The 224,845-nt window shown below is 66.0% G+C and carries 214 protein-coding genes, 1 other RNA gene and 1 riboswitch (2 of these 216 running past the window's edge); of the genes, 135 read left to right on the top strand and 80 right to left on the bottom strand.

The genetic code is table 11. The annotated features are described in order from the left end of the window. The 4 genes in view from pqqB to pqqE are tightly spaced (at most 31 nt apart) and all read left to right on the top strand, a layout consistent with a single transcriptional unit that may run on beyond the window. On the top strand, window positions 1-462 hold the 3' portion of the coding sequence (gene pqqB / locus AC56DV_RS26420) for a pyrroloquinoline quinone biosynthesis protein PqqB (protein WP_496317180.1). The gene continues 459 nt to the left of window position 1, outside the view; the window shows 462 of its 921 coding nt (coding positions 460-921); its start codon lies off the left edge, out of view; the stop codon is at window positions 460-462. Beyond that, window positions 459-1,151, top strand: coding sequence for a pyrroloquinoline-quinone synthase PqqC (gene pqqC, locus AC56DV_RS26415; protein ID WP_496317179.1), 693 nt, complete (start codon window positions 459-461; stop codon window positions 1,149-1,151). Before pqqB ends, pqqC begins: the two co-directional genes overlap by 4 nt. Window positions 1,152-1,182: 31 nt before the next feature. After that, a complete protein-coding gene (gene pqqD, locus AC56DV_RS26410) occupies window positions 1,183-1,446 on the top strand; it encodes a pyrroloquinoline quinone biosynthesis peptide chaperone PqqD (protein ID WP_496317178.1) in 264 nt (87 codons plus the stop codon). After that, window positions 1,439-2,614: a pyrroloquinoline quinone biosynthesis protein PqqE gene (pqqE, locus tag AC56DV_RS26405; RefSeq protein ID WP_496317177.1), complete on the top strand. Its 1,176-nt coding sequence runs from the start codon at window positions 1,439-1,441 to the stop codon at window positions 2,612-2,614. The genes pqqD and pqqE overlap by 8 nt, the downstream gene beginning before the upstream one ends. A gap of 12 nt (window positions 2,615-2,626) precedes the next feature. On the opposite strand, the gene AC56DV_RS26400 is transcribed toward pqqE, so the two are convergent. The 3 genes from AC56DV_RS26400 to AC56DV_RS26390 form a co-directional block, all read right to left on the bottom strand. Next, window positions 2,627-3,076 (bottom strand): DUF2147 domain-containing protein, encoded by a 450-nt coding sequence (locus tag AC56DV_RS26400; protein WP_496317176.1) that lies wholly within the window; start codon window positions 3,074-3,076, stop codon window positions 2,627-2,629. 91 nt (window positions 3,077-3,167) lie between these two features. After that, a complete protein-coding gene (locus tag AC56DV_RS26395; RefSeq protein ID WP_496317175.1) occupies window positions 3,168-5,057 on the bottom strand; it encodes an MFS transporter in 1,890 nt (629 codons plus the stop codon). Window positions 5,058-5,182: 125 nt separating this feature from the next. Beyond that, entirely contained in the window at window positions 5,183-7,981 is a 2,799-nt protein-coding gene (locus tag AC56DV_RS26390) for a valine--tRNA ligase (protein ID WP_496317174.1), read from the bottom strand. A 131-nt stretch (window positions 7,982-8,112) separates the two neighbouring features. On the opposite strand from AC56DV_RS26390, the gene AC56DV_RS26385 reads away from it, so the two are divergent. The 4 genes from AC56DV_RS26385 to AC56DV_RS26370 all read left to right on the top strand — a co-directional run bounded on the left by AC56DV_RS26385 (window position 8,113) and on the right by AC56DV_RS26370 (window position 10,199). Further along, window positions 8,113-8,898 carry an alpha/beta hydrolase gene (locus AC56DV_RS26385; protein WP_496317173.1) on the top strand — a complete coding sequence of 262 codons (786 nt, stop codon included), beginning with the start codon at window positions 8,113-8,115 and terminating at the stop codon, window positions 8,896-8,898. Between the two features lie 26 nt (window positions 8,899-8,924). Beyond that, on the top strand, window positions 8,925-9,332 hold the full coding sequence (locus tag AC56DV_RS26380; RefSeq protein ID WP_496317172.1) for a signal peptide prediction: 408 nt from the start codon (window positions 8,925-8,927) through the stop codon (window positions 9,330-9,332). Between the two features lie 122 nt (window positions 9,333-9,454). Continuing rightward, the gene (locus AC56DV_RS26375; protein ID WP_496317171.1) at window positions 9,455-9,805 is read left to right on the top strand and encodes a hypothetical protein; all 351 of its coding nucleotides are present in this window, start codon (window positions 9,455-9,457) and stop codon (window positions 9,803-9,805) included. A gap of 82 nt (window positions 9,806-9,887) precedes the next feature. Continuing rightward, window positions 9,888-10,199, top strand: coding sequence for a cupin domain-containing protein (locus AC56DV_RS26370; RefSeq protein WP_496317170.1), 312 nt, complete (start codon window positions 9,888-9,890; stop codon window positions 10,197-10,199). A gap of 18 nt (window positions 10,200-10,217) precedes the next feature. On the opposite strand, the gene cysS is transcribed toward AC56DV_RS26370, so the two are convergent. Beyond that, window positions 10,218-11,603, bottom strand: a complete 1,386-nt coding sequence (gene cysS, locus AC56DV_RS26365) for a cysteine--tRNA ligase (protein WP_496317169.1) — start codon at window positions 11,601-11,603, stop codon at window positions 10,218-10,220. A gap of 372 nt (window positions 11,604-11,975) precedes the next feature. Here cysS and AC56DV_RS26360 point away from each other — a divergent pair, with 372 nt between their 5' ends. From AC56DV_RS26360 to AC56DV_RS26290, 15 genes are all read left to right on the top strand, one after another. Further along, a complete protein-coding gene (locus tag AC56DV_RS26360; RefSeq protein WP_496317168.1) occupies window positions 11,976-12,323 on the top strand; it encodes a hypothetical protein in 348 nt (115 codons plus the stop codon). Window positions 12,324-12,371: 48 nt separating this feature from the next. After that, entirely contained in the window at window positions 12,372-12,695 is a 324-nt protein-coding gene (locus AC56DV_RS26355; RefSeq protein WP_496317167.1) for a hypothetical protein, read from the top strand. Between the two features lie 128 nt (window positions 12,696-12,823). After that, complete coding sequence (locus AC56DV_RS26350; protein WP_496317166.1) at window positions 12,824-13,231, top strand: hypothetical protein; 408 nt, start codon at window positions 12,824-12,826, stop codon at window positions 13,229-13,231. 154 nt (window positions 13,232-13,385) lie between these two features. Further along, window positions 13,386-14,954, top strand: a complete 1,569-nt coding sequence (locus AC56DV_RS26345; RefSeq protein WP_496317165.1) for a M20/M25/M40 family metallo-hydrolase — start codon at window positions 13,386-13,388, stop codon at window positions 14,952-14,954. A 70-nt stretch (window positions 14,955-15,024) separates the two neighbouring features. Then, window positions 15,025-15,127, top strand: a riboswitch (TPP riboswitch). 94 nt (window positions 15,128-15,221) lie between these two features. Then, a complete protein-coding gene (gene thiC / locus AC56DV_RS26340) occupies window positions 15,222-17,102 on the top strand; it encodes a phosphomethylpyrimidine synthase ThiC (RefSeq protein ID WP_496317164.1) in 1,881 nt (626 codons plus the stop codon). Window positions 17,103-17,117: 15 nt separating this feature from the next. Then, the gene (gene thiS / locus AC56DV_RS26335) at window positions 17,118-17,327 is read left to right on the top strand and encodes a sulfur carrier protein ThiS (protein WP_496317163.1); all 210 of its coding nucleotides are present in this window, start codon (window positions 17,118-17,120) and stop codon (window positions 17,325-17,327) included. A gap of 16 nt (window positions 17,328-17,343) precedes the next feature. After that, a complete protein-coding gene (locus AC56DV_RS26330; RefSeq protein ID WP_496317162.1) occupies window positions 17,344-18,141 on the top strand; it encodes a thiazole synthase in 798 nt (265 codons plus the stop codon). Continuing rightward, entirely contained in the window at window positions 18,138-18,989 is an 852-nt protein-coding gene (thiD, locus tag AC56DV_RS26325) for a bifunctional hydroxymethylpyrimidine kinase/phosphomethylpyrimidine kinase (RefSeq protein ID WP_496317161.1), read from the top strand. The genes AC56DV_RS26330 and thiD overlap by 4 nt, the downstream gene beginning before the upstream one ends. 34 nt (window positions 18,990-19,023) lie before the next feature. Then, window positions 19,024-19,683, top strand: coding sequence for a thiamine phosphate synthase (gene thiE, locus AC56DV_RS26320; RefSeq protein WP_496317160.1), 660 nt, complete (start codon window positions 19,024-19,026; stop codon window positions 19,681-19,683). 45 nt (window positions 19,684-19,728) lie between these two features. Then, window positions 19,729-20,358: an ANTAR domain-containing response regulator gene (locus tag AC56DV_RS26315; protein ID WP_496317159.1), complete on the top strand. Its 630-nt coding sequence runs from the start codon at window positions 19,729-19,731 to the stop codon at window positions 20,356-20,358. Window positions 20,359-20,545: 187 nt separating this feature from the next. Beyond that, window positions 20,546-20,980 carry a response regulator gene (locus AC56DV_RS26310; RefSeq protein WP_496317158.1) on the top strand — a complete coding sequence of 145 codons (435 nt, stop codon included), beginning with the start codon at window positions 20,546-20,548 and terminating at the stop codon, window positions 20,978-20,980. Further along, window positions 20,977-21,381: a response regulator gene (locus tag AC56DV_RS26305; RefSeq protein ID WP_496317157.1), complete on the top strand. Its 405-nt coding sequence runs from the start codon at window positions 20,977-20,979 to the stop codon at window positions 21,379-21,381. The genes AC56DV_RS26310 and AC56DV_RS26305 overlap by 4 nt, the downstream gene beginning before the upstream one ends. A 61-nt stretch (window positions 21,382-21,442) precedes the next feature. Then, entirely contained in the window at window positions 21,443-22,549 is a 1,107-nt protein-coding gene (locus tag AC56DV_RS26300) for an S-(hydroxymethyl)glutathione dehydrogenase/class III alcohol dehydrogenase (RefSeq protein WP_056398494.1), read from the top strand. Window positions 22,550-22,728: 179 nt separating this feature from the next. Next, window positions 22,729-24,909 carry a M56 family metallopeptidase gene (locus tag AC56DV_RS26295; protein WP_496317156.1) on the top strand — a complete coding sequence of 727 codons (2,181 nt, stop codon included), beginning with the start codon at window positions 22,729-22,731 and terminating at the stop codon, window positions 24,907-24,909. Window positions 24,910-24,963: 54 nt separating this feature from the next. Continuing rightward, the gene (locus AC56DV_RS26290; protein ID WP_496317155.1) at window positions 24,964-27,273 is read left to right on the top strand and encodes a UvrD-helicase domain-containing protein; all 2,310 of its coding nucleotides are present in this window, start codon (window positions 24,964-24,966) and stop codon (window positions 27,271-27,273) included. Here the strand turns inward: AC56DV_RS26290 and AC56DV_RS26285 are convergent. Genes AC56DV_RS26285 through AC56DV_RS26270 form a run of 4 tightly spaced genes read right to left on the bottom strand, consistent with a single transcriptional unit; the run spans window position 27,248 to window position 30,588 of the window. Next, window positions 27,248-28,351 carry an acyltransferase family protein gene (locus AC56DV_RS26285; RefSeq protein WP_496317154.1) on the bottom strand — a complete coding sequence of 368 codons (1,104 nt, stop codon included), beginning with the start codon at window positions 28,349-28,351 and terminating at the stop codon, window positions 27,248-27,250. The genes AC56DV_RS26290 and AC56DV_RS26285 overlap by 26 nt on opposite strands. Continuing rightward, window positions 28,348-29,157 carry a BPSS1780 family membrane protein gene (locus AC56DV_RS26280; RefSeq protein WP_496317153.1) on the bottom strand — a complete coding sequence of 270 codons (810 nt, stop codon included), beginning with the start codon at window positions 29,155-29,157 and terminating at the stop codon, window positions 28,348-28,350. Before AC56DV_RS26280 ends, AC56DV_RS26285 begins: the two co-directional genes overlap by 4 nt. A gap of 9 nt (window positions 29,158-29,166) precedes the next feature. Then, window positions 29,167-30,123: a homoserine kinase gene (locus AC56DV_RS26275; protein ID WP_496317152.1), complete on the bottom strand. Its 957-nt coding sequence runs from the start codon at window positions 30,121-30,123 to the stop codon at window positions 29,167-29,169. 60 nt (window positions 30,124-30,183) lie between these two features. Then, window positions 30,184-30,588 (bottom strand): hypothetical protein, encoded by a 405-nt coding sequence (locus AC56DV_RS26270; RefSeq protein ID WP_496317151.1) that lies wholly within the window; start codon window positions 30,586-30,588, stop codon window positions 30,184-30,186. A 139-nt stretch (window positions 30,589-30,727) separates the two neighbouring features. On the opposite strand from AC56DV_RS26270, the gene polA reads away from it, so the two are divergent. The 4 genes from polA (at window position 30,728) to AC56DV_RS26250 (ending at window position 35,715) form a co-directional block, all read left to right on the top strand. Next, the gene (gene polA, locus AC56DV_RS26265) at window positions 30,728-33,541 is read left to right on the top strand and encodes a DNA polymerase I (RefSeq protein ID WP_496317150.1); all 2,814 of its coding nucleotides are present in this window, start codon (window positions 30,728-30,730) and stop codon (window positions 33,539-33,541) included. Between the two features lie 41 nt (window positions 33,542-33,582). After that, window positions 33,583-34,467: a dienelactone hydrolase family protein gene (locus AC56DV_RS26260; RefSeq protein WP_496317149.1), complete on the top strand. Its 885-nt coding sequence runs from the start codon at window positions 33,583-33,585 to the stop codon at window positions 34,465-34,467. 142 nt (window positions 34,468-34,609) lie between these two features. After that, entirely contained in the window at window positions 34,610-35,362 is a 753-nt protein-coding gene (locus tag AC56DV_RS26255; protein WP_496317289.1) for a ZIP family metal transporter, read from the top strand. Between the two features lie 86 nt (window positions 35,363-35,448). After that, window positions 35,449-35,715 carry a hypothetical protein gene (locus AC56DV_RS26250; RefSeq protein WP_496317148.1) on the top strand — a complete coding sequence of 89 codons (267 nt, stop codon included), beginning with the start codon at window positions 35,449-35,451 and terminating at the stop codon, window positions 35,713-35,715. A gap of 19 nt (window positions 35,716-35,734) precedes the next feature. Here the strand turns inward: AC56DV_RS26250 and AC56DV_RS26245 are convergent, their stop codons facing one another. Genes AC56DV_RS26245 through AC56DV_RS26235 form a run of 3 tightly spaced genes read right to left on the bottom strand, consistent with a single transcriptional unit; the run spans window position 35,735 to window position 38,664 of the window. Further along, complete coding sequence (locus AC56DV_RS26245; RefSeq protein ID WP_496317147.1) at window positions 35,735-36,586, bottom strand: sulfurtransferase; 852 nt, start codon at window positions 36,584-36,586, stop codon at window positions 35,735-35,737. Between the two features lie 20 nt (window positions 36,587-36,606). Beyond that, window positions 36,607-37,530 (bottom strand): DMT family transporter, encoded by a 924-nt coding sequence (locus tag AC56DV_RS26240; protein WP_496317146.1) that lies wholly within the window; start codon window positions 37,528-37,530, stop codon window positions 36,607-36,609. A 33-nt stretch (window positions 37,531-37,563) separates the two neighbouring features. Continuing rightward, entirely contained in the window at window positions 37,564-38,664 is a 1,101-nt protein-coding gene (locus AC56DV_RS26235) for an aromatic ring-hydroxylating oxygenase subunit alpha (RefSeq protein ID WP_496317145.1), read from the bottom strand. Window positions 38,665-38,989: 325 nt separating this feature from the next. Here AC56DV_RS26235 and AC56DV_RS26230 point away from each other — a divergent pair, with 325 nt between their 5' ends. The 5 genes from AC56DV_RS26230 to AC56DV_RS26210 all read left to right on the top strand — a co-directional run bounded on the left by AC56DV_RS26230 (window position 38,990) and on the right by AC56DV_RS26210 (window position 43,431). Next, the gene (locus tag AC56DV_RS26230; protein WP_057153238.1) at window positions 38,990-39,250 is read left to right on the top strand and encodes an exodeoxyribonuclease VII small subunit; all 261 of its coding nucleotides are present in this window, start codon (window positions 38,990-38,992) and stop codon (window positions 39,248-39,250) included. Next, the gene (locus tag AC56DV_RS26225; RefSeq protein WP_496317144.1) at window positions 39,247-40,155 is read left to right on the top strand and encodes a polyprenyl synthetase family protein; all 909 of its coding nucleotides are present in this window, start codon (window positions 39,247-39,249) and stop codon (window positions 40,153-40,155) included. Before AC56DV_RS26230 ends, AC56DV_RS26225 begins: the two co-directional genes overlap by 4 nt. A gap of 2 nt (window positions 40,156-40,157) precedes the next feature. After that, entirely contained in the window at window positions 40,158-42,035 is a 1,878-nt protein-coding gene (dxs, locus tag AC56DV_RS26220; RefSeq protein WP_496317143.1) for a 1-deoxy-D-xylulose-5-phosphate synthase, read from the top strand. A gap of 19 nt (window positions 42,036-42,054) precedes the next feature. Then, window positions 42,055-42,582 carry a gamma carbonic anhydrase family protein gene (locus AC56DV_RS26215; protein WP_496317142.1) on the top strand — a complete coding sequence of 176 codons (528 nt, stop codon included), beginning with the start codon at window positions 42,055-42,057 and terminating at the stop codon, window positions 42,580-42,582. Between the two features lie 123 nt (window positions 42,583-42,705). Further along, window positions 42,706-43,431: a M48 family metalloprotease gene (locus AC56DV_RS26210; protein WP_496317141.1), complete on the top strand. Its 726-nt coding sequence runs from the start codon at window positions 42,706-42,708 to the stop codon at window positions 43,429-43,431. Window positions 43,432-43,450: 19 nt separating this feature from the next. Here the strand turns inward: AC56DV_RS26210 and AC56DV_RS26205 are convergent, their stop codons facing one another. Next, the gene (locus tag AC56DV_RS26205) at window positions 43,451-44,713 is read right to left on the bottom strand and encodes an SGNH/GDSL hydrolase family protein (protein ID WP_496317140.1); all 1,263 of its coding nucleotides are present in this window, start codon (window positions 44,711-44,713) and stop codon (window positions 43,451-43,453) included. A 106-nt stretch (window positions 44,714-44,819) separates the two neighbouring features. Between AC56DV_RS26205 and AC56DV_RS26200 the strand changes: the two genes are divergently transcribed. Next, entirely contained in the window at window positions 44,820-45,722 is a 903-nt protein-coding gene (locus AC56DV_RS26200; RefSeq protein WP_496317139.1) for a LysR family transcriptional regulator, read from the top strand. On the opposite strand, the gene AC56DV_RS26195 is transcribed toward AC56DV_RS26200, so the two are convergent. Further along, on the bottom strand, window positions 45,719-46,279 hold the full coding sequence (locus AC56DV_RS26195; protein ID WP_496317138.1) for a cob(I)yrinic acid a,c-diamide adenosyltransferase: 561 nt from the start codon (window positions 46,277-46,279) through the stop codon (window positions 45,719-45,721). The two genes, AC56DV_RS26200 and AC56DV_RS26195, sit on opposite strands and share 4 nt — an antisense overlap. 97 nt (window positions 46,280-46,376) lie before the next feature. On the opposite strand from AC56DV_RS26195, the gene AC56DV_RS26190 reads away from it, so the two are divergent. From AC56DV_RS26190 to glcF, 3 genes are read left to right on the top strand one after another with little or no spacing between them, the layout of a single operon-like run. Further along, window positions 46,377-47,891 (top strand): FAD-linked oxidase C-terminal domain-containing protein, encoded by a 1,515-nt coding sequence (locus AC56DV_RS26190; RefSeq protein WP_496317137.1) that lies wholly within the window; start codon window positions 46,377-46,379, stop codon window positions 47,889-47,891. A gap of 10 nt (window positions 47,892-47,901) precedes the next feature. Further along, complete coding sequence (gene glcE, locus AC56DV_RS26185) at window positions 47,902-48,996, top strand: glycolate oxidase subunit GlcE (RefSeq protein WP_496317136.1); 1,095 nt, start codon at window positions 47,902-47,904, stop codon at window positions 48,994-48,996. An 11-nt stretch (window positions 48,997-49,007) separates the two neighbouring features. Then, window positions 49,008-50,255, top strand: a complete 1,248-nt coding sequence (gene glcF / locus AC56DV_RS26180; protein ID WP_496317135.1) for a glycolate oxidase subunit GlcF — start codon at window positions 49,008-49,010, stop codon at window positions 50,253-50,255. Here glcF and AC56DV_RS26175 read toward each other — a convergent pair. The 6 genes from AC56DV_RS26175 to AC56DV_RS26150 all read right to left on the bottom strand — a co-directional run bounded on the left by AC56DV_RS26175 (window position 50,231) and on the right by AC56DV_RS26150 (window position 60,001). Then, window positions 50,231-52,702 (bottom strand): putative bifunctional diguanylate cyclase/phosphodiesterase, encoded by a 2,472-nt coding sequence (locus AC56DV_RS26175; protein WP_496317134.1) that lies wholly within the window; start codon window positions 52,700-52,702, stop codon window positions 50,231-50,233. The genes glcF and AC56DV_RS26175 overlap by 25 nt on opposite strands. 152 nt (window positions 52,703-52,854) lie before the next feature. Beyond that, window positions 52,855-53,850 (bottom strand): HD-GYP domain-containing protein, encoded by a 996-nt coding sequence (locus tag AC56DV_RS26170; protein ID WP_496317133.1) that lies wholly within the window; start codon window positions 53,848-53,850, stop codon window positions 52,855-52,857. Further along, window positions 53,847-57,272: an MHYT domain-containing protein gene (locus AC56DV_RS26165; protein ID WP_496317132.1), complete on the bottom strand. Its 3,426-nt coding sequence runs from the start codon at window positions 57,270-57,272 to the stop codon at window positions 53,847-53,849. The genes AC56DV_RS26170 and AC56DV_RS26165 overlap by 4 nt, the downstream gene beginning before the upstream one ends. Before the next feature lie 50 nt (window positions 57,273-57,322). Further along, the gene (locus AC56DV_RS26160) at window positions 57,323-57,808 is read right to left on the bottom strand and encodes a glutathione peroxidase (protein WP_496317131.1); all 486 of its coding nucleotides are present in this window, start codon (window positions 57,806-57,808) and stop codon (window positions 57,323-57,325) included. 8 nt (window positions 57,809-57,816) lie between these two features. Next, window positions 57,817-58,953, bottom strand: coding sequence for a PilT/PilU family type 4a pilus ATPase (locus tag AC56DV_RS26155; RefSeq protein ID WP_496317130.1), 1,137 nt, complete (start codon window positions 58,951-58,953; stop codon window positions 57,817-57,819). 4 nt (window positions 58,954-58,957) lie between these two features. Beyond that, window positions 58,958-60,001 (bottom strand): type IV pilus twitching motility protein PilT, encoded by a 1,044-nt coding sequence (locus AC56DV_RS26150; protein WP_056398579.1) that lies wholly within the window; start codon window positions 59,999-60,001, stop codon window positions 58,958-58,960. A gap of 68 nt (window positions 60,002-60,069) precedes the next feature. Between AC56DV_RS26150 and AC56DV_RS26145 the strand changes: the two genes are divergently transcribed. Both AC56DV_RS26145 and proC read left to right on the top strand, forming a co-directional pair. Beyond that, a complete protein-coding gene (locus AC56DV_RS26145) occupies window positions 60,070-60,786 on the top strand; it encodes a YggS family pyridoxal phosphate-dependent enzyme (RefSeq protein ID WP_496317129.1) in 717 nt (238 codons plus the stop codon). A 2-nt stretch (window positions 60,787-60,788) separates the two neighbouring features. Beyond that, the gene (proC, locus tag AC56DV_RS26140) at window positions 60,789-61,694 is read left to right on the top strand and encodes a pyrroline-5-carboxylate reductase (protein WP_496317128.1); all 906 of its coding nucleotides are present in this window, start codon (window positions 60,789-60,791) and stop codon (window positions 61,692-61,694) included. 16 nt (window positions 61,695-61,710) lie between these two features. Here the strand turns inward: proC and AC56DV_RS26135 are convergent, their stop codons facing one another. The 3 genes from AC56DV_RS26135 to AC56DV_RS26125 are packed head-to-tail and all read right to left on the bottom strand — an operon-like array spanning window position 61,711 to window position 63,970. Further along, entirely contained in the window at window positions 61,711-62,064 is a 354-nt protein-coding gene (locus AC56DV_RS26135) for an ElaB/YgaM/YqjD family protein (protein WP_496317127.1), read from the bottom strand. A 47-nt stretch (window positions 62,065-62,111) separates the two neighbouring features. Next, window positions 62,112-62,966, bottom strand: coding sequence for a 4-hydroxybenzoate octaprenyltransferase (gene ubiA / locus AC56DV_RS26130; RefSeq protein ID WP_496317126.1), 855 nt, complete (start codon window positions 62,964-62,966; stop codon window positions 62,112-62,114). Window positions 62,967-63,025: 59 nt separating this feature from the next. Beyond that, on the bottom strand, window positions 63,026-63,970 hold the full coding sequence (locus AC56DV_RS26125) for a hydrogen peroxide-inducible genes activator (protein WP_496317125.1): 945 nt from the start codon (window positions 63,968-63,970) through the stop codon (window positions 63,026-63,028). Between the two features lie 151 nt (window positions 63,971-64,121). On the opposite strand from AC56DV_RS26125, the gene AC56DV_RS26120 reads away from it, so the two are divergent. Together AC56DV_RS26120 and AC56DV_RS26115 are read left to right on the top strand one after the other, a co-directional pair. Beyond that, complete coding sequence (locus tag AC56DV_RS26120; protein ID WP_496317124.1) at window positions 64,122-65,315, top strand: PilT/PilU family type 4a pilus ATPase; 1,194 nt, start codon at window positions 64,122-64,124, stop codon at window positions 65,313-65,315. 12 nt (window positions 65,316-65,327) lie between these two features. Further along, on the top strand, window positions 65,328-65,810 hold the full coding sequence (locus AC56DV_RS26115; protein WP_496317123.1) for an adenylyltransferase/cytidyltransferase family protein: 483 nt from the start codon (window positions 65,328-65,330) through the stop codon (window positions 65,808-65,810). Between the two features lies 1 nt (window position 65,811). Here AC56DV_RS26115 and AC56DV_RS26110 read toward each other — a convergent pair whose 3' ends face one another. From AC56DV_RS26110 to AC56DV_RS26095, 4 genes are all read right to left on the bottom strand, one after another. Next, the gene (locus AC56DV_RS26110) at window positions 65,812-66,273 is read right to left on the bottom strand and encodes a DUF421 domain-containing protein (protein ID WP_496317122.1); all 462 of its coding nucleotides are present in this window, start codon (window positions 66,271-66,273) and stop codon (window positions 65,812-65,814) included. A 108-nt stretch (window positions 66,274-66,381) separates the two neighbouring features. Beyond that, window positions 66,382-67,164 carry a transposase gene (locus tag AC56DV_RS26105; protein WP_496317121.1) on the bottom strand — a complete coding sequence of 261 codons (783 nt, stop codon included), beginning with the start codon at window positions 67,162-67,164 and terminating at the stop codon, window positions 66,382-66,384. 125 nt (window positions 67,165-67,289) lie between these two features. Continuing rightward, window positions 67,290-67,760: a tRNA (uridine(34)/cytosine(34)/5-carboxymethylaminomethyluridine(34)-2'-O)-methyltransferase TrmL gene (trmL, locus tag AC56DV_RS26100; RefSeq protein ID WP_496317120.1), complete on the bottom strand. Its 471-nt coding sequence runs from the start codon at window positions 67,758-67,760 to the stop codon at window positions 67,290-67,292. A gap of 13 nt (window positions 67,761-67,773) precedes the next feature. Then, on the bottom strand, window positions 67,774-68,595 hold the full coding sequence (locus AC56DV_RS26095; protein ID WP_496317119.1) for a ComFC family protein: 822 nt from the start codon (window positions 68,593-68,595) through the stop codon (window positions 67,774-67,776). A 68-nt stretch (window positions 68,596-68,663) separates the two neighbouring features. On the opposite strand from AC56DV_RS26095, the gene AC56DV_RS26090 reads away from it, so the two are divergent. The 7 genes from AC56DV_RS26090 (at window position 68,664) to AC56DV_RS26060 (ending at window position 74,496) form a co-directional block, all read left to right on the top strand. After that, entirely contained in the window at window positions 68,664-69,605 is a 942-nt protein-coding gene (locus AC56DV_RS26090) for a methyltransferase domain-containing protein (RefSeq protein ID WP_496317118.1), read from the top strand. Window positions 69,606-69,871: 266 nt separating this feature from the next. Beyond that, a complete protein-coding gene (gene coxB, locus AC56DV_RS26085; protein ID WP_496317117.1) occupies window positions 69,872-71,095 on the top strand; it encodes a cytochrome c oxidase subunit II in 1,224 nt (407 codons plus the stop codon). A 16-nt stretch (window positions 71,096-71,111) separates the two neighbouring features. Continuing rightward, window positions 71,112-72,731: a cytochrome c oxidase subunit I gene (ctaD, locus tag AC56DV_RS26080; RefSeq protein ID WP_496317116.1), complete on the top strand. Its 1,620-nt coding sequence runs from the start codon at window positions 71,112-71,114 to the stop codon at window positions 72,729-72,731. Between the two features lie 3 nt (window positions 72,732-72,734). Continuing rightward, window positions 72,735-72,842: a cytochrome oxidase small assembly protein gene (locus tag AC56DV_RS26075; protein WP_496317115.1), complete on the top strand. Its 108-nt coding sequence runs from the start codon at window positions 72,735-72,737 to the stop codon at window positions 72,840-72,842. A gap of 7 nt (window positions 72,843-72,849) precedes the next feature. Next, complete coding sequence (locus AC56DV_RS26070) at window positions 72,850-73,401, top strand: cytochrome c oxidase assembly protein (RefSeq protein WP_496317114.1); 552 nt, start codon at window positions 72,850-72,852, stop codon at window positions 73,399-73,401. 10 nt (window positions 73,402-73,411) lie between these two features. Next, window positions 73,412-73,615, top strand: a complete 204-nt coding sequence (locus tag AC56DV_RS26065) for a DUF2970 domain-containing protein (RefSeq protein ID WP_496317113.1) — start codon at window positions 73,412-73,414, stop codon at window positions 73,613-73,615. Window positions 73,616-73,635: 20 nt separating this feature from the next. Beyond that, window positions 73,636-74,496, top strand: a complete 861-nt coding sequence (locus AC56DV_RS26060; RefSeq protein ID WP_496317112.1) for a cytochrome c oxidase subunit 3 — start codon at window positions 73,636-73,638, stop codon at window positions 74,494-74,496. Window positions 74,497-74,598: 102 nt separating this feature from the next. Here the strand turns inward: AC56DV_RS26060 and AC56DV_RS26055 are convergent, their stop codons facing one another. Continuing rightward, the gene (locus AC56DV_RS26055; RefSeq protein WP_057153268.1) at window positions 74,599-74,802 is read right to left on the bottom strand and encodes a twin transmembrane helix small protein; all 204 of its coding nucleotides are present in this window, start codon (window positions 74,800-74,802) and stop codon (window positions 74,599-74,601) included. Window positions 74,803-74,850: 48 nt separating this feature from the next. Here AC56DV_RS26055 and AC56DV_RS26050 point away from each other — a divergent pair, with 48 nt between their 5' ends. The 8 genes from AC56DV_RS26050 (at window position 74,851) to AC56DV_RS26015 (ending at window position 82,613) form a co-directional block, all read left to right on the top strand. Then, window positions 74,851-75,585, top strand: coding sequence for an SURF1 family protein (locus AC56DV_RS26050; protein WP_496317288.1), 735 nt, complete (start codon window positions 74,851-74,853; stop codon window positions 75,583-75,585). Further along, window positions 75,569-76,168: an SCO family protein gene (locus tag AC56DV_RS26045; protein WP_496317111.1), complete on the top strand. Its 600-nt coding sequence runs from the start codon at window positions 75,569-75,571 to the stop codon at window positions 76,166-76,168. Before AC56DV_RS26050 ends, AC56DV_RS26045 begins: the two co-directional genes overlap by 17 nt. Before the next feature lie 9 nt (window positions 76,169-76,177). Further along, window positions 76,178-77,404: a COX15/CtaA family protein gene (locus AC56DV_RS26040; RefSeq protein ID WP_496317110.1), complete on the top strand. Its 1,227-nt coding sequence runs from the start codon at window positions 76,178-76,180 to the stop codon at window positions 77,402-77,404. Next, window positions 77,401-78,294: a heme o synthase gene (gene cyoE, locus AC56DV_RS26035; RefSeq protein WP_496317109.1), complete on the top strand. Its 894-nt coding sequence runs from the start codon at window positions 77,401-77,403 to the stop codon at window positions 78,292-78,294. Before AC56DV_RS26040 ends, cyoE begins: the two co-directional genes overlap by 4 nt. A gap of 1 nt (window position 78,295) precedes the next feature. After that, window positions 78,296-78,883: an SCO family protein gene (locus tag AC56DV_RS26030; RefSeq protein ID WP_496317108.1), complete on the top strand. Its 588-nt coding sequence runs from the start codon at window positions 78,296-78,298 to the stop codon at window positions 78,881-78,883. 63 nt (window positions 78,884-78,946) lie between these two features. Then, a complete protein-coding gene (locus tag AC56DV_RS26025; RefSeq protein WP_496317107.1) occupies window positions 78,947-79,984 on the top strand; it encodes an AI-2E family transporter in 1,038 nt (345 codons plus the stop codon). Between the two features lie 101 nt (window positions 79,985-80,085). After that, window positions 80,086-80,352 carry a heme NO-binding domain-containing protein gene (locus AC56DV_RS26020; RefSeq protein ID WP_496317106.1) on the top strand — a complete coding sequence of 89 codons (267 nt, stop codon included), beginning with the start codon at window positions 80,086-80,088 and terminating at the stop codon, window positions 80,350-80,352. Next, complete coding sequence (locus AC56DV_RS26015) at window positions 80,352-82,613, top strand: EAL domain-containing protein (protein WP_496317105.1); 2,262 nt, start codon at window positions 80,352-80,354, stop codon at window positions 82,611-82,613. Before AC56DV_RS26020 ends, AC56DV_RS26015 begins: the two co-directional genes overlap by 1 nt. Here the strand turns inward: AC56DV_RS26015 and AC56DV_RS26010 are convergent. The 5 genes from AC56DV_RS26010 to AC56DV_RS25990 form a co-directional block, all read right to left on the bottom strand. After that, window positions 82,610-83,953, bottom strand: coding sequence for a hemolysin family protein (locus AC56DV_RS26010; RefSeq protein ID WP_496317104.1), 1,344 nt, complete (start codon window positions 83,951-83,953; stop codon window positions 82,610-82,612). The genes AC56DV_RS26015 and AC56DV_RS26010 overlap by 4 nt on opposite strands. Window positions 83,954-84,039: 86 nt before the next feature. Next, complete coding sequence (locus tag AC56DV_RS26005) at window positions 84,040-85,179, bottom strand: ABC transporter permease (RefSeq protein WP_496317287.1); 1,140 nt, start codon at window positions 85,177-85,179, stop codon at window positions 84,040-84,042. Between the two features lie 25 nt (window positions 85,180-85,204). After that, complete coding sequence (locus tag AC56DV_RS26000; RefSeq protein ID WP_496317103.1) at window positions 85,205-86,371, bottom strand: ABC transporter permease; 1,167 nt, start codon at window positions 86,369-86,371, stop codon at window positions 85,205-85,207. Continuing rightward, window positions 86,368-88,176, bottom strand: coding sequence for an ATP-binding cassette domain-containing protein (locus AC56DV_RS25995; RefSeq protein WP_496317102.1), 1,809 nt, complete (start codon window positions 88,174-88,176; stop codon window positions 86,368-86,370). The genes AC56DV_RS26000 and AC56DV_RS25995 overlap by 4 nt, the downstream gene beginning before the upstream one ends. After that, window positions 88,173-89,180: an HlyD family secretion protein gene (locus AC56DV_RS25990; protein WP_496317101.1), complete on the bottom strand. Its 1,008-nt coding sequence runs from the start codon at window positions 89,178-89,180 to the stop codon at window positions 88,173-88,175. Before AC56DV_RS25990 ends, AC56DV_RS25995 begins: the two co-directional genes overlap by 4 nt. A 123-nt stretch (window positions 89,181-89,303) precedes the next feature. On the opposite strand from AC56DV_RS25990, the gene AC56DV_RS25985 reads away from it, so the two are divergent. Further along, window positions 89,304-89,978 carry a TetR/AcrR family transcriptional regulator gene (locus tag AC56DV_RS25985; protein ID WP_496317100.1) on the top strand — a complete coding sequence of 225 codons (675 nt, stop codon included), beginning with the start codon at window positions 89,304-89,306 and terminating at the stop codon, window positions 89,976-89,978. Window positions 89,979-89,982: 4 nt separating this feature from the next. Here AC56DV_RS25985 and AC56DV_RS25980 read toward each other — a convergent pair whose 3' ends face one another. Beyond that, the gene (locus AC56DV_RS25980) at window positions 89,983-91,146 is read right to left on the bottom strand and encodes an MFS transporter (RefSeq protein ID WP_496317099.1); all 1,164 of its coding nucleotides are present in this window, start codon (window positions 91,144-91,146) and stop codon (window positions 89,983-89,985) included. A gap of 118 nt (window positions 91,147-91,264) precedes the next feature. Here AC56DV_RS25980 and AC56DV_RS25975 point away from each other — a divergent pair, with 118 nt between their 5' ends. The 13 genes from AC56DV_RS25975 to AC56DV_RS25915 all read left to right on the top strand — a co-directional run bounded on the left by AC56DV_RS25975 (window position 91,265) and on the right by AC56DV_RS25915 (window position 103,178). Beyond that, complete coding sequence (locus tag AC56DV_RS25975; RefSeq protein ID WP_496317098.1) at window positions 91,265-92,146, top strand: LysR family transcriptional regulator; 882 nt, start codon at window positions 91,265-91,267, stop codon at window positions 92,144-92,146. 214 nt (window positions 92,147-92,360) lie between these two features. Beyond that, on the top strand, window positions 92,361-93,542 hold the full coding sequence (locus AC56DV_RS25970) for a type II secretion system F family protein (RefSeq protein ID WP_496317097.1): 1,182 nt from the start codon (window positions 92,361-92,363) through the stop codon (window positions 93,540-93,542). Continuing rightward, the gene (locus AC56DV_RS25965) at window positions 93,539-95,203 is read left to right on the top strand and encodes a GspE/PulE family protein (protein WP_496317096.1); all 1,665 of its coding nucleotides are present in this window, start codon (window positions 93,539-93,541) and stop codon (window positions 95,201-95,203) included. The genes AC56DV_RS25970 and AC56DV_RS25965 overlap by 4 nt, the downstream gene beginning before the upstream one ends. Further along, on the top strand, window positions 95,184-95,846 hold the full coding sequence (locus AC56DV_RS25960; RefSeq protein WP_496317095.1) for a hypothetical protein: 663 nt from the start codon (window positions 95,184-95,186) through the stop codon (window positions 95,844-95,846). The genes AC56DV_RS25965 and AC56DV_RS25960 overlap by 20 nt, the downstream gene beginning before the upstream one ends. Beyond that, window positions 95,843-96,412 (top strand): hypothetical protein, encoded by a 570-nt coding sequence (locus AC56DV_RS25955; RefSeq protein ID WP_496317094.1) that lies wholly within the window; start codon window positions 95,843-95,845, stop codon window positions 96,410-96,412. Before AC56DV_RS25960 ends, AC56DV_RS25955 begins: the two co-directional genes overlap by 4 nt. Beyond that, window positions 96,409-97,008: a hypothetical protein gene (locus AC56DV_RS25950; protein ID WP_496317093.1), complete on the top strand. Its 600-nt coding sequence runs from the start codon at window positions 96,409-96,411 to the stop codon at window positions 97,006-97,008. The genes AC56DV_RS25955 and AC56DV_RS25950 overlap by 4 nt, the downstream gene beginning before the upstream one ends. After that, on the top strand, window positions 97,005-97,538 hold the full coding sequence (locus AC56DV_RS25945) for a hypothetical protein (RefSeq protein WP_496317092.1): 534 nt from the start codon (window positions 97,005-97,007) through the stop codon (window positions 97,536-97,538). Before AC56DV_RS25950 ends, AC56DV_RS25945 begins: the two co-directional genes overlap by 4 nt. After that, a complete protein-coding gene (locus AC56DV_RS25940) occupies window positions 97,535-99,010 on the top strand; it encodes a type II secretion system protein GspD (RefSeq protein WP_496317091.1) in 1,476 nt (491 codons plus the stop codon). Before AC56DV_RS25945 ends, AC56DV_RS25940 begins: the two co-directional genes overlap by 4 nt. Next, window positions 99,000-99,476, top strand: a complete 477-nt coding sequence (locus AC56DV_RS25935; RefSeq protein ID WP_496317090.1) for a type II secretion system protein — start codon at window positions 99,000-99,002, stop codon at window positions 99,474-99,476. Before AC56DV_RS25940 ends, AC56DV_RS25935 begins: the two co-directional genes overlap by 11 nt. Further along, window positions 99,451-99,858 (top strand): type II secretion system protein, encoded by a 408-nt coding sequence (locus AC56DV_RS25930; protein ID WP_496317089.1) that lies wholly within the window; start codon window positions 99,451-99,453, stop codon window positions 99,856-99,858. The genes AC56DV_RS25935 and AC56DV_RS25930 overlap by 26 nt, the downstream gene beginning before the upstream one ends. Window positions 99,859-100,133: 275 nt before the next feature. Next, window positions 100,134-101,183, top strand: a complete 1,050-nt coding sequence (locus AC56DV_RS25925; RefSeq protein WP_496317088.1) for a pectate lyase family protein — start codon at window positions 100,134-100,136, stop codon at window positions 101,181-101,183. Window positions 101,184-101,203: 20 nt separating this feature from the next. Then, complete coding sequence (locus tag AC56DV_RS25920) at window positions 101,204-102,670, top strand: pectate lyase family protein (RefSeq protein ID WP_496317087.1); 1,467 nt, start codon at window positions 101,204-101,206, stop codon at window positions 102,668-102,670. A 13-nt stretch (window positions 102,671-102,683) separates the two neighbouring features. Then, window positions 102,684-103,178, top strand: a complete 495-nt coding sequence (locus AC56DV_RS25915; RefSeq protein WP_496317086.1) for a type II secretion system protein — start codon at window positions 102,684-102,686, stop codon at window positions 103,176-103,178. Window positions 103,179-103,198: 20 nt separating this feature from the next. On the opposite strand, the gene nhaR is transcribed toward AC56DV_RS25915, so the two are convergent. Next, window positions 103,199-104,107: a transcriptional activator NhaR gene (gene nhaR / locus AC56DV_RS25910; protein WP_496317085.1), complete on the bottom strand. Its 909-nt coding sequence runs from the start codon at window positions 104,105-104,107 to the stop codon at window positions 103,199-103,201. A gap of 112 nt (window positions 104,108-104,219) precedes the next feature. Between nhaR and AC56DV_RS25905 the strand changes: the two genes are divergently transcribed. The 8 genes from AC56DV_RS25905 (at window position 104,220) to AC56DV_RS25870 (ending at window position 111,739) form a co-directional block, all read left to right on the top strand. Beyond that, entirely contained in the window at window positions 104,220-105,266 is a 1,047-nt protein-coding gene (locus AC56DV_RS25905) for a DUF475 domain-containing protein (protein ID WP_496317084.1), read from the top strand. Window positions 105,267-105,355: 89 nt separating this feature from the next. Then, window positions 105,356-105,931: a TerD family protein gene (locus AC56DV_RS25900; protein ID WP_496317083.1), complete on the top strand. Its 576-nt coding sequence runs from the start codon at window positions 105,356-105,358 to the stop codon at window positions 105,929-105,931. A 2-nt stretch (window positions 105,932-105,933) separates the two neighbouring features. Next, complete coding sequence (locus AC56DV_RS25895) at window positions 105,934-106,629, top strand: TIGR00266 family protein (protein ID WP_057153286.1); 696 nt, start codon at window positions 105,934-105,936, stop codon at window positions 106,627-106,629. 17 nt (window positions 106,630-106,646) lie between these two features. After that, complete coding sequence (locus AC56DV_RS25890; RefSeq protein ID WP_057153287.1) at window positions 106,647-107,228, top strand: TerD family protein; 582 nt, start codon at window positions 106,647-106,649, stop codon at window positions 107,226-107,228. A gap of 278 nt (window positions 107,229-107,506) precedes the next feature. Beyond that, window positions 107,507-108,262 carry a FadR/GntR family transcriptional regulator gene (locus AC56DV_RS25885; RefSeq protein ID WP_496317082.1) on the top strand — a complete coding sequence of 252 codons (756 nt, stop codon included), beginning with the start codon at window positions 107,507-107,509 and terminating at the stop codon, window positions 108,260-108,262. A gap of 113 nt (window positions 108,263-108,375) precedes the next feature. Next, entirely contained in the window at window positions 108,376-109,287 is a 912-nt protein-coding gene (gene kdgD, locus AC56DV_RS25880; protein WP_496317081.1) for a 5-dehydro-4-deoxyglucarate dehydratase, read from the top strand. 14 nt (window positions 109,288-109,301) lie between these two features. After that, entirely contained in the window at window positions 109,302-110,876 is a 1,575-nt protein-coding gene (locus AC56DV_RS25875; RefSeq protein ID WP_496317080.1) for an aldehyde dehydrogenase (NADP(+)), read from the top strand. After that, a complete protein-coding gene (locus AC56DV_RS25870) occupies window positions 110,864-111,739 on the top strand; it encodes an SMP-30/gluconolactonase/LRE family protein (protein ID WP_496317079.1) in 876 nt (291 codons plus the stop codon). The genes AC56DV_RS25875 and AC56DV_RS25870 overlap by 13 nt, the downstream gene beginning before the upstream one ends. 93 nt (window positions 111,740-111,832) lie before the next feature. Here AC56DV_RS25870 and AC56DV_RS25865 read toward each other — a convergent pair whose 3' ends face one another. From AC56DV_RS25865 to AC56DV_RS25850, 4 genes are all read right to left on the bottom strand, one after another. Beyond that, window positions 111,833-113,692, bottom strand: a complete 1,860-nt coding sequence (locus AC56DV_RS25865) for a glycoside hydrolase family 28 protein (RefSeq protein WP_496317078.1) — start codon at window positions 113,690-113,692, stop codon at window positions 111,833-111,835. Between the two features lie 10 nt (window positions 113,693-113,702). Continuing rightward, complete coding sequence (locus AC56DV_RS25860) at window positions 113,703-115,220, bottom strand: pectinesterase family protein (protein WP_496317077.1); 1,518 nt, start codon at window positions 115,218-115,220, stop codon at window positions 113,703-113,705. Further along, window positions 115,217-116,095: a rhamnogalacturonan acetylesterase gene (locus AC56DV_RS25855; RefSeq protein WP_496317076.1), complete on the bottom strand. Its 879-nt coding sequence runs from the start codon at window positions 116,093-116,095 to the stop codon at window positions 115,217-115,219. Before AC56DV_RS25855 ends, AC56DV_RS25860 begins: the two co-directional genes overlap by 4 nt. Window positions 116,096-116,162: 67 nt before the next feature. Continuing rightward, complete coding sequence (locus AC56DV_RS25850) at window positions 116,163-116,864, bottom strand: FadR/GntR family transcriptional regulator (RefSeq protein WP_496317075.1); 702 nt, start codon at window positions 116,862-116,864, stop codon at window positions 116,163-116,165. A gap of 132 nt (window positions 116,865-116,996) precedes the next feature. Here AC56DV_RS25850 and garD point away from each other — a divergent pair, with 132 nt between their 5' ends. After that, window positions 116,997-118,559, top strand: coding sequence for a galactarate dehydratase (garD, locus tag AC56DV_RS25845; protein WP_496317074.1), 1,563 nt, complete (start codon window positions 116,997-116,999; stop codon window positions 118,557-118,559). Between the two features lie 63 nt (window positions 118,560-118,622). Then, window positions 118,623-119,429 (top strand): NAD-dependent epimerase/dehydratase family protein, encoded by an 807-nt coding sequence (locus AC56DV_RS25840; RefSeq protein WP_496317073.1) that lies wholly within the window; start codon window positions 118,623-118,625, stop codon window positions 119,427-119,429. 17 nt (window positions 119,430-119,446) lie between these two features. Here the strand turns inward: AC56DV_RS25840 and AC56DV_RS25835 are convergent, their stop codons facing one another. From AC56DV_RS25835 to AC56DV_RS25820, 4 genes are read right to left on the bottom strand one after another with little or no spacing between them, the layout of a single operon-like run. After that, complete coding sequence (locus AC56DV_RS25835) at window positions 119,447-121,840, bottom strand: CPBP family intramembrane glutamic endopeptidase (RefSeq protein WP_496317072.1); 2,394 nt, start codon at window positions 121,838-121,840, stop codon at window positions 119,447-119,449. After that, entirely contained in the window at window positions 121,837-122,571 is a 735-nt protein-coding gene (locus AC56DV_RS25830) for an ABC transporter ATP-binding protein (protein ID WP_496317071.1), read from the bottom strand. Before AC56DV_RS25830 ends, AC56DV_RS25835 begins: the two co-directional genes overlap by 4 nt. Beyond that, window positions 122,568-123,245, bottom strand: coding sequence for a signal peptidase I (gene lepB, locus AC56DV_RS25825; protein WP_496317286.1), 678 nt, complete (start codon window positions 123,243-123,245; stop codon window positions 122,568-122,570). The genes AC56DV_RS25830 and lepB overlap by 4 nt, the downstream gene beginning before the upstream one ends. Window positions 123,246-123,295: 50 nt before the next feature. Continuing rightward, window positions 123,296-123,991 carry an ArsR/SmtB family transcription factor gene (locus tag AC56DV_RS25820; RefSeq protein WP_496317070.1) on the bottom strand — a complete coding sequence of 232 codons (696 nt, stop codon included), beginning with the start codon at window positions 123,989-123,991 and terminating at the stop codon, window positions 123,296-123,298. Window positions 123,992-124,068: 77 nt separating this feature from the next. Between AC56DV_RS25820 and AC56DV_RS25815 the strand changes: the two genes are divergently transcribed. Together AC56DV_RS25815 and AC56DV_RS25810 are read left to right on the top strand one after the other, a co-directional pair. After that, window positions 124,069-125,181, top strand: a complete 1,113-nt coding sequence (locus AC56DV_RS25815) for a cytochrome P450 (protein WP_496317069.1) — start codon at window positions 124,069-124,071, stop codon at window positions 125,179-125,181. Further along, window positions 125,178-125,534 (top strand): antibiotic biosynthesis monooxygenase family protein, encoded by a 357-nt coding sequence (locus tag AC56DV_RS25810; RefSeq protein WP_496317068.1) that lies wholly within the window; start codon window positions 125,178-125,180, stop codon window positions 125,532-125,534. Before AC56DV_RS25815 ends, AC56DV_RS25810 begins: the two co-directional genes overlap by 4 nt. Before the next feature lie 11 nt (window positions 125,535-125,545). Here the strand turns inward: AC56DV_RS25810 and ggt are convergent, their stop codons facing one another. The 7 genes from ggt to AC56DV_RS25775 all read right to left on the bottom strand — a co-directional run bounded on the left by ggt (window position 125,546) and on the right by AC56DV_RS25775 (window position 132,885). Further along, window positions 125,546-127,300 carry a gamma-glutamyltransferase gene (gene ggt / locus AC56DV_RS25805; RefSeq protein ID WP_496317067.1) on the bottom strand — a complete coding sequence of 585 codons (1,755 nt, stop codon included), beginning with the start codon at window positions 127,298-127,300 and terminating at the stop codon, window positions 125,546-125,548. A 30-nt stretch (window positions 127,301-127,330) separates the two neighbouring features. After that, complete coding sequence (locus AC56DV_RS25800; RefSeq protein WP_496317066.1) at window positions 127,331-127,774, bottom strand: hypothetical protein; 444 nt, start codon at window positions 127,772-127,774, stop codon at window positions 127,331-127,333. A gap of 146 nt (window positions 127,775-127,920) precedes the next feature. Beyond that, complete coding sequence (gene rpoH / locus AC56DV_RS25795; RefSeq protein WP_496317285.1) at window positions 127,921-128,820, bottom strand: RNA polymerase sigma factor RpoH; 900 nt, start codon at window positions 128,818-128,820, stop codon at window positions 127,921-127,923. Between the two features lie 320 nt (window positions 128,821-129,140). After that, complete coding sequence (gene ftsX, locus AC56DV_RS25790) at window positions 129,141-130,055, bottom strand: permease-like cell division protein FtsX (protein ID WP_496317065.1); 915 nt, start codon at window positions 130,053-130,055, stop codon at window positions 129,141-129,143. Next, window positions 130,052-130,735, bottom strand: a complete 684-nt coding sequence (locus AC56DV_RS25785) for a cell division ATP-binding protein FtsE (RefSeq protein WP_496317064.1) — start codon at window positions 130,733-130,735, stop codon at window positions 130,052-130,054. The genes ftsX and AC56DV_RS25785 overlap by 4 nt, the downstream gene beginning before the upstream one ends. A 24-nt stretch (window positions 130,736-130,759) precedes the next feature. Beyond that, the gene (gene ftsY / locus AC56DV_RS25780; protein ID WP_496317063.1) at window positions 130,760-131,812 is read right to left on the bottom strand and encodes a signal recognition particle-docking protein FtsY; all 1,053 of its coding nucleotides are present in this window, start codon (window positions 131,810-131,812) and stop codon (window positions 130,760-130,762) included. Between the two features lie 131 nt (window positions 131,813-131,943). Then, on the bottom strand, window positions 131,944-132,885 hold the full coding sequence (locus tag AC56DV_RS25775) for a MerR family transcriptional regulator (protein ID WP_496317062.1): 942 nt from the start codon (window positions 132,883-132,885) through the stop codon (window positions 131,944-131,946). A 781-nt stretch (window positions 132,886-133,666) separates the two neighbouring features. Between AC56DV_RS25775 and AC56DV_RS25770 the strand changes: the two genes are divergently transcribed. Beyond that, window positions 133,667-134,743 (top strand): porin, encoded by a 1,077-nt coding sequence (locus AC56DV_RS25770; protein WP_496317061.1) that lies wholly within the window; start codon window positions 133,667-133,669, stop codon window positions 134,741-134,743. A 79-nt stretch (window positions 134,744-134,822) separates the two neighbouring features. Continuing rightward, window positions 134,823-135,398, top strand: coding sequence for a hypothetical protein (locus AC56DV_RS25765; RefSeq protein WP_496317060.1), 576 nt, complete (start codon window positions 134,823-134,825; stop codon window positions 135,396-135,398). Here AC56DV_RS25765 and AC56DV_RS25760 read toward each other — a convergent pair whose 3' ends face one another. Then, window positions 135,399-137,102: a thiamine pyrophosphate-binding protein gene (locus AC56DV_RS25760; RefSeq protein ID WP_496317059.1), complete on the bottom strand. Its 1,704-nt coding sequence runs from the start codon at window positions 137,100-137,102 to the stop codon at window positions 135,399-135,401. 111 nt (window positions 137,103-137,213) lie between these two features. Here AC56DV_RS25760 and rnpB point away from each other — a divergent pair. From rnpB to AC56DV_RS25740, 4 genes are all read left to right on the top strand, one after another. Continuing rightward, window positions 137,214-137,555: RNase P RNA component class A (gene rnpB / locus AC56DV_RS25755), an RNA gene on the top strand. A 30-nt stretch (window positions 137,556-137,585) separates the two neighbouring features. Further along, window positions 137,586-139,091, top strand: coding sequence for a glycerol kinase GlpK (gene glpK, locus AC56DV_RS25750; RefSeq protein WP_496317058.1), 1,506 nt, complete (start codon window positions 137,586-137,588; stop codon window positions 139,089-139,091). 27 nt (window positions 139,092-139,118) lie between these two features. Further along, window positions 139,119-139,274: a hypothetical protein gene (locus AC56DV_RS25745; RefSeq protein WP_496317057.1), complete on the top strand. Its 156-nt coding sequence runs from the start codon at window positions 139,119-139,121 to the stop codon at window positions 139,272-139,274. A 160-nt stretch (window positions 139,275-139,434) separates the two neighbouring features. Continuing rightward, entirely contained in the window at window positions 139,435-140,055 is a 621-nt protein-coding gene (locus AC56DV_RS25740; protein WP_496317056.1) for a cysteine hydrolase family protein, read from the top strand. Between the two features lie 10 nt (window positions 140,056-140,065). On the opposite strand, the gene AC56DV_RS25735 is transcribed toward AC56DV_RS25740, so the two are convergent. Beyond that, the gene (locus AC56DV_RS25735; RefSeq protein WP_496317055.1) at window positions 140,066-140,983 is read right to left on the bottom strand and encodes an AEC family transporter; all 918 of its coding nucleotides are present in this window, start codon (window positions 140,981-140,983) and stop codon (window positions 140,066-140,068) included. Window position 140,984: 1 nt separating this feature from the next. Further along, window positions 140,985-141,977 (bottom strand): TauD/TfdA family dioxygenase, encoded by a 993-nt coding sequence (locus AC56DV_RS25730; protein ID WP_496317054.1) that lies wholly within the window; start codon window positions 141,975-141,977, stop codon window positions 140,985-140,987. A gap of 324 nt (window positions 141,978-142,301) precedes the next feature. On the opposite strand from AC56DV_RS25730, the gene AC56DV_RS25725 reads away from it, so the two are divergent. The 21 genes from AC56DV_RS25725 to AC56DV_RS25625 all read left to right on the top strand — a co-directional run bounded on the left by AC56DV_RS25725 (window position 142,302) and on the right by AC56DV_RS25625 (window position 166,388). Beyond that, a complete protein-coding gene (locus AC56DV_RS25725; RefSeq protein WP_496317053.1) occupies window positions 142,302-143,960 on the top strand; it encodes a methyl-accepting chemotaxis protein in 1,659 nt (552 codons plus the stop codon). Between the two features lie 72 nt (window positions 143,961-144,032). Further along, a complete protein-coding gene (locus AC56DV_RS25720; RefSeq protein WP_496317052.1) occupies window positions 144,033-144,800 on the top strand; it encodes a PAS domain-containing protein in 768 nt (255 codons plus the stop codon). 192 nt (window positions 144,801-144,992) lie between these two features. After that, on the top strand, window positions 144,993-147,257 hold the full coding sequence (locus AC56DV_RS25715; RefSeq protein WP_496317051.1) for a M9 family metallopeptidase: 2,265 nt from the start codon (window positions 144,993-144,995) through the stop codon (window positions 147,255-147,257). A gap of 579 nt (window positions 147,258-147,836) precedes the next feature. Then, window positions 147,837-148,265 (top strand): division/cell wall cluster transcriptional repressor MraZ, encoded by a 429-nt coding sequence (gene mraZ, locus AC56DV_RS25710; protein ID WP_496317050.1) that lies wholly within the window; start codon window positions 147,837-147,839, stop codon window positions 148,263-148,265. Window positions 148,266-148,277: 12 nt separating this feature from the next. Next, entirely contained in the window at window positions 148,278-149,246 is a 969-nt protein-coding gene (gene rsmH / locus AC56DV_RS25705) for a 16S rRNA (cytosine(1402)-N(4))-methyltransferase RsmH (RefSeq protein ID WP_496317049.1), read from the top strand. Continuing rightward, entirely contained in the window at window positions 149,243-149,515 is a 273-nt protein-coding gene (ftsL, locus tag AC56DV_RS25700) for a cell division protein FtsL (protein WP_496317048.1), read from the top strand. The genes rsmH and ftsL overlap by 4 nt, the downstream gene beginning before the upstream one ends. Continuing rightward, window positions 149,515-151,296, top strand: a complete 1,782-nt coding sequence (locus AC56DV_RS25695) for a peptidoglycan D,D-transpeptidase FtsI family protein (RefSeq protein WP_496317047.1) — start codon at window positions 149,515-149,517, stop codon at window positions 151,294-151,296. Before ftsL ends, AC56DV_RS25695 begins: the two co-directional genes overlap by 1 nt. Window positions 151,297-151,305: 9 nt before the next feature. Then, window positions 151,306-152,838 carry a UDP-N-acetylmuramoyl-L-alanyl-D-glutamate--2,6-diaminopimelate ligase gene (locus AC56DV_RS25690; RefSeq protein ID WP_496317046.1) on the top strand — a complete coding sequence of 511 codons (1,533 nt, stop codon included), beginning with the start codon at window positions 151,306-151,308 and terminating at the stop codon, window positions 152,836-152,838. Next, window positions 152,838-154,274 (top strand): UDP-N-acetylmuramoyl-tripeptide--D-alanyl-D-alanine ligase, encoded by a 1,437-nt coding sequence (locus tag AC56DV_RS25685; RefSeq protein WP_496317045.1) that lies wholly within the window; start codon window positions 152,838-152,840, stop codon window positions 154,272-154,274. The genes AC56DV_RS25690 and AC56DV_RS25685 overlap by 1 nt, the downstream gene beginning before the upstream one ends. Before the next feature lie 2 nt (window positions 154,275-154,276). Then, the gene (gene mraY, locus AC56DV_RS25680; protein WP_496317044.1) at window positions 154,277-155,446 is read left to right on the top strand and encodes a phospho-N-acetylmuramoyl-pentapeptide-transferase; all 1,170 of its coding nucleotides are present in this window, start codon (window positions 154,277-154,279) and stop codon (window positions 155,444-155,446) included. Next, window positions 155,446-156,978: a UDP-N-acetylmuramoyl-L-alanine--D-glutamate ligase gene (murD, locus tag AC56DV_RS25675; protein ID WP_496317043.1), complete on the top strand. Its 1,533-nt coding sequence runs from the start codon at window positions 155,446-155,448 to the stop codon at window positions 156,976-156,978. Before mraY ends, murD begins: the two co-directional genes overlap by 1 nt. Before the next feature lie 3 nt (window positions 156,979-156,981). Next, window positions 156,982-158,193, top strand: a complete 1,212-nt coding sequence (gene ftsW, locus AC56DV_RS25670) for a putative lipid II flippase FtsW (RefSeq protein WP_496317042.1) — start codon at window positions 156,982-156,984, stop codon at window positions 158,191-158,193. After that, entirely contained in the window at window positions 158,190-159,269 is a 1,080-nt protein-coding gene (gene murG / locus AC56DV_RS25665; protein WP_496317041.1) for an undecaprenyldiphospho-muramoylpentapeptide beta-N-acetylglucosaminyltransferase, read from the top strand. The genes ftsW and murG overlap by 4 nt, the downstream gene beginning before the upstream one ends. Then, complete coding sequence (gene murC / locus AC56DV_RS25660; RefSeq protein WP_496317040.1) at window positions 159,266-160,666, top strand: UDP-N-acetylmuramate--L-alanine ligase; 1,401 nt, start codon at window positions 159,266-159,268, stop codon at window positions 160,664-160,666. The genes murG and murC overlap by 4 nt, the downstream gene beginning before the upstream one ends. Before the next feature lie 4 nt (window positions 160,667-160,670). Next, entirely contained in the window at window positions 160,671-161,639 is a 969-nt protein-coding gene (locus AC56DV_RS25655; RefSeq protein ID WP_496317039.1) for a D-alanine--D-alanine ligase, read from the top strand. Window positions 161,640-161,644: 5 nt separating this feature from the next. Continuing rightward, on the top strand, window positions 161,645-162,412 hold the full coding sequence (locus AC56DV_RS25650) for a cell division protein FtsQ/DivIB (protein WP_496317038.1): 768 nt from the start codon (window positions 161,645-161,647) through the stop codon (window positions 162,410-162,412). A gap of 51 nt (window positions 162,413-162,463) precedes the next feature. Continuing rightward, entirely contained in the window at window positions 162,464-163,696 is a 1,233-nt protein-coding gene (gene ftsA / locus AC56DV_RS25645; RefSeq protein WP_056398831.1) for a cell division protein FtsA, read from the top strand. A gap of 130 nt (window positions 163,697-163,826) precedes the next feature. Continuing rightward, window positions 163,827-165,047, top strand: coding sequence for a cell division protein FtsZ (ftsZ, locus tag AC56DV_RS25640; RefSeq protein ID WP_496317037.1), 1,221 nt, complete (start codon window positions 163,827-163,829; stop codon window positions 165,045-165,047). A gap of 109 nt (window positions 165,048-165,156) precedes the next feature. Next, a complete protein-coding gene (locus AC56DV_RS25635; RefSeq protein ID WP_496317036.1) occupies window positions 165,157-165,660 on the top strand; it encodes a peroxiredoxin in 504 nt (167 codons plus the stop codon). Window positions 165,661-165,780: 120 nt separating this feature from the next. Continuing rightward, a complete protein-coding gene (locus AC56DV_RS25630; RefSeq protein ID WP_496317035.1) occupies window positions 165,781-166,116 on the top strand; it encodes a hypothetical protein in 336 nt (111 codons plus the stop codon). Further along, window positions 166,113-166,388: a type II toxin-antitoxin system RelE/ParE family toxin gene (locus tag AC56DV_RS25625; RefSeq protein ID WP_496317034.1), complete on the top strand. Its 276-nt coding sequence runs from the start codon at window positions 166,113-166,115 to the stop codon at window positions 166,386-166,388. Before AC56DV_RS25630 ends, AC56DV_RS25625 begins: the two co-directional genes overlap by 4 nt. A 10-nt stretch (window positions 166,389-166,398) precedes the next feature. Here AC56DV_RS25625 and AC56DV_RS25620 read toward each other — a convergent pair whose 3' ends face one another. Together AC56DV_RS25620 and AC56DV_RS25615 are read right to left on the bottom strand one after the other, a co-directional pair. Beyond that, the gene (locus AC56DV_RS25620; protein WP_496317033.1) at window positions 166,399-166,890 is read right to left on the bottom strand and encodes an SET domain-containing protein; all 492 of its coding nucleotides are present in this window, start codon (window positions 166,888-166,890) and stop codon (window positions 166,399-166,401) included. A 73-nt stretch (window positions 166,891-166,963) separates the two neighbouring features. Next, window positions 166,964-167,500 carry a carboxymuconolactone decarboxylase family protein gene (locus AC56DV_RS25615; RefSeq protein ID WP_496317032.1) on the bottom strand — a complete coding sequence of 179 codons (537 nt, stop codon included), beginning with the start codon at window positions 167,498-167,500 and terminating at the stop codon, window positions 166,964-166,966. 132 nt (window positions 167,501-167,632) lie between these two features. On the opposite strand from AC56DV_RS25615, the gene AC56DV_RS25610 reads away from it, so the two are divergent. After that, a complete protein-coding gene (locus tag AC56DV_RS25610; protein WP_496317031.1) occupies window positions 167,633-168,580 on the top strand; it encodes an AraC family transcriptional regulator in 948 nt (315 codons plus the stop codon). Between the two features lie 19 nt (window positions 168,581-168,599). On the opposite strand, the gene AC56DV_RS25605 is transcribed toward AC56DV_RS25610, so the two are convergent. Beyond that, window positions 168,600-169,055 carry a zinc-ribbon domain-containing protein gene (locus tag AC56DV_RS25605; protein ID WP_496317030.1) on the bottom strand — a complete coding sequence of 152 codons (456 nt, stop codon included), beginning with the start codon at window positions 169,053-169,055 and terminating at the stop codon, window positions 168,600-168,602. 222 nt (window positions 169,056-169,277) lie between these two features. On the opposite strand from AC56DV_RS25605, the gene AC56DV_RS25600 reads away from it, so the two are divergent. Together AC56DV_RS25600 and lpxC are read left to right on the top strand one after the other, a co-directional pair. Beyond that, the gene (locus AC56DV_RS25600; RefSeq protein ID WP_496317029.1) at window positions 169,278-170,120 is read left to right on the top strand and encodes a DMT family transporter; all 843 of its coding nucleotides are present in this window, start codon (window positions 169,278-169,280) and stop codon (window positions 170,118-170,120) included. An 85-nt stretch (window positions 170,121-170,205) separates the two neighbouring features. After that, a complete protein-coding gene (gene lpxC, locus AC56DV_RS25595) occupies window positions 170,206-171,144 on the top strand; it encodes a UDP-3-O-acyl-N-acetylglucosamine deacetylase (RefSeq protein ID WP_496317028.1) in 939 nt (312 codons plus the stop codon). 7 nt (window positions 171,145-171,151) lie between these two features. Here lpxC and AC56DV_RS25590 read toward each other — a convergent pair whose 3' ends face one another. Then, window positions 171,152-171,559 (bottom strand): hypothetical protein, encoded by a 408-nt coding sequence (locus tag AC56DV_RS25590; RefSeq protein WP_496317027.1) that lies wholly within the window; start codon window positions 171,557-171,559, stop codon window positions 171,152-171,154. Window positions 171,560-171,875: 316 nt separating this feature from the next. Between AC56DV_RS25590 and secA the strand changes: the two genes are divergently transcribed. Next, window positions 171,876-174,623, top strand: a complete 2,748-nt coding sequence (secA, locus tag AC56DV_RS25585; protein WP_496317026.1) for a preprotein translocase subunit SecA — start codon at window positions 171,876-171,878, stop codon at window positions 174,621-174,623. A 53-nt stretch (window positions 174,624-174,676) separates the two neighbouring features. On the opposite strand, the gene AC56DV_RS25580 is transcribed toward secA, so the two are convergent. The 3 genes from AC56DV_RS25580 to AC56DV_RS25570 form a co-directional block, all read right to left on the bottom strand. Continuing rightward, on the bottom strand, window positions 174,677-176,629 hold the full coding sequence (locus tag AC56DV_RS25580) for an ATP-binding protein (protein ID WP_496317025.1): 1,953 nt from the start codon (window positions 176,627-176,629) through the stop codon (window positions 174,677-174,679). Between the two features lie 169 nt (window positions 176,630-176,798). After that, the gene (locus tag AC56DV_RS25575) at window positions 176,799-177,206 is read right to left on the bottom strand and encodes a type 2 periplasmic-binding domain-containing protein (RefSeq protein ID WP_496317024.1); all 408 of its coding nucleotides are present in this window, start codon (window positions 177,204-177,206) and stop codon (window positions 176,799-176,801) included. A gap of 10 nt (window positions 177,207-177,216) precedes the next feature. Beyond that, complete coding sequence (locus tag AC56DV_RS25570) at window positions 177,217-178,434, bottom strand: porin (RefSeq protein ID WP_496317023.1); 1,218 nt, start codon at window positions 178,432-178,434, stop codon at window positions 177,217-177,219. 321 nt (window positions 178,435-178,755) lie between these two features. On the opposite strand from AC56DV_RS25570, the gene argJ reads away from it, so the two are divergent. Genes argJ through AC56DV_RS25555 form a run of 3 tightly spaced genes read left to right on the top strand, consistent with a single transcriptional unit; the run spans window position 178,756 to window position 181,303 of the window. After that, complete coding sequence (gene argJ, locus AC56DV_RS25565; RefSeq protein WP_496317022.1) at window positions 178,756-179,994, top strand: bifunctional glutamate N-acetyltransferase/amino-acid acetyltransferase ArgJ; 1,239 nt, start codon at window positions 178,756-178,758, stop codon at window positions 179,992-179,994. Between the two features lies 1 nt (window position 179,995). After that, window positions 179,996-180,877 carry an ATP-binding protein gene (locus AC56DV_RS25560; RefSeq protein ID WP_496317021.1) on the top strand — a complete coding sequence of 294 codons (882 nt, stop codon included), beginning with the start codon at window positions 179,996-179,998 and terminating at the stop codon, window positions 180,875-180,877. Then, window positions 180,878-181,303 (top strand): NUDIX domain-containing protein, encoded by a 426-nt coding sequence (locus tag AC56DV_RS25555; protein ID WP_496317020.1) that lies wholly within the window; start codon window positions 180,878-180,880, stop codon window positions 181,301-181,303. 1 nt (window position 181,304) lies between these two features. On the opposite strand, the gene yacG is transcribed toward AC56DV_RS25555, so the two are convergent. The 4 genes from yacG to AC56DV_RS25535 form a co-directional block, all read right to left on the bottom strand. Continuing rightward, entirely contained in the window at window positions 181,305-181,475 is a 171-nt protein-coding gene (yacG, locus tag AC56DV_RS25550) for a DNA gyrase inhibitor YacG (protein WP_057153362.1), read from the bottom strand. A gap of 9 nt (window positions 181,476-181,484) precedes the next feature. Further along, on the bottom strand, window positions 181,485-182,240 hold the full coding sequence (gene zapD, locus AC56DV_RS25545; RefSeq protein ID WP_496317019.1) for a cell division protein ZapD: 756 nt from the start codon (window positions 182,238-182,240) through the stop codon (window positions 181,485-181,487). Window positions 182,241-182,304: 64 nt separating this feature from the next. After that, window positions 182,305-182,958 (bottom strand): dephospho-CoA kinase, encoded by a 654-nt coding sequence (gene coaE, locus AC56DV_RS25540; protein WP_496317018.1) that lies wholly within the window; start codon window positions 182,956-182,958, stop codon window positions 182,305-182,307. A 1-nt stretch (window position 182,959) separates the two neighbouring features. Beyond that, window positions 182,960-183,829 (bottom strand): prepilin peptidase, encoded by an 870-nt coding sequence (locus AC56DV_RS25535; protein ID WP_496317017.1) that lies wholly within the window; start codon window positions 183,827-183,829, stop codon window positions 182,960-182,962. Between the two features lie 190 nt (window positions 183,830-184,019). Between AC56DV_RS25535 and AC56DV_RS25530 the strand changes: the two genes are divergently transcribed. After that, the gene (locus tag AC56DV_RS25530) at window positions 184,020-185,612 is read left to right on the top strand and encodes a patatin-like phospholipase family protein (protein ID WP_496317016.1); all 1,593 of its coding nucleotides are present in this window, start codon (window positions 184,020-184,022) and stop codon (window positions 185,610-185,612) included. A 178-nt stretch (window positions 185,613-185,790) separates the two neighbouring features. On the opposite strand, the gene AC56DV_RS25525 is transcribed toward AC56DV_RS25530, so the two are convergent. Beyond that, window positions 185,791-187,227, bottom strand: a complete 1,437-nt coding sequence (locus AC56DV_RS25525) for a sigma-54 interaction domain-containing protein (RefSeq protein WP_496317015.1) — start codon at window positions 187,225-187,227, stop codon at window positions 185,791-185,793. Between the two features lie 264 nt (window positions 187,228-187,491). Between AC56DV_RS25525 and AC56DV_RS25520 the strand changes: the two genes are divergently transcribed. The 3 genes from AC56DV_RS25520 to AC56DV_RS25510 are packed head-to-tail and all read left to right on the top strand — an operon-like array spanning window position 187,492 to window position 190,095. Then, complete coding sequence (locus tag AC56DV_RS25520; RefSeq protein WP_496317014.1) at window positions 187,492-188,883, top strand: GntP family permease; 1,392 nt, start codon at window positions 187,492-187,494, stop codon at window positions 188,881-188,883. Between the two features lie 10 nt (window positions 188,884-188,893). Continuing rightward, a complete protein-coding gene (locus AC56DV_RS25515; protein ID WP_496317013.1) occupies window positions 188,894-189,673 on the top strand; it encodes a 3-hydroxybutyrate dehydrogenase in 780 nt (259 codons plus the stop codon). Beyond that, on the top strand, window positions 189,670-190,095 hold the full coding sequence (locus AC56DV_RS25510) for a carboxymuconolactone decarboxylase family protein (RefSeq protein WP_496317012.1): 426 nt from the start codon (window positions 189,670-189,672) through the stop codon (window positions 190,093-190,095). The genes AC56DV_RS25515 and AC56DV_RS25510 overlap by 4 nt, the downstream gene beginning before the upstream one ends. On the opposite strand, the gene AC56DV_RS25505 is transcribed toward AC56DV_RS25510, so the two are convergent. The 3 genes from AC56DV_RS25505 to AC56DV_RS25495 all read right to left on the bottom strand — a co-directional run bounded on the left by AC56DV_RS25505 (window position 190,073) and on the right by AC56DV_RS25495 (window position 194,437). Next, window positions 190,073-191,296 carry a type II secretion system F family protein gene (locus tag AC56DV_RS25505; protein ID WP_496317011.1) on the bottom strand — a complete coding sequence of 408 codons (1,224 nt, stop codon included), beginning with the start codon at window positions 191,294-191,296 and terminating at the stop codon, window positions 190,073-190,075. The two genes, AC56DV_RS25510 and AC56DV_RS25505, sit on opposite strands and share 23 nt — an antisense overlap. A 10-nt stretch (window positions 191,297-191,306) precedes the next feature. Continuing rightward, complete coding sequence (gene pilB, locus AC56DV_RS25500) at window positions 191,307-193,037, bottom strand: type IV-A pilus assembly ATPase PilB (RefSeq protein WP_496317010.1); 1,731 nt, start codon at window positions 193,035-193,037, stop codon at window positions 191,307-191,309. 122 nt (window positions 193,038-193,159) lie between these two features. Next, window positions 193,160-194,437 carry an HlyC/CorC family transporter gene (locus AC56DV_RS25495; RefSeq protein ID WP_496317009.1) on the bottom strand — a complete coding sequence of 426 codons (1,278 nt, stop codon included), beginning with the start codon at window positions 194,435-194,437 and terminating at the stop codon, window positions 193,160-193,162. A gap of 155 nt (window positions 194,438-194,592) precedes the next feature. Between AC56DV_RS25495 and AC56DV_RS25490 the strand changes: the two genes are divergently transcribed. The 3 genes from AC56DV_RS25490 (at window position 194,593) to AC56DV_RS25480 (ending at window position 197,343) form a co-directional block, all read left to right on the top strand. Then, the gene (locus AC56DV_RS25490; RefSeq protein WP_496317008.1) at window positions 194,593-195,471 is read left to right on the top strand and encodes a helix-turn-helix domain-containing protein; all 879 of its coding nucleotides are present in this window, start codon (window positions 194,593-194,595) and stop codon (window positions 195,469-195,471) included. Window positions 195,472-195,554: 83 nt separating this feature from the next. Further along, window positions 195,555-196,061, top strand: a complete 507-nt coding sequence (locus AC56DV_RS25485) for a NuoB/complex I 20 kDa subunit family protein (protein ID WP_496317007.1) — start codon at window positions 195,555-195,557, stop codon at window positions 196,059-196,061. Between the two features lie 61 nt (window positions 196,062-196,122). Continuing rightward, complete coding sequence (locus AC56DV_RS25480; protein WP_496317006.1) at window positions 196,123-197,343, top strand: right-handed parallel beta-helix repeat-containing protein; 1,221 nt, start codon at window positions 196,123-196,125, stop codon at window positions 197,341-197,343. Between the two features lie 11 nt (window positions 197,344-197,354). On the opposite strand, the gene AC56DV_RS25475 is transcribed toward AC56DV_RS25480, so the two are convergent. Continuing rightward, the gene (locus tag AC56DV_RS25475) at window positions 197,355-198,653 is read right to left on the bottom strand and encodes a sodium/glutamate symporter (protein ID WP_496317005.1); all 1,299 of its coding nucleotides are present in this window, start codon (window positions 198,651-198,653) and stop codon (window positions 197,355-197,357) included. A gap of 7 nt (window positions 198,654-198,660) precedes the next feature. Next, a complete protein-coding gene (locus tag AC56DV_RS25470; protein WP_496317004.1) occupies window positions 198,661-198,981 on the bottom strand; it encodes a PsiF family protein in 321 nt (106 codons plus the stop codon). Between the two features lie 114 nt (window positions 198,982-199,095). On the opposite strand from AC56DV_RS25470, the gene AC56DV_RS25465 reads away from it, so the two are divergent. Next, window positions 199,096-199,524 (top strand): META domain-containing protein, encoded by a 429-nt coding sequence (locus AC56DV_RS25465; protein ID WP_496317003.1) that lies wholly within the window; start codon window positions 199,096-199,098, stop codon window positions 199,522-199,524. A 48-nt stretch (window positions 199,525-199,572) separates the two neighbouring features. Beyond that, a complete protein-coding gene (locus AC56DV_RS25460) occupies window positions 199,573-200,832 on the top strand; it encodes a glutamate carboxypeptidase (protein WP_496317002.1) in 1,260 nt (419 codons plus the stop codon). A 2-nt stretch (window positions 200,833-200,834) separates the two neighbouring features. Here AC56DV_RS25460 and bla read toward each other — a convergent pair whose 3' ends face one another. Both bla and uraH read right to left on the bottom strand, forming a co-directional pair. Then, complete coding sequence (gene bla / locus AC56DV_RS25455) at window positions 200,835-201,710, bottom strand: class A beta-lactamase (RefSeq protein ID WP_496317001.1); 876 nt, start codon at window positions 201,708-201,710, stop codon at window positions 200,835-200,837. Then, the gene (gene uraH / locus AC56DV_RS25450; protein ID WP_496317000.1) at window positions 201,710-202,063 is read right to left on the bottom strand and encodes a hydroxyisourate hydrolase; all 354 of its coding nucleotides are present in this window, start codon (window positions 202,061-202,063) and stop codon (window positions 201,710-201,712) included. Before uraH ends, bla begins: the two co-directional genes overlap by 1 nt. Before the next feature lie 82 nt (window positions 202,064-202,145). Here uraH and puuE point away from each other — a divergent pair, with 82 nt between their 5' ends. From puuE to AC56DV_RS25400, 10 genes are all read left to right on the top strand, one after another. Then, window positions 202,146-203,099, top strand: a complete 954-nt coding sequence (gene puuE / locus AC56DV_RS25445; protein ID WP_496316999.1) for an allantoinase PuuE — start codon at window positions 202,146-202,148, stop codon at window positions 203,097-203,099. Window positions 203,100-203,196: 97 nt separating this feature from the next. Beyond that, window positions 203,197-204,663, top strand: a complete 1,467-nt coding sequence (gene xdhA / locus AC56DV_RS25440) for a xanthine dehydrogenase small subunit (protein WP_496316998.1) — start codon at window positions 203,197-203,199, stop codon at window positions 204,661-204,663. Between the two features lie 16 nt (window positions 204,664-204,679). Continuing rightward, window positions 204,680-207,028 (top strand): xanthine dehydrogenase molybdopterin binding subunit, encoded by a 2,349-nt coding sequence (gene xdhB, locus AC56DV_RS25435; RefSeq protein WP_496316997.1) that lies wholly within the window; start codon window positions 204,680-204,682, stop codon window positions 207,026-207,028. Next, entirely contained in the window at window positions 207,025-208,068 is a 1,044-nt protein-coding gene (gene xdhC / locus AC56DV_RS25430) for a xanthine dehydrogenase accessory protein XdhC (protein ID WP_496316996.1), read from the top strand. The genes xdhB and xdhC overlap by 4 nt, the downstream gene beginning before the upstream one ends. 10 nt (window positions 208,069-208,078) lie before the next feature. Further along, entirely contained in the window at window positions 208,079-209,383 is a 1,305-nt protein-coding gene (gene guaD / locus AC56DV_RS25425) for a guanine deaminase (RefSeq protein ID WP_496316995.1), read from the top strand. Between the two features lie 17 nt (window positions 209,384-209,400). Continuing rightward, on the top strand, window positions 209,401-210,909 hold the full coding sequence (locus AC56DV_RS25420) for an adenosine deaminase family protein (RefSeq protein WP_496316994.1): 1,509 nt from the start codon (window positions 209,401-209,403) through the stop codon (window positions 210,907-210,909). Between the two features lie 518 nt (window positions 210,910-211,427). Beyond that, window positions 211,428-213,755: a TonB-dependent receptor gene (locus AC56DV_RS25415; protein ID WP_496316993.1), complete on the top strand. Its 2,328-nt coding sequence runs from the start codon at window positions 211,428-211,430 to the stop codon at window positions 213,753-213,755. Between the two features lie 174 nt (window positions 213,756-213,929). Beyond that, window positions 213,930-215,630 (top strand): bifunctional metallophosphatase/5'-nucleotidase, encoded by a 1,701-nt coding sequence (locus tag AC56DV_RS25410; protein ID WP_496316992.1) that lies wholly within the window; start codon window positions 213,930-213,932, stop codon window positions 215,628-215,630. Window positions 215,631-215,647: 17 nt separating this feature from the next. Further along, window positions 215,648-216,865 carry a phospholipase D-like domain-containing protein gene (locus tag AC56DV_RS25405; protein ID WP_496316991.1) on the top strand — a complete coding sequence of 406 codons (1,218 nt, stop codon included), beginning with the start codon at window positions 215,648-215,650 and terminating at the stop codon, window positions 216,863-216,865. Further along, the gene (locus AC56DV_RS25400) at window positions 216,865-217,986 is read left to right on the top strand and encodes a S1/P1 nuclease (RefSeq protein WP_496316990.1); all 1,122 of its coding nucleotides are present in this window, start codon (window positions 216,865-216,867) and stop codon (window positions 217,984-217,986) included. The genes AC56DV_RS25405 and AC56DV_RS25400 overlap by 1 nt, the downstream gene beginning before the upstream one ends. A gap of 7 nt (window positions 217,987-217,993) precedes the next feature. On the opposite strand, the gene AC56DV_RS25395 is transcribed toward AC56DV_RS25400, so the two are convergent. The 3 genes from AC56DV_RS25395 to AC56DV_RS25385 all read right to left on the bottom strand — a co-directional run bounded on the left by AC56DV_RS25395 (window position 217,994) and on the right by AC56DV_RS25385 (window position 220,611). Further along, window positions 217,994-218,908 carry a transporter substrate-binding domain-containing protein gene (locus tag AC56DV_RS25395; RefSeq protein WP_496316989.1) on the bottom strand — a complete coding sequence of 305 codons (915 nt, stop codon included), beginning with the start codon at window positions 218,906-218,908 and terminating at the stop codon, window positions 217,994-217,996. 75 nt (window positions 218,909-218,983) lie between these two features. Continuing rightward, window positions 218,984-219,799: an isocitrate lyase/PEP mutase family protein gene (locus AC56DV_RS25390; RefSeq protein ID WP_496316988.1), complete on the bottom strand. Its 816-nt coding sequence runs from the start codon at window positions 219,797-219,799 to the stop codon at window positions 218,984-218,986. Between the two features lie 53 nt (window positions 219,800-219,852). Continuing rightward, a complete protein-coding gene (locus tag AC56DV_RS25385) occupies window positions 219,853-220,611 on the bottom strand; it encodes a DeoR/GlpR family DNA-binding transcription regulator (RefSeq protein WP_496316987.1) in 759 nt (252 codons plus the stop codon). A 41-nt stretch (window positions 220,612-220,652) separates the two neighbouring features. On the opposite strand from AC56DV_RS25385, the gene AC56DV_RS25380 reads away from it, so the two are divergent. Further along, the gene (locus tag AC56DV_RS25380) at window positions 220,653-221,276 is read left to right on the top strand and encodes an NUDIX domain-containing protein (RefSeq protein ID WP_496316986.1); all 624 of its coding nucleotides are present in this window, start codon (window positions 220,653-220,655) and stop codon (window positions 221,274-221,276) included. Here AC56DV_RS25380 and AC56DV_RS25375 read toward each other — a convergent pair. The 6 genes from AC56DV_RS25375 to AC56DV_RS25350 all read right to left on the bottom strand — a co-directional run. Next, window positions 221,261-221,668 (bottom strand): VOC family protein, encoded by a 408-nt coding sequence (locus AC56DV_RS25375; protein ID WP_496316985.1) that lies wholly within the window; start codon window positions 221,666-221,668, stop codon window positions 221,261-221,263. The genes AC56DV_RS25380 and AC56DV_RS25375 overlap by 16 nt on opposite strands. Before the next feature lie 72 nt (window positions 221,669-221,740). Then, window positions 221,741-222,052, bottom strand: a complete 312-nt coding sequence (locus AC56DV_RS25370; protein ID WP_496316984.1) for a hypothetical protein — start codon at window positions 222,050-222,052, stop codon at window positions 221,741-221,743. A 27-nt stretch (window positions 222,053-222,079) separates the two neighbouring features. After that, on the bottom strand, window positions 222,080-222,766 hold the full coding sequence (locus tag AC56DV_RS25365; RefSeq protein ID WP_496316983.1) for a glycine-rich domain-containing protein: 687 nt from the start codon (window positions 222,764-222,766) through the stop codon (window positions 222,080-222,082). A gap of 4 nt (window positions 222,767-222,770) precedes the next feature. Then, entirely contained in the window at window positions 222,771-223,337 is a 567-nt protein-coding gene (locus AC56DV_RS25360) for a DUF1569 domain-containing protein (protein WP_496316982.1), read from the bottom strand. Window positions 223,338-223,480: 143 nt separating this feature from the next. Next, complete coding sequence (locus AC56DV_RS25355; RefSeq protein ID WP_496316981.1) at window positions 223,481-224,452, bottom strand: ABC transporter permease; 972 nt, start codon at window positions 224,450-224,452, stop codon at window positions 223,481-223,483. A 4-nt stretch (window positions 224,453-224,456) separates the two neighbouring features. Then, a protein-coding gene (locus AC56DV_RS25350) for an ABC transporter permease (RefSeq protein ID WP_496316980.1) crosses the window boundary here: on the bottom strand, window positions 224,457-224,845 show its end. It continues 691 nt past the right edge of the window; the window shows 389 of its 1,080 coding nt (coding positions 692-1,080); the start codon falls outside the window, past its right edge; its stop codon occupies window positions 224,457-224,459.

The raw sequence follows: 224,845 nt of genomic DNA, 5'->3' as shown, positions 1-224,845 counted from the left end.
CTGGAGGGCATCCGCTTCACGGCGGTGCCGCTCGACAGCAAGGCGCCGCCTTACTCCCCGCACCGCGACCAGCCCGAAGCGGGCGACAACATCGGCCTGCTGGCGCATGACCTGGTCAGCGGCAAAAAACTGTTCTATGCGCCCGGCCTGGCCGCCGTGGCGCCGCTGACGGCGGCCGCCATGCGCGAAGCCGACTGCCTGCTGGTGGACGGCACCTTCTGGAGCGAGGACGAAATGATAGTCCAGGGCTTCTCCAGCAAGCCCGCCGCCGCCATGGGGCACCTGCCGCAATCCGGCCCCGGCGGCATGATGGAGGTGCTGGACCAGCTGCCGGCCAGCCGCAAAGTCCTTATCCATATCAACAACACCAATCCCATTCTCGATGAAGACTCGCCGCAGCACGCCACGCTGCGCCGGCACGGCATCGAGCTGGCATACGACGGCATGGAGATATTGCTATGAACACGGCGCCCCGCTGGGACCAGGCTACTTTCCAGGCGCAGCTGCTGGCCAAGGAAAAGCACTATCACATCCACCATCCTTTCAACGTGCGGATGCAGGAAGGCGGCTTGACGCCGGAGCAGATACGCGGCTGGGTGGCCAACCGTTTTTATTACCAGATCCGCATACCGCAAAAGGACGCGGCCATCCTGGCCAACTGCCCGGAGCGCGAAACGCGCCGGCGCTGGCTGCTGCGCATACTCGACCACGACGGCTGGGACGGCAACGAGGGCGGCATCGAAGCCTGGTCGCGGCTGGGCGGGGCGGTCGGCATTCCGCGCGCCGAACTGTGGTCGCTGCAGCACGTGCTGCCCGGCGTGCGATTCGCGGTGGATGCCTACGTCAACTTCGCGCGCCAGGCGTCGTGGCAGGAGGGCGTGTGCTCCTCGCTCACCGAGATGTTCGCGCCCCGGATCCACCAGGACCGGCTGGCCAGCTGGCCGAAGAACTACCCGTGGATAGAGCCGGACGGCTTGCATTACTTCCGCAGCCGCATCCCGCTGGCCGAGCGCGACGTGGAGCACGGCTTGCAGGTGACGCTGGCGCACTTCGTCACGCGTCAGCAGCAGGAGCGGGCGCTGGAGATATTGCAGTTCAAGCTGGATGTGCTGTGGTCGATGATGGACGCGATCGACCGCGCCTACGGCTAGTGAATCAAGTGAGCAACCAAGTGAGGCAAGCATGGAAACGATGATCGACCACCCGAAGCTGTCACGCCTGTTCCGGCTCCAATGGGAAGAGGCGCAGCACGCCCACGTGCTGCTGTACCCGGAGGGCATGGTGAAGCTGAACGGCAGCGCCGCCGAAATCCTCAAGCGCTGCGACGGCCGCAGCAGCCTGCCGGACATCGTGGCGCAGCTGGAGCGGGCGTTCAGCGCCAGCGGGCTGCAAGCGGACGTGCTGGCCTTCGTGGCCGATGCGCGGCAGCGGGGCTGGCTTGTCTGACGCCGCCACCCGGCAGGCCGGCGAGGCGCCCGTGGCGCCGCCCTTGTGGTTGCTGGCCGAGCTCACCTACCGCTGCCCGCTGCATTGCGCGTTCTGCTACAACCCGGTGGACTACGCCACCAACCGCAATGAGTTGAGCACCGCGCAGTGGCTGGACGTGCTGCGCCAGGGGCGCGAGCTGGGCGCCGCGCAGCTCGGTTTCTCGGGCGGCGAACCGCTGCTGCGCGACGACCTGGAACCGCTGGTGGCCGAAGGGCGCCGGCTGGGCTATTACACCAACCTGATCACGTCCGGCATCGGACTGACCGAGGAGCGCCTGCGCCGCCTGTCGGAGGCGGGCCTGGACCATATCCAGCTGTCGTTCCAGGATTCCACGCGCGAGATGAACGACTTCCTCAGCAGCACCCGGACCTACGAGCTGAAGTCGCGCGTGGCGGCGCTGATCAAGCGCTTCGACTATCCGATGGTGCTCAACGTGGTGCTGCACCGCTATAACCTGGACCACGTGGACCGCATCATCGACATGGCGCTGGAGATGGGGGCGGAATACCTGGAGCTGGCCAACACGCAGTACTACGGCTGGGGCCTGGTGAACCGCGCGCAGCTGATGCCGACGCAGGAGCAGCTGCACAGGGCGGAGGCGGTGGTGAACGCCTACCGCGAGCGGGTAGGGAACCGCCTGCGCATCCTGTTCGTGGTGCCGGACTATTTCGAGGGCAAGCCCAAGGCCTGCATGAATGGCTGGGGTTCGATGTTCATGGCGGTGGCGGCGGACGGCGCCGCGCTGCCTTGCCATGCGGCGCGCAGCATCCCCGGCCTGGCGTTCCCGAACGTGGCGCAGCACCGCCTGCGCGATATCTGGCAGCACAGCGAAGCATTCAACAAGTTCCGGGGCGACGTGTGGATGAAGGAGCCGTGCCGCAGCTGTGAAGACAAGCACAAGGACTTCGGCGGCTGCCGCTGCCAAGCGCTGGCGCTGACCGGCGACGCGGCCAACGCCGACCCGGTGTGCGCCAAGTCGCCCCGGCACGGGGAGCTGAAAGAGATCGTGGTGCACGCCCACCGCGCGCAGGCGGCGGGCACGCTGCAGCCGCTGGTGTTCCGCAGCGACGCGAATTCGCTGCGGCTGTCGGAACCGCTGCGGGAGCCGGAGCAGCAGCAGGTCTAGGGCACTGCTGCCTTACTCCTGGCGCAGCCAGGTCTGCGAGCGGCCAAACATCGGCACGCCGACGTAGCCGCGCACTTTCAGCTTCTTGCCGCCGTCGGCCAGTTCCATCTTGCTTTTGTAGACTTTGCCGTCTTCCGGATCGACGATCTCGCCGCCGGTATAGGCGTCGCCATCTTTTTTCAGGCCGGCCAGCAGCTGCATACCGATAATGGGCTGGTCCTTGCGCGCGTCGGTGCACTTGTCGCACCTGGGATTCTGGTCCTGGTCCGGGGCGCGGAACAGCTTCTCGATTTTGCCTTGCAATACGCCGTTGCTCTCGCTGATGCGGATCAGCGCTTTCGGCTTGCCGGTCACGTCGTCGATATTCTTCCACAGGCCGACCGGCGAGGCGTCATTGGCGAAGGCGGGGGCCATAGCCATGACTGCGGCGGCGAGGGCGCCGGTTTTGATCCAGTTGCGCATAAGGTTGTCTCCAGGGGTTATGGTTGTCTCCGGAGTGTAGCGCTAAAAAATAGAGTAGTCGTTCGATTTTTTTTTTGAGGCTGGCTTGCGCTCAATTCTCTGCGGGTTTCTCCGTGCCTCCCGGCACGGTGGCTGGCGGCTCTTTGGGCGGCTGCGCTTCCTTGCCCTGGTACCAGCAGCGCAGGACCTGCAAGGCGACCGATTCGCGGATGTAGCGGTGCCAGATGAAGGCCAGGTCGAATATCAGGATGGCAAGCCACCACAGATACAGGAAAGCCGCTCCCGCCAGCAGCAGGGGCCAGATTTCGTTGCCGCCGCCGCTTGCTGCGATTTGCAGCAGCACCAGCACGCACACGACCAGGGTACCGCCCAGGATCAGGGAAATGCGGCCTCTGCGGCGGTCCCGGCGCAGCAGGTGTCCGCTGATGACGCTGAGCGCGGCGGCCAACAGCAGCAAGGTCAGCTTGCCGCCCGGCTGGCCGTGCCATGGTAGCGAGTTGTCCAGTGCCAGGCGGTATGCGTCCGGCAAGGCGGCCCAGTAAAGGACGGCCGGCACGCCGGCTGCGAGCCACACGGCAGGCCACCACCGCCAGTTTTCGCGCACCAGCCGGGGCACCCGGGCGGCGATGGTCACGCCCATCAGCAGGGCGGCAAAGCTGATCACGGCGCAGGCGAAGCCCATGGTCAGCGGCATCCCTTTCTTGGGGTCTTCGGCGAAATACACGCCCAGCGCCTTCAGCAGGAAGTAGACCGCAGCCAGGTGCAGCGCCGCGCTGAGCACATAGGGAATGGCGGTGCTGATCTTGCCCGCGCCGGGCCGGTCTTTCGGGGTGACGCTGCTGCCTTTGTCGAGCACCACGTCCTGGATGAAGTGGTCGAAAACCGCATCGTCATTCCAGTAGTCGACGTGCGCTTTGCCGGGCATGAGGTAGCGGCTGAAGCCGAAGTCGTCCTTCTCCGGCGCGGACTCGAAATCAAAGGCGGCGCATTGCTGCTTGCGCAGGAACTCCACTGCCGTATCCAGCTTGAAGCCGATCGGATCGCCCTTGTCGTAATAGTTGCGCCATTTGATGGGCTCGCGCATGGGCTGCCTGGCCGGATCGAGCCCCTCCCATAGCTGCGGCCACAGGATCAGGTGCTTGTCGATGGGCGAGCCTATCGTCATGAAGCCGCGCACCGACTGTATCCAGCCGCAAGGGATGTCCTTGGCCCGGTTGTCCCTGTCGTCCGGGTCTTGCATCACGTCCTTGTCGCCGGCCGATAGGGCCTGCAGCATGGCGAGAAAGCTGACAACGGTGCCTTCGCTGTGCGCCACGATGTAAAGCTCGGGACTGCCTTGCGCACCCGTGTTGCATGCCCTGAGGACGTCGTGCATGGTCTTGTGAAAACGATAGAGGATGCGGTCGCGGAAGAACCTGAATTCGGCGACGACCTGCACGTCGCCGACATATTCGCGCAGCACAGGGGCGAGGTCGAATTTGAACAGCCCCATTTTTTCGGCCAGGAACAGCAGGTTCTCGAGGATGGCGACGGTTTCAACGATTTCATCCACCACCGCCGCGCCCAGCTGGAAGTCGACGCCTTTGAGCCTGGCATTGCTGCCCAGCCCCTTCCGGTAGGTGCTTTCGGCCTGGCTGACCACGGTGCGGCCCCACGCCTTGATGTCTTCCAGGGTGTCGCTCTCTTTGTCGATTTTCTTGGGAATGTCGGCCCAGAAGATCTCGGCGAAGCCGATTTTTGCCAGCGTATCCGAGGCCGGGACATCGAGCTTGCTGACTTTGACCTCGCCCACTTTCTCCATGTAGAAGTAGCCCAGCGGCAGTAGCGCGACTTTGGAATCCGAGTGGCTGCCGAAACGCGAAACCACGCTGCGCACGGTCTCGTTGCGCTGCTGGTTGCCCACGCCATGGATGGCGATGATCACCTTGTCCATCGACCGCAGTTCCGCCTGGGCCGTTCCTGCTGCGGGTGCTTGTTGCATGGCGCCTCCTCGTCAGGTTGAGGAAGAAAATTCTACGCCGTAGTTTTTGTCACAAAGTCACCAATAGTCACGGCGAACATAAAAAAAAGCCGGCGCGAGGCCGGCTTTTTGCGGGGGGAGGGCGCTTAGGCAGGCAGCTTGGCCAGCTGTTCGCGCATCTTCTCGATGGTGGCGGTGAAGTTGGCCAGGCGGTCTTTTTCCTGGGCCACCACGGCCGCCGGCGCGCGCGCCACGAAGCTTTCGCTGGACAGCTTGGTGCTGGCCTTGGCGATCTCCGCGTCGATGCGGGCGATTTCCTTGGACAGGCGCTCGCGCTCGGCCGCCACGTCGATCTCCACTTTCAGCATCAGCTTGGTGGTGCCGACGATGGACACGGCCGCCGTGGTCTCCGGCAGCGTGTCGACGATGCTGACGTCGGCCAGCTTGCCCAGCGACTGGACGTAGGGCGCGAACACGGCCAGGCGTTCCTTGTCAGCAGGCGAGGACGCTTCCACGATCAACGGCACGCGCAGCGACGGCGCCAGCTTCATTTCGCCGCGCAGGTTGCGGGTGGCGTCGGTCAGCGTTTTCAGCTCGCCCATCCAGGCTTCGGCCGCTTCGTCGATGGCGGCCAGGTTGGGCAGCGGGTAGGGCTGGGTCATGATCGATTGACCGGCGCTGTCCTTGCCGGCCAGCGGCGCCACGGCCTGCCACAGTTCCTCGGTCACGAACGGGATGATCGGGTGCGCCATGCGCAGCACCACTTCCAGCACGCGCAGCAGCGTGTGGCGGGTGGCGCGCTGCTGGCCTTCGGGGCCGTTCTGCACCTGCACCTTGGCCAGTTCCAGGTACCAGTCGCAGTACTCGTCCCACACGAACTTGTAGATGGTGCTGGCGATGTTGTCGAAGCGGTAGTCCTCGAAGCCCTTCACCACGTCCGCCTCGGCCTTCTGCAGCAGCGAGATGATCCACTTGTCGGCTTGCGACAGGTCCGCTTCGCTCGGCGAGCAGTCCTTGCCCTCGGTGTTCATCATGACGAAGCGGGTGGCGTTCCACAGCTTGTTGCTGAAGTTGCGGTAGCCTTCGCAGCGGCCAAGGTCGAAGTTGATGTTGCGGCCCAGCGAGGCGTAGGACGCCATCGTGAAGCGCACCGCGTCGGTGCCGTAGGCGGCGATCCCTTCCGGGAACTCCTTGCGGGTGGCCTTGGCGATCTTCTCGGCCGCTTTCGGGTTCATCAGGCCGGTGGTGCGTTTCTCCACCAGCGCGTCGATGCCGATGCCGTCGATGAGGTCGATCGGGTCCAGCGTGTTGCCCTTGGACTTGGACATCTTCTGGCCCTGCGAATCGCGCACCAGGCCGTGCACGTACACGGTGTTGAACGGCACCTTGCCGGTGAAGTGCGAGGTCATCATGACCATGCGCGCCACCCAGAAGAAAATGATGTCGAAGCCGGTCACCAGCACGGACGACGGCAGGAAGGCCTTCAGGTCAGGAGTTTCTTCCGGCCAGCCCAGGGTGGAGAAGGGCACCAGCGCGGACGAGAACCAGGTGTCGAGCACGTCGCTGTCGCGGCGCAGCGCGCCGCTGCTGCCGGCCGCCTGCTGCTTGGCCACGGCTTCGGCTTCGGTGCGCGCCACGAAGATGTTGCCCTGCTCGTCGTACCAGGCAGGGATCTGGTGGCCCCACCACAGCTGGCGCGAGATGCACCAGTCCTGGATGTTGTTGAGCCACTGGTTGTAGGTGGTGCTCCAGTTTTCGGGCACGAACTTGATCTCGCCGCTGGCCACTTTTTCCAGCGCCACGTCGGTGATCGACTTGCCCGGGTTGAAAGTGCCTTCGGGAGCCGGCTTGCTCATGGCGACGAACCACTGGTCGGTCAGCATCGGTTCGATGACGACGCCGGTGCGGTCGCCGCGCGGCACCATCAGCTTGTGCGGCTTGACCTGCTCCAGCAGGCCTTGCGAGTCCAGGTCGGCCACGATCTGCTTGCGGGCGGCGAAGCGGTCCATGCCCACGTAGGCGGCGGGCGCGTTGTCGGCGATCTTCGCGTCCAGGGTCAGGATGGTGATCATTTCCAGCTTGTGGCGCTGGCCCACCGCGTAGTCGTTGAAGTCGTGCGCCGGGGTGATCTTCACGCAGCCGGTGCCGAAGGCCTTGTCAACGTAGGAGTCGGCGATGACGGGGATTTCGCGGTCGCACAGCGGCAGCTTCAGCATCTTGCCCACCAGCGCCTCGTAGCGCTCGTCGGTCGGGTCCACGGCCACGGCGACGTCGCCCAGCATGGTTTCAGGACGGGTGGTGGCCACCGTCAGCGAGCCGCTGCCGTCGGCCAGCGGGTACTTGATGTACCACATGGAACCGTCTTCTTCTTCCGACGCCACTTCCAGGTCGGAAACGGCGGTGCCCAGCACCGGGTCCCAGTTCACCAGGCGCTTGCCGCGGTAGATCAGGCCTTGTTCGAACAGGCGCACGAACACTTCGGACACCACCTTCGAGCGCGGCTCGTCCATGGTGAAGTATTCGCGGGCCCAGTCGGGGGAGGTGCCCATGCGGCGCATCTGGCCGGTGATGGTGGAGCCGGATTTCTCTTTCCACTCCCAGACTTTTTCGATGAACTTTTCACGGCCCAGGTCATGGCGCGAGATCTTCTGCGCGTCCAGCTGGCGCTCCACCACGATCTGGGTGGCGATGCCGGCGTGGTCGGTGCCGGGGATCCAGGCGGTGTTATGGCCCAGCATGCGGTGATAGCGGGTCAGGCCGTCCATGATGGTCTGGTTGAACGCGTGGCCCATGTGCAGCGTGCCGGTCACATTCGGCGGCGGCAGCTGGATGCTGAAGGAAGGCTTGGACAGGTCGAGGGAGGCGGCGTAGTAACCGCGCTTCTCCCACTCGCTGCGCCAGAACTGTTCAATGTCGGCGGGCTCGAAAGACTTGGCTAATTCCATGATGTTGGGCTGTGTTGTAGGCGAAAACGACCATTATAAAGGGGCAATGCCCCCTGCGCATGCCGCCGGCACCGCAGTGCACAATTTTTTTGACCATATAATGCTGCCATATTGATAATCTTGGCGGCCCTATGAGCGCTGTAGCACCGAACCTGCCCCGCAAGCGCTCCGCCGCGCGGCGCTGGATCAGCCGTGGTTTTCTGGCCTGGGCCGTTTTATCGAGCATCTGGCTGGCCAATTCCTACCGCACGCAGGGCGTGGACAGCCGCTCGCTGCAGGCCGATGCGCGCGCCGCCGTCCAGGAGGACGCCGACTACCTGGAATTCCGGCCAGCCGCGCCCGGCGCCCGTACCGCGCTGCTGTTCTTTTGCGGCGCGGGCGTGGCGGCGCAGGCTTACGCGCCGCTGCTGCGGCCAGTGGCCGACGCGGGCTTCCCGGTGGTCATCATCAAGCTGCCCCACCGTTTCGCGCCGCTGGAATCGCACAAGGCCGAGGCGCTGGCGCGCGCCGCGGGCGCGATGGCGGCGCACCCCGGCATTGCCGGCTGGGTGGTGGCCGGGCATTCGCAGGGCGGTGCGCTGGCGGCGCGCTTTGCCGATGGCGGCCGGCGCGGCGCGGCAGCGCTGGTACTGATCGGCACCACGCATCCGAAGGAGCGCAGCCTGGCCGCGCTGACGATCCCGGTGGTCAAGGTCTATGGAACGCATGACGAGGTGGCGCCGGCGGCGCGGGTGCTGGCAAACAAGCGCCTGCTGCCGCTGCACACCGAATGGGTTGAAATCGTCGGCGGCAACCACTCCCAGTTCGGCCACTACGGCCGCCAGCTGGGCGACGGCACGGCGTCCATTGCGCGGGAGGCGCAGCAGGAGCAGGTGCGCGCGGTGTTGCTGAGAGTGCTCCGTCGCAGCGCCACGTAAAGCACAGCCGGTGCTAAGATTCCGCCATGTCCATCCCCCGTCTTTTTGTCCGCCTGCTGCGTTATGCCTGGGCTTCCCCATGCACGGCGCTGGGCTTGTGCCTGGCAGCTCCCGCTTTCCTGTTCGGCGCCAGGGCGCGCGTTGCCGACGGCGTGGTCGAAGTGGCGCTCTCGCAGCGCGGGCACGCCCCCTGGCTGCGCAAGCTGCCGTTTGTCGCCATCACCTTCGGCCATTCCGTCATCGGCGCCACAGCGCAGGAGCTGGAACGCCTGCGGCTGCACGAGCATGAACACGTGCGCCAGTATGAAAGGTGGGGGCCGGCCTTCCTTGCCGCGTATCCCCTCGAAAGCCTGTGGCAGATGCTGCGCGGCCGCCGCGCCTACTTCGATAACCGCTTCGAACGGCAGGCGCGCGCCAAGGAAGTCCATCTGTAAGCAAATACAGCAAGTTGTAAGCACGTGTAAGGGGCGTCAACTGCCCGCATCCGGCTCGCGTTTTCTGCCCAGTGACACGGCAAACGTGCCCTACACCACAACTTTGATAGAGGACTCTGAACATGAAAAACGTAATCGCTACCCTGATCGCCGGCCTGTTCGCTACCGCAGCATTTGCTCAGACCCCAGCCCCTGCCGCAGCACCAGCCGCCACCACGGTGCCAGCCGCCAAAGCTGAAGCCAAAGCGGTGAAGGCGGAAGCCAAGGAGCACAAGGAAGTTGCGAAAGCCGAAGCCAAGGAAACCAAGGCTGTCGCCAGCGCCCACGAAGAAGCGGCCAGCGCAAAAGCGGACGCCAAAGTAGAGAAAGCCAAGGCGCACGAGAAGTCGGAAAAAACCAAGGCCAAGGCCAAAGCCAAGGCCGATAAGGAAGTGAAGCCAGCAGAAGTTGCTGCTGCGCCGGCCGCCAAGTAAGCGGCGCCCGCTTCGATCAAATCCCCGCTGCCGCGGGGATTTTTTTTGCAGGTACAATCGGCTCGAACTCAAGGAGCCGATCATGAAGCCAGCTAACCTGTTTGCCGACGCAAGCCCGCCGCAGGAAGGGGAGCGCTTTGAAGCGCTGCTTAGCCACAAAGGGCTGCTGGTGGAGCGCATCGTCAGCTCGTCGAAAATCGCGTCGCAGGAATATGTGCAGGAGCAGGACGAATGGGTGGTCCTGCTGCAGGGCGAAGCGGCGCTCGACGTGGACGGCGGGAGCGTGCAGCTCAAATCCGGCGACTATCTTTTCATCCCATCGAAAACACCGCACACGGTGCTGAGCGTCAGCGACGGCGCGCTGTGGCTGGCAGTGCACCTGCACGGCCGCTGAGCGGCAGCGCGCCTGGCACTATCGCGGTTCAACGATAGTGCCAGCCGCCGTATCGCGCACAGCGAAACCCGCCGCCTCGATAGCCAGCCGCGCAGCGTCGGCATCGGCCCAGCGTTTTTCCGAGCGCGCCAGGTCGCGCGCGGCGGCCAATTCCTGAACCGGCTCAGGGATGGTGTGCCGTGGCGGCGCCCAGTCATCCAGCCCCAGGCCCAGCACCTGGTCCAGCCACCGGACGGTCGCCTTCTGCACCGCGCCGGGCAACTGCGATTTCAGCAGTTCCCACATCAGTGCCAGCGCCCTGGGCGTATTCAGATCCTGGTTCAGATCGGCCAGCATCGCTTGCCGGTATCCGGGATCGGGCTGGCCGCCGTCCGGCAGGCGGCGGTAGGCCTGGCGCAGGCGGCCGAGCGCCGTGTGCGCGGCATCGAGCGCGTCCCACGAGAAGGACAGCGGCGAGCGGTACTGCGCCGACAGGGCCAGGTAGCGGTATGCCAGCGGATCGTAGCCGCGCTCGGCAACTGCGGCGAGCCGCAGGAAACTGCCGTCGGACTTCGACATCTTGTCGCTGCCTTCCAGCTTCAGGAATGCGCCGTGCAGCCAGTAGCGCGCCGGCGGGTGGCTGTGGCAGGCCTCGTGCTGCGCGATCTCGTTGGTGTGGTGGACCGGGATATGGTCTTCGCCGCCGATATGAATGTCGAACAGCGCGCCGAGGTAGCGCGTGGACATGGCCGAGCACTCGATGTGCCAGCCGGGGAAGCCCCGGCCCCATGGACTGTCCCATTCCATCTGGCGCTGTTCGGCGCCGCTGAACTTCCATAGCGCGAAATCGGTGGCGGCGCGCTTGTCGCGAATATCCACGCGATGACCGGACTGCTGTCCCGCGATATTGAGGCGCGCCAGGTGGCCGTAACGCTTCAGGCGCTGCGTGTCGAAGTAGATACCGTCGGCGGTACGGTATGCAAAACCGTTGCGCTCGATGTCGGCAATGAAGGCGATCTGTTCTTCAATGTGCTCGGTCGCGCGCGCCCACACGGCCGGCGCCTGGATATGCAGCTGCACGAGATCGTGCTGGAAGGCCTTGGTGTAGAACTTGGCGATCTCCCAGGCCGACTGGCTGGTGCGGCGGCTTCCTTTTTCCATCTTGTCCTCGCCGGTATCGGCATCCGAGGTCAGGTGGCCGACGTCGGTAATGCAAAGCACGTGCTTCACGGCGTAGCCGTTCAGCGCCAGGACGCGGCGCAGGATATCGCCGAACAGATAGGTGCGCAGGTTGCCGATATGGGCGTAGTCGTAGACGGTGGGCCCGCAGGCGTAGAGGCCGGCCTTGCCGGCTTCCAGGGGCGCGAAAGGGCGCAGTCTCCGCTCGTAAGTGTCGTACAGCATTAGCTCCGGTATTTGCTCCATTCCTGGCTCCAAAAATACAAAAGGCCACGGGAGCAGATACTCGCTGTGGCCGATAGAAAAACTGAGATGTGTAAGGTGAACGCGATCAGCAGGCTTCTATGGCCTGCGGGGACATGCTGCAAAGTGAAGGGATGTCTTGAACATTTTCAGATACTAGCACGAGTCTCCGCGCAGGCGCCAACTGTAAGCAATTACCGCAAGTTGTAAGCACCTGTAAAGGCCGTCAACTGCTGAGATGCGGGCCGCGTTTTCTGCTCAGTGACACGGCAAATGTGCACGAGATAGAGGAAGCAGCAAAGCCAGCTGCCCCTGCAGTGAAGTAAGCAGAACCAAACAAACTAAACCGTTTATATCATTACAGAGGAATACATCATGACCAAGACCATCGCTACCCTGATCGCCGGCCTGTTCGCTACCGCAGCATTCGCTCAAACCCCTGCGCCAGCCGCCGCGCCGGCACCGTCGGCCAAGACCGAAGCGGTTGCCGCCAAGGCTGAAGTCAAGGAAGCCGCCAAGACCGACGTGAAGGCCGAGCCAGCGAAGGAACACAAGAAGGCGGCCAAGAAGGCGCATCACAGCAAGGCAGAGAAAGAAGCCAAGCCAGCGGAGAAGACCGCGAGCGCTCCGGCCGCAACTCCAGCCGCGCCAGCGACTCCGGCCACGCCTGCTGCACCGGCCGCACCGGCAGTCGCTTCGGCCACCGCGCCGGCAGCCAAGTAATCGCAGCACCGAACACACCATCCATATACTGACCAAGGAAAAACCATCATGACCAAGACCATCGCTACCCTGATCGCCGGCCTGTTCGCTACCGCAGCGTTCGCTCAATCTCCTGCTCCTGCCGCCGCGCCGGCCCCGTCGGCCAAGACCGAAGCGGTTGCCGCCAAGGCTGAAGTCAAGGAAGCCGCCAAGGCCGAGGTGAAGGCGGAACCTGCGAAGGAACACAAGAAGGCTGCGAAGAAGGCGCATCACAGCAAGGCCGAGAAGGAAGCCAAGCCAGCGGAGAAGACCGCGAGCGCTCCGGCTGCAACCCCTGCAGCCCCTGCGACTCCTGCGACTCCGGCAACCCCGGCCGCACCTGCCGCAAAGTGATCCGGATGTAATGGTGCACAAAGCCCCGCCGTTTTCGCGGGGCTTTTTTTTCCCGGATCAATTTGCTTGCCAGTGCAGTCAACGCTTTTTACAATGGATTGCGGCAGTTCCCACAACTGGAGATGACCATGGCTCGATCGGTGAGAGGCAGGACAATGGCGGCGCTGGCGTTGTTGGCGTGCATGGCGGATGCGGCGGTGGCGCAAGCCAATCTGCCGGCGGGCATGGAGGCCTTGCGTGGACGCCACTGGCGCGGCGGGGAATGCTGCGGCTGGACCTGGGACTGGGTGCAGCAGAACGGTCCGACTTTCAACGGTTCGTTCCGCAATCCGAACGGGCAGCGCCTGCAGGAGCAGAACATCATCATTTCCATCTTCGGCGACCGGGTGCAGATCACGCGCGGCGGCGGTTCGGCTGCGGGCGGCTGCACTTACGACGGCGTGATCCGTCCCGGCGTTGCGGAGGGCACGTATGCCTGCGGCGGGAATCCCGCCGGCCGCTGGGCCGCGACCATCTATCAGAGTGCGCCCCGCTAGCAAAGCCCGCGCGGCTACACATTCGATAGTCTCTGCACTGCCGTGTTCAGTCTGAGACTTTGCGCGGAAGTGTGTCTATTTTTGTAAATTTTTTGACTCCACTGCCGTCACTGTTTAACTTGGGCCGCCTGAAAACCGCCCCTTGGAGACAGACATGGCAGCTCGCATCAATGCATTGATCGTCGCAGGTTTGCTGGCCGGCGCATCCGCCGCCGCCTGCGCGCAGAACGGCACGATTTGGATCACCGTCGGCGACGCCGCCTACGCGCAGCTCAAGAAGAACGCGCCGCAAGCGGTCATGCGCGAGAGCCGCTCCACCATGATCACCAGCGTCGCTGCCGGCGGCGCGAACGCCATCGCCGCGCAGGAGAAGGTGCACCTGGTGGAGGTGAGCGAGAAGCAGATGCTGACCCTGTCGGCCGCCGTGCACAAGGAACTGCACCGTTGCGGCGGCTTCATGGCGCACGAGAGCGAAGCGGCCGGCATCTCCGCGCTGGCGCCCAAGACCACACTGGCTGCGCTGGCCGTGCCGCGCCCGTCCTACGCGATCGACCAGCAGACCGTCATCAATCCGCTGCTGCCGCAGATGCAGGCCTCCAACATCGCCCAGACCATCATCGACCTGTCGGCGCACACCAACCGCTACTACACCACCACCGGCGGCGTGGCCGCCTCCAACTGGCTCAAGCAGAAGTGGGCCACCATGGCGGCTGGCCGCAGCGACATCACGGTGACCCAGTTCACGCACGCGGCCTATCCGCAGAAGTCGGTGATCGCCACCATCGCCGGTACCGACAACGGCTCGGAAGTGGTGGTGCTGGGCGGCCACCTCGACTCGATCAGCGGCAGCAGCACCGGCGAATCGACCCGCGCACCCGGCGCGGATGACGATGCGTCCGGCATCGCCAGCATGACCGAGGCGCTGCGCGTCATGATCGCCAGCGGCTACAAGCCGCGCCGCACCATCAAGATGATCGGCTACGCCGCCGAGGAGGTCGGCCTGCGCGGCTCGCAGGAAATCGCGCAATACCACAAGAACAACAACATCAACGTGGTCGGCGTGATGCAGCTGGACATGACCAACTACAAAGGCTCGGCGTCCGACATCTACATCTACACCGATTACACCGACAGCCAGCAGAACACCTTCCTCGCCAACCTGATCACCACCTACCAGCCCACGCTGAAGATAGGCTACGACCAGTGCGGCTACGGCTGCTCGGACCACGCCTCCTGGACCGCTGCCGGCTACTGGGCTTCGCTGCCGTTCGAGGCCTCGTTCTCGCAGGACAACCCCTACATCCACACCGCCAACGACACCTACGCCAACAGCGGCAACCAGGCCGACCACGCGCTCAAGTTCGCGCGCCTGGGCCTGAGTTTCGCGGTGGAGCTGGGCAGCGACGGCCCCGGCGTGGTGCCGGTGCCGGACAAGGTGGAAACCTTCAGCGGCAGCCTGACCCGCAACCAGACCCGCAGCTTCGGCCCGTTCAAGGCCGGCGCCGGCAGCTTCAAGGCGTCCACCACCGGCAGCGGCGACGCCGACCTGTACGTGCGCAAGACCAGCGTGCCGACCACCAGCACGTATGACTGCAAGTCCGACGGCTCCACCAGCACCGAAAGCTGCACCATCACCATGGCGGCCAACGGCGACGTGTACGTGCTGCTGAACGGTTACTCCGCCTCCAGCTATACGCTGACGGTAAGCTATCGCCCGCAATAGGAAGTATTGTTTCAAATATAAGTTGTACGCGGCTATGGGAGATGTATAATTCAATTCGCTGCCGCAAGGCGGCACACGCTAGGGGTCCTGCGTCGCGAAAGCGGCGCGGGTGAGAAATACCCTCCGAACCTGATCTGGATAATGCCAGCGAAGGGAAGCTTTAGGCCTCCATCCGCCACGCCGCGCGCCCGCGCCTTGGGTTGCGCGACGCTGCACGGATTTGCCGAACCCTCCTTTGCTGGCTCCTGTAGCTAACAAAGGAGCCAAATGAACGCCAATCCGAAATTCCTGTCCGCCACCGCCGAAGTGGACAGCGCGGCCATCGCGCCGCTTCCTAATTCCCGCAAGATCTACGTCGAGGGCAGCCGCCCGGATATCCGCGTGCCCATGCGCGAGATCTCGCAGTCGGACACGTCCGCCTCGTTCGGCCACGAGAAAAATCCCCCCGTCTACGTCTACGACACCTCCGGCCCGTACACCGACCCCGACGTGCAGATCGATATCCGCTCCGGCCTGGCCACGCCGCGCCTGCCGTGGATACTGGACCGCGACGACACCGAGGAACTGGACGGCCCGACGTCGGACTACGGCAAGGAGCGCCTGGAAGACCCGGCGCTGGCCGAGCTGCGCTTCAATCTGACGCGCAAGCCGCGCCGCGCCAAAGCGGGTGGCAATGTCACCCAGATGCACTACGCGCGCCAGGGCATCATCACGCCCGAGATGGAGTTCGTCGCCATCCGCGAAAACCTGCGCCGCAAAGAGTATCTGGAAGAGCTGAAGGCGTCCGGCCCGATGGGCGAGCGCATGGCCGAACTGATGGGCCGCCAGCACCCGGGCCAGAACTACGGCGCCTCCATCCCGGCCGAGATCACGCCGGAATTCGTGCGCGAGGAAATCGCCCGCGGCCGCGCCATCATCCCCGCCAACATCAACCACCCGGAAGTGGAGCCGATGATCATTGGCCGCAATTTCCTGGTCAAGATCAACGCCAACATCGGCAACTCCGCCGTCACCTCGTCGATCGGCGAGGAAGTGGAGAAGATGACCTGGGCCATCCGCTGGGGCGGCGACAACGTGATGGATCTGTCGACCGGCAAGCATATCCACGAAACGCGCGAATGGATCATCCGCAACAGCCCGGTGCCCATCGGCACCGTGCCGATCTACCAGGCGCTCGAGAAGGTCAACGGCAAGGCCGAGGACCTGACCTGGGAGATTTTCCGCGACACGCTGATCGAACAGGCGGAGCAGGGCGTGGACTATTTCACCATCCATGCCGGCGTGCTGCTGCGCTACGTGCCGTTGACGGCCAAGCGCCTGACCGGCATCGTCTCGCGCGGCGGTTCCATCATGGCCAAGTGGTGCCTGGCGCACCACAAGGAATCCTTCCTGTACACGCACTTCGAAGAGATCTGCGAAATCATGAAGGCCTACGACGTGTCCTTCAGCCTGGGCGACGGCCTGCGTCCCGGCTCGATCTACGACGCCAACGACGAAGCGCAGCTGGGCGAACTGAAAACGCTGGGCGAGCTGACCCAGGTGGCGTGGAAGCACGGCGTGCAGGTGATGATCGAAGGCCCGGGCCACGTGCCGATGCAGCTCATCAAGGAAAACATGGACCTGCAGCTGGAGCAGTGCAGCGAAGCGCCGTTCTACACGCTGGGACCGCTGACCACCGATATCGCGCCGGGCTACGACCACATCACCTCCGGCATCGGCGCAGCCTTGATCGGCTGGTACGGCACCGCCATGCTGTGCTACGTCACGCCCAAGGAGCATCTGGGCCTGCCGAACAAGGACGACGTCAAGGACGGCATCATCACCTACAAGATCGCCGCGCACGCGGCCGACCTGGCCAAGGGCCATCCGGGCGCGCAGATCCGCGACAACGCGCTGTCCAAGGCGCGCTTCGAGTTCCGCTGGGAAGACCAGTTCAACATCGGCCTGGATCCGGACAAGGCGCGTTCCTTCCACGACGAGACGCTGCCGAAAGACAGCGCCAAGGTGGCGCATTTCTGTTCCATGTGCGGCCCGCATTTCTGCTCGATGAAGATCACGCAGGAAGTGCGCGACTACGCGGCCAAGGGCATGCAGGAGAAGGCGGTGGAGTTCGTGAAGAAGGGCGCGCAGCTCTACAGCAAGGCTTGAGCGGTGGAGGGACTCATGACTCATATCGCGATTGAGCTGAACGGCGAGCCGCGCAGCGTGCCGCCGCAGCAAAGCCTGCAGGCGCTGGTGGAGGAGCTGGGGCTGGCGCACCAGGCGCTGGCGCTGGCGGTGAACCGCACCGTGGTGCCGCGCCAGGCGTGGGGCGAACGCGCCTTGCAGGCGCAGGACAAAGTGGACATCGTGCGCGCCATCGGCGGCGGATAAAACAATGGAGACAGAAATGCGTGACCAGAATCAGAAAGAAGACCTGCTGACGATCGCAGGCAAAACCTACAACTCGCGCCTGCTGGTAGGCAGCGGCAAGTACAAGGACCTGCAGCAGACCCGCGAGGCGACCGACGCGGCGGAGGCCGAAATCATCACGGTGGCGATCCGCCGCGTGAACATCGGCCAGAACCCGGATACGCCCAGCCTGCTGGACGTGCTGCCGCAGTCGCAGTACACCATCCTGCCCAACACGGCCGGCTGCTACTCGGCAAAAGACGCGGTCTACACGCTGCAGATGGCGCGCGAGCTGCTGAACGGGCACAAGCTGGTGAAGCTGGAAGTGCTGGGCGACGAGAAGACCCTGTTCCCCAACATGCCCGAAACGCTGGTGGCCGCGAAGGAGCTGGTGCGGGACGGCTTCGACGTGATGGTCTATTGCAGCGATGACCCGATCCAGGCCCGCATGCTGGAGGATATCGGCTGCGTGGCGGTGATGCCGCTGGCGTCGCTGATCGGCTCCGGCATGGGCATCCTCAATCCCTGGAACCTGTCGCTCATCATCGAGCAGGCCAGGGTGCCGGTGCTGGTGGACGCGGGCGTGGGCACCGCCTCCGACGCGGCCATCGCCATGGAGCTGGGCTGCGACGGCGTCTTGATGAACACCGCCATCGCCGGCGCGCAGGATCCGGTGCGCATGGCGCGCGCCATGAAGCTGGGCGTGCAGGCGGGCCGGGAAGCGTTCCTGGCCGGCCGTATCGCGCGCAAGTTCGCCGCCTCGCCGTCGTCGCCGATGGCGGGCCGGATGGCATGACCGAGGGCATGACCGAGGGCATGACGGCGGGTTCGGCCAGGCAGCGCTGCGTGCTGGTGTTTTCCGGCGCCGATCCATCCGGCGGCGCCGGCATTGCAGCCGACATCCTGGCGATCCACGCGCAGGGCACGCACGCGCTGCCCGTCATCACCGCGCTGACGGTGCAGGATAACGACCGCGTGTATGAAGTGCTGCCGGTGGAGCCGGACGTGGTGCTGCGCCAGGCGCGCGCGCTGGTGGCCAAGTGCAGCATCGATGCGGTCAAGATCGGCATTCCCGGCAGCGCCGCCAACGCGCGCGCGATTGCGCAGGTGATCGCGGAGCTGCGCAGGGCGTGGCCGGACTTGCCCGTCGTGCTGGACCCGGTGCTGGCCAGCGGCCACGGCGACCTGCTCTCGCGCGGCGACGCGGTGCAGGCGCTGGCGGTGCTGCTGCCACTGGTTACGCTGGTCACGCCCAACGGCCCGGAGGCGGCGGCGCTGGCCGGCGCCTACGGCGCCGCAGCCGCCGGCGACGAGGCGGTGTCCGGCAGTGCCGCACAGGCGCTGCTGGGGCAGGGCTGCCGCCACGTGCTCATCACCGGCGGCCACGGCGAGGGCGACACCGTCATCAACCGCTGGTTCAGCGCCCCTTCCGAGCCGGCTCCCTCGTCGGGCCACGGCTGGAGCTGGGCGCGCCTGCCGGGCGAATTCCACGGCAGCGGCTGCACGCTGGCGGCCGCCATCGCCGGCTTGCTGGCGCACGGCTACCCCATGCAGCAGGCGCTGGCGCGGGCCCAGGGCTACACCCACCGCGCGCTGGCCGCCGCCTTCGCCATCGCGCCCGGACAGCGCATTCCGCAACGCTAGCCACACAAAACCTATACCGAAAGAGAGATACGCCATGCAAGCACCCACGCAAGGACTTTACCTGGTCACCCCCGACTGGGACGACACATCCCGCCTGCTCGACGTGAGCGAACAGGCGCTGGCGGAAGGCGTGGCCCTGCTGCAGTACCGCCACAAGCACGCTTGCGCCGAGCTGCGCATGGAGCAAAGCGCGGCGCTGCTGGCCCTGTGCCGCCGCTACCGCGTGCCCTTCGTCGTCAACGACCACGTCGACCTGTGCCTGCTGATCGGCGCGGACGGCGTGCACCTGGGCGGCACCGACGCCCGCATCGCCCGGACCCGCGCGCAGCTGGGGCCGGACGCCATCATCGGCGCCTCCTGCTACGGCGAGATGCAGCTGGCGCTGGACGCGCAGGACGCCGGCGCCAGCTACGTCGCTTTCGGCGGCTTCTATCCGTCGCGCGTGAAGCAGTACGCGGTCACCACCCAGCCTTCCATTCTGGACCAGGCGCGCGAACGCATCCGGCTGCCGCGCGTGGTCATCGGCGGCATGACGCCGCACAACGCCGCGCCGCTGGTGGCGCGCGGGGCGCAGCTGGTGGCCTGCGTCAGCGGCGTCTACATGGCGCAGGATCCGGCGCAGGCGGTGCGCGATTTCAACGCCTTGTTCATGGCCGAGTGCATGCACGAAGAAATTCGCTCCAGCGCGGCGTGATCGTTTTATAATCGGTCGCATTATCATCCGCTCAAGGTTGCGACCATGAATGCACCCACCCCGGCGAAGCGCCTGATACTCATCGTCGACGACGACCAGCTGCTGGCGGCCTTCCTCAGCGAAGTGCTGGGCCACGCCGGCTACGACACGGTGCAGGCGTATTCGGCAGACCAGGCGCTGGCCCAGGTGGCCGAGCGCGAGCCGGACATGGCCCTGCTCGACATCCACATGCCCGGCATGTCCGGCCTGGAACTGGCCAAGCAGCTCAACCGCAACACCTCGGTGCCGTTCATGTTCCTGTCCGGCCGGGGCGACAGCGACGCGGCCAAGCAGGCCGCCGCCTACGGCGCGGTGGGCTTCGTGGTGAAGCCGGTGGACGAGCAGCACCTGATGCCGGCTTTCGAAGCCGGCCTGGCGCGCGCCGACGAGATCCGCCAGCTGCGGCGCACCGAGCTGAACCTGAACGCCGCGCTGGCCGCCGGACGCGAAACCAGCCTGGCCGTGGGCCTGCTGATGTGCAAATTCCAGACCGACCGCAACACCGCCTTCGAGGTGCTGCGCGACCATGCGCGTTCCAGCCGCCGCAAGATCAACGAAATCGCCGACCAGCTGTTGACTGCGGAGGAAACGTTGAACGGATTGCATGCTGCGTTTAACACACGGCTGAAAAAATAAGATCTGCTTCTTTGCAGAAATACGCTAAACTATCTTTATAGCCACGGGGTCCTGAACCGCCCCCGCGGGCTTTCCCCTTCAGCGCGCCCTTTCCCTGCCGCTGTATCTGAATTTCGGCCCAGCTCCGCCGACCTTGCACCTTGAATCAAGCGAACCACAGCCGCCATGGCTGCGGGCGGAGACGACCATGAAAGACGATTTGAACGCCCTGGGCGCTGTCCTGGAAGAACTGGCGGCCGTGTACCAGGAAGTGCCGCGCGTGCTGCACGTCGATGGCGACGGCGATTCGGCGCTGGTACTGGCCACGCTGCTGGTGCCGGAAACCGAAGTGCACCACGCGGCCACGCTGGCCGACGCGGTGCGCGCCGTGGAGCAGGCCCGCTTTGCGCTGGTGGTGCTGGACCCGGACCTGCCGGACGGCGACGGCATCGAACTGCTGCAGCGCCTGCGGCAGCAGCCCGACAGCCCCCCGGTGCTGCTGTATTCGGCGCGCCATCCGGGCCTGCGCAGCCAGGCGCACGCCTTCCTGCCCAAACCATGGACCTCGCCGCGCCAGCTGTGGCGCACCGTGTCCCACATGCTGGGCATCGAGCCGGTGGCGATACAAGAGGAGGTCACATGAGTGGCGATCTGAGCAGCATCCTCTACGTGGAGGACGACCCGCACGTGCGCGGCGTGGCCAAGATGGCGCTCGAGGTGATCGGCCATTTCCAGGTGCGCGACTGCAGTTCCGGCCGCACCGCGCTGCTGGTGGCGGCCGATTTCCAGCCCGATCTGATCCTGCTCGACGTGCAGGCGCCGGACTGCGACGGCGTGGTCGCCCTGGCGCAGCTGCGGCGCATGCCGCACCTGCGCCATACGCCGGCCATGTTTGTCACTGGCCCGGTGTCGGCCGCCGACATGGCGCGCTACGTGGCGGCCGGCGCGGTGGGCATCATCGCCAAGCCGCTGGAGCCGCTGCGCCTGGCCGGCCAGCTGCGCCGCCTGTGGGATGAGCGGCAGGGGAACTTGTTGGCAGTGTAAGTTTGTAATCCTTGCTATGATGTCGGAGTCCCGTTTAATCTGACATATACAGGAAACAAGCATGAAAACCAAAGCAGCCGTTGCATGGAAATCCGGCGCTCCGCTGACCATCGAGGAAGTGGAACTGGGCGGCCCGCGCGAGGGCGAAGTACTGGTGGAGATCAAGGCCACCGGCATTTGCCACACCGATTACTACACCCTGTCCGGCGCCGACCCGGAGGGCATCTTCCCGGCCATTCTCGGCCATGAAGGCGCCGGCGTGGTGGTGGACGTCGGCCCCGGCGTGAAAACGCTGAAGAAGGACGACCACGTCATTCCGCTGTACACGCCGGAATGCCGCCAGTGCAAATTCTGCCTGTCGCAAAAAACCAACTTGTGCCAGTCGATCCGCTCCACCCAGGGCCGCGGCCTGATGCCGGACGCCACCAGCCGCTTCTCGATCGACGGCAAGCCCATTTTCCACTACATGGGCACGTCCACCTTCTCCAACTACATCGTGGTGCCGGAAATCGCGCTGGCCAAGATCCGCTCGGACGCGCCGTTCGACAAGGTGTGCTACATCGGCTGCGGCGTCACCACCGGCGTGGGCGCCGTGCTGTTCACCGCCAAGGTGGAGGCCGGCGCCAACGTGGTGGTGTTCGGCCTGGGCGGCATCGGCCTGAACGTGATCCAGGCGGCCAAGATGGTGGGCGCGGACAAGATCATCGGCGTGGACATCAACCCGGCGCGCGAAGAGATGGCGCGCAAGTTCGGCATGACGCACTTCGTCAATCCCACCAAGGTGGAGAACGTGGTCGACGCCATCGTCCAGCTGACCGACGGCGGCGCCGACTACAGCTTCGAGTGCATCGGCAACACCACCACCATGCGCCAGGCGCTGGAGTGCTGCCACAAGGGCTGGGGCCAGTCCATCATCATCGGCGTGGCGGCGGCCGGGCAGGAAATCTCCACCCGCCCGTTCCAGCTGGTGACCGGCCGGGTGTGGAAGGGCTCCGCTTTCGGCGGCGCGCGCGGCCGCACCGACGTGCCGAAGATCGTCGACTGGTACATGGAAGGCAAGCTCAACATCGATGACCTGATCACCCACAAGCTCAAGCTGGAAGACATCAACCAGGGCTTCGACCTGATGAAGTCCGGCGAGTCGATCCGCTCCGTGGTCGAGTTCTAAACCTCCTGCATTTCCGCCGCCTGCTCCGCGCAGGCGGCATTCTGTCGCAAATCCCTCGCTCCCGGCGGCGCCTGCCGCTACATTGATGCTGGCCCATTCGCGGCCTAAAGTAGAAAAAAAGTTCTAGACAGTGTGTTCTAGATCATTTAATCTACATTGCATATTTCAAGGAGTTCGCCATGGCCGAGTTGCTGTCCCTGCTGATGCCAGCCATAGGCTGGTCGCTGCTTCACTTCGTATGGCAGGGGCTGTTGATCGGCTGGGCGGCGTCGCTGGTCCTGCAACTGCTGCGCAACGCCCGTCCGCAGGCGCGCTACGCGGTGGCGTGCGGCGCCTTGCTGCTGTGCGCCGCGCTGCCGCTGGCCGGTGTCGTCTGGCGCGTGCTGGACGCGGCCAGCGCCGCGCCCGCCGCAGACCCGGCCGTGCTGCTGATGGCGGAGGCGGGCGCGCTCGGCGGCGGCGCCGTGTCCGCCTCGGCGCTGATGGACGACGGCTGGCTCATTTCCTGGCAATACATGCTGCAGCGCCAGCTGCCCTGGCTGGTGCTGCTGTGGGCCTGCGGCGCCGCCTTCATGACCTTGCGCCTGTCGCTCGGCCTGATGTGGGTGCGCGAGCGGACGCTGGAGGCGCAGCCGGTGCCCAACGCCCACTGGCAGCAGCGCCTGGACCGCCTGGCGCTGCGCTTCGGGCTGCAGCGGCCGGTGCGGCTGGCGGTGGCTGATCACCTCGATTCGCCCATGACGGCCGGCTGCTGGAAACCGGTGGTGCTGCTGCCCGCCTCGCTGCTGACCGGCATGCCGGCCGACTTGCTGGAAGCGCTGCTGGCGCACGAACTGGCCCACATCAAGCGCCACGACTACCTGGTCAACCTGGTGCAGAGCGCGATCGAGATTTTGTTGTTTTACCACCCGAGCGTGTGGATGCTGTCCCGGCACATCCGCGACGAGCGGGAGCAGATTGCAGATGATTTGGCCGCAAGCATGCTCGGCGAACCGCGGCGCCTGGCCCTTGCATTGTCCGAACTGGACCGCTTCCAGTTCGCCACCCCCCAGCCTGCGCTGGGGGCTCAAGGAGGAAACCTCATGTCCCGTATCAAACGCCTGGTCCGACCAGACAGCCAGCCGCTGAGCTGGAAGATCGCCGCGCCCCTGTTCGGCTTGTGCACGGCCTGCGCCGTGCTGTACGCCCACGCCGCGCCGCAGCCGCCCGCCGTGCCCAGCGTGCCCAGCGTCGCAGCGCCGGCCGTCCCGCCCGTCCCCGAGATGGATGCGCCGGCGCCGCCGCCGGTCGCCGCCGCGCCTGCCATGGACGCGCCCGCGCCGCCGCCCGCCCTGGCCATGCTGGACATGCCCGCCGCCGTGCCGCCCGTGGCGCCGGTAGCGCCAGCGCCCGCCGCCGCCCCGGCGCCGGCCCCAGCCCCGGCCGCTCATGCAGCCCCAGCTGCCCATGCCGCCCCGGCAGCGCCTGCGGCACCTGCGGCACCTGCGGCAATGGCCGCGCTGGCAGCCCCCGCCGCTCCCGCCGCCCCGCCGGCGCCGGAATGGCGCGAAGAACGCCCATCCCGCCCGCTGCGCGTGCAGCACGGCCAACTGAACTTCGGCCGCATGACCATGAACAGCGACGCCAGGGACGCCTATGCCATCAAGCGCGGCGACGGCTACACCTCGATCTACGTCGGCCGGGAAGACCTGGCCGAGGTGAAGCGCCTGGACGGCGCCGTGCAGGGCGACTTCATCTGGTACCGGGACGGCAACCAGGCCTGGCTGATCAAGGACCCGGCACTGCTGGCCAAGGCCAACGCCGCCTGGGCCCCGGCGGACGCGCTGAACCTGCAGATGAAGGAACAGAACAAGGCCATGGAGCAGCACAGCAAGGCCATGGAAGCGTTAAGCGAAAAGATGCGTGCCATGTCCGAGCAGGCCGAGCGCCAGGAGCGCGGCGTGCAGCACGACAAGATCCGGCAGGTGGCGCGCGAGCAGGAAGCCGTGGCGCGCAGGATGGAAGCGGTGGCGCGCAAGATGGAGCGCAACCGCGAAGCCGGCGCCGACCGCGAAGCGCTGCAGCGCGAAATGGACGCCTTGAAAACCCAGATGGAACCGTTCAAGCAGCAGATGAAAGAACTGACCGCCGAGTTTGCGAAAGCGCACGCCGAAATGGCCGCCAAGAAAGCGCCGATGCAGGCGCTCAGCGCGGAAATGCGCGAAGCGAGCAAGCCCATGAAGGAACTGGGCCAAAAGCTGGGCGAGCTGGGCCGCGAGCAGGGCCGCCTGAGCCGGGAAGCCGACCGGACCGTGCGCGCGCTGATCCAGGAAGCCGTGCGCCAGGGCCAGGCCGAGGCCATCCCCGCGCCCAAGGGCTGATCGGATATCCAGTGTTTTGCAGCGGGGCGGCCACCGCCCCGGTATAATCACGGGATGCAAAATCTCCTCCACAACCTCAATCCCGAACAACTCGCGGCCGTCACGCTGCCGGCCCAGAGCGCGCTGATCCTGGCCGGCGCCGGTTCGGGCAAGACCCGCGTCCTGACCACCCGCATCGCCTGGCTGATCCAGACCGGGCAGGTATCGCCGGCCGGCATCCTCGCGGTGACGTTCACCAACAAGGCCGCGAAGGAGATGCTGACGCGTCTGTCGGCAATGTTGCCGATTAATACACGCGGCATGTGGATCGGCACTTTCCACGGCCTGTGCAACCGCCTGCTGCGCACCCATTACCGCGACGCGGCGCTGCCCCAAACTTTCCAGATCCTCGATTCGCAGGACCAGCTGTCGGCCATCAAGCGCCTGCTGAAAGCCTTCAATATCGACGACGAGAAGTTCCCCGCCAAGTCGGTGATGTACTTCATCAACGGCGCCAAGGACGCGGGCCTGCGCGCGGACAAGGTGGAGGCCTACGACGCCAACGAGCGCAAGATGGTCGAGCTGTACCAGCTCTACGACGACCAGTGCCAGCGCGAAGGCGTGGTGGATTTTGCCGAACTGCTGCTGCGCAGCTACGAGCTGCTGAGCCGCAACCAGCCGCTGCGCGAGCACTACCAGGCGCGTTTCAAGCACATCCTGGTGGACGAGTTCCAGGACACCAACGACTTGCAGTACAAGTGGCTCAAGCTGCTGTCCGGCCAGGGCCAAAGCCAGGGCAGCAGCGCGCTGTTCGCGGTGGGCGACGACGACCAGAGCATCTACGCCTTCCGCGGCGCCAACGTGGGCAATATGCGCGCCTTCGAGCAGGAGTTCAACGTCAAGAACCTGATCAAGCTGGAGCAGAACTACCGCTCGCACGGCCACATCCTGGATGCGGCCAATATGCTGATCGCCAACAACAGCAAGCGCCTGGGCAAGAACCTGCGCACCGACGCCGGGCACGGCGAGCCGGTGCGCGTGTACGAAGCCAGCTCGGACCTGCAGGAAGCGCAGTGGATCATCGAGGAGACCAAGAGCCTGATCGCCGAGGGCGCCTCGCGCAGCGAGATCGCGGTGCTGTACCGCTCCAACGCGCAGTCGCGCGTGATCGAGCACGCGCTGTTCTCGGCCGGCATTCCGTACCACGTGTACGGCGGCCTGCGCTACTTCCAGCGCGCCGAGGTCAAGCACGCCATCGCCTATCTGCAGCTGATGGACAATCCGCACAACGACTCGGCCTTCCTGCGCGTGGTGAACTTCCCCACGCGCGGCATCGGCGTGCGCACCATCGAGAACCTGCAGGGCGCGGCGCAGCAGTACGGCATTTCGCTGTACGCGGCCGTGCCTTACATGACCGGCAAGGCCGGCACCTCGCTGGCCGGCTTCGTCAAGATGATCGAAGGCATGCGCTTTGAAACGCAGCAGATGGCGCTGCCCGAACTGGTGCGCGTGGTGCTGGAGGGCAGTACCCTGCTGACCCACTACGCCGCCGAGAAGGAAGGCGCGGACCGCATCGAGAACTTGGAGCAGATGGTGAGCGCGGCCACGCAGTTCGTGTCCGAAGAAGGCTACGGCCAGGGCGCGCCCGCGCACCTGGGCCCGCGCGCCGACGCGCAGGCCGGCGCGCCGATCGTGAACCAGGACGGCATCGAAATCCTGGACGCGGACGCGCCTCTGGCCACCGTCATGTCGCCGCTGTCGGCCTTCCTGTCGCACGCCTCGCTGGAAGCGGGCGACAACCAGGCGCAAGCCGGCCAGGACGCGCTGCAGATGATGACGGTGCACTCGGCCAAGGGCCTGGAATTCGACAACGTCTTCATCACCGGCCTGGAGGAGGGCCTGTTCCCGCACGAGAGCAGCTCGAAAGAGGACGGCGGCGTGGAAGAGGAGCGGCGCCTGATGTACGTCGCCATCACGCGCGCCCGCAAGCGCCTGTACATGTGCTTCTCGCAGACCCGCATGCTGCACGGCCAGACCCGCTACAACATGAAGTCGCGCTTCTTCGACGAGCTGCCGGAGGAGTCCCTGAAGTGGCTGTCGCCGAAGGTGCAGTCGCACTGGTTCGCCAACAAGAAATCCGCGTGGGACGACGCGCCGCTGAACCTGGGCAGCGACAACGCGCTGGCCCAGCGCATGGCGCAGAAGTCCGGCGGCGGCAGCGGCTGGCGCATCGGCGAATCGGTCGCGCACGGCAAGTTCGGCGAGGGCGTGATCGTCAACATCGAAGGCAGCGGCGCCAACTGCCGCGCGCAAATCAACTTCGGCAGCTTCGGCATGAAGGTGCTGGACCTGAGCGTGGCTAAGCTGGAGCGGCTGGGACGGTAGGACGGGCGGCGAGCCAGCGCTGCGCCAGCTGCATGGCGGGGGATTCGACGCAGTGCCAGCTGAGCATGGCCAGCGGGACGGCCAGCAGCAGCGTCAGCGCCAGCAGCGGCAGGGCGGTCAGCTGCGGCAGCGCTGCTTTCAGCATCAGGATCACCGGCCAGTGGCACAGGTAGAGGCCGTAGGAGTAGTCGTGGCGGCGCAGGTGCCGCCAGCCGCGCAGCCGCACGCTGCCGGCCCACAGCGCAATGGCGCCGCCGGCCAGGGCGATGCCGAACCAGGTGAAGCCGTTGCCGGTCAGGTCGGCCGAACGCGTGAAATTCAGGGCCTGCAGGGCGCAGGCGCAGGCTGCCTGCAGCGGGCCGATGCGCAATTGCGCCGCCAGCGTGCAGCACAGCATGCCGGCCAGGAACATCGACCACAAGCGCGTTTCCCAGATGTAGTTGCCGGCCACGCCGGGGAACAGGTTGGCCGCCAGAAGCAGGACGGCCGACGCGCCCATCAGCCATTGCCGCAACGGCAGGGCGGCGGCCAGGCCCAGCAGGGCCACCATGACGTACATGCGGCCTTCCCAATACAGTGTCCACAGCGAGCCGTTCAGCGGTTGCCCTCCCAGCACGCCGGCGAGCCGCCATTCCGTGTCCGGTATCGCGTAGCGCAGCCCGTGCAGGGAGATATTGTCCAGTATGTATTGCCAGGTGGGCCGGCTGAACAGGCCGGCCGCGTCGGGGCCGGAGAAGAACAGCACGGCCGCTACGGTGCTCAGCAGCACCGTAGCGGCCAGGCCCGGCAGGATGCGGGCGGCGCGGCGCACGGCGAAGCGCAGCAGGTGCGGGTCGTGCATCCAGCTGCGGGTGATGAAAAAACCGCTGATGACGAAGAAGACGGCCACCATCAGCAGGCCCAGGTTGGTTACCGGGTGCAATAAGCGGGAGATGGGGTCGAAGCCCGGCGAAACCGGGGCGAGCAGGTAGGCATGGTGGTAGACCACGCCCAGCGCGGCAGCCAGCCGCACCAGGTTGAATCCATTGTCGCGGGAGGCTGCCGCCTCGGCCAGGGTGCGCTGCGGCGCCAAGGTCAAGGCGCGTCGTGCGGTTCGTCGCGCGGCGCGTCTTGCTGTTTGCCCGGTGGCGCCGGCGCCACCGGGCTGCCGAAGATCTGGCGGTAGCTGGCGTAGAAGGCGCAGTGGAACAGCACCGAGAACAGCACCAGCACGATCTGCATCACCATCACCAGCAGGGTGGGGCTGCGGCCGAAGATCAGGCCGACGATTTGGGTCAGCAGCAGCATCAGGCCGAACTGGCTCACGGCGAACACCACGAAGGTCTTGAACGCGCGCAGCACGCCGAAGAAGCTGAAGAAGATGGCCTTGCCCACGCCCATGTTCTGGAAGTAGATCAGCGGCGCGGCGAAGCAGAAGGCCATGGCGGCCGGCAGGCCGATCGCCAGGATCAGCAGCAGCGCGCTGCCCAGGCTGGCGTCCCGCGCTTCGGCCGAGTCGTGCGCGATTTTACCGGTGAGCAGCTTGACCAGCATGCCGTCGCTGGCCAGCGAGGCCAGGCCGATGGCCAGCGCGGCGGCCGACACGTACAGCAAACCCACCGCCAGCAGCTTGGGGAAGGCCGGCTTGCGGAAGCCCGACAGCAGCAGCGCCGGCACCACCCGCTTGCCTTGCTCGACGTCCGCGCAGGCCTGCATGAAGGCCACCGAGAACGCCGGGATCAGCACGATGGCGGCCAGCTGCCCGATGAAGGGCACGATGCTGAGCACCAGGTTCAGCATGGCGTACAGCATGGCCAGCGAGGTCAGGCCGCCAGGCTGCTGCTTGAACAATTCAAAGCCCTGTTTGATCCAGAGCCAGCCGGTGCTTGCGGGGAGTTTGCCCATGTGGTTTTTTCAGTACAGTGCGGGTGCCGCAACGGCGATGCGCTCGCGCAGGATGCGTTCAAAGTGGGTGGGATCATGCGGCGTGAGCATTTCTGCTTCACGCGGCAGGTGCAGGTCGTACAGGCGCGAGAGCCAGAAGCGCAGCGCGCCCGCGCGCAGCATCGGCTGCCACGCGGTCTGTTCGGCCGCCGTGAACGGGCGCACGGCGTGGTAGGCGTCCAGCATGGCGCGCACGCGGGCCGTGTCCAGCACGCCCGTGTCGAGGTCGATGCACCAGTCGTTCACCGTCACCGCCACGTCGAACAGCCAGCTGTCGCAGCCGGCGAAGTAGAAGTCGAAGAAGCCGGTGAGCTTGTCGCCGTCGAACATCACGTTGTTGCGGAACAGGTCGGCGTGCACCGGGCCTTGCTGCAGCAGCTTGTAGGTGTCGCAGCCGTAGAACGCTTCCTGGAAATGCATCTCGGCGCGCAGCAGGTGCGCTTCGGCCTCGCTCAGGAAGGGCAGCACTTGCGGCGTGGCCCAGTTCCACCAGTCCAGGCCGCGCAGATTGGGCTGCCGGGCCGGGTAGTCCAGCGCGGCCACGTGCATTTTCGCCAGCATGGCGCCCACTTCGGCGCAATGCACCGGCTGCGGGTCCATCTGCGACTTGCCCGCCAGCTTGGTGACGATGGAGGCCGGCTTGCCGTGCAGCGGCACCACCAGCTCGCCGCTGGCGTTGGCGATCGGCGCGGGCACGGCCACGCCCCGGTCGGCCAGGTGGCGCATCAGGTTCAGATAAAAGGGGAGCTGCTCGAAAGACAGGTTCTCGAATATCGTGAGGACGTATTCGCCGCTCTCGGTAGTGAGGAAGAAGTTACTGTTTTCGATGCCGGAGGCGATGCCTTTGATCGCCACCGGTTTGCCGAGGGGAAATTGCGTGATCCACTGGCTGACGTCATCCAGGCTGACCGGGGTAAAAACTGCCATGAGAAGCGAATTAGTTGAAATTAAGCTGCGGGAGCAAGAAGTCGATGACCCTGCGCAGGCTCAGCGCGCGCTCGGCGCCGGCGGAGGCGGGGCCGGCGTGTCGTCGGCCGCCTCGTCTTCCTTCTGCTTGGTCTTCTTCTTGCCGATGTCGAATTCCATCACGGTCCACTGCGGTCCACGGTTGGCCGAGCCGGCGGCGTCGCCGGGCAGGGCCGTGGTGCTGGTGGTGTTTTGCGCCTTGACGGTGTAGGTGCTGGGGCCGCTCTTGACCTTGGCCTCGGTGACCCGGCCGCCTTCGCGTTTCTCCGTGATCTTGCGTTCGTTGGCCGGCTTGGTGGTAACCGTGATCGGCGTATCAACTTCTTCGATTTTGTCGAGTTTCGGGGGCGTGGCGGCAGGCGTTTGAGCCTGGGCGACGCTGCACAGGGCGAAAATGAGAACTGGCCAGATTGTGGATGCACGCATGATGGATACCGCCCTGTTAAGTGAATTGCTAGATTCTGTATGTGCCCATTGTAACAAACCGACACGGTTCCCGTTTTAAAATAGTCTGCGATAATGGCCGACCATATTGTTATAACGCCGGAACGCTTAATTTTCTCATATGCAAAAGACCCTGCTGCTGGTTGACGGTTCCAGCTACCTGTACCGAGCCTTCCACGCGCTGCCCGACCTGCGCAGCCCCGACGGCTATCCGACCGGCGCCATGCACGGCATGGTCAACATGCTGCGCCGCCTGCGCGCCGATTTCCCTGCCGCCTACATTGCCTGCGTGTTCGACGCCAAGGGCAAGACCTTCCGCGATGATATGTACCCCGAGTACAAGGCCACCCGCGCTTCCATGCCGGACGACCTGCGCCTGCAGATCGAGCCCATCCACGAGGCGGTGCGCGCCATGGGCTGGCCGATCCTGATGGTGGAGGGCGTGGAGGCGGACGACGTGATCGGCACGCTGTGCGTGGACGCGGTCAAGGTGGGCCTGGACGTGGTGGTGTCGACCGGCGACAAGGACCTGGCGCAACTGGTCAATCCGCATGTCATGCTGATCAACACCATGACCAACGAGAAGATGGACGAGCCGGGCGTGCTGGCCAAGTTCGGCGTGCCGCCGAACCGCATCATCGACTACCTGACCCTGATCGGCGACACCGTCGACAACGTGCCCGGCGTGGCCAAGTGCGGCCCGAAAACCGCGCTCAAGTGGCTCACCGCCTACGACAGCCTGGACGGCGTGATGGCCAACGCGGACAAGATCACCGGCGCGGTCGGCGAGAACCTGCGCACCGCGCTGCCATGGCTGCCGAAGGGCCGCGAACTGATCACTGTGAAGACCGACTGCGACCTGAGCGCGCACATGATGTCGATTTCCGAATCGCTGGTGGCCAAGGGCGAGGACAAGGAATCGCTGCTGGCCTTCTTCGGCAAATACGGCTTCAAGACCCTGCTGCGCGAACTGGGCGGCATGACGCCGGCCGCGCCCATCGGCGCCGGCGGCGCCGGCGCCCCGGCCGCAGCGTCGGGTGCGGGCGCCGCGCCTTCGGGCGCGATCGCCGGCGGCGGGTTTGCCGGTTCCACCAATGGCGACCTGTTCGCCGCCGCCAGCGCACCGGCCAATGTCAACTATGAAACCGTACTGACCGAGGCGGACCTGGACAAGTGGATCGCCCGCATCGGCGCCGCCGAACTGACGGCGGTGGACACGGAAACCACCTCGCTGGAGCCGATGACGGCCGAAATGGTCGGCATCTCGCTGGCCACCGAGCCGGGCCAGGCCTGCTACATCCCGGTGGCGCACCGCTACCAGGGCGTGCCGGAGCAGCTGAGCCGCGAGCTGGTGCTGGAAAAGCTCAAGCCATGGCTGGAGGACGCGTCCAAGCCCAAGGTCGGCCAGAACCTGAAGTACGATGCCCACATCTTCGCCAACCACGGCGTGACGCTGCGCGGCATCGTGCACGACACGCTGCTGCAGTCCTACGTGTTCGAGTCGCACCGCACGCATGACATGGACAGCCTGGCGCTGCGCCACCTGAACCACACCACCATTCCCTTCGTGGACGTGTGCGGCAAGGGCGCCAAGCAGATCACCTTCGACCAGGTGGAAATCGGCCGCGCCACCGAGTACGCGGCGGAGGACGCCGACATCACGCTGCGGCTGCACCTGGCCATGCACGGCAATGTCACGGCCGACGAGAAGCTGACCCACATCTACAGCAAGATCGAACTGCCGACCGCCATCGTGCTGCAGAAGATCGAGCGCAACGGCGTGATGATCGACGCGGCGCTGCTCAAGACGCAATCGGAGGAGCTGGGCGCGCGCATCGTCGAGCTGGAGGCGAAGGCGCACGAGCTGGCCGAGCAGCCCTTCAACCTGGGCTCGCCCAAGCAGATCGGCGAGATCTTCTTTGAGAAGCTGAAGCTGCCGGTGGTGAAAAAGACCCCGAGCGGCGCGCCGTCCACCGACGAGGAAGTGCTGCAAAAGCTGGCCGAGGACTATCCGCTGCCGAAAGTGCTGCTGGAATACCGCGGCATGGCCAAGCTGAAGTCCACCTACACCGACAAGCTGCCGCTGATGATCAACAAGGCCACCGGCCGCGTGCACACCAACTACGCGCAGGCGGTGGCGGTGACGGGCCGCCTGGCGTCCAACGATCCCAACCTGCAGAACATCCCGATCCGCACGGCCGAAGGGCGCCGCATCCGCGAAGCCTTCGTGGCGCCGCCGGGCAGCCATATCGTGTCGGCCGACTATTCGCAGATCGAGCTGCGCATCATGGCGCACATCTCGGAAGACGAGAACATGCTGCGCGCCTTCGCCGAAGGCGAGGACATCCACCGCGCCACCGCCGCCGAGATCTTCGGCGTGGCCCCGGCGGACGTGAGCAGCGAGCAGCGCCGCTACGCCAAGGTGATCAACTTCGGCCTGATCTACGGCATGAGCGCCTTCGGCCTGGCCTCCAACCTGGGCATCGACCGCGCCGCCGCGCAGAACTACATCGACCGCTACTTCGCGCGCTTCTCCGGCGTGAAGGCGTATATGGACGACACGCGCCTGCAGGCCAAGGCCAAGGGCTACGTGGAGACCGTGTTCGGGCGCCGCCTGTGGCTGCCCGAGATCAATTCGCCGAACGGCCCGCGCCGCCAGGGCGCCGAGCGCGCCGCGATCAACGCGCCGATGCAGGGCACGGCGGCCGACCTGATCAAGCTGGCCATGATCGCGGTGCAGGACTGGCTGGAAAAGGATCAGCTGAAAACCCGCATGATCATGCAGGTGCACGACGAGCTGGTGCTGGAAGTGCCGGACGACGAGCTGGCGCTGGTGCGTGAAAAGCTGCCGCAGCTGATGGCCGGCGTGGCGCAGTTGAAGGTGCCGCTGCTGGCGGAAGTCGGCGTGGGCAAAAACTGGGAGGAGGCGCACTGAGCGCGCTTCCATACTGACGCAGTACTCACAGGAGGGGACCGATGAAAGATTTGTTGAACGACGCAGCAAGCCTGAACGAAAAACACCTGAACGACGGCGTGCCCCGCCGCGGCTTCCTGAAAGTGGCGCTGGGCACCGGCTTCGCGGCGGCCGCGCTGCCGGTGGTGGCGCAGAACGTCGTCAAGACCGACACCGACGGCCTGACCGCCGGCACCGTCACGGTCACCGTGAACGGCACCGCCGTGCCGGTGTACCGCGCGCAGCCGGCCGGCAAGACCGGCCTGCCGGTGATCCTGGTGATCTCCGAGATCTTCGGCGTGCACGAGTACATCGCCGACGTGGCGCGCCGCTTCGCCAAGCAGGGCTACCTGGCGCTGGCGCCGGACCTGTTCGTGCGCCAGGGCGACGCCACCAAGGCGCCGTCGCAGGCCGAGCTGATGAAGAACATCGTCGGCAAGACGCCGGACGCCGAAGTGCACGCCGACCTGGACGCCGTGGTGGCCTGGGCCAAGGCCAACGGCGGCAATGTGGACAAGCTGGGCATCACCGGCTTCTGCTGGGGCGGCCGCCAGACCTGGCTGTACACCGCGCACAATCCGAACGTGAAGGCCGGCGTGGCCTGGTACGGCCGCGTGGTGGGCGAGAAAACCGCCATCAGCCCGCTGCACCCGATCGACGTGGCCGACAAGATCAAGGCGCCGGTGCTGGGCCTGTACGGCGCCAAGGACACCGGCATCCCGGTCGAGTCGCTGGACAAGCTGAAGGCCGCGCTGGCGGCGGCAGGCAACACCAAGTCCACCATCGTGGTCTACCCCAACTCGGGGCACGCCTTCCACGCCGACTACCGTCCCAGCTACAACGAAGCCGACGCCAGGGACGGATTTGCGCGCGCGCTGGCCTGGTTCAAGGCCAATGGCGTTGCATAACTGAGCAGAAAATCGGGCCGGGCGGTAAAATGCCCGGTTTGCGCCGGAATTCAGGCGCGGAACGCAGCAGGCGCCGGGCCCCGGCTGCGTTCCCTGGTAGTGCTCAAGAGGCAATAAAATCGATTCCACACTCATTTCCATCCTGCTGGCCACCACTATCGGCGGCGTGATCAGCCTGACAGCGGCGGCCATTTTCTCGTTTACCTTGCTGTCCAAGGTGGTCGAGCGCATGGTCAGCCTGTCGGTCGGCATCATGCTGTCCACCTCGCTGCTGCATGCGCTGCCGGAGGCGTTTGAATCGAACGCGGACCCGCGCACGCTGTTCGCCACCCTGCTGGGCGGGCTGCTGGCCTTCTTCATGCTGGAAAAGCTGGCCATCCTGCGCCACTCGCACCACCACGAGCACGACGGCCACCACCATCACCACGGGCACGACAAGCGCGAGGCGGGCAAGGCGGGCTGGATGATCCTGGTGGGCGACGGCATGCACAACTTCACCGACGGCATCCTGATCGCGGCGGCCTTCCTGGCCGACCCGGGCCTGGGCCTGGTGACCGGCCTGGCCATCATCGCGCACGAGATTCCGCAGGAGATCGGCGACTTCATCGTGCTGCTGAACGCCGGCTTCTCGCGCACCCGGGCCTATGTCTACAATCTGCTGTGCAGCATGATGGCGATCGCCGGCGGCCTGCTGGGCTACTACACGCTGGACCGGGCCAGCAGCCTGATACCCTACGTGCTGGTGTTCGCCTCGTCCGGCTTCATCTACATCGCCGTGAGCGACCTGATGCCGCAGATGCAGCGCCGCGCCACGCTGCGCGAGACCATCCCGCAAGTGCTGCTGATCGCCGCCGGCGTTGGCATCGTGCTGTTCCTTACCGCGCACCGCCACTAAGCGCGCGCCAGGCCGCGCTTGCGGCCGCGCAAATCGCGCGCTCCGGCCTGTGCTAAGGTGGTGTTTTGGCCGCCAAGGAGGCCATCATGGCTACCGAACAAGACCTGCAAGCCCTGTCCCCATCCGACCGCGCCCGCCTGGAGCGCCTGGCGGAGCTCGCCGGGCGCACGCCGCTGGACATGCTTTACTACGTGCAACGAGATGGATTTGAGGAGTGCGAGGAGTGCTTACAGGCTTCACTACTTGCAGAGCAGGAGTTCGCGGAAGGGCGAACTATCCCTAATGAGGAGGTAATGGAGGAAGCTCGACGTATAGTTGACTTTTATGCCAAGCAATCCTCGAACGCCAAATAAGGCGTGCCAGCGGGCTTGATCAGGCGCCAGTGGCGACCGGGCGGGCCGGGTTGGCGCACCATTCGCTCCAGGAGCCCGGGTACAACGAGGCGCCGTGCAGGCCGGCTATTTCCATCGCCAGCAGGTTGTGGCAGGCGGTGACGCCCGAGCCGCATTGCATGATGGCCGTCGGCGGGTTGCTGAACAGCGGCGCGAATTCCTGCTTCAGCTGCGGCCCCGGCTTGAAGCGGCCGTCCGGCAGCAGGTTGTCCTTGAAGAAGCGGTTCTTGGCGCCCGGAATGTGTCCGCCCACCGGGTCGATGGTCTCGTTCTCGCCGCGGAAACGGTCCGCCGCGCGCGCGTCCACCACGGTGCGGCGCTGCGTGCCCAGGTTTTCCACCACGTCGGCCAGGGTCACCGTATGCGCCAGGCTCGGACGCTCGCCGATCTGGCCGCGCGCGCGCTGCGCCACCGGCGTCACCAGCGGCAGGCCTTGCGACTGCCAGGCGGCCAGGCCGCCGTCCAGCACCGCCACCGCCGGGTGGCCGATCCAGCGCAGCAGCCACCACAGGCGCGCCGCGAACATGCCGCCGTGCGCGTCGTAGGCCACCACTTGCGTGCTGTCGTTGATGCCCCAGCTGCGCAGCGTCTCGATCAGCGCGCCGCGTTCGGGCAGCGGATGGCGGCCCGTGAACTGGGCGCCGGCGGCGGCTTTGGGGCCGGACAGGTCGTCGTCGATGCTGGCGAACTGCGCGTTCTGGATATGGCCGATGGCGAAGCCGTCGCGGCCCGCGTCCGGGTTCATCAGGTCATGGCGGCAGTCCAGGATGACCCAGGCCGGGTCGGTCAGGTGCTGCGCGAGGTCGGCGGCGGTGATCAGGGTGGTATGCATGGCGCTCCTCTGGTTCGTTCTTACACTTCGCTGGCGATCGGATCGGTGGTGGCAATGGCCTTGCCGCGCTCCGTACTGCGGGTATTGTAAAACGTTGCGGCGATGCCGGAGGCCAGAATGATGGCAATGCCCAGCCAGCTGTGCCAATCGAAGGAATCGCTGAACACCATCACGCCCCAGAAACTGGAGAATACGATGCCGGTGTACTGCAGATTGGCCACCACCAGCGTCTTGCCGACCCGGTAGGCGCGCGTCATGGCCATCTGCGCGGCGGTGGCGCTCAGGCCGATGCCCAGCATCAGGAAGAATTTATACCAGCTGTCGACCGGGTGCCAGATCACCGGGCCGCTGCCCGCTTCCAGGATGTGCCCGCCCACCCCGGCCAGCAGGTTGCCGACCGAGAAATAGAACACCACGCGGTACTCCGGCTCGCCGGCCAGGCCCAGTTTGCGCACCTGCATATAGGCCATGGCCGACAGCACGCTCGACACGATGGCCACGATGGCCGGGGCCAGCTGGTTGGAATGGAAGGCCGGCTGCAGCAGCAGGGTGACGCCGACAAAGCTCATCACCACGGCCAGGATCAGCGGCCATTCGACGTGGTTCTGGGCGTGCCACCAGCCGTGCATGAACAGCCACAGCGCGATCCAGATCGGCGCCAGGTAGTTCAGCGTCATGGCGGTGGCCAGGGGCAGGTTGGCGATGGCGTAGAACCACAGCCACAGGGAGACCACGCCGATAAAGCCGCGCCACAGGTGGGCCAAGGGCATGCTGGTCTTGAAGCTGCCGCCCTGGATGCGGATCATGCAGAACAGCACCGTCACGCCGATGACGCCCCGGCACAGCACGATTTCGGAGGTGGAGTAGATTTCCGAGGCCAGTTTCACGCAAACGCCCATGGCGGCGAACATGAAACTGGCAAACAACATCCAAAGCGATTGCATCACATTCCTGTTTCTGCCGCCTTGGCGGCTGGGTTACAAAGCTACTTTACTGCGGTACCATTCGTGGAAGTGCTGCATGCCGTCTTCCATGGGCGACTGGTACGGGCCGGCGTCGTTCTCGCCGCGCTGCATCAGGATCTTGCGGCCGGCGTCCATGCGCAGGGCGATCTCGTCGTCCTCGACGCAGGTTTCCATGTAGGCCGCGCGTTCGGCGTCCACGAAGTCGCGCTCGAACAGCACGATTTCCTCGGGATAGTAGAACTCCACCACGTTGCGCGTTTTCTGCGGGCCGTCCGGCCACAGCGTGGACACCACCAGCACGTGCGGATACCACTCCACCATGATGTTGGGGTACAGCGTGAGCCAGATGGCGCCGAATTCGGGCGGTTCGCCGCCGCGGAACTTGAGCACCTGCTCGTGCCACTTCTCGTACACCGGCGAGCCGGACTTGCGCAGGCTGCGGTTCACGCCCACGGTCTGCACGCTGTAGTCGGCGCCGAACTCCCAGCGCAGGTCTTCGCAGTTGACGAAGCCGCCCAGGCCGGGATGGAAGGGCTCGACGTGGTAGTCCTCCAGGTAGACCTCGATGAAGGTCTTCCAGTTGTAGTCGCACTGGTGCACTTCCACGTGGTCGAACATATAGCCGCTGAAGTCCAGGTCCTTGGAGACCGACATTTCCTTCAGCTTTTCCATGACGTTATAGCCGTTCTGCTCGAACAGCAGGCCGTTCCAGCTTTGCAGCCTGGTCTTGGGCAGGTTCAGGCAGGGCGTCTCGGGGAAGTGCGGCGCGCCGATCAGCTCCCCTTTCAGGTCGTAGGTCCAGCGGTGCAGCGGGCAGACGATGGTGCTGCTGTTGCCACGCCCATTGAACATCAGCGCCTGGCGGTGGCGGCAGACGTTGGACAGCACTTCCAGGCCGTTGGCGTTGCGCACCAGCATACGCCCTTCGTTTTCGGAAACGAGGGTCGCAAAGTCGCCGGCGTTCGGCACCATCAGTTCATGGCCGACGTAGCGCGGCCCTGCTTTAAACAGTTGCTGCATTTCACGCTGCAGTAGCGTTTCGTCAAAATAGACGTTAACCGGAAGTTGCGCGTTGGAGCGCGCTAGCTTGGCGTGGGTAGCCAGATCGGACATCCCAACCCCCCTTAATTAAAGTGCTGCAAACCAAGAAGAGACAGAATCCGTAAAGACCTGAATTCAGTTTTTGAAACGGTATTTCGGACAGAACCGGCGATTATACCGTGAAATGCCATTACTCCGCTTGAGTTCTTGGCGGATTGCCCAGCCCCGCGCCCGATTGCCTCGCCGACAGGGTAGACTGGATAGCAACACTGTAAGCGGCGGTTGCACTTGTGCCGGAGTGTTAATTCCACTGCATTGGTTGGTTTGATCTAAAATAACGGGCTACACTGCGCTGGCGGTCCCTGAACGCCGCCCGGCCTTACCGATTTGAGTGCTTATGTCTAAGAAATTGAATGCCGATCCCGTGAATGCCGCATCCGCCCCCGCCTCCTTCGAGGAAGCGATGGCGGAGCTTGCGCAACTGGTCACGCAGATGGAAGCGGGCCAGCTGCCGCTGGAAGCGTCCGTCGCGGCCTATGCGCGCGGTTCGGAACTGGTTAAATACTGCGCCGGCCAGCTCGACAAGGTGGAAGCGCAGGTCAAGGTGCTGGAAGGCGGCATGCTTAAGCCTTTCGCCGACGCCGAGGAGCTGGCATGAGCGCGGCTTTCCACGACTGGATGAAGACCATCCAGGCCGGCATGGAGCAGGACATGGGCGATTACCTGCCCTCCGCCGACGCCGTGCCTGCCAAGCTGCATGAAGCGATGCGCTATGCGCTGCTGGGCGGCGGCAAGCGCGTGCGCCCGCTGCTGGTGTACGCGGCCGGGGCGCTGTTCGGCGCCGACGCCGCCGTGCTGAGCCGCGCCGCGGCCGCCGTTGAAATGATCCACGCCTACTCGCTGGTGCACGACGACATGCCCTGCATGGACGACGACGAACTGCGCCGCGGCAAGCCGACCGTGCACGTGGCCTACGACGAAGCCACCGCGCTGCTGGTGGGCGACGCGCTGCAATCGCAAGCCTTCCTGGTGCTGGCCGATGCAACCGCAGCAGCCGGCGGCGCCGCGCTGCCCCCGGTACGCCTGGCGGCCATGCTGCGCCTGCTGGCGCACGCTTCCGGCTCGGCCGGCATGTGCGGCGGCCAGGCCATCGACCTGGACAGCGTGGGCCTGAGCCTGACCTTGGAACAGCTCGAGCGCATGCATCAATTGAAGACCGGCGCCTTGCTGCGCGCCTCCGTGGTGCTGGGCGCGCTGGCCGGCAAGGAACTGGAAGAAACCGAATTGACCGCGCTGAACGATTATGCGCGCGCCATCGGCCTGGCGTTCCAGGTGGTGGACGATGTGCTCGACGCCACCGCCGATTCGGCCACGCTGGGCAAGACCGCCGGCAAGGACGCGGCCGACAACAAGCCGACCTACGTTTCGATACTGGGCCTGGAGCCGTCGCGCGAGCTGGCGGAAAAATTGCGGCTCGACGCGCATGCAGCGCTCGCGCCGTTTGGAGAAAAAGCTTTGCGGTTACGCGAACTCGCGGATCTGATCGTGCAGCGGAAGGCATAAGAATGAACTTGCTAGACAATATTAATGACCCGGCCGACCTGCGCAAACTGACGCGCACCCAGCTCACGCCGCTGGCGCACGAAGTGCGCAACTACCTGCTCGATTCCGTCTCCAAGACGGGCGGCCACCTGTCGTCCAACCTGGGCACGGTGGAACTGACCGTCGCGCTGCACTACGTCTTCAACACGCCGCACGACCGCATCGTGTGGGACGTGGGCCACCAGACCTACACGCATAAAATCCTGACCGGCCGCCGCAAGCAGATGCACACGCTGCGCCAGCTGGACGGCATCTCCGGCTTCCCGCGCCGCGTGGAAAGCGAATACGACACCTTCGGCACGGCGCACTCGTCGACGTCGATTTCGGCCGCGCTGGGCATGGCGCAGGCGGCCAAGATCAAGGGTGAGCACCGCCACGCCATCGCCGTCATCGGCGACGGCTCCATGACCGCCGGCATGGCCTTCGAGGCGCTCAACAACGCCGGCGTGCAGGAAGACGTGAACCTGCTGGTGATCCTGAACGACAACGACATGTCGATTTCGCCGCCGGTGGGCGCGCTGAACCGCTACCTGGCGCGCCTGATGTCCGGCCAGTTCTACGCGGCCGCCAAGAACGTCGGCAAACAGGTGCTGCCCGGCCCCGTGCTGGAGCTGGCCAAGCGCTTCGAGGAGCATGCCAAGGGCATGGTGGTTCCGGCCACCATGTTCGAGGAATTCGGCTTCAACTACATCGGCCCGATCGACGGCCATGACCTGGAATCGCTGATCCCGACGCTGGAAAACATCAAGAAGCTGAAGGGCCCGCAGTTCCTGCACGTGGTGACCAAGAAAGGCCAGGGCTACAAGCTGGCCGAGGCCGAGCCGGTGCTGTACCACGGCACGCCCAAATTCAATCCGGCCGAAGGCATCAAGCCTGCCCCGGCCGGCAAGATCACCTACACCGAGGTGTTCGGCAACTGGCTGTGCGACATGGCCAAGGCCGACAAGCGCCTGGTCGGCATCACGCCCGCCATGCGCGAGGGCTCGGGCATGGTGCGCTTCGAGCAGGAATACCCGGACCGCTATTTCGACGTCGGCATCGCCGAGCAGCACTCGGTCACTTTCGGCGCCGGCCTGGCCTGCGAAGGCCTGAAGCCGGTGGTGGCGATCTACTCCACCTTCCTGCAGCGCGGCTACGACCAGCTGATCCACGACGTGGCGCTGCAGAACCTGGACGTGACCTTCGCGCTGGACCGCGCCGGCCTGGTGGGCGCGGACGGCGCCACCCACGCCGGCAATTACGACCTGGCCTTCATGCGCTGCATCCCGAACATGGTGGTGATGGCCGCCTCGGACGAAAACGAATGCCGCCAGATGCTCACCACCGGCTACCACTACCAGGGTCCGGCCGCGATCCGCTATCCGCGCGGCGCGGGCATCGGCGCGGCCATCGATCCGAAGCTGGAATCGATTGAAATCGGCAAGGGCGAAATCAAGCGCAAGGGCGAGAAGATCGCCATCCTGGCCTTCGGTTCGATGGTGGCGCCGTCGGTGGCGGCGGGCGCGCAGCTGGGCGCCACGGTGGCCAATATGCGCTTCGTCAAACCGCTGGACGTGGAACTGGTGAAGCAGCTGGCCGCCGAACACGATTATTTCGTGACGGTGGAAGAAGGCTGCATCATGGGCGGCGCCGGCGCCGCCGTGGCCGAAGCGCTGGCCGCCGAAGGCATCGTCAAGCCGGTGCTCATGCTCGGCCTGCCGGACAAGTTCATCGACCATGGCGACCCGGCCAAGCTGCTGGCCAGCGTGGGCCTGGACGCCGGCGGCATCGCCGCCTCCATCAAGGCGCGCTTTGTGGCAGCGAACGGCGACGAGCCGCGCCTTGTGGTCAACAACGGCTGATCCCGAAGGCGCGCAAACCATGCCAGTCAGTTCCTACCTCGACACCTCGCCCGAGCTGGGCGATGGCGTCTATCTGCACGACACCGCGCAGGTGATCGGCGACGTGCGCATCGGGCGCGATTCCTCGGTCTGGTGCAACACCGTGCTGCGCGGGGACGTGAACCGCATCACCATCGGCGAGTGCAGCAATGTGCAGGATTTCGCCATGGGCCATGTGTCGCACAAGAACGCGGCCAAGCCGGACGGCTCGCCGCTGGTGATCGGCAACTACGTCACCATCGGCCACTCGGTCATCCTGCACGGCTGCGAAATCGGCGACGAATGCCTGATCGGCATGGGTTCCATCGTCATGGACGACGTGGTGGTGAAAAAGCACGTCATGATCGGCGCCGGCAGCCTGGTATCGCCCGGCAAGGTGCTGGAAAGCGGCTACCTGTACGTGGGCCGCCCGGTCAAGCGCGTGCGCAAGCTCACCGATGAAGAAATCGCCTACTTGAAATACTCCGCCGAACACTACGTTCGCGTCAAAAACAACCATTCGAAGTAAGTCCGCCTTGCGGCCGCGTCCGCGCTCTCCTATATTGGTATAAACGGTTTATGCCAATATCGGGAGGTCGCCATGCGCCATTCCGCCTGCTCCGCTTGTTCTGCGGTGTTGCTTGCAGCATGTTTGCTGCCGCAGGCCGCGCCGGCCCAGGTGCCGGACTCCGGCCGCTGGCAGGAACTGCGCTTTGGCGCGGAGGAGGTCGGCGCGCGCATGGAAGACCGCTATATCGAGCAGGTGGTGGAGCTTGCCGCCGCCGGCCGGCTCGACGCGGACCGCGCGCTGCTGCACCGCCTGCGCTACATCAGCCGGGAACTGATCGCCGCCGCCATTGAGCTGAAGCCGGAAGCGGCGTCCTGGCCGTGGGAAGTGCACCTGGCCAGCGGGGCGGATATCGACGCGGTCTGCCTGGCGGGCGGCAAGCTGCTGGTGGGCGCCGATTTCGTGCGGCGGCTGGCGCTGGACGACAGCGAACTGGCGGTGCTGCTGGCGCACGAAGTGGCGCACGCCATCGCCGAACATTCCCGCGAATTCCTGTCCGAAGCGCAGCTGGTTTATCGCCCGCTGGTGCCGGTGGACGTGGTCATGCTGCGGCTGGACAGCGACTTGTCCCTGCAACTGCGCCTGGCGGGCCTGGCCCGCACGCAGGAGCGAGAGGCGGACCAGCTGGGAATGGTGCTCGTGCACCGCGCCGGGTGGCCGGCATCGGCCATGCTCAGTTTCTACCGCAAGCTGGCGGACGCGGACGCGGACGGCGGCGCCGGCGCGGGAGAGTCCCTGATCGCCAGCCATCCCTCGCACGCCTCGCGCATCAGCATGTCGCGCGGCATGGCGCGGCTGCTGGAGCCATGATCCCACGCCGCGCCTTGCCCTACAGCACCTCGTAAGCGGCCTTCGCCATCGCCTCGTAGCCGGCGTCGCCGGGGTGCAGGTGGTCGCCCGAGTCGTAGGCGGGCAGCATGCGGGACGGGTGCGCCGGGTCGCGCAGCACGGCGTCGAAGTCCGCCACCGCGTCGAAGGCGCCGCTGCCGCGTATCCAGTCGTTCACCTTGCGCCGCACGGCGTCCTTGGCCGGGCTGTAGTGGTCCGACAACGGTGTGCCTTGCAGCGCGTTCTTGAATGGCGCCATGGTGGCGCCGATCACCTTCACCTTGCGTTCCCGGGCGCGCTCGATCAGCTTGCGGTAGCCGGCGATCAGCGTTTCGGCCTCCATGGCCGGATCGTGCGGGGCAAAGCCGCTGGCGGGCCAGCCGATGTCGTTGATGCCCAGCGCAATGATCACGCTGCGCACACCCGGCTGCGCCAGCACGTCCTGCTCGAAGCGTGCTGCCGCCCGCTCGCCCATGCGGTCTCCCAGTACCCGCGCGCCCGAAATGCCAGCGTTGGCCACGCCGATTCCGCGCGCTGCCGCCAGTTTGGCCAGGTAGTCCGGCCAGCGGCGGTCATGGTCCGGCGTGGAGCCGTTGCCGTCCGTGAGCGAGTCGCCGAAGGCGACGACGGTGCCGCCCGTCGCCGCCGCGGCTGCCGGCGCGCCGCCGCTGACGTGGATCGCGCTCAGGAACACGCGTCCGTGCAGCGGCGCCGCCCCCGCCAACTGCCGCGCGCCGGCCTGGTTGCCGCTGCCGACAAAGGCCGTCTGCTGCGCGCCCCAGTGGAAAGTGGACGGCGCCGCACGCTGCGGAAAGTAGGTTGACACGCTCAACCGTTCAAGCGCACGCACGCTGAAGTCCAGCGCGTCGCTGACCGCTTGCTGGCCGGGTGCCACGGTCACCGAGCGCCGGCCGCCGAACGTCAGCATGCCCGCTGGCGCCGGGGCAATGGCGCCGGCAGCGCCGCCTGCCGCGCTGCCGGCGCTACGGGCCAGTTGTGCTTCGCCGATCACCAGCGGCTCCGTGCCGTAGCGGTTCGACAGCACCACCCGCACGCGCTGCCCGCCCACGCTGAGGCGCAGCGTCTCGCGCACGGTCTGATTCTGCAGGCTAAGCGGGATATTGGTCGGCAGCGCGAAGCCCGCGTCCCAGCCGGGCTGCGGCGCCGCGTACCAGCTGGTCTGCCACTGCTCCGCCGCCACGGCGGGCAAAGCGGACGACGCGATGGCGGCGGCAAGGCCGATAGTGGCAATGGTCTTGAACATGATCTGCTCCTTGAGTAAGTGTGCAGTCATCTTCATCCATTCCAATCTTGTGCGGAAGCGGCCAAAATGGACTATGCTTCATTCCAATATCGAATGAAAGCCAGGCATGGACACCATCCGCTCCCTGCAGTACTTTGTGCGCGCCGTGGAACTGGGCAGCCTGTCCGCCGTCGCGCGCGAGCACGGCACCACGCAACCCACGGTCAGCAAGACCGTCGCCGCCCTGGAAGACAGCCTCGGCGTGCGCCTGCTCGAACGCAGCACTTCCAGCCTCTCGCCCACGGTGCAAGGCCAGCGCTTCTACGAGCGCGGCAAAGGCGTGCTGGAAGACTACGCCGAAGCCGTGGCCGACGCGCGCGGCGAAACCCAGACCGCCTCCGGCCTGCTGCGTGTGAACGCCCCGGCCGCGCTGGGCCAGTTCCGCCTGAACGCGCTGGTGCAGGAATTCCTTGCGGAATACCCGGAAATGGAAATTGAGTTGATACTGAACGACCGCATGGTGGACTTGGTGGAAGAGGGCGTCGACGTCGCGCTGCGGCTGGGCGGCGAGCTGCCGCCGAACGCCATCGCCCGCAGGATCGCCAGCTCGCCGCGCTGGCTGGTGGCATCGCCCGATTACCTGAAAAGCTGCCCCAAGCTGGGCCGGCCCGAAGACCTGGAGGCGCACAACTACATCCGCTTCGCCTGGCTCAGCACCGGCGGCATGGTCGAACTGCACAACGGCGGACGCAGCGTGCAAGTGCAAACGCATGGCCGCTACCGCGTCAACAACGCGCTGGCCATCCGCGACAGCCTGGAGATGGGCGCCGGCATCGGCCTGTGCCCCGCCTGGCTGATACACGACCTGCTGGCAAGCCGCAAGCTTGTCCGCGTACTGCCGGACTGGCAGGGCGCAGCGCAGGACCTCAGCTTGCTCTACCCTTCCCGCCGCCACCAGCCCCTGCGCGCCCGCCTGTTCATGGATTTTCTGCAGGCTCGCCTGCCGCAACAGGCAGGATTCGAAATTTAACCCTTCTTGCTCTTGCGCTCGTGCTGCCACAGCACGTCGCTGCCGCCGGCGAAGCGGTTCAGGACGCGGGCCAGGACGAACATCAGGTCGGACAGGCGGTTGACGTACTGGCGCGGGTGGTCGTGCAGGGTCTCGGTTTTGCCCAAGGTGACGATGCTGCGCTCGGCGCGGCGGCAGACGGTGCGGCACACGTGGGCGATCGAGGCGGCGCGCGAGCCGGCCGGCAGGATGAACTCGGTCAGCGCCGGCAGCGTGGCGTTGTACTTGGCCAGCAGCCCGTCCAGCTTTTCCACGTGCTCTTCCTTGATCATCTGGTAGCCGGGGATGCACAGCTCGCCGCCCAGGTCGAACAGGTCGTGCTGTACGCCCACCAGTTCGTCGCGCAGGTCGTCCGGCATGGCTTCACTGAGCAGCAGGCCGAGGTTGGAGTTCAGCTCGTCCACGTCGCCGATGGCGTGGATGCGCAGGCTGTCCTTGTCGGTGCGGCTGCCGTCGCCCAGGCCGGTGGTGCCGTTGTCGCCGGTGCGGGTGGCGATTTTCGAGAGTCGGTTGCCCATGATATTGCCCCTTATTTCTGGAATGACAGCGAGCATACGATAAATTCAGCTTGGGTGCCTTACAATCAGTACTTCATCGGCGATATGCTCTACTCCCATGACCACAGCCACCCAAGCAGCCACGCAGCAAGCCAAGCCGCAGCCGGCTTTCACGGCCGAGCGCCAGCACAGCGTCGCGGCGGCCCTGCGCGCCGTGCTGCCGGCAGCCGGCATCCTGTCCGAACTGGAAGACACCCGGCCGTACGAGTGCGACGGCCTGTCGGCCTACCGCCAGCCGCCCATGATCGTGGCGCTCCCCGCCAATGAGCAGGAGGTGCTGGCGGTGCTCAAGGTGTGCCGCGACATGAACGTGCCCATCGTGCCGCGCGGAGCGGGCACCGGCCTGTCCGGCGGCGCCATGCCGATCGCCGACGGCGTGGTGCTGTCCACCGCGCGCATGAACCGTATCGTGCGCATGGACGCGTATTCGCGCACGGCGGTGGTGCAGCCCGGCGTGCGCAACCTGGCGATCTCGGAAGCGGCGGCGCAGTACGAGCTGTACTACGCGCCCGACCCGTCGTCGCAGATCGCCTGCACCATAGGCGGCAACGTGGCGGAGAACTCGGGGGGCGTGCATTGCCTGAAATACGGCCTGACGGTGCACAACGTGCTGCGCGTGCGCATGGCCACCATCGAGGGCGACGTGGTGGAGCTGGGCAGCGAGGCGCTGGACGCGCCGGGCCTGGACCTGCTGTCGGCCTTCATCGGTTCCGAGGGCATGCTGGGCATCGTCACCGAGGTGACGGTGAAACTGGTGCCCAAGCCGGCCTGCGCGCGCGTGATCATGGCGTCCTTCGGCGACGTGGTCACCGGCGGCAACGCGGTGGCCAAGGTGATCGCGGCGGGCATCATCCCTGCCGGCCTGGAGATGATGGACCGAACCTCGTCGCGCATGGTGGAGCCCTTCGTGAAGGCGGGCTACGACACCGACGCCGCCGCCATCCTGCTGTGCGAGGCGGACGGCACGCTGGAAGAGGTGGAGGAGGAGATCGCGCGCATGACGGCGGTGCTGGAAGCGGCCGGCGCCAGCGCCATCCAGGTGTCGCGGAGCGAGGCGGAGCGGCTCAAGTTCTGGTCCGGCCGCAAGAACGCTTTCCCGGCCGCGGGCCGCATTTCGCCGGACTATTACTGCATGGACGGCACCATCCCGCGCAAGCACCTGGCGCGGGTATTGATCGGCATCGAGCAGATGGAGGCGAAGTACGGCCTGCGCTGCGCCAACGTATTCCACGCGGGCGACGGCAATCTGCATCCGCTGATTTTATTCGATGCGAACCAGCCGGATGAACTGGAGCGCGCCGAGGCCTTCGGCGCCGAGATCCTGGCGCTGTGCGTGGAAGTGGGCGGCACCATCACCGGCGAACACGGCGTGGGCATCGAGAAGATCGACTCCATGTGCGTGCAGTTCAAGCCCGCCGAGCTGGAGGCCTTCTTCAGCGTCAAGCGCGCCTTCGATCCGGCCATGCTGCTCAATCCGAACAAGGCCATTCCCACCCTGAACCGCTGCGCGGAGTTCGGCAAAATGCGCGTGACGGCGGGCCTGCTGCCGCACGCCGGTTTGCCGCGTTTTTAATCGGAGCCACATGCAAACGATCTTGGAACAATTCCGCGCGCAGGTGCTGGCCGCCGTTGAAGCCGGAGCGCCGTTGCGCGTGCGCGGCGGCGGCACGAAGGACTGGTATGGAAATGAAACCGCCGGCGCCGTGCTCGATACCCGCGCCTACACGGGCGTGGTGGATTACGAGCCGACCGAACTGGTGATTACCGTGCGCTGCGGCACGCCGCTGGCCGAGGTGGAGGCGCTGCTGGCCGCCAACGGGCAGATGCTGGCGTTCGAGCCGCCGCGTTACGGCGCCGGATCGACCATCGGCGGGGTGGTGGCCAGCGGCCTCGCCGGGCCGCGCCGCGCCAGCGCTGGCGGCGTGCGCGACTTTGTGCTGGGCGCGAAGCTCATGGACGGCAAGGGCGAGGTGCTGAACTTCGGCGGGCAGGTGATGAAGAACGTGGCGGGCTATGACGTTTCGCGCCTGCTGGCCGGCTCGATGGGCACGTTGGGACTGATACTGGAGGTGTCGCTCAAGGTGCTGCCGCTGCCGGTGTGCGAGGCGACGCTGCGTTTTGAGTTGAGCGAGATCGATGCGCTGCGGCGCCTGAACGAATGGGCCGGGCAGCCCTTGCCGCTGTCGGCCAGCTGCTGGCATCATGGCGTGCTGATGGTGCGGCTGTCGGGCGCGGAGGCGGCGGTGCGCGCGGCATTGGCGCGCATGGGCGGCGCAGGTGCCGCAGGCGGCACGATGGACGGGGTTCGCGTCGATGATGGCGAAGCGGCGGCGCTCTGGGCCAGCCTGCGCGACCAGTCGCATAGCTACTTCGGCGGCGGTGCGCTGTGGCGGCTGTCGGTGCCGCCGGCAGCCAGCGCGATCATCCTGAAAGGCGAACAACTGATCGAATGGGGCGGCGCGCAGCGCTGGCTGAAAGTGGCCGCTGCGCCGGGTGCGGATGCGGCGCAGGACGTCCGCCGCACGGTGGCGGCCGCCGGCGGCCACGCCACGCTGTTCCGCGCAGGGGACAAAAGCGCCGGCGCATTCCATCCGCTGGCGCCCGCCGTGGCGAAGATCAATCAGCGTCTCAAGCAGGCCTTCGACCCGGCCGGCATCTTCAACCCCGGCCGCATGTAGATAGCGATACTATGCAAACCAATCTGGCAGACTTCATCAAGAACACGCGCGAAGGCGACGAGGCCGAGGCCATCCTGCGCGCCTGCGTGCATTGCGGCTTTTGCACCGCCACGTGCCCCACCTACCAGCTGCTGGGCGACGAGCTGGATGGCCCGCGCGGACGCATCTACCTGATCAAGCAGGTACTGGAAGGCGCGCCCGTCACGCAGAAAACGCAGACCCACCTGGACCGCTGCCTGACCTGCCGCAACTGCGAGAGCACCTGTCCGTCCGGCGTGCAGTATGGCCGCCTGGCCGACATCGGCCGCAAGGTGGTGGAACAGCGCGTGCAGCGGCCGCTGGCCGACCGCATCAAGCGCTACGTGCTGAAGGAGGCCTTGCCGCGCCGCTGGCTGTTCGAACCGGCGCTGGCCATGGGGCGCCTGTTCAAGCCGGTGCTGTCGCCGTCGCTGCAGGACAAGCTGCCGCCGGCCGCAGCGGCGGGACGCAGGCCGGCGCGCAGCCATGCGCGCAAGATGCTGGTGCTGGAAGGCTGCGTGCAGCCGGGCATGGCGCCCAACATCAACTCGGCCGCCGCGCGCGTGCTGGATGCGCTGGGCGTGCAGTTGATCGCGGCGCCCAAGGCCGGCTGCTGCGGCGCGCTGCGCTACCACCTGAACGACCAGGACGGCGGGCTGGACGACATGCGCCGCAATGTCGATGCGTGGTGGCCTTATGTGGCGGGCGAGGCTGGCGTGGCGCCGGTCGAGGCCATCGTGATGACGGCGTCCGGCTGCGGCGTGACCGTCAAGGAGTACGGCCATCTGCTGGCGCATGATCCTGCCTACGCGGAGAAAGCGCGCCGCATTTCCGGGCTGACCAGGGATCTGAGCGAGGTGATGCCGGCGTTCGAGGCGGAGCTGGCGCAAAGAATGCAGGGCCGCATCGCGGAGCGCGTGGCCTTCCATCCGCCGTGCACCCTGCAGCACGGGCAGCAGATACGCGGCAAGGTGGAGGGCGTGCTGCGCGCCGTGGGCGTGGACGTGGTGCTGTGCGCGGACAGCCATCTGTGCTGCGGCTCGGCGGGCACGTATTCGATGCTGCAGCCGGAGCTGTCAAAGCAGCTGCGCGACCGCAAGCTGGAGAACCTGGAAGCCACCGGCGCGAAGAGGATCGTATCGGCCAATATCGGCTGCCTCACGCATCTGCAGTCCGGCACCGAAACGCCGGTGCAGCACTGGATAGAACTGATCGATCAGGCGCTGGGCAGGGCGGCGTAGGGAATGCTGGGGGCGCCGCTCATGCCGTCGATGGGCAGCCGGGCGGCGCGCTGCCAGGCGGGCGTGCTGGCGAAGTTGGCGGTCCACGCCAGCACGTCGTCGGCCGGCATGGGCCTTGCGATGCCGTAGCCTTGCGCCAGCTCGCAGCCCAGCCGCATCAGCTGGGCGCCGTGTTCCACGGTCTCCACGCCTTCGGCGATCACGCTGCGGTTGAAGGCGCGCGCCAGGCCGATGACGGCCGACACCAGGTGCAGGTCGTCGCGGTCCACCAGCATGTTGCGCACGAAGCTCTGGTCTATCTTCAGCACTTCGGCGGGCAGCCGCTTCAGGTAGGACATGGACGAGTAGCCGGTGCCGAAATCGTCCAGCGCGAAACGGATGCCGAGCGCCTGGCATTCGAGCATGATGGCGCGCACGTGGCCGATGTCCGCCAGCGCCGACGATTCCAGGATCTCCAGCTCCAGCATGCGCGGCGGCACGCCGGGGAATTCGGCCAGGATGGCGGTCAGGCGCGGCACGAAGTCGGTGCGCTGGAAATGGCGCGCGGCGATGTTCACGCTCACCACCCAGTCCGGGTGGCTGGCGCGCCACAGCTCCAGCTGGCGCAGCGCGTGGCGCAGCACCATGTCGCCGATTTCCACGATCAGGTCGGTGTGCTCGACCACCGGCAGGAACTCCATCGGCCCGACGATGCCGCGCTGCGGGTGGCGCCAGCGCAGCAGCGCTTCCATGCCGATGATGCGGCCGGCGCGCATGTCCAGCTTGGGCTGGTAGTACAGGCATAGTTCGTCGGCGCGCAGCGCGGCGCGGATTTCGGTGCGGCGGTTGTGGTGCGTGCGCACCTGTTCGTCCAGGTGGACGTCGAAGAAGTGCACCTTGTTGCGGCCGGTGATCTTGGCCTGGTACAGCGCCTGGTCCGCGTGGCGCAGCAGGTTGTCGGCGCTGATGTCGCCGCCCTGGTAGAGCGTGACGCCGGCGCTGGCGGGCACCGACAAGGTTTGCGTTTCGCAGTGGTAGGGCCGGCCCAGCAGCGCGAGCAGCTGCGCCAGCGTGCGCTCGACGGCGGCCTGGTCGGACTGGTCCGGCAGCAGCAGCACGAACTCGTCGCCGCCCAGGCGCGCGGCGTAGTGGCGCGGACCGGCGAAGCTGTGCAGGCGGCCTGCGGCCTGCTTGAGGATTTCGTCGCCCAGTGCGTGGCCGCCGCGCTCATTCACCTGCTGGAAATGGTCCAGGTCCAGCATGCACACGGCCAGCATGGCGTGGCCATTGTCGCCCTGCCGCGCGAGTTCCAGTTCGTGCTCGAAGCGCGCCGCCAGCGCGCTGCGGTTGGGCAGGCCGGTCAGCAAGTCATGCTGGCTTTGCCAGGACATTTGCTGTATCAGCTGTTTCTTCTCGCTTACGTCGCGGAACACCAGCACAATCCCTTGCACGCCGGCTTGCACGCCTGCCGCGCCGCCCTCGTTGCGGCGGATGGGAGCGATGGTGTATTCGATGACGAAGCTGGCGCCGGACTGCTGGCGCAGGGTCTGGTTCTTGGCGCGCACCACCGCGCCGCCGGCGTAGATGCTTTGCATGGTGCGCTTCAGCGCCTGGTGGCCGAAGTTGTTGGCCAGTGTGAACACCGCGTGCAGCTGCCTGCCGCGCGCCTGTTCCGTGCTGTAGCCGGTGAGCTGCTGCGCCGCCTCGTTCATGCTTTCGATGCGGCCATCGAGCCCGGTGACGATGACGGCGTCGCCGATCGAGGCCAGCGTCACCTCGATGCGCTCCTTCTGTTCCTGCAGCGAGTGCACCAGCGCCTGCACCTGGCTGGCCATGCTGTTGAAGGTGGTGGCCATGGCGCGCGCTTCCGGCGAGCCATGGACCGGCATGCGCACGCCCAGTTCACCGTTCTGGAAACGGCCGGTGGCATTCTCCAGGCGCAGCTGCATGCGCCGGTTCAGGTAAATCAGCAGGCCGAGCAGCACGTAAATGGTGACGATGTTCAGCACCGAGATGCCGGCCTGCTGGCGCAGCGCGCGCCATACGCGGTTCAGCGGCTGGGTGGGATGGAACCACAGCGACAGCGTGCCGGGGGCAAGGCCGGCGCCTGCACCGCCGGCGCCGCCTGCTTCGTGCAGCGGTACGCGCAAGTTGAGGTAGAGCGGCTCGATGGCCGTCACGTTGCCCAGCCAGGAAGGATGGGCCAGGTCGGGCAGGGGCGTGGCGCCGGCGGAGGCGACGGCGTTGCCGCCATGCTCCCAGCGCACCATCGCCAGGTCAGGGTTGTGCGCGGCGGCGCCGGCCAGCAGTGCGGCGATGGCCAGGCCGTTGCGTTCGCGCTGCAAGGGCTTGAGGGCGGCCGCCAGGTATTGGGCGAGCTGCTGCGCTTCGACTTCGTAGCGCTGGCGCGCGGTGGCCGATTCGGATTCGGTCATCAGCGTATAGCGCACGCTGACGATGATAGTCACTAGCAATAAGATAGGGATGAAAAGCCTGGCGTAGATCCCCATGCGCATCCACAACGACAGCAATTTCCCCAACAATGGCATAGGTTTCCGTCCAGCCCAAATCGTTCCCATTCACATTATTGCGTAAAAGTCACTGCACAATCCTGATTATTTTAACGTTCCGCCCATTTTTCCATGATTTCCGCGACAGCCGGCAGCTGCGTCAGGAACAGGTCCACCAGCTGCGGGTCGAAATGCAGGCCGCGCTGGGCGCGCAGGTAGTCGCAGGCCTGCTCCACGCTCCACGCTTGCTTGTAAGGGCGCACCGAGGTGAGCGCGTCGAACACGTCGGCCACGGCGACGATGCGGCCGGCCAGCGGAATCTGTTCGCCTTTCAGGCCGTGCGGATAGCCGCTGCCGTCCCATTTTTCGTGGTGGTTCTGCGCCACCTGGCAGGCCACCGCCAGCATGCCGGTGGCGTGGCGGCCGATGATGTCGGCGCCGATGGTGGGGTGGCTCTGCATCACGCGCCATTCCTCCTCGTCCAGCTTGGCGGGCTTTTGCAGGATGCGGTCGGGGATGCCGATCTTGCCGATGTCGTGCATCGGCGCGGCGTTGAACAGGTCGTCCACGTCGTCCTCGTCCATGCCGCAGGCGATGGCGAGCAGGCGCGTGTAGTGGCTCATGCGGATCACGTGCAGGCCGGTTTCGTTGTCCTTGTATTCGGCGGCCAGGCCGAGGCGCTGCACGATCTCGAGGCGGCTCGCCTTCAGTTCGTCCAGCCGCACCAGCGACAGGTGCAGCCGCACGCGCGCCTTCACCACGGCCGGGCTGACCGGCTTGGTGATGTAGTCCACCGCGCCGGCTTCGAAGCCGTCCACCTCGTCGGTACTGTCGGTGAGCGCGGTGACGAAGATGACCGGGATGCCCTCGGTGGCGGGATCGGCCTTCAGGCGCCGGCACACTTCGTAGCCGGTCATGTCGGGCATCATCACGTCCAGCAGGATCAGGTCGGGCTGCTCCTTGGCGGCCAGCTCCAGCGCGCGCGGGCCGTCCTTGGCGAACAGCAGGCTGTAGCGCTCCTGCAGGATCTGGCGCAGCAGCTGGAGATTGGTCGACTCGTCGTCGACCGCGAGAATGACGGGAAGGCGCTTGGGTGCTTGGATCATGGTGTGCTCCCGGCCGGCGCGGGCAGGCAGGACGCCAGCAGCGCCTCCAGCCGCGCGTGGGCCGCGGTGAAATCGAAATCGTCTATCGCTTGCTGCAGTTCCTGCAGGCGCTGGGGCGGGACATGCGAGGCCAGGGCCTGCGCCAGTTGTTCCATGGTGGCTTCGTCGAAGGCGCCAATGTCGATGGAGCGCTGCAGGGTGGCGCCGAGACGGCCCACCAGCGCTTCATCCAGCGCTTGCGGCGCTGCGGGCGGAGCGGCGGTGGCGGATGTGGCGGCGGATGTGGCGAGCAGCTTGCCGATGGCCGCAATGGCTTCGGCCAGGCGCTGCTCCGCCGCGTCGAGCAGCGCCGCCGCGGCTGTCGGCGTGGCCGCCGCGCCGCCGCGCCACGCGTTTTCGAGCCGGTCCAGCGCCACGGCCAGCTGTTCCAGGCCCAGGTTGCCGGCCGCGCCCTTGAGCTGGTGCGCCAGCGCCGATGCTTCGGCGAGATCGGCAACGCCGGCGTCATCGCCATTCGCGCCAGCCAGGCCGCCCAGTTGCCGCAGTTCCTGCATGGCGTGCGCGCGGTCGGCGGCGAAGCTGCCCAGCGCGCGGTGGTAGACGCGCTCATCGCCGGCCCAGCGGTGCAGCGCGTGCGCGTGGTTCAGCACCTGCAGCAGCGGATGCGCGCTGCTGTCGGCCGCTTCCTCGTCGATGGCGATGCCCAGCACCAGCGCCAGTTCGCGGCCCAGCACGTGCATGTCCACCGGCTTGGGCGCAAAGCCTTCCATGCCGGCCGCATTGGTCGCTTCGCGGTCTTTCTCCAGCACGCTGGCGGTCATGGCGATGATGGGCACGCGCGGACGGCCCAGCTGCGCTTCCTGCGCGCGGATGCGGCGCGTGGCCTCCAGGCCGTCCATGCCCGGCATCTGCACGTCCATCAGGATCACGTCGAAGCGGCCCTCGGCGGCCAGCTGCACGGCGATCAGGCCGTCGCTGGCGCCGGTGATGCTGTGGCCCTGCTTGCCGAGCAGGAGGGTGAGCAGCTCCAGGTTTTGCGGCACGTCGTCGGCCGCCAGGATGTTCAGCGGCGGCAGCTTGATGGACGGCGCCGGGCGCTGCTGCGCCGGCTGGCTGGCGGCCGGGATCAGCGGCAGCACCACGTGGAAGGCGCTGCCGTGGCCCTCGGTGCTGGTGGCCCAGATCTGGCCGCCCATCAGTTCGGCCAGCTGCTTGCAGATGGTGGTGCCCAGCCCGGTGCCGCCGAAGCGCCGGTTCATCGACGCGTCGGCCTGGGTGAAGGGCTCGAAAATGGCGGCCAGGCGGTTGGCCGGGATGCCGATGCCGGTGTCGCTGACGATGAAGTGCACGCAGTCGCCGTCCGGTCCGTTCTCGCGCGCCACCGCCAGCGTGACGTTGCCGTGGGCGGTGAACTTGATGGCGTTACCCAGCAAATTACTGAGCACCTGGCGCACCCGCAGTTCGTCGCCGTGCAGGCTGTGCGGCATGGCCGGGTCGTAGGCGATCGACAGTTTCAGGCCTTTCGCGCCGGCGTTGCTGCCCATGGTGGAGGACAGCTCGTCGATCAGGGCCAGCAGGTTGTAGTCGGCCAGTTCCAGTTCCACCGCGCCCTTGTCCAGCTTGGCCGTGTCGAGGATTTCGTTGAGCAGGCGCAGCAGCGAGCGGGCCGAGTTGCGCACCGTGTTCAGGTGGCGCCGCTGGTCGTTGGCCAGTTCGCCCTGCAGCAGCACGTCGGTGAAGCCGAGGATGGAGTTCATCGGCGTGCGGATTTCGTGGCTCATATTGGCCAGGAAGGCGGCGCGCGCGGCGGCGGCCTGCTCGGCGCGCTCCTTGGCCGCGCGCAGCTCCTCTTCCATGGTGCGGCGGCCGCTGATGTCCAGGATCACGCCGTCGAGCCACTGCACTTTGCCCTGCTCGTTGAAGATGGCGCTGCCGTTCTCCCACATCCAGCGGATGCTGCCGTCCTTGTGCAGCAGGCGGTATTCCAGCACGAAGGGTTGGCCCTGCTCGACCGCCGCCGCCAGGCCGCGCGCCACTTGCTCGTGGTCGTCCGGGTGGATCAGGTCGCCGAAGTTGCGCTGCGGCGGCGAGCCGACGAAATCGGCGGCGGGGTAGCCGGTCAGGTTTTCCACCGCCGCGCTGACGAACACCATGGGCCAGCCGGGCGCCATCAGGCTGCGGTAGGAAATGCCGGGGATGTTGCCGATCAGGGAGCGGAACTGCTGCTCGCTGGCGCGCAACTGCTGCTCCATGGCCTTGCGCTCGCTGATGTCGGTGACGAAGCAGACGTACAAGTCCTTGTCGGCCAGGCGCGCATGGCCGTAGGCGTTGCGCAGCGGGACGTGGGCGCCGCTCTTGTGCAGGCCCAGCACGTCCTGGCTTTCGCCGATCACGCCTTCCTTGCCGTCGTTCAGGTGGCTGAGGATGCCGTCGCGCTGCGAGCGCGCCGGGTCGCCGATCAGCACGCGCACGTTGCGGCCCAGGATATCCTCGCGGCGCCAGCCGAAGATGCGCTCGGCCGCCGCGTTGAACTCGCGGATGGTGCCGTCCGACTCCATGGTGATGACGCCGTCGACGGCGGTGGCCAGCAGCGCGCGCATCCACGATTCGCTCTGGCTGAGCTGGATGAACAGCGCGCGGTAGCGCAGCATGCCGTTGGCCGACAGCACCAGCAGGGTGAACGAGACGGTGATCAGGGTGATGGCCAGCGCCAGGAAGCTGGCGTCGCTGACGCCGCCGGCCGTGCCGGGCGGCACGGTGCCGACGAAGCGCGCCGCCGCCATGCCGGTGTAGTGCATGCCGGCGATGGCGCAGCCCATGATGACGCCGGCGATGGCCAGCCGGGTGGCGCCGCTCAGGCGGCCGCGCAGCGCGCTCAGGCCGAAGCGCACCCACAGCGCCAGCGTGGCCAGCGCCACCGCCACCACGATGGACAGCGCGAACATGGCCGGGTCGTAGCGCAGCTCGAGCGCGGTGCGCATGGCGGCCATGCCGGTGTAGTGCATGGCGCCGATGCCGGCGCCCACCAGCACGCCGCCGGCCAGCAGCTGCCAGCGGCCGATCTGCTGGCGGCTGATCAGCGACAGCGCCACGAAGGAGGCGGCCACGCTGGGCAGCATGGACCAGATGGTGATGGAGCGGTCGTAGTCGACGCTGGTGCACAGGTCGAAGGCCAGCATGCCGATGAAGTGCATGGCCCACACGCCGCTGCCCAGCGCCAGGCTGCCGGTCAGCAGCGCGGCGCTGCGCAGGCGCGCGCTGGCGGCGGCCGCGGCCTGGCCGGCCATCTGCAAACCCATCCAGGAAGAGAAGGACGCCACCAGTACGGACAGTGCGACCAGCCAGGGGTCGTACAGCCCATAGCTGAGCATATTGGGGTCGGAGGGCGGCGAGAACAGCTGCGCCAGATAGTCGATAACCATGATGTGCGGGCGGGGGGGCTGGCCCCGCCGGGGTAGCGCCGGGGAACGGCTTATTCGGCCAGCAGGCGCGCGATATCGTCCGCCAGTTCTTCCGGCTTGGTGGTGGGGGCGTAGCGCTTGTAGACGGTGCCGTCTTTGCGGATCAGGAACTTGGTGAAGTTCCACTTGATGCCTTCGGTGCCCAGCAGGCCGGGCGATTCTTTTTTCAGGTGCTGGTACAGCGGGTGCGCGCCGCTGCCGTTCACGTCCACCTTGGCGAACATGGGGAAGCTCACGCCGTAGTTCTTTTCGCAGAAGGCGCCGATCTCGTCGGCCGATCCCGGCTCCTGCGAACCGAACTGGTTGCAGGGGAAGCCCAGCACCACCGCGCCCTGGTCCTTGAACTGCTGGTACACCGCTTCCAGGCCCTGGTACTGCGGCGTGAAGCCGCACTTGCTGGCGGTGTTTACGATCAGCAGCACCTTGCCGCGGTACTGCGCCAGGTCGGCCGGCGCGCCGGACAGGGTGTCGGCCTTGAAGTCGAATACAGTGGTCATGTGCTTCCTTAGATGATGTTCAGGTGTTCGGTGCCGGCCGACAGGTCGCGCGTCTTGGCGGCCTTGCCTTCCAGCTTGATGGCCAGCCGCAGGTCGTTGACGGAATCGGCGTTGCGCAGCGCGTCCTCGTAGCTGATGGCGTCCGCCTCGAACAGGTCGAACAGCGACTGGTCGAAGGTCTGCATGCCCAGCTCGCGCGATTTCTTCATCAGCTCCTTGATCTCGTGCACCTGGCCCTTGAAGATCAGGTCCGAGATCAGCGGCGAATTGAGCATGATCTCGATCGCCACCGCGCGGCCCTTGGTCTCCTTGCGCGGCACCAGGCGCTGCGAAATCATGCCCTTCAGGTTGAGCGACAAATCCATCAGCAGCTGCTGGCGGCGCTCTTCGGGGAAGAAGTTGATGATGCGGTCGAGCGCCTGGTTGGCGCTGTTGGCGTGCAGGGTGGCCAGGCACAGGTGGCCGGTTTCGGCGAAGGCGATGGCGTGGTCCATGGTCTGGCGGTCGCGGATCTCGCCGATCTGGATCACGTCGGGCGCCTGGCGCAGGGTGTTCTTCAGCGCCACTTCCCAGTCCTCGGTGTCCACCCCCACCTCGCGCTGCGTGACGATGCAGTTGCGGTGCGGGTGCACGAATTCCACCGGGTCCTCGATGGTGATGATGTGGCCGTAGCTGTTCTCGTTGCGGTAGCCCACCATGGCCGCCAGGGTGGTCGACTTGCCCGAGCCGGTGGCGCCCACCATGATCACCAGGCCGCGCTTGGACATCACCACGTCCTTCAGCACTTCCGGCAGGCCCAGGTCTTCCAGCTTGGGGATGGCCGAGTTAATCGTGCGCAGCACCATGCCGACCGCGCTCATCTGCACGAAGGCCGACACGCGGAAGCGTCCCAGGTCGCCCGGGCTGATGGCGAAGTTGGCTTCCTTGGTCAGCTCGAAGCCGGCGGTCTGCTTGTCGTTCATGATGGAGCGGGCCAGGTCCGAGGTGTGGGCCGCCGTCAGCGGCTGGGCCGACACCGGCGTCATCTTGCCGTCGATTTTCATCGCCGGCGGGAAGCCGGCCGTGATGAACAGGTCCGAACCGTTCTTGCTGACCATCAGGCGCAGCAAGTCGAACATGAATTTTGAGGCCTGGTCGCGTTCCATAAAGTCAGCCCGGGAAGTTGTCGGGGATCTTGGCGGCGTTGCGCGCGGCGGCCGGCGAGATCAGGTTGCGGCGCACCAGGTCGGTCAGGTTCTGGTCCAGCGTCTGCATGCCGACGTTGCTGCCGGTCTGGATGGCCGAGTACATCTGCGCGATCTTCGCCTCGCGGATCAGGTTGCGGATGGCCGGCGTGCCGACCATGATTTCATGCGCCGCCACGCGGCCGGAGCCGTCCTTGGTCTTCAGCAGCGTTTGCGAAATGACCGCCTGCAGCGACTCGGACAGCATGGCCCGCACCATCTCCTTTTCCTCGGCCGGGAACACGTCGACGATACGGTCGATGGTCTTGGCGGCGGAGGAGGTGTGCAGGGTGCCGAACACCAGGTGGCCGGTTTCGGCCGCCGACAGCGCCAGGCGGATGGTTTCCAGGTCGCGCAGCTCGCCCACCAGGATGGCGTCCGGGTCTTCCCGCAGCGCCGAGCGCAGCGCGTTGTTGAACGACAGCGTGTGCGGCCCCACTTCGCGCTGGTTGATCAGGCATTTCTTGGAATCGTGCACGAACTCGATCGGGTCCTCGATGGTGAGGATGTGGCCGTACTCGTTTTCGTTGAGGTGGTTGACCATGGCCGCCAGCGTGGTGGACTTGCCGGAGCCGGTCGGCCCCGTCACCAGCACCAGGCCGCGCGGCTTGAGCGCGAATTCGGCGAAGATCTTGGGCGCGTTCAGTTCTTCCAGGCTGAGGATCTTGGACGGAATCGTGCGCAGCACGGCGGCCGCGCCGCGTTCCTGGTTGTAGGCGTTGACGCGGAAGCGCGCCAGGCCGGGAATGGCGAAGGAGAAATCGCACTCCAGCATTTCCTCGTAGGCCTTGCGCTGGCCGTCGTTCATGATGTCATAGATCATGCCGTGCACGTCCTTGTGCTCGAGCGGCGGCAGGTTGATGCGGCGCACGTCGCCATGGACGCGGATCATGGGCGGCAGGCCGGCGGACAGGTGCAAATCGGAGGCTTTGTTCTTGACGGAGAATGCGAGTAATTCGGAGATGTCCATTTATAATCCCAGTGCTGCGTTTCGGGGAAAGGCCTGCGGAACCGGCCCAACCAGCCAGCCCGATGATTATGTCCAGAATAGCCCAGAACTTGCAAGCAGTGATCAGTACAATTGTTGCCTCGGAGCACGAAGGCGGGCGCGCGCCGGGAGCGGTGCGCTTGCTGGCCGTGTCGAAGACCTTCGGCCCGGAGGCGGTACTGGAAGCGGTGCAGGCCGGGCAGCGCGCCTTCGGCGAAAACTACCTGCAGGAGGGCGTGGACAAGATCCGCGCGCTGGCTGCGGCCACGCCCATGCCGGACCAGGCACTGGAGTGGCATTTCATCGGGCCTATACAAAGCAACAAGACGCGGCCCATCGCCGAGCATTTCGACTGGGTGCACACGGTGGAGCGCGAGAAGATCGCGCTGCGCCTGAGCGAGCAGCGTCCCGCCGGGCTGGCGCCGCTGAATATCTGTTTGCAAGTGAACATCAGCGGGGAGGCCAGCAAGAGCGGCGCGGCGCCGGACGAGGTGGCGGCGCTGGCGCGGGCGGTGGCCGGGCTGCCGAACCTGCGCCTGCGCGGGCTGATGGCGATCCCGGAACCGGAAGACGATTTCGACAAGCAGCGCGCGGCATTCCGCCGCGTGCGCGAACTGTACGACGCGCTGCGCGCGCAAGGCCTGGCGCTCGACACGCTGTCCATGGGCATGTCCGGCGACCTGCGGGCGGCGGTGCTGGAAGGCGCCACCATCGTGCGGGTGGGCAGCGCCATTTTCGGCGCGCGCAGCTACCCCCCTAAAGGATGAGTATGAAAATAGCATTTATCGGCGGCGGCAATATGGCCGCAGCACTGATCTCCGGCCTGGCCGGCAAGCTGACGGCGGGCGCGGACATCCACGTGGTGGACCCGAACGCGGCGGCGCTGGCCAAGCTGCGCGCGCAGTTCGGCGTGGGCACCTCGGCCGCGCTGCCGGGCGCGCACCATGCGCCGGGCGCCGGCGTGGCGGCGGGCGACGAAGCCGCCGCCGCCGCGGCGGCGGCCTACCAGGCGGTGGCCAGCGCGGACGTGATCGTGCTGGCGGTGAAGCCGCAAAGCATGCGCGAAGTGGCCGGGCAGCTGCGCCCGCTGCTGCCGGCCAGGGGCGTCGAGCACGGCCCGCTGCTGGTGTCGATCGCGGCGGGCATCCGCGCGGCGGACCTGTCGCGCTGGCTGGGCGGCTATGGCGCCATCGTGCGCTGCATGCCGAACACGCCGGCGCTGATCGGCATGGGCATCACCGGCATGGCCGCGTCGGCGGGCGTGAGCGCGCAGCAGCGGCAGCAGGCCGACGCCATCATGCAAGCCGTGGGCGGCACCGTGTGGCTGGACGACGAGGGCAAGATCGACGCCGTGACGGCGGTGTCGGGCAGCGGTCCGGCCTATGTGTTCTACTTTATCGAAGCGATGCAGAAAGCGGCCGAGGAGCTGGGCCTGAGCGCCCAGCAGGGCAAGGAACTGGCGCTGGCCACCTTCACCGGCGCGGCGCAGCTGGCCGCGCAGTCGGACGAGCCGGTGTCGCTGCTGCGCGAACGCGTCACGTCCAAGGGCGGCACCACCTACGCGGCACTGACCAGCATGGCGCAGGACGGCGTGGCCGAGGCGATCGGCCGCGCCATGAAGGCGGCCGCCGCGCGCGGCCACGAGCTGGGACAGGAGTTCGGCGGCGCGGACTGAGCCCGCCGAAGCGGCATCAGCGCTGCTGGGCGCCGATCACCAGGCCGGCCAGCAGGCCCACCGCCGCGCCCATCGCCACCGCGCCCCACGGATGGTCGTGGACGTAGTTGTCGGTGGCCTTGGCCGCCAGCTTGCTGCGCGCCAGCATGCTGTCTTCCAGCCGCAGCAGATCGGTCTTGGCGGTCTGCAGGGTTTCCTTGAAAGCGGCCTTGGCGTGTTCGATCTCGGCGCTGCCGTCCTTGACTGCCGTGCTCAGCCATTGTTCGGCGTCGGTGACGGCGTCGCGCAGGTGGCTCAGCAGGCGTTCGCGGTCGGCGCCGGCCTCGTTGCGCAAGGTGCTGCCGCTGGCTTGATTGATGTTCTGGTCCATGGATAGCCTCTATGCAGTGGTGGATAAGGCAGGGACGCGCCGTTTGCTTACCTTAGCGCAAAGTCCAGCGCAATGCCCGCAAACACAGCCGCCCCCAGCCAGTTATTGTGCCGGAACGCGGCAAAGCAAGGCGCACGTTCGCGGCCGCGTATCAAGGTGTAGTGGTAGGCGGCGATGGCCGCCGCCGCCGCCAGCCCCAGGTGGAACGGCCAGCCCAGGCCGAACTGGCGGCCCGCCGCCAGCAGCATGCCCAGGTACACCGCGTAGCACAGCATGACGATGGCCACGTCGTAGTTGCCGAAGGTGATGGCCGAAGTCTTGATGCCGATTTTCAGGTCATCGTCGCGGTCCACCATCGCGTACTCGGTGTCGTAGGCCACGGCCCAGAACACATTGGCCGCCAGCAGCCACCACGCCACCGCCGGCACCGCGCCCTGCACGGCGGCAAACGACATCGGAATGCCGAAGCCGAAGGCAATGCCCAGGTAAGCCTGCGGAATGGCGAAGAATCGCTTGAAATATGGATAGGTGCCGGCGATCACGGCGGCCGCCACGCTGAGCTGCTTGGTCAGCGCGTTGAGCGGCAGGATCAGCAGGAAGGCCAGCACCGCCAGGGCGGCGGCCACGGCCAGCGCTTCCTTGCCGCTGATGCGCCCGCTCGTGATGGGGCGTTCGGCGGTGCGCTTCACGTGGCGGTCGAAATCCTGGTCGGCGTAGTCGTTGACGGCGCAGCCGGCCGAACGCATCAGCAGGGTGCCCAGCGAGAAGATGATCAGCAGGCGCCAGTCCGGCACGCCGCCGCTGGCCAGCCACAGCGCGCCCAGGGTGGGCCACAGCAGCAGCACGGTGCCGATGGGTTTGTCGAGGCGTACCAGGCGGAAGTAGAGCTGCAGCTTGTTCATCGCGTTCGGGAGCTAGGCAAAAACGCGATTATAGACCCTGCGCGGACCCTGCGTGGGCCTCAGGCCGGGGGCTCGTCCTGGCACAGCGGCGTCACGCCCGGCAGCGCGCACTCGGCCACGGCGCTGCAGATGGCGTCGATGGCGGCCTTGCGCGTGAAGCTCTTGCGCCACACCATGACCACCCGGCGCGACGGCGCGGGCTGATCGAAATGGCGGAACTGCAGCATGCCGTCCTTGACCGCCATGTCCGGCACCGAGGCGCGCGGCAGCACGGTCAGGCCGATGCCGCTGGCCACCATGTGGCGGATGGTCTCCAGCGAGGAACCCTCGAAGGTGCGCTGCATGCCGTTGCCGGGGGAGGAGAAGCGCGCCATTTCCGGGCACACTTCCAGCACCTGGTCGCGGAAACAGTGGCCGTTGCCCAGCAACAGCATGGTTTCCGTTTTCAAATCCTCGGCCGGGATGCTGTTGCGCGCCGCCCACGGATGCTGGCGCGGCATCGCCACCACGAACGGTTCGTCGTACAGCGCCTGCATGGCCATGCCGTGGTCGGGCAGCGGCAGCGCCATGATGGCCGCGTCCAGCTCGCCCTGGCGCAGCATCTCCAGCAGCTTCACCGTGAAGTTCTCCTGAAGGATGAGCGGCATTTGCGGCACATTCTCTATCATTGCCTTCACCAGGGGCGGCAGCAGATAGGGGCCGATGGTGTAGATCACGCCCAGGCGCAGCGGCCCGGCCAGCGGATCCTTGTTTTGCTTGGCGAGTTCCTTGATGGCGGCGGTCTGCTCCAGCACGCGCTCGGCCTGGGCCACGATCTGCGCGCCCAGCGGGGTGACGGAAATTTCGGCGCCGCCACGTTCAAACAGCACGACACCCAGCTCGTCTTCGAGCTTCTTGATGGCAACCGAGAGCGTAGGCTGGGCGACGTAACAGGCTTCGGCGGCGTGTCCGAAGTGTTTCGCTCGCGCAACAGCGACGATGTATTTCAATTCGGTCAGTGTCATAAATGTATTTGCACACAGGCAATGGTTGGGCGCAATGCCGAAAGCCGGCCAGCTGTCCAGCACAACTAAATTGTATTGTAGCGTAAGGGGATGGCTATAATTGCCCGGACCGGCTGTGCCCAGGCAGCCGACCCTACCCGGCGAGGCAAGCATGTCATCCACATTTGGCCACGAAGAAGCGCAGGCCTACATCCACAAACTGCTCAAGGTGATGCACCAGGCCGGCGGTTCGGACCTGTTCATCTCCGCCGATTTCCCGCCCAGCATCAAGTCGCAGGGCGCCATGAAACCGCTCAGCCAGCAGCGCCTGACCGGCGAAGTCACGCGCGCGCTGGCCATGGCCATCATGAACGACAAGCAGCGCAACGAGTTCGCCGCCGAGATGGAATGCAATTTCGCCATCTCGCTGCCGGACGTGTGCCGCTTCCGCGTCAACGTCTTCGTGCAGCAGCAGAACGTGGCCATGGTGATCCGCACCATCGCCTCGGAAATCCCGAATTTCGAGAAGCTGGACCTGCCCGAGGTGCTGAAGGAAGTCATCATGACCAAGCGCGGGCTGGTGCTGGTGGTGGGCGGCACCGGGTCCGGCAAGTCGACCACGCTGGCGGCCATGATCGACTACCGCAACAGCAACTCGGCCGGCCACATCATCACGGTGGAAGACCCGGTCGAATACGTGCACAAGAACAAGGGCTGCCTGGTGACGCACCGCGAAGTGGGCGTGGACACGCATTCCTGGCACAACGCGCTGAAGAACACGCTGCGCCAGGCGCCGGACGTGATCCTGATCGGCGAAATCCGCGACACCGAGACCATGGAGCACGCCATCGCCTTCGCCGAGACCGGCCACCTGTGCCTGGGCACCCTGCACGCCAACAACGCCAACCAGACCATGGACCGCATCATCAACTTCTTCCCGGAAGAGCGGCGCAACCAGCTGCTGATGGATTTGTCGTCCAATCTGAAAGCCATCGTGTCGCAGCGCCTGGTGCGCACCGAGGACGGCAAGGGGCGCAAGGCGGCCATCGAAATCCTGCTGAACACGCCGACCATCGCCGAGATGATCTTCAAGGGCAATTTCCACGCCATCAAGGAAATCATGGCCAAGTCGCGCGAGCTGGGCATGTGCACCTTCGACCAGGCGCTGTACGAGCTCTATAATAAGGGCTACATCTCCTATGAAGAGGCGCTGCGCAACGCCGACTCGGCCAACGGGCTGCGGCTGCAGATCAAGCTGCGCGGCGACCGCAAGGAGCCGGGCGAGGGCGGCGGCGGCGCCCGGCCGGTTGGCGAGCTGAGCATGCAAATCGACGAGGAAGAGGAAGACGCCGAGCCCGGCCACTAACCAACGGAACCTATGCCCCAATTCGAAGAAAAAATCTGCAGCCGCGCCGACCTGGCGGCGCGCGTGGCCGCCTTGCCCAAGCCGGTGGTGCTCACCAACGGCGTGTTCGACATCCTGCACCGCGGCCACGTCACCTATCTGGCGCAGGCGCGCGCGCTGGGCGCCTCGCTGGTGGTGGCGGCCAACACCGACGCCTCGGTGAAGCGGCTGGGCAAGGGCGACGACCGCCCGCTGAACGCCTGCGACGACCGCCTGGCGGTGCTGGCGGCGCTGGAGTCGGTCAGCCTGGTGGTGCCGTTCGACGAAGACACGGCGCTGGAAGTGGTGCAGGAAGCAAGGCCGGAGATCTACGCCAAGGGCGGCGACTACGACATGACGGCCATCCCCGAGGGCAAGGCCGTGATCGCCTACGGCGGGCAGGCGGTGGCGATCGACTTCGAGCACGACCGCTCCACCACCAAGCTGCTGGCCAAGGTGCGCACCTTCGGGGGCTGAGCTATTTCTTCTTGAGGATGGTGATTTTGCCGTCCGCCTCGAGGAAGGCGCACTTCATGTCGGCCAGCTCGCAGTCCTGCTCGCGCATGGCCTGTTCGACGTCGCCCTCGGCGACGCGGTTCTTCTTCACGACCTCGTCGAAAATCTTGCCGTCGCGCCCCAGCAGGACGGCGGTGCCGTCGATCAGCTCGGCGGCCTTGCGGCTGTGGGAGGTGACGAAGGCGATGGCCATGTTCAGGGCGATCAGGGTGGCGGCGATCAGCAAGCCGCCGGGAATGGAATTATCGCCGCCGGACAGCGAATTCGACACCGACTCGCTCAGCAGCATGACCACCAGCAGGTCGAAGGGCGTGAACTGGCCGACGGTGCGTTTGCCCGCCACGCGCACCATCACCAGCAGCAGTGTATAGATGATCGCCCCGCGCGCCACCAGCTCCCACCACGGCAACTCCATCTCGAACATAAGCCCTCCCCATAGCGCTATACGCCCTTATACGACGAAGCGCCCAGCCATGCCAACACCGTAGACAGGCGGCCTGAGCCGCATTCGGGGTCAGACCCCGAATGCGGCTCAGTTCGCTTGTTTCGCGCGAGCGCGTAGTAGCCGCGTGAGACTGCGGGGAGAAATCTTGAGATGCCGGGCCATGGCGCGAATGGAGTAAGTGGAGGATAAGTAGGCGTGGTGTGCAGCCTCGATCGGGTCGCTGAAGCGGTTGAAATACTCGGCAAGTGAACGACGCAACTCCGGATCGTCGATGGGGCGCCGTCGGCCTGGCTTATGCGTGCGCCGCAGCGGGTTGGACTCGTCGTGGGCTTGCTGAACGAACAGGCGGTAGGCGGAGCGCTGTGCGGCCGGTGCGTTGCCGAACTGGCTGAGCAAGTATTGCAGAGTTAGCCATAGCGGTGCCGGAGCCAGGCCCAGCGCGCTGCGGTAACTGCTCCAAGCCCAATCCTGCGCTGTCTGGGCCAACCCGGCACGTACCGGATTGCGTACGACATAGCGCGCCAGTTCCATGAGATGCAGGTCGCGCTGAATCAACTCAGCGTGATATCTCCCTTGAGAAACATGCCCGGTCAGGTTGTGTTTGCGGTTGAAATATTGAAAGTATTTTCCGTTGAGGTAGTGCATGCCGTCAGCAATATTGCCCAACGGCGTTTCGACTACAAGGTGATAGTGATTCGGCATCAGGCAGTAACAATGTATGACGAGTTCGAAGCGCGCTGCCGCTTCCCCCAGCATGCCGAGCCAAGCTGCGTAGTCGAAATCGTCGGCATAGATCCGGGCTCTGCGATTGCCGCGTGACGTGACGTGATAGAAGGCGCCCGGCGCCTGGATGCGTAGTGGTCTGCTCATCGGAGCAATTTACTAGCTTCAGGTACGACTGCATTGATTCGGAATAAACATCGCAACCGGCGATCTGAGCCGCATTCGGGGTCTGACCCCGAATGCGGCTCAGATCGCTTGGCGCCAAGGGGGCGTCAGGCGCCGCCGGTGTAGCCGTTTTGGCGCCAGGCTTCGAACACGACCACGGCGACCGTGTTGGAGAGGTTGAGGCTGCGGTTGTCGGGGCGCATGGGGAGGCGGATGCGCTGGCCTTCGGGGAAGCTGTTGCGCAGTTCCGGGGCCAGGCCGCGCGTCTCGGAGCCGAACACGAAGTAGTCGCCCGGCTGGAAGCGGCATTGCGCGAAGGGCGAGGAGCCGTGCGTAGTCATGGCGTACATGCGCGCCGCGTCGGGCTGCTCGCTGGCCAGGAAGGCGTCCCAGCTCTTGTGCACTTTCATGCTGGCGTATTCGTGGTAGTCGAGCCCGGCACGCTTCATCTTGCTGTCTTCCAGCGGGAAGCCGAGCGGCTCGATCAGGTGCAGCTGGGCGCCGGTGTTGGCGCACAGGCGGATGACGTTGCCGGTGTTGGGCGGGATCTCTGGGTTGACTAGTACTACGTGGAACACTAAGTTTCTCCTGTTAACTGTAATGCGGCGGCGTGCGGGCAAACACCAGGCAGGTGATGCGCGCGGCGCCGTGGCGCTTGAATGCGGCGGCCAGTTCGTCCAGCGTCTGGCCGCTGGTCATGACGTCGTCGACAATGCCGATATGGCGCCCTTCGACCAGCGCCCGGTCCGGCACCGCGAAGGCGCGCGCGATGTTGGCGCGCCGCTCGGACGGCTGCACCAGGCTTTGCGCGAGCGTGTCGTGCACCCGTGCGGCCAGGCGCGGCTGCACGGCGATGTCCAGCCGCCGGCCCAGCGCGCGGGCGATTTCCAGCGCCTGGTTGAAGCCGCGCTCGGCCAGGCGCTGCGGTCCCAGCGGTACGGGGCACAGCACGGCGGGCCGCACCAGGCCGGGCGCAGCCTGGACGGCGTCGGCCAGCGCGCGGCCGAACAGCGCGGCCAGCGCCAGGCGGCCGCCGAATTTGAGCTGCAGCACCAGCTGGTCTTGCGGCATGGCGTAGTCGGCGGCGGCCAGCGTGGCGTCGAAGGCGGGCGGCTGCGCCAGGCAGCGGCCGCACAGGGCCGCACCGCCGTCGCCGTGCCACGCGCCCGGCAGCGGGTTGGCGCACACCCGGCAGCGCGGGCGCGCCGCGCCGAACACCTGCGCGTGGCATTCCCGGCAAGTTTGCGTGCCGCCGTCCGCCTCGCCGCCGCACAGCACGCAGGCGCCGGGCAGCAGGGCGTGGCCGGCGCCGGCCAGCAGCGTGCGCAGCCGGCGGCGCGACCGCAGCCAGGACGGCGGCCAGGACGGCGGGACCGGACCGGCTGCAGCGGGTCCGGATTCAGGGCCAGGCATCGCACTTCCCCTTAACCATGTAAACTGCCGCCATTATCTCACCCATCCGACCGCGAGTCTGACCTATCATGCAAGTTCCCGCCAAGCCGCCGAAATTGAGCGCGCCCATCGACATCGAGCGCGTGCGCGCGCTGTTTTCCCGTCCGGAGCGCATTGCGCCGTCCGATTTCCTGCGCCGCGAGATCTCGTCGCGCATGCAGGACCGCCTGCAGCTGGTGAAAATCGTGCCGCAGCGCGTGCTGGACGCGGGCTGCGGCGCCGGTGCGGATTTGCCAATGTTGCAGAAAATGTATGCTGCAGCCCAGATCCTGGGCGTCGATGCGTCCGAACCGATGGCGCGCGCGGCCAGCGCCGCCGGTCCTGCGCCCAAGGGCGGCTTCAACCAGCTGATCAGCAAGCTGATGCCGTCGAAAACCGGGGTCGACCTGGTGTGCGGCGACTTCGCCGAGCTGCCGCTGGCGCTGCACAGCATGGACCTGGTGTGGTCCAACCTGGCGCTGCACTGGCATCCGCAGCCGGACCGCGTGTTCGCCGAGTGGCGCCGCGTGCTGCGGGTCGAGGGGCTGCTGATGTTTTCCTGCTTCGGCCCGGACACCTTCTCGGAATTGCGCACGGCGTTTGCCGACGTCGACCTGTTCCCGCACGCGTTGCCCTTCGTGGACATGCACGATTTCGGCGACCAGCTGGTGGAGGCCGGCTTTTCCACCCCGGTGCTGGACATGGAGAAGATCACCGTCACCTACGACACGCCGCAGGCGCTGCTGGCCGACGTGCGCGCCTGGGGCGGCAATCCGCTGGCCACGCGCCGCCCGGGGCTGCTGGGCCGCGCCGGCCGCGCCCGCCTGCTGGCCGGACTGGAGCGCCAGCGCCGCCCGGACGGCAAGCTGGGCCTGACTTTCGAAGTGCTATACGGACATGCTTTCCGCCCGGCACCACGCACCACCAGCCAGGGCGAGTCGATTATCCGCTTCGACCTGCCGCGCAAGCCGGGTGGCAAGCCTGGCAAGTAGGCGCACGCATGTGGAATAGCGCCCGGCATATGTGGCAAATAACGCCAAAGCACTGACGATTAGGCTTGCGTAACAGATAATTTCCTTGATGCCCCTAGGGGTGTTGACTATAATCCTTGACTAATTTTGCCATCATTTCGTCTTGTATAAGTATTACCAAAATGCAGGGCGGGGGACTTTAGGTGTTGTAGCGTACGGCGGCTATTCAGAACATCGGACGGCTGCCTTTAAAAATATTAATTATTTCTTGGGTGGTTGGGGAAAACATGAAACATGCAAAGCGATTTCAATCGTTGATGCTCGCGCTGTCGATGACAGCCGCCGCAGTCCCGTCCTGGGCGGCGGAGACGGCTGCAGCGGCTACTGAATACTCGAAGGCCACCGGCGGTACCGGCGGTCCCATGGTCAACCAGCTGAACCTGCAGGCGCCCGCCACCGCCATCGCGTCGGAAATCTACAGCCTGCACAACCTGATGATGATCATCTGCCTGGTGATCTTCGTCGCCGTGTTCGGCGTGATGTTCTACTCCATCCTCAAGCACCGCAAATCGCTGGGCCACAAATCGGCCTCCTTCCACGAATCCACCGCCGTCGAAATCGCCTGGACCGTGGTGCCGTTCCTGATCGTCATCGGCATGGCGCTGCCCGCCACCAAGACCGTGGTGGCCATGAAGGACACCTCCAACGCCGACATCACCATCAAAGCCACCGGCATGCAGTGGAAATGGGGCTACGACTACCTGAAGGGCGAGGGCGAGGGCATCACCTTCATCTCCAACCTGGCCACCCCGCGCGCGCAAGTGGGCGCGCCCGGCGTGGCGCCGACCGAGCAGCGCGGCGAAAACTACCTGATGGAAGTCGACAACGAAGTGGTGGTGCCGGTCAATAAGAAGATCCGCATCGTCACCACCGCCAACGACGTGATCCACGCCTGGACCATCCCCGCCTTCGGCGTGAAGCAGGACGCCATCCCCGGCTTCGTGCGCGACACCTGGTTCAAGGCGCAGCACACCGGCGTCTACCGCGGCACCTGCGTGGAACTGTGCGGCAAGGACCATGCGTTCATGCCTATCGTGGTGCGCGTGGTCACCGCCGAGGAGTACACCGCCTGGGCCGACAAGAAGAAAAAGGAGCTGGCCGCCCTGGCGGACGATCCGAACAAGACCTGGACCATCGATGAACTGAAGACCAAGGGCGAGAAAGTCTACACCGCCAACTGCGCCGTGTGCCACCAGGCCAACGGCAAGGGCGTGCCGGGCGCGTTCGCGCCGCTGGACGCCTCGGCCATCGTGACCGGCGAGAAGGCGGCCCAGATCCACGTGCTGCTGAACGGCCAGAAGACCGGCAAGTTCCCGGCCGAGATGCCGGCCTGGAAGCAGCTGTCGGACACCGACATCGCCGCCGTCATCACTTACACGCGCAACAGCTGGTCGAACAAGCCGGCCGAAAACATCGTTCAACCGGCCGAAGTCCTGGCTGCACGCAAGTAATTAGGAGTTGCACATCATGAGCACGACTATCGATCACGCACACGATCACCAGGCACACGGTCATGGCCACGACCATGACCACGATCACGCACACGACCACCCCAGCGGCTACCAGCGCTGGCTGTTCGCCACCAACCACAAGGATATCGGCACGCTGTACCTGTGGTTCTCCTTCATCATGCTGCTGTCCGGCGGCGTGCTGGCGCTGATGATACGCACCGAGCTGTTCCAGCCCGGCCTGCAGTTCTTCCAGCCCGAGTTCTTCAACCAGCTCACCACCATGCACGGCCTGGTGATGGTGTTCGGCGCCATCATGCCGGCCTTCGTCGGCTTCGCCAACTGGATGATCCCGCTGCAGATCGGCGCGTCCGACATGGCCTTCGCGCGCATGAACAACTTCTCGTTCTGGCTGCTGCCGCCCGCCGCGCTGCTGCTGGCCGGCTCGTTCTTCGTGCCGGGCGGCGCCACCGCCGCCGGCTGGACGCTGTACGCGCCGCTGTCGACCCAGATGGGCCCCGGCATGGACATGGGCATCTTCGCCATGCACATCATGGGCGCGTCCTCGATCATGGGCTCGATCAACATCATCGTCACCATCCTGAACATGCGCGCGCCCGGCATGACGCTGATGAAGATGCCGATGTTCTGCTGGACCTGGCTGATCACCGCCTACCTGCTGATCGCCGTGATGCCGGTGCTGGCAGGCGCCATCACCATGACCCTGACCGACCGCCACTTCGGCACCTCGTTCTTCAACGCCGCCGGCGGCGGCGACCCGGTCATGTACCAGCACATCTTCTGGTTCTTCGGCCACCCCGAGGTGTACATCATGATTCTGCCGGCTTTCGGCATCGTTTCGCAGATCATCCCGGCCTTCGCCCGCAAGACCCTGTTCGGCTACCATTCGATGGTGTACGCCACCGCTTCGATCGCGATCCTGTCCTTCATCGTCTGGGCGCACCACATGTTCACCACCGGCATGCCGGTGACCTCGCAGCTGTTCTTCATGTACGCGACCATGCTGATCGCGGTGCCGACCGGCGTGAAAGTGTTCAACTGGATCGCCACCATGTGGAAGGGTTCGATGACCTTCGAAACCCCGATGCTGTTCGCGGTGGGCTTCATCTTCGTGTTCACCATCGGCGGCTTCACCGGCCTGATCCTGGCCGTGACCCCGATCGACATCCAGCTGCAGGACACCTACTACGTGGTGGCGCACTTCCACTACGTGCTGGTGGCCGGCTCGCTGTTCGCGCTGTTCGCCGGCTTCTACTACTGGGGTCCGAAGTGGACCGGCCATATGTACAGCGAAGCGATGGGCAAGACCCACTTCTGGCTGTCGCTGATCACCTTCAACATCACCTTCTTCCCGATGCACTTCCTGGGCCTGGCCGGCATGCCGCGCCGCTACGCCGACTACGCGGCGCAGTTCACCGACTTCAACGCCATCGCTTCCATCGGCGCCTTCGGTTTCGGCCTGAGCCAGGTGTTCTTCCTGTTCTTCGTGGTGCTGCCGACCATCCGCGGCGGCAAGCCTGCGGGCGACAAGCCATGGGAAGGCGCGGAAGGCCTGGAGTGGACCGTGCCGTCGCCGGCGCCGTTCCACACCTTCGAAACGCCACCGCACGTGAAATAAGCCATGGCCGCCCCGAAAAAACAGAGCAATCTGAAGCTGGCGCTGGTGCTGGGCTCGATCGCGCTGGTGTTCTTCGTGTCCGTGTTCGTCAAGCGCGGCTGGCTGGGCTGAGATGAGCATGGTCAGCGTCAAGGCCGAAAACCTGCGCATGCTGCGGAAGCTGCTCATCATCGCGGTGATGATGTTCGGCTTCGGCTACCTGCTGATCCCGGTGTACAAGCATATCTGCGAGGTGCTCGGGATTAACATGATCACGCAGAAGGACGGCACCGTCTCGCTGGACCCGAAGAACACCCAGGTCGACAGCAGCCGGCTGGTGACGGTGGAGCTGGATAGCAATGCGCACGGCCCGTGGCGTTTCCGCGCCACCCAGCGCAGCATCCAGGTCCATCCGGGCGAGCTGGCCACGGTGGTGTACGAAGTGGTCAACACGCAGCCGCGCACGGTGAACGCGCAAGCGATCCCGAGCTACGCGCCGAACAGCGCCACGGCCTACTTCAAGAAAGTGGAATGCTTCTGTTTCCAGCAGCAGACCATGAAGGCGAACGAGGCGCGGCAGATGCCGGTGGTGTTCTTCATCGATCCGGCTTTGCCGAAGGACGTGAAGACCATCACCCTGTCGTACACGTTCTTCGAGATCGCGGGACTGGACAAGACTGCCTCAAACTAGGGGGGCCAAGATGGAAGAAAAGAAGCAAACAGCTTCTTTCATGTATTCGATGAAAGCGGTGATCTGGTCGTTCTTCGGCCTGCGCCGGAAAAAGGATTTTGACCAGGACGGGGCCAAGCTGAATCCCTTCCACGTCATCATCGCCGCCTTGATAGGCGTGGCGCTGTTCATTGGCTTGCTGATAACAATAGTGAAGTTCGCAGTTTCACAGTAACTGTCTAAGATTATTAGGAGATGAAGATGAGTTCACATAACGCGGCACCGTACTACTTCGTGCCTGGTCCGTCCCGCTGGCCCATGCTGGCCGGCATTTCCCTGCTCATCACCATGATAGGCGCGTCGGCCTGGGTCAACGACGCCTCCTGGGGCTCCACCGTCAACATCATCGGCATCCTGGCCACGCTGACCGTGCTGTATTTCTGGTTCGGCGACGCCATCAAGGAATCGGAAGGCGGCTTGTACAGCAAGCGCATCGACCATTCCTACCGCTGGTCGATGGGCTGGTTCATCTTCTCGGAGGTGATGTTCTTCGGCGCCTTCTTCGGCGCGCTGTTCTACGCGCGCGCCATCACCCTGCCATGGCTGGGTGACCTGGACCATAAATTCATCTGGCCGGACTTCGCCGCGCAGTGGGGCAACACCCCGGCCGGCGTGGTGGAGAGCTTCACCGCCATGGGCCCGTTCCCTATCCCGACCATCAACACCGCGCTGCTGCTGCTGTCCGGCCTGACCCTGACCATCGCCCACCACGCGCTGATCGCGGGCAAGCGCGGCAAGACCGTCGGCTGGCTGGCCGCCACCGTGGCGCTGGGCGCCGTGTTCATGTGCTTCCAGGTGTACGAGTACATGCACGCCTACAGCGAACTGAATCTGAAGCTGACCTCGGGCATCTACGGTTCCACCTTCTACCTGCTGACCGGCTTCCACGGCTTCCACGTGACCATGGGCGCGATCATGCTGGCGGTGGTGATGGTGCGCGTCATGAAGGGCCACTTCACCCCGGAGCACCACTTCGGCTTCGAAGGCGCCGCCTGGTACTGGCACTTTGTGGACGTGGTCTGGCTCGGCCTGTACATCGTGGTGTACTGGCTGTAAGTGTCACAGTAAGCGCTATAATCTGCGGCGGACGAGGTTCGCCGCAACGAAAAAAGCCGTGCGCAGGTGAACCCGCGCACGGCTTTTTTCTTGGCGCCGGCGCTAGCGGATGCCGGTCGGCTGGATGTAGCCCAGCTTGTGCGCCACCAGGATCAGGACGAACAGCGCGATCGAGAAGCCCACGCGCATGGCCAGCGAGCGCACCATGCGCTGGTCGTTCTTGCCCTTTTGGCGCATCATGTAGTACAGGGCCGAACCCAGGCTGGCAAGGATCAGGATGAAGGCAATGGCAACGAGGATTTTCATGGAATTGGCAGCACCGCAGGTCGGGACGCAGGTCGGGAATAAGGCATCATTGTAATGGCCTTCCGCTTCAAATGGGTTCCCTTCGCCGCCACCGTGCTGCTGGTGGCGCTGGGCGTGTCGCTGGGCCAGTGGCAGGACCGCCGCGCCGCCGAAAAGAGCGCCGCCGAGGCGCGCCTGCAAGCCGGGCAGGCCGGCGCGCCGCTGCTGCTGGGCGCCGCCGCCGTGCCGGCCGCCGAGGCGGCGAAGCTCGAATACCGCCGCGTGCGCGTCACCGGCCGGTTCGTCGCCGACTGGCCGCTGTACCTGGACAACCGGCCGTCCGCCAAGGGCGTCGGCTTCCACCTGCTGATGCCGTTCCGCATCGACGGTTCGGACCAGCACGTGCTGGTGGCGCGCGGCTGGCTGCCGCGCAATATGGCGGTGCGCGAACAGCTGCCGCCGTACGGCACGCCGGCCGGCACCGTCACCCTGGAAGGCGTGGCGCGGCTGCATGCGGGCCGCGTGATGCAGCTCGGCACGGCGCCGGCGCTCAAGCCGGGCGCCATCGTGCAGAACGCCGGCGTGGCCGAGGTGGCCGCCGCCAGCGGCCTGCGCATGCAGCCTTTCATCATCGAGCAAACCGCGCCCGCCGGTGCGGAGGATAGCGGCCTGTCGCACGACTGGCCGGCGCCCGCATCGGGCGTGGACAAGCACCGCGGCTATGCCTTCCAGTGGTATGCACTGGCCGTCATGGCCGCTCTCTTTTTCGTCGTAACAGGATTCAGACGTGGAAAACAAAACTGAGGAAACCAAGCGCTCGCGCGGACGCTGGAAGCTGATGGCGGTGCTGGCCGTATGCGCGGCGCCGCTGATCGCATCGTACATCACCTACTACTTCATCAAGCCGGAAGGGCGCACCAACTACGGCGCGCTGATCGACCCGCGCCAGTACCCGATACCGGCCATGGCCAGCGCCACGCTGGACGGCAAGCCCACCGGGCTGGAGGCCTACAAGGGCAAGTGGATCATGCTCAAGGTGGGCGGCTCGGACTGCCAGCAAGCCTGCCAGGACCAGCTGTTCGCCATGCGCCAGCTGCGCACCATGCAGGGCAAGGAGATGGAGCGCATCGAGCGCGTGTGGCTGATCACCGACCAGCAGCCGCTGGAGACGGTGCTGCTGCGCGTGAACGACGGCACCCGCATGCTGCGCGCGCCGGCCGAAACGGTGGCCAACTGGCTGCCGGTGGAGCAGGGCGGCCAGGCCGCCGACCATATCTACCTGATCGACCCGCTGGGCAACCTGATGATGCGCTTCCCGAAAGACCCGGACCCGGCCAAGGTGAAGAAGGATATCTCCAAGCTGCTCAAGGCCTCGGCCATCGGTTGAGGGGACGCGATGCATCACACCACGCTGGCCCAGATGGCCATCACCGGACTGCTGGTGGCGCTGCTGCCGCTGGCCATGGTCTGGGTGTCCTCGGACGAGAACAAGTACCGCAAGCTGGTCTGGATCAGCGTGTTCCTGACCTTCGACCTGATCGTGTTCGGCGCCTTCACCCGCCTGACCGACTCGGGCCTGGGCTGCCCGGACTGGCCGGGCTGCTACGGCCTGGCCAATCCCTTCCTGGCGCACGCCGAAATCGCCGCCGCCGAGGCCTTGCAGCCGACCGGCCCGGTCACCGTGTTCAAGGCCTGGGTGGAGATGATCCACCGCTACCTGGCCATGGGCATCGGCGTGCTGATCGTCGCCATGATGGCGGTGGCGCTGCTGCAGACGCGCAAGGCGGGCAAGCTGGCCGCGCAGCCGGCGCACATCGCGGCGGCCGCCGCCGCGCGCTGGACCTATGCGCCCGGCCTGCCGGTGACGCTGTTCTTCTTCGTCTGCCTGCAGGGCGCCTTCGGCGCCTGGACCGTCACGCTCAAGCTGCAGCCGGTGATCGTCACCATGCACCTGCTGCTGGGCATGGGCTTGCTGTGCATGCTGGTGTGGTTCGGCTGCCGCCAGGATACGGTGCACGCGGCCCTTGCGCCCGCATCGGCCAAGGCAGCGGCGCCGGGCACCGCGCGCGGCGCGCCGATCGCGCCGCTGCCGGTGCTGCGCACGGTGCGCTGGCTGGCGCTGGCCGCCGGCGCGGCGCTGCTGGTGCAGCTGGCCCTGGGCGGGTGGGTGAGCACTAACTACGCCACCCTGGCCTGCACCGAATTCCCGCTGTGCGGCGGCAAGGTGGTGCCGGAGATGGACTTCGAGCACGGCTTCCACCTGTGGCGCGAACTCGGCAAGACCGCGGCCGGCCACTACCTGCCGTTTTCCGCGCTCACCGCCATCCACTGGGTGCACCGCAACTTCGCCCTGGTGGTGCTGCTGCTGGCCGGCTACGCGGCTTGGCGCGCGTGGCATCTGGCCGGAATGACAAGACTGGCGCGCGGCATCGCCGCCGTGCTGGCGCTGCAGACGGCCACCGGCCTGGCCACGATTTACTTCAGCTTCCCGCTCACCATCGCCGTGCTGCATAACGCCGGAGCGGCGCTGCTGGTGCTTTTGCTGACCATGTTAAACTACCGGGCTAAGCACCAACTCGACACGGCCCAGCAAGGCGCTGCGCCAGCCAGACACCGCCAATGACGACCCACACCGCTCTACATAAACCGACCAACCGCATCGCCCAGTACTGGGCGCTGACCAAGCCGCGCGTGACGCAGCTGGCGGTGTTCTGCGCCGTCATCGGCATGTTCCTGGCCACCGACGAGCTGCCCAGCTGGCGCGTGGTGGTGGCCGCCACCCTCGGCATCTGGCTGCTGGCCGGCGCCGCTTTCGCCGTCAACTGCCTGGCCGAGCGCGAGATCGACGCGCGCATGGCGCGCACCGCGCGCCGCCCGATGGCGCAGGGCGAAATCAGCGTGACGCAGACCGCCGTGTTCTCGGCCGTGATCGGCGGCCTGGGCATGTGGATCCTGTACACGCTGGTCAACCCGCTCACCATGTGGCTGACCTTTGTCACCTTCGTCGGCTACGCGGTCATCTACACCATGATTTTGAAGCCGGCCACGCCGCAGAACATCGTCATCGGCGGCCTGTCCGGCGCCATGCCGCCGGCGCTGGGCTGGGCCGCCGTGGCCAATGAAGTGCCGATGCAGGCCTGGCTGCTGGTGATGATCATCTTCATCTGGACCCCGCCGCATTTCTGGGCCCTGGCCATGTACCGCCGCGACGACTACGCCAAGTCCGGCCTGCCGATGCTGCCCGTCACCCACGGCATGACCTTCACCGGCTTCCACGTGTGGCTGTACTCGATCGCGCTGGCCGCCACCACCCTGCTGCCGTTCGCGGTGAAGATGAGCGGCTTGATCTACCTGGTCAGCGCGGTGGCGCTGAACGTGGTGTTCCTGTGGCACAGCTGGCGCGTGCACCGCCATTACACCGACCTGGTGGCGCGCAAGGCGTTCACCTGGTCCATCATCTATTTGTCCCTGCTGTTCGCCGCACTGCTGGTGGACCATTACGTGAAGATTTGACATGAAAAAATTGTTTGCGCTGCTGTGCATCGCGCTCGCCCTGGGCGGATGCCAGAAACAGGCTCCCGGCTCCGGCCTGGCCTTCAAGAACACCGACCTGACGGGCCTGAGCTACGCCCAGGGCTTCTCGCTGAACGACCACACCGGCAAGCCGGTGACGCTGGAAAGCTACAAGGGCAAGACGGTGGTGATCTTCTTCGGCTACACCCAGTGCCCGGACGTGTGCCCGACCACCATGGCCGAAATGGCCGGCGTGATGAAGGAACTCGGCCCGCAGGCGGACCAGGTGCAGGTGCTGTTCATCACCCTGGACCCGGCGCGCGACACCAAGGAACTGCTGGCCCAGTACGCGCCCACCTTCGATCCGCGCTTCATCGGCCTGTACGGTACCCCCGAGCAGACCGCGCAGGTGGCCAAGGAATTCAAGGTCATCTACAACAAGGTGGAAGGCAAAACCCCGGACAGCTACACCATCGACCACACGGCCGGCAGCTATGTATTCGACAAGAACGGCAAGATCCGCCTGTTCCTGCGCCACGGCCAGGGCCCGGCGCCGATCGCGCATGACCTGAAGTTGCTTCTTTCCTGACGCATCCCTGAAGCTGCTGCTTTCCTGATAAGCTAGCCCCCGATACAACAATTCGAGGGCTAGATGGAAAAGCGTTTTCAACCTTACAGCCGCCTGGCTGCGATCGTCTTCCTAGTGATCGGCTGCCTGGCGGTGCTGCGTCCCTTCCTGGCGGCGATCCTGTTCGCCGCCGCCATCACCATTTCCAGCTGGCCCCTGTTCCAGATGCTGCTTGAGCGCTGCCGCCAGCGCCGCACGCTGGCCGCCATCATCATGACGCTGTCGCTGATCCTGGTGATCATCCTGCCGCTGGCCCTGGTCACCTGGAACATCGCCGACAGCGCGCGCGAAGCCTACGAGCACCTGCGCACCGCCATCGACGACGGCACCGTGACGCCGCCGGCCTGGCTGCGCGACATTCCCATGGTGGGCGAGGCGGCCGACGCCTACGTGCGCAAGATCATCGGCAGCCGCGAGGAACTGGTGGCGCTGGCCAAGCGCTACATGGAGCCGGCGCGCCACTTCCTGCTGGGCAGCGGCGTGGTGCTGGGCAGCGGCGTGGCCCAGGTCAGCCTGGCCGCCTTTGTCAGCTTCTTCCTGTACCGCGACGGCATGGCCATACTGGGCGCGCTGCGCGTCGGCATGGACAAGATCATGGGCGAGCACGCGGTGGAAGTGGCGGACACCGTCAGCCGCACCGTGCGCGGCGTGATGTACGGCCTGCTCGGCACCGCGCTGGCGCAGGCGGCCGTGGCCTGCATCGGCTTCCTGATCGCCGGCGTGCCGGCCGTGGCGCTGCTGTCGGTGGCCACCTTCCTGTTCTCGCTGGTGCCGGTCGGCCCGCCGCTGATCTGGGGCGGCGCCGCGCTCTGGCTGTTCAACCAGGGCAGCACCGGCTGGGGCATTTTCATGGTGGTGTGGGGCGTGGTGGTGATCAGCGGCGTGGACAACGTGGTCAAGCCGATGATCATCAGCCGCGGTTCCAGCCTGCCGTTCCTGCTGGTGCTGCTGGGCGTGATGGGCGGCGTGCTGGCGTTCGGCTTTGTCGGCCTGTTCATCGGCCCCACCTTGCTGGCGGTGGCGCTGGGCCTGCTGCGCAACTGGACCGGCAAGCCGGCTTGAAACACGGCCCGAAACACTTCCCCATGCACGGCTTGATGCACAGTATGACGGATTGTTAAATCACGGTTTATACTGGCGCAGTTTTCGCATCCGGGGGCAGCATGAAGGGCGTCGTATTTACCGAATTTATGGAGCTGGTCGAGTCCCGCATGGGGCTCGATATGCTGGACCGTATCGTCACCGAAGCCGAACTGCCCAACGGCGGCGCCTACACCTCGGTCGGCACCTGCGACCACGCGGAGCTGGTGCGGCTGGTCGGCGGCTGCGTCGCCCACTTCAACGAGTCCATCCCGGTCACGCGCACCGGCTTGCCGATGGAGGACAAGCTGCACCGCACGCGCTTCCACCTGGCCGCTGCGGCAGCGTGATGCAGGCCGACGTCCCGACAGTTCCTGCAGCCCCGGCCGGCACGGTCGCCTCGCGCAGCCTGCTGCGCGAACGCGCCGCGCGCAAGGAAGCGGAGGCGCTGCTGGAGCAGAAGAGCCGCGAGCTGTACGACATCAACCAGAACCTGCTCCGGCTCAACAGCCACATCGAGGAAAGCGAGGCGCGCTACCGCTCGCTGGTGGAGCTGATCCCGGACGCCATCTGGATCCACACCGGCGGCAAGATCGTGTTCATGAACCCGGCCGCGCAGCGCCTGTTCGGCGCCGCCTCGGCGGACAGCCTGCTCGGCACCGACGCGGACGCGCGCGTGCCCGCCGCGTTCCGCGCGCAGCTGGCCGAACGGCTGTACAGCGACATCGCGCTGGCGCAGCTGCAGCCGCGCAGCCCCTTGCAGGTGCTGCGCCTGGACGGCGCGCTGGTGGACGTGGAGTACTTCGGCTGCCGGCTCTGGTTCAACAACGCCGAGTCGGTGATGTGCGTGGCGCACGACGTGACGGAACGCCGCCAGCAGGAGAAGGCCATCGAGCACCAGGCCACGCACGACCAGTTGACCGGCCTGCCGAACCGCGCGCTGTTCCTGGACCGCCTGGCGCACGCGATCCGGCGCGCCGAGCGCCGCAAGGAACGCCTGGCCGTGGTGTTCCTGGACCTGGACAAGTTCAAGCAGGTCAACGACACGCTGGGCCACGCCGTGGGCGACGAGCTGCTGCGCGTGGTGGCCTCCACCCTGCGCCATAGCGTGCGCGACTTCGACACCGTGGCGCGCCTGGGCGGCGACGAGTTCGTGCTGCTGCTCGACAGTCCGCTGGGCAGCACCACGCCCGGCATGATCGCCGAGCGCATCGGCGACCACCTGGCGCGGCCGGTGCTGCTGGCCGGGCAGGAGCATGTCATCACCGGCAGCATGGGAGTGAGCCTGTACCCGGACGACGGCGACCAGGCCGAGACGCTGCTGCGCCAGGCCGACATCGCCATGTACCGCGCCAAGGAAGCGGGCCGCAACGGCTTCCAGTTCTTCACGCAGGAAATGCAGCAGCGCCTCGATGCGCGCGTGACGCTGGAGCAGGGCCTGATGCGCGCCCTGCAGCGCGACGAGTTCGTGCTGCATTACCAGCCGCAGGTGGAGCTGGCCACCGGCAGCGTGGTCGGCCTGGAGGCGCTGCTGCGCTGGCAGTCGCCCGAGCTGGGGCTGGTGCCGCCGATGCAGTTCATCCCGGTGGCAGAGGAAAGCAATCTGATCACCGCCATCGGCAGCTGGGTGCTGGACAAGGTGTGCGCCACGCTGCGCGGCTGGATCGACGCCGGCGTGCCGGTGGTGCCGGTGGCGGTCAACGTGGCCGCCACCCAGTTCGCGCACCAGGACATGGAGAACATGCTGCGCGAGGTGCTGGAGCGCTACGGCCTGCATCCCGGCCTGATCGAATTCGAGCTGACCGAGAGCCTGTCGATGGTGGACCCGGAAGCGTCGATCGCGCTGATGCACCGCCTGAAGGCGATCGGCATCACCATGTCGATCGACGATTTCGGCACCGGCTATTCCAACCTGAGCTACCTGAAGCGCTTCCCGGTCGACAAGCTGAAGATAGACCAGTCCTTCACGCGCGGCGTGGCCAGCGACCCGGAGGACCGTTCCATCGTGACGGCGGTGATCAGGCTGGCGCACAGCCTGGGCCTGCGCGCCATCGCGGAAGGGGTGGAAACCGAAGGCCAGGTGCAGCTGCTGGCGCGCCAGGGCTGCGACGAGATCCAGGGCTATTACTTCAGCCGCCCGCTGGCGGAGCCCGGCATCGTGGCCATGCTGCGCAGCGGCGCCGCGCTGGAATTGCCGCTGATGGGACAGCGCAGCAAGCACCGCATGGTGCTGGTGGTGGACCACCAGCCGCGCGTGCAGGCGCACTTCCGCCGGCTGCTGGACGGCACGCCTTACGAGCTGCTGTCGGCGCGCCGGCTGGAAGACGCGTACGAGATACTGGCCAGCCGGGAGATCGGCGTGGTCATTTCGGGGGAGGGGCCGGAAGGCGGCAGCGGGGTCGACTTCTTCGAGCGCATCAAGCAGCTGTACCCGGCCGCCGTGCGGGTGCTGCTGACCGGTGGCGACAGCGCCGCCGAGCTGGCGGATGCCATCAATCTCGCTGCGGTCTACAAATTCATCGGCGAGGCCGACGACGACGGCCAGGTGCTGGCCGTGCTGGCCAGCGCCTTCCAGTACTACGAAAGCGCCGGCGCCGAGTCGCGGGCTTAGTCCTGGTCGTCGGACTCGCTGTGGCGGGGCACGCGCGGGATCACCTTCACCAGCAGGATGCGCGGGCCGCTCATCTTTTTGACCACGATGTCGAAGCCGTTGAAGGCCACGCGCTGGCCCTGTTTCGGAATGTCGCCCAGTTTCAGCATCACCATGCCGCCCACCGATTCAATGTCCTCCAGGCCCATTTCCTCGTTCTCGATGTCCAGGCCCAGCGCGCGCTCGAGCGACACGATGGGCAGGCTGGCCTTGCCGACCAGCGCGCCGTCGGGTTGCTTGAGCCAGTCGTTTTCGTTGAGGCGGAATTCGTCGTGGATCTCGCCCACCATGGCGCCCAGCAGATTGTCCAGCGTGAGGAAGCCCACCGGGCGCTTGCCCTTCTCGCCGATCAGCGCGAAGTGCGGCGCGCCGTCCTTGAAGCGGCGGAACAGTTCCAGCGCCGGCGTGCGCGCCGAATAGGTTTCCACCGGGCGCAGGAACGGCGTCATCGAGGTGATGGCCTTGCCGGACTGTTCGGCGAAGAACAGGTCTTTCAGGTGCACCATGCCCAGCACGGTCTCGCCGTCCGCGTCGTAATACGGATAGCGGCTGAAGCGGTTGCGCACCACGGTTTGCAGGTTTTCTTCCATGCTCTTGGACGCGTGCAGGGCGATCACTTCATGGATCGGGCGCATCAGGTCCGACACGGACAGCAGGCTGAAATCGAGCGAGTGCGCCAGGATGTTGCGCTCGTCCTTGTTAAATTTCTCGCCGGGCTGGCTGGTGCGCAGGATCAGCTTCAGCTCCTCGGTCGAATAGTGCGAGTCGCCATGGCCGCCGGAGCCGGCCAGGCCGGCCAGGCGCAGCACCATGTTGGCGCTGGCGTTCAGCACCCAGATGGCGGGGTACATGGCCCAGTAGAAGCCGTACAGCGGAATCGCGCTCCACAGGCCCACCGCTTCGGGCAGGCGGATCGCCAGCGATTTGGGCGCCAGCTCGCCCACCACGATGTGCAGGAAGGAGATGGTGACGAAGGCGAAGATGAACGAAACGCCGTGGATCAGTTGCGGGGAGGTGACGCCCAGGGCGCCGAACACCGGTTCCAGCAGCGAGGCGAAAGCCGGTTCGCCGACCCAGCCCAGGCCCAGCGATGCGAGAGTGATACCCAGCTGGCAGGCCGACAGATAGGCATCGAGTTCACCGTGGACCTTGGCCAGGATGCGGCCGCGCAGGCCCTGCGTTTTGGCGATGGCGCGCACGCGGGTGCGGCGCAAAGTGACGATGCCGAATTCGGCGGCAACAAAGAAACCGTTCAGCGCTACCAGGAATAGCGCCAACAGGACCAGCAGTAAGTTAGCCATATAAATCGCTTGCGCGACCGTAGTTGAAACCTACATCTTATCCGACGCGGACCGATCGGGCGCAAAATTGCCTTTTGGCTACAGCCTCAGGACAGGCGGTTGCGGAACAGCCAGGCCGCCAGCGGCAGCGTCAGGGCGGCGATCACCAGCATGGGCAGCAGGTCCATCGCCACCACGCGCAGCCCCACGCCTTCCAGGTAGACGCGCTGCACCAGGTCGATGGCGAAGCGCAGCGGATTGGCCAGGGTGAGCGTTTGCAGCAGCTGCGGCATGTTGCGCACCGGCGTGGTCAGCCCGGACAGCAGCATCATCGGCATGATGAGCACAAAGGTGTACAGCATGGCCTGCTGCATGTTCAGCGACACGGCCGATATCGACAGGCCGATGCCGACGCTGGCCAGCGTGAACAGGCCCAGCCCCGCGTACAGCGTGAGCAGCGAGCCGGCCAGCGGCACCTTGAACCAGAGCGCGGTCACCAGCAGGATGATGGTCGATTGCGCCAGGCCGATCAGCACCGGCGCCAGCGCCTTGCCGGCCATGATCTCCAGCGGCGACATGGGCGTGACCAGCAGCTGGTCGAAGCTGCCCTGTTCGCGTTCGCGCGCCACGGACAGGGCGCTCAGCAGCAGCGTTTGCAGCATGCTCAGCGCCGCGACCATCCCGGGCAGCATGTTCCAGCGCGTTTCCAGGTTGGGGTTGTACCAGGCGCGCGACTCCACGCTGAACGCGGCGCCGGTCATTCCGCCGCCGCCGTGGCGCCGGGCCCAGTCGCGGTTGTAGGCCGCCACCACCTGGGATGCGAAGGCGGCCGCCGATCCTGCCGTATTGGAGTTGCGGCCGTCCAGTATCAGCTGCACCGGCGCGGCCTCGCCCGCGTACAGCTGGTGCTCGAAGCGCGGGCCGATCCGCACCGCCAGCATGGCCTGGTGCGTTTCGATGGCGCGCGCCATGCCTTCCTGGCTGTGCAGGGTGGCCACGCGGCGGAACACGCCGCTACCTTCCAGCCTGGCCACCAGCTCGGTGGAGGCGGCGCTGCGGCTCTGGTCCAGCAGCACATAGGGCGCGTCGGTCAGGTCGAAGGTGGCGGCGTAGCCGAACAGCATGCTCTGCACCAGCGCCGGCACGAACAGGATGGCGCGCGATTTCGGGTCCTTGACAACGGCCAGGAACTCTTTGCGGCACATATTGGCGATGCGCCGCAGCGCTGCGCGGATGGCGGGGAACATCGGGGTGGCGAACATGGTGATGGCCTCAGTCGAGTTTTTTCCGTGTCACGGCGCGCGCCACGGCAAGCAGCAGCACGGCATAGATGGCCAGGACGGCGCAGTTCTTGACGATCAGCGGCCACACGTTCCCGGCCAGGAACAGCGTCTTGATCAGTTCCATGAAGTAGGTGGCGGGCAGGGCGTTGCCGACGTACTGGATGGCGCGCGGCACGTTGCGCAGGTCGAACAGGAAGCCGGACAGCATCAGCGACGGCATGAAGCTGCTGAGCAGCGCCACCTGGCTGGCCAGGAACTGGTTGCGCGTGACGGAGGAAATCACCAGGCCCATGCCGACCGCCACGAACAGGTAAAGCATGGACGCCAGCACCAGCACGATCAGCGAGCCTTGCATCGGCACGTGGAACAGGAAGCGGGCAGCCAGCAGGCAAAGCGCCAGGCCGGCCATGCCGACGGTGAAGTAGGGGATGATCTTGGCCAGCAGGATCTCGGCCGGGCGCACCGGCGTGACGAACAGCGCTTCGAGCGTGCCGCGCTCCCATTCGCGCGCCATCACCAGCGCTGTCAGAAAGGCGCCCACCAGCGTCATGATGAGGACGATCAGCCCCGGCACCAGGTACCAGGTGCTGGTGTTGGCGGCGTTGTACCACATGCGCTGTTCGATGGTGACCATGCCGGCGCCAGGTGTGCCGGATGTGCCGGCCGCGCTGCCCTGGCGGTCGGCCCGGATGGCGGACCATTGCGCCAGCGCGCCGCCGGTGTATTGCAGGATGATGCCGGCGCGGTTGGCGTCGGTGCCGTGCACCAGCACCTGCACGCGGGCGCCGCCTTGTGCCAGGCGGCGCGAGAAGTCGGCCGGAACGCGCACGATGCCGTCCACGCGGCGCTCGGTCATCAGCTGTTCGGCTTCGCGCATGGAGGCCAGCAGCACCGGCGCGATGGCGGTGGTGTGCAGCAGGCCGGCGACGGCGTTGGCGGCGGTGGGGGAGGGGTCTTCCAGCACCACCGCCACCGGCGCGTTTTTCACGTCCAGCGACAGGCCGTAGCCGAAGATCAGGATCAGCACGATGGGCAGGGCGATGCCGATGGCCAGGTTGCTGGCGTCGCGCAGCAGCTGGCGGAACTCCTTGCGCACCAGTGCGCGCAGGCGGGCCGCGCCGCTGCCGCTGCTTCCGGGCTGTGCTTGCCGCGTCATGGCTGATCTCCCCGGCGATTCTGTTCGACGATGCCGATGAAAGCCTGCTCCATGCCCGGCGCGCCGCCGGCCTGTTCGCGCACCTGCTGCGGCGTGCCGATGGCAAGCAGCTTGCCCGCATCCTGGATGACGATGCGGTCGCAGTATTCGGCTTCCTCCATGAAGTGGGTGGTGATGATGACCGTCACGCCCGCCGCCGCCAGCGACGTGATGCGGCGCCAGAACTCGCGCCGCGCCAGCGGGTCGGCGCCGCTGGTGGGTTCGTCCAGGAACAGGATCTCGGGCGAGTGCAGCAGGCCGACCGCCATCGCCAGGCGCTGCTTGAAGCCGCCGGGAAGCTGGCCACTGGCCATGTCCTCCTGGCCGGCCAGCTGGAACTGGGCCAGCACCTCGCCGGTGCGCAGGCGCAGGCGTTCGCCGTGCAGGCCGTAGGCGGTGCCGAAGAATTTCAGGTTCTCGGCCACGGTGAGGTTGCCGTACAGGGAAAACTTCTGCGACACGTAGCCTACCTTGCGGCGCGCTTCGGCGCGCGCGTGGCGCAGGTTCACGCCTGCCACTTGCAGCATGCCGCTGCTTGCGGGCAGCAGGCCGCACAGCATGCGGAACGTGGTGGTCTTGCCGGCGCCGTTGGGGCCGAGCAGGCCGAAGATCTCGCCGCGCGCGACGCTGAAGCTGGTGCTGGAGACGGCCGTAAAGTCGCCGAACTTGCGCACCAGGTCGCGCACCTCGATGACAGGTTCGCCGGCCTGTACCTGCGTCCGTGCCGGCGCTGCGCCGGCCGGGCGCGCTGCGCTGCCGCCAGCCCACGCCGCGTGTGCCTCGCTTGCCGCGCCGCGCTCCTGCCCACCACCGCCGCCGCTACTTTCCTGCGCGCGCAGGATCAGCATGAACCCATCCTCCAGCCGCGCCTCGGCCGGGGTCGTGGCGGCGCCGTCCAGCAGCGCCGCCACGGCTTGCGGCGCGGCTTCGCGGCGCTGGATGTAGCGCACCCGGCCGCCTTCCGGCACCGCGTCGACGATGCTGGCGCCCGCATCCAGCAGCCTTGCCTGCAGAGCGCGCGCGGTGGTGCCGGCAGGCGGCGTCGCCATATGGCACATGCCCTGCGCCCGGCTGCGGATGGACTCGGGCGTACCGCAAGCCAGCACCATTCCCTCGTGCAGCACGCACACGTGCGCGCAGCGTTCCGCCTCGTCCAGGTAGGAGGTGCTGACCAGCACCGTCAGCCCCTGCTCGGCCACCAGTTGCTGCACGATGTCCCACAGTTCGCGCCGCGACAGCGGGTCCACGCCCACGGTCGGTTCGTCGAGCAGCAGCAGCTCGGGCGAGCGCACCAGCGTACAAGCCAGTCCCAGTTTCTGCTTCATGCCGCCGGACAGCTGGCCGGCCTGCCGGCCCGTGAAGCGCTCCAGGTCCGTCATGTGCAGCAGCCGGCTGAAGCGGCTGCGCCGCACGCCGGCTTCCACGCCGTGCAGATCGGCGTAGAGGTCCAGGTTTTCCTGCACGCTCAGGTCCTCATACAGGCCGAAACGCTGGGGCATGTAGCTGATGCGGTCCTGCACCTGCTGCGGATGGCGCGCCACGTCAATGCCCAGCACCTGCAGCTGGCCCGCGCTGGGCGTCATCAGGCCGGCAGCCAGCCGCAGCAGCGTGGTCTTGCCCGCGCCGTCCGGCCCCACCAGCGCCGTCAGCGCACCCGCCGGCACCTGCAGCGATACGCCGCGCAGCGCGTCGACCGCGCGTCCCGACTCCTTCACCAGGAAGCGCTTGTGCAGCCCGCTCCCCGCCAGCGCCATGCCGGTGTTCATTTTGGCGCCTGTACCAGCGGCCGCGCGATCCGCACGGTGGCGGGCATGCCCAGGCGCAGGCGGTCGTCCTTGTCCTCGGCCAGCACGCGCACTTCATAAACCAGGCTGGTGCGAAGGTCCTCCGTCTGCACCGTCTTCGGCGTGAACTCCGCCACCGACGAGATATAGCCCACCTTGCCCGCAATCGCCTGGCCGGGCAGGCTGTCGATGGCGATGCTGGCAGCCATGCCCGGCTTGACCAGGCCCAGCTCCGTCTCCCGCACATAGGCCCGCACCCATTTCGGATCGGTGATCGCCAGCGTGTACACCGGCCGCTGCGGCGACGCCATGTCGCCGGCTTCCATCAGGCGCGAGCGCACCACGGCGGCGATGGGCGCGCGCAGCTCCGCGTCCTTCAGCTGCTGCGCCAGCACGGCCGTTTGCGCGCGCGCCGCTTCCAGCTGCGCTTCCGCCTGCGCGATGTCTTCCTTGCGCGCGCCGGCCTGCACCAGTTCCTGCGACTTGCGCGCGCCTTCCAGCCGCGCCTGCGCCGCCTTGCTGCGCGCCGCCGCGTTGTCCACGTCCTGCAGGCTCACGGCGCGTCCCGTCGGCCCTTGCACCAGCCCTTGCAGGCGCGCCAGGCTCTTTGCCGCCACGTCCGCCTCGGCCTGGGCCTCCGCCGTCTGCGCGCGCGCCTGGCCAACTTCCTGCGGCCGGTTGCCGGCGCGCAGCCGGGCCAGCGTCTGTTCCAGCGCGTTGGCCTGCGCGCGCGACTCGGCGATGCGCAGCTCCAGCGTGGTGGTATCGAGCTTGCCCACCACCTGTCCGGAGCGAACACGGTCGCCTTCCTGCACCGCCAGGCTGGCGATGCGCTCGCTGGCGTTGAACGCCAGCGATACCTGGCGCAGGTCCACATTGCCGTACAGGACCAGGTCCGCGTCGGCAGGGGCTGGGCGGCTGGCATACCACGCCGCCGCGGCAGCCGACAGCACCAGCACTGCGGCGATGATGATCTTCCTGTTCATATTGCAGCCCTCCCGCGCTAAAGTATGCGAGAATTCTACATCAAATTTAAATTTGAATTTGAATTATTGGAGAGGCGCTGCGTTTTTTTCATTCCCGCGCGCCTTCCCCTACAATGTCGCCCCATGACCACTGCCAAGCCTAAACCAACCGCCGCCCCGTTGCGCGCCGCCCGCTCGGACGGGGACGCCACGCGCAGCGCCATCCTCGATGTCGCCGGGCAGGTGTTTGCGCAGCGCGGTTATGCCGACGCCACCAGCAAGGAGATCTGCACCCGGGCGGGTGTCAACATCGCGTCGGTGAACTACCACTTCGGCAGCCGCGGCGGCTTGTACGAAGCGGTGCTGGTGGAGGCGCACAACCATTTGCTGCGGCTGGAGGAGATGCAGGCGCTGGCCGCCGGCCCGGGCGATCCGCGCGAGAAGCTGCGCGCCATCGTCAGCCGCATCGTCGAGCATGTGACGGGGCCGCGCGCGCATTGGGGCAGCCGGGTGGTGGTGCGCGAGCTGCTGTCGCCCAGCGAGCACGCGCCGGCGCTGGTGCAGCAGGCCATAGCGCCCAAGGCCGCGATATTGATCGGCATCGTCAGCCAGATCGTCGGCTTGCCGCCCACGCATCCGGCCATGCAGCGCAGCCTGTTCTTCACGCTGGCGCCGTGCCTGGCCATGCTGCTGGCGCCGGCCGAGCTGCGCACCCATGTGCTGCCCGGCCTGGGCGGCGACCCCGCCCAGCTGGCCGACGACCTGCTGCGCTACGCGCTGGCCGGCATGGACGCCATCGGCGCGCAGTACCGGGCCTGAGCGTTCAGCGGGCCGGGAAGGCGTGCTGTTTCGAGTGCGCCGCAATGGCCAGCGCGGCAGCCAGCAGCAGGCACAAGGTCCAGGGCAGCGACTGGGCGCCCGCTGCGCTCAGCAGCAAGCCGCCGAACAGCCCGCCGCCGGCGATGGCCAGGTTCCAGCTGGTGACCAGCAGCGACTGCGCCACGTCCGCTGAATCGCCCGCCACATTCGCCAGCGCGGTCTGGAAGAAGGTCGGCGCGCCGCCGAAGGCCAGCCCCCACACGCCCACCGCGATATACACCGCCGCCGGATGCGTGCCCCACAGGCCGAGCGACAGCGCGGCCAGCCCGAACGCGGCGGTGCTGGCCAGCACCGTGGCGCGCAGGCGGCGGTCGATCAGCAGGCCCGCCAGCCACAGGCCGACGATGGACGCCGCGCCGAAGATGAACAGCACCGCGTCCGCCTTGCGTTCCAGGCCGGCCGGCGCCAGGAAGGGCGAGATGTAGGTGTACAGGATGTTGTGCGCCAGGACGTAGGCGAAGGTGGTGGCCAGCACCGCCTTGACGCCGCTGATGCCGAGCACCCGGCCCACCGGCGCGCGGCGCGCGCCGCTCTGGCCGGGGAAGTCCGGCACCGCCGCCGTCACCCACCCGATCAGCGCGAGCGCCAGCATGCTCATGATGCCGAAGGCGTATTGCCAGCCCAGCGTGGCGCCGAGCAGCGTGCCGGCCGGTACCCCCAGCGACAGGCCGGCCGGAATGCCCGCCATGGCCACCGCCATGGCGCGGCCCTTGTGCTGCGGCGCCACCATGCGCACCGCGTAGCCGGCCAGCAGCGCCCACAGCATGCCGGCGAACACGCCGGCGGCAAAGCGCGCCGCCAGGGTCAGCAGGTAACTGGTGGAGAGCGCGGTGACGCCGTTCACCAGCGCGAAGCCGGCGATGGTGGCCAGCAGTAGCGGCTTGCGGCGCAGGCCCTGCGTGGCGGCGGTGAGCGGAATGGCGCACAGCAGGGAACCCAGCGCATAGCTGGTGACCAGCTGGCCCACCATGGCGCCGCTGGCGTCGAGGCTGGCGCCCATCTGCGGCAGCAGGCCGGCCGGCAGTGCTTCGGTGAGGATGGTGATGAAGCCCGCCATGGCCAGCGCGAGCAGGCCGGAAAGCGGGAAGGGGGAATCGGATTTGGTCATGGCGTTGCCCTGTGGTTGAAAGTCCGCCCACAGTAGCGGCCCTGCGTCTGCGGAAAAAGTGGGCTAGACTTCCTGACTTTAAGGACAATTCCGTCCTGAATGGGGAGCGGAAGCGGAAATGGAAAGTCTGAGCGGATTCAACGTGTTCGTGCAGGTCGCCGAGACGCGCAGCTTCGTGGCGGCCGGCCGCGCGCTGGGCATTTCCGCGTCGGCCATCGGCAAGAGCGTGGCGCGGCTGGAGGAGCGCCTCGGCGTGCGGCTGTTCCACCGCAGCACGCGCAGCATGACCTTGACGGCGGAAGGCATGATGCTGCTCGAGCGCAGCCGCCGCGTGCTGGCCGAGATCGAGGCGGCCGAGCAGGAACTGTCGCAGTCGGCCAGCCTGCCCAAGGGCCGATTGCGCGTCAGCCTGCCGCTGGTGAGCGGGCTGGTGCTGCCGCTGCTGGCCGACTTCATGCGCGCCTATCCCGCCGTGGAGCTGGACCTGTCCTTCACGGACCGCATGGTGGATGTGGTGGAGGAGGGCTACGACGCGGTGGTGCGCACCGGCGAGCTGCTCGATTCGCGCCTGTCGTCGCGCCAGCTGGGCAGCTTCGGCACCGTCATCGTCGGCTCGCCGGCCTACTTCGCGCAGCACGGCGTGCCGCAGCGCCCCGCCGACCTGGCCGGCCACCCGTGCATGCACTACCGCTATCCGAACTCGGGCAAGCTGGAAGTGTGGCCGCTGCTGCGCAAGGAAGGCGAACCGGAGCTGCGCCTGCCCACTTCCATGATCTGCGATAACGCCGAGACGCGGGTCTGGTTCGCCCTGCAGGGGCTGGGCATCGCCTGCCTGCCAGCGTTCGCGGTGCGCGCGGAACTGGCGGCCGGCACGCTGCGCACGGTGCTGGACGACTACGTGAACCGCACCATCACCTTCCGCCTGCTGTGGCCTTCTGGCCGCCACCTCACTCCCAGGCTGCGCGCCTTCATCGACTTCATGGCCGCGCGCGGGCTGTAGCGCCGGTGCAGTAGTGGTGCGCTTGCCGCAGCCGCGCGAATTGTCTTCTCCAAACTTTATTTCGCATAGTAGAATGCAAATTGGCTGGACCAAAACTAAATTGGTCTAGCCGAAACTAGCGAAACGGCAGTGATACTCGGAGGGCGGGGGGCGCATGACAGACACCTATTGCAAGCCGGGCCGGGCCTTCGGCCCGGCGCGTTGAGAGCGCCGGATGCGGTTCGCGATACGCGCGGTTGGCCACGACAACCGCATGCAGCGGCTGGAGATCGACGCCGCAGACACCCCTGCCGCCGCCCGCGCCTGCGCCGAGCGGCGCCTGACGGTGCTGGAGGTGAAAGCGTTGTCGGCGCGGGCCGGCCGGCGCCGCAAGACCTTTTCCCTGGTGCTGTTCACGCAGGAGCTGCTGGCGCTGCTGGAGGCCGGCCTGGGGCTGGTGGAAAGCCTGGAGGCTCTGGGCGAGAAGGCCTCGCACACGGAAACCGGCGCGGTGCTGGCCCGGCTGCTGGAGCGCATGCGCGACGGCCTGCGCTTTTCGGCCGCCGCCGCTGCCGACCCCGATTACTTTCCGCCTCTGTTCGTCGGCATCGTCAAGGCCGCCGAACGCACCAGTGATTTGCCGCAGGCGCTGTCGCGCTACATCGAATACCAAGTGCGGGTCGACGGCCTGCGCGGCCGCCTGGTCAGCGCCGCCATCTATCCCGTCATCCTGCTGGGCGTGGGCAGCGCGGTCAGCCTGTTCCTGCTCGGCTACGTGGTGCCGAAATTCTCGGTGGTGTATGAAGGCAGCGGCCGCGAGTTGCCCATGATGTCGCAGTGGCTGATCGCCTGGGGCGCGATGGTGGCCGGCCACGGCGCCTACCTGCTGGCCGGACTGGCGGGCGTGGCGGCGGCCGGGTGGACGGCGTTGCGGCGGCTCAGGCGCAGCGGCCAGCTGATGCGCCTTGCCAGCCGCCTGCCGGGCGTGGCGCCGCGCGTGCACATCATGGAGCTGGCGCGCCTCTACCTCACGCTGGGCATGCTGCTGGAGGGCGGCATACCGGTGGTGGCGGCGCTCGACATGGTGGGCGGCGCCATTTCGCCGCAGCGCCGCGCGGCGCTGGCGGCGGCCCGCCACGATATCGCGCAGGGCGCCGCCTGTTCCGAGTCCTTCGAGCGGCACGGCCTGACCACGCCGATTGCGCTGCGCATGCTGCGCGTGGGCGAGCGCTCCGGCCAATTGGGATTGATGCTGCAGCGCGCCGCGCAGTTCTACGATACCGAAACCACGCTCTGGATCGACAAGTTCAGCAAGACCTTCGAGCCGCTGCTGATGGCCGCCATCGGGGTGGTGATCGGCGCCATCGTGGTGCTGCTGTACATGCCGATTTTCGATCTGGCGGGGAGCTTGCGATGATGGACGCCATGCGCGCCGCGCGGCGCAACGCCGCGCTCACCGGGCGCGCCTTCTTTGAAGAGCTCGCGGTGCTGGCGCCGTCCGAGCCGCGCCAGCTGCTGGCGCAGGCGGCCGCGCTGTTCCGCCTGCCCGCCATCGACCTGGCGGCGATGTTCGCCTGCACTCCGGCGTTCGAGCGCCTGCCGCTGGCGCGCGCGCAGCAGCGCCAGTGCGTGCTGCTGCGCGGCCCCGGCCCGGCTTGCGGCCTGATCGGCGTGCTGTGCGACCCCTATGCGCAGGACCTGCAGGTGTGGGCCGAGGCCCTGGCTGAGGAGCCGGTCGGCTGGCGCCTGGCGCTGCCGGCCGAGCTGCACGCCTACCTGGCCAAGCAGGAGGAGTCGGTGCGCTCCATCGACAGCCTGGTGGCCGGCGCGGGCGAGGCCGGCGACGACGGCGCGCGTTTGCTGGAAAGCCTCAGCTACGCCTCGCTGGGCGAGGCCGGCAGCCCGGCCGTCAAGCTGGTCAACTCCACGCTGTACGACGCGCTCAAGAGCGGCGTGTCCGACATCCACTTCGAAAGCACGCCGGGCGGCATGCTCACCAAGTACCGCATCGACGGTGTGCTGGAACAGGCGGCGCAGGTGAGCGGCGGCGCGCTGGCCGAGCAGGCCATCTCGCGCATCAAGGTGCTGGCCGAACTCGATATCGCCGAGCGCCGCGTGCCGCAGGACGGCAGCTTCCGCGTGGCCGCGCAGGGCCGCGAGATCGACCTGCGGGTGTCCATCATGCCGAGCGTGCACGGCGAGGATGCGGTGATCCGCATCCTCGACAAGCAGGCCATGGTCAGCGCCCACGGCGGCCTCACGCTGGACGCTTCCGGCTTCGCCGCCGACCACCTGGCCACCATGCGGCGCCTGGTGGCGGAGCCGTACGGCATGCTGCTGGTGACCGGGCCGACCGGCTCCGGCAAGACCACCACGCTGTACGGCGCGCTGACCGAAATCCACAGCGGCCGCGAGAAAATCATCACCATTGAAGACCCGGTCGAATACCAGCTGCCGGGCATCCTGCAGATTCCGGTCAACGACAGGAAGGGCCTGTCGTTCGCGCGCGGCCTGCGCTCCATCCTGCGGCACGACCCGGACATCATCATGGTCGGCGAAATCCGCGACCGCGAGACCGGCGAGATCGCGGTGCAGTCGGCGCTCACCGGGCACCTGGTGCTGTCCACCGTGCATGCCAACAATGTGTTCGATGTGTTCGGACGCTTCGCCCACATGGGCATCGATCCGTATTCCTTCGTTTCGGCGCTGAACGGCGTGGTGGCGCAGCGGCTGGTGCGGCTGAACTGCCGCCATTGCAGCGCGCCGTATGCGCCGGACGACGAGGAACTGCTGCGCGCCGGGCTGGCGCGCGCCGCCGTTGCGGGCTACCGCTTCATGCGCGGCTGCGGCTGCGGCGAGTGCCGGGGTTCCGGCTTCAAGGGGCGGCGCGCGGTGGCCGAGATCCTGATCCTGGACGACAAGCTGGCCGAACTGGTGGTGGAACGCAGGCCGCTGCGGCAATTGAAGGAGATGGCGCGCGCGGGCGGCATGCGCAGCCTGTTCGAGGATGCGCTGGCGCTGGTGGCCAGCGGCGACACCACGCTGGAGGAGGTCAAACGTGTCACGATGGCGGGATGAGAACATCGGTTTGGAGGTAGGCGGGCAAGCCGTGCTGCTGCGCCGCGCCGGCGCGTCCATGGCGCTGCAGGCCGTCGCCGGCGACTGGCCCGCGATGGCGGCGGAGCTGGCGCAGCTGCTGCCGGCGCGGGGGCGGCCGCGGCTGGCGGTGCGCGTGGCCGATTGCTGGGTGCGTCACTTTCTGCTGGAGCCGCCGGCCGGAGGCGCCAGCCTGCGCGATTGCCGCCTGCTGCTGGCGGCGCGCTTCGAGGCGCTGTACGGCGACAGCGCGGCTGGGTGGCTGCTGCGGGCGGACTGGCAGGCGGGCCGCCCGATGCTGGCGTGCGCCATGCCGCGCAGCCTGCGCCAGGCGCTTGATGGATGGCGGCTGGCGTCGCTGGCGCCGGTATTGCTGGCGGACTGGAACCGCCACTGCGCGGCCTTGCCCGATACCGGCGCCTGGTGCGGCAGCGGCGACGGCATGCACAATCTGCTGTACTGGGAACATGGACGCCTGCGCGTGGTGCGCCAGCAGCGCGGCGGCGACGTCGAGGCCTTGCTGGCGCTGGAGCTGGCGCGCCTGGGCGCCGACATGCCCTTGCAGCGTTTCGCTGCGGGCGACGCCGCGCCGGACGGCTGGCGCCCCATGGAGCTGGCCGCATGAAGCCGATGCTGATCGATTTCGCCGGCGAAGGCGGCAGCTGGCGCTGGGATTGGCGGCTGCCCGGCACCCGGCTGTTCCTGGTACTGCTGGTGCTGGCCTGCGCGGCGGGCGGGCTTGCGCTGCAGCGCGGCCTGCAGCTGCGGCAGGAGGCGGCGCGGCTGGAGCTTTCCCGTGCCGCTTCACAGGCAGCGCAGGCGCGTGCGGCGCTGGCTGTGCGCAAGCTGCAGCAGGGCGGGGCGGGCGACATGGCTTTGCTGCACCAGGCGGAACGCCACCGCAGGTCGCCATGGGAGGCGATTTTCCGCGCCTTCGAGGCGGCGCCGGCGGCGCGCCTGGAGTCGTTCGAGCCGGATCTTGCGCGCGGGCTGGTCAAGGTCCGCGCCCATGTGGCCGATGCTGCGGCGGTACAGGTTTATGTGCGTGGCTTGCAGGAGAGCCCGGTCTTCCAGCGCGTGTCGCTGCTGCGGCATGAAGTGGCCGAAACCGGTGGGGTCGATTTTGCGTACGAGGCGGTGCTGGCCGCGCCATACCGCCTGTCTCCGGCTGGGCAGGAGCCTGCGCCATGATGCGGCTGAACACCTTGCGCTGGCACCTGGAGGTGCTGGCATGGCGGCACGGCCTGTGGGGCGCGGCCGGTGCGCTGCTGGCCGCCGTAGCGCTGCTGTTGTGGCTGTGCTGGCTGCCGTCGCAGGAGGCCGGACTGGCGCAGGCAATGCTGGCAGAGCGGCTGGGGCAAGCCGGCCAAGTCGGTCGGCATCATCAGGTCGCCCTTGCCGGGCAAGGCGGCCAGCTCGGACAGGTCGGCGAGGCGGCTGGGCTGGGCCGGGTGGGCCGGTCGTCCGGCGGAGATCTGCCGCAGGCGGAGCAGGCTGCCGATGGCGTGGCGCGCCTGTTCGCGCTGGCCGCAGAGCAGGGGCTTCAGCCCATGCAGGCCGATTACCGGCGCGATGAAACGGGCGCGGTCGGACGCTGGCAGGTGCAGATGCCGGTCGCCGGCGCTTATCCGCAGCTGCGCCGTTATCTGCGCGCCGCGCAAGCGATACCGGGGCTGTCCATCGATACGCTGGGTCTGCATCGGGGCAGCGGTGCTGCGACTGTCGAGGCGCGACTGTCGCTCTCGGTCTGGTACTCGGTGACGCCGGCAGGCGAGGTGCATCCATGACCAAACGCATGGCAGGCCTGATGCTGTGTGCATTGGCGCTTGGCTTGCTGCTGGCGCTGGACGGACCTCAGTCCGGGTCTTTGGTGGAGGCCAGCGGCGGGCCGGGTCGGCCGCAGCGTCCCGCGCCCGACCCGCCAGCCGGCGCTGCCTCGTTGGCTGACGCCGCGCTTCTCGGACCAGCTGCGCATGGGACGGCACAAGCGGAGCACGCGGCACAGGCGGCGCAATTGGATGATGCGGTTGTCGACCTGTTTGCCGGCGCCGGCGGCGTAGCGCCATCGGCCGGCCCGCCGCGAGGCCCTGCGGACGGGGAGCCGCCTGCCGCCGTCCCCGTTACGCTGCTCGGCTTCAAGGAAGAAAACGGCACCCGCGACGCTTACTTGCTGCATGACGGTGCGGTATACATGGTGCGCGCCGGCGCCACGCTGCAGCGGCGCTACCGCGTGCTCGTGCTGCAGCGGGACTCGGTGCATCTACAAGACCAACAAACCGGAGAAAGAATCCGGATCGCTTTCGGGGATAACGAATGAAGATTATCGTAGCGGCAGCGCTGCTCGCGGGAACCCTGGGTGCCTGCGCCGGCGCGCAGGCAGCGTCGCCGCCGACTTCATCGCCGCCTGCGCCGTCCCTTCCGGCCTTCCAGCAGAAAATCAACCTGCAGTTCCGCGATGCGCCGCTGCGCGCCGTGCTGGAAGCGCTGTCGCTGTCGTCGGGCGTCAACTTCACGCTGGACAAGGATGTGCCGCCGGACCTGCGCGTCAGCGTGCACCTGGTCGATATCACGCTCGACGCGGCGCTGCGCAACGTGCTGCTCGGCGCGCAGCTGGAACAGGCGGTGATCGACCCGCGCACCGTGCTGATCTACGCAGCCGAACCCGCCAAGCAACGCCAGCACCAGAAGCTCGCCATCCGCAGCTTTAGCATCGCCAACGCCGACGCCAAGGCGGTGGCCAACAGCCTGCGCACGCTGCTGAAAACGCGCGACCTGGTGGTCGATGAAAAGCTCAACATGCTGGTGCTGCGCGACACGCCCGAAACCATCCAGATGGCGGCCCGGCTGGTGGCCCTGCACGACGTGGCCGAACCGGAGGTGATGCTGGAAGTGGAGATACTGGAAGTGCAGCGCAGCGACCTGGAAGCGCTGGGCGTGAAGTGGCCGGCCAATGTCACGCTCAGCCCGCTGGCCTCCAGCCGCCCCGGCGCGGACGGCTCGTCCGGCAGCGCCTTCACGCTGCACGACCTCACGCGCCTGAATTCGCGCGGCATCGCGGCCAGCGTCGATCCGATGACGCTGTCGGCCACCACCAACCGCGACAACGTCAGCGTGCTGGCCAATCCGCGCATCCGCATCAAGAACCGCGAGAAGGCGCAGATCCGGGTGGGTGAACGGGTGCCCAGCGTATCGGCCAACGTGACTTCGACCGGCGTCACCTCGCAGTCGGTGAATTACCTGGACGTCGGCCTCAAGCTGGAGGCCGAGCCGGTGGTCTATCTCGACGATGAGGTATCGATCAAGCTGAACCTGGAAGTGAGCAGCATCCTCGGCACGGTGTTCGACAACAACAACCAGCCCTACGGCTACCGCATCGGCGCGCGCAATGCCAGCACGGTGCTGCGGCTGCGGGACGGTGAAAACCAGGTGCTGGCGGGACTCATCAGCGACAACGACAAGCGCAGTTCCAGCGCCATTCCCGGCATCGGCGAGCTGCCGCTGCTGGACCGCCTGTTCGGGCGCAAGGAGAATTCCCGCACCAAGACCGAGATCGTGCTGTCGATTACGCCGCGCGTGCTGCGCAAGCAGCCGCGCGCCGCGTCGGCCGACATCGAGTTCGACGCCGGCACCGACGCCAGCCTGCGCGGCGGGGGAGCCGTAACGCCGGCGCAGCCGGCACTGCAGCCGCCGACCGCGCCGCTGGCTCCGTTACCGTTGCCGGCGCAGCTGCAGTTGTCTCCGCAGTCCACGCCGGCGATGCAGGCATACGACGAGCGCAGTGGCGGCTGACGTGAAGGGCTTCACGCTCATCGAGCTGCTGGTGACGCTGGCCATCGTCGCCCTGCTGTCGACCATTACGCTGCCGCTGGCCCAGGTGGCGGTGCAGCGCCAGAAGGAGCAGCAATTGCGGCAGGCGTTGCAGGAGATCCGCGCCGCGCTGGACCTGTACCAGCGCGCCAGCGCGGAAGGGCGCATCGCCAGCCCGCCGGACAGCAGCGGCTACCCGCCCTCGCTGGCCGCGATGGTGGACGGCGTGAAGGACCAGCGCAGCGCCGGCGCGCGCAAGCTGTACTTCCTGCGCAGCGTGCCGCGCGACCCCTTCTGCAGCGACCCCGTGCTGACGGACGAGCAATGCTGGGCGCCGCGTTCCTATCAGAGCGATCCGAACGAACCCAAGCCGGGCACCGACGTCTACGATGTGCACTCCAGATCAGAACAGGTGGGCCTGAATGGCATTCCCTACCGGCGCTGGTGAGCGCACATTGCGGCGCGCTGCGCAGCGCGGCTTCACCCTGATCGAACTGCTGGTGGTGCTGGCCATCCTGGCGCTGCTGCTCACGCTTGCCACGCCGCGCCTGTTCCATAGCCTGGACCGCTCGAAGGAGGCCGTGCTCAGGGAAAACCTGCACGTCACGCGCGGCGTCATCAACAAGTTTTACACCGACCACGGGCGCTATCCGCGCGCCCTGGACGAACTGGTCGAGCGCCAGTATCTGCGCGCGCTGCCGCGCGACCCGGTCACTGAAAGCAACGCCACCTGGATCCTGGTGGCAGGCGACCGCGAGCAGGGCGTGGCGGACTTGCGCAGCGGCGCGCACGGCGCTACCGCCGACGGCATACCGTTCATCCATCTCTAGTTTGGTCAGGCCGAATGTTCATTGTTGAAATATTTGGTCAGTCCTTTTGTTGTATTTTGGTCTGACCAAAATAAATTTGGTTAACCAAATAAACAACACCAGATCGAAGATTGCATGTATTTTACAAGAAAATTCCCTAATTCTTATCAAAATGCGCAAATTTTCACAAGTCGCTAGTGACTTGCATAAAAAAGCGGCATTGACAGAAATCTTTGTTAAAGAGCATCCTGAACTGGCAGTTTCCCGATAAAAAATACACATAGGAGATAGTCGAAATGAAGGTAACGCAATTGAAATTGGTGGCCGCAGCCACCGCACTGCTGGCCGCTTCCTGCGCAGTGGCCGGTCCGATCGGCTACGGCGCCGCCACCACCGGCGGCGGCAGCGCCACCCCGGTCAACGTGGCGACGCTGGCCGACATGCAAGCGAAGATCAACGCCTACAGCGGTACCGGTGGGCTGGTGCTCAACTACACCGGCAAGTTCGATTACGCCACCATCACCGACGTGTGCGCGCAGTGGCAGAAGCCGGCCCAGACGCTGTCGATCAAAAACAAGAGCAACATCACCATCAAGGGCAGCAGCGATTCGACCGCCAACTTCGGCATCCACATCGCCGGCAACGCGCACAACATCATCGTGCAGAACATGACCATCGGCCTGCTGCAGGGCGGCGAGGCGGCCGATTCGATTTCGATCGAAGGCATGTCGTCCGGCCAGCCGAGCAATATCTGGATCGACCACAACACCATCTTCGCTTCCCTGACTTCGTGCGCGGGTGCCGGCGACGCCTCCTTCGACGGTGGCATCGACATGAAGAAGGGCGCACACCACATCACGGTCTCCTACAACCATGTCTACAACTACCAGAAGGTGGCGCTGAACGGCTACAGCGACAGCGACACCGCCAATGCCAACGCGCGCACCACCTACCACAACAACCGCTTCGAGAACGTGAAGGCGCGCCTGCCGTTGCAGCGCTTCGGGCAGACCCACATCTTCAACAACTACTTCAACAATGTCGCCACCTCCGGCATCAACGTGCGCATGGGCGGCACCGCGCTGATCGAAGCGAACTACTTCGAGAACGTGAAGAACCCGGTCACCTCGCGCGACAGCAGCCAGATCGGCTACTGGGACCTGCGCGACAACTATGTCGGCAGCGGCATCACCTGGGATACGCCGAGCGGTGCCGTGAACGCCACCGGCTGGACCACCACCAAGGCCTTCGGTTCCACCGGCTACAGCTACACGGCGGCGCCGGCCTCCGGCGTGAAAGCCAAGGCCATCGCCACCGCCGGTGCGCGCACCAACCTGGCCCAATAAACCGTTCCCGAGGACTGAAGATGAAACTACATACGCTGATTGGCGCCGCCATTGCGATGCTGGTATCGCAGGCGCAGGCCGCCGATATCGACGCCCGCACCCTCACCGGCGCCAGTACCCCGCTGCAAACCGCCAACTACGGCATCCGCACCTATTCCGCCCCGGTGAAGGACGCGAACGGCCATGACCCGGCCAACTACAGGAAGGCGCCCGTGCTTCCGCAATGGCAGTTCGCGGTGGCCGACCCCACCGGCGGCGTGCTCACTTTCGAGCGCCAGAGCGCGCCGCAGGACGGCTGGCATACCTGGTCGCGCAAGGGCAAGGTGCTGGTGACGGGCGGTTCGGCCGCCGTGGCGAACCGGGTCTACACGGTGTACAACGGGCAGCAGCTGATCGCCGCCATCAACGAGGCCGGCAACGAGCCGAAGATCATCCGCGTGATCGGCCATATCGACCTGCGCTGGAAGAACAACAACACCGTGTTCGAGGAATACACCAGCTACCAGGACCAGAAGATGGGCGGTTCCATCATGGTGCCGTCGAACACCACGCTGGTGGGCATCAACGACGCCACCGGCAGACCTGCCCGCATCACCGGCACCAGCATCCTGATCGGCAACGAGCTGGCACTGGCGGCCGGCGGCAGCCCCGAAACCGACTTCAAGAACTGGATCGCGGCCGGCAAGGATGGCGAAGACTACCCCACCTGGACCCGCAACATCATCATCCGCAACCTGAAGATCGACACGCCGTGGGACGTCAATCCCGAGGACTCGGCCAACGCCTACGCCGACGGCGTCACCATGTCGCGCGCCCAGAACGTCTGGATCGACCACGTGACCATCAGCGACGGCGACACCCCGGACTCGCTGGCCACCGACACCCGCCACGACGGCGCGCTGGACGTGGTGCGCGGTTCGGACTACGTCACCGTGGCCAACAGCGTGTTCTTCAAGCACGGCAAAGTGACGCTGGTGGGCAACGGCGACAGCGGCCGTGCCTGGAGCGACCAGGACCGCCTGCACGTGACCTTCCACGGCAACTGGTGGGACAGCCTGGGTTCGCGCCTGCCGCTGGCGCGCTTCGGCCAGGTCCACCTGTACAACAACCTGATCACCGGCAGCACGGCGTCGGGCGTGTCGCCGGACCTGAAGTTCGGCAGCGGCCTCGATGCGCGCTACAAGTCCATGGTGCTGGCGCAGAACCACTATTACAGCTTCGTGCAGCTGAAGCCGTCCGAGTTCTGCGGCAAGGTAATCAAGGGTTCGGGCTACAACGGCTTCCGCTCGTCGGGCCACCAGTTCATCAGCACCCGGTCCGACACCGGCACCTGGGTGGGGCCGGCGATTGCGCTGGAAGGACAGTGCGGCCTGACGCTGGCCAGCGGCGCCAACGCCTGGACCCCGCCGTACGTGTACACGCTGCGCACGCCTGCGGAAACCCTGGCCTCGGTGAACGCCGGCGCCGGCGCGGGCAAACTGCCGTAAGCACGGCGTTCGCGTGACGCGGTTGCACCCAAGCCGGCCCCAGGCCGGCTTTACCTATATCGGGCTGATGCTGCTGATCGCCATGATAGGCGTGGCGTCGGCCGCCACCGTCACCGTGGCCGACCTGGCGCGGCGGCGCGCGGCCGAGGCCGAGCTGCTGCACGTCGGGCGGCAGTATATGAAGGCCTTTCTCGACTACGAGACCGCCACGCCGCCCGGCCACGGCAACCGCGCGCCGGGGCGGCTGGAAGACCTGCTGCGGGACCCGCGCCAGCCCGGCGTGCGGCGCCACCTGCGCCAGCTGTATCCGGACCCGGTCACCGGCAAGGCCGACTGGGAGCTGATCCCGGCGCCGGGCGGCGGCATCATGGGTGTGAAGAGCGCCTCCTGCGCGGCGACCATACGGCGCAGCTTCCCCGAAGGCGACTGGATGATCTTCAACGGCGCCAAACGCTATTGCGACTGGCAGTTCAGCTACGTGATGGCGTGCGGCGCGGACTGTCGTTAGCCGGGCCCGGGTCCTGCTGCTCAATGCGCCGCGAACGGCGCCGCGTGCAGCTGTTCCAGGATGGCCTCCACTGCCGGGTGCTTGATCTTGCGCTCGTTCGAGATGGCGTAGAACTGCTCGCGCAACTCGGGCGCATCGCCCACGTGCAGGGCGCCGAACTGCTCCTGGATGTCGTGCGCCAGCACCGACGGGGCGAAGAACAGCCCCATGCCGTTGCGGCCGAAGGTGTTCAGCATGGCGTTGTCCTCGAATTCCCCCACCACGTCCGGCCGCACGCCGTGCCGCACGAACCAGGCGTCGATGCGGCCGCGCAGCGCGTTGTTACGGGTCGGCAGCAGCAGCGGCGCGCCGTTCAGGCTGTGCGGGAAGTTGCGCTTGTACTTGCTGGCCAGCTTGCGCGCGCCGAACAGCTGCATCTCGGTTTCCAGCAGCAGGTGGCTGAACACCCGCAGGCTGGGCGAGGCGCGCACCGCGCGGTCGGTCAGCACCACATCGAGTTTGTTCAAGGCCAGGTCGGCCAGCAATGAATCGAATTCATTCTCCATGCAGATCAGTTTGACCTTCTTGTCCAGGTGCAGCGTCATCTCCAGCAGGCGGTAGGCCACCAGCTTGGGCAGCGAGTCCGAAATGCCCACCGCCAGCCGCATGCGGCCGGCATCCACGTCGGTGAGCGCCTGCTGCAGCCGGTCCTCCAGCTGGAAGATCTGGTCCGCATAGTCGAGCGCCACGCGGCCCGCCTCGGTCGGCACCAGGCGGCGCCCCTGCTGCGTGAGCAGCACCGTGCCGAGCTGCTGGTCCAGCTGCGAAAGCTGGGTGCTGACGGTCTGCACCGCCAGCCCGAGGCGCTCGGCGGCGCGCGTGACGCTGCCCTCCTTGGCCACGTTCCAGAAGAAATACAGGTGTCTGAAGTTGATGCCGGCTGTTCTCATGTGCTTGTACCATCCTGCTTTTCCGAAGTAATACTACGATTATCTTCTATTTTTAAATGGGATGGAATTCTCTACACTGCGGGACATTCATCAATAAGAAAGGAATAACCGGATGAAACACTTCAGAGTGTCCTTCATTGTCTCCTTCATCTGCCTGGCGGTCGCGGGCTGGTGGGGCTATACGCATACCGGCTGGGGCGGCGCGCTCACGGCCCTGGGCATCGCCACCATCCTGGCGGTGATGGAAGTGTCGCTGTCCTTCGATAACGCGGTGGTCAACGCCTCGGTACTGAAGACCTGGGACGAGTTCTGGAAAAAGCTGTTCCTGGGCGTCGGCATCATCATCGCGGTGTTCGGCATGCGCTTGCTGTTCCCGCTGGTGATCGTGGCCGTCGCGGCCGACATCAGCATGGCCGAGGTATGGACCCTGGCGCTGAACGACCCGAAAGCGTACTCCACGCACCTGACCAACCACCACGCTGAAGTGGCGGCATTCGGCGGCGCGTTCCTGCTGCTGGTGTTCCTGAACTTCCTGCTGGACAAGGACAAGGAAACCCACTGGCTGGGCAACGTCGAGAAGAAGCTCGGCTCGCTGGGCAAGATGTCGTCGGTCTCCGTGATGGTCACCATCGGCGCGCTGATGGCCTGCCTGACCATGGTGGAAGAAGGCCAGAAGCTGATCGTGCTGATCGCCGGCCTGTGGGGTGTGTTGATCTATGTGGCGGTTGACGGCTTGAGCAACCTGCTGGAAGGCGAGGAAGAAAACGGCAACGTCGGCGACATGGTCAAGCGCGGCGGTATCGGCGGCTTCCTGTACCTGGAAGTGCTGGATGCCTCGTTCAGCTTCGACGGCGTGATCGGCGCGTTCGCCATCACCAACGACGTGGTCATCATCATGCTGGGCCTGGCCATCGGCGCGATGTTCGTGCGTTCCATGACCATCTTCCTGGTCGAGAAGGGCACGCTGGACGAATTCGTCTACCTGGAGCACGGCGCGCACTACGCGATCGGCATCCTGGCGGTGATCATGCTGGCTAGTATCAAGTTCCACATTCCCGAGATCTTCACGGGTCTGATCGGTGTGGCTTTCATCGTGGCGTCCATCTGGTCGTCGGTACGCCACCGCAAGCAGCAAGAAGCGCTCGGCGTCGCTGCCTGAGCGGTATAAAGGAAACGCGGCGCGCCCATAGAACACCGGCCCGCCGCGCATGCAGCAAGGTGTTCAACTACTTTTAGGAGTCACAAATCATGGCAATCAGTCTGCAAAAAGGCGGTAACGTTAATCTGAGCAAAGAAGCTCCGGGCCTGTCGAAGATGGTCGTAGGCCTGGGCTGGGATATCCGCAACACGGACGGCGCCGCTTTCGACATCGACAGCTCCGCCTTCCTGCTGAAGGTCGACGGCAAGGTCCGCGCCGACAACGACTTCATCTTCTACAACAACCTGAAATCGAGCGACGGCTCGGTGATGCACTCGGGCGACAACCGCACCGGCGCCGGCGACGGCGACGACGAAACCGTCACCATCGAACTGTCCAAGGTGCCGGCCGAAGTGGACCGCATCGCGATCTGCGTCACCATCCACGACGCCGACACCCGCCGCCAGAACTTCGGCCAGGTGCAGAAAGCCTTCGTGCGCTGCGTGAACGCGGCCGGCAACACCGAGATCGCCCGTTTCGACCTGTCCGAAGACGGCTCGACCGAGACCTCGCTGGTGTTCGGCGAAGTCTACCGCAACGGCGGCGATTGGAAATTCCGCGCGGTCGGCCAGGGCTACAAAGGCGGCCTGGGCGCGCTGGCTTCGTCCTTCGGCGTGTCGGTGTAATCATGCCGGTGTTCACCGTTACAGGGGATGTCGATCCCTTCCTGCACGTGTCGCTGCGTCAGGGCGAAAAGATCTACTGCGAATCCGGCGCCATGGTGATGATGGAAGCGCCGCTGGAGTTGAAGGGCAAGATCACGGGCGGTATCGGCAGCGCAATCATGCGCACCTTTGCCAACGGTGAATCGTTCTTCCAGCAGCACATTGAAGCGGTGCGCGGCAACGGCGATTGCCTGTTGTCGCCCACCCTGCCCGGCGCGATGCAGGTGGTCGAAGTCGGACCGCGCCAGTACATGATCAGCGACGGCGCCTTCGTGGCCGCGTCCTCCGGCGTCGAGCTGAAGGTGCGCACGCAGAGCCTGGGCAATGCGCTGTTCGCGCAGAGCGGCGGCTTCTTCATCACGGAGACGCAGGGCAGCGGCCAGCTGGCGGTGTCGGGCTTCGGTTCGATCTCGCAGCTGGAAGTGGAGCCGGGCAAGGACGTGACGATCGATAACTCGCACGTGGTGTGCTGGGACAGTTCGCTGCGCTACGAGATGTCGGTGGCGACCTCGCAAAGCGGCGGCTTCCTGAGCAACCTGGTGAACAGCCAGACCAGCGGCGAGGGCATGGTGCTGCGCTTTTCCGGGCAGGGCAAGATTTTGGTGTGTTCGCGCAGCCGCCAGGGCTTCCTGGGCTGGGTACGCGGCACCGGACAATAACTCGGAGGTAAATGAATATGTCAGTCAATTTGCAAAAAGGCCAGAAGATCTCTCTGGACAAAGAAGCGGGCAGCGCGCTGTCGCGCGTGGTGATGGGACTGGGCTGGGACGCCGTGAAGAGCAAAGGCTTCTTCGGTTTCGGCGGCGGCAGCGCGGAAGTCGATCTGGATGCATCGTGCATCATGTTCGACACCGAGAACCGTCCGCTGGACGTGATCTGGTTCCGCCAGCTGAAAAGCCAGGACGGCAGCGTGGTGCATAGCGGCGACAACCGCACCGGCGCCGGCGACGGCGACGACGAGCAAGTAACCGTTGCGCTGAACAGCGTGCCGGCCAACGTGAAGAGCATCGTGTTCACGGTGAACAGCTTCACCGGCCAGAGCTTCGCGCAAGTGCAGAACGCCTACTGCCGCCTGATCAACGCGGCCGACGGCAAGGAAGTGGCGCGCTTCAACCTGTCGGTGCAGGGCAACCACTCGGCGCAGATCATGGCCAAGCTGTACCGCCACAACGGCGAATGGAAGATGCACGCGATCGGCGAAAACGGCACCGGCCGCACCTTCGACGACCTGCTGCCGCAGATCGCGCCGCACCTGTAAGACGTTTATGTAAAGAGCAAGTGTAGTACCGGGCGCCCCGCAGGCCGGTCTGTGGGGCGTCCACCCGATGTTTGCTTCCCGGTGCGTGTTCCCCATGGCGCGCGCCTTTTCACGGCAGCCTGTTTTCAGGCTGCCGTTTTTTTATGCCTGAAAGCCGAAACATCGTTCGCATCCGGGCCGGACTCCAGGGCGCCGCAGGGCAGGGCGCGGGAAAGGTTGTCATACAACTGCTATAATCGAGGCTTCAATATCCAGGCTTCAACCGAATCCGCCCAGCCATGAACCACATCGCCGCCGCCACCGCCCTGCAGCCTCCTAAAAAGCGCCACCGCAACCTTGCGCAGGGCGTGGTGGAGAGCATCACCGCCAGCATCACGGGCGGGCAGCTGAAGCCGGGCGACAAACTGCCGACCGAGTCCGTCATCATGGAGATGCACGGCGTGAGCCGCACCGTGGTGCGCGAAGCGATCTCGCATTTGCAGGCCGCCGGCCTGGTTCAGACCAAGCACGGCATCGGCACCTTCGTGCTGGAGCCGCAGCCGGCGCCGCTGCGCATTTCGCCGGACACCGTGCGCACCATCGGCGACGTGCTAGCCATCCTCGAGCTGCGCATCAGCCTGGAGACGGAAGCGGCCTGGCTGGCCGCCGCCCGCCGCAGCGAGGCGCAACTGGCCGCGATGGGCGAGGCGCTGCAGCGCATCCTGGACGGCGGCTCGGTGGAGGCGGACGTGCAGTTCCACCTGCTGATCGCGCAAGCGACCAACAACCGCTATTTCGTCGACATCCTGACCGACCTGGGCACCACCATCATCCCGCGCGCCCGCGTCAATTCGGCCCAGCTGGCGCACGACGACCCGGCCCACTACCTGGAACGCGTGAACCGCGAGCACGAGAATATCTACAACGCCATCGCGCGCCAGGACCAGGAAGGCGCGCGCGCCGCCATGCGCACGCACCTGAGCAACAGCCGCGAACGCCTGCGGCGCGCCCAGCAGGAAGTCAGCCCTGCCGGCAGCCCGGGGAATGTTTCCTAAAGATTAAGGACTGAAAAGCCGCATCAAAACGCTTGCCCGACTTCGATTATAGTTGTACGATGTCATACAACAACTCGGCACCAAGCCGCTTTTTAGTCCACACTGGAGAAGACATGCATCCTAATGACCTTAAAACCATCCTCTCGTCCGGCTTGCTGTCCTTCCCGGTCACCGACTTCGACGCCCAAGGCAACTTCCGCGCCGACACCTACGCCAAGCGCCTCGAATGGCTGGCGCCATACGGCGCCAGCGCGCTGTTCGCGGCCGGCGGCACCGGCGAGTTCTTCTCGCTGACCCCGAACGAATACACCGACGTCATCAAGACCGCCGTCGACACCTGCAAAGGCAAAGTGCCGATCCTGGCCGGCGCCGGCGGTTCCACCCGCGCCGCCATCGGCTACGCGCAGGAAGCCGAGCGCCTGGGCGCGCAAGGCGTGCTGCTGCTGCCGCACTACCTGACCGAAGCCAGCCAGGACGGCCTGATGCGCCACGTGGAAGAAGTGTGCGCCTCGGTGGACTTCGGCGTTGTGGTCTACAATCGCAACGTGTGCCGCCTGAACGCCGACTCGCTGGAAAAGCTGGCCGACCGTTGCCCTAACTTGATCGGTTTCAAGGACGGCCTGGGCGACATCGAACTGATGATGCAGATCTGGCGCCGCATGGGCGACCGCTTCAGCTACCTGGGCGGCCTGCCGACCGCGGAAGTGTACGCGGCAGCCTACAAGGCGCTGGGCGTGCCGGTGTACTCGTCGGCCGTGTTCAACTTCATGCCGAAGCTGGCCATGGACTTCTACCACGCCATCGCCAACGACGACCACGCTGCGCAGAACAAGATGCTGGACGAGTTCTTCCTGCCGTACCTGGAGATCCGCAACCGCAAATCGGGCTACGCAGTATCGATCGTCAAGGCCGGTGCCAAGATCGCCGGTTACGACGCAGGTCCGGTGCGCGCACCGCTGACCGATCTGACCGAAGAAGAATGTGCAATGCTGGAAAAACTGATGCGCGCACAGGGCGCGCAATAATCTAAGGAGTAGTTATGCAAATATCCGGTGAAATGATTATCGGCCGTAGCGTAGTACGCGGCCAGGAAGGCACGGTCAAGGCGATCGACCCTTCCCGCAACGAGCAAATCGAACCGGCCTTCGGGCTGGGTGGCGAAGCCGAGCTGCAGCAAGCTTGCGCGCTGGCCGAACAGGCGTTCGACCGTTATCGTGAAACCGGATTGGAGCAGCGCGCCCGCTTCCTGGAAACCATCGCCGACCGCATCATGGACATCGGTCCAGCGCTGATCGAACGCGCGATGCAGGAAACCGGCCTGCCGCAAGCCCGCCTGGAAGGCGAGCGTGGCCGCACCTGCAACCAGCTGCGCCTGTTCGCCAAGGTGGTCCGCGACGGCCGCTTCCTGTCCGCCACGCTGGACTCGAAGCTGCCGGACCGCACCCCGCCGCGCCCGGACATCCGCCTGCGCAAGATCGGCCTGGGCCCGGTGGCCGTGTTCGGCGCCAGCAACTTCCCGCTGGCCTTCTCGGTTGCCGGCGGCGACACCGCCTCCGCACTGGCGGCCGGCTGCCCGGTGGTCGTCAAGGCGCACTCCGCGCACCTGGGCACCTCCGAACTGGTGGCGCGCGCTGTGCAGAAAGCCGCCATCGAATGCGACATGCCTGAAGGCGTGTTCTCGATGCTGATCGGTTCCGGCCAGAGCGTCGGCCAGAACCTGGTCGCGCACCGCGCCATCAAGGCCGTGGGCTTCACCGGTTCCCGCGCCGGCGGCACCTCGCTGATGCGCACCGCCGCAGCGCGCCACGAGCCGATTCCAGTCTATGCTGAAATGAGCAGCATCAACCCGGTGTTCCTGCTGGCAGGCGCACTGGAAAACGCCAAGCTGCCGCAAGCCTTCGTCGATTCGCTGACGCTGGGCGCAGGCCAGTTCTGCACCAACCCGGGCCTGCTGATCGGCGTGGACGGTCCGCTGCTGCAAGGCTTCACCGAAGGCGTGGCCACCGCGCTGGCCGCCAAGGCTCAGCAAACCATGCTGACCCCGGGCATCCACCAGGCTTACTCGTCGGGCGTGGCCAAGCTGGCCGCCATCCCGGGCGTGAAGCTGGTCGGCCAGGGCCAGACCGGCGCCCTGCCATGCGGCGCGCAAGCTGCGCTGTATGAAGTGGCTGCCGAAACCTTCCTGTCGAACCCCGACCTGGAAGGCGAAATCTTCGGACCGGCATCGCTGCTGATCCGCTGCCGCAATGAAGACGAAGTGGTGCGCGTGGCCGAACACCTGGAAGGCCAGCTGACCGCCGCCGTGCACGCCACCGCCGCCGACCTGGCTTTCGCCAAGCGCCTGATGCCGACGCTGGAGCGCAAGGCCGGCCGCGTGCTGTTCAACGGCTTCGGCACCGGCGTGGAAGTCTCGCACGCCATGGTGCACGGCGGCCCGTTCCCGTCCACCTCGGACAGCCGCACCACCTCCGTTGGCGCCTCCGCCATCGACCGCTTCCTGCGTCCAGTGAGCTATCAGGACGTGCCGGCTGAACTGCTGGCCGCCGCGCTGGCCGACGGCAACCCGCTGGCCATCCCGCGCGTGGAAGACGGCGACCTGGTATGGAACGCGTAAGCGATATCCAATGCAAGGTCGGTGAAAGCCCGGTCTGGGACGCGCACAGCGCGGCCTGGTACTGGGTGGACATCGTCGGCAAGCGCGTGTGGCGCCTGGACGGAACCAGTGGCGCGCTGCGCTGCTGGACCACGTCCGAAATGGTGGCGTGCATCGCGCCCAGGGAAAGCGGCGGGCTGATAGCGGGCATGGAAACAGGCCTGTTCAGCCTTGATCTGGGCGAGGGCGAGCAGGCCGGGGAAACCTGGCTGGCGCGTCCCGCAACGCTGGGCGAAGGCATGCGCTTCAACGACGGCCGCACCGACCGCCAGGGGCGTTTCTGGAGCGGCACCATGTTCATGGACATGTCGGCTGCGCGCGCCATCGGCGAGCTGTATAGCTACAGCGCGGAGCAGGGCTTGTCCGCGCCCGTGGTGTCGGAGCTGGTGACGCAGAACGGCCTGGCATGGTCGCCCGACGGGCGCACCATGTATCTGTCGGACTCGCACCCGAGCAGCCGCTTGATCTGGGCGTTCGACTACGACACCGCCACCGGCGTGCCGTCGAACCGGCGCGTGTTTGCCGATTTGAACCAGCACGTGGGCCGTCCCGACGGCGCAGCGGTGGACGCCGAAGGCGGCTACTGGACCTGCGCCAACGACGCCGGCTGCCTGCTGCGCTTCACGCCGGACGGCAAGTTCGACCGCCGCGTCGACGTCCCGTTCGCCAAGCCCTCCATGTGCGCCTTCGGAGGCGCCGACATGGAGACGCTGCTGGTCACCTCCATCCCCTCCGGCAAGCCGGAAGACGCGGAATGGGGCGGCGCGGTGGTGCTGCTACGGCCCGGCATCAAAGGAGTCGTGGAAACACGGTTCAAAGGATAAACAGAAAGCGCCGAAATCTCGGCGTTTTTTTTTGCTTTAGAGTAGCAGCCTGAGCCGCATTCGGGGTCTGACCCCGAATGCGGCTCAGTTTGCTTAGGTGGAAAGTTCGGTGTTGTGGACTTTGTCGCCGATGGTGACGTTTTTCAGCTTCAGGCCTTTGACGTTGTACAGGAACCATGGCGAGTCGGGGGCGGCCGGGGTGCCGAAGTCGCAGTCGCTGATGGTGACGTTGGTGACCGGCACGATGGCCGGCATCGGCCCGCTGCCGTTGTAGTCGGAGGCCACCGGGCCCAGGATCACCACGGCCTGGTAGCAAGAGGCCTGCTTGCCGCCCTTGGCCGCCACGTTCCCCACCTTCACGTTCGAGATGTGGATGTTCTCCACCACCGGAGGACGGGTGCGCACCGTGTCGGCGATCGGCGCGTAATCGCAGTCGAAGGTCACCACCGCGCCGGCGGCCGTGGCCACGGTGCGCGACTGGATCGGCGAGCCTGGTAGCGAGGCGTAGAAAGACGGGCTGGTCTGCACGCCGTTCGGGATGCTGATATTGCGCACGTAGAAGTTGCGCAGGTAGCCGCCGCGATTCAAATTGGTCTTCAGGCGGATGGCCGTGTTGAGCGGATTGGTCTTCCAGTGCGCGTTCTGGAATACCAGGTTCTGCGCGTACACGTTCTGGATGCCGCCCGCCATCTCGCTGCCCAGCGTCACGGCGCCGTGGCCGCTGTGCATGATGCAGTCCTGGATGACGATGTTCTGCGATGGGCCGAAGTGCGTGTCCTGGTTCTTGCCGGCCTTGATGGCGATGCAGTCGTCGCCCGCGTCGAAGGTGCAGCCTTCGATCAGCACGTGGTCGCACGCTTCCGGGTCGAAGCCGTCGCTGTTCGGGCCGTGGCTGACGGCGTGCACTTTGCGGATGACGATGTTGCGGCAGTGGACCGGGTGGTGCTGCCAGAACGGCGTGTGCTGCACCTGGTAGCCCTGCAGCAGCACGTTGGTGCAGCTGATGATGTGCACCATGGACGGACGCAGGTAGTGGCCCATGCCGAACACGCGCCTGGCCAGCGGCACGCCCGCTTCGGACAGCGCCGGCAGGTACTGCTCGTCGGCGCGCCATTTGCCGCCCTCGCCCTGGATGTGCAGGCGTTCTTCCTCGGTCAGATTGGGCGCCACCTCGGCCAGCGAGGCCGGGTTGGCGGGGTTCTCGATATTGCCGGCCAGTTTGCCGGGGCCGAAGTTGGGCACCGAGTTTTCCGCCACCGAGTTCTTGGTGCGGGTCTTGCCTTTCCAGGTCCACCAGCAGTCGCCGCTGCTGTTGAAGGGCACGCCGCCCTGGCCGTCGATGATGCTGGTCCAGTCTTCGCCGGTGAGGGCGATGTTGTCCTGGCCGTAGGCGTAGATCGGGGACGAGAAGTTCAGGCAGTCGTTGCTCTGCCAGCGCGAGATCACCAGCTTGCCGTTCTTGCCGCAGTCGAAGTCGCCGTATTTGGCGTAGTCCGACGGCTGGTTGCTGAAGTAGATGTGGGCGCCGGCTTTCAGGTGCACGTTCACATTGGACAGCAGCACGATGGGGCCGGCGCAGAACCAGTTCCCGGCCGGGATGACCACTCGGCCGCCGCCGGCCTTATGGCAGGCGGCGATGGCGGCGGCGAAGGCGGCGTAGCAGTCTTTCGAGCCTGGCGCCGGGGTGTTCATGTCGTCCTGCTCTTCGAACGATTTCCAGGCTTTGACCTTGACCAGCTTGCAGGTGGCGGCGCCGTATTTGGTGACGTCGAAGTCCTGTTTGCGGAACACCGGCGGCTTGGACAGCCGCTTGACGATGTCCGCCGCGCGCTCCCACGGGTCCACTGCGGTGGCGGCGTTGGCCAGAGCCGGCACGCCGCCCGCCAGCGCGAGGCTGGTGGCGGAGGCGGCTTTCATGACGCTGCGGCGCTGCTGGTTGATGCTCTTGCTCATACTATCTCCGTTATTCATAAGTATTGTTATATTCCGCCAGGTAGCTGTCCGCCGGGGCGGGCTGCCTGGCATAGCCGAGGTCTTTCACCGGGTCGATGCCGGCGGCTTTGAGGTTGCTCCAGTAGTCGTCCGAGTTGAACTGCGCCGGACGGTAAGACAGCGTGCCGTTGCGGTTCCAGTCGGACCATGGATTGGTGCGGTTGATGTGCGCGCCGATGCGCGAATTGAGCACGGCCATCTTGCCGACCGTTTCCAGCACCGTAGGCGTGATGGTGCCGGACGGCGACTTGAACTGGCTGGCGGCGCCCAGCACGCACGCGTAGCCGGGCAGCGGGACTTTGCCGTAGGGCGTGCAGCGCGCGCTGTGGAACCATTGGCGCGCCAGGTAGAACTTGCCGGCCAGCGCGAACGGCGAGCCGTCATGCGTGAAGCGGCATTGGTCGAACACCAGGCCGTAGCGGGTCTTGTGGTTGGTGTTGGGCGCGCCGACGTAGGAGGTGCTGCGGTCGCCCAGGGACTTGATCTCCGTCTGGTGGAAGTAGGCGGTGCTGTCGCCGAAGATGAAGTCCACGTCGCCTTCGATGTAGGACTTGTTGAAGAAGCTGCGCACGGTCACGCGGGTGTCGGCGGCGCGCAGGAACAGGGTGTCCTGGAAGCCGATCAGGCGCACGTTCTCGAACTGCACCTTGTCCGCGCCTTCCACCTGCAGCGCCACGGCTTGGTGGTGCACCACGTTCTGCTGCGGGTTGATGTCGTTCTTGCCGCAGGGGCGTTCGCCGCATTCTTCACGGGCGTTGCCGGTGTCCTTGTTGTAGCCGTTTTCGATGGTGAGGTTGCGGGCCTGGAAGCCGTCGCTCTTCACCCACATGGTCATGGAGCCGAAGGTGCCGATGTTGCCATTGCCTGCGGCGGCGCGCTCCTTCACCACGGCGTGCATGGCTTGCACGGCGGGATCTGCGGCGGCGAATTGCGCGGCGTATTGGGCGGTGTAGCTGGCGCCGGTGGTGGCGGCGTCCAGCCTGGCGGTGATCCTGGTGGCGGCGGCGCTGGCGCCTTCGCCGTAGAGGGTGATCGGGGCGGCGCCGGCCGGCACGTAGACCAGCTCTTTGTACACGCCGGGCTTGACGAGGATGTAGCGGCGGCCGGGCTTTGCGGCGCTGTCGGCGGCGGCGCGGCTGATTGCCGCTTGCACTGTGTTGAATGTCTTTGCGCCGTCGGCCTTGGCGCCGGCATCGACGACGTAGGTGGGCGTGAAGGCGGCGCCTTTGGCCAGCGGGTCGGACAGCGGGTCCCAGGGATCGGTGCGTTCATTCCCCGCAGGGCCGGCGTATTTCAGCACTTCGCTGTAGGCGTAGTGCGCGGCCTGCGCGGCGGTCAGTTGCGGGCGTGCCGTGCCGGTGCTGGCCGTGGCGCGCGCGGCGGTGCTGCTGTCGGCAACTGGCGCCTGGGCAGCGCAGGGCAGCGCGAGCAGCGCGGCAAGCGTTGCAGCGGCCAGATTGGCCAGGCGGGGCCTTGCGCCGTGCTTCATTGCTGGCCCTCGGCGCGGAACTCGCGGCCCACGGCGGGGATGACGGTCTTCATTTCGCTTTCTACCATGGCGGCGAAGTAGGCCGCGCCCTTGGCGCCGAGGTGGGTGCGGTCGAAGGCCGACTTGGCGGCGCCTTGCGGCTCGGTGGCTGCGGCAGCGGTGATGGCGGCGCCTGCGGCCCCGGCTGCGGGCGCAGCGCCTGGCAGCACCGCCGGCGCGAGGTAGTTGGCGGGGCGCGGCACCACGGCCAGCGTGTCGGCTTCGTCCTGGCCCATGGCTTGCACGGCGGCGTAGCTCCTGGCGTTCAGGTCCAGCAGTGACGCGCCTTCCTGCGCCGCCACTTTGCGAATCACGTCCGCCCAGGGCTGCAGGTTGTTTTCCAGGACGCCGCCCTTGAAGGTGCGGCGCGTCAGCGGCGTCACCAGCACCGGCACGCCGCCCAGCGCTTTCACTTCCTGCGCGTAGCGCGCCATGTTGGCGGGAAACTCGGTGGCCAGATCGGTCGAGCGTCCGGGCTTGCCCGGCTGGTCGTTGTGGCCGAACTGTATCAGTACATAGGTGGCGCGGTAGGCGGCCGAGCCGCGCAACAGGCCTTGCACTTCGTCCCAGCGGCCCTCTGCGCGGAAACTGCCGGAACTGCGGCCGCCCCTGGCCAGGTTGATGCAGGTGTTGCTGCGATTGATGCGGGCGCATAGCGCGTCGCCGTAGCCGCTGCTGTTGGCCATGGTGGAGTCGCCCACCAGGATGAAGCGCACCGGCTTGTTCTCGGCCGCCGCCGCAACGGGCGCCGCCACAAGGGCGGCGGCGCTCAGCGCCAGGAGTGCAGCGGCCCCGGCAATGTGGCGGCGGGAACCCGGTTTGAGGTTGATCGTCATCGTCTGCTCCTGTTTCGGAAGTTTTTCAGAAGTTATGCATCGGAAGTATAAGCAGCAGCTTCCGAACCTAACCCCTCGAGAATGTGCGGGTCACCCGTTCGAGGTGCGAGCGCATGGCTTTCCTGGCGCCGGCGGCATCGCCGGAGGCGATCGCTTCCAGGATGCGGCGGTGGTCCTTCAGCGTTTCCTGCCGCAGTTCCTCGGTCTGGAAGTGCTCTTTCAGCTTGTGCCACAGGCTGCCGCGCTGGTTCCACAAGTAGTCCAGGCCGCCCACCAGCGCGCTGTTGCCGGTGGCGCGCGCGATGGCCAGGTGAAAGGCTCGGTCGGCCAGTTCGTTGCTGGCCCTGTTGGCATGGCTCGCTTCCATCTGCTCCACCGCCCTCAGGATCTCGTCCACGTCGGACGGCGTGGCCACGCGCGCCGCGATGGCGGCGATTTCGGCTTCGATCAGGCGGCGCGCCGCCAGCACTTCGAACGGTCCCGGGCCGCCTTCCGGCAGCGTCACGTCCGCTTGCGGCGGCTCGCTCACATACACGCCGGAACCGCCGCGCACCTCGATCACGCCGCCCAGGTCGAGCGCGATCAGCGCCTCGCGCAGCGAAGCGCGGCTCACGCTGAGCTTGATGGCCAGGTCGCGCTCGGACGGCAGGCGTTCGCCGGCGGCGATGCCTTCGCTGGCGATCAGTTGCTGGATGCGGTCCGCCACTACCCGGTACAGGCGCGGCTCGTGGCTGGCTTCCGGCGTCAGGGCGGTTTTTTTCTGGATCAAGGGATGTCCCGCTGTGTTCGTTTGGTCAGACCATTCTAAGGTGGTCTGACCAAATAATCAATCTGGACTAGCCAAATTTTTTTTTCTCTGCCATACTGAACTGGACAGCAGGTAACTAACAAGGACGTAGAAATGACGACAGAGCCGAGCGCGAACAGCCCGCGCTACATCCTCATGCATGAGAACGACAATGTAGCGATTGTCGTCAACGACGGCGGCTTGCCGGCAGGCGCGGTGTTCCCGGACGGGCTGACGCTGCGCGAGGCCGTGCCGCAGGGGCACAAAGTGGCGCTGCGCGCCTTCGCCAAGGGCGACCCGATCATCCGCTATAACGTAACTATCGGTTTCGCCGCGCTGGATATCGAGGCGGGCAGCTGGATCGCCGAAGCGCAGGTGGAAATGCCGGCCGCGCGCGAGCTGACCGGTTTGCCGATCGCCACCGTGAAGCCGCCGCCGCAGGCGCCGCTGGAGGGCTTTACCTTCCAGGGTTTCCGCAATCCGGACGGCAGCGTGGGCACGCGCAACATCCTGGCCATCACCACCACCGTCCAATGCGTGGCGGGCGTGGTGGAGCACGCGGTGCGCCGCATCAAGGCCGAGCTGCTGCCGAAATATCCGAACGTGGACGACGTGGTGGGCCTGGAGCACACCTATGGCTGCGGCGTGGCGATCGACGCCCCCAACGCCAACGTGCCGATCCGCACGCTGCGCAATATCAGCCTGAATCCGAACTTCGGCGGGCAAGCCATGGTGGTCAGCCTGGGCTGCGAGAAGCTGCAGCCGGCGCGCCTGTTCCCGAAAGGCTCGATCCCGATCCAGAACGCGGGCGGCGCCGAGCCGGCGCAAGTGTGCCTGCAGGACCAGGGCCATGTCGGCTTCCAGTCGATGATCGATTCCATCATGAATACCGCCGACGCGCAGCTGCAGGTGCTGGACAAGCGCCGCCGCGAAACCGTGCCGGCCTCGGAACTTGTGGTAGGTGTGCAGTGCGGCGGCAGCGATGCCTTCTCCGGCGTGACCGCCAACCCGGCCGTCGGTTTCGCCACCGACCTGCTGGTGCGCGCAGGCGCCACCGTGATGTTCTCGGAAGTGACCGAAGTGCGCGACGGTATCGACCAGCTGACGTCGCGCGCCGTCAACGAGGAAGTGGCGGCCGCCATGATCCGCGAGATGGACTGGTACGACCAGTACCTGAAACGGGGCGGCGTCGACCGTAGCGCGAATACCACACCGGGCAACAAGAAGGGCGGCTTGTCCAACATCGTTGAAAAAGCCATGGGCTCCATCGTCAAGAGCGGCAGCGCGCCGATCTCCGGCGTGCTGGCGCCGGGCGAGAAGCTGAAGCAGAAAGGCCTGATCTACGCCGCCACCCCGGCCAGCGATTTCATTTGCGGCACGCTGCAGCTGGCGGCCGGCATGAACCTGCACATTTTCACCACCGGCCGCGGCACGCCGTACGGCCTGGCCGAAGTCCCGGTGATCAAGGTGGCCACGCGCAACGAGCTGGCCGCGCGCTGGCACGACCTGATGGACGTGAACGCGGGCCGCATCGCCAGCGGCGAGGCCTCCATCGCGGACGTGGGCTGGGAAATGTTCCACCTGATGCTGGAAGTGGCCAGCGGCCGCAAAACCTGGGCCGAACAGTGGAAGCTGCATAACGCTTTAGTGCTGTTCAACCCTGCACCGGTGACCTGATTTTGGTTGTATCATATCGGACATCATACGACATCGTACAACTGCAAGAGGACTGGACTTTACATGAGCAAACCATTTAAACGCATCCTGCTGACCGGCGCGGCCGGCGGCCTGGGCAAAATCCTGCGCGACCGCATCAAACCCTGGGCCGACGTGGTGCGCTTGAGCGACATCGGCGACATGGGCGAAGCGCGCGAAGGCGAGGAAATCGTCCGTTGCGACCTGTCCGACAAGCCGGCCGTCCTGAAGCTGTTGGAAGGCGTGGACGCGGTGCTGCATTTCGGCGGCATCTCCACCGAGAGCAATTTCGAAGCCATCATGGCGGCCAACATCCAGGGTACGTACAACGTGTACGAAGGCGCGCACAAGGCCGGCACCCGCCGCATCATTTTCGCCAGCTCCAACCACGCCATCGGCTACCACAAGGTGACCGAGGTGCTGGACGCGGACAGTCCAACCCGCCCGGACAGCATGTACGGCATCAGCAAGGTGTTCGGTGAACAGCTGGCGCGCTACTACTTCGACCGCACCGGCATTGAAACCGTGTGCCTGCGCATCGGTTCGTCCTTCCCGGAGCCGAAGAACCCGCGCATGATGCGCACCTGGCTGAGCTACGACGACCTGGTGGAAGCGCTGCGCTGCTCGCTGATGGCGCCGCGCGTCGGCCACGCCATCCTGTACGGCCAGTCGAACAACGAAGCCGTGTGGTGGGACAACAGCAAGGCCGCCTTCATCGGCTTCAAGCCGAAGGACAGTTCGGAGCAGTTCAAGCACCTGTTCCCGGACACCGGCGTGTATCCGGACAAGGACGACGTGGCCACCACCTACCAGGGCGGCGGCTTCCTGAACGACGGTCCGCAGTACATCTAAAGCCCTCTGCAGTTCCCCTACAGCCCCGCCTGCACGCCCAGCACCATGGCGTTGTAGGCGGCGTGCACCAGCATCGGCTCCAGCAGCGACTTGCTGCGCTCATAAGCCCACGCGGTGCACAATCCCAGCACGAATACCGGCACCATCGCCAGCGGCGGGTGCACGATGGCGAACAGCGCTGCGCTGGCCAGCGCAGCCGGCAAGGCGCCCGCCATGCGCCGCAGGCCGCCGAAGATCAATCCCCTGAAAATGAACTCCTCGAATAGCGGCGCTGCCAGCACGGTCAATGGCAGCAGCAGGCGCAGGGTGGCGGCGGAGGGCGCGTGCCGGGGCCACCAGGGCGTGTCGCGCAGCAGCCACATATAGGCGGCGCCGAAGGCGCAGGCGGCAGCGGCGCCGGCCAGGCTGGTGAAGGCCGAGTGGCCGGCTGCGGCCGCCATGCCCCCCTGATGCTCCCCGTGCCGCGTGTTCAGGATGGCCGGCACGCCGGACGTTTTGTGGCGCCAGTACAGGTAGCGCATCAGCAGGTACACGATGGCGCCGGCGCCGACGAAGGCCAGCGCGCTGCTGCGCAGGCCGCCGCCGCCACCGCGCAGCACCATGCCGATAATCAGCTGCAGTACGAAGAACAGCGTGGCGGCGATCAGGCCGTCGGACAGGGCCACCCGTGCCGGCGGGGCGGCGGCCGGGTCGAGCAGGTAGGGCAGCTCGTCGCGCGCTTTCTGCCACAGCGCCAGCGCGAGCGAGGCGGTGAGGATCATGATGGCCGCCGTCTGCAGCCAGCTGGCGGCGTACAGCCCGAAGATGTAGAGGCTGGACAGCATCATGTACAGGTAGGCGTAGGTGGGCCGCACGCGCGCGTGGGTTTCCTGCGCGTGCGGGTCGCTGGCGAACACGCCGAGCGAGACGGCGATCAGCGCATACACGGGGATGCCGGCCATGACCACCGCGAACCACCACAGCAGCCGCCAGTTGAAATCCGGCGTGAAATACAGGCCGGTGGCGAAGATCAGCAGCGGATACAGCGCGGCCAGCGCCGTCCACAGCTGGGCTTTTTCCTTGAGCATGCTGTCGATCCGGCGCGGGAAGGTGTACAGCATCCACAGCGCGTTGCCTTCGGTGTTGATGGCCTGGAAGGCCGACAGCAGCAGCACGTAGCTGCCGATGCCGAAGGCGATCACCGCCATCAGCTGCTGGTTCTGGCCGAGCAGCGTGATGCTGGACAGCTGTCCGCTCACCAGCAACTGGCTGACGATGATGACCACCGGGATCAGCAGGCTTTGGGCGAGGAAGTTGCGGTCGCGGCCCAGCAGCATCAGCTCGCGCCGCTGCAGGATGGTGCCGATGCGCCAGCGCGGAGTGGCAGGGGGCGCTTCCGCCGCAACGCCGCTGGCGGCGCGGCCCTTGCCGGCGCTGGCGGGCGCGCGCGCGCCGCTGGCGACCACGCCATGGCGCAGCTGGCGGTGCAGCAGGGCCATGCCCGCCATGAGCAGCAAGGCCGTTTGCGCCAGCAGCAGCGCGGCGGCCTGCGCGGCGCCGGCGGCGGTGGGCGCGGTCAGCGTCTGCACGGCGAGGCCGGGCGGCGTCCACAGCGTCCACGCCGGGAAGCCGCGCGCCCAGTCCAGTGTGAAGGAATTGTTGGACCACATGGAGTACGAAATCCCCACATACATCAGCGGCATGCTGAGGATGGACGCCAGCGCCTGCAGGTTGCGCAGCTGCGAGGCCGGCAGCGACAGGCGCAGGCCGGTGTCGGCCAGCGTGCGCATCATCGCGGCCAGCATCAGCAGCGGCAGCGCCACCGCCGCGCCCAGCAAAAGCGACGCCCAGCCGTGGTTGCCGTACCAGGCCAGCACCACGCACAGCGGCCCCAGTGCCAGCACGCCGATGGGGTTGGCGATGCTGCGTTCCAGCACCCTGGCCCACAGCAGCGTGCCGCGCCGGATGGGCAGCGTCACCAGCCACTCCAGGTCCCAGTCCTGCTGCGCCAGTTCGCGGCTGCCCAGCGGCATGAGGAAACTTACCAGCCACATCAGCAGCAGCATCAGCGTCATGGCGGCGGCCAGCGCGGCGCTGAAGTGCGCCGCATGCAGGTTGCCGGCAGCGGCCTCCGTCATGCGTTCCACCGAGTGCGCTTTGGCCAGCGCGGCGCAGGCGCCGGGCATGTCGATCTTGCAGTGCAGGTTCAGCAGCGAGCTGCGGGCGATATGGGTAAAGCTGAACAGCATGCCCATCCCAACCAGCAGGGCCAGCAGCCAGCGGCTGCTGCGCTTGCCCTGCGAGGCGGCGCGGCTCTTGCTGTTGGCGGCTTTGCCGAAGCGCAGCGCGCCGGTCATGTTGAACAGGCGCAGAAGGCGCAGCCGGGCCAGCAGCCAGACGGCGCCGGCGGAGGAGCGCACCGGCGCCGTCATGCAGTCTCGCCGGCTTCGTCGGTAATCTTGAGGAAGACTTCTTCCAGCGAGCTGTCGGCGGAGGCCGCGCCGCGCAGCTCGTCGAGGGTGCCGCTGGCCACCAGCGCGCCGCGATGGATGATGCCGACGCGGCTGCACATGCGTTCGGCCATGTCCAGCAAATGGGTGGAGACGAAGATGGTGGTGCCTTGCGCGGCAGCGGCCAGCAGGCGTTCCTGCACGTCGCGCGCGGCGCGCGGATCGAGGCCGTTGATCGGCTCGTCCAGCACCAGCACTTTCGGGTTGTGCACCAGCGAGCAGGCCAGGCCGAGCTTTTTCTTCATGCCCAGCGAGTAGTTCACCGCGAATTCCTCGGTGGCGTCCTCCAGCCCCAGCTCGCGCAGCAGGCGGTGCGCGCGGCCGGCCGCTTCCGAGCGCGAATAGCCGTGCATTTCGGCCACGAACTGCAGGATCTCGCGGCCGCGCAGATAGTCGTAGAAAATCGGCGTGTCGGGCAAGTAACCCACGTGGCGCTTGACCTCCGCCGCGTCGGCGTGGCAATCGAGGCCGTCCACCAGCACCCGGCCGGCGCTGGGCACCAGTATGCCCATCAGCATGCGGATGGTGGTGGTCTTGCCGGCGCCGTTGGGACCCAGGAAGCCGAACACCTCGCCGCGCGGCACCGTCAGCGACAGCGGCTTGACGGCCTCGAAGCCGCCGTAGGATTTCGACAGTGCCTGGAACTCTATCATTGGCCGCTCAGCGCCATGCCGAAGCGCTCGGTGCGCGGCATCCAGTTGCCGACGATGTCGGCCGACACCAGCACGCGCTCGGCGCGGCCGATCAGCATTTCGCGCGGCACCAGGCCGATGTAGCGCGAGTCCTTGCTGTTGTTGCGGTTATCGCCCAGCATCAGGTAGCTGTCCGCAGGGACGGTCAGGGGGCCGAAGTCGCGCATGCCGCTGGTCACTTGCGGCAGCAGCTGGATGCGGCGCTCGCTGGCGCCGGATTTCTCCGTCAGCAGCAGCGCTTGCAGATTGCCCACGTGCTCGATCGCTTCGACGGCTTCGGCGGGCATGCTGTAGCCGGCGGCCTGGCCGTTGATGATCAGCTGGTCCTTCTGCATGGCGATGGTGTCGCCGGGCAGGGCGATCACGCGCTTGATCAGGCGGGTCTTGTCCAGCGGCGAGGAGAAGGTGACGATGTCGCCGCGCTGCGGCTCGCCCAGGTGCGCCACCACCACGTCGGTCAGCGGCACTTTCAGGTCGAATGCGAGGCGGTTGACGAACACCACGTCGCCTTCCAGCAGGTTGGGGTGCATGGAGGCGGAGGGAATCGGGTTCCAATCCGCGACGGCGGTGCGGAACAGGCCAAACAGCATCAGGAAGGCGATGAAGCCCTTGTTCGCGCGCAGCCAGCTTTTCATCATTTTTCTCCGAAGTGGTTAAGTTGACATCACATCATCCGGCGGGAATCTTAAACCTCGCTTAGACCGAAGGCGGCCAGCATGCGGCGCTGTCCCTTGGGCGGAACGGCCAGCGCGCGGCTGTCCAGGTCCTGCTCCACCCAGCCCTTTTTGAGCGCCAGCTGCAGCAGCGCCGCACCGAGCGCGCCGCCCACGTGCGGCTTGCGTTCGCTCCAGTCCAGGCAGGGGCAGGCGAAGCGGCGGCGCAGCTTGCGCAGCGCGGCGGTGTCGATGCCGAGGGCGTGCACGCCTTGCTCGCCGGCCGGCGTGAGCTGGTATTCGCTGGCTGCGCCCTCGCCACCTTCGGTGAGCCAGCCTTGCGCGGCCATGTGGTCGTGCAGGCGCACCGCCACCGTGCCGGCCATGTGATCGTAGCAGGTGCGGGCGTGGCGCAGGCGGTCCGGCGTGTTGGGCTTGAAGGCGGGGCGCGGCAGGCCCGCCACCACCAGCAGCGCTTCCAGCGCGGCGGCCACGTTGGCGTCCGCCAGCTGGTAGTAGCGGTGCTTGCCCTGCGCGAGCAGCTGCACCAGCTGTTCTTCCTTCAGGCGCGCCAGGTGGGCGCTGGCGGTGGACGGGCTGACTTCGGCCACCACGGACAACTCGGTGCTGGTGCGCGCGTGGCCGTCCAGCAGGCAGCACAGCATGCGGGCGCGTGCCGGCTCGGCGATGGCGCCGGCGATGCGGGCGAGGTGGTTGTCTGCATCCATGGTTCGGCCTTGAACGAATTGTGGTGGGATCTTTTTCAGGATACTGCACACCATCGACATATGCAAAGGGGAGCACAATGGACGCCATCGCAGCGGCAACGCACGCCGATCCGTATCCGTATTACGCTGAACTGGCCGCGCGGCAGGGGCTGTTTTTTGACGAGAGCCTGAAGCTGTGGGTTGCGGCCAGCGCGGCCGACGTGGGCGCGGTGCTGGGGCATGCCGGCTTGCGCGTGCGGCCTGCCGCCGAACCGGTGCCGGCGGCCATCGCGGGCGGCAGCGCGGGGCAGGTGTTCGGCGCGCTGGTGCGCATGAATGACGGCGAGCGCCACGCGGCGCCGAAGCTGGTCTTGCAGCGCGCGCTGGCGGGGCTGGACTTGGCGGCCGTCCATGCCCGCGCGGGCAGTGTGGCGGCCGCCGGCACGCGCCGGGCGCTCGGGCCGGCGGCGCTGTCGGCATGGATGCTGGCGGTGCCGGTGCAGACCGTCGCCAGCCTGTTGGGCTTCCGGGACGCGCAGCTGCCGCAGGTGGCGGCGTGGATGGGCCGGTTCGTGGCCTGCCTGTCGCCGCTCAGCAGCGCGGAGCAGATCGCGCAGTCGCACGGCGCGGCGCTGGCGCTGCTGGACAGCTTCAAGGCCATGCTGCAGGCGTCGGCGCCGCCGGAAGGCAGCCTGCTCGCGGCGGTGCTGAGCGAAGCCGATGCGGCGGGGTGGAACAGCGCCAACGCCATCCTGGCGAACCTGGTTGGCCTGCTGTCGCAAACCTATGAAGCCACGGCTGGGCTGATCGGCAACAGCATCGTGGCCGCGATACGCGAACCGGCCAAGGCGGCGCTGCCGGCCGCCGCGCTGGTGGCGCACGTGATGCGCGACGACCCGCCGATCCAGAACACGCGCCGCTTTGCCGCGGAGGACGTCGGCATAGGCGGCGCGCGCATCGAAGCAGGACAGGCGATACTGGTGCTGCTGGCCGCCGCGTCGCGGCAGCGCATGCAGCAAGGACAGCAGGAAGGCTATGGCTACGGCCTTGGCGCCCACGCCTGCCCCGGCCAGGCGCTGTCGCAAACCATCGCCGCCGCCGCGCTGGAGGCGCTGCTGCAAGACGGCCCGCTGGCGCCCATGGCGTGGCGCTACCGGCCCTCGGTGAACGCCCGCATTCCCGAATTCATTGAAGCGAAGGAGACCGCATGATCGCCGTGATATTCGAAGTCTGGCCCAAGGCCGAGCACAAGCAGGAATACCTCGACATCGCCGCCAGCCTGCGGCCGCTGCTGGAGCAGGTGGACGGCTTCATCTCGATTGAACGCTTTCAGAGCCTGAGCCAGCCCGGCAAGCTGCTGTCGCTATCGTTCTTCCACGACGAGGCGGCCATAGCGCAATGGCGCCAATTGGAAGCGCACCGCGCCGCGCAATCGGCGGGACGCGGCGCCATCTTTGAAGACTACCGCCTGCGCATCGCGGGCGTGGTGCGCGACTACGGCATGAACGAACGCGCGCAAGCGCCGGCCGACAGCCGGGCGCGCCACGCCGCCGCGCAGGCATAGCGCCGCTGCGTTCAGTGCCCCTTGCGCTGCACCAGCGCGCTGCCCACGCCGTGGCGCTTGCCCTCGCTGACGGCGGTTACCGTGCCGTCCTGGTTGAACAGCAGCGCGTTGGCGGCGCCGATCTCCTCCGGCGCGGGGCTCCATTGCTGGCCGTACTTTTCCAGCGCTTTGGCGGCGTCGCTGCCGCCGAAGCCCGGCTCGATGTCGGTCACGGCGTTATTGCGCTGGGACAGGCGCGGCGCGTCCAGCGCCTGGTCCATGCTCATGCCCAGGTCGACGTGGTTGACGATGGTCTGCAGTACCGTGGTGATGATGGTGGAGCCGCCCGGGCTGCCGATCGAGAACGCCGGCTTGCCGTTCCTGAACGCCAGCGTCGGCGACATGCTGCTGCGCGGACGCTTGCCCGCTTCCGGCACGTTGGGGTGCGGGCCGCTGAAGTCGAAGTCCGTCATCTCGTTATTCAGCAGGAAGCCGTAGCCCGGCACAGTGATGCCGCTGCCGCCCCAGGATTCGATGGTGAAGGTGTAGGAGACGATGTTGCCGTCCTTGTCCGACACGGTCAGGTGCGTGGTGTGCGCGCCCTCGGCCAGCAGCTTGGCGTTGGCCGGGCGCAGCGGCACGCTCTGGTCGTTCTGGAACGGGTAGGGATCGCCCGCGTCGGCGCGCGCGGCGGCGCGCGTCGGATTGATCAGCTCGCGCCTGCGTGCGGCGTAGTCCTTGCTCATCAGGCCTTGCACCGGCGCTTCCAGGTACTCTGGGTCGGCCAGGTAGGCGTTGCGGTCGGCGAAGGCCAGGCGGCTCGCTTCCAGGTACAGGTGCTCCACCTTGTCGCGCGGCATGGACTTCAGGTCGTAGCCTTCCAGGATGTTGAGCGCCTCGGCCACTGCCACGCCGCCGCTGCTGGGCAGGGGCATGCCGTAGAGGTCGTAGCCGCGATAGCTCGAGCGCAGCGGCTGGCGGATGCGGGCCTCGTAGTTGGCCAGGTCGGCCATGGTCATGGCGCCGGCGCGCACCTTGCCGCCCGGATTGTTCACGGTGTCGACGATGGCGCGCCCGATCTTGCCTTCGTAAAAGACCTTGATGCCGCCCGCCGCCAGCTCGCGGTACGCCCTGGCCAGGTCCGGATTGCGCAGCAGGCTGCCTTCCGGCAGCGCCTTGCCGTCCCTCAGGTAGAGCTTGGCCGTGGCCGGGAACAGCTGGAACTTGCCCTCGTTGGACGCCACCAGGCGGGAGAAATTGGCGTTCACCCGGAAACCGTCGGCCGCCACCTTGATGGCCGGCTGCAGCACCTTCTTCAGCGGCATGGAGCCGTAGCGGTCCAGCGCCTCGTGCCAGCCGCGCACCGTGCCCGGCACCCCGACCGACATGCCGCTGGCCACGGTCTGCTCGAAGTCCAGTTCCTTGCCGTCCTGCTGGAACACGGTGGGCTTGAAATTGGCGGGCGCCGTTTCGCGGTGGTCGATGGTGATCACGCGCTTGTCCTTGGCCAGGTAAATCATCATGAAGCCGCCGCCGCCGATGCCGCAGCTGAACGGATCGGTCACGCCCAAGGTGGCGGCGGCCGCCACCGCCGCGTCGACCGCGTTGCCGCCCTGGTTCAGGATGGCCATGGCCGACTGGCTGGCCTGTTCGCTGATGGTGGCGACCGCGCCGCCGGTGCCGGTCGCGACCGGGCCTTTGGCCCAGGCGGCCGGCGCCACGGCGATGCTGATGAGGATGGAGGAAACAAGCAGGGAAGGGAGGGCGCGGCGGTGTGGCGAAGTCATGGGCTCTCTTTAGGTGGCTAAGCTTGGTGGCTAGGAAATATCCACCCTCAAGCTTACCCGATAAGTTGGCGCTGGAGCATGGAGCGCGGGCGGATCCGGCGGTTCCAGTCCGGTCAGCGTGAAGCGCAGGCCCTGCTGCAGGGCGGTATTGCTACCGCCCGGCATTTTCTCCGCCAGCACGAAGTTGCTGGCGGTGCCGTTGTTGGTCAGCACGAAGCTGTAGCTGATATACCCTTCCCAGACGCACACGGCGCCAGTCTTGCAGCGGCTGTCGTTGATGCGTTCCAGTTTCAGCGTGGCGGTGGGCGTGAGCGCCACGCTCTGGCCCGCCGTCAAGGTATAGGTGGCGCTGGTGCGCTTGGGCGCCGGCGGCGGTGTAGTACCCCCGCCGCCGTTCTGCGCCACCACGCTGCACGCGGCGACAATGCCGAAGCCGGCAAAGCAGGTAAGAAGGCTGATGATTCTGAGCTGCATATTCGTTCTCCTGTCTGGATTAAAATATTAGCTAAAACACATCAATTGCGGCGCACGCTTGCCCATCTGAACATTACGATAACGCAAAATGGGGTCAGGGTTAATTAATAATTAACCCTGACCCCATTTGTCGGTAAAGCAATTTTTTACACGTAGGCGGCGAGCGCGCCTTTCATTTTTTTCAGCGCGGCCGCTTCGATCTGGCGGATGCGCTCGGCCGAGACGCCGAATTCGTCGGCCAGCGTGTGCAAGGTGGCGCCCGAGCCGTCGTCGTTGGCCAGCCAGCGCGCTTCGACGATGCGGCGCGAACGCGGATCGAGCTTGCCCAGCGCCGTTTCCAGGCCTTCCGAATGCAAACGCGTCACTTGCTCGGCTTCCAGCACGCGGGTCGGCTCGCTTTGCTCGGAGGACAGGTAGGCGATAGGCGCGAACTTGTCGTCTTCGTCGTCGGTCGGCGATTCCAGCGCGATGTCGCGGCCGCTCAAGCGCGTTTCCATTTCGATCACTTCTTCGCGCTTGACGTCCAGCAGCTTGGCCAGCTGGTCGATCTGGGCCGGCGACATGGCGTCCAGGCCGGTCTTGTGGCTGCGCAGGTTGAAGAACAGCTTGCGCTGGGCCTTGGTGGTGGCCACTTTGACCAGGCGCCAGTTCTTCAGGATGTATTCGTGGATTTCAGCCTTGATCCAGTGCATGGCGTACGACACCAGGCGCACGCCCTGGTCGGCGTCGAAACGCTTGACGGCTTTCATCAGGCCGATATTGCCTTCCTGGATCAGGTCGGCGTGCGGCAGGCCGTAGCCCAGGTAACCGCGGGCGATCGACACCACCAGGCGCAGGTGCGACAGCACCAGCTCCTGCGCGGCGCCCAGGTCGTTGTTGTCCTTGAGGCTGCGGCCCAGGCGTTTTTCGTCTTCAGGCGTGAGCATAGGCAGGCGGTTCACCGCCGAAATGTAGGCGTCCAGGTTGCCCAGGTTGCCAGTGAATCCCAGTCCCAGTGCCATGGCATTTTTATTGGCGGGTACCAATGCGGCAGGTGCGGTCATCATAGTCATTTTTCTTTCCTCGCTCGTCGAACACGGAATGTTTCGGATTCTTGCATCTTGCAGGATACGTCTTAAACTCAGCTTAATCTTGCTTTTGAGCATTGGTTAAGGTATCGGTTGGACATATATTAGCACTCTCGATCGATGAGTGCCAATCGCCAGATTCAATGACCCTGATAGTGGTAATGCTATGGGAAGATTCTATTCGATGGCTTTTGACAAAGGCGAGGCAAACCGGATTGTGTTTGCGAAACGTCAATGGGAACAGGATAGCGGACGGGGGCGGCGGGCACTGTGCGCGAACGCACGCTGCCCGCCGGCGCTCAGTTGAGGCGGGCCAGGTGGCGCTGCACGGACAGCAGCGCGCCGACCAGGCCCAGCGCGGCGGACACGGCCAGCAGGCCGGCCATGGGCAGCGGCGCGAGCACGCCCAGCTGGAATTCGGATGCGTACAGGCGGGCGAACTCGGCAATGGCCTTGTTCAGCGGCTGCAGCGCCAGCGCCACCGCGCCCAGCGCCACGCCGCCGGCGCACAGGCCCAGCAGGGCGCCGGTGTAATAGAAGGGGCGGTGGATGAAGGTGTCGGTGGCGCCGATCAGCTTGGACACCAGGATTTCCTCGCGCTGCGTCAGCACCTGCAGGCGGATGGTGTTGAACACCACCGCCACCACCACCGTGCCCAGGGTGACGGCCAGCAGCAGCAGGGCCAGCTTGAGGATGCCGATCAGCGCGGCCAGGCGCTTGACCCAGGCCGAGTCGATCTGCACCGTGTCCACGCCGGGCAGGGCGCGCATCTGTTCGGCCAGCAGGTCCACGTCCAGGCCGGCTGCGGCGCTGCGGAAGGCGTCCAGCTTGACGATGTAGCTGTCCGGCAGCGGGTTTTCGCCCAGGGTGGCGATCACATCCGACAGGCCGCTCTTGCCTTTCAGGTTGTCCAGCGCCTTTTCGCGCGGCACGAAAATGATCTTGGCGTCCTTCATCAGTTCGCGCAGCGGCGTGGCCAGCGCGGCCGATTGCTCGCGCGGCACATCCTGCTTCATGAACAGGCTGATTTCGGGATCGACCGACATCTGTTCGGACAGCGGGCGCACATTGTCCAGCAGGGTCAGGCCCATGAAGGGCAGCGCCAGGGCGATGGCCACCACCAGGATGTTGAACAGGAAACTGCCGGGCGCCTTGCGCAGGTGCACCAGCGCGGCGCCCAGCGCGAAGCCGTGTTGACGGAACCAGCTGCTCATGCGGCCACCTCTTGCTCGGATGCATCGCTGACGCTGTGCAGCTGTCCCTGTTTCAGATGGATCACGCGCGCCGCGCCGGCCAGCACCTGGTCGTCGTGGGTGGAGATCAAACAGGTCACGCCCACCGAGTGGAAGGCGCGCAGCGCGTCCAGCACGCGGTCGGCGCTGGCGCGGTCCAGGTTGGCGGTCGGTTCGTCGGCCAGGATGATTTGCGGCCGGTTGACGATGGCGCGCGCGATCGACACGCGCTGCTGTTCGCCGCCGGACAGGGCCAGCGGCGAAGCGCCGGCGCGGTCGCCCAGGCCCACCTTGTCGAGCGCGGCGCGGGCGCGCTGTTCGGCTTGCGCGCGCGGCTGGCCGGTCACCATCAGCGGCATCATCACGTTGGCCAGGATAGAGCGGTCGGTCAGCAGGCGCTGCTCCTGGAAGATCAGGCCCAGGTTGCGGCGCAAAAAGGGCACGCCGGCCGGTTTCAGCTTGCCGATGTCCTGGCCGTTGACGATCACCTTGCCCGAGCTGGGGCGCTCCATGGCGGCGATCATTTTCAGCAGGGTGGACTTGCCGGCGCCGGACGGGCCGGCCAGGAACACCAGTTCGCCCTTGTTGACGGTGAGCGACACGTCGCGCAGCGCGGTGGCGTCGGCCGAGTATTGTTTGCTAACGTGCTGGAATTCAATCATGGGCGGGGGCCGTCCTTATATCGTTTAGCCGAGCAAGGCTTCGACAAATTCCGTGGCGTTGAACGGCTGCAAGTCTTCGATGCGCTCGCCGATGCCGATGAAGTACACCGGCACCGGGCGCACGCGGGCAATCGCGGCGATGACGCCGCCCTTGGCGGTGCCGTCCAGCTTTGTGATGATCAGGCCGCTCAGCTGCAGCGCGTCGTCGAAGGCTTTCACCTGCGCCAGCGCGTTCTGGCCGGTGTTGCCGTCGATAACCAGCAGGGTTTCGTGCGGCGCGCCTTCCAGGCCCTTGCCCAGCACGCGCTTGACCTTTTTCAGCTCTTCCATCAGGTGCAGCTGGGTCGGCAGGCGGCCGGCGGTGTCGATCATCACCACGTCGATGCCCTTGGCCTTGGCCGACTGCACCGCGTCGTAGGACACGGCGGCCGGGTCGCCGGACTCTTGCGAGATGACGGTGACGTTGTTGCGCTGGCCCCACACCATCAGCTGCTCGCGCGCGGCGGCGCGGAAGGTGTCGCCGGCGGCCAGCAGCACGGACTGGCCGTGGCCCTGCATGTGCTTGGCCAGCTTGCCGATGGTGGTGGTCTTGCCGGCGCCGTTGACGCCGGAAATCATCATCACCAGCGGCTGGTGGCGGCCCAGCTCGAACGGTTTCTGCAGCGGCGCCAGCAGCTCGACCATCAGCGTTTTCAGCGCAGCCTTGACGGCGGCCGCGTCCAGCAGCTTGTCTTCCTTGACCTTGCGCTTGAGCGCGTCGAGCAGGAACTGGGTGGCGTCGACGCCGGCGTCGGCCATCAGCAGCGCCGCTTCCAGTTCCTCGTACAGCTCGTCGTCGATCTTGGCGCCGACGAACAGTACCGACAGGTTGGCGGAAGTCTTGGACAGGCCGGCCTTCAGGCGGGCCATCCAGTTCGGCTTGTCCTGCTCGGCGCCGGGCGAAATCACGGGGGCAGGTGGGGCCGACGCAGTGGCCGGCGCGACGTCGGCATGGGCTGCGGGAGCGGGAGCGGCTGCCTGGGGCAGGGCGGGAGGAGTCTCAGGCTGGACAGGTTTTTTCTTGAAGAAGCTAAACATTGGTGTGCGGTAGAGGGCTTCAAGCGAAGGTCCGGCGGCGCCGGACGGGGGAATCTGCCGGTATTCTACCAGAGCGCGGGCGCCCAGCCGCTGCGGGGTTGTTGGATCATTAACCGGCGCTAACCCGGCGATCAGCCGATCGGCAGGGCCTGGGTGCGCATGCGCACGCGCCAGTCAGCGATGCCGCCGCCGATTTCGGCCAGCTGGAACACGCGCACGAAGGCGGGCGGACGCTTGCGCAGCGCCGAGCAGTTGCCGCCGGCCCAGATTTCCACCGTTTCAGGCAGGCGCGCGCGCAGCTCTTTCAAGCCGTCCAGCGCCTGGCGCGGGTTCATGGAAGCCGACAGCGACAGCGCCACGCTGTCCACGCCCAGGCTGCGGGCGGCGTCGGCGATGTCCGGCACCGGGGTCTGGATGCCGAGCGAAATGGCGTGCGCCCCCTCGGCCGCGAACAGCGCCTCGGCCATCAGCAGGCCCAGGCCGTGGCGTTCCTGCGGCAAGGTGGTGAGCAGGATGCGCGGGCGCGGCGCGCCGTTGTGGCCGGCGTTCGCCTGCGGCACCGAGAAGATGGCGCTGCGCATCACCATTTGCAGCGATTCGGCGAACAGGTGTTCCTCAAAGACGGCGAAGCGGCCGGAGGCCCAGGCGTCGCCCACCATCACCGTCAGCGGCGTGACCAGGTCGATGACGAAGCTTTTCAAACCCATCACCAGCAGCGCCTGCGACAGCTTGCGGCGCAGCGCGTCCATCTGGTGCGCCTTGCACAAGTCGAGGTAGACCTGCAGTTCGGGGTGCTGCGCGCGGCTGCGCGTCTTGCTGCTGTCGGCGGCCTTCTCGGCCAGCGCCTGCAGTTCTTCCGGACTGTACTGGATGACTTTGCCGGGACGAAAGCCCAGGTCGATCAGCCGTTTCACCAGGCGCAGCTTGACCACCTGTTCGGTCGGGTAGACGCGTTCGCCGAACGGGTCGCGCAGGGGCTGCGGGAAGTCGTAGCGGCGCTCCCAGACGCGCAAGGTTTCCTTGGCCACGCCGGTGTCGCGCTCAACGTCGCTGATGGTACTGGGGACTGTCAAAGCGGGGGCCTCAGTGTTCATTTTGCATATGCGGCCACATGTTCGGGGTGGCCGCGCTTTCAAGGCGTGCGGGCTTGCGCCCGGTTGCGAACTGCATTCTACAATCGTTTCGGTAGAGAAAGTGTCCCATGCCGGAGCGTGCGTCCGCCCGAATCTCCCCTATGGCGAAGCTTGTCCACGACACAGGCGGGCCAGCCCGGACAATGAACACAATTCAGCCTGAAGCGGTGTGTTTGTCATAGACAAAAAAAGTCACAAAACTGAAAAAAAATTCCTGAAGTGTTGTATCCGGGAGGCGGGAAGTGGCGCAGGCGAAGCGGACCCGGTCATTAAACCATAGCCCTTCCGCCGCCGTCGTCAAGGACGTCCGCAGGGCGTGGCGGCACCCTGCCCGCAAGCCTGAAATTCTATTGTGGAAATTACTTATAACTAACAAGTCCAAGCAGAACCGGGCTGATTGCTGTATAAATAATGCTGTTTGGTTCAGCTTGCAGTTCAGTCTACAGGTGCACACTGGACGATTCATAACACTTGCTGGATTAGCAAACGGCCAGTATAGTGCCGCCTCCAGAGCCCACCGCTCTGTGACGAAGCCGGCAACAACGAGCGGCAGCCTATATAAGTGACGCGTTTCTTATCCGAAATCGCAGTGCGGCAATCGGGGATTGCCCTCACAAATTATAAAGTGTGGCGCCTGCAAGCCGAGCGCCGACAAGCACAAGAATTGAGCCGTGGTTCCAGCTTTACCCTTTTATGCAACACAAACTGAAGGAAACTCGTAATGAAAAAAACTCTGATCTCCATCGCAGTTCTGGGCGCAATGAGCAGCGCTGCTTTCGCCCAATCGAACGTCACCATCTTCGGTATCGTTGATGCCGGCGTGGTTTCCGAGCGTGGCGGCAAAGCAGGCAACGTAACGAAAGTAAGCAGTGGTGTTGGTAGCGCCTCCCGTCTGGGCTTCCGTGGTACGGAAGACCTGGGTGGCGGCCTGTCCGCAGTATTCCTGCTGGAAGCCGGCTTTGCAGCCGACACCGGCGTGGGCGACGCTTCCGGCCTGTTCCAGCGTCAATCGTACGTTGGCCTGGTGTCGAAAGAAGCCGGCAGCCTGACCCTGGGCCGCCAGTACACCCCGATGTACCTGGCGCTGTCGCAAGTGGCAGACCCGTTCCAGGCTGGCCTGGCCGGTTCGGCCAAGAACCTGTTCGGCGCGTCGGGCATGAACGTGCGCGCTTCGAACTCGGTTAACTACAAGACCCCGACCTACAGCGGCTTCAGCGGTGAATTCCAGTACGGCGTAGGCGAACAGTCGAAATCCGACGCTGGCCGTCAACTGGGCGTGTCCCTGAACTACGGTAACGGCCCGCTGCAAGCCCGCCTGGCGTACAACAACCGCAACAACGACACCGCCGCTGCCGGCGTGCCGGTTGTGAACCGCGACTACGCGCACAGCACCCTGTTCGCTGCCAACTACGACTTCAAAGTCGCAAAAGCTTACTTCGCATACAGCGACGACAAGGGCCCAACCTCGTCGCCTATCCCTAACCCAACCGCCTTCACCGCAACCGCAGTGGCAGCTTCGACCGACAGCGACACCATGCTGATCGGCGCAACCGCTCCTCTGGGCGGCGCTGGCACCCTGATCGCTTCGTACATCCACAAGGATGACAACGAACTGGCCAACCGCGACGCCAACCAGTGGGCGCTGGGCTACTCGCACGCGCTGTCGAAGCGTACCAGCACCTACGTTGCCTACGCCAAGATCAAGAACAAGCGCGGCGCCAGCTACACCGTTGGCAACAACGCTGAAGTCGGTACCGGCGACAAAGCATTCAACGTGGGCATCAAGCACACCTTCTAATTCCGTGTAGGCGGAGTTAAATGCTGAGAACGGCGGCCTGCGGGCCGCCGTTTTTTATTCCAATGCTAAAATTGCGGCCATGAAAATAGCCCATCAAATCGCGTGTTTCTCCCTGCTGGCGGCCAGTGCCGCGATCGCCGCGCCGAAGGCGGTCACCAAGCCGGCCTCCAAGGCGGCCGCGGGCTTGCCGCGCTACGGCATGGCGGTGTATTCGGACTTGTGCGTGCACCCGGAAAGCGGCGAGTTCGGCGGCCAGCGCATCAGCGTGCAGCGCTTTGCCGAAGTGGACACGGTGATCTATGAATTTACGGCGGGCGGCCTGAGCTGGCCGCTGGTGGCGGGCGACGTCAACATCGACCCGCAAGGCCGGCAGATGTATTTCTCGGTGCAGGTGGACGAGGAAGAGCGCACCATCAGCGGCAAGTTCGCCGACAAAGGCGACACCTTGCTGCTCGATGGCGGCTATTGCGGCCAGCCCGATGTGCCGGCCAGGCTGAAGAAGGTGAAGGATTTCGGCCGCGAGGCGCCGGCTTGCAAGCCGTGCCCCGCGCCCAAGCCGGCCCCGCTGGAGCCAGAAGAAGACAAGCCTGCGGTGCCGAACATGCCGCACGAGGCGCCCGTCAAGCAGGCCGCCCCGCAGCCGCAGCAAGCCTGATTACTTCGCCGCTTGCGCCGCCTCCGCGTTCTTGCGGATGGTCTCCAGCGTGGCGCCCGGCGTGATCAGATTGCCGTCGTAGCGCAGCTCGATCACCGCCGGCAGGCTCTTGCCGCGCGTATGTTCCAGCGCGCGCCGCAGCGCCGGCGCGAACTGCGCCGTCTCCGTCACCACTTCGCCATGCGCGCCGTAAGCCTGCGCCAGCGCCGCGAAGTCCGGATTGTGCAGCTCCGTGCCCGACACGCGGCCCGGATAGTTCTTCTCCTGGTGCATGCGGATGGTGCCGAACATGCTGTTGTTGAACACGATGATGATCACGCCCGCGCGGTACTGCACCGCGGTGGCCAGTTCCTGGCCGTTCATCATGTACTCGCCGTCGCCGGCGAAGGTGATCACGGTGCGCGACGGATCGACGATCTTGGCCGCCACGCCGGCCGGCACGCTGTAGCCCATGGCGCCGCTGGTCGGCGCCAGCTGGGTGCGCATGCCGCCGTAGCGGTGGAAGCGGTGCGCCCAGGTGGCGTAGTTGCCGGCGCCGTTGGTGATGATGGTGTCGGCCGGCGTCAGCGCGTCCATGTCCTGCACCAGCTGCCACAGGTTCAGCGGCGCCTTGCCGTCCTGGAAGATGGGCGGCTGCTGCTGGAAGGCCTGGTAGTCGGCCCTGGCTTCGGCCACGCTGCCCTGCCAGGCGGAAGCGTCCACCGGCTCCATCTGCGCCAGCATGGCCGCCGCTTGCGGCATGCCGCTGGCGATCATCAGCTCGCCCTGGTAGACGCTGCCCAGTTCTTCGGGGCTGGAATGGATGTGCACCAGGCGCTGCTGCGGCACCGGCGAGGACAGCAGCTCGTAGCCGCTGGTGGTCATCTCGCCCAGGCGCGGGCCGATGGCGATCAGCACGTCGGCGTTCTTCACGCGCGCGGCCAGCTTCGGGTTGATGCCGATGCCGACGTCGCCCACGTACTGCGGATGGGCATTGTCCAGCAAATCCTGGAAGCGGAAAGCGCAGGCCACCGGCAGCGCGTTGGCCTCGGCGAAGCGCTGCACGTCGGCGCAGGCTTGCGCATTCCAGCCGCCGCCGCCCAGCAGCACCAGCGGGCGCTTGGCTTCGGCCAGCATGGCGCGCAGCTGCGCCATCTGCGGCTGCGAAGGCGCGCCCTGGGTGGGCTGGTAGCGGCCGGTGTCGGCCACGGCCGCCATGGTGGTCAGCATGTCTTCCGGCAGGGCCAGCACCACCGGGCCGGGGCGGCCGCTGGTGGCCACCTGGAAGGCGCGCGCCATGTATTCGGGAATGCGGTCGGCGCGGTCGATCTGCGCCACCCACTTGGCCATCTGGCCGTACATGCGGCGGTAGTCGATTTCCTGGAAAGCCTCGCGGTCCATGAAGTCGCTGCCCACCTGGCCGATGAACAGGATCATCGGGGTCGAGTCCTGGAACGCCGTGTGCACGCCGATGGACGCGTTGGTGGCGCCGGGGCCGCGCGTGACGAAGCAGATGCCGGGCTGGCCGGTCATCTTGCCGTAAGCCTCGGCCATGAACGCCGCGCCGCCCTCCTGGCGGTTGATGATGAAGCGGATGCCGGACTCGTGCAGCGCGTCGAGCACGTCGAGGTAGCTTTCGCCGGGCACGCCGAAGGCGGTATCGACGCCGTGGATCTTCAGGGCGTCCACCAGAATCTGGCCACCGGTGCGGGAGGGATGCGTCATGGTCTGACCTTTATGCAAAGTGATGCGGCATTCTACGGCCAGCCACCGCGCCCGGCTTTTGAAATGGCGACATCAAATTTCCAAAAAGGGCGGCGTGGTACAATATGCCCTGAAGCAAGCCAGACAGCCGCTGGCCGATGCAGCAATGCAAAGGCGGGAGGAAGGTCCGGACTCCACAGAGCGGGGTGACGGTTAACGGCCGTCCGCTGAAAGCCTTTCGGGGTATAAGGCGAGGAATAGGGCCACAGAGACGAGCGTATTAAGTTACGGTGAAACGCGGTAACCTCCACCTGGTGCAATTTCAAATAGGCACGCGATGATGCTGCTCGCGGAGCGTGCGGGTAGAAAGCTTGAGCACTGGAGTAATCCAGCGCCTAGAGGAATGGCTGTCATAGCGCGGACCCGCAAGGGCGAGCGCCGTAACAAAATCCGGCCTATCGGCTTGCTTCAACTGAATACATTGTTCTGCATGGGGACATGCTTATGAAACAATACATCCTGGCGCTTGACCAGGGGACCACCAGCTCGCGCGCCATCCTGTTCGACCACCAGGGGCAGATCCACGGCAGCGCGACGCTGGAATTTCCGCAGCACTATCCCCATCCCGGCTGGGTCGAGCACGACCCCAACGAAATCTGGAACAGCCAGCTCACCGTCGCCCGCAAGGTCCTGCACGACAACCATGTCGACGCGCAGCAGGTGCGCGCCATCGGCATCGCCAACCAGCGCGAAACCACCGTGGTGTGGGACCGCAAGACAGGCGAGCCGATCGCGCCCGCCATCGTCTGGCAAGACCGGCGTACCGCCGGCATCTGCGACGAGCTGCGCGCGGCCGGCAAGGCCAGGCTGATCGCCGAATGCACCGGCCTGGAGCTGGACGCGTATTTCTCCGCCACCAAGATCAAATGGCTGCTGGACCACGTGCCCGGCGCGCGCGAGCGGGCCCGCCACGGCGCGCTGGCCTTCGGCACCATCGATTCCTGGCTGGCCTGGAAGCTGTGCGGCGTGCACGTGACCGACGTCAGCAACGCCTCGCGCACCATGCTGTTCAACATCCACCTGATGCGCTGGGACGCGGACCTGCTGGCGCTGTTCGACATACCCGAGCAGATGCTGCCGCAGGTGGTGTCCTCCAGCGAGGAAGTCGGCATGACGCGCGCCGCGCTGTTCGGCGGCGAAATTGCCGTGGCCGGCATCGCCGGCGACCAGCAGGCCGCCACCTTCGGCCAGGCCTGCCACGCGCCGGGCATGGTCAAGAACACTTACGGCACCGGCTGTTTCATGCTGATGCACGCGGGACGGCAAGCGGCCGTGTCGCACAACCGCCTGCTGTCCACGGTGGGCTGGCGCGTGGACGGCCGCACCGACTACCTGCTGGAAGGCAGCGTCTTCATGGGCGGCGCCACGGTGCAGTGGCTGCGCGACGGGCTCGGCATCATCAAGCAGTCGGGCGATGTGGAAGCGCTGGCCGGCAGCGTGCCCGACAGCGACGGCGTGCTGCTGGTGCCGGCCTTCACCGGCCTCGGCGCGCCGCACTGGGACCCGTACGCGCGCGGCGCCCTGATGGGCATGACGCGCGGCACCACGGCGGCGCACATCGCGCGCGCGGCGGTCGAGGCCATCGCCTACCAGAGCGCCGAGCTGCTGGCGGCGATGCAGAAGGACGTGGCGGCCTCGCACCGCACCATCCCCGTCACCGAAGTGCGCGCCGACGGCGGCGCCGCCCGCAACGACCTGCTGATGCAGTTCCAGGCCGATTTGCTGGGCGTGCCGGTGGTGCGGCCCAAGGTCACCGAAACCACGGCGCTGGGGGCGGCCTACCTGGCCGGGCTGGCGGTGGGCTTCTGGGAATCGGCCGGGGAAATCGCCGCCCAATGGCAATGCGAGCGCCGCTTCGAACCGGCCATGGGCGCCGACCAGCGCGCCGCGCTGCTGTCCCGCTGGTCGCGCGCCGTCGAGCGCGCCAAGGGCTGGGACGCGCCGTTCTGATTGGGCTGGCACTCTCTGAACTACCTCATGGGCAACATGTTCTTCACCTCCGTTCCACTCCTCCAGACCGAGCGATTTACGCTGCGTGAGGACCGGCGCGAAGACTTCGGCGCATTTGCGGACCATCTGATTGATCCGCAAAGTTCGGCTCACCTCGGCACGTCCGATCGTCAAGCGGCTTAGCGAATCTTCAGTTCGCACGCTGGCTTATGGCTCTTGGATGGCGCTGGCAGCGGCTTGCGATTTGTCATGTTGGCTTAGCGAAGATTCACATCAATTAACGCGCGCGGCCGGCAGGGCGGGCTACACTGGATTTTCGAACTTCACACTGAAGGAGACTCCGGTGAGCGACATATATGGCAAGGAGAACACCGGCTTGCTGCTGGTTGATCCCTACAACGATTTCCTCAGCCACGGCGGCAAGCTGTGGCCGCTGGTGGAAAAGGTGGCGCAGGAGCAGGACTTGCTGCTGCATATGAAGCAGGTGCTGGATGCGGCGCGCAAGGCGGGCATCCAGGTGTTTTATGTGCCGCATCACCGCTCGGAGCCGGGCGACTACCAGAAGTGGAAGTTCGCCACGCCTTACCAGCTGCGCAGTGCGGCGGCGCAGGTGTTTGCCAAGGACACCTGGGGCGGCGAGTGGCATCCCGACTTCCAGCCGCAGGAAGGCGATGTGATGATCAAGGAGCACTGGGCCCAGAGCGGTTTCGCGAACACCGACCTGGACCAGCAGTTGAAGCAGCACGGCGTGCAGAAGGTGGTCATTGTCGGCCTGCTGGCCAACACCTGCATCGAGGGCACCGGCCGCTTCGCGATGGAGCTGGGCTACCACGTGACCCTGGTGAAGGACGCCACCGCTGCGTTCACGCACGAGATGCTGCGCGCCGCCCACGAGTTCAACGGGCCGACCTACGCCAGCGAAATCCTGGCCACGGCCGAGCTGCTGGCGCGCATCGCCGACTAGCCCCTGGTTCTCAGCCGCCCATCAGCGGCAGGAAGCTCTTGCTGAGCGGGACCGTCACAATGGCCAGCAGGGTTTGCAGGGTGATCAGCGCGGCCATCAGGCGCGTGTCGCCGCCCAATTGCCTGGCCATGATGTAGGCGTTGGGCGCGGTCGGCAGCGCGCAGTAGAAGGTGGCCGCCAGCGCCACCGGCGCGGACACCGCGAACAGCACGCACACCTTGGCCGCCACCAGCGGCAGCGCCACCAGCTTGAGCAGCGAGGTCCAGCCCAGCGCCACCGGCCGCAGCCCCTGCAGCGAGAACACCAGCCCGCTGCCCACGCACACCAGCCCCAGGCACAGCGCCGCCTTGCCCAGGATGTCGAGCGTATTCATCAGCGGCAGCGGAACGGCGAGCCCGGACAGGCTGACCAGCATGCCCGCCAGCGTGGACAGGATGATGGGGTTGCGCGCCAGCGTGCGGACAATCTGGAGCAGGTCGGCCTTGCTGCCGCTCCACCACGACAGCGCGATGATGGACACCACGTTCACCACCGGCAGGCACAGCGCCAGCGACAGCATCACCAGCGCCGCCGTGTCGGCGTCGAAGAACAGCGACGACACCGCCAGCCCGAAGTAGGTGTTGGGCCGCATCGCGCCCTGCACCACGGACGAGCGGCTGGCGCCGGGCAGGCCGCGCGCGCCCAGCATGGCCAGCAGCGTGACGCCGATGATGATGAAGGTCGGCAGCAGCGTGGCCAGCGCCAGTTCGCCCACCTGGCTGCCGGCAAAGCTGAGCCGCGCGGTGCCGGCGAACAGCAGCGCGGGGAAGGCGATGTTGTAGGAGAACTTTTCTATCGACGGAAAGAACTCTTCCGGCAGCCACTCGTAGTGGCGGATGGCCACGCCCAGCAGGATGATCAGGAAAACGGGAATGATGGATGCGAGCATGTCAGTCTGCCGAAATGCCGGACGGCCCGATGCGCCGGGCGTTGGGCGTGTTGGAAATGCGGATGCGGATTAGGTGCCGGCCCGGATCGGTATAGTTGGCCCGGCCGTGCAGCGTGCGGTGGTTGTCCGCCCACAGCAGGGTGTCGTCCGGCAGGCAGCGGTCGAAGCGCGGGGCGCGCCGTTCGATGATGTCGTTCAGCAGTTCCAGCGCGGCGGCCAGTTGCGGCGAAGCCAGGTCGGGCCGCGCCGCCAGTCCCTTGACGATGGAGTCGTAGCGCCAGCGCATCGCCAGCCCGCCCTCCAGCGTGAACACCGGTGCCAGATGATACTCGAGTTGCTGCTCGCTTGCTGCGTACACCGACGGCACGCGGAAGGGCACCGGCTGGGTGCATAGCAGGCCGTAGGCCTCGCGCCCGGCGGCGGTCTTGTTCAGTTCGTCCACGATGTCTTCGATGTCGATCAGCAGCGAGGCGCCGCCGTTGCAGCGCGCCGCGTTCACCACGTACAGCATGAACTGCTCCTCCGGCATGGGGTAGAAGGAGGAATCGGTGTGCATGTCGGCGCCGCCGACGCGCTCGGAGAAGGTGACGAAGCGCGCCTGCGCCGGATCGGCGGCGGCGTTGCTGCGGGCGCGCACGTCCCAGGCCACGCGCCGGGTGCGCTGGTCGGTGGAGGTGGGGTAGCCCTGGGTGAGGGCGATGGCGTACAGCGCGGCGTTGCGGCGCGCCTCGTCCAGCTCGCCCAGCCCCAGGCCGGTGATGGCCAGGCCGCGCGCCTGGCGTCCCGCGATGGCGCCCGCCAGGCGCTGCAGCGTGGGGATGGCCAGCAGCTTGCGCCGCAGCGCTTCCTCGTCCGGATGCGGATAGAAGCCGTTGCCGTTGAAGTCGTCGAAGTGCTGCGCGACCAGCGCGTGGATGGCGTCCAGATCCGCGCCCCAGGAGAAGCTGCGTTTGACGATGGAAATCTTGCCGGATTGTTCGATAGTGGTCAGCATGGTAGCTCCTGGTTATTGTTGCCACACGGCAACTATGAACCAATATTACTACGCCGGGAGCGAATTGCAAGCATTTTGTTGCGTCGCATCAATTTACAAATAAGCACAATGCGGTATGCTGAACACCCAGCGGTGCTTCTCGCAATCGAGTCTGATTTTACTTGGTGATTTTGTTCACTTTAGGCAACTGTGGAAAACACGTAGTTACAAGCTGTTCACACTTTATTTGGGCGGATTCGTTAAATTTTAACGTCGGCAAGCAAGAAATATTGCGATGCGATAGAATATTTCCATACGGAAAAATACTTATCAAAGGAATAAAATATGAACTGGCTACGTAAACTCAAGCTATCGACCAAGCTGGGGCTGGCCTTTGCCTCGGTGCTGGCGCTGACGGTGTGCGTCGGCGTGTTTTCCATCGTCAAGCTGGCCGAGGTGAACCGGACCGCGAACGAACTGTCGTCGCGCTGGATGCCGAGCATGCGCGTGATCCAGGACATCAAGTCGCAGATCGCGCGCGTGCGCACGCGCGAGTTCCAGTACATCATCTCGACCGAGCAGGCCGACATGGACAAGTACGACAAAGTGATCGCCAATGACCTGGTGGACCTGGGCAAGATGCAGGCCGAGTACGTGCAGCTGCTGGCCACGCCGGAGGAGAAGGAGCTGTACGCGGCCTTCGTATCCATGTGGGAACGCTACATGGCGGAGGACGCGAAAATCCGCGCCGCCGCGCGCGCCAATGACGACGTGGCCGCCAAGGCGCTGATCCGGGGCGAGTCGAACAAGCTGATCGTGGCGCTGCGCGGCCAGGTGGACAAGCTGGTGGCGCTGTACGGCGCCGGCGGCATTCAGGCCGCGCAGGACGGCGAGCAGCTGTACAAATCGGCCCGCACCTGGATCTTCTCGCTGCTGGCGGCCAGCGTGGCGCTGGGCGCGCTGGGCGCCGCGCTGATCACGCGCTGGCTGACGCGCCGCCTGGGCGGCGAGCCGGACTACGCGGCGAGCATCGCCAACCGCATCGCCGCCGGCGAACTGTCGGTCGAAGTGCATACCGCGCCGGGCGACGACAGCAGCCTGCTGTACGCCATGAGCAGCATGCGCGCCAGCCTGGCCCACATCGTCGGCCAGGTGCGCGTGGCCACCGACACCATCTCCAGCGCCTCGGACCAGATCGTGGCCGGCAACCTGGACCTGTCGGCCCGCACCGAGCAGCAGGCCAGCTCGCTGGAGGAAACCGCCGCCTCGATGGAGGAACTGACCTCGACCGTGAAGCAGAATTCGGCCAGCGCGCGCCAGGCCAACCAGCTGGCGCTGACGGCCTCGGGCATTGCCGAAAAGGGCGGCTCGGTGGTGGGCCGGGTGGTCGAAACCATGGGCAGCATCAACGCCTCGGCGCGCAAGATCGTCGACATTATCGGCGTGATCGACGGCATCGCCTTCCAGACCAACATCCTGGCGCTGAACGCGGCGGTGGAAGCGGCGCGCGCCGGCGAGCAGGGCCGCGGCTTTGCCGTGGTGGCCTCGGAAGTGCGCAACCTGGCGCAGCGTTCGGCTGCCGCCGCCAAGGAGATCAAGGTGCTGATCGGCGACTCGGTCAACCAGGTCGAGGCCGGCAGCATGCTGGTCAGCCAGGCCGGCGCCACCATGGAGGAAGTGGTGGTCAGCGTGCGCCGCGTGACGGAAATCATGAGCGAGATCACGCTGGCAGGGCAGGAGCAGAGCGCCGGCATCGAGCAGGTCAACCAGGCCATCGCGCAGATGGACAGCGTCACCCAGCAGAACGCCGCGCTGGTGGAGGAGGCCACGGCCGCGTCGCAAAGCATGCGCGAGCAGGCCGGCGGGCTGGATTCGCTGGTGAGCATCTTCACGCTGGACGGCGCCGCCGCGCCGCGCGCGCTGTCCGTGGCGTCCGGCCACGCGCCGCGCCGTCCGGAATCCGCCCGCACCGCCCTGCCGCACCGCCTGGACAAGGCCGCCTGAAGCGGGCGGCCCGGCGCCGCGCAGATCGGGTAATATCCGCTGTTATTATTAAAATAACGACGCGGAGCGGACATGTTCAATGTGGAACTGGCGGCCATCGAAACCCTGTTCGATGCCCTGAGCGACGTAGCCTTCTTCGTCAAGGACCGCGACGGCCGCTACCTGGCCGCCAACCACACGCTGGTGCGGCGCTGCGGCCTGCGCAGCAAGCAGGAACTGGCCGGCAAGACGGTGCTGGAAGTGCACCCGCGCTCGCTGGCGCAGGCCTATATCGTGCAGGACCGGCAGGTGATCGAGCTGGGCTGCACCATCCGCCAGCACCTGGAGCTGCACCTGTATCCCAACCGCCGCCACGGCTGGTGCCTGACGCACAAGGTGCCGCTGCGCGACGAGGCCGGCGCCATCGTCGGCCTGGTCGGCACTTCGCACGACCTGGGACTGGCGGACGACCACCACCCCGTGTACCGGCAGATCGCCGGCATCGCCCAACATATCCGCGAGCACTACCGCGAGCCGCTGTGCCTGCAGCAGCTGGCGCGCGACGCCGGCTTGCCGCTGGCGCGCGTGGAGCGGCTGTTCCAGCGCGTGTTCCACTACAGCCCGCGCCAGCTGTTGCTGCAGACGCGGCTCGACGGCGCGCTGGCGCTGATCGAGTCGGGCCGCGAACTCAGCATCGCCGAGATCGCCGCCGACTGCGGCTATACCGACCACAGCGCCTTCAGCCGCCAGTTCAAGGCGCTCACCGGGCAAACCCCGGTGCAGTACCGCGCCCAGTGCCGCAGCCAGGGCGGCCACGTCGGCAGCGCTGCCGCATCCCTGCTGGCGTCGCTCGCGAATTGATAGCTGTGGCTTTTCTGCGCCGGCGGCGTTTGCCCGCTGTGCCGATCGCAAGCCCGTTGCCGTTTAAATAGAGCGAACGGCTCCGCAAGCCTGTTTTTGCTGTCATCCCGGAAATCTTGCCACGCTAGTATTTCCTGGCCCGGGACGCTGTCCCGGCGACCTTATCGACAACAAAAAACAGGAGCGGAACACATGTCATTCCCAAGAAATGCACTGCCCCAGGCAACACTGATAGCGCTGATGGCTTCCTGCTGCGCCAACGCCGTCGCCGCCGATACCCATGAAGGCGAGCATGCGCGCCTGCGCCAGGCCCCCATGCCGCACGTACGCCAGAGCCTGCCGCCTTCGGCCGAGCAGAGCCGCTACAACCTGTCGGTCAGCAAGAAGCCGCGCCACGACCTGATGCCGCGCCAGTTGCGCAGCAGCGCGCCGGCCGCCGCCACGCTGGCCGCCACGCCCGAGTGCAAGGACATGGCCAAGCTGGCCACTTACAGCGGCGCCGCGCTGGCCGATTACCTGGCCGGCCTGCCGGACTACGAGTGCACCTACGGCCTGTTCTCGCTGAGCGCGCAGCAGGCGGCCACCATCTATTCGGCCGGCAACATGAGCGCCGTGGCCAGCCGCGTGGCGCAGGAGGCGGCCGGCTACAACGCCAGCAATATGAAGCTGGTGAACCTGGTGCTGTACCTACGCGCCGGCTACTACCTGGCCGGCACCGGCGCCATGCCGGAACCGGCCGCCGCGCTGGCCGCGTCGCTGCGCGCGCCGATCAGGCAACTGGCCGAAGGCAGCGCGCTGTACCAGCCGAATGCGGCGGCTGACAGCACGGCGCTGGAAACCTTCAAGCTGATCACCAATATGCACGACGAGCTGTACTACCTGCCCAGCGTGAAGGCCGTGGTCACCCGCTTCACCAACCGCAGCGGCTACCCGAACGCGGCCGAGGCGCTCAAGCAGAACAGCGCGGGCGGCGGCCTGACCGGCGCGCTGACGGTGCTGTTCTACGCGCACGGCAGGCCGGGCGGGGCGGACCTGCTGAAGGCCGACCTGTCCTACGCCACGGCGCTGAACACCTTCGTCACCGCCAACAAGGCGGCCCTGCTCAACAGCAACGCCGCCTACGAGCTGACCGACGCCGCCAGCGAGGCGTTCCGCTTCATGCAGTACGCCGGGCTGAAAGCCGGGGTCAAGCCCATGGTGCAGAACACGCTGCAAACGAGCACCATGACCGGCGCCGACAGCGGCCTGTGGCTGGCCGCAGCGTCCGCCGTGAAGTACTACGACAACGCCGCCTGCGCCGAATACGGCACCTGCAACTATGAGCAGCAGCTGGCGGACAGCGTGCTCAAGTACAGCCGCGAGTGCAGCCCCACCTTGCGCCTGCGCGCGCAAGACATGACCGCCGCCCAGATGACGGAGGTGTGCACCACCCTGCAGCAGGGCGAGGGCTATGTGCACGCCATGCTGCAAACCCAGCGCACCCCGGTCGGCAGCGACAACAACACGGCGCTGGAACTGGTGGTGTTCGACGACTACAGCAATTACAGCAAGTACGCCGGCGTGATCTACGGCATCGGCACCGACAACGGCGGCATGTACCTGGAGGGCAATCCGGCGCAGGCCGGCAACCAGGCGCGCTTCATCGCGCACGAGGCGTCCTGGCTGCGGCCCGCGTTCAAGGTGTGGAACCTGGAGCACGAGTACGTGCACTACCTGGACGGCCGTTTCAATATGTACGGCGATTTCGGCGCCTCCACCGCCGTGCCCACCGTGTGGTGGATCGAGGGCATCGCCGAATACCTGACGCTGAAGAACGACAACCAGGTCGCCATCGACATGGCGAAAACCCGCACCTACCGCCTGAGCGAGATCTTCGGCAACACCTACAGCATGGGCGACTACAGCAACCGCGCCTACCGCTGGGGTTATATGGCCACCCGTTTCATGATGGAGAAGCACCGCCCGGACGTGGACAGCATGCTGGCCAAATTCCGCCTCGGCGACTACACCCGCTATCAAACCGCCATCGGCCAGATCGGCACCTCCTACGACAACGAGTTCGCCGCCTGGGTGGACACGGCCACCACTGCCGGCGAACCGCCGATGCCAAACGACGATCCGGGCGCCAACCTGCCGGCCTGCGCCTCGTCCAGCACCCTGGGCAAAAACTGCGCGGTGCGCAACCTGGCGTCCAGCTACCGCTCCTACTTCACGCTGATGCTGCCGGCAGGGGCGAAAAACCTGAAGCTGGCCACCCGCAACGGCACCGGCGACGTGAATATGTACCTGGCGCTGGACCGCTGGCCGACACCGTCCAGTTACGACCAGGCTTCGGCCAAGGCCGGCAATGCGGAAGATATTGCGCTGGGTAATCCTGCCGCGGTGCGCTGGTATTACATTACGCTGGACGCGAAACAGCCCTTCAGCGGGGTGTCCTTAAGCGTAACGTACGAATAAAAACCCGCGCTTTGCGTATAATAAATGCAGGTCAAGCCCGCGCCTTGCGGGCTTGAATTTGTCTATACAAGTTGTTGCGGTTGCAGTCAGAAGGAAAAGTTCAGCACTGGTTCGGTCCCAAGATTCTCCATCCTGCCTGATCGCGCGCAAAGCGCGGCAGAGTGCCAAATCCCACGAAAAATCCCCACTCCGTCCGACCCGGTCCAGCCGCGCGAGCGCTATCGAGCTGCGTTGTCGATTTGCTACGCTGCTGTTGTCACTAGGCAACCTTATAATTTATTTTCAATTTTTTCTTGACATCTTTTTCGCCCTGAGACTAGCCCCAATGGGTGGGGGATTGATGAGGTAGCACTTTCAGTATCTTGTGTAAGTATCTAATTTAACGCGATATTTTTACTAGAGCCTGCATCAAGGATCGACGCTAAGTCCTTAATTTCATTAATAAAATCCATGTTTTCCCGATTGGAAAGCGCTTGACCACTATCTTTCCATCCTCTAAAGTGGGCAACTGTGTGAAAAAGTGTAGTTTTGTGGGATTTCTGACCCTGCTTGTCTGTCCCTTCATTTAAAAGGTAATACGTGTTTCAAGGCGCTTCCGCGATCACTCTCGATGCGAAAGGCAGGATGTCCATCCCGGCCAAGCATCGCGACGCACTGGCTATCCAGTGCGAAGGACGCCTCACGCTTACCAAGCATCCCGACGGTTGCCTGCTGATGTACCCGCGCCATGTGTGGGAAGCCAAGCGCGACCAGATCGCCGCCTGGCCGATGTCGGCCCGCGGCTGGCAGCGCATTTTGCTGGGCAACGCGAACGACGTGGAGATGGACTCGGCCGGCCGCATCCTGGTGGCGCCCGAGCTGCGCGACGCCGTCGGCCTGGGCCGCGACGTGGTGCTGTCCGGCATGCTGACCCATTTCGAAATCTGGGATCCGGCCCGCCGTGCCGAGAACGAGCAAGCCACCATCGACGTCGGCATGCCCGACGCGCTTTCCGATTTTTCTTTCTAAGGCCCGCCCAAAATGACTTCAGTTGCGGTGCCAGAATTCCAGCATCGTACGGTGCTGCTAGACGAGGCGGTCGACGCGCTCCAGCTGGAAGGCGCGCGCGCCAACGGCCTGTATATAGACGGCACCTTCGGGCGCGGCGGCCACAGCCGCCTGATCCTGTCGCGCCTGGGCGAGCAGGGCCGCCTGCTGGCCTTCGACAAGGACTTGCAGGCCATCGCCACCGCCGAACAGATCACCGACCCGCGCTTCCAGATCGTGCATGACAGTTTCGCCACCATGGCTTCCGCGTTGGCGGAACGCGCCATGCCCAAGGTGGACGGCGTGCTGCTGGACCTGGGCATCTCTTCGCCGCAGGTGGACGACGCCGCCCGTGGCTTCAGTTTCCGCAACGATGGTCCGCTCGACATGCGCATGGATACCACCCGTGGCATGTCGGCTGCGGAATGGCTGGCTACCGAAACCGTAGAGACACTGGAAAAGGTGATAAAAGAATATGGGGAAGAACGGTTTGCTTTTCAGATTGCAAAGGCGATTGTTGCTCGCCGGGCAGTCGAACCAATTTCAAGCACACGACAGCTTGCCGCAATCGTGGCAAATGCGGTCAAGACCCGTGAAAAGGGCAAGGATCCGGCCACCCGGACTTTTCAAGCTATCCGGATTCACATCAATAAGGAGCTTGAGGATCTCGAAGCCGGACTGACCCACGCCTACGACTGCGTGGCGCCGGGCGGCATCCTGGCCATCATCAGCTTCCATTCGCTGGAAGACCGCATGGTCAAGCGCTTCTTCGCGTCCAAGGCCAATGTGCCGCAGCCGGACCGGCGCCTGCCGATCCGCGCGGTGGACCTGCCGCAGCCGGAACTGAAGCTGCTGGCCAAGATCAAGCCGTCCGACGCCGAAGTCGAGGCCAACCCGCGCGCCCGCTCGGCGGTGATGCGGGTGGCGCGCCGCCTTCCTTACGACGACAAGGCGGCGGCGTGAGCTTCAAGATCAACCTCGTCCTGGCGGCCTTGCTGGTAGGCTGCGCGCTGTCGCTGGTGAACGCGCAGTACCAGGCGCGCCACCTGTTCATCGACCTCGAGCGCGCGCAGGCCAAGGCGCGCCAGCTCGATATCGACTGGGCGCAGCTGCAGCTGGACCAGTCCAAGCTGGGCAAGCACGCCCGTATCGAGGAAATCGCCCGCCGCGACCTGAACATGACGCAGCTGACGGCCAACCGCACGCAATACCTGACGCAAGGAGAGCAGTGATGCGGGCCGGCGGCGGAGCAAACAGCGCACGCGTGGCACGCTCGAAGGGCATGCCATTCTCGAAAAGCCCGATGCTGGCGGTGAGCCTGCCGCCGTGGCGTTCGCGCGTGGTGCTGTTCGTGCTGTTCGCCGCTTTCCTGGCGCTGGGCGTGCGCGCCTTGTGGCTGCAGGGCGTGAAGACCCAGTTCCTGCAGCAGCAGGGCGAGAACCGCTACGCCTTCACGCTGGAGCTGCCGGCCACGCGCGGCAAGATCACCGACCGCAACGGCCAGGTGCTGGCTTCGTCCGTCCCCGTGAAAGCCATCTGGGCGATTCCGGAAGACGTGCTGGCCGCACCGGCTGAAAAGGTGCGCGCGCTGGCCGCCCTGCTCGACATGAGCGAGGCCGACCTGCGCAAGAAGCTCGATTCGGACCGCGACCTGGTCTACCTAAAACGCCAGGTGGAGATGGACGTGGCCGACAAGATCGCTGCGCTGAAGATCGACGGCATCGAGGCGCGCAAGGAATACAAGCGCTTCTACCCGCAGGGCGAAGTGATGACGCACGTGGTGGGCTTCACCAACGTGGAGGACGTGGGCCAGGAGAGCATGGAGCTGGCGCAGCAGAAAACGCTGCAGGGCGCCACCGGCAGCCGCCGCGTGATCAAGGACCGCCTCGGCCACATCGTCGAGGACATCGGTTCGATCCACGAACCGCACGACGGCAAGGACCTGACCCTGTCGGTGGACAGCAAGATCCAGTACATCGCCTACACCCAGCTGAAAGGCGCGGTGGAGAAGTTCAAGGCCAAGGCCGGCGGCGCGGTGGTGCTGGACGTGCACACCGGCGAAGTGCTGGCGCTGGCCAACTACCCGAGCTACGACCCGAACGACCGCCGCTCGCTGACCGGCGCGCAGCTGCGCAACCGCGTCATGACCGACACCTTCGAGCCCGGCTCCACGCTGAAGCCGATCACGGTGGCGCTGGCGCTGGACAGCGGCCGCGTGAACCCGAATTCCTATATCGACACCGGCGCCGGCCGCTACACCATCCTGGACCGCACCATCACCGACACCAAGGGCCACGGCGTCATCAACGTGTCGCAGATTATCGAAATGTCGTCCAACATCGGCACCTCCAAGATCGCGCTCAGCATGCCGCCGCAGGAGATGTGGGAGATGTTCACCAAGGTCGGTTTCGGCCAGCAGCCGAAGTGGGGCTTCCCCGGCGCGGTGGCGGGCCGCGTGCGTCCTTACAAATCCTGGCGTCCCATCGAGCAGGCCACCATGAGCTACGGTAACGGCATCTCGGTGTCGCTGATCCAGCTGGCGCGCTCGTACATGATGTTTGCCCGTAACGGCGACACCATTCCGCTGTCGTTCCAGAAGGTGACCGAGCCGCCGGTGGGGCAGCAGATCATCAAGCCGAAAACCGCCGCGCAGATGCGCGAAATGCTGGAGACCGTGGTCTCCGGCAAGGACGGCACCGCCAAGCAGGCGCAGATTCCGGGCTACCGCGCAGGCGGCAAGACCGGCACCGCCTACAAGGTGGAAAACGGCCGCTACGCCATACCGCGCAAATACATCGGTTCCTTCGTCGGCATGGTGCCGATGTCGAATCCGCGCTTCATTATCGCTGTCATGATCGACGAACCTACCTCGGGCGGCCACTATGGCGGCCAGGTCGCAGCACCGACATTCGCCGCCGTTGCGGCCAACGCGCTGCGTTCCCTGAACGTGCCGCCGGATTCGTCCGTCACCGAAATCGTCATCCCCGCCGACGGCGGGGCCGACGTCATGTAATGAGCGCCCATGACACCTAACGAAATCAGCAACTGGATCAAGCAGGCGGCTCCCGGCGGGCAGCTGGCCTCGGACTCGCGCCGCGTGAAAGCGGGCGACGTGTTCTTCGCCTATCCGGGCGAGGGCAAGGACGGCCGCGCCTACATCGCCGCCGCCGTCGCGCAGGGCGCGGCCGCCATCGTGTATGAAGAGCAGGGCGCCGAGGCGTATCCGTGGGATGCCGCCTGGACCCTGCCGCGCCTTGCCGTGGCGGACCTGAAGCGCCGCTCCGGCCCCATCGCGCACGCCTTCTACGGCTATCCGGACGCCAGCATGTTCACCGTGGGCGTGACCGGCACCAACGGCAAGACCTCTTGCGCGGTGTGGCTGGGCCAGGCCCTGAGCCGCCTGGGCGACCTCACCGCCGTCATCGGCACGCTGGGCGTGGGCATGTCGCGCGCGCGCGGCGAAGTGGAATTCGACCCGACCGGCTACACCACGCCGGACGCGGTGCTGCTGGCGCAAAAGCTGGCCGAAACGCGCGACCAGGGCGCTACCGCGCTGGCCATCGAAGTGACCTCGATCGGCCTGGACCTGGGCCGCACCGACGGCATGCATTTCGATGTGGCGCTGTTTACCAACCTCACGCGCGATCACCTGGACCACCACGGCGACATGGCCGCCTATGAAGCGGCCAAGACCAAGCTGTTCGACAGCCCCGGCCTGCAAGCGTCGGTGGTGAACCTGGACGACGCCATGGGGCATCGCCTGGCGGACCGCCTGGTGGCGCGCAAGGACCGCGTGGTCGGCTACACGCTGCGCGACGCGGCGGCGCTGCCGGACCTGCCGGGCGTGGACATGCTGCGCGCCGGCCAGTTGCGCACGCGCAGCGCGGGCACCGAATTCCATCTCGATACGCCGCAAGGCAGCACGCAGGTGAAGACCCAGCTGGTAGGGCAGTTCAACATCAGCAATGCGCTGGCGGTGCTGGGCGCGCTGCTGGTGAAGGGCGCCACGCTGCGCGCTGCCGTGGAGGCCATCGAAGGCCTGACCCCGGCGCCGGGCCGCATGCAGCAGATCGGCGGCAACGACGCGCCGATGGTGGTGATCGACTACGCGCACACGCCGGACGCGCTGGAAAAGACGCTGGACACGCTGCGCAGCGTGGCGCAGGAACGCGGCGGCAAACTGTGGTGCGTGTTCGGCTGCGGCGGCGACCGCGACCCGGGCAAGCGTCCGCAGATGGGCCGCATTTCGCAGATCGCCGAGCATGTGCTGGTCACCAGCGACAATCCGCGCAGCGAAGAGCCGCACGCCATTATTGAACAGATTATCGCGGGCATGGACGCGCACCATCCCACTTCCGTATTCCAGGCGGTGGACGACCGCGCGGCCGCCATCCTGTACGCCATCAAGCATGCCGCCAAGCCGGACGTGATCCTGCTGGCAGGGAAGGGCCATGAGCCCTCCCAGGAAATCAAGGGCCGCAAGATCCCGTTCTCGGACGCCGACCACGCCCAGCTGGCGCTGTCCGCCCGCCTCACCATGATGAGGACCAATTGATGCAAGCAACACTGGCCCAGCTGCTGGCGGCTATTCCAGGCGCGACCTTCGTGCCAGGACTTGCGCCGGGCATGACCGCCGCCGCTGCCCCTGATGCCGTCGCCTTCGCCGGCGTCTCCACCGACAGCCGCAGCGCGCCTGCCGGCTCGCTGTTCGTCGCCCTGCGCGGCGAGCATTTCGACGCGCACGACTTCCTGCTGGACGGCCCGAACGCCGTGGCGGGCAAGGGCGTTGCCGCCGTCGTCGCCGAGCGCCTGCCCGAAGGCTGGACCCTGCCGGCCCTGCTGGTGCCGGATACGCTGGTTGCCCTGGGCCGCATCGCCAATTTCTGGCGCAAGCAGTACGCGCTGCCCGTCATCGGCGTCACCGGCAGCAACGGCAAGACCACGGTCAAGGAAATGATCGCCGCCATCCTCGCGGCGGCGCACGGCGAAGAGGGCCGCCTGGCCACGCGCGGCAACCTGAATAACGAAATCGGCGTGCCGCTCACGCTGTTCCGCCTGTCCGCCGCGCACCGTTCGGCGGTGATTGAGCTGGGCATGAACCACCCAGGCGAAATCGGCCGCCTGAGCGCCATCGCCGAACCGACCATCGGCATGGTGAACAACGCCCAGCGCGAGCACCAGGAATTCATGCACTCAGTGGTAGCGGTGGCGCGCGAGAACGGCGCCGTGCTGGCCGGCCTGCCTGCGGACGGCGTGGCCGTGTTCCCGCAAAGCGACGAGTTCACGCCCATCTGGCGCGAACTCTCCGCCGGCCGCCGCACGCTGACCTTCGGCCTGACCAAGGAAGCCAACGTCTCCTGCACCCACCGCGCGGGCGACTTCGGCAACCAGATGTTCGTCACCGTGCACGAGGGCGACAGCGCGGATGCGCTGCAGTTCTTCGTCGCCCTGCAGGCGGCGGGCGAGCACAACGTGCTGAACGCGCTGGCCGCCGTGGCCTGCACCTACGCCGCCGGCATCAGCGCCGAGCACATCAAGCTGGGCCTGGACACGTTCGCGCCCGTCAGCGGCCGCCTGCAGAAAAAGGCCGCCGTGAACGGCGCCGTCGTCATCGACGACAGCTACAACGCCAACCCGGACTCGGTGCGCGCCGCCATCGACGTGCTGGCCAAGGCCGCCGCGCCGCGTGTGCTGGTGCTGGGCGACATGGGCGAAGTGGGCGCGCAGGGCCGCGAATTCCACGAGGAGATCGCCGCCTACGCCGCCGGCAAGAACATTGAACACGTCTTCGTCACCGGAGCGCTGGCCCGCCATATGCGCGGGTTCGGGGTGACGCAGCATTTTGAAGAATTCGACGCGCTGCTGTCCGCCGTGGAGGCGGCGGCAACGCCGGATGCAACCGTATTGATCAAGGGCTCCCGCTTCATGAAAATGGAACGGGTCGTGCAGCATTTGATTGGATCGCAACAAGCTAACAAAGGAACTCACTAATCATGCTGCTCTGGCTCGCACAGATGTACCAGGACGACTTCGGTCCCCTGCGCGTATTCAACTTCATCACCGCGCGCGCGGTGTTCGCCACCATCACGGCGCTGATCATCGGCCTGTGGGCCGGCCCGTCCGTCATCCGCAAGCTGACCGCCATGAAGTACGGCCAGGCCGTGCGCACCGACGGTCCGCAAACCCACCTGAAAAAGCACGGTACCCCCACCATGGGCGGCGTGCTGCTGCTGATCGCTATCGGCGTGTCCACGCTGCTGTGGTGCGACTGGTCCAACCGCCTGATCTGGCCGGTGATCGTGGTCACCATCGGCTTCGGCGCGGTGGGCTGGGTGGACGACTACCGCAAGGTGGTGCGCCAGGACCCGGAAGGCATGCGCTCGGCTGAAAAATACTTCTGGCAGTCGCTGGTGGGCATCGGCGCCGCGCTGTACCTGGCGTTCTCGGTGTCCGCGCCCACGCCGGCCAAGGTATTCGAGCTGTTCTTCGCCTGGCTGCAGTCCGGCTTCTCGATGGACCTGCCGCCCAAGGCCGACCTGATCGTCCCGTTCTTCAAGACCATCAGCTATCCGCTGGGCGTGTGGGGCTTTATCGCGCTGACCTACTGCGTCATCGTCGGCACCAGCAACGCGGTGAACTTCACCGACGGCCTGGACGGCCTGGCCATCATGCCGACCGTGATGGTGGGTTCGGCGCTGGGCCTGTTCGCCTACCTGACCGGCAGCACCGTGTACTCCAAATACCTGTTCATCCCGTACATTCCCGGCGCCGGCGAGCTGATCATCTTCTGCGGCGCCATGGCCGGGGCGGGCCTGGCCTTCCTCTGGTATAACACGCACCCCGCGCAAGTGTTCATGGGCGACGTCGGCGCGCTGGCGCTGGGCGGCGCGCTGGGCACCATCGCCGTCATCGTGCGCCAGGAGATCGTGCTATTCATCATGGGCGGCATCTTCGTGGCCGAAACCGTGTCCGTCATCATCCAGGTGGGCTGGTTCAAGTACACCAAGAAGCGCTACGGCACCGGCCGCCGCGTGTTCCTGATGGCGCCGTTGCACCACCACTTTGAACAAAAGGGCTGGAAAGAGACCCAGGTCGTCGTCCGTTTCTGGATCGTGACGATGATGCTGGTATTGGTTGGCCTCTCCACGTTGAAGCTGCGCTGATGAGCTACGAAGGCAAACGGGCACTGGTACTCGGGCTGGGCGAATCCGGCCTGGCGATGGCGCTATGGCTGGCCCGTGGCGGCGCGCGCGTGCGCGTGGCCGACACGCGCGACGAGAGCGCCGTGGCGGACCGCCTGGCGGCGCTGAAAGCGGCCGCGCCGGACGCTGAATTCATCGGCGGCCGCCTGGATATCGCCCTGCTGTACGACACCGACTTTGTCGCCATCAGCCCCGGCCTGGCGCCGCAGGGCGACGTGGCGGACCTGATGCGCGCCGCCGCCGCCGTGAGCATTCCCGTGTGGGGCGAGATCGAACTGTTCGCCCAGGCGCTGGCGGCGCTGAAGGAAGAACGCGGCTACGCGCCGAAAGTCATCGCCATCACCGGCACCAACGGCAAGACCACCGTCACCAGCCTGACCGGCCAGCTGTGCCAGCGCGCCGGCTTCAGCGTGCGCGTGGCGGGCAATATCAGCCCGGCCGCGCTGGACGTGCTGCGCGAGGTGATCGAAGCGGACGCGCTGCCCCAGGTTTGGGTGCTCGAGCTGTCCAGCTTCCAGCTGCACACCACGCTCAGCCTGCAGGCCGACGCCGCCACCGTATTGAACATCACCCAGGACCACCTGGACTGGCACGGCTCGATGGACGCCTATGCCGCCGACAAGGCGCGCATCTTCGGCGCCAACACCGTGCGCGTGCTGAACCGCGACGACGCCGCCGTGATGCGCATGGCGAACCCGGTCGGCGAGAACGTCAGCTTCGGCACCGGCGAACCGCAGGAAGCGGGCAGCTTCGGCCTGCACAACGAGCGCGGCATCTACTGGCTGGCCACCTCGGTGCCGGACGAGGACGCCGAGCCGCCGAAGAAACGCAAGAAGAACGACCCGGCGCCGGAACCGGTCGCCACCACGATCAAGAACCTGATGCCGTCGGATGCGCTGCAGATCCGTGGCCTGCACAACGCCTCCAACGCGCTGGCCGCGCTGGCCCTGTGCCGCGCCATCGGCCTGCCGTTCGCGCCGCTGCTGCACGGCCTGCGCGAATACCGGGGCGAACCGCACCGCGTGGAGCTGGTCGCATCGATCAACGAAGTGGAATACTACGACGACAGCAAGGGCACCAACGTGGGCGCCACCGTGGCCGCGCTGAATGGCCTGGGCAAGAGTTTCACCGGCGCCAACCAGCGCCTGCTGCTGATCGCCGGCGGCGACGGCAAGGGCCAGGAGTTCGATCCGCTGGCCGAGCCGGTGTCGCGCTACGTGCGCGCGGTATTGCTGATCGGCCGCGATGCGCCGGCCTTGCGCGCCGCGCTGGAGCAGGGCGGCGTGGCCCAGGCGGGAGTCGACCTGGCCGACTGCGGCACCGACCTGCCGTCCGCCGTGCGCCTGGCCGCCAAGCTGGCCAAGCCGGGCGACGCCGTGCTGCTGTCGCCGGCCTGCGCCAGCCTGGACATGTTCAGGAACTACGCGCACCGCGCCCAGGTGTTCATCGACACCGTGCGCGAGATCGCGCTCGACGCCGGACAGGAGCTCTGATCCATGGCCTTCCAGCTGCCATTCCGCTTCTCTTCTTCCTCGGGCTCCAAGGCTATCGACAGCCGCGCGCGCCCGTCGAAGATGATGGAGTACGACCAGCTGCTGGTGTGGGTGGTGCTCATCCTCATGCTGCTGGGGATGGTGATGGTGTATTCGGCCTCGATCGCGCTGCCCGATTCGCCCAAGTACGCGGCCTACAAGAACAACTACTTCCTGATGCGCCAGGCCATCTTCATCACCATCGCGGTGCTGGTGGGCCTGATGACGTTCCGCATTCCGATCGCCGTCTGGCAGCGCAGCGCGCCCTACCTGTTCATCGGCACGCTGGTGCTGCTGATGGCGGTGTTCCTGCCCGGCCTGGGCGTGACCGTAAACGGCGGCAAACGCTGGATTTCGCTGAAGGTGTTCAACTTCCAGCCTTCCGAACTGATGAAGGTGGTGATCGTGCTGTACGCGGCCGACTACACGGTGCGCAAGCAGGAATACATGCACAAGCTGACCAAGGGCTTCATGCCGATGGCGCTGGCGGTGAGCTTCGTCGGCCTGCTGCTGCTGCTCGAGCCCGACCTGGGCGCCTTCGGCGTGATCGTCTGCATCGCCATGGGCATCCTGTTCCTGGGCGGGATCAACGCGGTCTGGTTCGGCGGCATCGGCGCCATGCTGATCACGATTTTCGTCTCCATCATCGCGCTGTCCAAATTCCGGCGCGACCGCTTCTTCGCCTACCTCAATCCCTGGGAAGAAGACAACGCGCTGAACAAGGCTTACCAGCTGACGCACTCGCTGATCGCTTTCGGGCGCGGCGAGTTTTTTGGCGTTGGCCTGGGCGGCAGCCTGGAGAAGCTGCACTACCTGCCGGAAGCGCATACCGACTTCCTGCTGGCGGTGATCGGCGAGGAGCTGGGCCTGGCCGGCGTGCTGTGCGTGATCGCCATGTTCTACTGGCTGATCAAGCGCGCCTTCGACATCGGCCGCCAGGCCATCGCCATCGACCAGACCTTTGCCGGCCTCACTGCCAAGGGCATCGGCATCTGGATCGGCGTGCAGACCTTCATCAACATGGGCGTGAACCTTGGCCTGCTGCCGACCAAGGGCCTGACCCTGCCGCTGATGAGCTACGGCGGCACCGGCATTGTGATTAACTGCGTCGGACTCGCGATCCTGCTTCGGATCGACTACGAGAACCGGGTCCTGATGCGCGGCGGCAGAATATGAAACGACTGATCATCATGGCGGCCGGCACCGGCGGCCACATCTTCCCCGGCCTGGCGATCGCGCAGACCATGCGCGCGCGCGGCTGGGAAGTGAGCTGGCTGGGCACCAGCCACGGCATGGAACAGGAGCTGGTGCCCAAGCACGGCATCGCCATGGACACCATCAATTTCTCCGGCATGCGCGGCAAGGGCATCAAGCACAGCCTGGGCGGCGCGCTCAAGATGCTGGGCGCCTTCGCCGACTGCTTCGGCTATATCGGCCGGCGCAAGCCGGCCGTGGTGCTGGGCATGGGCGGCTACGTCACCGTGCCGGGCGGCCTGATGGCGCGCCTGCGCGGCGTGCCCACCGTGCTGGTGAACGCCGACGCGGCGCTGCTGCTGTCGAACAAGACCCTGGCGCCGTTCGCCGAGCGCGTGTGCTTCGGCTTCCCGGCCGATTTCGGCGCGGCGGCCGCCAAGGCTGTCGTCACCGGCAACCCGGTGCGCCAGGAGATCCTGGACATGGCGGCGCCGGAAGCGCGCTTCGAGGGCCGCAGCGGCGCCTTGCGCGTGCTGGTGGTGGGCGGCAGCCTGGGCGCCAAGGCCCTGAACGACAACCTGCCCGCCGCGCTGGCGCTGATCCCCGAGGCGCAGCGCCCGGTGGTGACGCACCAGTCGGGCAAGAAGAATATCGATGCGCTGCGCGCGGCCTATGCCGAGGCGGACGTGCAGGCCAACGTGGTCGACTTCATCGACGACATGGCGCGCGCCTACGCCGAGGCGGACCTGGTGATCTGCCGCGCCGGCGCCATCACCGTGTCGGAACTGACGGCGGCCGGCGTGGCCAGCGTGCTGGTGCCGCTGGTGGCCTCGACCACCAGCCACCAGCGCGACAACGCGCAGTGGATGGCCAAGCAGAACGCCTCCATCCACATGCCGCAGACGGAAATGAACCCGCGCAGCCTGGCAACCCTGCTGGAAACGCTCACGCGCGGCGCCTGCCAGACCATGGCCATGGCGGCCCGCAAGGCGGGCAAACGCGACGCCAACGACGCGATCGCGCAAGTACTGGAACAGATTGTGGAACGCAAATCATGAAGCATAAAGTCAAAAACATTCACTTCGTCGGCATCGGCGGCAGCGGCATGAGCGGCATCGCCGAAGTGCTGCTCACGCTGGGCTACAACGTGTCCGGCTCCGACCTGGGCGCCAACGCCGTCACGCAGCGCCTGATCGACATGGGCGCCACGGTGCACCAGGGCCACGCCGAAACCCATATCGGCGACGCCGACGCGGTGGTGACTTCCACCGCCGTCAAGGCGGACAACCCGGAAGTGGTGGCGGCGCGCGCGCGCAAGATCCCCATCGTGCCGCGCGCGGTGATGCTGGGCGAGCTGATGCGCCTGAAGCGCGGCATCGCCATCGCCGGCACGCACGGCAAGACCACCACCACCAGCCTGGTGGCTTCGGTGCTGGCGCAGGGCGGCCTGGACCCGACCTTCGTCATCGGCGGCCGCCTGACGGCAGCCGGCGCGAACGCCAAGCTGGGCACCGGCGACTACCTGGTGGCGGAGGCCGACGAATCCGACGCGTCCTTCCTGAACCTGACGCCGATGATCGAAGTGATCACCAATATCGACGCCGACCATATGGAAACGTATGAGCACGACTTCGAAAAGCTGAAGCAGGCCTTCGTCAACTTCACGCACCGCCTGCCGTTCTACGGCCGCGCCATGCTGTGCATCGACGACGAGCACGTGCGCAGCATCATCCCGCACGTGACCAAGCCGATCACCACCTACGGCTTCCGCGAGGACGCCGAAGTGCGCGCCGTGAACGCGCGCGCGGTGGGCGTGCAGATGCACTTCACCGTGCTGCAGGAAGGCTACCCGGACCTGGACGTGGTGCTGAACCAGCCCGGCATGCACAACGTGCTGAACGCCTGCTCGGCGGTCGCCATCGCCCGTGAAATCGGCATCGAGGACAGCGCCACGCAGGCCGGCCTGGCCGGCTTCGCCGGCGTGGGCCGCCGCTTCACGCGCTATGGCGAAACCGCCATCGGCGGCGATGCAGCCAAGGGCGCGTTCGCCCTGGTGGACGATTTCGGCCACCATCCGGTGGAAACCGAAGTCACGCTGGCAGCAGCGCGCGCCGCGTATCCGGGCCGCCGCCTGGTGCTGGCTTTCCAGCCGCACCGCTACAGCCGCACGCGCGACCTGTTCGAGGATTTCGCCCGCGTGCTCAGCTCCGTGGACGTGCTGGTGCTGGCCGACGTGTACGCGGCCGGCGAACAGCCGATTGTGGCGGCCGACGGCCGCTCCCTGGCGCACGCGATCCGTGCGCGCGGCAAGGTCGAGCCGGTGTTCGTGGAGAACATCGCCGACATGCCGGAAACCATCATGAACGTGGTGCGCGACGGCGACGTCGTGCTCACCATGGGCGCAGGCTCGATCAGCGGCGTCCCTGCAAAACTGACTACTTACACTAAGGTCTAAAGAAGTGAACGCTACTCCATTCCTCTCCGCACAAGAAGCGCAAGCCTTCGGCAAAGTGGGCGTGCTGTTCGGCGGCCGCTCCGCCGAACGCGACGTGTCCATCATGTCCGGCACCGGCGTGCTGGCGGCACTGCAAAGCCAGGGCATCGACGCCCACGCCTTCGACCCGGGTCAACTCAGCCTTGCTGAGTTGGCTGCTGAAAAATTCGACCGCGTGTTCATCGCGCTGCACGGCCGCTTCGGCGAAGACGGCTGCCTGCAGGGCGCGCTGGAACTGCTCGGCATCCCCTACACCGGCAGCGGCGTGATGGCCAGCTCGGTGGGCATGGACAAGATCACCACCAAGATCCTGTGGCTGGCCGAGAACCTGCCGACCCCGAAATACGCGGTGCTGAACGCGGACTCGGACCTGGACCAGGTGGCCGCCGACCTGGGCCTGCCGCTGATCGTCAAGCCGCCGCACGAAGGCTCGACCATCGGCATCACCAAGGTGGAGCAGGCCGGCGCCTTCCAGGCCGCCTACGACATCGCCGCCGCGCTGGACGACTCGGTGCTGGCCGAGGAATTCGTCACCGGCCGCGAATTCACCGTGGCCGTGCTGGGCAGCGGCGCCGGCGCGCGCGCGCTGCCGGTGGTGGAGATCGTGGCGCCGGAGGGCAACTACGACTACCAGAACAAGTACTTCACCGACGATACGCAGTATTTCTGCCCGGCGGTGCTGGACGCGGCAATCACTGATGAAATGCAGCGCATCGCCGTGGCGGCCTACCGCTCGCTGGGCTGCGAGGGCTGGGGCCGAGTCGACGTGCTGCTGCGCGCGGCCGACAACAAGTCCTTCCTGCTGGAGGTGAACACCTCGCCGGGCATGACCAGCCACTCGCTGGTGCCGATGGCGGCGCGCGCCGAAGGCATCAGCTACGAGCAGCTGTGCGTGGAGATCCTGCGCAGCGCAAGACTGAAGATGAAGGGATAAGCGGCATGTGGCAAGACGCGAAAGCCTTGAATGCGACCGCCAGCGGCATTTTTGCCGCTGTGGCGCTGGCTTGCGCGGCTTCCGCGGTGTGGTGGGTGTCGCAGCGGCCGATGTTCAACCTGCGCACCATCCGCGTTGAAACGATGGACCGCTCCGACCTGCGCCATGTGAACCACCTGACGCTGCAGGCCGGAACGGCCGGCCGCATCCGGGGCAATTTCTTCACCACCAACCTGGACGGGGTGCGGCAGGCGTTCGAATCGGTGCCCTGGGTGCGGCGCGCCACGGTGCGCCGCGAATGGCCGGACCAGCTGGTGGTGGCGCTGGAAGAGCACGAGGCGCTCGGCACCTGGGGCGAGGACGGCCGCCTGCTGTCGACCAAGGGCGACGTGTTTACCGCCAACCTGGCCGAGGCGGAAGAGGACCATGAACTGCCTGCCTTCTCCGGCCCGGAAGGCAGCGAGAAGGAAGTGCTGTCGCGCTTCGGCGAACTGAAAGCGTGGTTCGCGCCGGCGCAGCTGGAGCCGCAGGCGCTGGACCTGTCGGGCCGCTACGCGTGGAAGGTGAAGCTGAACAACGGCATGAGCGTGGAGCTGGGGCGCGAGCAGTCCCGCTCGATGCTGAAGGAACGGGTGGACCGGCTGGTGGGCATCTGGCCGCAGCTGGCGAGCCGGGTGCAGAACATCGAGACGATAGACATGCGGTACCAGAATGGATTGGCGCTGAGCGCAACGGGCCTGAAGATACCACCCGAAGGCAAGAAACCCAAGTAAGCACCGGCAGTCAAAGAATACTTTAAAAGCATATTACAGCAGGCAAAACAGATGACAAAAGACGCGAAAAACCTGATCGTCGGCCTCGACATCGGCACCTCGAAAGTGGTGGCCGTGGTGGCCGAGGTGATGGGCGATGGACGCCACGAAGTGATCGGGCTGGGCCAGCACGAGTCCAAGGGCTTGAAGAAGGGCGTGGTGGTCAACATCGAGGCGACCGTCGAGTCCATCCAGCGCGCGCTGGAAGAAGCCGAGCTGATGGCCGACTGCAAGATCCGCAACGTCTACGCCGGCATCGCGGGCAGCCATATCCGCTCCTTCAATTCGAGCGGCATGGTGGCCATCAAGGACAAGGAAGTGACGGCCACCGACGTGGCGCGCGTCATCGAAACGGCCAAGGCGGTTAATATCCCGACCGACCAGCAGCTGCTGCACACGGTGCCGCAGGAATTCATCGTCGACAGCCAGGAAGACGTGCGCGAGCCGATCGGCATGAGCGGCATCCGCCTGGAGGTGAAGGTGCACATCGTCACCGGCGCGGTCAGCGCGGTGCAGAACATCGTCAAGTGCGTGCGCCGCTGCGGCCTGGAAGTGTCGGACCTGATCCTGCAGCCGATGGCTTCGGCCGACGCGGTGCTGACGCCGGACGAGAAGGAGCTGGGCGTGGTGCTGATCGACATCGGCGGCGGCACCACCGACGTGGCCGTGTTCTCGGACGGCGCCATCCGCCACACCGCCGTGATCCCGATCGCCGGCGACCAGATCACCAACGACATCGCGATGGCGCTGCGCACCCCGACCTCGGAAGCCGAAGAGATCAAGATCCGCTACGGCGTGGCCAAGCAGGTGCTGGCCGATCCGGGCGAACACCTGGAAGTGCCGGGCCTGGGCGACCGCGGTCCGCGCAACCTGTCGCGCCAGGCGCTGGCGGCGGTGATCGAACCGCGCGTGGAAGAGCTGTTCGCCATGGTGCACCAGGTGGTGCGCGAATCCGGTTACGAAGGCGTGCTGTCGTCGGGCATCGTGCTCACCGGCGGCACGTCCATCATGCCGGGCATGGTGGAAATGGCGGAAGACATATTCCTGAAACCGGCGCGCATGGGCACGCCGGACTATCGGGGCCAGCTGGCCGACGTGGTGCGCTCGCCGCGCTACGCCACCGTGCTTGGCCTGTTGTTGGAAGCGAAAAAACAGTACCTGCGCGGCCATATCGTTACGCGCCAGGATGGGTCGGTGAAGGCGGTATGGCAGCGCATGAAGGAATGGTTCCTCGGTAATTTCTGAAGTATGTGGTAATGAAACGCGGCGTTAAACAGTATAAATATTTTTAATTGAAACCGCAGTTTTCAATCCCCAGCTCTCCTAACGATATGAGGACTGGCGATTGAAAACGGCATTCTGATAGGAGCACATCATGGAGTTTGATATGGTCGATAACGCAGCTTTGGGCACCGTCATCAAGGTCGTCGGCGTCGGCGGAGCAGGTGGCAATGCAGTTCAGCACATGATCAACAAGGGCATGAGCGGCGTGGAGTTCATCGCCGCCAATACCGACGCGCAGGCGCTGTCGGCCTCGAAGGCCGGCAACATCATCCAGATCGGCGAGACCGGCCTGGGCGCGGGCATGAAACCGGAAGTGGGCCGCAAGCTGGCCGAAGAATCGCGCGCGCGCATTGAAGACGCGCTGCGCGGCGCGCACATGGTGTTCATCGCCGCCGGCATGGGCGGCGGCACCGGCACCGGCGCCGCGCCTATCGTCGCTGAAGTGGCCAAGGCCATGGGCGCGCTGACCGTGGCCGTGGTCTCGAAACCGTTCTCGCACGAAGGCCAGAAGTGCATGGACATCGCCGACGAAGGCCTGGAGCAGCTGAGCCAGAACGTCGACTCGCTGATCGTGATCCTGAACGAGAAGCTGGAAGAGATCTACGAAGACGAATCGCTGATCGAGTGGCTGCAGCACGCCGACGATGTGCTCAACAACGCGGTGGCCGGCATTGCCGAGATCATCAACGTGCCGGGCCACATCAACGTCGACTTCAACGACGTGAAAACCATCATGGGCGAGCAGGGCAAGGCCATGATGGGCACCGCCACCGCTTCCGGCGTGGACCGCGCCCGCATCGCCGCCGAGCAGGCCGTGGCTTCGCCGCTGCTGGACGGCGTGGACCTGTCCGGCGCGCGCGGCGTGCTGGTCAACGTGACCGCCTCGCGCGGCCTGAAGGGCAAGGAGATCAAGGAAGTCATGGCCGCCGTGCGCGCCTTCGCCGCGCCGGACGCGTCGATCGCGCAAGGCATCGCCTACGACGACGAGATGGGCGACGCGATCCGCGTGACCGTGGTGGCCACCGGCCTGGGCAAGACCAAGAAGCACGTGCAGCTGGTCCAGCAGCCGATGTTGCGCACCGGCACCCACAACTCGCCGCAGGCGGCGCTGGGCGGCGGCGCGGTGACCTCGTCGGTGACGATGGGCGGCGCCGGCGGCGGCATTTCGGGCGGCGGCGCGCAAGCGTTCGACGGCATGAAAGCGCCGGCCGTGTGGCGCCGCGAATCGGCTTCCGAGCAGGTCAACGCGCTGCAGAAGTCGGGCATGGAAACCTACGACATCCCGGCCTTCCTGCGCAAGCAAGCCGACTAAGCCTGCCGCAGACGCTTTTCCCCAACCTCTGGCATACTCCCAAGTTCGTGCCAGAGGCATGCCGCGCCTAGCGCGGCTTTTTTACAACCATACAAAAGGAGTCCAGACCATGACCATCAAGATTGGCGACAAACTGCCGGAAGGCACCCTGTCCGAATTCATCGAAACCGAAACCGAAGGCTGCTCGCTCGGCCCGAACACCTTCAAGGTTGAAGACCTGGTCAAGGGCAAGAAGATCGCGATCTTCGGCCTGCCTGGCGCCTACACCCCGACCTGCTCGGCGCAGCACGTGCCGGGCTACGTGAAGCACGCCGCCGACCTGAAAGCCAAGGGCGTGGACGAGATCTGGTGCATCAGCGTGAACGACGCCTTCGTCATGGGCGCCTGGGGCCGCGACCAGAAGGCCACCGGCATCGTGCGCATGATGGCCGACGGCAACGCCGCCTACTCCAAGGCCCTGGGCCTGGACGCCGACTTCAGCAAGTTCGGCATGGGCACCCGCTCGCAGCGCTACTCGCTGCTGGCGGAAGACGGCGTGGTCACCCAGCTGAACGTGGAGCAGGGCGGCAAGTTCGAAGTGTCGAACGCCGAAACCCTGCTGGGCCAGCTGTAATCGCCGGCTAGCCCGGCAGCAAAGCAAAACGGCGCTTCGGCGCCGTTTCTGTTTTCTTGACTGAGGAAATATCAAGGTATGATCGTAGCGTGCTTGCATAATCTGAGCACGGAGGCTGCCATGAAATTTCTGACGTTGGAACAACTGCAACAAGCCCATGCCGCAGGCGAGCTTGGCACCGTGACCTTGCAGGCGGATGGAGCTGAGTTCGAAATACATATATCCGCCAAAGCGGGTTTGCACCGACTGGCGGGACGGTTTGCAGATGCAGGCGAAGCGTTGCTGCTGCTGCAGGGTGTCGGTATCAGCGACGTGCAGGTGGTCGGCGACGATGCCGCGAGCCGGGCAATCCGGAAAGCGCTCGCCGGGCTTAAAGACGGCACGAATGCCGTCTATTCTCCTGACGAGTGGGAACTGGTCAGGGCAAGCAAAAGGACGCAACGAGATGCGTTATGAAACGCGTCTTGCGCAGCCGCAGCTATGTGGATGACCTGGATGACATCGAGCGCTATATCGCCAAAAGCAATCCGCGCGCCGGTGCCGGCATGTGGCTGCGCATCGACGAACAAGTAGACAAACTAGCTGATCCGAATTTTCCCCGCCGACCCGGCCGGGTGGCCGGCACATTCGAGCTGGTAGCGCATAAAAACTATGTTGCCGTCTTTCACGAGGACGCGCTCGCGATCACAGCGTTAAACGTCATTCATGCCCGCAAGCGCTATCCCTGACAAGCAAAGATCAGGCGGCCTTTTGCGCGCTCTTGCGGCTGCGGCGCTTGGGGGCGAGCATGACGCCGGTGCACGACGGCGCGCCGCAGTAGCAGGCGAAGGCGCGCTTGACGGCCGGGGTGTGGCGCGCTTCGTAGATCAGCGCGTAGTTGTAGTTCAGCTCGTCGCCCGCTTCGATGAAGTGCAGCGAGTAGATGAAGACCTTGCCGTCTTCCTCGTAGGCTTCGCAGTTGGGTTCGCAGGCGTGGTTGATGAAGCGCGCCTCGTTGCCGCCGCTGCCGCCGTCGATCAGGCTGCCGTCTTCCAGGCTGAAGAAGAAGGTGTGGTTGATCGGTCCGCCGCCCGCTTCCGCGCGGCGCGCCGACTCGTCGCTGCTGATGCGCTCGCCGGTGTATTCGATGATGCGGGTACCGGGCGGGATGTCCTGGCGCGCGAACACGCCGCGGCCGTGGATGGGCGATTCTTTGACGATGAAGAGTGGGGTATCGATAGGCGTAAGCATGGCGGTAATATACCGCGCTTGCGGCGCGCGTGGTAAACACGCCGCAAGCGTGCTGCAGACGGGCTTTGGCGCCTCAATCGGCGGCGGGGAAATCCAGTACCGTATCGTTGACGCGGTTGACCAGGTTGGTGAAGGTGATGCTGGCGATGGCGAGCAGGGTGTCGACGATTTGCGCGTCGCTGTAGCCTGCCGCCTTCACGGCCGCCACCACCCCGGACGGCACGGTGCCGCTGCTGCGCGCCAGGGTGTGGGCGAAAGTGGCCAGCGCGTCGGCACGCTCGTCGCCGGATGCCTCGCCTTTGCGCACGGCCTGGATGGCTGGGCGGCTCAGGCCGGCTTTCGAACCCATCAGCGTGTGCGCGGCCAGGCAGTAGTCACAGCCGGCGTCTTCGCTGATGGCCAGTTTGACGATCTCGATTTCCCTGGCGCTCAGGCTGGATTTTTTCAGCGCGCCGTCCAGATTGAGGGCGGCTTCCAGCGCTATCGGGCTGTTGCTGCCAACCGTGGCGTAGGCGTTCGGCACCATGCCGATGGCGCCTTTGATGGCGCTGAACAGCTGGGCGGCGTGGCCGGTGGCTTCAGGGATGGCGATGGTGTGCAGACGGCTCATGATGGTTTCCTTTAAGTGTGGGACCGACCGGGTTTGTGTGTCGGCATGGGAAGGAGTTTAGGCCGGATGTGTGAAACTTTTAATGCCTGAAATGCGCTAGAATTTGCTCAATCGTCTCAAGTGGAGAATGTGATGGGCGCACTCAGTCGTTTGCTGTCGCTGTATCCGGTCGACACCGCGCTGGATATCCGCTGCCATTTCGGCGCGCCGTGGGTGCTGGACCATCCTGCCGAGCCGGCCGGCGTGGCGCCCTACCACCTGGTGGTGAGCGGCGGCGGCTGGCTGGACGTGGGCGGGCAGCGCGGCATCGCGGTGCAGGCCGGCGATATCCTGCTGTTCCCGCACGGCACGGCGCACAAGCTGCACACCGGCGATGCGGCGGCGCGGCCGCCGGTGCAGCGCGCGGGCGAGGGCGAGCAGGTGCTGCGGGTGTTTGAAAACGGCGGCCAGGGCGCGGCGACCGATATCCTGTGCGGGCGGCTGGAATTCGGCGGCGGGGCACCGCACCCGTTGCTGGCGGCGCTGCCCGAGCTGATCCACGTGCGCACGGCGGGACGCGACGATTTCGCCGGCCTGCAAGGGCTGATGGCGATGCTGCGGGTGGAGACGGCGGCGGTGCGGCCGGGTGCGCGCGCGGTGGTGTCGCAGCTGGCCTCGGCCTTGTTCGCGCTGCTGATGCGGGCGTGGCTGGAGCAGGCTTCCGCCACGCCGGGCCTGTTCGCGCTGCTGGCCGAGCCGCGTTTGCAGTCGGCGCTGCAGGCCATGCTGGCCGAGCCGGAGCGGCCTTGGGCGCTGGCAGAGCTGGCCGGCCTGTGCCACATGTCGCGCGCCACGTTCGCGCGCGTATTCGGGAAAGCGGCCGGCGCTACGCCCGCTGCGCTGCTGACGCAAACCCGCATGGCCAAAGCCGCAAGCCTGCTGGCGCAAGGGCGCCTGCCGGTGGGGCGGATTGCCGAGCAGGTTGGCTACCAGTCCGAGGCCGCGTTCAACCGCGTCTTCAAGCGCAGCTACGGCATCGGCCCCGGCGCCTACCGGCGCAGCGCGGCTGCACCGCCAAGGCCTGCACGTCTACACGCCTGACGCCACCGGTATCCTCGGGCTACAGCCAGCCCTCGTCGTCCAGCACCATCTTCTTGAAATAGTCGATATTGGCGCGGGTGGCGAACAGGGCGGAGGGGATGAAGCACACCAGCGCCGAGGCCATCAGGCTCTGCAGGCCGAGCGCGCCGAACAGCAGCCGCACCGCGCCCACCAGCAGCGCCGCCAGCAGGCACAGCGACAGCGCCTTGCGGGCCATGCCCTTGGCCACGTAGTAGAACGGCCCCAACAGGAAGGCCCATGGATTGAACAGCACCATGGCCCGCTCGGCCAGGCTCAGCTCGATCGACTGCGGCAGCTCCACGCCGCCGCCCTTGTGCAGCGCCGCGAAAATGGTTTTCCAGCCGGACGACAAGCCCGGCAACGCGATTGCCGTGGCCGCGACGTCGGCGCCGCAGTTGAAGCAGAAGTGTGCGGTGGACGAAGCCTGGGATCCGCATTGCTGGCAGAACGGCATTTATTTCCTTGGTGGAGGGGATGCCTGCCATGATACCGTCCCGTCCCGCCCCGAAAACACTCGCTTTGTCACACCGGCGGGCGGCACCGCGCAATAAAGTGCTTGCGCGGCGCGGGCAGTGCGTAAACGCAACAGTTGCTATAATGGGCCGCTCCCTCATCACGCCACGCGCAAGGAGCTCCTCTGACACCGCAAGCCGAAAACCTGCGCAGCATCTACGCCATGCTGATCGCCGTCGCCATGTTCGCCCTGATGGACACGGCGATGAAACTGCTGGCCGCCCACTACCCCGCCATCCAGGTCACCGCGCTGCGCTCGCTGTCCTCGCTGCCGCTGGTGTGCGCCTATATCGCCTACCGCGGCAAGTTCGGCGGCGTGGCCAAGGTGCGCTGGCCGCTGCACCTGTTGCGCGGCGCGCTCGGCATCGCCATGCTGACGCTGTTCGCCTACGCGCTCAAGAGCCTGCCGCTGGCCGACGCCTATTCCATCTTCTTCATCGCGCCGGCGCTGATCACGGCGCTGTCGGTGTTCGTGCTGAAGGAAAAAGTGGACGCCCTGCAATGGGGCGCCATCGTGGTCGGCCTGATCGGCGTGCTGGTGGTGCTGCGCCCGGACGGCGCCAGCTTCATTTCGCTGGCCGGCCTGGCCGTGCTGGGCGCGGCCGCGTGCTATGCGGTGTCGGCCATCGCCAGCCGCATCCTGAGCCGCACCGACGCCAGCGAGCACATCATGTTCTGGCTGCTGGTGACCATGGGCAGCGGCTCGGTGGCCATGGCCTGGCAGGGCTGGGTGGCGATCCGTGCCGAGGACTGGCTCATCATCTGCGGCCTGGCGCTGAGCGGCTTTCTCGGCCAGCTGGCCATCACCATTGCCTTCAGCATGGGCAAGGCGTCCGTCGTGGCGCCGTTCGAATACTCGGCGCTGGCCTGGGGCGTGGCGATCGACTGGCTGCTGTGGAACACGCTGCCGGACGCCTACACCCTGCTGGGCGCGGCCATCATCATCGGCAGCGGCATCTACCTGGTGCGGCGCGAGGCGGTGCACGCCGAAGCCGAGCATCCTTAGCAGCCTGAGCCGCATTCGGGGTCAGACCCCCAATGCGGCTCAGGCTGCTTCGGCGGCGGGCGGGCAACTCCGCTATAATTTACCGATGTTAAAACAACGTACCATCAAAGAAAAAGTCTGCACCACCGGCGTCGGCCTGCATTCGGGCACCAAGGTGGTGCTGACCTTGCGCCCGGCCGCGCCCGGCGTGGGCGTGGTGTTCCGCCGCGTGGACCAGGAGCCGCCGGTGGAATTCCCTGCCAGCGCCATGGCGGTGACTGACACCCGCATGGCCACCGTGCTGAGCAAGGGCGACATCCGCATCTCCACCGTCGAGCACCTGATGTCGGCCTGCGCCGGCCTGGGCATCGACAATCTGTACGTGGACGTGAGCGCGGAAGAAATCCCCATCATGGACGGCTCGGCCTCGTCCTTCGTCTACCTGCTGCAGCAGGCCGGCGTGCAGGAGCAGGACGCGGCCAAGAAGTTCATCCGCGTGCTGAAACCGGTGGAAGTGCGGGAAGGCAAGCCGGGCAACGAGAAGTGGGCGCGCCTGGTGCCGCACGACGGTTTCAAGCTGGACTTTTTCATCGAATTCAACCACCCGGCGGTGGACGGCACGGCGCAGCGCGCCACCATCGATTTCGGCGACGTCACCTATGTGCAGGCGATTGCCCGCGCGCGCACCTTCGGCTTCATGCAGGACGTGGAAATGCTGCGCGGCATAGGCCTGGCGCGCGGCGGCTCGCTGGAGAACGCCATCGTGATGGACGAGTACCGCATCCTGAACGCGGACGGCCTGCGCTACGACGACGAGTTCGTGCGCCACAAGATCCTGGATGCGATCGGCGACCTGTTCCTGGTCGGCCACCCGCTGGTGGCCGGCTACGAGGCGCACAAATCGGGCCACGCGCTGAACAACCAGCTGCTGCGCGCATTGCTGGCGGACCCGGAAGCGTATGAAATCGTCACCTACGACACGCTGGAATCGGCGCCGGAATCCTACGTGCGGCAGATGACGCACGAGTGGGATCTGAACCAGTAATGCCGAATCAGTAATCCGGCCGGTCGCGGCGGCGCCGCACCAGCAGTTGCAGCGCCTGGATCAGGCTGTCGTTCTGCTTGCTCTGCTCGAGCGACTTGCTCAGTTCCTCGAAGGCGTTGACGGCGGTGGGCGGCAGCGTCAGCGCCCGCATCTGCTCCTTGATCTCGGCCGCCTTCATCATCTGCACCCGCAGCCGGATGTTGCTAATTTGCCACCCACGCTTCAGCAGCGCGTCCTGCAATTTCGGCAACTGCTGCTTGAGCTTGGCCGCCACGGCCGAGCTGGGCGTGGACAGCAGCAAATTGCCCTCTTCAAAAGCGAGGATCTCGCACAGGCTGAACATGCTGGGCAGGGTGGCCGCGCAATCTTTTTGCAGCGCGGCCATGCGCTCGACGGCCGGCAGCAGGGCCGCCATCTTGTCATTTCTTTTCAGAAAGTCCGTGGCCACCTTGGGTGTCCGGCCTTGATTAAGGGAATTGAAGAAGCGCATGGCCGAAACATACCACAGCCCGCCTGCCATCCCAAGCGAACTGAGCCGCATTCGGGGTCTGACCCCGAATGCGGCTCAGTTCGCTTCCCGCGTCAACAAATTCCCAATTAGTTACAATCCTGGCTATTGTTATAAAGGGCAATAACCCTATCTTGGCCGGACGGCATGATAAAATCACCGGTCTTTTGCCCTTGGCAAGCTGAGCACCTCATACCATAGCTTTTTTTAACGGCGTTAACCAATGTCCTTACTGACCCAGATTTTCGGCAGCCGCAACCAGCGTCTGCTCAAGCAATATCAAAAAACGGTACGCGAAATCAATGCGCTCGAGCCGGCCATGGAAAAGCTGTCGGATGCCGAGCTGCAAGCGAAGACTCCCGCTTTCAAGGAGCGGATCGCCAACGGCGAGGCGCTCGACGCGCTGCTGCCGGAAGCGTTCGCGGTCTGCCGCGAAGCGTCCAAGCGCGTGTTCAAGATGCGCCACTTCGACGTCCAGCTGCTGGGCGGCATGGTGCTGCACTTCGGTAAGATCGCCGAAATGGGCACCGGCGAGGGCAAGACCCTGACCGCAACCCTGCCGGCCTACCTGAACGCGCTGTCCGGCAAGGGCGTGCACATCGTCACCGTCAACGATTACCTGGCCCAGCGCGACGCCGACACCATGGGCAAGCTGTACGGCTGGCTGGGCCTGAGCACCGGCATCAACCTGTCGCAGATGGAGCACGCCGCCAAGCAGGCCGCCTACGCGGCCGACATCACCTACGGCACCAACAACGAATTCGGCTTCGACTACCTGCGCGACAATATGGTGTTCGAGGCGCGCGACCGCGTGCAGCGCGCGCTGAACTTCGGCATCGTCGATGAAGTCGATTCGATCCTGATCGACGAAGCCCGCACCCCGCTGATCATCTCCGGCCAGGCCGAGAACCACACCGACCTGTACTACAAGATCAACGAAGTGCCGAAGATGCTGACCCAGCAGATCGGCGAGGAAACCTCGGACGGCAAGGGCAAGATCGAAGTGCCGGGCGACTACACCAAGGACGAGAAGGCGCACTCGGTGCTGCTGACCGAAGCCGGCCACGAGAAGGCCGAAGCCATCCTGGTGCAGATGGGCCTGCTGCCCGAAGGCGCCTCGCTGTACGATTCGGCCAACATCACGCTGGTGCACCACCTGTACGCGGCGCTGCGCGCGCACGCGCTGTACTTCAAGGACCAGCACTACGTGGTGCAGAACAATGAAGTGGTGATCGTCGACGAATTCACCGGCCGCCTGATGACGGGCCGCCGCTGGTCGGACGGCCTGCACCAGGCGGTGGAAGCGAAAGAGGGCGTGAAGATCCAGAACGAGAACCAGACCCTGGCCTCGATCACCTTCCAGAACTACTTCCGCATGTACGGCAAGCTGGCCGGCATGACCGGCACCGCCGACACCGAAGCCTACGAATTCCAGGAAATCTACGGCCTGGAAACCGTGGTGATCCCGCCCAACCGTCCGTCGGCGCGCAAGGACAAGCAGGACCAGGTCTACAAGACCAACCAGGAAAAATACAACGCCATGATGCTGGAAATCCGCGAGTGCTACGACCGCGGCCAGCCGGTGCTGGTGGGCACCACCTCGATCGAGAACTCGGAACTGCTGTCGGCCATCCTGACCAAGGGCGGCCTGCCGCACAACGTGCTGAACGCCAAGCAGCACGCCCGCGAAGCGGAAATCATCGCCCAGGCGGGCAGCCCGAAAGCGATCACCATCGCCACCAATATGGCCGGCCGCGGCACCGACATCGTGCTCGGCGGTAACGTGGAGAACCAGATCAAGTTCATCGACGCCAACCCGGCCCTGAGCGATGCCGAGAAGGCCGCCCAGGCCCAGGCGCTGCGCGACGGCTGGCAGGCGCTGCACGAGCAGGTGGTGGCCGCCGGCGGCCTGCACATCGTGGGCACCGAGCGCCACGAATCGCGCCGCGTCGACAACCAGTTGCGCGGCCGCGCCGCCCGCCAGGGCGACCCCGGCATGTCGCGCTTCTTCCTGTCGCTGGACGATCCCCTGCTGCGCATCTTCGCGGGCGACCGCGTGCGCGCCGTGATGGACCGCCTGAAGATGCCGGAAGGCGAACCGATCGAGGCCGGCATCGTGTCCCGCTCGATCGAATCGGCGCAGCGCAAGGTCGAGGCGCGCAACTTCGACATCCGCAAGCAGCTGCTGGAATACGACGACGTTGCCAACGACCAGCGCAAGGTGATCTACCAGCAGCGCAACGAGCTGCTGGAAGCGACCGACATTTCAGAGATGATCGCCTCGCTGCGCCATGGCATGTTCACCGACATCGTGCGCGAGTACGTGCCGGAAGAATCGGTGGAAGAGCAGTGGAACATCAAGGGCCTGGAAGCGGCGCTGGCCGGCGAGTGGCAGGTGCAGGTGGACCTGCAGGGCGCGCTGGCGGCCGACGCCAGCCTGACCGACGAGGAAGTGCTGGAGAAGGTGCTGGCTGCGGCCGACGCGGTGTACCAGGCCAAGATCGACATCGTCGGCAAGGACGTGTTCGGCGGTTTCGAGCGCAACGTCATGCTGCAAAGCGTGGACAGCCACTGGCGCGAGCACCTGGCCGCGCTGGACCACCTGCGCCAGGGCATCCACCTGCGCGGCTATGCGCAGAAGAATCCGAAGCAGGAATACAAGCGCGAAGCGTTCGAGCTGTTCGGCCAGATGCTGGACCTGATCAAGAACGAAGTGGTGCGCAACGTGATGACGGTGCGCATCCAGTCGCGCGAGGAAATCGACGCGGCCGAAGCGGCGATGCAGGCCAGCCACGTGGAAAACGTGCATTACCAGCACGCCGACTTCAACCCGAACGCGGCGCCGGAAGAGCTGCTGGCGCCGACGGCGGCGCCTGCCACAGTCGACGAGGGCCTGCGCGTGGGCCGCAACGACCCTTGCCCTTGCGGCAGCGGCAAGAAGTACAAGGCTTGCCACGGCAAGCTGGCCTAAGGCAGCAAAAACCGGAGCTAGTCTCCGGTTTTTTTTTGCCGCGTGCCGGCGTATCAGGCCCGCACCGGCGAGCTGCGCGGAATCACGATGCGCACCGCCGTGCCCTGGCCCGGCTGCGATTCCACCGCCACCCGCCCGCCCAGCACGCCGGTCACGATGTTGTACACGATGTTCATGCCCAGCCCGGTGCCGCCGCGCCCCATCTTGGTGGTGAAGAAGGGATCGAACACGTGGCGCCTGACCTCGTCGGCCATGCCGGCGCCGTCGTCGCTGAAGACCACCTCGACCATGCCGCCGTCCAGTTCGCGCGCCGCGATGCCGATGGTGCCGCCGCTGCGCCCCTCGAAGGCGTGCGCCAGCGCGTTGTTGATCAGGTTGTTGAAGATCTGGTACCAGCTGCCCGGATAGGAATCCAGCGCCAGGCCCGGCGGCACGTCGACCGTGGTGCCGCAGTGGGCGCGGCGCAGGCGCGGCACATAGGTGGCCGCCGTGTCCTGCACCACCGCCAGCAGCTTGAACACGCGGCGCTGGTCGTTGGTCTGGTCCACCGCGATCTGCTTGAACGAGGCGATCAGGTTGGCCGCCTTGTTCAGCGAGCCGGAGATCAGCTCCGAGGCCAGCTTCACCTCGTCGTTGTAGGCGGTCAGCGCCGAGCGGCGCAGCGTGCCGCCGCTGAGCATGGCCTCGAATTCCTGCACCCGGTCGCCCAGCGCGGTCGAGGCCAGCAGGCTGTTGCCGATCGGCGTGTTGAGCTCGTGCGCGATGCCGGCCACCAGCGATCCGAGCGAGGCCATCTTCTCGGCCGCGATCAGGTCGTGCTGGGTGCGCTGCAGGGTTTGCAGCGCGTGCGACAGGTCGCCGTTGGCGCGCTCCAGCTCGGCCGAGCGCTGCCGCACCCGGCTCTCCAGCGACACGTTGAGCTCCTCCAGTTCCTGCTTGGCCTTCAGTTCTGCCGTCATGTCCAGCAGCGCCCAGATGATGGCGTCGACCCCGTCCAGGGTCAGCGAGGACGACCAGATCGCCACCTGGCCGCTGCCGCCGTCGCGCAGCGCCATGCTGGCCACTTCGCCGTGCACGCTGCCGTTGCGCATGTAGAGCTGCCAGATCCGCTCGCGTTCCTCGGGCGAGCCCCAGAAGGTGAAGGCGTCCGAGCGCTGGCCGATCAGCTGCTCGGGGCCGTAGCCGAAGGCGCGCGTGAGGGCCTGGTTGGCGCCGATGATGTGGCCGTTGCGGTCGGTCACGCTGAGCGGCAGCGGCGCCATGTCGAACAGGGTCTTGAAGCGCGCCTCCGATTCGGACAGGCGCTGCTGCGACGCTTCCAGCTGCAGCACCCGCTCGCGCAGCGCCACGCTCATCGAGTTCAGCGAGCGCGCGTAGACTTCGATCTCGTCGCCTTCGCCTTCCGGCGGGCCGCGGCCGAAGGCGCTTTTCATCATCTGCCCGGTCTGGCTGGTGAGGGCGCGCAGGCGCCGCCCTATGCCCTGCGTGAAGGCGTAGAACAGCAGCACGCCAAGCGCCAGGCCGATCAGCGAGATCAGGCCCGATTGCAGGAACACTTCCTCGCGCGCCTTGTCCAGCTCGCTGGTCGACAGGCCGAAGTTGAGCGAGCCGACCTGGTTGTCCTTGAGCAGCATGGGGGCGCGCGCGTGCAGCGTGCCTTCGTGGCGCCAGGTGCGCACGCCGTTCATGGCCGGCGCGGTGCCGTTGCGCAGCGCCGCCGGCAGCTCGGCCGGCCGTTCGCCGGCGGTGGCCACCGGCACGTCGTTGTGGTCCAGCACCACGATGTAGCGCACGAAGCTGTCCTGCGGGTCGGACAGCATCTCGTTCCAGTAGTCGTTCAGCTCGCTGAGCCGGCCGCGGATGGCGTAGGGGCTGAGGGTGAGGTTGAGCGTGACGGCGTATTCGTGCGCGACGCGCTCGGCGTTCTTGCCGACCGCATTGTCCATCACGCGCTGGCTGTTGCCGATCAACAGGGCAACCACCAGCGCCTGGACGATGGCACTCAACAACAGAAACTTCGCGCGCAGCGATAAAGTCACACCCACTCCTTGCTGTCCAGGACGCCTCTCGTCCCCCAGCTAGCAATATACCGCATGCAACTATGTCAAGGGAGCGGGAATTAAAACGCCCGCCGGATTGCTCGGGCGGGCGTGGTTCGCGCAGCGGCGGCGCGGATCAAGGCAAGGTCAGTATCACCTTGACGCTGTCGTCCACGGCCGACTTGTCGATGTAGCCGATGGCTTTCGGGTCGTCCGCCACGGCCTTCTTGACCTCGGCGTTGGACTTGTATTCCTTGGGCGGGGTGGCCTTGCCGGTAAACACCAGCTTGGACCAGATCGCCTTGACCTGGGCCGCGTCCTTTTCCGCCACCTTCTGGTAGAAGTCGTTGCGGATGGCCGAGCCTTCGGCCTGGTCGACCGGCGTGAACATGGTCGACTTGCCGAGGAAGAACTGGGACGCCTGTTCCGAGAACATGCGCGTGGCGGGATTGGCCTTGTTGACGATCACCACCGTTTCGGCGGCGGCCGGCACGGCGGCTGCCGCGGAAGCGGCCAGCATCAGGGAAGTCATTATTTTTTTCATGGGAGTCACCTTAGAATACGAAATCCAGACCGGCCGCCACCACGGTCACGCTGTCCTTCTGGCCGGCGGCCGGCGTGAAGATCAGCTGGCCCGACTTGACCTTGGGCTTGACGCGGTCGACCTGCACCTTGAGCGCCATCGACTTGGCGAAGTCCCAGCGCACGCCGATCAGGTCGGTCGACTGCTCGGGCGAGATCAGCAGGTTGTTGACGGCGCCGTTCAGCGCGGGAATGCGGGCCAGCGCGGCCGGCACGGTGATCGAGCTGCCCGCGCCCTTGACGGCAGCGTGCGCGTAGTACGGCAGCACTTTGCCGAAGCGGTAGCCGGCCATGGCGTACCAGGAATTGGTTTCCGGGATGTACACCGGGTCGTGCGCGCGGCGCTGCGCGTACTCGGACTGGATCACGATGTTGTTCCAGTCCACCGTCAGGCCCAGCTCGGTGAAGCTCATCTTCTTGCCTTCGACGATGCCCAGGTCGCGGCCCAGCTGGCCGAAGCCCACCTGGGTCAGCGTGGCGGCCAGGCTGTTGATCGGCAGCAGGTTGTCGCTGTGCAGTTCGGCGCGGGCGTGGCCCAGGCGCACGGTCACCGGACCGCGCTCGAGCGACAGGCTGATACCCTGGGCCGGGGCGCGGTACTTGGCCACCGAGCCGCCGGCGGTCGGCACGAACAGCTTGCCGCGGCTGGAGCCGAAGAACGCTTGCGCGGTGAAATTGGTGTCGCCGAAGGCGTGCTGGTAATTGACGTCCACGCCGTCCACGTTTTCGATCGGGTCCTGGCCGTAGACTTCAATCGGCGGACGCATCATGGTGTTGGCGTAGCCCACGTTCTGGTAGTCCGAAATCAGGAAGGCCGGGATCACCACGCGGCCGACGCGCACGCTGACCTCGTCGTTGACCTTCATCTTCAGGAAGGCCCAGGTCAGGTCGGTGGTAAAGCTGGGGCTGGTGTTCTTGCGGGTCAGCACCTGCGCGGTGCCGGACAGCCAGTCGTTGATCTTGTAGGTCGCTTGCAGGCCCAGGTTGGTGTCCAGGCCCAGGCGCGGGCTGTCGCCGACGCCGGTGGCCTGGTTGTAGCGGGCGAACTTGGCGGTGTCGGTGTTGCTCTTGGCGGCGGCCAGCGTGCCGAAGCCGCTGATGCTCAGGTTGCCGTCGTCCAGGGAACCTGCTTGCGCTTGCATGACGCTGCAGGCGGCCAGCACGGATGCTACAAGAAGTTGCTTTTTCATCGTACGGATTCCAATCACTTTATTTTTCAGAAAAGCGGCAAGCACGGCGCACCGCATGCGTCGCCCACCTTAGTTGAATTTCTTTCAGGCATGATTATGAAAACGTTGTACTGAACAAGTACTCTAAAAATCTGTGGCTTTTTAGCGATGAATTATGGATTTTTCATGGGCTTTTGATCATTGTTGCCGCGTTTTTAAGCGATTTTGCAATCTTGCGGAAAAAACGGTGGCGGCATGGAATGTAACTGAAAGTAGCGGGCCGCATGGGCAGGCTGCAGGTATTACAATAACGGCTTCCCATACACTAGCCCGAGAACCCACATGGCCGTCAATTCCCCCATTCCTGTCGCTGCTGATCTGAAGCCGGTTGCCGGTATCGAGATCGGTTTTGCCGAAGCCGGCATCAAGAAGCCGAACCGCAAGGACTTGCTGGTGCTGCGCCTGGCGCCGGGCGCCACCGTGTCCGGCGTGTTCACCTTGAACCGCTTCTGCGCCGCGCCGGTGCAGATCTCGAAAGCCAACCTGGCGGCCGTGAACGCCGGCGGCCAGCCGATCCGCGCGCTGATGGTCAACACCGGCAACGCCAACGCCGGCACCGGCGAGGAAGGCCTGGCGCGCGCGCAGCAGAGCTGCGCCGCGCTGGCCGGGCTGCTGGGCTGCGAAGCGGGCCAGATCCTGCCGTTCTCCACCGGCGTGATCCTGGAGCCGCTGCCGGTCGACCGCATCGTGGCCGGCCTGCCGTCCGCCGTGGCCAACCTGACCGCCGACAACTGGTTCAACGCGGCCGAAGCCATCATGACCACCGACACCCAGCCGAAAGCCGGCTCGCGCACGGTGGACATCGCCGGCCACAAGGTGACCTTGACCGGCATTTCCAAGGGCGCCGGCATGATCAAGCCGAACATGGCCACCATGCTGGGCTTCCTGGCCTTCGACGCCAAAGTGGCGCAGCCGGTGCTGGACGTGCTGGTCAAGCAGGCCGCCGACCAGTCCTTCAATTGCATCACCATCGACGGCGACACCTCCACCAACGACTCCTTCATGCTGGTGGCCACCGGTGCCGGCACGCTGGAAGTGAACTCGGTCGATTCGCCCGAATTCAAGGCGCTGGCGGCGGCCGTCACGGAGCTGTCGGTGTTCCTCGCGCAAGCCATCATCCGCGACGGCGAAGGCGCCACCAAGTTCATGACGATCACGGTGGAAGACGGCAAGAACATGGAGGAATGCCGCAAGATCGCGTACTCCATCGCCCACTCGCCGCTGGTCAAGACGGCCTTCTTCGCCTCCGACCCGAACCTGGGCCGCATCCTGGCCGCGATCGGCTACGCCGGCGTGGACGACCTGGACGTGAGCAAGCTCAACCTGTACCTGGACGACGTGTGGGTGGCCAAGAACGGCGGCCGCAACCCGGACTACAAGGAAGAGGACGGCCAGCGCGTGATGAAGCAGAGCGAAATCGCGGTGCGCGTGAAACTGGCGCGCGGCGACGCGAAAGCCACCGTGTACACCTGCGACCTGTCGCACGACTACGTCAGCATCAACGCCGACTACCGTTCCTGATATGGCGACGCCCCTGGAGCAGTTCCTGGTGCGCGCCGAGGCCCTGCTGCAAAGGGTGGAGGCGATCCTGCCGCACGCCCCGCGCGAGCCGGACTGGAAGCTGGGCCACGCCTACCGCTGGCGGCGCCGCAACGGCGGCGCCAGCCATTTGCAGGCGGTGACCCACGTCTCCAGCATCGCGCTGGACGATCTGCACAACATCGCCCCGCAAAAGGCCGCCATCGAGCAGAATACGCGCCAGTTCGTGTCCGGCCGCCCGGCCAACAACGTGCTGCTGACGGGCGCGCGCGGCACCGGCAAATCGTCGCTGATCAAGGCCTGTTTGAACCAGTTCGCGCAAGATGGGCTGCGGCTGATCGAAGTCGACAAGGCCGACCTGGCCGAGTTGCCGGACATCGTGGACCTGGTGGCGGGCCGTCCGGAGCGCTTCATTATCTTCTGCGACGACTTGTCGTTCGAGGAAGGCGAGAGCGGCTACAAGGCGCTGAAGGTGGCGCTGGACGGCTCGATCGCGGCCCAGTCCAACAACGTGCTGATCTACGCCACCTCGAACCGGCGCCACCTGATGCCGGAACGCATGGCCGACAACCTGAGCTACAAGCACGACGAGGACGGCGACCTGCATCCCGGCGAAACGGTGGAAGAGAAGATCTCGCTGTCGGAGCGCTTCGGCCTGTGGCTGTCGTTCTACGCCTTCAAGCAGGACGACTACCTCGACATCTGCGGCCACTGGCTGGCCAGCTTCGGCTGCACGCCGGAACAGGTGGCGGCGGCGCGCGGCGACGCCTTGCGCTGGGCGCTGCAGCGCGGCTCGCGCTCCGGCCGCGTGGCCTGGCAGTTCGCCAAGGATTACGCCGGCAAATTACCCGAAGAAAGCAAGTGAATGACTGCAGCAAGTAGCAATGCGAAAGTGGACGTCGCGGTCGGCATCCTGATCAAGCCGAACGGCGACGTGCTGCTGGGCCAGCGCCCGGCGGGCAAGCCTTATGACGGTTACTGGGAATTCCCCGGCGGCAAAGTCGATCCGGGCGAGACGGTGCTCGACGCGCTCAAGCGCGAGTTCGTCGAAGAGCTGGGATTGACCGTGAACAGCGCGCAGGAGTGGTGCGGCGTGGAGTATGTATACCCGCACGCCCACGTGCGGCTGCACTTCTACATCAGCCGCGACTGGCACGGCGAACCGCAAAGCCTGGAAGGACAAGCCTTTGCATGGCAGGGCACGGTCGGCGTCGAGCCGCTGCTGCCGGCCACCATCCCGCTGCTGGAATGGCTGGAGCAGGTCCGCCACGATCCGGCGGCGCTGCCCTGATTTATTCTTCGTCGAGCGGATCGCGCGGCGGCGCGGCCGGGATGGCGTATTTTTCCTCGGCCCAGGCGCCCAGGTCGATTTGCTTGCAGCGTTCGGAACAGAAGGGGCGGTATTTGTTTTTTTCGCTCCACTCCACTTTGGCGGAGCAGGTCGGGCATGCAACTACGGTCATGGCGGTTCTTTAAAAATTACAGAGCGTGAGCTCGAATGGTACATCTTCTTCCAGCGGCTTGGGTTTCAAGTCGCCGCCCTGGGTGGTGAAGCGCACCCACAGCATGTATTTGTTGGCCGAGATTTCCGGGATGGCGCCCATGCCTTCGTCCAGCGTGAGGCGCAGCATCTGGTAGACCTTGCCTTGCAGCATTTGCTGGTAACTTCCCGCATTGGCGATCATCTTCACCGGACCGCCCGAGTCGCGCAGCAGGCGCAGCACCAGGGCCAGGGCGTCGAACAGCGGCGCCAGCGGCGCGAACCAGCCGGCGATGTCGTTGAAGCGCTGCTCGGCGCTGCGCTTTTGCCAGGCGTAATAGGATGGCAGGTCGAATTCGCAGGCGCCGCCGGGGATGATGGTGCGGCCGCGTATGCTCATCAGCCATTCATTGTCGCGCACGTTCTGGCCGGTCTTGCCCTGCGCGCCCACCAGCGCGCTGCTCACGCTGTCCAGCTCGGACAGGATGGCGTCCAGCGTTTCCGCCTGTACATTCGGGTTGGAGCGGTAGCTCAGCAAAGTCTGGCGCTGGCGCTCCAGCTCCTGCAGCAGGTCCGACTTCAGGTCCGCCCTGCCTGCCACTTCGAGCATGTCGAAGATGGTGGACAGCGCGACATGGTGCTGCATGGGATGTTCTTGATGCACAAAGAACTTGAATTTCTCGTACAGGTCTTCCAGCCGCAACAACGTGCGTATGCGCTCGTTGAAAGGGTATTCGTAGACAATCAAAATGACTTCCCTCTATAGATGGGCCTGCAAAGAATTCCGTGATTCTGAACCAAGCGAAGCAAAATTACAAACGTTGCGATGGTATTGTTATCGTTCCTGCCGAAAATGCCAGGTATAAATCGTGTAATCGCGCAATTTGCGGCTCCAATGCTGCTAACTCCCCCTCATTATTGATGATATCGTCCGCCGCTGCCAACCGCGTTGAACGCGGCGCCTGGGCCGCCATGATGGCTTGCACCTGGGCCGCCGGCATCTTGTTGCGGGCCATCACGCGCGCCACCTGCACCGCCTCCGGGCAGTCGACCACCAGCACGCGCTGCACCCGGCTGCGCCACGTGCCGGACTCGACCAGCAGCGGCACGTCGTAGATCACGTAGGGGCCGGTGGCGGCCGCGCCCGCCGCTTCGGCGGCGCTGCGGATCAGCGGATGCAATATGGCTTCCAGGCGGGCCTTGGCGGTGGCGTCGCTGAACACCAGCGCGCGCATGCGGGCGCGGTCCAGGGCGCCGCTGGCGTCGGCGAAGTCGGCGCCGAACTCGGCCAGCAGGGCCGGCATGGCGGGGCCGCCGGGCACGGTCATGCCGTGCGCGATGCGGTCGGTGTCGACGATGCTGGCGCCCAGTTCGGCGAAGCGCGCCGCCACCACGCTCTTGCCGCTGCCGATGCCGCCGGTCAGGCCGACGCTGAACTTGCCTGCCGTGCCGGGGCCGCTACTCATGTCATTGACCCAGCACGCTGGAGGTGAAGGCCGCCAGCGGCCCGCCGAACAGCAGCGCGATCATGCCGGCCGCCGCCAGGTAGGGGCCGAAGGGGATGGGGTTGTTGCGGCCGCGCTTGGCGAACACCATCAGGCAGATGCCAACCACCGCGCCCACCACCGACGACAGCAGGATGATGGTGGGCAGCGTGGCCCAGCCCAGCCAGGCGCCCAGCGCCGCCAGCAGCTTGAAGTCGCCGTAGCCCATGCCTTCCTTGCCGGTGGCCAGCTTGAACAGCCAGTAGATGGACCACAGCGCCAGGTAGCCGGCGGCCGCGCCGATCACCGCGTCCTGCAGCGGCACGAAGGTGCCGTTGATGTTGATCAGCAGGCCGGCCCACAGCAGCGGCAGGGTCAGGTCGTCCGGCAGCAGCTGGGTGTCGGCGTCGATGAAGGTCATGGCGATCAGCAGGTAGGCGAACAGCAGGGTGGCCAGGCCCATCCAGCCGCTGCCGAACTGCCACACCAGCGCGGCCGACAGCAGGCCGGTGAGCGCTTCGATGATGGGGTAGCGCGGCGAGATCTTCGCCTTGCAGTTGCTGCATTTTCCGCCCAGCACCAGGTAGCTGACCACGGGGATGTTTTCCAGCGCGGTGATCTGGTGCTTGCAGTGCGGGCAGGCCGAGCGCGGCGCCACCAGGCTGTAGCGTTCGGTGTGCGGCAATTCCTTGCCCAGCTCGGAGGCCACGTAGTTGTCCGACTCGCGCTGCATCATGATGGGCAGGCGGTGGATGACGACGTTCAGAAAGCTGCCGATCAGCAGGCCGAAGATGCCAGCCGCAATCGCGGCGATCAGGGTGGCGGGCGGGGCGAACAGCAAGATATCCTGCATCGGTTGGGTTCCGTTCTGTTGGTCAGGGAACAGTATAAGGCAGAGCATGCCAAATGCGGCCATGAAGACAGTGCTTGATCGCATTTTGCCGCCCAGGAATGCTTATCAATCTCTTAATTTATCAGATGGACATATCATTAAGACAACGCTACACTGGGTATCCGCTGATCGCCAATAAGAGGTGAGCCCCATGCCTGTTCCTTTAAAAATTCAATTTGCCTTCCAGGGCGGCGGCGCAAAAGTTATTGCATTGCTTGCAGTCGCAGAAGCCATTCAAGACTTCGAACGGGACGGCAAGATTCAGATAACCAGGGTGGCTGGAACTTCGGCTGGCTCCATCGTGGCCTGTTTCGTGGCTGCCGGCATCCGGGCCGACAATATCGCCGCTGAATTGCGTGGGGGAACAGGCCAACGGCTGATCCAGCAATTCAAACTGCCGAACCGCGTTGGAGCTATCTGGAAACTCTTCGTTAGCAAGGGGGCGATATGGGACACCGCTCCCCTGCGCGCGTGGTTGGTCGAGAAATTCCAGGACAAGAATATTGTGCGAGTGGGCGATATCAGCAAACGCGTACCGCTGGTAATCACGCGGACTAATTTGGGCAGCCGCGCTTGCAACTACGCGCCTGACAGCGATATCGTCGCCAATGCGGTGATTGACTCCTGTGCCTTACCCTATCTGTTCAGAATATGGAGCAAGAGCAACGCCGGCACTTTCGTGGATGGCGGCATTTCCAATAACCTGCCAGCCGCCTCCTTGTCGGGCTCGAGTGCTGAACACGGCGAGCTGATTGCAATTTCTTTTTCTGAGTTTGCCACAGACCATCCCGGCAGTTTCCTGACATTTTCCGCCGCATTGCTTGATACCGCAATGTCGTCCACGATGGGTTTGGTTAAAGAAGCGCACAAAGACAAATTGATGGAAGTGCCTACAGGCCTGGGAACGTTTGATTTTGAGCAGGCGCTGTCACCGGGATTTGCCGAGCCGTATAAGCAGATCAAAGCATGGGCCGCGAGTGAGCTGCAAAAGCGAATCGACCGCATCGAATCAGAACGCACGATTGCGATCAGGGATCCATGGCAGGAGACCAATCCTACAGCCGTAAAAGTGATGGAACTTTTGGGGGAAGCGTACAAGCAATCGCTGGGAAAAAGCCTGCTACGCTATGATAGTTGCAAACTCGTGGTGTATTCGAACGGCGGCAGGCCGCCGTCCGATCCTTACCGTAGAACGCCGGACAAGGCGCAGTTTGAATTCGTTTTCCATTCCGGAAATGTGCCTACTTACTGTATTTCCGCAGGGCTGGTGGGGCAATCGAACGAGTCCACCTTCGCGGCGGATTCGGCTGAATGCGTGGTCACGGATGCCAGCAACAAGCGCCTGGACTTCATCAAAGTGCCGATGCGTACCGACGCGGTGGGTACGCGTGAACTGTGCCTTTTTTTCACGCCGGCTTTGCCACCGAACAGTGGACCTTACACGGTTAAATTCGAGGAAAATGGCGAAAATATCATGGCGGGTCTGTTTGAGAAAAACAAGGATGAAATGGGGTATCACCCGCAACGCCCCGATGGGCCCGTTGGCCGTGTAGACTTGGCACTGTTCGTCCATAAGGATGTCGAGCTGATATTGAGTTCCCGCGATCCGGCGCGTCCCGGACAGCCGATGGCTTGGCAAAGTGTTATTAGCGGCCCGCCGCTATTTCCCAATATGAAAGGCTACTGCATGTACGCGGAGAATGTTGCCTCCCCGTGGGAGCTGAATGTTGTGCGCGTGCCTTGACAATGGAGGGGGGCGGCGGTAGGCTTTGCTCGTTAGAAGGAGGAACCATGAAGATCATTCTGAAAATCTAGAGGCGGTACGCATGAAGATGCTGCGCGCTTACCGCTACGCCTGCGCTCTCTAAACCTTTCAAAAAGCCAACTTTGAGTTGGCTTTTTGCATAGAAAGTGCCGCCTTCTCAGGAGTGCCACAGCGTCAGCTGCGCCATTTTTTCGTACAGGGTGGCGCGCGAAATGCCGAGCAGGCGCGCGGCCTCGGTCTTCTTGCCGCCCGCCGCCAGCAGCGCCGCTTCGATGGCGCCGCGCTCGGCCGCCGCCACCGCCTGCGCCAGCGGCTGCACCATGAGCGGCGTGCCGGGCTTGGCGCCGCCCTGGGCGCGCGGCAGGATGGCGTCGATGTCGTCCGCCGCCAGGCGCCGGTTGTCGCTGTGCAGCGCGGCCTTTTCCAGCACGTTGCGCAGCTCGCGCACATTGCCGGGCCAGTCGTAGCCGGCCAGCCGCTGCAGGGCGCCCGGCGTGAGCTCGCGGCGCGCCATGCCGTTGCGCTCGGCGATCTGCTCCAGCGCGCCCTCGCACAGCGCTTCCAGGTCGGCCAGGCGCTCGCGCAGCGGCGGCAGCGTGATCGACAGCACGTTCAGGCGGTAATACAGGTCGCGCCGCAGGCGGCCTTGCGCCAGCGCCTGCACCAGGTCGATGCTGGTGGCGGCGATGATGCGCACGTCCACCTTGATCACCTTGTTCGAGCCCAGCGGTTCCACTTCCTGTTCCTGCAGCACGCGCAGCAGCTTGGCCTGGATCTGCAGCGGCATGTCGCCCACTTCGTCCAGGAACAGGGTGCCGCCATGGGCCAGCTTGAACTTGCCGTCGCGGCCGCGCTTGTCGGCGCCGGTGTAGGCGCCGGCGGCGGCGCCGAAGAATTCCGATTCCAGCAGCGCTTCGGGAATGGCGGCGGCGTTCACTGCGATGAAGGGCTGGCTGGCGCGCGCGGAGCTGGCGTGGATGGCTTGCGCCAGCAGTTCCTTGCCGGTGCCGGTCTCGCCCAGCAGCAGCACGGTGCTGCCCAGCTGCGCGGCGCGGCGCGCCTGGCGCTTCACTTCCAGGCTGGCCGGGCTGTTGCCGACGTAGCTGGCCAGCGTGTAGCGCGGGCGGCGGTCCTGCACCAGCAGGCGGCGGGTTTCCGCCAGCTCGTCCTGCAGCTGCGAGAACTTGCCCAGCAGCGGTTTCAGGTGGTGCAGCTTGTCGTACAGGCAGATGCCGACCGCGCCGATCACCTTGCCGTCCGGCCCGGTCAGCGGCAGGCGCGAGACGACGAAGGTGTCGCTGCCGAACGCCATCAGGTCGAGCAGGATGGGCTCGCCGGTCTTGACCACCTGGCGCATCAGGCTGTTGGGGATGATCTCCTCCACGTCCCGGCCCAGCAGGGACTGCGGGTCGGTATAGCCCAGCATCTGCAGGTATTTGTCGTTGCACCAGACGATGCGGGCGTCGGTGTCGACCGCGATGGTGCCTTCGCACAGCGCGTCCAGCCGTTCCAGCAGCTTGGGGATGGCCAGGTGGCGCAGCGCGCCCACCCCGGCGCCCGCGCCGCCGCCCGGGTTCTCCGTCAACCAGTGCATCAAGTCCATCTCGTCCGTCCGCGCAAAAAGGCCGATTCTGGCGGCTGGCGCGGCAACTGTCCAGTATTCCAAACACTTTGTCCGGTTTTTCAGACGGATTTTCTGCGTAATGGTACGCAGAGTGTCCGCACTTCCAGACGATATGCGCCCGAGCGGCACTCCGGCATCACTGGCACTTATATCTAACTGCTTGAATTCAAAGGATTTTGTTTTTCAGGCACGGATAGTGCTTTATGCAACGTTCCAATCAATTGCGGAGTGTGTATGAGTTTTCTGATCGTTTTGTTGGCGCTGGTGTTCCTGATGGTGGTCGCTTACCGCGGCTTCAGCGTCATCCTGTTTGCCCCGGTGGCGGCCATGCTGGCCGTGCTGCTGACCGATCCCGGCCTGGTGCCGCCCATGTTCACCAGCGTGTTCATGGACAAGATGGTGGGCTTCGTGAAGCTGTACTTCCCGGTCTTCCTGCTCGGCGCGGTGTTCGGCAAGTTGATCGAGCTGTCCGGCTTTTCCAAGTCCATCGTGGCGCTGGTGATCCGGCTGGTGGGGCGCGAGCGCGCCATGCTGGCCATCGTGGTGGTGTGCGCGGTGCTGACCTACGGCGGCGTGTCGCTGTTCGTGGTGGTGTTCGCGGTGTACCCGTTCGCCGCCGAGATGTTTAGGCAGAGCAACATTCCCAAGCGCCTGATCCCCGGCACCATCGCGCTGGGCGCCTTCACCTTCACCATGGACGCGCTGCCCGGCACGCCGCAGATCCAGAACATCATCCCCACCTCCTTCTTCCAGACCGACACCTGGGCCGCGCCCTGGCTGGGCCTGATCGGCTCGGTGTTCATCCTGGCCGTGGGCCTGGCCTACCTGGAATGGCGCCGCCGCCAGGCGCTGGCCAAGGGCGAAGGCTATGGCGCCGGCCACAGCAACGAACCGGAGGACTTCACGCAGCAGCATCTGCCGCATCCGCTGCTGGCGCTGCTGCCGCTGGTGCTGGTGGGCGTGCTGAACAAGGTGTTCACCATGCTGATTCCGCTCTACTACGGCAAGAGCCACAGCCTGGAGCTGGCCGGCGCGGCCAAGCCGGTGGTGACCGAAGTGTCGAAAGTGGCGGCCATCTGGGCCGTGGAAGCGGCGCTGCTGGTGGGCATCGCCACGGTGCTGCTGCTGGCCTTCGACACGGTGCGCCGCCGCTTCGCCGAGGGCAGCAAGCTGGCCATATCGGGTGCGCTGCTGGCCTCCATGAACACCGCCTCCGAGTACGGCTTCGGCGCCGTTATCGCCGGCCTGCCGGGCTTCCTGGTGGTGGCCGACGCGCTGCGCGCCGTGCCCAACCCGCTGGTCAACGAGGCGATCGCCGTCACCTCGCTGGCCGGCATCACCGGTTCCGCCTCGGGCGGCATGAGCATCGCGCTGGCCGCCATGTCGGACACCTTCATCCAGGCCGCCAACGCCGCCAACATTCCGATGGAAGTGCTGCACCGCGTCGCCTCCATGGCCAGCGGCGGCATGGACACGCTGCCGCACAACGGCGCCGTCATCACCCTGCTGGCGGTGTGCGGGCTGACGCACCGGGTTTCCTATGGCGACATTTTCGCTGTCACCTGCATCAAGACCATGGCTGTTTTCGTGGTCATCGGTGCTTACTACGCATTCGGAATTTACTAAGGAGCTTGCCATGCTGAACAACAAATCCGCCATCGTCACCGGTTCCACCAGCGGCATCGGCCTGGGCATTGCCCGGGCGCTGGCCGCGCAGGGCGCCAACGTCATGCTGAACGGCTTCGGCGACCCTGCCGCCATCGACGCCATCGCGGCCGAACTGCGCGCGCTGGGCGTGCAGGTGCGCCACAGCGCGGCCGACATGTCGCAGCCGGAACAGATCGCCGCCATGGTGGCCGAGGCCACGGCGGCGTTCGGCGCGGTCGACATCCTGGTCAACAACGCCGGCATCCAGCATACCGCGCCGGTGCACGAATTCCCGCTGGAGAAGTGGGACCAGATCATGGCCATCAACCTGTCCTCCAACTTCCACGCCATCCGCGCCGCGCTGCCGCAGATGCAACAGCGCGGCTGGGGCCGCATCATCAACGTCGCTTCGGTGCACGGGCTGGTGGCGTCGGCCAACAAGTCCGCCTACGTGGCGGCCAAGCACGGCGTGATCGGGCTGACCAAGGCGGTGGCGCTGGAGAACGCGCGCAGCGGCATTACCTGCAACGCGATCTGCCCGGGCTGGGTGCTGACGCCGCTGGTGCAAAAGCAGATCGACGACCTGGCCGCGCGCGAGGGCTTGGGCGCGGACGAAGCGCGCGCCCGGCTGCTGGGCGAAAAGCAGCCCTCGCAGGAATTCGCCACGCCGGAGCAGATCGGCGCGCTGGCCGTGTTCCTGTGCACTGCCGCAGCCGACCAGATCCGCGGCGCGGCCCTGAACATGGACGGCGGTTGGGCTGCGCAATGAGTGGGCCGGGAAGCGGCCGGCAGGATGACCGCCAGTATGCGGACGGCCTGCGCATGCGCAAGCAGGTGATGGGGGAGGCGTTCGTGGCGCGCGCGCTGGAGGGCGCCGCCGCCGCGCCTTTCGCGCAGCCGCTGCAGGACTACATCACGCGCGAGGCATGGGGCACGGTGTGGCAGCGGCCCGGCCTGGACCTGAGGACGCGCAGCCTGGCCACGGTGGCCATGCTGGCGGCCATGGGCCGCACGCACGAGCTGCAAGGCCACGTGCGCGGCGCGCGCAACAACGGCGCCACCGTGGGCGAACTGCAGGAAGTGCTGCTGCACGCCGCCGTGTACTGCGGCGTGCCGCTGGCGGCTGAAGCTTTCCGCGCCGCGCAGCAGGTGCTCGGCGAGGAAGCCCTTACACCACCGAACCGAGCTTGAAGATGGGCAGGTACATGGCGATCACCAGGCCGCCGATCAGCACGCCGAGGATCACCATGATCAGCGGCTCCATCAGGCTCGACAGCGAGGCCACGGCCTCGTCCACTTCATCCTCGAAGAAGTCGGCCACCTTGCCCAGCATGGCGTCCAGCGAGCCGGATTCCTCGCCGATGGACACCATCTGCGTCACCATATTGGGGAACACGTCGGCGTTCTGCATGGCCACCGTCAGGCTGGTGCCGGTGCTCACTTCCTTCTGGATGCGGCGCGTCGCTTCCAGGTAGACGATGTTGCCGGAAGCGCCGCCCACCGAATCGAGCGATTCCACCAGCGGCACGCCGGCCGCGAACATGGTCGACAGCGTGCGCGTCCAGCGCGCGATGGTGGCCTTGCGGATCACGTCGCCGAAGATGGGCAGCTTGAGCAAGGTCACGTCCATGAAGCGCTGCACCTGCGGCGAGCGCTTCCAGGCCTGGAAGAAGAAGTACAGCGAGCCGAACAGGCCGCCGAAGATCAAATACCAGTAGGACACGAAGAATTCGGAAATGGCCATCACCGCCAGCGTGGGCGCGGGCAGGTCGGCGCCGAAGCTGGCGAACACCTGTTTGAACGCCGGCACCACCCAGATCATGATGACGGCGGTGACGATGAAGGCCACGCCCAGGATCGACACCGGGTAGGTCAGCGCGGACTTGATCTTGGCCTTCATGGCCAGCGTCTTTTCCTTGTAGATGGCCAGCCGCGTCAGCAGGTCTTCCAGGATGCCGGCCTGTTCGCCGGCGCCCACCAGGTTGCAGAACAGCGGGTCGAAGTACAGCGGGAACTTGCGGAACGCCTGGTTCAGGCTGGTCCCGGTCTCGATGTCGGCGCGCAAGTCCATCACCAGCTTGGACACCGACGGATTCGAGTGCCCCTTGCCGACGATGTCGAACGACTGCAGCAGCGGCACGCCGGCTTTCATCATGGTGGCCAGCTGGCGCGTGAACAGCGAGATATCCTTGTCGGTGACTTTCTTGCCGCTGCGGTAGACCTTTTTCTTGACCTTGGTCACCATGATGCCCTGGCGCCGCAAGGTCACGTTGACCACCGCCTCGCCGCCGGCGCGCAGTTCGCCGCGCACGGTCTTGCCGGTTTTGTCCTTGCCTTCCCAGGCGAAGATCGATTCTTTGACCGGGTTGCCCGGGGTGCTGGTAGTGGCCATGATTCAGGTCCTATTCATTGGTGCAGCCGAGGACTTCCTCGAGGCTGGTCAGCCCGTTTTTTACTTTGACCAGGCCGGACTGGCGCAGCGACTTGACGCCCTCGCTTTCCGACTGGGCCGCAATCTGCATCGAGTTGCCGTGCGCCAGGATGATGCTCTCGATGGCCGGCGTGATCGGCATGATCTGGTAGATGCCGACCCGGCCCTTGTAGCCGCCGCCGTTGCAGCGTTCGCAGCCCACCGGGCCGTACGGCTTCCAGCTGCCGTCCAGCTCTTCCGGCTTGTAGCCCGCTCTCAGCAGCAAGTCGTTGGAAATGTCCACCGGCTGCTTGCAGCTGCACAGGCGGCGCGCCAGGCGCTGCGCGGTGATCAGGATCACCGACGAGGCGATGTTGAACGGCGCCACGCCCATGTTCATCAAACGCGTCAGGGTGGACGGCGCGTCGTTGGTGTGCAGCGTGGAGAACACCATGTGGCCGGTCTGCGCCGCCTTGATGGCGATGTCGGCCGTTTCCAGGTCGCGGATCTCGCCGACCATGATGATGTCCGGATCCTGGCGCAGGAAGGATTTCAGCGCCACCGGGAAGGTCAGGCCGGCGCGGTCGTTCACGTTCACCTGGTTCACGCCGGGCAGGTTGATCTCGGCCGGGTCTTCGGCGGTGGAGATGTTGATGCCCGGCTTGTTCAGGATGTTCAGGCAGGTGTACAGCGACACCGTCTTGCCCGAGCCGGTCGGCCCGGTCACCAGCACCATGCCGTAGGGGCGCTGGATGGCGTCCAGCAGCAGTTCCTTCTGGTCCGGGTCGTAGCCCAGCGAGTCGATGCCCATCTGGGCCTGGGTCGCGTCCAGGATACGCATCACGGTCTTTTCGCCGAACAGGGTCGGCAGCGTGGACACGCGCAGGTCGATGGTCTTGGTGGGCGAGACGATCAGGCGCATGCGGCCGTCCTGCGGCACGCGCTTTTCCGAGATGTCCAGCTTGGCCAGCACCTTGATGCGCGACACCAGCTTGTCCTTGATCGACACCGGCGGCTGGGCGTGTTCCATCAGCACGCCGTCGACCCGGAAGCGGATGCGGTAGAACTTTTCGAATGGTTCGAAATGCAAGTCCGATGCACCCATGTTAACGGCGTCCATCAGCATCTTGTTCAGGAAGCGCACGATGGGCGCGTCCTCCACTTCGTTGGCGGCCTGCTCGGCGGCGGCCGACGGCGCCTCGGTTTCGTCGGCGAACTGGATGTCCTGCTCGTCGCCGGCCAGCTCGTTCAGGTTCTGCTCGGCGCTGCGGCCCAGGCTGGCCAGCAGCACCAGCAGCGCGTCGTGCGGCACGATCACCGGCTCCACCAGCGATTCGGTCTGGAACTTGATCTGGTCCAGCGCCTGGGTGTTGGTGGGGTCCGAGATCGCCACCGACATCTTGTTGCCGCGCTTGGCCAGCGCGATCACGCGCTGCGCCTGCATCAGCTTGGCGTCGATGATCTTGGGCGGCAGCGCGTCGATGCTGAACGCGGCCAGGTCCATCAGTGGGTAGGCGAAGGTTTCCGAGCAGAAGGAGGCCAGCTCGCGGGCCTGGATGGCGTTACTGGCCAACAAGGTGTCGATAAACGGCAGCTTGTCGGCCAAGGCCTTCTTTTGCAGCGCGTCGGCCTGCGCCGGCGTCAGCCGGCCGGCCTGCATCAAGGCCCGCGCCAGTCCCGCCATGGGGGCGCCGGACGCCGTATTGGGTTGAACTGCTGCCATAGAAGCGCGCTGTCAGGAAAGACTACATAAGGGGGCTGGCACTGTCGCCATCCACCGGATGATGCCCGTGGGCATCACTTTTGTAAAGCAAGATCCCTACCGTGCGCCGATCTATGACAAGCTTATGCGCCGGCCCGTATCAATTTCACGACTTTGATCGCCTGGTTCTGCACCTGCACCACTTCGATGACGCAACCGCCGAGGCGCACGCTGATGGCCGCCTCCGGGATTTCCTGCAGATATTCGAGCAGCACCCCGTTCAATGTTTTCGGTCCGTCCAGTGGGAAGTGTAATCCCAGTCGCTTATTGATGTCACGCAAGGCCGTGGTGCCTTCCAGCAGGCAGTCGCCGGACGCGGTCCAGTTGAAGCTGTCGGCGCGCGCGGCGCCCGGAGTTGATGTCGTAAATTCACCGATCATTTCCTCGATGATATCGTCCAAGGTCACCAGGCCCTGCACTTCGCCGTACTCGTCGACGATGATGCCCAGGCGTTCCTTGTTCTCCTGGAAGTACTGCAGCTGGGCGAACACGCCGGTGTCCTGCGGAATGAAATAGGGCTCGGACAGCAGCGCGCGGAAATGCGCGGCCGTCAGTTCCTCTTCCTGCGTCAGCAGCGCCATCGCCTTGCGCACGTGCAAGATGCCGGCGATCTGGTTGATCTCGCCTTCGTAGACCGGCAGCTTGTTGTGGTAGCAGGTGGTCAGCTGCTGCACGATCTCCTCCACCGGCGCGGCCAGATTGAGCGCCTCGATCTGGGAGCGCGGCGTCATCACGTCCTCGATCGAAATGGCTTCCAGGTCGAACAGGTTGAGCAGGATGCTCTTGTGCTTTTGCGGAATGAAATTGCCGCCCTCCAGCACCAGCGAGCGCAGCTCCTCGGGCGACAGCCGGGTGTCGCGCAGCGGCGTGCCCATCTTGATGCGGAACAGCCTCAGCACCACGCCCACGAACAGGTTGATGAACCAGATCACCGGCTTGGCGGCCGCCATCAGCGGGCGCAGGATGGTGGCCGTGGGCAGGGCGATCTGCTCGGGGTAGGTGGCGCCTATCATCTTGGGAGAGATCTCGGCGAACACCACCAGCAAGAAGGTCATGCAGGCGGTGGAGGCCACGATCAGCCATTCGTCGTAGCCGAAGGTGTGGATCACGATGGCCGTGACCAGCGCGATGGCGGTGGCGTTGATCAGCGTGTTGGCGATCAGCACCAGCGACAGCAGCTTGTCAGTGCGGTCGAGCAGCCACAGCGTGGCCAGCGCGCGCCGGCTGCCGCGCTTGGCCTGGTGGCGCAAACGGTAGCGGTTGGCCGCCATCAGGGCGGTTTCGGCCATGGCGAAGAACGCCGAGCATAGGATCAGGAAAGCAAGCGCAAGAAATTGCGCCCATATGGGAACGGTATCCAATGGGTCACCGTGAAGAAACTGGCATGGGGAATAGCTGGTCAGGCGTGGCCGGCCCAGAGCGGGAAGCTGCACAATGCGGCTTCAGAGCTGTGGATTTTAAGTCAAGCCCAGCCGGGGTGCAAGCCGGACCCGCTTTGCGCCGCTATAATCCGGCCATGGACCTTCCATATCCCCCTGCCGGCGCGGCCCTGCGGCTGGCCCTGCCGCCGCCGCCGGCGTTGTCCGGCCTGCTGCATCATTTCCATATCGAATATGCCAGCGCGGGCCGGGTGGTGGTGCCGGCTTCGCCGCTGGCCCAGCTGACCTTTTTCATCGACGGCGGCTCGCTTCTTCCTCCAGAGCGAGGCCGGCAAGCCCAACAACGCCTGTTGAACCAGGCCTTCGTGTGCGGGCCGATGTCGCGCGCCATGCCCGCCGAGTGGCAGGCGGGCACCACCTTCGTCAGCGCGCTGATCGAGCCGTCCCGCTTCAGCGGCCTGTTCGGCGTGCCCTTGAACCAACTGCTGAACCTGCCCGTGCCGCTGGACGACGCGGTTCCCGGCCTGCCGTACCGCGAACTGCAGGAGCGCCTGCTGGCCACGCGCGACGCGGCGCGCTGGGTGGAACTGATCTCGGACTGGCTGCTGCGGCTGGCCGCGCGCCGCGAGGACGCCTTGCGCGCGGCCTTCCGCCTGCCCGCCGCGCTGCTGTTCAGTCCGGCCGAAAGCATTGCCTTGCAGCACGGTATCAGCGTGCGCCAGTTCGAGCGGCGCTTCCTGGCCGCCTACGGCCAGAACCTGCGCGACAGCCGCCGCCTGGCGCGCTATGCGCGCGCGCTGGCGATGATGATGTCGTGTCCGCAGCCCCTGCCGCGCGGGCAACTGACCCGCATCGCCATGGATGCCGGCTACCACGACCAGGCCCACATGGTGCGCGACTTCAGCGAACTGCTGGGCCAGGCGCCCGGCGGCGTACTGGCCGGGCCGGAGACCGGCGAGCTGCGCCTGCTGCGCTACGACGCGCATTCCCGGCCGGCGGTGGTGCAGGGCTGGTGACATTTCCCCCAAGTGTCGTGTCGGTACAATGAAGCGCGCGCCTTTCCCTCTATCGTGCGCTGAAACGACACAGGGGGAATGCGATGAATGAAACGACTGGCTTGCCGACGCTGGAAGGCGACGGCTTCATACTGACATCGGTGGACGGCCTGCTGCACGCGGCCAAGAGCGACAGCCTGTGGTATCTGAGCTTCGGGCTGGCCTGCTGCGCGGTGGAGATGATGCAGGCCGCCGCCGCGCGCTACGACATGGACCGCTTCGGCATGGTGCCGCGCCCGTCGCCGCGCCACGCCGACCTGATGATCATCTCCGGCACGCTGACCAACAAGATGGCGCGCGCCGTGCGCCGCTCCTACGACCAGATGCCGGAGCCGCGCTACGTGGTGTCGATGGGCTCGTGCGCCAACGGCGGCGGCTACTACCACTACAGCTATTCGGTGGTGCGCGGCTGCGACCGCATCGTGCCGGTCGACATCTATGTGCCCGGCTGCCCGCCCACGCCGGAAGCGCTGCTGTACGGCCTGCTCCAGCTGCAGAACAAGATACGCGGCCCCAGGGCCGGGCGGCTGCCGAACGAGATCGCGCGCTGACACTTGCCGGCAGCGGCCGCCGGCAGCGTAAAATTGCAATTCCGAACACGAGGAGAATTGCATGATGACGTTGCGCGCCCGCCGCCTGGCCCTTGCCGTATCGATGAGTTTCGCGCCTTGCGCCGCCTGGGGCGCCACCCTGACGGTGGGGCCTGGCATGGCCTATGCGCGGCCCTGCCAGGCCTTTGCCGCCGCCCGCAGCGGCGACACGGTGGAGATCGAGGCCGGACTGTATCCGGGCGAGGTGTGCCGCATCACGCCCAGCTTCCTCACCATACGCGGCGTGCGCGGCCGCGCGCGCATCGACGCGCAGGGGCGGGGCGCGGAAGGCAAGGGCGCGTGGATCATCGCGGGCAACGACGTCACGGTGGACAACGTGGAGATCTTCAACACCAAGGTGTCCGACAAGAACGGCGCGGCGCTGCGCATCGAGGGCAACAACTTCACGCTGAAGAACAGCTTTTTGCACGACAACGAGAACGGCGTGCTGACCGGCGCCTCGCCCACCAGCCGCATCGTGATCGAAAACAGCGAGTTCGGCCGCAACGGCGACGGCAGCGGCCAGACCCACAACATCTACGTGGGCGACGTGGCCAGCCTGACCTTCCGCTTCAATTATTCGCACGACGCCAACATCGGCCACAACCTGAAATCGCGCGCGCGCATCAACACCATCATGTACAACCGCTTCTCCAGCCTGGCGCCGGGCGAGAAGGGTTCCACCGCCGCCGGCCGGCCCAGTTTCGAGATCGACCTGCCGAACGCGGGCGCGGCCTATGTGCTGGGCAACGTCATCGAGCAGCCGGCCGACAACGACAACAATACCCTGCTGGCCTACGGCAACGAGGCCAGCAGCGCGAACGACATGCTGTACGTGGTGAACAACACCTTCATCAACGACGACAAGCGCAACGGCGTGTTCGTGCGGGTGCATGAGCGCATCAAGACGCCGGCCCACATCCAGAACAACATCTTCGCGGGCAAGGGCATCATTACCAACCAGGCCAGGGCCATCGACCGGCGCAACTACGCGGCCATGGAAGTCGATTTCGTCGACCGCGCCAGCTACAACCTGGTGCCGACCGAGAACGCGAAGATCATCAACGCCGGCGCCGAGCCGCCGATGCTGCCGTCCGGCGTGGCGCTGCGGCCCATCATGCAGTACAAGCACCCGGCCGGCGGCATGCCGCGCCCGGTGCTGGGCGCGCTCGACATCGGCGCCTACCAGGCGGTGATCGTGGAGAAGAGCAAGAAGAGCTGGTATGAGGGCTTGCTGAAGTAGACGGCGCGGCGTCAGCCCAGCATGCGCAGGAAGGCGCTGATCACCGGCGCGTTGGTCAGGTCGATCAGGAAGCCGCCGGTGGGCGGTACGATGGTGGTGGCGCGCGGCGCCGGCCCGCGCTGGCGCGTGATGGCGTCCATCGCGGCGACGGCGGTGGCGGTGGAGCCGATGCCGTAGCCCGCCAGGCCGGCCGTGGCCACGCCCGCTTCGTGGCTGCGGCCCAGCAGCGGCCACGCGATGGCGGCGCAAAACAGCAAGGTCAATGCAATGTTGACGGCCAGGATGGCGAGCATGGGGCCGGCCACCGAGGCCAGGTCGGCCAGGTTCAGCGCGGCCAGCGTCACGGCCAGGAACAGCGGCAGCAGCACGGCGGCGATGCGGGCAATGGTCTCGCCGCGCAGCCAGGTGCCGCCCAGCGCGTCATGGACGGCGCGCACCGCGAAGCCCAGCAGCAGCGCGCCCATGTAGGCGGGCAGGGCGGCGCCGGCGCGGTCCAGTCCGAAGCTCACCCAGGCGCCGGCCTTCACGCAGGCCGCCACCAGCAGCAAGTGCAGCAGTGCGCCGCGCCCCAGCGCCGCCAGCGCGCGCACGTCCGCGAAGAAATTGGCCACGGCGGGCGCCGGCTTTGCGCCTTCGGCCGTTACGCTTGCGGCCGCAGCGCTTGGCGCCGCAATGGGCGACACGTTGCGCAGCAGCCACGCGCCCAGCGGGCCGGACAGCAGCGCGCCCGCCACCAGGCCGAAGGTCGCGGCCGACGCGCCGATGGCGGCAGCCGACGCCAGCCCGGCCTGCTCGAAGCGCGATGCGAATCCGAGCGCCGTGCCATGCCCGCCAACCAAGGTCAGCGAGCCGCACGCCACGCCCAGCAGGGCCGGCGCGCCCAGTGCAAGCGCCACCGCCACGCCCGCCGCATTCTGCAGCGCCGACAGCGCCGTGGTCGCCAGCAGCAGCACCAGCAGCATCCGTCCGCCGCCCAGCAGCACGCGCAGCGGCGCGCCCAGTCCCACGCAAGTGAAGAAGGCGATCAGCAGCGGCAGATTGAGGTTCTTGGCCGGCCGCGCCAGCCATTCAGTATCCGGCGTCACCAGCCAGGTCCACCATCCGGCGCTGACCTTGGTGCCGAAACCGACGTTGGCCAGTCCGGACAAATTGATGCACAGGCAGGCTGTGCTGAATAGCAGCCCGCCCGCGACGGGGACGGGAATATTGATGCGCGCCAGCAGCGGTATCCGCCTCAGCAGCCATTCGCCCAGCAGCAGGATGGGGACGGCGAGCAGCAGCAGATACCAGGGGGAATATGCCGGCGTCATCGGCCGCTTATTTCTTGGCGCTCAGGCATTCCTTCATGAAGGCCTTGCGTTCATCGCCCTTCTTGCCGGCGGCGTCGGCATTGCAGGTTTTCATCTTGTCCTGCTGCGTGGCGGGGGCGGCCGGCTTGGCGCTCAGGCACTCCTTCATGAAAGCCTTGCGCTCATCGCCTTTTTTGCCGGCGGCGTCGGCATTGCAGGTGGCCATCTTGGACTGCTGCGAATTCTTCGGCGCCGAAGCGGCAGGCGCTGCCTCAGGCGCAGCGTATGCCGAGGCGGCAAAACCGAAAGCAGTGAAAGCGGCAACAGCAGCAGCAATAATTTTTTTCATGTCGTATTCCTGTAAAGTTGAGTGGCGGAACTGCTAAGGCTAACTATACGACAGTATTTCTGAATTCATGTTACTTAAGTGTATTTGAAGCAACACAACGTAAAGGAGCGAGCGATGCAAACTTTGACCAAGCGGAAATTGACGATGGCCGCCGCAGCGGCCCTGGTGCTGGCGGTCGCCAGCGGTTGCAGCACCACCCCGGCGGCGCCGTCGAACGCCGCGCTGACCGGCACGTCCTGGCAGCTGGCCGACCTGGGCGGCCAGCCCGCCGGCAAGCAGTCCTTACAGTTCGACGCGTCGAAAGGCATGGTGTCCGGCAATGGCGGCTGCAACAACTTCAGCGGCGCCTACCAGTGGAGCGGCAAATCCCTGAAGATGGGTCCGCTCGCCTCGACCCGCCGCGCCTGCGCGGAAGAATCCGCCAGCCGCCAGGAAACCGCCTACCTGCAGGCGCTCGACGCCACCCGCACCTGGCAGGTGGACGGCAAAACCCTCATCCTCAGCGGCGACAGCGGCCAATTGGCCCGCTTTACCGCACAGTAGGCCACCTGCGTTATTATTTGCTCACCAATATTTCCTGCGGGAGTAGCGATGAGCAAACGGGCTGGCGGTTTGAAGGTGGCGGGGGCGGCGCTGCGGGTTGTACTGATGGCGCTGGCGGCGGGGGCGGCCGGGAACGCGGCGGCGGCCGGGGCGGGCAAGCCGGACCAGGCGCTGCTGGCCAAGGCTGAGCAGGCCAGGCCGGAGGCGCTCAAGCTGCTCGAGCGCCTCGTCAATATCGACTCGGGCACCTTCAACGGGCCCGGCCTGGACCGGGTCGGCGCCATCGCGCAGGAGGAGCTGAAGCGGCTGGGCGCGCAGGTGGAAACCTTCGCCGCCACGCCCGCGCTGAGCCGCAACATCCAGGCCACCTTCACCGGCAGCGGCAAGGGCCGCATCCTGCTGGTGGCGCACCTGGATACCGTGTTCCCGGACGGCGCAGCCGCCGCGCGGCCGTTCCGCATCGAAGGCGCGCGCGCCTACGGTCCCGGCATCATGGACGACAAGGGCGGCATCGTCATCGCGCTGGCGGCGCTGAAGATATTGAAGCAGTCCGGCGACACCGGCTACGGCAAGATCACCGTGCTGCTCAACACCAACGAGGAAACCGGCTCGCACGGCACCCGCGCGCTGATGGAGAAGCTGTCCAAGGAGCACGACGTGGCGCTGAACCTGGAGCCGGGCCGTCCGGCCGACGGCCTGGTGGTGGTGCGCAAGGGTAGCGGCGAGATTGCGCTGGAAGTGACCGGCAAGGCGGCCCACGCCGGCGTGGCGCCGGACTCGGGCCGCAACGCGGCCATGGAGGCGGCGCACCAGATGCTGCAGCTGTCCAGGCTGGCCGATCCGGCCAAACAGACCACCGTCAATTTCACCGTCATCAAGTCCGGCGAGCGCAGCAACGTGATCCCCGACCTGGCCACCGCGCAGGCGGACGTGCGGGTGGCGGTGCCGGAGGAATTCGACCGCGTGGAGCAGGACCTGGCGCGCATCTCGGCCAACCGCCTGATCCCGGACACCAAGGTCAGCGCCACGCTGCGGCGCGGTTTCCCGCCGATGCCGAAAAGCCCGGTCACGGACGCGGTGGCCGCCAAGGCGCAGGCGGTGTATGGGGAACTGGGCCGCAAGCTGACCCTGGAAAGCTCCGGCGGCGCGGCCGACGCCAGCCTCACCTACGCGGCCGGCGTGCCCACCATCGACGGGCTGGGGATAGTCGGCGGCGCGATACACACGCCGGAGGAATACGCGGAAGTGGAGTCCATCGCGCCGCGCGTGTACCTGCTGGCGCGGCTGATTCAGGAGTATGGACGGTAGCGTCAGGCCTTGGCCAGCAGCGCGATGGCGGCGCTGGTGGCGCCGGCGATGATGTCTTCGCGGTAGCCGGCGTCTTCCTTGCTGTGCGCGGTGTAGGCCGCGATGACGATGGGCGCCTGGCCGGGCGGCCAGATCACGGCGATGTCGTTGCGCGCGCCGTAGGCGCCGCCGCCGGTCTTGTCGCCCACGGTCCAGCCGGCCGGCGTGCCGGCGCGGATCAGCTTGCCTCCCGTGGTGTTGCCCACCAGCCAGTCCTTCAGCTGCCGGCGCTGCGGCGCGGGCAGCGCGTCGCCCACCACCAGCGCCTGCAGGCTGCGCATCATCGCCAGCGGCGTGGTGGTGTCGCGCGGGTCGCCCGGGATGGCGCTGTTCAGCTCGGTTTCCCAGCGGTCCAGCCGGAACTCGGTATCGCCGATGCTGCGCGCATACGCCGTCACGGCTTCCGGGCCGCCCAGCACTTTCATCAGCAGGTTGGCGGCCGGGTTGTCGCTGTACTGCACTGTGGCCGCGCACAGTTCCGCCACCGTCATGCCCTTGGCAAGGTTCTTTTCGGTAATGGGCGCGTGCGGCACCAGGTCTTTTTGCGTGTAGCTGATGCGCCGGTTCAACAGCGCCGCGTCGCTGGTGCTGCGTTGCAGGATGGCGCCGGCCAGCATCGCCTTGAAGGTGCTGCACACCGGAAAGCGTTCGCCCGCGCGGTGGCCGACTAGCTTGCCGTTGCCCAGGTTGATCGCCGAAACGCCCAGGCGTCCGCCCAGGTCCTTCTCCAGCGCCGCGAAGGCGGTCAGGGGCGCGTCGGGCGCATCGGCGGCCAGCGCGTCCAGGCTCATGAGGAAGGGGGTGAGGGCGGTGGCGCCCAGGAAGGATCGACGTTGCATCAGCTGCCTCGGTAGGTGGAATAGGACCACGGCGTGACCACCAGTGGCACGTGATAATTCTGCGCCGGATCGGCAATGCCGAACGCCAGCGTCACGAGATCGATAAATCGCGGGGATGGCAATGCCACGCCCTGGCCGGCGAAATAGTCGCCCGCGTTGAACACCAGTTCATACTGGCCGGCCTTCATGCTGTCGCCTTCCAGCAGCGGCGTGGCGCAGCGGCCGTCGGCGTTGGTGATATCCATCTTCAGCAGGACCTTGCCCTCCGGCCTGACTTCAAACAGCGCCACTTTCACCCCTGCGCCCGGCTTGCCGGCGGCGGTGTCGAGCACGTGCGTACTGAGCTTTCCCATAGTGCTTCCTATATCCGTTGAATGAATCACGATATCGTATAAAACCTATACTGATGTCGGCAATGCCATATATTATTGGCGGATGAGCACTTACGACAACTACCCCCGCGACATGATCGGCTACGGCCGCACTCCACCCCATGCGCAATGGCCGGGCGGCGCCCGCGTGGCGCTGCAGTTCGTCCTCAATTACGAAGAGGGGGGCGAGAACAACGTGCTGCACGGCGACCCCGCTTCGGAAACTTTCCTGTCCGAGATCATAGGCGCTGCCGCGTTTCCGATGCGCCACCTTAGCATGGAGACCATTTACGAGTACGGCTCGCGCGCCGGCTTGTGGCGCCTGTTGCGCATGTTCGAGGAACGCAAGCTGCCGCTGACCATTTTCGGCGTCTCCATGGCGCTCAAGCGCAATCCGGAGGCGGTGGCCGCCTTCCTGGAGCTGAACCACGAAATCGCCTGCCACGGCCTGCGCTGGATTTCCTACCAGAACGTGGACGAGGCCACCGAGCGCGCCCACATGAAGGAAGCGGTCGAGATCATCAAGGAGCTGACCGGCAGCGCGCCGCAGGGCTGGTACACCGGCCGCGATTCGCCCAATACCCACAAGCTGGTACTGGAGCACGGCGGCTTCCGCTATGACGCCGACCATTACGGCGACGACCTGCCGTTCTGGCTGCCCGTGGCGCACAAGAACGAAGCCGGGCTGGACGTGGTCAGCCAGCAACTGATCGTGCCGTACACGCTGGACACCAACGACATGCGCTTTGCCGCCATGCAGGGTTTCAACTCCGGCACCCAGTTCTTCGACTACCTGAAGGACGCATTCGACACGCTGTACGCCGAGGGCGATCCGGACGGCCTGAACCGGCCGAAAATGCTGTCCATCGGCCTGCATTGCCGCCTGATCGGCCGTCCCGGCCGCGCCGCCGCGCTGGCGCGTTTCCTGGACTACGTGCAGAGCGTGGACAAAGTGTGGATCACGCGCCGCATCGATATCGCCGAGCATTGGCACGCCACCCATCCATACGCCGGGTGATATTCATTTTTACGCATATCTGACATCATCCGAATAATATAAGTAACGAGGGCCGTGAACTGCTAACCTTGTAATCTGGGATAACGCCGAGGCTACAATGTCAGAACCGATTCGTTTTTACTACCGGGGCGCCGTGCATGAAGTCAGCGCGGCGTCGCCGACGCAGACCGTGCTGCAGCATTTGCGCGAGGATTTGCACTGCACCGGCACCAAGGAAGGCTGCGCCGAAGGCGACTGCGGCGCCTGCACGGTGGTGGTCGGTTCGCTGGTGGACGGCAAGGTCGAGCTCAAAGCCGTCAATTCCTGCATCCAGTTCACCCCCACGCTGGACGGCAAAGCCCTGTTCACCGTGGAAGACCTGCAGCAGCCGGACGGCGCGCTGCACCCGGTGCAGCAGGCGCTGGTGGAATGCCACGGCTCCCAATGCGGTTTCTGCACCCCCGGTTTCGCCATGTCGCTGTGGGGCATGTACCTGAAAAACGACGCCAAGCCCTGTCCGCGCAAGGAGGTCGACGACGCCCTGTCCGGCAACCTGTGCCGCTGCACCGGCTACCGCCCCATCATCGAAGCCGCGCAACGCATGACCGAGTTGCCCAAGGTTGAATTCGACCGCGCCGCCGTGGCGCAGCAGCTGGAAGCGCTCAAGCGCGACAAGCTGGCCACCTACAGCGTCGGCGAGCGCCATTTCCACGCCCCGCGCACCCTGGACGAACTGGCCGAACTGCGCGCCGGCCGCCCATCCGCACTGATACTGGCCGGTTCCACCGACGTCGGCCTGTGGGTCACCAAGCAGATGCGCGAGCTGAACGACATCATCTACCTCGGCCACGTCGACGCGCTGAAGACCGTTGCCGAAGTCGGCGGCATGCTGGAAATCGGCGCCGGCGTATCGCTGAACGACGCCTACGCCTCGCTGTGCCAGCACTATCCCGACCAGCTGGGCGAAATGTGGCAGCGCTTCGCCTCGCTGCCAATCCGCAACGCGGGCACCCTGGGCGGCAACGTCGCCAACGGTTCGCCCATCGGCGACTCCATGCCGTGGATGATCGCGCTGGGCAGCGAAGTGGTGCTGCGCGGCCCGGCCGGCACCCGCACGCTGGCGCTGGAAGCGTTCTATCTGGACTACCAGAAGAAGGACCTGCGCCCGGACGAATTCGTGCAGGCCGTGCGCGTGCCGCTGCCAAGTTCCGGCGTGCAGTTCCGCACCTACAAGCTGGCCAAGCGCTTCGACCAGGACATCTCCGCCGTGTGCGCCGCCTTCGCCTTCACGCTGGACGCGGGCGTCGTGCGCGAAGCCCGCATCGCCTTCGGCGGCATGGCCGCCACGCCCAAGCGCGCCGCGCTGGCCGAGGCCGCGCTGAACGGCAAGCCGTGGAGCGAGGACAACCTCGCCATCGCCATGGACGCGCTGGCGCAGGACTACAAGCCGCTGAGCGACATGCGCGCCTCCAGCGAATACCGCATGAAGACTGCGCAGAACCTGCTGCGCCGCTTCTGGTTCGAAACCCGTGTCGACGCGCCGCTTGCGGCGAATGCCGTGAACGCATTCGCCTGCCGCGCGTAAAAGAAGAGGAGCCGCCATGAACCATCCCGGCGCAAGCGATATCAAAGCCATGGCGTGGACCGCCGTCGGCCTGGGCAAACCGCACGAATCGGCCGAACTGCACGTGCTCGGCCAGGCCACCTACACCGACGACATTCCCGAGCTGCGCGGCACCCTGCACGCCGCGCTCGGCCTGTCGTCCAAGGCGCACGCCAACATCCTCGCCGTGGACCTGGACGCGGTGCGCGCTTCGCCCGGCGTGGCGGCGGTCTATACGGTGAACGACATCCCCGGCACCAACGACTGCGGCCCCATCATCCACGACGATCCCATCCTGGCCGACGGCAAGGTGGAATACGTGGGCCAGCCCATCTTCATCGTGGTGGCGGACACGCACGACAACGCCCGCCGCGCCGCGCGCCGCGCCAGCGTCACCTACGAAGAGCTGCCCGCCATCCTCACGCCGCAAGCGGCCAAGGCTGCGCAGTCCTACGTGCTGCCGCCGATGCAGCTGAAACGCGGCGACTACCAGGCCGCGTTCGAAAAGGCGCCGCGCACCGTGAAGGGCACGCTGTACGTGGGCGGCCAGGAGCAGTTCTACCTGGAAGGGCAGATCGCCTACGCCATTCCGAAAGAGCAGAACGGCATGCAGATCCTGTGCTCCACGCAGCACCCGAGCGAAATGCAGCACGTGGTGGCGCATGCGCTGGGCGTGCATTCGCATAATATTCAGGTCGAGTGCCGCCGCATGGGCGGCGGGTTCGGCGGCAAGGAATCGCAGTCCGCGCTGTGGTGCGCCGCTGCGGCCATCGCCGCGAAGAAGTCCGGCCGCCCGGTCAAGCTGCGCGCCGACCGCGACGACGACATGCTCGTTACCGGCAAGCGCCACTGCTTCTACTACGAGTATGAAGTGGGCTACGGCGACGACGGCAAGATCATCGCCGCCAAGGTGGACATGGTGTCGCGCGCCGGCTACTCGGCCGACCTGTCCGGCCCCGTCGCCACGCGCGCGGTCTGCCACTTCGACAATACCTACTACCTGAGCGACGTGGACATCCGCGCCGCCTGCGGCAAGACCAACACGCAGTCGAACACCGCCTTCCGCGGCTTCGGCGGCCCGCAGGGCGCCATCGCCATCGAATACATCATCGACGAAATCGCGCGCGAGCTGGGGCAGGACGCGTACGACATCCGCCGCCTGAATTTCTACGGCAAGGAGGAGCGCAACGTCACGCCTTACGGCCAGGTCATCGTCGACAACGTGATCGCCGAGCTGACGGCGGAACTGGAGCAGAGCAGCGAATACCGCGCGCGCCGCGCCGCCGTGGCCGAGTACAACGCCGCCAGTCCGCTGCTGAAGAAGGGCCTGGCGCTCACGCCGCTCAAGTTCGGCATCGCCTTCAACGTCACGCACCTGAACCAGGCCGGCGCGCTTGTGCACGTCTACGTGGACGGCTCGGTGCTGGTCAACCACGGCGGCACCGAGATGGGGCAGGGCATCAACACCAAGGTGCTGCAGGTGGTGGCGCATGAGCTGGGCCTGGACCTGGAACATGTGCGCATCACCGCCACCGACACCACCAAGGTCGCCAACACCTCCGCCACCGCCGCCTCCACCGGCGCGGACCTGAACGGCAAGGCCGCGCAGGACGCCGCGCGCCAGATCCGCGAGCGCCTGGCCGCCTATGCGGTCAAGCTGTACGGCGGCGACGCGGCGGCGGTGCAGTTCTACGACAACCGCATCCACGTCAACGGCCACGCCGTGCCGTTCGCGGAACTGGTGCAGAAGGCTTACCTGGCGCGGGTGCAGCTGTGGTCGGACGGCTATTACGCCACGCCGCACCTGCACTGGGACCCGAAGACCATGAACGGCCATCCGTTCTCCTACTACGCTTACGGCGCGGCCGTATCCGAAGTGGTGGTGGACACGCTCACCGGCGAATGGAAGCTGCTGCGCGCGGACGCGCTGTACGACGCCGGCCAGTCGCTGAACCCGGCCATCGATATCGGCCAGGTTGAAGGCGCCTTCATCCAGGGCATGGGCTGGCTCACCACCGAGCAACTGTGGTGGAACGCGGGCGGCAAGCTGATGACGCACGCGCCGTCCACCTACAAGATTCCCGGCGTGTCCGATTGCCCGGAGGACTTCCGCGTGCGCCTGTACGAGAACCGCAACGTGGAGGACAGCATCCACCGTTCCAAGGCCGTGGGCGAGCCGCCGCTGCTGCTGCCGTTCTCGGTGTTCTTCGCCATCCGCGACGCCGTTTCGGCCGTGGGCGGCCACAAGGTCAACCCGCCGCTGAACGCACCGGCGACTTCCGAAGAAATCCTCAAGGCCATTGCCGCTGTTGAGGTGGCTGTGAAACGCGGCGGTGAAATAAGATGAGCGACTGGCTGACAGATCCCTCGGCACCGGCGGTGCTGATTACCGTGGCGCGCGTGGAAGGCTCCGGCCCGCGCGAGGCCGGCACCAAGATGCTGGTGACGGCGGACCGCGAACTCGACACCATCGGCGGCGGCCACCTGGAAATGCGCGCCATCGACATTGCCCGAGAGATGCTTGCCGGGCAAGCCGTGCGCTACGAGCGCTTTGCGCTCGGCCCCAGCCTGGGCCAGTGCTGCGGCGGCGTGGTCTACCTGCTGTTCGAGCGCGTCGATACGCGCCTGGGCGCCGTCATGGCCGCGCTGCGCGAGCGCCGCCGCGAAGACTGCTGGCGCCTGACCGCCATCGACGGCCCGGCCGCCGTGGCCCTGTTCGACATGCACGGCCAGCCCCTGTCGTCGGCGTCCGCCGCCGCGCTGCCCGCTTTCGCGCGCGACCGTGGCGCCCACCTGATGCAGGACGCCGCCGGCCGCCGCTGGATGGTGGACCCCATCCTGGCGCCGCGCGCGCACTTGACCCTGTTCGGGGCGGGCCACGTCGGCGCCGCCATCGTGCGCGCCCTGGCGGAACTGCCGTGCACCGTCACCTGGGTGGACGAACGCGAGGACATGTTCCCCGCCGATATCCCGGCCAACGTCACGGTGGAGGCGAGCGAGCTGCCCGAAGCCTGCGTGGCCGAAGCGCCGCCCAACAGCAGCTACCTGGTGCTGACCCACAACCACGCGCTCGACCAGCGCCTCACCGAAACCATCCTGCAGCGCCAGGACGTGTACTGGTTCGGCCTGATCGGCTCCAAGACCAAGCGCATGCAGTTCGAGCACCGCCTGCAGGCGAAGGGCATCGACCAGGCCCGCATTGACGCCATGGTGTGCCCGATCGGCATTGCCGGCATCACCAACAAGGCGCCCGCCGTGATTGCCGCTTCCGTGTGCGCCCAGTTGCTGGGCGTGTGGGAACAGCAGGACGCCGAACGCATGCCGAAACCCATCAGCCAGACCGCGACCCTGCTGCGCGCAGCCGGTTCCACGCAGTACAAAGTTTAGAAAGACCCCTATGCAAACGACCCAGGTGCAAGCCTACCGTGCAGGCTTGCTGCACTTTCACGCCGATCCGGCCTTCACGCCCGGCGCCCACCACTGGCACGAGGACGGCCTGCTGGTGGTCGCCGATGGCAAGGTGCAGGCGGCCGGCGACTACGCCGCGCTGCACGCCGCGCTGCCGCCCGGCACGGTGGTGCACGACTATCGCGGCAAGGTGATCACGCCCGGCTTCATCGACACCCACGTGCACTATCCGCAGACCGACATGATCGCCTCGCCGGCGCCCGGGCTGCTGCCCTGGCTGAACACCTACACCTTCCCGACCGAGCGCCAGTTCGAGGACCCGGCGCACGCCGCCGCCACCGCCGAATTCTTCCTCGACGAGCTGCTGCGGGTGGGCACCACCACGGCCATGGTGTACTGCACCGTGCATCCGCAATCGGTGGACGCCTTCTTCGAAGCCAGCGAAAAGCGCAATCTGCGCATGGTGGCCGGCAAGGTGCTGATGGACCGCCACTGCCCGACCTTCCTGCAGGACTGCGCCGAGACCGGCGGCCGCGAAAGCGAAGAGCTGATCAAGCGCTGGCACAACCGCGGCCGCGCGCAGTACGCCATCACGCCGCGCTTTGCGCCCACCTCCACCGAAGCCCAGCTGGGCGTGGCAGGCGAACTGGCGCGCGCCTATCCGGACACCTATATCCAGACCCACGTATCCGAGAACGAGGACGAAGTGAAGTGGGTGCGCGAGCTGTTCCCGCAGGCGCGCAGCTACCTGGACGTGTACGACGGCTACGGCATGCTGCGTCCGCGCGCCATGTACGGCCACTGCATCTGGCTGGACGAGGGCGACCGCCGCCGCATGGCCGAGACGCAGGCCGCCGCCGCCGTGTGCCCGACCTCCAACCTGTTCCTGGGCAGCGGCCTGTTCGACTTCGAGCGCGCCGACCAGGCCGGGATGCTGCTGTCGCTGGCCACGGACGTAGGCGGGGGCACCTCGTTCTCCATGTTGCAAACCATGAACGAAGCCTATAAAGTAGCGCGCTTGAAGGGCAGTTACCTGCCGGCGCTGCGCATGTTCTACCTGGCCACGCTGGGAGCGGCCCGCAGCATGCAGCTGGAAGGCACGATAGGCAGTTTCACGGCAGGCGCGGAGGCGGACTTCGTGGTGCTGGACCCGCAAGCGACGCCGCTGCTGGCGCGCCGCACGGGCCACACCGAAAGCCTGGAAGAGCTGCTGTTCGCGCTGGCCCTGCTGGGCGACGACCGCACCGTGGCCGCCACCTATTCCGCCGGCAGGGAGGTACACCGCCGCGCATAACCAATAAAGGGTTCTTGATGAAGCACACTTTCCCGAAACTGATGATGGCGCTGGCCGTAACGGCCGCCTGCAACGCGCAAGCGCAAAAAGCCGCGCCGAGCGCCAACGAGCAGGCCACCAGCCGCCACTTCGCGTCGCTGGTTTCGGGCAGCCAGCCCAAGTCGGCCGAGCTGACTTTGTTCTTCACCATGATGCCCAAGGGCGGCGACCTGCACCATCACTACTCGGGCGCCATCTACGCCGAGCAGTTCCTGCAGTGGGTGGACAAGCAGGGCTACTGCGTCTACAAGAGCAACTACCAGATCGAAAGCGACGCCGGCAAGCTGGCGCTGGAACGCGCCGCATCGCCGGCCACGCGCACCTGCATCAGCGGCGAAGCCGTCATGCTGGACAACGGCATGCTGGCCGAGCTGCTGCAACGCTGGGGCACCAAGGACTTCTACAACCACAGCGGCCAGCAAACCCCGCCCGACCGCACCTTCTTCGACACCTTCGGCTACTTCAACCCGGTGGCATCGACCAACACCGCCGAAGGCCTGCGCACGCTGAAGCAGCGCGCCATCAATGAAAACGTCAGCTACATCGAAACCGTGTTCGAGCTGGCGCCGTTCACCGCCAACGCCGACTTCGACAAGGCCGTGCTGGCCCCGGGCCTGGACAGCGCCGCGCTGAACGCCAGGCTGGAAGCGCTGCTGCCGGTGCTGGACAAGGACGCCGCCTGGACCGGCTGGCTGGACGCCTACAAAAAGAATGTCGACACCTCCAGCGCCGGCATCGACGACGAGCAGTTCACCATGCGCTACCAGCCCTTCGTGCTGCGTTTCCTGTCGCCGTCGCAAGTGTTCTCGTCCATGGTGTCGGCCTTCAAGCTGGCGCGCGAGAACCCGAAAGTGGTGGGCGTGAATATTGTCGGACAGGAAAGCACCTACGTTTCCATGCGCGACTACAAGCTGCACATGCAGATGTTCAAATTCCTGAAAGCCAAGTACCCGGACGTGAAGCTGGCGCTGCACGCGGGCGAGCTCGCGCTGGGCATGGTGCCGCCGGAAGGCCTGCAGTCGCACATTGCGGACGCCGTCCACGTGGCCGGCGCCAGCCGCATCGGCCACGGCATGGACATCGCCCACGAAACGAACGCGCTGGCCACCATGAAAGCCATGCGCGAGCGCGGCATCGCGGTGGAAGTGAACCTGACCAGCAATGATTTCATTCTTGGCATCAAGGGCGACGCGCATCCGGTCACATTGTTCCGCAAATACGGCGTGCCGTTTGTCATTTCCACCGACGACGCCGGCGTCTCGCGTAACAATCTGGCCAATGAGTACGTGCTGTTCGCCAGCCGCTATCCAACCTCGTACGCGGAAGTAAAGAAACTGTCATATGACAGCATTCGCTACTCCTTCCTGGCCGCTGCTGAAAAACAACGCTTGACCGCACAGCTGGACAGCCGTTTCAAGAAGTTTGAGGCCGATGTGGCCGCCAGCGCCGCCGTTGCCGCCTCCCCCGGCGCGGCGCGCCCGCGCTGATGTAATAATCGGTATCCCGCCGGAAGCGCCCAAGTTTCCAGCCGGATACCGTAGTTTCCCGACAAGTTTGTGGTCGTTATGCCACAGATAAGCATTCTTTCATGAAAGAAACCCATGAAAGAATTTCATCCGCTTGACGAAACCCTTATAATTCCGCCCGTATAGGTCACGCGACCGGCACGTCCACGTCTTCCAACTTCTGCTTTTCTCTCGCTTCTTTCCGTATTTATTTGGTTTTCGTATGAATCGCCAAACGAAAACGTATTTGTCATGCATTTTTTACTAATGCATAGTTGGCGATAGCGTTGCTGAAGTTGCAGTCCTTTTCGTGCCGCTGCATGTCATGAATCTGTCATAAAGATGACATCAGTAGGAAATATTGCCCAGTTAGACTGCTCCGTTTCTTGCAGATCTGACTGCAGTTTTGAGAAAAAATTCACATAACCCCTGGGGAGTTTTACATGCAATACGTTAATCAGCCCAAGCTGCGTTTGAGTCTGATCGCTGTGGCGTGCCAAATGGCGTGCGCTTCGGCCGCCTTCGCGCAAACCGCGTCCGAAGTAGCGCCGCAAGTGACCACCGGCACTGGTACCAACCAGGTCGTCATTACCAGCAAGAAGCTCGGCATGGGCCTGATGGTGACGGAAGACGCGCCAAAAGCACGTTCGACGATCACCGCTGAAGAGCTGGAAAAGCAGCGTCCTACCGGCAACGCGTACGAAGCGCTGGAAATGCTGCCTGCAGTGAACAGCTACAACTACGATGCAACCGGCCTGTTCGGCGGCGGCATGACCCTGCGCGGCTTCAACAGCGACCAGATCGGCGCCACCATCAACGGCGTGCCGGTCAACGATTCGGGCTCCTTCTCGGTGTACCCGCAAGAATACGTTGACCAGGAAAACACCTGCTCGCAGTTCGTCACCCAGGGTTCGACCGACGTCGACTCCCCGCAAGTGGGCGCAACGGGCGGTAACTTCGGCATTAACACCTGCAACCCCGAAAACAAGCAGCGCCTGCGCTTCATGCAGACCTTCGGTCAGCTGAACATGATGAAGACCTACCTGCGCTACGACAGCGGCCTGTTCCCTGACGGCCGTTCCAAGCTGTTCATCTCCGCGTCGCACGCCGAGACCGACAAATGGAAAGGCAAGGGTACCGCCAAGCGCGACCACATCGACGCCGGCTTCAACTACGACTGGGATCGCTTCAACTACATCCACGCCACCGTGCTGTGGAACGATGCCGTCAACAACAACATCAACAACCTGACCCTGACCGAACTGCAAACCCAGGGTTACCATGGCGACTACGCGGACACCTTCAAGGGCCACCTGACCCCGGTGCGCGGCACCGCGCAGACTGAAACCACCCAGTCGCCGGCGTTCTACAAGCTGGGCATCAACCCGTTCAAGAACGCGATCGTGTCGGCCACCGCCAAGTTCCGCCTGAACGAAAACCTGGACATCAAAGTGCTGCCATACCTGTGGTACGGCTTCGGCAACGGCGGCATCCAGCAGCGCGCCCAGCGTGAAAGCCAGTTCTACAGCACCGCCAACGGCACCCGCACCGCCGCCAAGGACCTGAACGGCGACGGCGACACCCTGGACACCATCCTGGTAGCCAACGCGTCCGTCACCAAGACCTACCGTCCCGGCGTGACCGCGTCCGCGATCTACACCCTCGGCAACCACGAAATCCTGGGCGGCTTCTGGTGGGAGCGCGCTCGCCACCAGCAAACCGGCCCGATGCTGGCGCTGAGCAACGAAGGCGAACGTGAAGACATCTACCTGCAAGACGGCAAGATCACCCGTCCGGACGGCACCTTCGCCAACAGCCGCGACCAGCTGACCATTTCGACCGCGCGCCAGGTGTTCCTGCAGGACACCATCAGCATGCTGGACGACAAGCTGAAGATCAACCTGGGTGTGCGTACGCCTGACATCAAGCGCGATTTCACCAACTTCGGCGACGAAAACAATACCGTGCGCCAGTATAAGATGGTGCGCAAGTATGACGACGTGCTGCCGCAGCTGGGCGCGCGCTACCGCATCACCAACGACGACCAGGTCTTCATGTCGGTCGCCAAGAACATGAAAGCGCCGCCTAACTTCGTGTTCGGCAACGTCGGCACCAACGTGATCGTCACCAACGGCGTCGGCAATTTCGTCGGCGAAGTGCGTCCTGAGGTGTCGTGGAACACCGACGTCGGCTACCGCCACCAGGATTCGAAGTACATCGCGACGGTCACCTTCTTCGCAGTGGACTTCAAAGACCGCCAGGCAACCGCATTCGATCCAGTGACCCAGGTCAGCAGCTACACCAACGTGGGCCGCGTGAAGAGCCATGGCGTGGAAGTTGAATTGGGCAACATGCCGATCAACGGCTGGGCGTTCTACGGCTCGATCGGCTACAACAAGTCCGAGATCCAGGACAATATGCGCGTTGGCGCCAACGCCTTCCTGCCAACCGCAGGCAAGGAAATGATCAACGCGCCCAAGCTGAAGACCAGTATTTCGGCCGAGTACCAGGACGGTCCGTTCTGGGCCCGCCTGAAAGCGCGCCAGACCGGCAAGCAGCAGGCATCGTTCGTCAACGACGAAACCGCGCCAGGCTACACCACCTTCGGCCTGGACGGCGGCTACACCTTCGCCAACTTCGGTATCTTCAAGCGTCCTAAGCTGACCTTCAACGTGAGCAACATCACGAACAAGGAATACCGCAACCCGTCGTCGGTATCGATCACCAACGTCAAGCCGGTGCCAGGCGTGACCAACACCACCGGCACCCAGCGTTACTACCTGGGCGCGCCGCGCTTCATCTCGGCCACCCTGTCGATCGACATCTAAGCGCATGCTCCGCGCCGCTGCAGCACGGGCAGCGCGGAACAGCGGTAAAGCGGACCTGCGGGTCCGCTTTTTTTTGAGCCGTTTTTTTTGTATCAGCCTTGTTTCGGCGGCGCAGGGGCGGCGCCGTTTCAGGTATGCTGCAACTCTTTTTCGTCGTACTTTTTTCCCCTCGCAATGATCAAAATTTACAAGTTCCAGGCCTGTGCGCTGGCCATGGCCGCCGCGCTGCTGGCCGGCTGCGCCAGCCAGCGTCCCGCCACCGTGGTGGACATCAACATCGCCACGCTGAACGACTTCCATGGCAATATCGAAGCGAGCAAACTCAGCTACACCGACGCCGCCGGCAACGCGCGCAGCGAGCTGGCAGGCGGCATCGACACCATCGCCGCCGCGCTGCAGGCCTGGCGCAAGGAAGACCCGCAGCTGCTGCTGGTGGGCGCGGGCGACCTGATCGGCGCCAGCCCTGCCATCTCTTCCATGTGGGCCGACGAGACCACGCTGGGCGCGCTCAACCTGCTGGGCATGAACGCCACCTCGGTGGGCAACCATGAATTCGACGCCGGCCGCGCCGAGCTGCTGCGCCAGCAGAAGGGCGGCTGCGTCTCGCCGCGCCCGGACAAGGCCTGCAAGTTCGAGCCCGTCTACCCCGGCGCCAAGTTCCAGTACCTGGCCGCCAACGTGGTGGACATGGTCACCAACAAGCCCTTCCTGCCGGCCTACCACGTGGAGGAAGTGCGCGGCGTGAAGGTGGGCTTCGTCGGCGCGGTGCTGAAGGACACCGCGCAGGTGGTGCTGGCCTCCGGCATCGCCGGCCTGCAGTTCACCGACGAGGCGCAAGCCATCAACCGCGTGCTGCCCGAGCTGCGCGCGCAGGGCGTGAACGTGTTCGTGGCGCTGATCCACCAGGGCGGCCGCACCAAGGACGCGCTGGACCAGCCGGACTGCCCCAATCTGCAGGGCGAAATCGTGGACGTGGTGAAGCGCCTCGACCCGGCCGTGCGCGTGGTCATCAGCGGCCATTCGCACAAGGGCTATCTGTGCCGCGTGGACGGGCGCCTGGTAACGCAGGCCGAGACGGCGGGCCACGTCATGTCGCGCATCAAGCTGAGCGTGGACACGGCCAGCAACACGGTGGTGGGCGAGAGCGCCCGCAACGTGGTGATGGCGCAGGACCGCTACCCGGCCGATCCGGCCATGGTGGCCTACATGGACACGGTGCGCAAGCGCAGCGCCGAAGTGCTGGGCAAGCCGGTGGCGCGCCTGGCCGTGGCCAAGGTGGCGCGCGCCGCCGGCGACGACGCGAGCGAATCGGCCATCGGCAACCTGGTGGCGGACTCCATGCTGGCCGCCGCCAAGCCTTACGGCGCGCAGATCGCCTTCATGAACCGCGGCGGCCTGCGCAGCGACCTGCTGTCGGGCGCAGGCAATGTCGCCACGCTGGGGCAGCTGCACGCCGTGCTGCCGTTCGGGAACACGCTGGACGTGATGAACCTGACCGGCGCGCAGCTGCGCGCGCTGCTGGAAGAGCAGTGGCTTGATGAACGCAATATCGTGCGCGGCCTGCTGCAAGTGTCCAACGGCTTCACTTACCAATGGGATCCGAAGCAGCCGGTGGGACAGCGCCTGGTGGCGGGCAGCGTGCTGCTGCACGGGGTGCCGGTCGAGGACGGCGCCAGCTACCGCGTGGTGACCAATCACTTCCTGGCCGAAGGCGGCGACTACTTCCCGACTTTCGCGCGCGGCACCAGCCGCGCCCCCACCACCATACGCGACATCGACGCCCTGGCCGCCTACCTGGCCCAGCGCGACCGCGACGGCAAACCTGCCGGATCCGCGCAGCCCGCAGGCCGCGTCCAGCGCCTGCAATCACAATGACAACCAAGGAGCCCACCATGCGCAAACTCTTCATTTCTGCACTGCTGGCAGCGAGCTTTGGCAGCGCCCACGCCGACTTCAGCATTCCGGGCTATGAACTGGTGCTGACCACGCCGGTGGAAACCGCGTTGCCCAATCCGGACCTGCGCGAAGCGGCCGCCGTGTGGAGCGAGCTGTTCGACAACGCGAAGAAGGACATCGCCATCGGCCAGTTCTATGCCGTGGTGCGCGAAGGCAGCGCGTTCGAGAAGGTGTTCGAGCGCCTGGAGGCGGCCGGCAAGCGCGGCGTGAAGATCCGCTTCCTGCTCGACAAGAAGGGCGTCAACCTGTCCGAAGCGCCCACCATCGCGCGCCTGAAGGCCATCCCCAACCTGGAACTGCGCATCCTCGATTACAACCAGCTCACCGGCAACGGCATCATCCACGCCAAGTACCTGGTGGTGGACCACGCGGTGGCCTATGTGGGCAGCCAGAACTTCGACTGGCGCTCGTTCACCCACATCCAGGAAACCGGCCTGCGCATCACCGACGGCAAAGTGGTGAAGCAGGTCCAGGCCATCTTCGACCAGGACTGGAACGCCCAGGCGCGCCTGGCGCGCGGCCAGCGCGTGACGGAAATCGGCACGGCGATATCCAGCGCGAACTACGCGCCGAACGCCTTCCTGATGGCCAGCCCATACGCCTACAACCCGGCCGGCGTGGCCGATTCCGAGCGCGGCCTGCCGGCGCTGCTGGAAGAGGCGCAAAGCGAAGTGCGGGTGCAGCTGCTGGACTACGCGCCGCTCAGCTACGGCCCGAAGGGCACGCGCCCCTACTACCCGGTGATGGACAACGCGGTGCGCGCGGCCGCCCAGCGCGGCGTGAAGATCAAGCTGATGGTGTCCAACTGGAATACCGAAGCGCCGGCCATCGCCTACCTGAAAAGCCTGGCGCTGCTGCCCAACGTGGAGATCCGCGTGGTGACCTTGCCGAAAGCGTCGGAAGGCTTCATCCCGTTCGCGCGCGTCATCCACAGCAAGACCATGAGCGTCGACGGCAAGGTGGCGTGGGTCGGCACCAGCAACTGGGCCGGCGGCTACTTCGACCTGTCGCGCAACCTGGAAGTGGTGCTGCGCAACGAGCAGATGGCGCAGCGCATCGGCGCGCTGCACCAGCAGCTATGGGACTCGCCGTACGCCGCGCCGCTGGACGTGAACAAGAACTATCCGAAACCAAGCAAAGGGAAAGAAGAATAATGAAGAAGCTCGCATGTGTGCTGGCGCTGGGCGCCGCCTTCGTATCGACCAACGTTATGGCCTGGGGTAACGACGGCCACCGCATCGTCGGCTCTATCGCCGACCAGTTGATCAAGGGCAGCTACGCCGAGAAGCAGGTGCGCGCGCTGCTGCTGCCGGGCGAAAGCCTGGAGAAGGTCTCGGTCTGGATGGATTGCGTGAAGGGCACCTACTGCGGCCCGCAGACCACGGAGATGACCGACTACACGGCCGCCAATCCCAAGCACAGCGAATACCACTACACCGACGTGCCGTTCCAGCTGGACGAATACCACGACCACGGCGTGGGCACCGACGAGCACGACATCGTGCAGTCGCTGCGCCAGGCGATCTGGGTCTTGCAGGGCAAGGACGGCGCGGCCGTCAATCCGCACAAGTTCACCAAGCGCCAGGCCTTGCTGCTGCTGGCCCACCTGGCCGGCGACGTGCACCAGCCGCTGCACGTGGGCTCGGCCTTCATCAGCAAGGACGGCGTGTTCGTGGTGCCGCTCAAGCAGGAGCAGATCGACGGCGTCAACATCTTCAACCCGCAGGGCGGCAACAACATGCTGCTGGACGACGCGCGCATCGCAGCCCTGGGTGGCGCGCTGATCCCGGCGCCGCTGCCGAAAGAGGGCGAGGCCGCCAAGCCCGCAGCTGCCGCGCCAGCCGCGGCTGCGCCGGCTACGGCGCCCGCCGCCGACGCCAAGCCGAAGACCAAGCCATTCCACTCCTACTGGGACACCACCGTGGTGGACTACGCCATGCGCCGCGTGGGCGCGCGCACGCCGGAGCAGTTCGCGCAGATCGCCATTGCCGGCAAGCCCGCCGTGGCGCTCAACACCGGCGAGCCGGCCAGCTGGCCCTACCAGTGGGCCAACGACGCGCTGGCGGTGGCCAAGGCGGCGCACGCCGACGTGACCGTGGGCCCGGCCGGCAAGCAGACCAGCCGCACCGGCGCCGTCTACACCGTGTGGCAGCTGAACGTGCCGGACAATTATCCGGTGCCGTCGTCGGCCATCGCCAAGGAGCAGCTGATCAAGGGCGGCTATCACTTGGCGTCGCTGCTGCAGGCGATCTGGCCGGAACCGGCTGTGAAGTAAGGAGGCGCTACTTTGCCGTCGGCGGCCGGTACCAGAGTTCCGGCCGGTTCAGCGGCGTGTCGGGCGAGATGCCGGGATGGCGCAGCGTCAGCACGCGGCGCTTGTCCAGGCCGCAGCGCTCGATGACGGGGCCTTTGTATTTGCGGAACAGCGCGTTGAGCGTGCCGTCCTGCACCATGGTTTCCAGGCCGGCCCTGATGCGCCTGGCCAGCTGCTCGCCCTCGGCGTCGCGCCGCACGAAGATGTAGCGCGGCAGCGGATACTCCAGCATCAGGCTGGGTTCCAGCGCCATGCCCGGATACTGCGCCTGGGCCTCGCTCAGTTCGCGCGGCGCTTCATCCACCCCGCGCGAATAGAAATCGAAGCGGCCCGCCATCAGCATGGAATACAGCCGTTCGTAGGTGCCCTCGACCACCGGGATGCCGGCCGCGCGCAGGATGCTCACATCGGCCCAGTCCTTGCCCTGGCCGGCGCGCATGGCGCGCAGATCCTGCACGCTGCGCACGGCGGCAAAGCGCGGCAGGTCGGCCGCGCGCACCAGGAACACGCGCAAGCCCAGCAGGCCCTTGTCGATGGGGATGCGGATCGGCAGGAGCTGCCGCTCCACCGCCGGCGAGGTGGCGCGCGCCAGCACGTTGATGCGGCCCTTGGCCAGCGTGAGCTCCTGCGCCACCCGTGGCGGCGACATTGCTTCGCCCAGCTGCCGCATCGCGAACGGTCCGAAGGCAGGCGTGGACTTCTCCAGCGCGGTGCGCAAGATCAGCCAGTCGTAGTCGTAGCGGTCGTCCAGCGCGTCGATATGGCGCGGGTAGACGATCTGCTGCGGGGCAGCCCCCGCATGCGCGCTGTCGAGCACCGGCAGCAGGCAGCCGGACAGGGTGCCCTGTAGAAAACGCCTGCGGGTGGGGAAGGAGCTGGCCATGCAGCCAGTGTGCCATCCCGGCAGACCGCCAGCAAGCGCGGCGCTACGGTTCCGTTGCTAACTCGGCAGGCCGGGCTACCTGGCTGCCCGGTTCAGGAACAGCTGCTGGATATCGCCATAGGCCATGGCTTTCTGCGCCAGCGGGCCGGCGTTGCCGTGCTCCAGGAAGCCTTGCGCCATTTCGCGCCCGGCGCCCCACAGCGCCTGCGCAATGCCGGAGCCGGCGCTGAAGCGGCGCACGTCCAGCGCACTCAGGTCCGCCGCTGAAGGCACGCCCGGGAAATCCATCACGTTGAGCGGCAGCCCGGCGGCGTCCGCCACCTGGCGGATCTCGCCGGGCAGGACGATGCCCGGCACGAACAGACCGTCCGCGCCGGCCGCGCGGTAGGCTTCCGCGCGCGCCAGCACTTCCTGCGCGCGCGCGCCTTCCGGCGCCAGGCCGCGCAGGTAGACGTCGGTGCGCACGTTGACGAAGATGTCGCTGCCGGCCTTGCTGACCGTGTTCTTGATGGCTTCCACCTTGCGCGCCAGCAGGGACGGCGCGTCGCCGCCGTCCTCGATGTTGATGCCGGCCACGCCGCTGTCCACCAGCAGCATGATGTAGGCGGCCACGGTGGACGGGTTGTCCGAATAGCCGTTTTCCATGTCCACCGTGAGCGGCACGCGCAGCACGCGCGCGATGTTCTGCGCGGCGGCGATGGCGGCGCTGGCCGGCATGTTGTGGCCGTCGGCATAGCCCAGCGACCAGGCCAGGCCGGCGCTGGTGGTGGCCACGGCGGACGCGCCCAGGCTCTCGATCAGGCGGGCGCTGCCCGCGTCCCAGGCGTTGGCCAGGCGCAGCAATTGCGGACCCTGGTGCAGTTGGCGGAAGACGGTAACGAGTTCAGTCATGTAAGACTCCAGGCGGCGGGTGAGTGAATGGCATATTTTACATTGTTATCCTTTTAGATTGCCAATGTGATAGCGATGCCCATGGCGCGGTAGGGTGCCAGCAGCGCCTCGTCCACGCCGGCGTTGACGATGATGCCGCTGACCTGCGCCAGCGGCACGGTCTGGAACGGTGCGGCGGTGTCCAGCTTCTCCGGCGACGCCAGCACCACGGTGCGCAGCGAGGCCGCGCTGATGGCGCGCTTGACGCAGCCTTCCTCGTAGTCGCCGGTGGTGATGCCCGCCTCCGGATGCAGGCTGCACACGCCCATGAAGAAAATGTCGGCCCGGACCTGGGCGATGGCCTCCATGGTGGCCGCGCCTACGCCGACAATGGAATGCTTGAACAGGCGCCCGCCTATCATGATCACCTCCACCGTCGGATGTTCGGCCAGCTCCACCGCGATGGACGGGCTGTGCGTGACCACCACGGCGCGCAGGTCGCGCGGCAGGTGGCGCGCCACCTGGACCGCCGTGGTGCCGCCGTCGATGAACACCACCTGGCCCGGCCGCACCATGGCGGCGGCGGCGCGGCCGATGGCGGGCTTGCAGTCGGCCGAGATGTGCTGGCGCTGGGCGAAATTGCCCATGGCCGGCGAGGCGGGCAGGGCGCCGCCATGCACCCGCTCGAGCAGCCCTTCCTTGGCCAGTTCGCGCAAGTCGCGCCGGATGGTGTCCTCGGACAGGCCCAGCTTCCCGCTCAGCGTTTTGGCCACGATCTGGCCGTCCTCGCGCAGGATTTTGAGCAGCAGCTCTTTGCGTTGGCGTGTCAGCATTGCACGAATTTTCTTGATATTGCACGAATTTGCATATTATCATGGAAGCCCGTTTATACAACCAGGAGAGCAGCATGCCGGAAGACCGCGTCAGGATACGCGCCGTGGAGACCCTGTCGGACGACTGGTATCTGCTGCGCAAGACCACCTTCGACTACCGCCGCAGCGACGGCAGCTGGCAGGCCATGTCGCGCGAGACCTACGACCGCGGCCACGGCGCCGTCATCCTGCTGTACCACCGCGCGCAGCGCAGCGTGATCCTGGTGCGCCAGTTCCGCTTCCCCGCTTACGGCCAGGACGGGCATGACGGCTTCCTGATCGAAGCCCCTGCAGGGCTGCTGGACCAGGCCAGCCCGGAAGAGCGCATCAAGGCCGAAGTGGAAGAGGAAACCGGCTACCGGGTGGCCGAGGTGCAGAAGATCTTCTCAGCCTTCATGAGCCCCGGCTCGGTCACCGAGCGCCTGCACTTCTTCGCCGCCGAATACGATCCCGCCTCGCGCCCGGGCGACGGCGGCGGCCTGGCTGCGGAAGGCGAAGACATCGAAGTGCTGGAACTGCCGCTGGAGCGCGCCGTCCAGATGATGGCGGACGGCGCAATCTGCGACGCCAAGACCATCATGCTGCTGCAATACGCGCAGCTGCATCTGTTTCACAACGCCGTATAGACCACCGATTCCGCCGAGCGCTTGAATGGCCCGTGGTACACCGCCTCGACGTTGTTGCCGTCCGGGTCGAAGGCGAAGGCGGCGTAGTAGCCGGGATGGTATTCGCGCTCGCCGGGAGGGCCGTTGTCGCGCCCGCCGGCCGCCAGCACGGCCTTGTGGAAGGCCCGCACCATGTCCTGGTCCTTGGCGATGAAGGCGATATGCACGCGCGACACGGGGCCGTCCGCCTTGTCCACATACAGGTCGTCGAGATAGAAGTTGCCGTCGCCGTCGACCACCTCGCCGCCCAGGCCCAGCGCGTCGAACGCCGCCTGGTAGAAACGCTTGCTCGCGTTCACATCGGCCACGCGCAGGTGCACGTGGTCAAATAGTCTGCCTCGATGAAATTCCATGGCTCGCTCCTTGGATGTCGGTCGAGCCAGTATAGAAGCGCTGGCCGGGCAGGCGCGCCAGTTTGACTGGAATCAATTACCGAAGCCGTAGCGCAGCACCATGCCGACGATCACGCAGCCGGCGGCGGTGAACAGCAGCTTGTTGCGCAAGCCGTCGGAGCCGATGGCGGCCTGGCGTTGCTGCAGCGCCATGTCGCTTTTTTTCTTGCCGATGATGAGCGGGCTGAGGAACCACAAGACGCCCAGCAGCAGCCAGCCGATGCCGGTGACGGTCATGCCGGTGGAGCTGTTCTTGATGCCGTCGACGATGCGGGTGGCCGCCATCACGCCGCCGAAGGTCAGCCAGCAGATGCGGGCCAGGAGGTGGGTTTTAAGTTTTTCCATGGGCGGCATTATACGGGGCCGGCGGCCTCAATCGCCACCGCCGCCGCCGCAGCCACCGCCGCCGCAGCCGCTGTCGCCGCCGCCACTGCCGCCGTCGCTGTCGCAGCTGGAATCCGAGCCTGAACCGCCGCCGCCCAGGTCGGCGCCGCAGTAGACCACGCCCGCGCCGCTGTCATCCTGCCGCTTGAAGCCGCTGCAGTCGGCCGTGTACACAAAGCCGTTCGGGATATTCAGTTTGCTGTCCAGCGCGAACAGCAGCGGCAGGCGGGTCGGCTTGGCCGGGTTGATGTTCTCCTCGTGGCAGGCGAAATGCCAGCAGCGCCGGATGCCCGCGTTGCCCTGCTGGCCTTTGCCCAGCACCACGGCCGGCGTGTGGTGCAGAAAGCGGCCGAACGCGTGCCGGCAAAAGTGCTGGTAGTTCTTGGTGTAGAGGATGAATTCATGCCACAAGTCGTCCACCACCTGGGACGGCATCGACACATATTGGCGGCCGCTCTTCAGGTGCGCCAGGAAGAACTGCCGCAAGCCCTGCGCCACCAGCTGGCAGTCCTTGGTGCTGAGCTGCGGATGCTTCTGCATCAGCTTCTCGAACAAGCCTTTGGGCAGCACGAAAGTGCGGATATAGGCTTCGCGCTTGAGCTTGACCTGCCGCCGCCACAAGAACGCGGCAACCCCGGCAAGCGAGGCGCAGGCTACGGAGATGACGACGGACATGGGCTCATGCCTTTACGCGGAAGGCGGACAAGTGATTGGCCAGGTGCATGGCGTGGGCCAGTTCATAGTCCTGTTTGCCGAGCGCGCCGTAGGCGAAGTGCGGCCGCAGCGGCCCGGACCAGCCACGAAACGCCGCGATGGCGCCGCGCAGGCGTTGAAGCGCTTGCGCTGGCTCGCTTGCCGCATCCAGGGCCGGTGCGCCGGGTATCGGCTCGGCCAAGTCGTGCGTCATGCGGCCGCGCCACGAGAACACGCCCAGTGCTGCCGAGCCGAGCGTGCGCTGGAACAGCGCCGATTTCGATTGCGGAAAGCCGGACATCGAGAACTCGATGCTTTGCGCGCAATGCACCATTGTCTGCGCCCAGGTCCACGCAGCGCTGGAAGCGAGTTCCCTGGCCTGGGCCAGCCGCGCCAGCTCGTCCTCGGCCGCCGCGAGCGAGGCGAACTGCAATTGGCGGTCTTCCCTGGCATTCCCCTGGCAGCCGGCCAGACTGCCCGCCGCCAGCGCAGTGGTAACGCCCGTGGCCGCGATGACAAACGAACGCCGGGATGGATCGATTTTCTTTTGCACGCTGCACCATGAGGAAGGACTGGATGCAGAGGATGATTGCATAAGCGCAATATCGAGTCAAATCGTATGGGGAGGCGTCCTGCGGCGAGGAGTGATGTCCTGCAGATGGCCGGGCAAGCATTGCTGCCCGCCCGGCTGCACGGTCAGCGCGATTTGACGAACGGTACGCCGATGGCTTTCGGCGCCACCGATTTGGCCATCAGGCCGGCCAGCACGATCACGGTCACCACGTACGGCACCATCTGGATCAGCGAGCCGGGGATGCGGCCCACCAGGGGCAGGTCCACGCCTTCGATCTGGATCTGCACCGCGCCGAAGAAGCCGAACATCAGGCAGCCGAAGAAGGTGTACAGCGGACGCCAGTTGCCGAACACCATGGCCGTCAGCGCCAGGTAGCCGGCGCCGGCCGACATGTCGCGCAGGAAGAAACCGCTCTGCACGATGGCCAGGTAGGCGCCCGAGAACGAGCACAGCACGCCGGCGATCAGCATCGCCTTGTAGCGCGTCCATTCCACCGACACGCCGGCCGCATCGGCAGCGTGCGGGTTCTCGCCGCAGGCGCGCAGGCGCAGGCCGAAGCGGGTGTGGTATAGCACCCAGTGCACCAGCGGCACCAGCGCGAAGGCGATGTAGACCAGCACCGAATGGCCGCCGATCAGCTTGGTGTACAGCCAGCCCAGGAAGGGCACGTCGGCCACTGCGGCGCTGCCCGGCAGCACCACGTCGAACAGGCGCGCCTGGCCCAGGTCCGGCGTGCGGCCGCCCTGCTGGAAGAAGAACTGGGCCACCACGAAGGTCAGTCCGCTCATGGCGATGTTGATGGCGATGCCGGCCACCAGCTGGTTGCCCTTCTGCGTGATGCTGACATAGCCTTGCAGGGTGGCCAGCGCCACCGACACGGCCACGCCGGCGGCCACGCCGTACCACGGGTTCTGGGTGGCGAAGGCCACCGCCGCCGAGACGAAGGCCGAGGCCAGGATCTTGCCTTCCAGGCCGATGTCGATCACGCCTGAGCGCTCCGCGAACAGGCCGGCCATGGCGGCGAAAATCAGCACCGGCGCGTTGCGCACGGTCGATACCAGGATGCTGCCGAGATGCAGGTCTTCAAAAGTCATGTCATTACCCCTTGGCCTTGATCAGCTTGGCGATGGCCGGTGCGTAGAAGTTCTCCATGGCGCCGCAGAACAGAATGATCAGGCCCTGGATGAAGATGAACGTTTCGGTCGGGATGTTCGGCTTTTCCAGCGACAGGTCGAAGCCGCCCTGGATCAGCGCGCCGAACAGCACGGCGGACAGGAAAATGCCGACCGGGTGCTGGCGCCCCATCAGCGCGATCGCGATGCCGACAAAGCCGGCGCCGCCGACGAAGTTGAGCGACAGGTAGTGGGTGGAACCCATGATGGAGTTGACCGAGCCCAGGCCGGCCAGCGCTCCCGAAATCAGCATCACCACGATGATCATCTTGCTGATGCGGATGCCGGCGTAGTGCGCGGCGTGCTTGTTCAAGC

The organism is Massilia sp. BGA-UO-ETr-WB1, assembly GCF_059567845.1.
This window is presented reverse-complemented; position numbering and strand designations above follow the sequence as displayed.

Bases quoted from the DNA above. Each gene is read 5' to 3' on its own strand.
- AC56DV_RS26295 (WP_496317156.1), top strand. From the start codon at position 22,729: ATGGCCGAGTTGCTGTCCCTGCTGATGCCAGCCATAGGCTGGTCGCTG.
- AC56DV_RS25860 (WP_496317077.1), bottom strand. From the start codon at position 115,220: ATGAAGCACGGCGCAAGGCCCCGCCTGGCCAATCTGGCCGCTGCAACG.
- nhaR (WP_496317085.1), bottom strand. From the start codon at position 104,107: ATGAGAACAGCCGGCATCAACTTCAGACACCTGTATTTCTTCTGGAAC.
- AC56DV_RS25525 (WP_496317015.1), bottom strand. From the start codon at position 187,227: ATGCACTGGTTGACGGAGAACCCGGGCGGCGGCGCGGGCGCCGGGGTG.
- cyoE (WP_496317109.1), top strand. From the start codon at position 77,401: ATGACGACCCACACCGCTCTACATAAACCGACCAACCGCATCGCCCAG.
- AC56DV_RS26215 (WP_496317142.1), top strand. From the start codon at position 42,055: ATGCCAGTCAGTTCCTACCTCGACACCTCGCCCGAGCTGGGCGATGGC.
- AC56DV_RS26015 (WP_496317105.1), top strand. From the start codon at position 80,352: ATGCAGGCCGACGTCCCGACAGTTCCTGCAGCCCCGGCCGGCACGGTC.
- AC56DV_RS25930 (WP_496317089.1), top strand. From the start codon at position 99,451: ATGGCATTCCCTACCGGCGCTGGTGAGCGCACATTGCGGCGCGCTGCG.
- AC56DV_RS26160 (WP_496317131.1), bottom strand. From the start codon at position 57,808: ATGACCACTGTATTCGACTTCAAGGCCGACACCCTGTCCGGCGCGCCG.
- AC56DV_RS26390 (WP_496317174.1), bottom strand. From the start codon at position 7,981: ATGGAATTAGCCAAGTCTTTCGAGCCCGCCGACATTGAACAGTTCTGG.
- glpK (WP_496317058.1), top strand. From the start codon at position 137,586: ATGAAACAATACATCCTGGCGCTTGACCAGGGGACCACCAGCTCGCGC.
- ftsY (WP_496317063.1), bottom strand. From the start codon at position 131,812: ATGTTTAGCTTCTTCAAGAAAAAACCTGTCCAGCCTGAGACTCCTCCC.
- AC56DV_RS26235 (WP_496317145.1), bottom strand. From the start codon at position 38,664: ATGTCCGATCTGGCTACCCACGCCAAGCTAGCGCGCTCCAACGCGCAA.
- AC56DV_RS26155 (WP_496317130.1), bottom strand. From the start codon at position 58,953: ATGGAACGCGACCAGGCCTCAAAATTCATGTTCGACTTGCTGCGCCTG.
- AC56DV_RS26380 (WP_496317172.1), top strand. From the start codon at position 8,925: ATGTCCATCCCCCGTCTTTTTGTCCGCCTGCTGCGTTATGCCTGGGCT.
- AC56DV_RS25995 (WP_496317102.1), bottom strand. From the start codon at position 88,176: ATGAACACCGGCATGGCGCTGGCGGGGAGCGGGCTGCACAAGCGCTTC.
- murC (WP_496317040.1), top strand. From the start codon at position 159,266: ATGAAGCATAAAGTCAAAAACATTCACTTCGTCGGCATCGGCGGCAGC.
- AC56DV_RS25745 (WP_496317057.1), top strand. From the start codon at position 139,119: ATGGGCAACATGTTCTTCACCTCCGTTCCACTCCTCCAGACCGAGCGA.
- AC56DV_RS25885 (WP_496317082.1), top strand. From the start codon at position 107,507: ATGAACCACATCGCCGCCGCCACCGCCCTGCAGCCTCCTAAAAAGCGC.
- pilB (WP_496317010.1), bottom strand. From the start codon at position 193,037: ATGGCAGCAGTTCAACCCAATACGGCGTCCGGCGCCCCCATGGCGGGA.
- xdhC (WP_496316996.1), top strand. From the start codon at position 207,025: ATGAGCGACTGGCTGACAGATCCCTCGGCACCGGCGGTGCTGATTACC.
- AC56DV_RS25390 (WP_496316988.1), bottom strand. From the start codon at position 219,799: ATGACTGAACTCGTTACCGTCTTCCGCCAACTGCACCAGGGTCCGCAA.
- AC56DV_RS25410 (WP_496316992.1), top strand. From the start codon at position 213,930: ATGATCAAAATTTACAAGTTCCAGGCCTGTGCGCTGGCCATGGCCGCC.
- AC56DV_RS25470 (WP_496317004.1), bottom strand. From the start codon at position 198,981: ATGAAAAAAATTATTGCTGCTGCTGTTGCCGCTTTCACTGCTTTCGGT.
- glcE (WP_496317136.1), top strand. From the start codon at position 47,902: ATGCAAACGATCTTGGAACAATTCCGCGCGCAGGTGCTGGCCGCCGTT.
- xdhA (WP_496316998.1), top strand. From the start codon at position 203,197: ATGTCAGAACCGATTCGTTTTTACTACCGGGGCGCCGTGCATGAAGTC.
- AC56DV_RS25615 (WP_496317032.1), bottom strand. From the start codon at position 167,500: ATGAGCCGTCTGCACACCATCGCCATCCCTGAAGCCACCGGCCACGCC.
- AC56DV_RS25620 (WP_496317033.1), bottom strand. From the start codon at position 166,890: ATGCTTACGCCTATCGATACCCCACTCTTCATCGTCAAAGAATCGCCC.
- AC56DV_RS25480 (WP_496317006.1), top strand. From the start codon at position 196,123: ATGATGACGTTGCGCGCCCGCCGCCTGGCCCTTGCCGTATCGATGAGT.
- AC56DV_RS26115 (WP_496317123.1), top strand. From the start codon at position 65,328: ATGCCCCAATTCGAAGAAAAAATCTGCAGCCGCGCCGACCTGGCGGCG.
- AC56DV_RS25980 (WP_496317099.1), bottom strand. From the start codon at position 91,146: ATGACCAAATCCGATTCCCCCTTCCCGCTTTCCGGCCTGCTCGCGCTG.
- AC56DV_RS26240 (WP_496317146.1), bottom strand. From the start codon at position 37,530: ATGCAATCGCTTTGGATGTTGTTTGCCAGTTTCATGTTCGCCGCCATG.
- AC56DV_RS26200 (WP_496317139.1), top strand. From the start codon at position 44,820: ATGGACACCATCCGCTCCCTGCAGTACTTTGTGCGCGCCGTGGAACTG.
- AC56DV_RS25985 (WP_496317100.1), top strand. From the start codon at position 89,304: ATGACCACTGCCAAGCCTAAACCAACCGCCGCCCCGTTGCGCGCCGCC.
- glcF (WP_496317135.1), top strand. From the start codon at position 49,008: ATGCAAACCAATCTGGCAGACTTCATCAAGAACACGCGCGAAGGCGAC.
- AC56DV_RS26010 (WP_496317104.1), bottom strand. From the start codon at position 83,953: ATGGCTAACTTACTGCTGGTCCTGTTGGCGCTATTCCTGGTAGCGCTG.
- AC56DV_RS26290 (WP_496317155.1), top strand. From the start codon at position 24,964: ATGCAAAATCTCCTCCACAACCTCAATCCCGAACAACTCGCGGCCGTC.
- puuE (WP_496316999.1), top strand. From the start codon at position 202,146: ATGAGCACTTACGACAACTACCCCCGCGACATGATCGGCTACGGCCGC.
- AC56DV_RS26110 (WP_496317122.1), bottom strand. From the start codon at position 66,273: ATGTTCGAGATGGAGTTGCCGTGGTGGGAGCTGGTGGCGCGCGGGGCG.
- AC56DV_RS26120 (WP_496317124.1), top strand. From the start codon at position 64,122: ATGTCATCCACATTTGGCCACGAAGAAGCGCAGGCCTACATCCACAAA.
- murD (WP_496317043.1), top strand. From the start codon at position 155,446: ATGAGCTACGAAGGCAAACGGGCACTGGTACTCGGGCTGGGCGAATCC.
- AC56DV_RS25890 (WP_057153287.1), top strand. From the start codon at position 106,647: ATGTCAGTCAATTTGCAAAAAGGCCAGAAGATCTCTCTGGACAAAGAA.
- AC56DV_RS26190 (WP_496317137.1), top strand. From the start codon at position 46,377: ATGACCACAGCCACCCAAGCAGCCACGCAGCAAGCCAAGCCGCAGCCG.
- ftsX (WP_496317065.1), bottom strand. From the start codon at position 130,055: ATGAGCAGCTGGTTCCGTCAACACGGCTTCGCGCTGGGCGCCGCGCTG.
- AC56DV_RS26385 (WP_496317173.1), top strand. From the start codon at position 8,113: ATGAGCGCTGTAGCACCGAACCTGCCCCGCAAGCGCTCCGCCGCGCGG.
- AC56DV_RS25925 (WP_496317088.1), top strand. From the start codon at position 100,134: ATGAAGGTAACGCAATTGAAATTGGTGGCCGCAGCCACCGCACTGCTG.
- AC56DV_RS25950 (WP_496317093.1), top strand. From the start codon at position 96,409: ATGATGCGGCTGAACACCTTGCGCTGGCACCTGGAGGTGCTGGCATGG.
- AC56DV_RS25975 (WP_496317098.1), top strand. From the start codon at position 91,265: ATGGAAAGTCTGAGCGGATTCAACGTGTTCGTGCAGGTCGCCGAGACG.
- AC56DV_RS26260 (WP_496317149.1), top strand. From the start codon at position 33,583: ATGAAAGATTTGTTGAACGACGCAGCAAGCCTGAACGAAAAACACCTG.
- AC56DV_RS25990 (WP_496317101.1), bottom strand. From the start codon at position 89,180: ATGAACAGGAAGATCATCATCGCCGCAGTGCTGGTGCTGTCGGCTGCC.
- AC56DV_RS25760 (WP_496317059.1), bottom strand. From the start codon at position 137,102: ATGACGCATCCCTCCCGCACCGGTGGCCAGATTCTGGTGGACGCCCTG.
- AC56DV_RS26305 (WP_496317157.1), top strand. From the start codon at position 20,977: ATGAGTGGCGATCTGAGCAGCATCCTCTACGTGGAGGACGACCCGCAC.
- AC56DV_RS25630 (WP_496317035.1), top strand. From the start codon at position 165,781: ATGAAATTTCTGACGTTGGAACAACTGCAACAAGCCCATGCCGCAGGC.
- AC56DV_RS26065 (WP_496317113.1), top strand. From the start codon at position 73,412: ATGGAAGAAAAGAAGCAAACAGCTTCTTTCATGTATTCGATGAAAGCG.
- AC56DV_RS26355 (WP_496317167.1), top strand. From the start codon at position 12,372: ATGACCAAGACCATCGCTACCCTGATCGCCGGCCTGTTCGCTACCGCA.
- AC56DV_RS26300 (WP_056398494.1), top strand. From the start codon at position 21,443: ATGAAAACCAAAGCAGCCGTTGCATGGAAATCCGGCGCTCCGCTGACC.
- ubiA (WP_496317126.1), bottom strand. From the start codon at position 62,966: ATGAACAAGCTGCAGCTCTACTTCCGCCTGGTACGCCTCGACAAACCC.
- AC56DV_RS25610 (WP_496317031.1), top strand. From the start codon at position 167,633: ATGGGCGCACTCAGTCGTTTGCTGTCGCTGTATCCGGTCGACACCGCG.
- AC56DV_RS26330 (WP_496317162.1), top strand. From the start codon at position 17,344: ATGCGTGACCAGAATCAGAAAGAAGACCTGCTGACGATCGCAGGCAAA.
- AC56DV_RS25415 (WP_496316993.1), top strand. From the start codon at position 211,428: ATGGCGTGCGCTTCGGCCGCCTTCGCGCAAACCGCGTCCGAAGTAGCG.
- AC56DV_RS25965 (WP_496317096.1), top strand. From the start codon at position 93,539: ATGATGGACGCCATGCGCGCCGCGCGGCGCAACGCCGCGCTCACCGGG.
- AC56DV_RS25715 (WP_496317051.1), top strand. From the start codon at position 144,993: ATGTCATTCCCAAGAAATGCACTGCCCCAGGCAACACTGATAGCGCTG.
- AC56DV_RS26005 (WP_496317287.1), bottom strand. From the start codon at position 85,179: ATGTTCCCCGCCATCCGCGCAGCGCTGCGGCGCATCGCCAATATGTGC.
- AC56DV_RS25905 (WP_496317084.1), top strand. From the start codon at position 104,220: ATGAAACACTTCAGAGTGTCCTTCATTGTCTCCTTCATCTGCCTGGCG.
- AC56DV_RS26020 (WP_496317106.1), top strand. From the start codon at position 80,086: ATGAAGGGCGTCGTATTTACCGAATTTATGGAGCTGGTCGAGTCCCGC.
- AC56DV_RS25870 (WP_496317079.1), top strand. From the start codon at position 110,864: ATGGAACGCGTAAGCGATATCCAATGCAAGGTCGGTGAAAGCCCGGTC.
- AC56DV_RS26225 (WP_496317144.1), top strand. From the start codon at position 39,247: ATGAGCGCGGCTTTCCACGACTGGATGAAGACCATCCAGGCCGGCATG.
- AC56DV_RS25625 (WP_496317034.1), top strand. From the start codon at position 166,113: ATGAAACGCGTCTTGCGCAGCCGCAGCTATGTGGATGACCTGGATGAC.
- xdhB (WP_496316997.1), top strand. From the start codon at position 204,680: ATGAACCATCCCGGCGCAAGCGATATCAAAGCCATGGCGTGGACCGCC.
- lepB (WP_496317286.1), bottom strand. From the start codon at position 123,245: ATGAAAAGCTGGCTGCGCGCGAACAAGGGCTTCATCGCCTTCCTGATG.
- AC56DV_RS26400 (WP_496317176.1), bottom strand. From the start codon at position 3,076: ATGCGCAACTGGATCAAAACCGGCGCCCTCGCCGCCGCAGTCATGGCT.
- ftsZ (WP_496317037.1), top strand. From the start codon at position 163,827: ATGGAGTTTGATATGGTCGATAACGCAGCTTTGGGCACCGTCATCAAG.
- AC56DV_RS25800 (WP_496317066.1), bottom strand. From the start codon at position 127,774: ATGCAGCTCAGAATCATCAGCCTTCTTACCTGCTTTGCCGGCTTCGGC.
- AC56DV_RS25895 (WP_057153286.1), top strand. From the start codon at position 105,934: ATGCCGGTGTTCACCGTTACAGGGGATGTCGATCCCTTCCTGCACGTG.
- AC56DV_RS25535 (WP_496317017.1), bottom strand. From the start codon at position 183,829: ATGCAGGATATCTTGCTGTTCGCCCCGCCCGCCACCCTGATCGCCGCG.
- AC56DV_RS25530 (WP_496317016.1), top strand. From the start codon at position 184,020: ATGCCTGTTCCTTTAAAAATTCAATTTGCCTTCCAGGGCGGCGGCGCA.
- AC56DV_RS26270 (WP_496317151.1), bottom strand. From the start codon at position 30,588: ATGCGTGCATCCACAATCTGGCCAGTTCTCATTTTCGCCCTGTGCAGC.
- uraH (WP_496317000.1), bottom strand. From the start codon at position 202,063: ATGGGAAAGCTCAGTACGCACGTGCTCGACACCGCCGCCGGCAAGCCG.
- AC56DV_RS25970 (WP_496317097.1), top strand. From the start codon at position 92,361: ATGCGGTTCGCGATACGCGCGGTTGGCCACGACAACCGCATGCAGCGG.
- AC56DV_RS25380 (WP_496316986.1), top strand. From the start codon at position 220,653: ATGGAAGCCCGTTTATACAACCAGGAGAGCAGCATGCCGGAAGACCGC.
- garD (WP_496317074.1), top strand. From the start codon at position 116,997: ATGACGACAGAGCCGAGCGCGAACAGCCCGCGCTACATCCTCATGCAT.
- AC56DV_RS26070 (WP_496317114.1), top strand. From the start codon at position 72,850: ATGGTCAGCGTCAAGGCCGAAAACCTGCGCATGCTGCGGAAGCTGCTC.
- rsmH (WP_496317049.1), top strand. From the start codon at position 148,278: ATGACTTCAGTTGCGGTGCCAGAATTCCAGCATCGTACGGTGCTGCTA.
- AC56DV_RS25835 (WP_496317072.1), bottom strand. From the start codon at position 121,840: ATGACGGCGCCGGTGCGCTCCTCCGCCGGCGCCGTCTGGCTGCTGGCC.
- AC56DV_RS26090 (WP_496317118.1), top strand. From the start codon at position 68,664: ATGCAAGTTCCCGCCAAGCCGCCGAAATTGAGCGCGCCCATCGACATC.
- AC56DV_RS25820 (WP_496317070.1), bottom strand. From the start codon at position 123,991: ATGGATGCAGACAACCACCTCGCCCGCATCGCCGGCGCCATCGCCGAG.
- AC56DV_RS25590 (WP_496317027.1), bottom strand. From the start codon at position 171,559: ATGGCGGCCCTGCTGCCGGCCGTCGAGCGCATGGCCGCGCTGCAAAAA.
- AC56DV_RS25635 (WP_496317036.1), top strand. From the start codon at position 165,157: ATGACCATCAAGATTGGCGACAAACTGCCGGAAGGCACCCTGTCCGAA.
- AC56DV_RS25505 (WP_496317011.1), bottom strand. From the start codon at position 191,296: ATGGCCACTACCAGCACCCCGGGCAACCCGGTCAAAGAATCGATCTTC.
- AC56DV_RS25830 (WP_496317071.1), bottom strand. From the start codon at position 122,571: ATGATAGAGTTCCAGGCACTGTCGAAATCCTACGGCGGCTTCGAGGCC.
- AC56DV_RS25355 (WP_496316981.1), bottom strand. From the start codon at position 224,452: ATGACTTTTGAAGACCTGCATCTCGGCAGCATCCTGGTATCGACCGTG.
- AC56DV_RS25690 (WP_496317046.1), top strand. From the start codon at position 151,306: ATGACACCTAACGAAATCAGCAACTGGATCAAGCAGGCGGCTCCCGGC.
- dxs (WP_496317143.1), top strand. From the start codon at position 40,158: ATGAACTTGCTAGACAATATTAATGACCCGGCCGACCTGCGCAAACTG.
- thiS (WP_496317163.1), top strand. From the start codon at position 17,118: ATGACTCATATCGCGATTGAGCTGAACGGCGAGCCGCGCAGCGTGCCG.
- AC56DV_RS25945 (WP_496317092.1), top strand. From the start codon at position 97,005: ATGACCAAACGCATGGCAGGCCTGATGCTGTGTGCATTGGCGCTTGGC.
- AC56DV_RS25605 (WP_496317030.1), bottom strand. From the start codon at position 169,055: ATGCCGTTCTGCCAGCAATGCGGATCCCAGGCTTCGTCCACCGCACAC.
- AC56DV_RS25485 (WP_496317007.1), top strand. From the start codon at position 195,555: ATGAATGAAACGACTGGCTTGCCGACGCTGGAAGGCGACGGCTTCATA.
- AC56DV_RS25650 (WP_496317038.1), top strand. From the start codon at position 161,645: ATGTGGCAAGACGCGAAAGCCTTGAATGCGACCGCCAGCGGCATTTTT.
- cysS (WP_496317169.1), bottom strand. From the start codon at position 11,603: ATGGAGCAAATACCGGAGCTAATGCTGTACGACACTTACGAGCGGAGA.
- AC56DV_RS25520 (WP_496317014.1), top strand. From the start codon at position 187,492: ATGAGTTTTCTGATCGTTTTGTTGGCGCTGGTGTTCCTGATGGTGGTC.
- AC56DV_RS25725 (WP_496317053.1), top strand. From the start codon at position 142,302: ATGAACTGGCTACGTAAACTCAAGCTATCGACCAAGCTGGGGCTGGCC.
- ftsA (WP_056398831.1), top strand. From the start codon at position 162,464: ATGACAAAAGACGCGAAAAACCTGATCGTCGGCCTCGACATCGGCACC.
- AC56DV_RS26095 (WP_496317119.1), bottom strand. From the start codon at position 68,595: ATGCCTGGCCCTGAATCCGGACCCGCTGCAGCCGGTCCGGTCCCGCCG.
- AC56DV_RS25735 (WP_496317055.1), bottom strand. From the start codon at position 140,983: ATGCTCGCATCCATCATTCCCGTTTTCCTGATCATCCTGCTGGGCGTG.
- murG (WP_496317041.1), top strand. From the start codon at position 158,190: ATGAAACGACTGATCATCATGGCGGCCGGCACCGGCGGCCACATCTTC.
- pqqD (WP_496317178.1), top strand. From the start codon at position 1,183: ATGGAAACGATGATCGACCACCCGAAGCTGTCACGCCTGTTCCGGCTC.
- AC56DV_RS26310 (WP_496317158.1), top strand. From the start codon at position 20,546: ATGAAAGACGATTTGAACGCCCTGGGCGCTGTCCTGGAAGAACTGGCG.
- AC56DV_RS25420 (WP_496316994.1), top strand. From the start codon at position 209,401: ATGAAGCACACTTTCCCGAAACTGATGATGGCGCTGGCCGTAACGGCC.
- AC56DV_RS25770 (WP_496317061.1), top strand. From the start codon at position 133,667: ATGAAAAAAACTCTGATCTCCATCGCAGTTCTGGGCGCAATGAGCAGC.
- AC56DV_RS26025 (WP_496317107.1), top strand. From the start codon at position 78,947: ATGGAAAAGCGTTTTCAACCTTACAGCCGCCTGGCTGCGATCGTCTTC.
- AC56DV_RS25570 (WP_496317023.1), bottom strand. From the start codon at position 178,434: ATGAAAAAGCAACTTCTTGTAGCATCCGTGCTGGCCGCCTGCAGCGTC.
- AC56DV_RS26055 (WP_057153268.1), bottom strand. From the start codon at position 74,802: ATGAAAATCCTCGTTGCCATTGCCTTCATCCTGATCCTTGCCAGCCTG.
- thiE (WP_496317160.1), top strand. From the start codon at position 19,024: ATGCAAGCACCCACGCAAGGACTTTACCTGGTCACCCCCGACTGGGAC.
- AC56DV_RS25855 (WP_496317076.1), bottom strand. From the start codon at position 116,095: ATGACGATCAACCTCAAACCGGGTTCCCGCCGCCACATTGCCGGGGCC.
- AC56DV_RS26205 (WP_496317140.1), bottom strand. From the start codon at position 44,713: ATGTTCAAGACCATTGCCACTATCGGCCTTGCCGCCGCCATCGCGTCG.
- AC56DV_RS25815 (WP_496317069.1), top strand. From the start codon at position 124,069: ATGGACGCCATCGCAGCGGCAACGCACGCCGATCCGTATCCGTATTAC.
- ftsW (WP_496317042.1), top strand. From the start codon at position 156,982: ATGGCCTTCCAGCTGCCATTCCGCTTCTCTTCTTCCTCGGGCTCCAAG.
- AC56DV_RS26040 (WP_496317110.1), top strand. From the start codon at position 76,178: ATGCATCACACCACGCTGGCCCAGATGGCCATCACCGGACTGCTGGTG.
- lpxC (WP_496317028.1), top strand. From the start codon at position 170,206: ATGTTAAAACAACGTACCATCAAAGAAAAAGTCTGCACCACCGGCGTC.
- secA (WP_496317026.1), top strand. From the start codon at position 171,876: ATGTCCTTACTGACCCAGATTTTCGGCAGCCGCAACCAGCGTCTGCTC.
- AC56DV_RS25785 (WP_496317064.1), bottom strand. From the start codon at position 130,735: ATGATTGAATTCCAGCACGTTAGCAAACAATACTCGGCCGACGCCACC.
- AC56DV_RS25465 (WP_496317003.1), top strand. From the start codon at position 199,096: ATGCAAACTTTGACCAAGCGGAAATTGACGATGGCCGCCGCAGCGGCC.
- AC56DV_RS26105 (WP_496317121.1), bottom strand. From the start codon at position 67,164: ATGAGCAGACCACTACGCATCCAGGCGCCGGGCGCCTTCTATCACGTC.
- AC56DV_RS25840 (WP_496317073.1), top strand. From the start codon at position 118,623: ATGAGCAAACCATTTAAACGCATCCTGCTGACCGGCGCGGCCGGCGGC.
- AC56DV_RS26375 (WP_496317171.1), top strand. From the start codon at position 9,455: ATGAAAAACGTAATCGCTACCCTGATCGCCGGCCTGTTCGCTACCGCA.
- AC56DV_RS25460 (WP_496317002.1), top strand. From the start codon at position 199,573: ATGAGCAAACGGGCTGGCGGTTTGAAGGTGGCGGGGGCGGCGCTGCGG.
- AC56DV_RS26170 (WP_496317133.1), bottom strand. From the start codon at position 53,850: ATGATCCAAGCACCCAAGCGCCTTCCCGTCATTCTCGCGGTCGACGAC.
- AC56DV_RS26145 (WP_496317129.1), top strand. From the start codon at position 60,070: ATGTCCAGAATAGCCCAGAACTTGCAAGCAGTGATCAGTACAATTGTT.
- AC56DV_RS25865 (WP_496317078.1), bottom strand. From the start codon at position 113,692: ATGAGCAAGAGCATCAACCAGCAGCGCCGCAGCGTCATGAAAGCCGCC.
- AC56DV_RS26135 (WP_496317127.1), bottom strand. From the start codon at position 62,064: ATGGACCAGAACATCAATCAAGCCAGCGGCAGCACCTTGCGCAACGAG.
- AC56DV_RS26315 (WP_496317159.1), top strand. From the start codon at position 19,729: ATGAATGCACCCACCCCGGCGAAGCGCCTGATACTCATCGTCGACGAC.
- rpoH (WP_496317285.1), bottom strand. From the start codon at position 128,820: ATGATGACCGCACCTGCCGCATTGGTACCCGCCAATAAAAATGCCATG.
- AC56DV_RS25490 (WP_496317008.1), top strand. From the start codon at position 194,593: ATGGACCTTCCATATCCCCCTGCCGGCGCGGCCCTGCGGCTGGCCCTG.
- AC56DV_RS25515 (WP_496317013.1), top strand. From the start codon at position 188,894: ATGCTGAACAACAAATCCGCCATCGTCACCGGTTCCACCAGCGGCATC.
- AC56DV_RS26150 (WP_056398579.1), bottom strand. From the start codon at position 60,001: ATGGACATCTCCGAATTACTCGCATTCTCCGTCAAGAACAAAGCCTCC.
- AC56DV_RS25685 (WP_496317045.1), top strand. From the start codon at position 152,838: ATGCAAGCAACACTGGCCCAGCTGCTGGCGGCTATTCCAGGCGCGACC.
- AC56DV_RS25810 (WP_496317068.1), top strand. From the start codon at position 125,178: ATGATCGCCGTGATATTCGAAGTCTGGCCCAAGGCCGAGCACAAGCAG.
- proC (WP_496317128.1), top strand. From the start codon at position 60,789: ATGAAAATAGCATTTATCGGCGGCGGCAATATGGCCGCAGCACTGATC.
- AC56DV_RS26125 (WP_496317125.1), bottom strand. From the start codon at position 63,970: ATGACACTGACCGAATTGAAATACATCGTCGCTGTTGCGCGAGCGAAA.
- argJ (WP_496317022.1), top strand. From the start codon at position 178,756: ATGGCCGTCAATTCCCCCATTCCTGTCGCTGCTGATCTGAAGCCGGTT.
- AC56DV_RS25475 (WP_496317005.1), bottom strand. From the start codon at position 198,653: ATGACGCCGGCATATTCCCCCTGGTATCTGCTGCTGCTCGCCGTCCCC.
- AC56DV_RS26075 (WP_496317115.1), top strand. From the start codon at position 72,735: ATGGCCGCCCCGAAAAAACAGAGCAATCTGAAGCTGGCGCTGGTGCTG.
- AC56DV_RS26165 (WP_496317132.1), bottom strand. From the start codon at position 57,272: ATGGTTATCGACTATCTGGCGCAGCTGTTCTCGCCGCCCTCCGACCCC.
- coxB (WP_496317117.1), top strand. From the start codon at position 69,872: ATGAAACATGCAAAGCGATTTCAATCGTTGATGCTCGCGCTGTCGATG.
- kdgD (WP_496317081.1), top strand. From the start codon at position 108,376: ATGCATCCTAATGACCTTAAAACCATCCTCTCGTCCGGCTTGCTGTCC.
- AC56DV_RS25375 (WP_496316985.1), bottom strand. From the start codon at position 221,668: ATGGAATTTCATCGAGGCAGACTATTTGACCACGTGCACCTGCGCGTG.
- thiC (WP_496317164.1), top strand. From the start codon at position 15,222: ATGAACGCCAATCCGAAATTCCTGTCCGCCACCGCCGAAGTGGACAGC.
- AC56DV_RS26350 (WP_496317166.1), top strand. From the start codon at position 12,824: ATGGCTCGATCGGTGAGAGGCAGGACAATGGCGGCGCTGGCGTTGTTG.
- AC56DV_RS25395 (WP_496316989.1), bottom strand. From the start codon at position 218,908: ATGGCCAGCTCCTTCCCCACCCGCAGGCGTTTTCTACAGGGCACCCTG.
- AC56DV_RS25370 (WP_496316984.1), bottom strand. From the start codon at position 222,052: ATGGAAAAACTTAAAACCCACCTCCTGGCCCGCATCTGCTGGCTGACC.
- thiD (WP_496317161.1), top strand. From the start codon at position 18,138: ATGACCGAGGGCATGACCGAGGGCATGACGGCGGGTTCGGCCAGGCAG.
- AC56DV_RS25405 (WP_496316991.1), top strand. From the start codon at position 215,648: ATGCGCAAACTCTTCATTTCTGCACTGCTGGCAGCGAGCTTTGGCAGC.
- yacG (WP_057153362.1), bottom strand. From the start codon at position 181,475: ATGACCGTAGTTGCATGCCCGACCTGCTCCGCCAAAGTGGAGTGGAGC.
- AC56DV_RS25900 (WP_496317083.1), top strand. From the start codon at position 105,356: ATGGCAATCAGTCTGCAAAAAGGCGGTAACGTTAATCTGAGCAAAGAA.
- AC56DV_RS26230 (WP_057153238.1), top strand. From the start codon at position 38,990: ATGTCTAAGAAATTGAATGCCGATCCCGTGAATGCCGCATCCGCCCCC.
- AC56DV_RS25555 (WP_496317020.1), top strand. From the start codon at position 180,878: ATGACTGCAGCAAGTAGCAATGCGAAAGTGGACGTCGCGGTCGGCATC.
- AC56DV_RS25365 (WP_496316983.1), bottom strand. From the start codon at position 222,766: ATGTCCGTCGTCATCTCCGTAGCCTGCGCCTCGCTTGCCGGGGTTGCC.
- AC56DV_RS25920 (WP_496317087.1), top strand. From the start codon at position 101,204: ATGAAACTACATACGCTGATTGGCGCCGCCATTGCGATGCTGGTATCG.
- coaE (WP_496317018.1), bottom strand. From the start codon at position 182,958: ATGAGTAGCGGCCCCGGCACGGCAGGCAAGTTCAGCGTCGGCCTGACC.
- AC56DV_RS25730 (WP_496317054.1), bottom strand. From the start codon at position 141,977: ATGCTGACCACTATCGAACAATCCGGCAAGATTTCCATCGTCAAACGC.
- AC56DV_RS25765 (WP_496317060.1), top strand. From the start codon at position 134,823: ATGAAAATAGCCCATCAAATCGCGTGTTTCTCCCTGCTGGCGGCCAGT.
- AC56DV_RS25560 (WP_496317021.1), top strand. From the start codon at position 179,996: ATGGCGACGCCCCTGGAGCAGTTCCTGGTGCGCGCCGAGGCCCTGCTG.
- AC56DV_RS26345 (WP_496317165.1), top strand. From the start codon at position 13,386: ATGGCAGCTCGCATCAATGCATTGATCGTCGCAGGTTTGCTGGCCGGC.
- polA (WP_496317150.1), top strand. From the start codon at position 30,728: ATGCAAAAGACCCTGCTGCTGGTTGACGGTTCCAGCTACCTGTACCGA.
- AC56DV_RS25510 (WP_496317012.1), top strand. From the start codon at position 189,670: ATGAGTGGGCCGGGAAGCGGCCGGCAGGATGACCGCCAGTATGCGGAC.
- AC56DV_RS26060 (WP_496317112.1), top strand. From the start codon at position 73,636: ATGAAGATGAGTTCACATAACGCGGCACCGTACTACTTCGTGCCTGGT.
- AC56DV_RS25875 (WP_496317080.1), top strand. From the start codon at position 109,302: ATGCAAATATCCGGTGAAATGATTATCGGCCGTAGCGTAGTACGCGGC.
- AC56DV_RS25600 (WP_496317029.1), top strand. From the start codon at position 169,278: ATGCTGATCGCCGTCGCCATGTTCGCCCTGATGGACACGGCGATGAAA.
- AC56DV_RS25575 (WP_496317024.1), bottom strand. From the start codon at position 177,206: ATGAAAAAAATAATGACTTCCCTGATGCTGGCCGCTTCCGCGGCAGCC.
- AC56DV_RS26280 (WP_496317153.1), bottom strand. From the start codon at position 29,157: ATGGGCAAACTCCCCGCAAGCACCGGCTGGCTCTGGATCAAACAGGGC.
- pqqC (WP_496317179.1), top strand. From the start codon at position 459: ATGAACACGGCGCCCCGCTGGGACCAGGCTACTTTCCAGGCGCAGCTG.
- ctaD (WP_496317116.1), top strand. From the start codon at position 71,112: ATGAGCACGACTATCGATCACGCACACGATCACCAGGCACACGGTCAT.
- AC56DV_RS26030 (WP_496317108.1), top strand. From the start codon at position 78,296: ATGAAAAAATTGTTTGCGCTGCTGTGCATCGCGCTCGCCCTGGGCGGA.
- AC56DV_RS26275 (WP_496317152.1), bottom strand. From the start codon at position 30,123: ATGGCAGTTTTTACCCCGGTCAGCCTGGATGACGTCAGCCAGTGGATC.
- AC56DV_RS25955 (WP_496317094.1), top strand. From the start codon at position 95,843: ATGAAGCCGATGCTGATCGATTTCGCCGGCGAAGGCGGCAGCTGGCGC.
- AC56DV_RS26195 (WP_496317138.1), bottom strand. From the start codon at position 46,279: ATGGGCAACCGACTCTCGAAAATCGCCACCCGCACCGGCGACAACGGC.
- mraY (WP_496317044.1), top strand. From the start codon at position 154,277: ATGCTGCTCTGGCTCGCACAGATGTACCAGGACGACTTCGGTCCCCTG.
- guaD (WP_496316995.1), top strand. From the start codon at position 208,079: ATGCAAACGACCCAGGTGCAAGCCTACCGTGCAGGCTTGCTGCACTTT.
- AC56DV_RS25695 (WP_496317047.1), top strand. From the start codon at position 149,515: ATGCGGGCCGGCGGCGGAGCAAACAGCGCACGCGTGGCACGCTCGAAG.
- AC56DV_RS26000 (WP_496317103.1), bottom strand. From the start codon at position 86,371: ATGACGCGGCAAGCACAGCCCGGAAGCAGCGGCAGCGGCGCGGCCCGC.
- AC56DV_RS25400 (WP_496316990.1), top strand. From the start codon at position 216,865: ATGAAGAAGCTCGCATGTGTGCTGGCGCTGGGCGCCGCCTTCGTATCG.
- AC56DV_RS25720 (WP_496317052.1), top strand. From the start codon at position 144,033: ATGTTCAATGTGGAACTGGCGGCCATCGAAACCCTGTTCGATGCCCTG.
- AC56DV_RS26250 (WP_496317148.1), top strand. From the start codon at position 35,449: ATGGCTACCGAACAAGACCTGCAAGCCCTGTCCCCATCCGACCGCGCC.
- AC56DV_RS25940 (WP_496317091.1), top strand. From the start codon at position 97,535: ATGAAGATTATCGTAGCGGCAGCGCTGCTCGCGGGAACCCTGGGTGCC.
- AC56DV_RS26360 (WP_496317168.1), top strand. From the start codon at position 11,976: ATGACCAAGACCATCGCTACCCTGATCGCCGGCCTGTTCGCTACCGCA.
- AC56DV_RS26395 (WP_496317175.1), bottom strand. From the start codon at position 5,057: ATGCAACAAGCACCCGCAGCAGGAACGGCCCAGGCGGAACTGCGGTCG.
- bla (WP_496317001.1), bottom strand. From the start codon at position 201,710: ATGCAACGTCGATCCTTCCTGGGCGCCACCGCCCTCACCCCCTTCCTC.
- AC56DV_RS26370 (WP_496317170.1), top strand. From the start codon at position 9,888: ATGAAGCCAGCTAACCTGTTTGCCGACGCAAGCCCGCCGCAGGAAGGG.
- AC56DV_RS26245 (WP_496317147.1), bottom strand. From the start codon at position 36,586: ATGCATACCACCCTGATCACCGCCGCCGACCTCGCGCAGCACCTGACC.
- ggt (WP_496317067.1), bottom strand. From the start codon at position 127,300: ATGACTTCGCCACACCGCCGCGCCCTCCCTTCCCTGCTTGTTTCCTCC.
- AC56DV_RS25385 (WP_496316987.1), bottom strand. From the start codon at position 220,611: ATGCTGACACGCCAACGCAAAGAGCTGCTGCTCAAAATCCTGCGCGAG.